211 protein-coding genes, 7 tRNA genes, 1 other RNA gene, 2 CRISPR repeat arrays and 1 riboswitch (1 of these 222 cut by a window edge) are annotated in these 230,686 nt (G+C 56.5%); of the genes, 141 read left to right on the top strand and 78 right to left on the bottom strand.

Going from position 1 to position 230,686, the window contains the following annotated elements; all coding sequences use genetic code 11:
• Positions 1–2,455: the 5' portion of an excinuclease ABC subunit UvrA gene (gene uvrA / locus HVA01_RS07950; protein ID WP_146874761.1), read on the bottom strand. It extends 395 nt beyond the left edge of the window; only the first 2,455 of its 2,850 coding nucleotides appear in the window; it begins with the start codon at positions 2,453–2,455; its stop codon lies beyond the left edge, outside the window.
• A 195-nt stretch (positions 2,456–2,650) separates the two neighbouring features.
• Between uvrA and HVA01_RS07945 the strand changes: the two genes are divergently transcribed.
• The 4 genes from HVA01_RS07945 to HVA01_RS07930 all read left to right on the top strand — a co-directional run bounded on the left by HVA01_RS07945 (position 2,651) and on the right by HVA01_RS07930 (position 6,352).
• Positions 2,651–4,042: an MFS transporter gene (locus tag HVA01_RS07945; protein WP_146874628.1), complete on the top strand. Its 1,392-nt coding sequence runs from the start codon at positions 2,651–2,653 to the stop codon at positions 4,040–4,042.
• 71 nt (positions 4,043–4,113) lie between these two features.
• Entirely contained in the window at positions 4,114–4,710 is a 597-nt protein-coding gene (gene ssb, locus HVA01_RS07940; protein ID WP_146874626.1) for a single-stranded DNA-binding protein, read from the top strand.
• Between the two features lie 20 nt (positions 4,711–4,730).
• Positions 4,731–5,621 (top strand): sugar nucleotide-binding protein, encoded by an 891-nt coding sequence (locus HVA01_RS07935; RefSeq protein WP_146874624.1) that lies wholly within the window; start codon positions 4,731–4,733, stop codon positions 5,619–5,621.
• Complete coding sequence (locus HVA01_RS07930; protein ID WP_146874622.1) at positions 5,618–6,352, top strand: lysophospholipid acyltransferase family protein; 735 nt, start codon at positions 5,618–5,620, stop codon at positions 6,350–6,352. Before HVA01_RS07935 ends, HVA01_RS07930 begins: the two co-directional genes overlap by 4 nt.
• A 92-nt stretch (positions 6,353–6,444) precedes the next feature.
• Here the strand turns inward: HVA01_RS07930 and fabB are convergent, their stop codons facing one another.
• Complete coding sequence (gene fabB, locus HVA01_RS07925) at positions 6,445–7,662, bottom strand: beta-ketoacyl-ACP synthase I (RefSeq protein WP_146874620.1); 1,218 nt, start codon at positions 7,660–7,662, stop codon at positions 6,445–6,447.
• A 13-nt stretch (positions 7,663–7,675) separates the two neighbouring features.
• Positions 7,676–8,191, bottom strand: coding sequence for a 3-hydroxyacyl-[acyl-carrier-protein] dehydratase FabA (fabA, locus tag HVA01_RS07920; protein ID WP_146874617.1), 516 nt, complete (start codon positions 8,189–8,191; stop codon positions 7,676–7,678).
• A 373-nt stretch (positions 8,192–8,564) separates the two neighbouring features.
• Here fabA and HVA01_RS07915 point away from each other — a divergent pair, with 373 nt between their 5' ends.
• On the top strand, positions 8,565–10,406 hold the full coding sequence (locus tag HVA01_RS07915; protein WP_146874615.1) for a putative bifunctional diguanylate cyclase/phosphodiesterase: 1,842 nt from the start codon (positions 8,565–8,567) through the stop codon (positions 10,404–10,406).
• Here HVA01_RS07915 and HVA01_RS07910 read toward each other — a convergent pair.
• From HVA01_RS07910 to HVA01_RS07870, 9 genes are all read right to left on the bottom strand, one after another.
• Positions 10,387–10,917 carry a DUF2878 domain-containing protein gene (locus HVA01_RS07910; RefSeq protein ID WP_146874613.1) on the bottom strand — a complete coding sequence of 177 codons (531 nt, stop codon included), beginning with the start codon at positions 10,915–10,917 and terminating at the stop codon, positions 10,387–10,389. The two genes, HVA01_RS07915 and HVA01_RS07910, sit on opposite strands and share 20 nt — an antisense overlap.
• Positions 10,918–12,186, bottom strand: a complete 1,269-nt coding sequence (locus tag HVA01_RS07905; protein WP_146874611.1) for an SAM-dependent methyltransferase — start codon at positions 12,184–12,186, stop codon at positions 10,918–10,920.
• A complete protein-coding gene (locus tag HVA01_RS07900) occupies positions 12,183–12,947 on the bottom strand; it encodes a DUF1365 domain-containing protein (RefSeq protein WP_146874609.1) in 765 nt (254 codons plus the stop codon). The genes HVA01_RS07905 and HVA01_RS07900 overlap by 4 nt, the downstream gene beginning before the upstream one ends.
• Complete coding sequence (locus HVA01_RS07895; protein ID WP_146874607.1) at positions 12,944–14,290, bottom strand: NAD(P)/FAD-dependent oxidoreductase; 1,347 nt, start codon at positions 14,288–14,290, stop codon at positions 12,944–12,946. The genes HVA01_RS07900 and HVA01_RS07895 overlap by 4 nt, the downstream gene beginning before the upstream one ends.
• Positions 14,290–15,075 (bottom strand): SDR family NAD(P)-dependent oxidoreductase, encoded by a 786-nt coding sequence (locus tag HVA01_RS07890; RefSeq protein WP_146874605.1) that lies wholly within the window; start codon positions 15,073–15,075, stop codon positions 14,290–14,292. The genes HVA01_RS07895 and HVA01_RS07890 overlap by 1 nt, the downstream gene beginning before the upstream one ends.
• A gap of 117 nt (positions 15,076–15,192) precedes the next feature.
• Positions 15,193–15,624, bottom strand: coding sequence for a nuclear transport factor 2 family protein (locus HVA01_RS07885; protein ID WP_146874603.1), 432 nt, complete (start codon positions 15,622–15,624; stop codon positions 15,193–15,195).
• Between the two features lie 36 nt (positions 15,625–15,660).
• Positions 15,661–17,073 (bottom strand): deoxyribodipyrimidine photo-lyase, encoded by a 1,413-nt coding sequence (gene phrB / locus HVA01_RS07880; protein WP_146874601.1) that lies wholly within the window; start codon positions 17,071–17,073, stop codon positions 15,661–15,663.
• A 92-nt stretch (positions 17,074–17,165) separates the two neighbouring features.
• Positions 17,166–18,086, bottom strand: a complete 921-nt coding sequence (locus HVA01_RS07875; RefSeq protein WP_174787768.1) for a MerR family transcriptional regulator — start codon at positions 18,084–18,086, stop codon at positions 17,166–17,168.
• A gap of 238 nt (positions 18,087–18,324) precedes the next feature.
• Entirely contained in the window at positions 18,325–19,398 is a 1,074-nt protein-coding gene (locus HVA01_RS07870) for an NAD(P)/FAD-dependent oxidoreductase (protein ID WP_146874597.1), read from the bottom strand.
• Between the two features lie 211 nt (positions 19,399–19,609).
• Between HVA01_RS07870 and HVA01_RS07865 the strand changes: the two genes are divergently transcribed.
• Positions 19,610–20,512 carry a TIGR01777 family oxidoreductase gene (locus tag HVA01_RS07865; RefSeq protein ID WP_146874595.1) on the top strand — a complete coding sequence of 301 codons (903 nt, stop codon included), beginning with the start codon at positions 19,610–19,612 and terminating at the stop codon, positions 20,510–20,512.
• Positions 20,513–20,523: 11 nt separating this feature from the next.
• On the opposite strand, the gene rapA is transcribed toward HVA01_RS07865, so the two are convergent.
• Entirely contained in the window at positions 20,524–23,469 is a 2,946-nt protein-coding gene (rapA, locus tag HVA01_RS07860; protein ID WP_146874593.1) for an RNA polymerase-associated protein RapA, read from the bottom strand.
• Positions 23,470–23,583: 114 nt separating this feature from the next.
• Positions 23,584–24,387 carry a TlpA disulfide reductase family protein gene (locus HVA01_RS07855; RefSeq protein ID WP_146874591.1) on the bottom strand — a complete coding sequence of 268 codons (804 nt, stop codon included), beginning with the start codon at positions 24,385–24,387 and terminating at the stop codon, positions 23,584–23,586.
• A 117-nt stretch (positions 24,388–24,504) separates the two neighbouring features.
• Between HVA01_RS07855 and HVA01_RS07850 the strand changes: the two genes are divergently transcribed.
• Both HVA01_RS07850 and HVA01_RS07845 read left to right on the top strand, forming a co-directional pair.
• The gene (locus HVA01_RS07850; protein WP_146874590.1) at positions 24,505–24,750 is read left to right on the top strand and encodes a hypothetical protein; all 246 of its coding nucleotides are present in this window, start codon (positions 24,505–24,507) and stop codon (positions 24,748–24,750) included.
• A gap of 119 nt (positions 24,751–24,869) precedes the next feature.
• A complete protein-coding gene (locus HVA01_RS07845) occupies positions 24,870–26,078 on the top strand; it encodes an ABC transporter substrate-binding protein (protein WP_146874588.1) in 1,209 nt (402 codons plus the stop codon).
• Between the two features lie 77 nt (positions 26,079–26,155).
• Here HVA01_RS07845 and HVA01_RS07840 read toward each other — a convergent pair whose 3' ends face one another.
• The 6 genes from HVA01_RS07840 to typA all read right to left on the bottom strand — a co-directional run bounded on the left by HVA01_RS07840 (position 26,156) and on the right by typA (position 33,669).
• Entirely contained in the window at positions 26,156–27,481 is a 1,326-nt protein-coding gene (locus tag HVA01_RS07840) for a branched-chain amino acid ABC transporter permease (protein WP_146874587.1), read from the bottom strand.
• Complete coding sequence (locus HVA01_RS07835) at positions 27,478–28,485, bottom strand: branched-chain amino acid ABC transporter permease (protein WP_146874585.1); 1,008 nt, start codon at positions 28,483–28,485, stop codon at positions 27,478–27,480. Before HVA01_RS07835 ends, HVA01_RS07840 begins: the two co-directional genes overlap by 4 nt.
• 10 nt (positions 28,486–28,495) lie before the next feature.
• Complete coding sequence (locus tag HVA01_RS07830; RefSeq protein ID WP_146874583.1) at positions 28,496–29,215, bottom strand: ABC transporter ATP-binding protein; 720 nt, start codon at positions 29,213–29,215, stop codon at positions 28,496–28,498.
• Between the two features lie 76 nt (positions 29,216–29,291).
• Complete coding sequence (locus HVA01_RS07825; RefSeq protein WP_146874581.1) at positions 29,292–30,062, bottom strand: ABC transporter ATP-binding protein; 771 nt, start codon at positions 30,060–30,062, stop codon at positions 29,292–29,294.
• Positions 30,063–30,076: 14 nt separating this feature from the next.
• The gene (locus HVA01_RS07820; RefSeq protein ID WP_146874579.1) at positions 30,077–31,522 is read right to left on the bottom strand and encodes a sodium-dependent transporter; all 1,446 of its coding nucleotides are present in this window, start codon (positions 31,520–31,522) and stop codon (positions 30,077–30,079) included.
• Positions 31,523–31,818: 296 nt separating this feature from the next.
• Entirely contained in the window at positions 31,819–33,669 is a 1,851-nt protein-coding gene (gene typA / locus HVA01_RS07815) for a translational GTPase TypA (protein WP_146874578.1), read from the bottom strand.
• Positions 33,670–33,904: 235 nt separating this feature from the next.
• On the opposite strand from typA, the gene HVA01_RS07810 reads away from it, so the two are divergent.
• The 49 genes from HVA01_RS07810 (at position 33,905) to trhP (ending at position 71,720) form a co-directional block, all read left to right on the top strand.
• Positions 33,905–34,900 (top strand): biotin--[acetyl-CoA-carboxylase] ligase, encoded by a 996-nt coding sequence (locus HVA01_RS07810; protein ID WP_146874576.1) that lies wholly within the window; start codon positions 33,905–33,907, stop codon positions 34,898–34,900.
• Positions 34,897–35,736 carry a type III pantothenate kinase gene (locus tag HVA01_RS07805; RefSeq protein ID WP_146874574.1) on the top strand — a complete coding sequence of 280 codons (840 nt, stop codon included), beginning with the start codon at positions 34,897–34,899 and terminating at the stop codon, positions 35,734–35,736. Before HVA01_RS07810 ends, HVA01_RS07805 begins: the two co-directional genes overlap by 4 nt.
• Positions 35,737–35,889: 153 nt before the next feature.
• Positions 35,890–35,973 (top strand) — tRNA-Tyr (locus HVA01_RS07800).
• Between the two features lie 130 nt (positions 35,974–36,103).
• Positions 36,104–36,177: transfer RNA gene (locus HVA01_RS07795), tRNA-Gly, on the top strand.
• Between the two features lie 17 nt (positions 36,178–36,194).
• Positions 36,195–36,269, top strand: a tRNA-Thr gene (locus HVA01_RS07790).
• A gap of 236 nt (positions 36,270–36,505) precedes the next feature.
• Positions 36,506–36,581: transfer RNA gene (locus tag HVA01_RS07785), tRNA-Trp, on the top strand.
• Between the two features lie 74 nt (positions 36,582–36,655).
• A complete protein-coding gene (secE, locus tag HVA01_RS07780) occupies positions 36,656–37,036 on the top strand; it encodes a preprotein translocase subunit SecE (protein WP_146874572.1) in 381 nt (126 codons plus the stop codon).
• A gap of 8 nt (positions 37,037–37,044) precedes the next feature.
• Positions 37,045–37,578, top strand: coding sequence for a transcription termination/antitermination protein NusG (nusG, locus tag HVA01_RS07775; protein ID WP_146874570.1), 534 nt, complete (start codon positions 37,045–37,047; stop codon positions 37,576–37,578).
• A 123-nt stretch (positions 37,579–37,701) separates the two neighbouring features.
• Positions 37,702–38,133, top strand: coding sequence for a 50S ribosomal protein L11 (gene rplK / locus HVA01_RS07770; protein ID WP_146874568.1), 432 nt, complete (start codon positions 37,702–37,704; stop codon positions 38,131–38,133).
• Positions 38,134–38,135: 2 nt separating this feature from the next.
• Positions 38,136–38,828 carry a 50S ribosomal protein L1 gene (gene rplA / locus HVA01_RS07765; RefSeq protein ID WP_146874566.1) on the top strand — a complete coding sequence of 231 codons (693 nt, stop codon included), beginning with the start codon at positions 38,136–38,138 and terminating at the stop codon, positions 38,826–38,828.
• Between the two features lie 368 nt (positions 38,829–39,196).
• On the top strand, positions 39,197–39,703 hold the full coding sequence (gene rplJ / locus HVA01_RS07760) for a 50S ribosomal protein L10 (protein ID WP_146874564.1): 507 nt from the start codon (positions 39,197–39,199) through the stop codon (positions 39,701–39,703).
• A 106-nt stretch (positions 39,704–39,809) separates the two neighbouring features.
• The gene (rplL, locus tag HVA01_RS07755) at positions 39,810–40,178 is read left to right on the top strand and encodes a 50S ribosomal protein L7/L12 (protein ID WP_146874562.1); all 369 of its coding nucleotides are present in this window, start codon (positions 39,810–39,812) and stop codon (positions 40,176–40,178) included.
• Between the two features lie 347 nt (positions 40,179–40,525).
• Positions 40,526–44,602, top strand: coding sequence for a DNA-directed RNA polymerase subunit beta (gene rpoB, locus HVA01_RS07750; RefSeq protein WP_146874560.1), 4,077 nt, complete (start codon positions 40,526–40,528; stop codon positions 44,600–44,602).
• A 10-nt stretch (positions 44,603–44,612) separates the two neighbouring features.
• A complete protein-coding gene (gene rpoC, locus HVA01_RS07745) occupies positions 44,613–48,827 on the top strand; it encodes a DNA-directed RNA polymerase subunit beta' (protein ID WP_146874558.1) in 4,215 nt (1,404 codons plus the stop codon).
• Positions 48,828–49,072: 245 nt separating this feature from the next.
• A complete protein-coding gene (gene rpsL / locus HVA01_RS07740; RefSeq protein WP_146874556.1) occupies positions 49,073–49,447 on the top strand; it encodes a 30S ribosomal protein S12 in 375 nt (124 codons plus the stop codon).
• Positions 49,448–49,610: 163 nt separating this feature from the next.
• Positions 49,611–50,081: a 30S ribosomal protein S7 gene (rpsG, locus tag HVA01_RS07735; protein WP_146874554.1), complete on the top strand. Its 471-nt coding sequence runs from the start codon at positions 49,611–49,613 to the stop codon at positions 50,079–50,081.
• 245 nt (positions 50,082–50,326) lie between these two features.
• Positions 50,327–52,450 carry an elongation factor G gene (gene fusA, locus HVA01_RS07730; protein WP_146874552.1) on the top strand — a complete coding sequence of 708 codons (2,124 nt, stop codon included), beginning with the start codon at positions 50,327–50,329 and terminating at the stop codon, positions 52,448–52,450.
• A gap of 29 nt (positions 52,451–52,479) precedes the next feature.
• Complete coding sequence (gene tuf / locus HVA01_RS07725) at positions 52,480–53,673, top strand: elongation factor Tu (RefSeq protein ID WP_146874550.1); 1,194 nt, start codon at positions 52,480–52,482, stop codon at positions 53,671–53,673.
• 159 nt (positions 53,674–53,832) lie between these two features.
• The gene (gene rpsJ, locus HVA01_RS07720; protein ID WP_007112007.1) at positions 53,833–54,144 is read left to right on the top strand and encodes a 30S ribosomal protein S10; all 312 of its coding nucleotides are present in this window, start codon (positions 53,833–53,835) and stop codon (positions 54,142–54,144) included.
• A 147-nt stretch (positions 54,145–54,291) separates the two neighbouring features.
• Positions 54,292–54,930 carry a 50S ribosomal protein L3 gene (gene rplC / locus HVA01_RS07715; RefSeq protein WP_146874548.1) on the top strand — a complete coding sequence of 213 codons (639 nt, stop codon included), beginning with the start codon at positions 54,292–54,294 and terminating at the stop codon, positions 54,928–54,930.
• Positions 54,931–54,945: 15 nt separating this feature from the next.
• Complete coding sequence (gene rplD / locus HVA01_RS07710) at positions 54,946–55,551, top strand: 50S ribosomal protein L4 (RefSeq protein WP_146874546.1); 606 nt, start codon at positions 54,946–54,948, stop codon at positions 55,549–55,551.
• A complete protein-coding gene (gene rplW, locus HVA01_RS07705; RefSeq protein WP_146874544.1) occupies positions 55,548–55,844 on the top strand; it encodes a 50S ribosomal protein L23 in 297 nt (98 codons plus the stop codon). The genes rplD and rplW overlap by 4 nt, the downstream gene beginning before the upstream one ends.
• 17 nt (positions 55,845–55,861) lie before the next feature.
• A complete protein-coding gene (rplB, locus tag HVA01_RS07700) occupies positions 55,862–56,692 on the top strand; it encodes a 50S ribosomal protein L2 (RefSeq protein WP_146874542.1) in 831 nt (276 codons plus the stop codon).
• Positions 56,693–56,725: 33 nt separating this feature from the next.
• Complete coding sequence (rpsS, locus tag HVA01_RS07695) at positions 56,726–57,001, top strand: 30S ribosomal protein S19 (RefSeq protein WP_146874541.1); 276 nt, start codon at positions 56,726–56,728, stop codon at positions 56,999–57,001.
• 18 nt (positions 57,002–57,019) lie between these two features.
• Positions 57,020–57,352, top strand: coding sequence for a 50S ribosomal protein L22 (gene rplV, locus HVA01_RS07690; protein WP_007112002.1), 333 nt, complete (start codon positions 57,020–57,022; stop codon positions 57,350–57,352).
• 10 nt (positions 57,353–57,362) lie between these two features.
• Positions 57,363–58,067 (top strand): 30S ribosomal protein S3, encoded by a 705-nt coding sequence (rpsC, locus tag HVA01_RS07685; RefSeq protein WP_133731698.1) that lies wholly within the window; start codon positions 57,363–57,365, stop codon positions 58,065–58,067.
• Positions 58,068–58,082: 15 nt separating this feature from the next.
• Positions 58,083–58,496: a 50S ribosomal protein L16 gene (gene rplP, locus HVA01_RS07680; protein WP_146874540.1), complete on the top strand. Its 414-nt coding sequence runs from the start codon at positions 58,083–58,085 to the stop codon at positions 58,494–58,496.
• Positions 58,496–58,687, top strand: coding sequence for a 50S ribosomal protein L29 (gene rpmC / locus HVA01_RS07675; protein ID WP_146874538.1), 192 nt, complete (start codon positions 58,496–58,498; stop codon positions 58,685–58,687). The genes rplP and rpmC overlap by 1 nt, the downstream gene beginning before the upstream one ends.
• 1 nt (position 58,688) lies before the next feature.
• Complete coding sequence (gene rpsQ / locus HVA01_RS07670) at positions 58,689–58,949, top strand: 30S ribosomal protein S17 (RefSeq protein ID WP_146874536.1); 261 nt, start codon at positions 58,689–58,691, stop codon at positions 58,947–58,949.
• A gap of 49 nt (positions 58,950–58,998) precedes the next feature.
• Positions 58,999–59,370, top strand: a complete 372-nt coding sequence (gene rplN / locus HVA01_RS07665) for a 50S ribosomal protein L14 (RefSeq protein WP_146874534.1) — start codon at positions 58,999–59,001, stop codon at positions 59,368–59,370.
• A gap of 14 nt (positions 59,371–59,384) precedes the next feature.
• Positions 59,385–59,699 (top strand): 50S ribosomal protein L24, encoded by a 315-nt coding sequence (gene rplX / locus HVA01_RS07660; protein WP_096276511.1) that lies wholly within the window; start codon positions 59,385–59,387, stop codon positions 59,697–59,699.
• Between the two features lie 18 nt (positions 59,700–59,717).
• Positions 59,718–60,257, top strand: a complete 540-nt coding sequence (gene rplE / locus HVA01_RS07655) for a 50S ribosomal protein L5 (RefSeq protein WP_146874533.1) — start codon at positions 59,718–59,720, stop codon at positions 60,255–60,257.
• 10 nt (positions 60,258–60,267) lie between these two features.
• Complete coding sequence (rpsN, locus tag HVA01_RS07650; RefSeq protein WP_146874531.1) at positions 60,268–60,573, top strand: 30S ribosomal protein S14; 306 nt, start codon at positions 60,268–60,270, stop codon at positions 60,571–60,573.
• Between the two features lie 32 nt (positions 60,574–60,605).
• Positions 60,606–60,998: a 30S ribosomal protein S8 gene (gene rpsH, locus HVA01_RS07645; protein WP_146874529.1), complete on the top strand. Its 393-nt coding sequence runs from the start codon at positions 60,606–60,608 to the stop codon at positions 60,996–60,998.
• Between the two features lie 9 nt (positions 60,999–61,007).
• A complete protein-coding gene (gene rplF, locus HVA01_RS07640) occupies positions 61,008–61,538 on the top strand; it encodes a 50S ribosomal protein L6 (protein ID WP_146874527.1) in 531 nt (176 codons plus the stop codon).
• A gap of 9 nt (positions 61,539–61,547) precedes the next feature.
• On the top strand, positions 61,548–61,898 hold the full coding sequence (gene rplR / locus HVA01_RS07635; RefSeq protein ID WP_146874525.1) for a 50S ribosomal protein L18: 351 nt from the start codon (positions 61,548–61,550) through the stop codon (positions 61,896–61,898).
• Between the two features lie 11 nt (positions 61,899–61,909).
• Complete coding sequence (gene rpsE / locus HVA01_RS07630) at positions 61,910–62,410, top strand: 30S ribosomal protein S5 (protein WP_007111990.1); 501 nt, start codon at positions 61,910–61,912, stop codon at positions 62,408–62,410.
• A 6-nt stretch (positions 62,411–62,416) separates the two neighbouring features.
• Positions 62,417–62,599, top strand: a complete 183-nt coding sequence (gene rpmD / locus HVA01_RS07625; RefSeq protein WP_146874523.1) for a 50S ribosomal protein L30 — start codon at positions 62,417–62,419, stop codon at positions 62,597–62,599.
• A gap of 3 nt (positions 62,600–62,602) precedes the next feature.
• Positions 62,603–63,037 (top strand): 50S ribosomal protein L15, encoded by a 435-nt coding sequence (gene rplO, locus HVA01_RS07620; protein ID WP_146874521.1) that lies wholly within the window; start codon positions 62,603–62,605, stop codon positions 63,035–63,037.
• The gene (gene secY, locus HVA01_RS07615) at positions 63,038–64,369 is read left to right on the top strand and encodes a preprotein translocase subunit SecY (RefSeq protein ID WP_146874519.1); all 1,332 of its coding nucleotides are present in this window, start codon (positions 63,038–63,040) and stop codon (positions 64,367–64,369) included.
• A 64-nt stretch (positions 64,370–64,433) separates the two neighbouring features.
• Positions 64,434–64,547, top strand: coding sequence for a 50S ribosomal protein L36 (rpmJ, locus tag HVA01_RS07610; RefSeq protein WP_008959154.1), 114 nt, complete (start codon positions 64,434–64,436; stop codon positions 64,545–64,547).
• 123 nt (positions 64,548–64,670) lie between these two features.
• Positions 64,671–65,027 (top strand): 30S ribosomal protein S13, encoded by a 357-nt coding sequence (gene rpsM / locus HVA01_RS07605; protein ID WP_146874517.1) that lies wholly within the window; start codon positions 64,671–64,673, stop codon positions 65,025–65,027.
• A gap of 52 nt (positions 65,028–65,079) precedes the next feature.
• Positions 65,080–65,466, top strand: a complete 387-nt coding sequence (rpsK, locus tag HVA01_RS07600) for a 30S ribosomal protein S11 (RefSeq protein ID WP_007111985.1) — start codon at positions 65,080–65,082, stop codon at positions 65,464–65,466.
• Positions 65,467–65,478: 12 nt separating this feature from the next.
• Positions 65,479–66,099 carry a 30S ribosomal protein S4 gene (gene rpsD / locus HVA01_RS07595; protein ID WP_146874515.1) on the top strand — a complete coding sequence of 207 codons (621 nt, stop codon included), beginning with the start codon at positions 65,479–65,481 and terminating at the stop codon, positions 66,097–66,099.
• A 99-nt stretch (positions 66,100–66,198) separates the two neighbouring features.
• Positions 66,199–67,194 (top strand): DNA-directed RNA polymerase subunit alpha, encoded by a 996-nt coding sequence (locus tag HVA01_RS07590; RefSeq protein WP_146874513.1) that lies wholly within the window; start codon positions 66,199–66,201, stop codon positions 67,192–67,194.
• A 39-nt stretch (positions 67,195–67,233) separates the two neighbouring features.
• Positions 67,234–67,620: a 50S ribosomal protein L17 gene (gene rplQ, locus HVA01_RS07585; protein ID WP_146874511.1), complete on the top strand. Its 387-nt coding sequence runs from the start codon at positions 67,234–67,236 to the stop codon at positions 67,618–67,620.
• A gap of 298 nt (positions 67,621–67,918) precedes the next feature.
• Positions 67,919–69,259 carry a D-alanyl-D-alanine carboxypeptidase family protein gene (locus HVA01_RS07580; RefSeq protein ID WP_371860138.1) on the top strand — a complete coding sequence of 447 codons (1,341 nt, stop codon included), beginning with the start codon at positions 67,919–67,921 and terminating at the stop codon, positions 69,257–69,259.
• A gap of 95 nt (positions 69,260–69,354) precedes the next feature.
• Positions 69,355–70,230 (top strand): DMT family transporter, encoded by an 876-nt coding sequence (locus HVA01_RS07575; protein WP_246129543.1) that lies wholly within the window; start codon positions 69,355–69,357, stop codon positions 70,228–70,230.
• A 110-nt stretch (positions 70,231–70,340) separates the two neighbouring features.
• Entirely contained in the window at positions 70,341–71,720 is a 1,380-nt protein-coding gene (gene trhP / locus HVA01_RS07570; protein WP_146874509.1) for a prephenate-dependent tRNA uridine(34) hydroxylase TrhP, read from the top strand.
• Here trhP and HVA01_RS17660 read toward each other — a convergent pair.
• Positions 71,705–72,172 (bottom strand): DODA-type extradiol aromatic ring-opening family dioxygenase, encoded by a 468-nt coding sequence (locus HVA01_RS17660; RefSeq protein WP_246129552.1) that lies wholly within the window; start codon positions 72,170–72,172, stop codon positions 71,705–71,707. The two genes, trhP and HVA01_RS17660, sit on opposite strands and share 16 nt — an antisense overlap.
• A complete protein-coding gene (locus tag HVA01_RS17655) occupies positions 72,154–72,429 on the bottom strand; it encodes a class III extradiol ring-cleavage dioxygenase family protein (RefSeq protein ID WP_246129541.1) in 276 nt (91 codons plus the stop codon). Before HVA01_RS17655 ends, HVA01_RS17660 begins: the two co-directional genes overlap by 19 nt.
• 352 nt (positions 72,430–72,781) lie before the next feature.
• Here HVA01_RS17655 and HVA01_RS07560 point away from each other — a divergent pair, with 352 nt between their 5' ends.
• Both HVA01_RS07560 and HVA01_RS17380 read left to right on the top strand, forming a co-directional pair.
• The gene (locus tag HVA01_RS07560) at positions 72,782–73,453 is read left to right on the top strand and encodes a hypothetical protein (protein WP_146874507.1); all 672 of its coding nucleotides are present in this window, start codon (positions 72,782–72,784) and stop codon (positions 73,451–73,453) included.
• 9 nt (positions 73,454–73,462) lie between these two features.
• Positions 73,463–73,609 (top strand): hypothetical protein, encoded by a 147-nt coding sequence (locus HVA01_RS17380; RefSeq protein WP_170243484.1) that lies wholly within the window; start codon positions 73,463–73,465, stop codon positions 73,607–73,609.
• Between the two features lie 591 nt (positions 73,610–74,200).
• Here HVA01_RS17380 and thiE read toward each other — a convergent pair.
• From thiE to HVA01_RS07540, 4 genes are all read right to left on the bottom strand, one after another.
• Positions 74,201–74,833, bottom strand: a complete 633-nt coding sequence (gene thiE / locus HVA01_RS07555; protein WP_146874505.1) for a thiamine phosphate synthase — start codon at positions 74,831–74,833, stop codon at positions 74,201–74,203.
• Positions 74,823–75,632, bottom strand: a complete 810-nt coding sequence (thiM, locus tag HVA01_RS07550; protein ID WP_146874503.1) for a hydroxyethylthiazole kinase — start codon at positions 75,630–75,632, stop codon at positions 74,823–74,825. The genes thiE and thiM overlap by 11 nt, the downstream gene beginning before the upstream one ends.
• Positions 75,633–75,655: 23 nt before the next feature.
• Positions 75,656–75,752: riboswitch (TPP riboswitch) on the bottom strand.
• 135 nt (positions 75,753–75,887) lie between these two features.
• Positions 75,888–76,232, bottom strand: a complete 345-nt coding sequence (locus HVA01_RS07545; RefSeq protein ID WP_146874501.1) for a hypothetical protein — start codon at positions 76,230–76,232, stop codon at positions 75,888–75,890.
• A gap of 126 nt (positions 76,233–76,358) precedes the next feature.
• The gene (locus HVA01_RS07540; protein ID WP_146874499.1) at positions 76,359–76,733 is read right to left on the bottom strand and encodes a DUF2237 family protein; all 375 of its coding nucleotides are present in this window, start codon (positions 76,731–76,733) and stop codon (positions 76,359–76,361) included.
• Positions 76,734–76,938: 205 nt separating this feature from the next.
• On the opposite strand from HVA01_RS07540, the gene gloA reads away from it, so the two are divergent.
• Entirely contained in the window at positions 76,939–77,472 is a 534-nt protein-coding gene (gloA, locus tag HVA01_RS07535; RefSeq protein WP_146874497.1) for a lactoylglutathione lyase, read from the top strand.
• Between the two features lie 12 nt (positions 77,473–77,484).
• Positions 77,485–77,853: a DUF6164 family protein gene (locus HVA01_RS07530; protein ID WP_146874495.1), complete on the top strand. Its 369-nt coding sequence runs from the start codon at positions 77,485–77,487 to the stop codon at positions 77,851–77,853.
• Here the strand turns inward: HVA01_RS07530 and HVA01_RS07525 are convergent.
• The 4 genes from HVA01_RS07525 to HVA01_RS07510 all read right to left on the bottom strand — a co-directional run bounded on the left by HVA01_RS07525 (position 77,850) and on the right by HVA01_RS07510 (position 81,393).
• Entirely contained in the window at positions 77,850–78,515 is a 666-nt protein-coding gene (locus HVA01_RS07525; protein ID WP_146874493.1) for a cupin domain-containing protein, read from the bottom strand. The two genes, HVA01_RS07530 and HVA01_RS07525, sit on opposite strands and share 4 nt — an antisense overlap.
• A gap of 153 nt (positions 78,516–78,668) precedes the next feature.
• Positions 78,669–79,748, bottom strand: a complete 1,080-nt coding sequence (locus tag HVA01_RS07520) for a metal ABC transporter solute-binding protein, Zn/Mn family (RefSeq protein WP_146874491.1) — start codon at positions 79,746–79,748, stop codon at positions 78,669–78,671.
• 36 nt (positions 79,749–79,784) lie between these two features.
• Entirely contained in the window at positions 79,785–80,675 is an 891-nt protein-coding gene (locus HVA01_RS07515; protein WP_146874490.1) for a metal ABC transporter permease, read from the bottom strand.
• Entirely contained in the window at positions 80,659–81,393 is a 735-nt protein-coding gene (locus HVA01_RS07510; RefSeq protein WP_146874489.1) for a metal ABC transporter ATP-binding protein, read from the bottom strand. Before HVA01_RS07510 ends, HVA01_RS07515 begins: the two co-directional genes overlap by 17 nt.
• Before the next feature lie 371 nt (positions 81,394–81,764).
• Here HVA01_RS07510 and cas1f point away from each other — a divergent pair, with 371 nt between their 5' ends.
• The 6 genes from cas1f to cas6f all read left to right on the top strand — a co-directional run bounded on the left by cas1f (position 81,765) and on the right by cas6f (position 90,527).
• Positions 81,765–82,739 carry a type I-F CRISPR-associated endonuclease Cas1f gene (gene cas1f, locus HVA01_RS07505; RefSeq protein WP_146874487.1) on the top strand — a complete coding sequence of 325 codons (975 nt, stop codon included), beginning with the start codon at positions 81,765–81,767 and terminating at the stop codon, positions 82,737–82,739.
• Positions 82,736–86,065 (top strand): type I-F CRISPR-associated helicase Cas3f, encoded by a 3,330-nt coding sequence (gene cas3f, locus HVA01_RS07500; RefSeq protein ID WP_146874485.1) that lies wholly within the window; start codon positions 82,736–82,738, stop codon positions 86,063–86,065. Before cas1f ends, cas3f begins: the two co-directional genes overlap by 4 nt.
• Before the next feature lie 446 nt (positions 86,066–86,511).
• The gene (gene csy1 / locus HVA01_RS07495; RefSeq protein ID WP_146874483.1) at positions 86,512–87,900 is read left to right on the top strand and encodes a type I-F CRISPR-associated protein Csy1; all 1,389 of its coding nucleotides are present in this window, start codon (positions 86,512–86,514) and stop codon (positions 87,898–87,900) included.
• Positions 87,897–88,880, top strand: coding sequence for a type I-F CRISPR-associated protein Csy2 (csy2, locus tag HVA01_RS07490; RefSeq protein ID WP_146874481.1), 984 nt, complete (start codon positions 87,897–87,899; stop codon positions 88,878–88,880). The genes csy1 and csy2 overlap by 4 nt, the downstream gene beginning before the upstream one ends.
• 18 nt (positions 88,881–88,898) lie before the next feature.
• Positions 88,899–89,954, top strand: a complete 1,056-nt coding sequence (csy3, locus tag HVA01_RS07485; RefSeq protein ID WP_146874479.1) for a type I-F CRISPR-associated protein Csy3 — start codon at positions 88,899–88,901, stop codon at positions 89,952–89,954.
• Positions 89,955–89,957: 3 nt separating this feature from the next.
• On the top strand, positions 89,958–90,527 hold the full coding sequence (gene cas6f / locus HVA01_RS07480; RefSeq protein WP_146874477.1) for a type I-F CRISPR-associated endoribonuclease Cas6/Csy4: 570 nt from the start codon (positions 89,958–89,960) through the stop codon (positions 90,525–90,527).
• A gap of 129 nt (positions 90,528–90,656) precedes the next feature.
• Positions 90,657–96,268: direct repeats of the CRISPR family, unit length 28 nt; unit sequence GTGCGCTGCCGCCCAGGCAGCTCAGAAA.
• A 70-nt stretch (positions 96,269–96,338) separates the two neighbouring features.
• Positions 96,339–100,815: a CRISPR direct-repeat array (repeat unit 28 nt; unit sequence GTGCGCTGCCGCCCAGGCAGCTCAGAAA).
• 179 nt (positions 100,816–100,994) lie between these two features.
• Here cas6f and HVA01_RS07475 read toward each other — a convergent pair.
• Both HVA01_RS07475 and HVA01_RS07470 read right to left on the bottom strand, forming a co-directional pair.
• Positions 100,995–101,300, bottom strand: coding sequence for a hypothetical protein (locus HVA01_RS07475; RefSeq protein WP_146874475.1), 306 nt, complete (start codon positions 101,298–101,300; stop codon positions 100,995–100,997).
• A gap of 319 nt (positions 101,301–101,619) precedes the next feature.
• The gene (locus tag HVA01_RS07470) at positions 101,620–102,261 is read right to left on the bottom strand and encodes a hypothetical protein (RefSeq protein ID WP_146874473.1); all 642 of its coding nucleotides are present in this window, start codon (positions 102,259–102,261) and stop codon (positions 101,620–101,622) included.
• 528 nt (positions 102,262–102,789) lie between these two features.
• Between HVA01_RS07470 and glnA the strand changes: the two genes are divergently transcribed.
• The 4 genes from glnA (at position 102,790) to ntrC (ending at position 107,514) form a co-directional block, all read left to right on the top strand.
• Positions 102,790–104,196: a glutamate--ammonia ligase gene (gene glnA, locus HVA01_RS07465; protein ID WP_146874471.1), complete on the top strand. Its 1,407-nt coding sequence runs from the start codon at positions 102,790–102,792 to the stop codon at positions 104,194–104,196.
• 83 nt (positions 104,197–104,279) lie between these two features.
• Positions 104,280–104,810, top strand: coding sequence for a DUF4124 domain-containing protein (locus tag HVA01_RS07460; RefSeq protein WP_246129538.1), 531 nt, complete (start codon positions 104,280–104,282; stop codon positions 104,808–104,810).
• Between the two features lie 222 nt (positions 104,811–105,032).
• On the top strand, positions 105,033–106,094 hold the full coding sequence (gene glnL, locus HVA01_RS07455) for a nitrogen regulation protein NR(II) (RefSeq protein WP_146874467.1): 1,062 nt from the start codon (positions 105,033–105,035) through the stop codon (positions 106,092–106,094).
• On the top strand, positions 106,087–107,514 hold the full coding sequence (ntrC, locus tag HVA01_RS07450; RefSeq protein WP_146874465.1) for a nitrogen regulation protein NR(I): 1,428 nt from the start codon (positions 106,087–106,089) through the stop codon (positions 107,512–107,514). Before glnL ends, ntrC begins: the two co-directional genes overlap by 8 nt.
• A gap of 22 nt (positions 107,515–107,536) precedes the next feature.
• Here the strand turns inward: ntrC and HVA01_RS07445 are convergent, their stop codons facing one another.
• The 6 genes from HVA01_RS07445 to HVA01_RS07420 form a co-directional block, all read right to left on the bottom strand.
• Positions 107,537–108,397 (bottom strand): ChaN family lipoprotein, encoded by an 861-nt coding sequence (locus HVA01_RS07445; protein WP_246129536.1) that lies wholly within the window; start codon positions 108,395–108,397, stop codon positions 107,537–107,539.
• A gap of 1 nt (position 108,398) precedes the next feature.
• A complete protein-coding gene (locus HVA01_RS07440; RefSeq protein ID WP_146874461.1) occupies positions 108,399–108,572 on the bottom strand; it encodes a DUF6435 family protein in 174 nt (57 codons plus the stop codon).
• A gap of 88 nt (positions 108,573–108,660) precedes the next feature.
• Positions 108,661–109,179, bottom strand: coding sequence for a YqiA/YcfP family alpha/beta fold hydrolase (locus HVA01_RS07435; protein ID WP_146874459.1), 519 nt, complete (start codon positions 109,177–109,179; stop codon positions 108,661–108,663).
• Between the two features lie 5 nt (positions 109,180–109,184).
• A complete protein-coding gene (locus HVA01_RS07430) occupies positions 109,185–109,316 on the bottom strand; it encodes an entericidin A/B family lipoprotein (protein WP_146874457.1) in 132 nt (43 codons plus the stop codon).
• A 969-nt stretch (positions 109,317–110,285) separates the two neighbouring features.
• A complete protein-coding gene (locus tag HVA01_RS07425; protein ID WP_146874455.1) occupies positions 110,286–110,825 on the bottom strand; it encodes a phosphatase PAP2 family protein in 540 nt (179 codons plus the stop codon).
• On the bottom strand, positions 110,788–111,951 hold the full coding sequence (locus HVA01_RS07420) for a glycosyltransferase family 4 protein (RefSeq protein ID WP_146874454.1): 1,164 nt from the start codon (positions 111,949–111,951) through the stop codon (positions 110,788–110,790). The genes HVA01_RS07425 and HVA01_RS07420 overlap by 38 nt, the downstream gene beginning before the upstream one ends.
• Before the next feature lie 228 nt (positions 111,952–112,179).
• Between HVA01_RS07420 and HVA01_RS07415 the strand changes: the two genes are divergently transcribed.
• Together HVA01_RS07415 and HVA01_RS07410 are read left to right on the top strand one after the other, a co-directional pair.
• Positions 112,180–112,845 (top strand): SDR family oxidoreductase, encoded by a 666-nt coding sequence (locus HVA01_RS07415; RefSeq protein WP_146874452.1) that lies wholly within the window; start codon positions 112,180–112,182, stop codon positions 112,843–112,845.
• A gap of 56 nt (positions 112,846–112,901) precedes the next feature.
• Positions 112,902–114,551, top strand: a complete 1,650-nt coding sequence (locus HVA01_RS07410; protein ID WP_146874449.1) for a bifunctional metallophosphatase/5'-nucleotidase — start codon at positions 112,902–112,904, stop codon at positions 114,549–114,551.
• A gap of 1 nt (position 114,552) precedes the next feature.
• Here HVA01_RS07410 and HVA01_RS07405 read toward each other — a convergent pair whose 3' ends face one another.
• The 4 genes from HVA01_RS07405 to ugpB form a co-directional block, all read right to left on the bottom strand.
• Positions 114,553–115,608: a sn-glycerol-3-phosphate import ATP-binding protein UgpC gene (locus HVA01_RS07405; RefSeq protein WP_146874447.1), complete on the bottom strand. Its 1,056-nt coding sequence runs from the start codon at positions 115,606–115,608 to the stop codon at positions 114,553–114,555.
• 1 nt (position 115,609) lies between these two features.
• Positions 115,610–116,452 (bottom strand): sn-glycerol-3-phosphate ABC transporter permease UgpE, encoded by an 843-nt coding sequence (gene ugpE / locus HVA01_RS07400; protein ID WP_146874445.1) that lies wholly within the window; start codon positions 116,450–116,452, stop codon positions 115,610–115,612.
• A 79-nt stretch (positions 116,453–116,531) separates the two neighbouring features.
• A complete protein-coding gene (gene ugpA, locus HVA01_RS07395) occupies positions 116,532–117,416 on the bottom strand; it encodes a sn-glycerol-3-phosphate ABC transporter permease UgpA (protein WP_146874443.1) in 885 nt (294 codons plus the stop codon).
• Between the two features lie 64 nt (positions 117,417–117,480).
• Positions 117,481–118,806 (bottom strand): sn-glycerol-3-phosphate ABC transporter substrate-binding protein UgpB, encoded by a 1,326-nt coding sequence (gene ugpB, locus HVA01_RS07390; RefSeq protein WP_146874441.1) that lies wholly within the window; start codon positions 118,804–118,806, stop codon positions 117,481–117,483.
• A 215-nt stretch (positions 118,807–119,021) separates the two neighbouring features.
• On the opposite strand from ugpB, the gene argE reads away from it, so the two are divergent.
• Positions 119,022–120,185, top strand: a complete 1,164-nt coding sequence (gene argE / locus HVA01_RS07385; RefSeq protein ID WP_146874439.1) for an acetylornithine deacetylase — start codon at positions 119,022–119,024, stop codon at positions 120,183–120,185.
• Between the two features lie 91 nt (positions 120,186–120,276).
• Here argE and HVA01_RS07380 read toward each other — a convergent pair whose 3' ends face one another.
• Positions 120,277–120,588 carry a hypothetical protein gene (locus tag HVA01_RS07380; RefSeq protein ID WP_022520780.1) on the bottom strand — a complete coding sequence of 104 codons (312 nt, stop codon included), beginning with the start codon at positions 120,586–120,588 and terminating at the stop codon, positions 120,277–120,279.
• Positions 120,589–120,773: 185 nt separating this feature from the next.
• Here HVA01_RS07380 and HVA01_RS07375 point away from each other — a divergent pair, with 185 nt between their 5' ends.
• From HVA01_RS07375 to HVA01_RS07345, 7 genes are all read left to right on the top strand, one after another.
• Positions 120,774–121,235 carry a YchJ family protein gene (locus tag HVA01_RS07375; RefSeq protein ID WP_146874437.1) on the top strand — a complete coding sequence of 154 codons (462 nt, stop codon included), beginning with the start codon at positions 120,774–120,776 and terminating at the stop codon, positions 121,233–121,235.
• 39 nt (positions 121,236–121,274) lie between these two features.
• Entirely contained in the window at positions 121,275–121,562 is a 288-nt protein-coding gene (locus tag HVA01_RS07370) for a GIY-YIG nuclease family protein (protein WP_146874435.1), read from the top strand.
• Positions 121,563–121,571: 9 nt separating this feature from the next.
• Positions 121,572–122,627 (top strand): histone deacetylase family protein, encoded by a 1,056-nt coding sequence (locus HVA01_RS07365; RefSeq protein ID WP_146874433.1) that lies wholly within the window; start codon positions 121,572–121,574, stop codon positions 122,625–122,627.
• Positions 122,628–122,721: 94 nt separating this feature from the next.
• On the top strand, positions 122,722–123,057 hold the full coding sequence (locus tag HVA01_RS07360; protein ID WP_146874431.1) for a hypothetical protein: 336 nt from the start codon (positions 122,722–122,724) through the stop codon (positions 123,055–123,057).
• Between the two features lie 67 nt (positions 123,058–123,124).
• Positions 123,125–124,840, top strand: a complete 1,716-nt coding sequence (locus tag HVA01_RS07355; RefSeq protein ID WP_146874429.1) for a VRR-NUC domain-containing protein — start codon at positions 123,125–123,127, stop codon at positions 124,838–124,840.
• On the top strand, positions 124,837–127,131 hold the full coding sequence (locus HVA01_RS07350; RefSeq protein ID WP_146874427.1) for an ATP-dependent DNA helicase: 2,295 nt from the start codon (positions 124,837–124,839) through the stop codon (positions 127,129–127,131). The genes HVA01_RS07355 and HVA01_RS07350 overlap by 4 nt, the downstream gene beginning before the upstream one ends.
• Before the next feature lie 21 nt (positions 127,132–127,152).
• On the top strand, positions 127,153–127,935 hold the full coding sequence (locus HVA01_RS07345; RefSeq protein ID WP_146874425.1) for a sulfite exporter TauE/SafE family protein: 783 nt from the start codon (positions 127,153–127,155) through the stop codon (positions 127,933–127,935).
• Between the two features lie 19 nt (positions 127,936–127,954).
• Here HVA01_RS07345 and HVA01_RS07340 read toward each other — a convergent pair whose 3' ends face one another.
• The 4 genes from HVA01_RS07340 to ispB form a co-directional block, all read right to left on the bottom strand.
• Positions 127,955–129,169, bottom strand: a complete 1,215-nt coding sequence (locus tag HVA01_RS07340) for an MFS transporter (RefSeq protein WP_246129534.1) — start codon at positions 129,167–129,169, stop codon at positions 127,955–127,957.
• Between the two features lie 285 nt (positions 129,170–129,454).
• Positions 129,455–129,934 (bottom strand): DUF2846 domain-containing protein, encoded by a 480-nt coding sequence (locus HVA01_RS07335; RefSeq protein WP_218031541.1) that lies wholly within the window; start codon positions 129,932–129,934, stop codon positions 129,455–129,457.
• A gap of 613 nt (positions 129,935–130,547) precedes the next feature.
• Positions 130,548–130,624, bottom strand: a tRNA-Pro gene (locus tag HVA01_RS07330).
• 100 nt (positions 130,625–130,724) lie between these two features.
• Complete coding sequence (gene ispB / locus HVA01_RS07325) at positions 130,725–131,729, bottom strand: octaprenyl diphosphate synthase (RefSeq protein ID WP_146874421.1); 1,005 nt, start codon at positions 131,727–131,729, stop codon at positions 130,725–130,727.
• Between the two features lie 332 nt (positions 131,730–132,061).
• Between ispB and rplU the strand changes: the two genes are divergently transcribed.
• The 4 genes from rplU (at position 132,062) to proB (ending at position 135,284) form a co-directional block, all read left to right on the top strand.
• Positions 132,062–132,373, top strand: coding sequence for a 50S ribosomal protein L21 (gene rplU / locus HVA01_RS07320; RefSeq protein ID WP_146874419.1), 312 nt, complete (start codon positions 132,062–132,064; stop codon positions 132,371–132,373).
• 30 nt (positions 132,374–132,403) lie between these two features.
• Positions 132,404–132,661: a 50S ribosomal protein L27 gene (rpmA, locus tag HVA01_RS07315; protein WP_146874417.1), complete on the top strand. Its 258-nt coding sequence runs from the start codon at positions 132,404–132,406 to the stop codon at positions 132,659–132,661.
• Positions 132,662–132,930: 269 nt separating this feature from the next.
• On the top strand, positions 132,931–134,118 hold the full coding sequence (cgtA, locus tag HVA01_RS07310) for an Obg family GTPase CgtA (RefSeq protein ID WP_146874415.1): 1,188 nt from the start codon (positions 132,931–132,933) through the stop codon (positions 134,116–134,118).
• Positions 134,119–134,144: 26 nt separating this feature from the next.
• Complete coding sequence (gene proB, locus HVA01_RS07305; protein ID WP_146874414.1) at positions 134,145–135,284, top strand: glutamate 5-kinase; 1,140 nt, start codon at positions 134,145–134,147, stop codon at positions 135,282–135,284.
• Between the two features lie 43 nt (positions 135,285–135,327).
• Here proB and HVA01_RS07300 read toward each other — a convergent pair whose 3' ends face one another.
• On the bottom strand, positions 135,328–136,383 hold the full coding sequence (locus HVA01_RS07300) for a DUF1853 family protein (RefSeq protein WP_371860137.1): 1,056 nt from the start codon (positions 136,381–136,383) through the stop codon (positions 135,328–135,330).
• 99 nt (positions 136,384–136,482) lie between these two features.
• Between HVA01_RS07300 and HVA01_RS07295 the strand changes: the two genes are divergently transcribed.
• From HVA01_RS07295 to HVA01_RS07255, 9 genes are all read left to right on the top strand, one after another.
• Positions 136,483–137,817, top strand: a complete 1,335-nt coding sequence (locus HVA01_RS07295) for a Glu/Leu/Phe/Val family dehydrogenase (RefSeq protein ID WP_146874411.1) — start codon at positions 136,483–136,485, stop codon at positions 137,815–137,817.
• Between the two features lie 278 nt (positions 137,818–138,095).
• Positions 138,096–140,021, top strand: coding sequence for an alkaline phosphatase D family protein (locus tag HVA01_RS07290; protein WP_146874409.1), 1,926 nt, complete (start codon positions 138,096–138,098; stop codon positions 140,019–140,021).
• Positions 140,022–140,238: 217 nt separating this feature from the next.
• Positions 140,239–142,272 carry a protein-L-isoaspartate(D-aspartate) O-methyltransferase gene (locus HVA01_RS07285; protein WP_146874407.1) on the top strand — a complete coding sequence of 678 codons (2,034 nt, stop codon included), beginning with the start codon at positions 140,239–140,241 and terminating at the stop codon, positions 142,270–142,272.
• 180 nt (positions 142,273–142,452) lie between these two features.
• A complete protein-coding gene (locus HVA01_RS07280; protein WP_146874405.1) occupies positions 142,453–144,204 on the top strand; it encodes a bifunctional diguanylate cyclase/phosphodiesterase in 1,752 nt (583 codons plus the stop codon).
• A 130-nt stretch (positions 144,205–144,334) separates the two neighbouring features.
• Entirely contained in the window at positions 144,335–145,309 is a 975-nt protein-coding gene (gene phnD / locus HVA01_RS07275) for a phosphate/phosphite/phosphonate ABC transporter substrate-binding protein (RefSeq protein ID WP_146874403.1), read from the top strand.
• Positions 145,310–145,385: 76 nt separating this feature from the next.
• On the top strand, positions 145,386–146,231 hold the full coding sequence (phnC, locus tag HVA01_RS07270) for a phosphonate ABC transporter ATP-binding protein (protein ID WP_146874401.1): 846 nt from the start codon (positions 145,386–145,388) through the stop codon (positions 146,229–146,231).
• The gene (gene phnE / locus HVA01_RS07265) at positions 146,228–147,067 is read left to right on the top strand and encodes a phosphonate ABC transporter, permease protein PhnE (RefSeq protein ID WP_146874399.1); all 840 of its coding nucleotides are present in this window, start codon (positions 146,228–146,230) and stop codon (positions 147,065–147,067) included. Before phnC ends, phnE (HVA01_RS07265) begins: the two co-directional genes overlap by 4 nt.
• 30 nt (positions 147,068–147,097) lie before the next feature.
• Positions 147,098–147,913 carry a phosphonate ABC transporter, permease protein PhnE gene (gene phnE, locus HVA01_RS07260; protein ID WP_146874397.1) on the top strand — a complete coding sequence of 272 codons (816 nt, stop codon included), beginning with the start codon at positions 147,098–147,100 and terminating at the stop codon, positions 147,911–147,913.
• A gap of 398 nt (positions 147,914–148,311) precedes the next feature.
• Positions 148,312–150,030, top strand: coding sequence for a putative bifunctional diguanylate cyclase/phosphodiesterase (locus tag HVA01_RS07255; RefSeq protein ID WP_246129550.1), 1,719 nt, complete (start codon positions 148,312–148,314; stop codon positions 150,028–150,030).
• On the opposite strand, the gene HVA01_RS07250 is transcribed toward HVA01_RS07255, so the two are convergent.
• On the bottom strand, positions 150,027–150,587 hold the full coding sequence (locus HVA01_RS07250) for a putative metalloprotease CJM1_0395 family protein (RefSeq protein WP_371860136.1): 561 nt from the start codon (positions 150,585–150,587) through the stop codon (positions 150,027–150,029). The genes HVA01_RS07255 and HVA01_RS07250 overlap by 4 nt on opposite strands.
• A 192-nt stretch (positions 150,588–150,779) precedes the next feature.
• On the opposite strand from HVA01_RS07250, the gene HVA01_RS07245 reads away from it, so the two are divergent.
• From HVA01_RS07245 to HVA01_RS07230, 4 genes are all read left to right on the top strand, one after another.
• Positions 150,780–151,007, top strand: a complete 228-nt coding sequence (locus HVA01_RS07245; RefSeq protein WP_146874391.1) for a DUF2835 family protein — start codon at positions 150,780–150,782, stop codon at positions 151,005–151,007.
• A gap of 34 nt (positions 151,008–151,041) precedes the next feature.
• Positions 151,042–151,398: a hypothetical protein gene (locus HVA01_RS07240; protein ID WP_246129532.1), complete on the top strand. Its 357-nt coding sequence runs from the start codon at positions 151,042–151,044 to the stop codon at positions 151,396–151,398.
• Positions 151,399–151,550: 152 nt separating this feature from the next.
• Positions 151,551–152,126, top strand: coding sequence for a putative antibiotic biosynthesis monooxygenase (locus tag HVA01_RS07235; protein ID WP_146874387.1), 576 nt, complete (start codon positions 151,551–151,553; stop codon positions 152,124–152,126).
• A 147-nt stretch (positions 152,127–152,273) separates the two neighbouring features.
• Entirely contained in the window at positions 152,274–152,945 is a 672-nt protein-coding gene (locus tag HVA01_RS07230) for a glutathione S-transferase (protein WP_146874385.1), read from the top strand.
• 130 nt (positions 152,946–153,075) lie between these two features.
• Here HVA01_RS07230 and nhaD read toward each other — a convergent pair whose 3' ends face one another.
• Positions 153,076–154,554, bottom strand: a complete 1,479-nt coding sequence (gene nhaD / locus HVA01_RS07225; protein ID WP_146874383.1) for a sodium:proton antiporter NhaD — start codon at positions 154,552–154,554, stop codon at positions 153,076–153,078.
• A gap of 346 nt (positions 154,555–154,900) precedes the next feature.
• The gene (locus tag HVA01_RS07220) at positions 154,901–155,857 is read right to left on the bottom strand and encodes a calcium/sodium antiporter (protein WP_146874381.1); all 957 of its coding nucleotides are present in this window, start codon (positions 155,855–155,857) and stop codon (positions 154,901–154,903) included.
• 365 nt (positions 155,858–156,222) lie between these two features.
• On the opposite strand from HVA01_RS07220, the gene HVA01_RS07215 reads away from it, so the two are divergent.
• The 6 genes from HVA01_RS07215 to HVA01_RS07190 all read left to right on the top strand — a co-directional run bounded on the left by HVA01_RS07215 (position 156,223) and on the right by HVA01_RS07190 (position 162,468).
• Positions 156,223–156,429, top strand: a complete 207-nt coding sequence (locus HVA01_RS07215) for a cold-shock protein (protein WP_146874379.1) — start codon at positions 156,223–156,225, stop codon at positions 156,427–156,429.
• A 240-nt stretch (positions 156,430–156,669) separates the two neighbouring features.
• A complete protein-coding gene (locus HVA01_RS07210; protein ID WP_146874378.1) occupies positions 156,670–157,365 on the top strand; it encodes a metal-binding protein ZinT in 696 nt (231 codons plus the stop codon).
• Between the two features lie 164 nt (positions 157,366–157,529).
• Positions 157,530–157,928: a lysozyme inhibitor LprI family protein gene (locus tag HVA01_RS07205; protein ID WP_146874376.1), complete on the top strand. Its 399-nt coding sequence runs from the start codon at positions 157,530–157,532 to the stop codon at positions 157,926–157,928.
• Between the two features lie 476 nt (positions 157,929–158,404).
• Positions 158,405–159,568, top strand: coding sequence for a TRAP transporter substrate-binding protein DctP (gene dctP / locus HVA01_RS07200; protein WP_246129530.1), 1,164 nt, complete (start codon positions 158,405–158,407; stop codon positions 159,566–159,568).
• Positions 159,569–159,714: 146 nt separating this feature from the next.
• Entirely contained in the window at positions 159,715–161,904 is a 2,190-nt protein-coding gene (locus tag HVA01_RS07195) for a TRAP transporter large permease subunit (RefSeq protein WP_146874374.1), read from the top strand.
• 237 nt (positions 161,905–162,141) lie between these two features.
• Positions 162,142–162,468: a lysozyme inhibitor LprI family protein gene (locus tag HVA01_RS07190; RefSeq protein ID WP_146874372.1), complete on the top strand. Its 327-nt coding sequence runs from the start codon at positions 162,142–162,144 to the stop codon at positions 162,466–162,468.
• 122 nt (positions 162,469–162,590) lie between these two features.
• Here HVA01_RS07190 and HVA01_RS07185 read toward each other — a convergent pair whose 3' ends face one another.
• Complete coding sequence (locus HVA01_RS07185) at positions 162,591–163,571, bottom strand: Abi family protein (RefSeq protein ID WP_218031540.1); 981 nt, start codon at positions 163,569–163,571, stop codon at positions 162,591–162,593.
• A gap of 532 nt (positions 163,572–164,103) precedes the next feature.
• On the opposite strand from HVA01_RS07185, the gene HVA01_RS07180 reads away from it, so the two are divergent.
• From HVA01_RS07180 to HVA01_RS07165, 4 genes are all read left to right on the top strand, one after another.
• Entirely contained in the window at positions 164,104–164,865 is a 762-nt protein-coding gene (locus HVA01_RS07180) for a HEPN domain-containing protein (protein ID WP_146874370.1), read from the top strand.
• Positions 164,866–164,966: 101 nt separating this feature from the next.
• Positions 164,967–166,532 (top strand): ATP-dependent nuclease, encoded by a 1,566-nt coding sequence (locus HVA01_RS07175; RefSeq protein ID WP_146874368.1) that lies wholly within the window; start codon positions 164,967–164,969, stop codon positions 166,530–166,532.
• Positions 166,517–167,554: a DEAD/DEAH box helicase family protein gene (locus tag HVA01_RS07170; protein WP_146874366.1), complete on the top strand. Its 1,038-nt coding sequence runs from the start codon at positions 166,517–166,519 to the stop codon at positions 167,552–167,554. The genes HVA01_RS07175 and HVA01_RS07170 overlap by 16 nt, the downstream gene beginning before the upstream one ends.
• 137 nt (positions 167,555–167,691) lie before the next feature.
• Positions 167,692–168,693, top strand: a complete 1,002-nt coding sequence (locus tag HVA01_RS07165) for a DUF4062 domain-containing protein (RefSeq protein WP_146874364.1) — start codon at positions 167,692–167,694, stop codon at positions 168,691–168,693.
• 364 nt (positions 168,694–169,057) lie between these two features.
• On the opposite strand, the gene ssrA is transcribed toward HVA01_RS07165, so the two are convergent.
• Both ssrA and smpB read right to left on the bottom strand, forming a co-directional pair.
• Positions 169,058–169,437, bottom strand: a transfer-messenger RNA (tmRNA) gene (gene ssrA / locus HVA01_RS07160).
• Between the two features lie 45 nt (positions 169,438–169,482).
• On the bottom strand, positions 169,483–169,974 hold the full coding sequence (gene smpB / locus HVA01_RS07155; protein WP_146874362.1) for an SsrA-binding protein SmpB: 492 nt from the start codon (positions 169,972–169,974) through the stop codon (positions 169,483–169,485).
• Positions 169,975–170,099: 125 nt separating this feature from the next.
• Between smpB and HVA01_RS07150 the strand changes: the two genes are divergently transcribed.
• Positions 170,100–170,534 carry a type II toxin-antitoxin system RatA family toxin gene (locus tag HVA01_RS07150; protein ID WP_146874360.1) on the top strand — a complete coding sequence of 145 codons (435 nt, stop codon included), beginning with the start codon at positions 170,100–170,102 and terminating at the stop codon, positions 170,532–170,534.
• On the top strand, positions 170,524–170,841 hold the full coding sequence (locus HVA01_RS07145; protein ID WP_146874358.1) for an RnfH family protein: 318 nt from the start codon (positions 170,524–170,526) through the stop codon (positions 170,839–170,841). Before HVA01_RS07150 ends, HVA01_RS07145 begins: the two co-directional genes overlap by 11 nt.
• Positions 170,842–170,859: 18 nt before the next feature.
• On the opposite strand, the gene HVA01_RS07140 is transcribed toward HVA01_RS07145, so the two are convergent.
• Positions 170,860–171,318, bottom strand: coding sequence for an outer membrane protein assembly factor BamE (locus tag HVA01_RS07140; RefSeq protein ID WP_146874356.1), 459 nt, complete (start codon positions 171,316–171,318; stop codon positions 170,860–170,862).
• 72 nt (positions 171,319–171,390) lie between these two features.
• Between HVA01_RS07140 and fur the strand changes: the two genes are divergently transcribed.
• Positions 171,391–171,843, top strand: coding sequence for a ferric iron uptake transcriptional regulator (gene fur / locus HVA01_RS07135; protein WP_146874353.1), 453 nt, complete (start codon positions 171,391–171,393; stop codon positions 171,841–171,843).
• A 155-nt stretch (positions 171,844–171,998) separates the two neighbouring features.
• Here fur and recN read toward each other — a convergent pair whose 3' ends face one another.
• Positions 171,999–173,672, bottom strand: a complete 1,674-nt coding sequence (gene recN, locus HVA01_RS07130; RefSeq protein WP_146874351.1) for a DNA repair protein RecN — start codon at positions 173,670–173,672, stop codon at positions 171,999–172,001.
• 198 nt (positions 173,673–173,870) lie between these two features.
• On the opposite strand from recN, the gene grpE reads away from it, so the two are divergent.
• The 4 genes from grpE to HVA01_RS07110 all read left to right on the top strand — a co-directional run bounded on the left by grpE (position 173,871) and on the right by HVA01_RS07110 (position 178,868).
• Positions 173,871–174,512 (top strand): nucleotide exchange factor GrpE, encoded by a 642-nt coding sequence (grpE, locus tag HVA01_RS07125; RefSeq protein ID WP_146874348.1) that lies wholly within the window; start codon positions 173,871–173,873, stop codon positions 174,510–174,512.
• Positions 174,513–174,657: 145 nt separating this feature from the next.
• Positions 174,658–176,592 (top strand): molecular chaperone DnaK, encoded by a 1,935-nt coding sequence (gene dnaK, locus HVA01_RS07120; protein ID WP_146874346.1) that lies wholly within the window; start codon positions 174,658–174,660, stop codon positions 176,590–176,592.
• Between the two features lie 114 nt (positions 176,593–176,706).
• On the top strand, positions 176,707–177,864 hold the full coding sequence (gene dnaJ, locus HVA01_RS07115) for a molecular chaperone DnaJ (protein WP_146874344.1): 1,158 nt from the start codon (positions 176,707–176,709) through the stop codon (positions 177,862–177,864).
• 104 nt (positions 177,865–177,968) lie between these two features.
• Positions 177,969–178,868 (top strand): DMT family transporter, encoded by a 900-nt coding sequence (locus HVA01_RS07110; protein ID WP_146874342.1) that lies wholly within the window; start codon positions 177,969–177,971, stop codon positions 178,866–178,868.
• Here HVA01_RS07110 and HVA01_RS07105 read toward each other — a convergent pair.
• The 3 genes from HVA01_RS07105 to HVA01_RS07095 are packed head-to-tail and all read right to left on the bottom strand — an operon-like array spanning position 178,846 to position 181,782.
• Positions 178,846–179,595 carry an ABC transporter ATP-binding protein gene (locus HVA01_RS07105; protein WP_146874340.1) on the bottom strand — a complete coding sequence of 250 codons (750 nt, stop codon included), beginning with the start codon at positions 179,593–179,595 and terminating at the stop codon, positions 178,846–178,848. The two genes, HVA01_RS07110 and HVA01_RS07105, sit on opposite strands and share 23 nt — an antisense overlap.
• The gene (locus tag HVA01_RS07100) at positions 179,589–180,659 is read right to left on the bottom strand and encodes a FecCD family ABC transporter permease (protein ID WP_146874338.1); all 1,071 of its coding nucleotides are present in this window, start codon (positions 180,657–180,659) and stop codon (positions 179,589–179,591) included. The genes HVA01_RS07105 and HVA01_RS07100 overlap by 7 nt, the downstream gene beginning before the upstream one ends.
• Positions 180,649–181,782, bottom strand: coding sequence for an ABC transporter substrate-binding protein (locus HVA01_RS07095; protein ID WP_218031539.1), 1,134 nt, complete (start codon positions 181,780–181,782; stop codon positions 180,649–180,651). Before HVA01_RS07095 ends, HVA01_RS07100 begins: the two co-directional genes overlap by 11 nt.
• A gap of 271 nt (positions 181,783–182,053) precedes the next feature.
• On the opposite strand from HVA01_RS07095, the gene HVA01_RS07090 reads away from it, so the two are divergent.
• The 5 genes from HVA01_RS07090 (at position 182,054) to greA (ending at position 188,660) form a co-directional block, all read left to right on the top strand.
• Entirely contained in the window at positions 182,054–182,335 is a 282-nt protein-coding gene (locus HVA01_RS07090) for a DUF2218 domain-containing protein (RefSeq protein WP_146874334.1), read from the top strand.
• Between the two features lie 180 nt (positions 182,336–182,515).
• Complete coding sequence (dapB, locus tag HVA01_RS07085) at positions 182,516–183,322, top strand: 4-hydroxy-tetrahydrodipicolinate reductase (protein WP_146874332.1); 807 nt, start codon at positions 182,516–182,518, stop codon at positions 183,320–183,322.
• A gap of 374 nt (positions 183,323–183,696) precedes the next feature.
• Entirely contained in the window at positions 183,697–184,854 is a 1,158-nt protein-coding gene (gene carA, locus HVA01_RS07080; RefSeq protein WP_174787770.1) for a glutamine-hydrolyzing carbamoyl-phosphate synthase small subunit, read from the top strand.
• Between the two features lie 102 nt (positions 184,855–184,956).
• Positions 184,957–188,187 carry a carbamoyl-phosphate synthase large subunit gene (gene carB, locus HVA01_RS07075; protein WP_146874329.1) on the top strand — a complete coding sequence of 1,077 codons (3,231 nt, stop codon included), beginning with the start codon at positions 184,957–184,959 and terminating at the stop codon, positions 188,185–188,187.
• A complete protein-coding gene (greA, locus tag HVA01_RS07070) occupies positions 188,184–188,660 on the top strand; it encodes a transcription elongation factor GreA (RefSeq protein WP_146874327.1) in 477 nt (158 codons plus the stop codon). Before carB ends, greA begins: the two co-directional genes overlap by 4 nt.
• A gap of 101 nt (positions 188,661–188,761) precedes the next feature.
• Here the strand turns inward: greA and yhbY are convergent, their stop codons facing one another.
• Positions 188,762–189,088, bottom strand: a complete 327-nt coding sequence (yhbY, locus tag HVA01_RS07065) for a ribosome assembly RNA-binding protein YhbY (RefSeq protein WP_146874325.1) — start codon at positions 189,086–189,088, stop codon at positions 188,762–188,764.
• Positions 189,089–189,202: 114 nt separating this feature from the next.
• Here yhbY and rlmE point away from each other — a divergent pair, with 114 nt between their 5' ends.
• The 16 genes from rlmE to HVA01_RS06985 all read left to right on the top strand — a co-directional run bounded on the left by rlmE (position 189,203) and on the right by HVA01_RS06985 (position 206,453).
• A complete protein-coding gene (gene rlmE, locus HVA01_RS07060; RefSeq protein ID WP_146874323.1) occupies positions 189,203–189,850 on the top strand; it encodes a 23S rRNA (uridine(2552)-2'-O)-methyltransferase RlmE in 648 nt (215 codons plus the stop codon).
• 257 nt (positions 189,851–190,107) lie between these two features.
• The gene (gene ftsH / locus HVA01_RS07055; RefSeq protein WP_146874321.1) at positions 190,108–192,081 is read left to right on the top strand and encodes an ATP-dependent zinc metalloprotease FtsH; all 1,974 of its coding nucleotides are present in this window, start codon (positions 190,108–190,110) and stop codon (positions 192,079–192,081) included.
• A gap of 117 nt (positions 192,082–192,198) precedes the next feature.
• Positions 192,199–193,098 carry a dihydropteroate synthase gene (folP, locus tag HVA01_RS07050; protein ID WP_146874319.1) on the top strand — a complete coding sequence of 300 codons (900 nt, stop codon included), beginning with the start codon at positions 192,199–192,201 and terminating at the stop codon, positions 193,096–193,098.
• Between the two features lie 12 nt (positions 193,099–193,110).
• Entirely contained in the window at positions 193,111–194,460 is a 1,350-nt protein-coding gene (gene glmM, locus HVA01_RS07045; RefSeq protein ID WP_146874317.1) for a phosphoglucosamine mutase, read from the top strand.
• A 95-nt stretch (positions 194,461–194,555) separates the two neighbouring features.
• On the top strand, positions 194,556–195,305 hold the full coding sequence (gene tpiA / locus HVA01_RS07040; protein ID WP_146874315.1) for a triose-phosphate isomerase: 750 nt from the start codon (positions 194,556–194,558) through the stop codon (positions 195,303–195,305).
• 4 nt (positions 195,306–195,309) lie between these two features.
• Positions 195,310–195,669, top strand: a complete 360-nt coding sequence (gene secG, locus HVA01_RS07035; protein ID WP_146874312.1) for a preprotein translocase subunit SecG — start codon at positions 195,310–195,312, stop codon at positions 195,667–195,669.
• Positions 195,670–195,711: 42 nt separating this feature from the next.
• Positions 195,712–195,798 (top strand) — tRNA-Leu (locus HVA01_RS07030).
• A 147-nt stretch (positions 195,799–195,945) separates the two neighbouring features.
• Positions 195,946–196,022: transfer RNA gene (locus HVA01_RS07025), tRNA-Met, on the top strand.
• A gap of 346 nt (positions 196,023–196,368) precedes the next feature.
• Positions 196,369–196,830 (top strand): ribosome maturation factor RimP, encoded by a 462-nt coding sequence (gene rimP, locus HVA01_RS07020; RefSeq protein ID WP_146874310.1) that lies wholly within the window; start codon positions 196,369–196,371, stop codon positions 196,828–196,830.
• Positions 196,831–196,902: 72 nt separating this feature from the next.
• A complete protein-coding gene (nusA, locus tag HVA01_RS07015) occupies positions 196,903–198,417 on the top strand; it encodes a transcription termination factor NusA (protein WP_146874307.1) in 1,515 nt (504 codons plus the stop codon).
• Between the two features lie 27 nt (positions 198,418–198,444).
• On the top strand, positions 198,445–201,033 hold the full coding sequence (gene infB, locus HVA01_RS07010) for a translation initiation factor IF-2 (protein WP_146874306.1): 2,589 nt from the start codon (positions 198,445–198,447) through the stop codon (positions 201,031–201,033).
• Positions 201,034–201,051: 18 nt separating this feature from the next.
• A complete protein-coding gene (rbfA, locus tag HVA01_RS07005; RefSeq protein WP_146874304.1) occupies positions 201,052–201,474 on the top strand; it encodes a 30S ribosome-binding factor RbfA in 423 nt (140 codons plus the stop codon).
• A complete protein-coding gene (gene truB / locus HVA01_RS07000) occupies positions 201,474–202,394 on the top strand; it encodes a tRNA pseudouridine(55) synthase TruB (protein ID WP_146874302.1) in 921 nt (306 codons plus the stop codon). Before rbfA ends, truB begins: the two co-directional genes overlap by 1 nt.
• A 150-nt stretch (positions 202,395–202,544) precedes the next feature.
• Positions 202,545–202,814 (top strand): 30S ribosomal protein S15, encoded by a 270-nt coding sequence (rpsO, locus tag HVA01_RS06995; protein WP_101145692.1) that lies wholly within the window; start codon positions 202,545–202,547, stop codon positions 202,812–202,814.
• Positions 202,815–202,978: 164 nt separating this feature from the next.
• The gene (gene pnp, locus HVA01_RS06990) at positions 202,979–205,147 is read left to right on the top strand and encodes a polyribonucleotide nucleotidyltransferase (protein WP_146874300.1); all 2,169 of its coding nucleotides are present in this window, start codon (positions 202,979–202,981) and stop codon (positions 205,145–205,147) included.
• A 136-nt stretch (positions 205,148–205,283) separates the two neighbouring features.
• Positions 205,284–206,453, top strand: coding sequence for an MFS transporter (locus tag HVA01_RS06985; RefSeq protein WP_146874298.1), 1,170 nt, complete (start codon positions 205,284–205,286; stop codon positions 206,451–206,453).
• Positions 206,454–206,528: 75 nt separating this feature from the next.
• Here the strand turns inward: HVA01_RS06985 and HVA01_RS06980 are convergent, their stop codons facing one another.
• The 11 genes from HVA01_RS06980 to dksA all read right to left on the bottom strand — a co-directional run bounded on the left by HVA01_RS06980 (position 206,529) and on the right by dksA (position 219,173).
• Entirely contained in the window at positions 206,529–207,707 is a 1,179-nt protein-coding gene (locus tag HVA01_RS06980) for an acetyl-CoA C-acetyltransferase (RefSeq protein ID WP_146874296.1), read from the bottom strand.
• Positions 207,708–207,931: 224 nt separating this feature from the next.
• Entirely contained in the window at positions 207,932–208,312 is a 381-nt protein-coding gene (gene panD, locus HVA01_RS06975; protein ID WP_146874294.1) for an aspartate 1-decarboxylase, read from the bottom strand.
• Between the two features lie 24 nt (positions 208,313–208,336).
• Positions 208,337–209,209: a pantoate--beta-alanine ligase gene (panC, locus tag HVA01_RS06970; RefSeq protein ID WP_146874292.1), complete on the bottom strand. Its 873-nt coding sequence runs from the start codon at positions 209,207–209,209 to the stop codon at positions 208,337–208,339.
• 334 nt (positions 209,210–209,543) lie between these two features.
• A complete protein-coding gene (gene panB / locus HVA01_RS06965; protein ID WP_146874290.1) occupies positions 209,544–210,335 on the bottom strand; it encodes a 3-methyl-2-oxobutanoate hydroxymethyltransferase in 792 nt (263 codons plus the stop codon).
• Between the two features lie 102 nt (positions 210,336–210,437).
• Entirely contained in the window at positions 210,438–210,929 is a 492-nt protein-coding gene (gene folK / locus HVA01_RS06960) for a 2-amino-4-hydroxy-6-hydroxymethyldihydropteridine diphosphokinase (protein WP_146874288.1), read from the bottom strand.
• Between the two features lie 6 nt (positions 210,930–210,935).
• A complete protein-coding gene (gene pcnB / locus HVA01_RS06955; protein ID WP_146874286.1) occupies positions 210,936–212,324 on the bottom strand; it encodes a polynucleotide adenylyltransferase PcnB in 1,389 nt (462 codons plus the stop codon).
• Between the two features lie 898 nt (positions 212,325–213,222).
• A complete protein-coding gene (locus tag HVA01_RS06950) occupies positions 213,223–214,614 on the bottom strand; it encodes a sigma-54-dependent transcriptional regulator (RefSeq protein WP_146874284.1) in 1,392 nt (463 codons plus the stop codon).
• The gene (locus HVA01_RS06945; protein WP_146874747.1) at positions 214,607–217,540 is read right to left on the bottom strand and encodes an ATP-binding protein; all 2,934 of its coding nucleotides are present in this window, start codon (positions 217,538–217,540) and stop codon (positions 214,607–214,609) included. Before HVA01_RS06945 ends, HVA01_RS06950 begins: the two co-directional genes overlap by 8 nt.
• Position 217,541: 1 nt before the next feature.
• Positions 217,542–217,718, bottom strand: a complete 177-nt coding sequence (locus HVA01_RS17375) for a hypothetical protein (protein ID WP_165603383.1) — start codon at positions 217,716–217,718, stop codon at positions 217,542–217,544.
• A 1-nt stretch (position 217,719) separates the two neighbouring features.
• Positions 217,720–218,643 (bottom strand): tRNA glutamyl-Q(34) synthetase GluQRS, encoded by a 924-nt coding sequence (gene gluQRS / locus HVA01_RS06940; protein WP_146874282.1) that lies wholly within the window; start codon positions 218,641–218,643, stop codon positions 217,720–217,722.
• Between the two features lie 92 nt (positions 218,644–218,735).
• Positions 218,736–219,173 carry an RNA polymerase-binding protein DksA gene (gene dksA / locus HVA01_RS06935; protein WP_088702211.1) on the bottom strand — a complete coding sequence of 146 codons (438 nt, stop codon included), beginning with the start codon at positions 219,171–219,173 and terminating at the stop codon, positions 218,736–218,738.
• A gap of 216 nt (positions 219,174–219,389) precedes the next feature.
• Between dksA and HVA01_RS06930 the strand changes: the two genes are divergently transcribed.
• Together HVA01_RS06930 and sfsA are read left to right on the top strand one after the other, a co-directional pair.
• Positions 219,390–220,550 (top strand): aminotransferase class I/II-fold pyridoxal phosphate-dependent enzyme, encoded by a 1,161-nt coding sequence (locus tag HVA01_RS06930; RefSeq protein ID WP_146874280.1) that lies wholly within the window; start codon positions 219,390–219,392, stop codon positions 220,548–220,550.
• Positions 220,550–221,275, top strand: a complete 726-nt coding sequence (gene sfsA, locus HVA01_RS06925; protein ID WP_146874278.1) for a DNA/RNA nuclease SfsA — start codon at positions 220,550–220,552, stop codon at positions 221,273–221,275. Before HVA01_RS06930 ends, sfsA begins: the two co-directional genes overlap by 1 nt.
• Before the next feature lie 5 nt (positions 221,276–221,280).
• Here the strand turns inward: sfsA and HVA01_RS06920 are convergent, their stop codons facing one another.
• The 6 genes from HVA01_RS06920 to HVA01_RS06895 all read right to left on the bottom strand — a co-directional run bounded on the left by HVA01_RS06920 (position 221,281) and on the right by HVA01_RS06895 (position 225,914).
• The gene (locus HVA01_RS06920) at positions 221,281–221,730 is read right to left on the bottom strand and encodes a DUF4426 domain-containing protein (protein WP_146874276.1); all 450 of its coding nucleotides are present in this window, start codon (positions 221,728–221,730) and stop codon (positions 221,281–221,283) included.
• A 39-nt stretch (positions 221,731–221,769) separates the two neighbouring features.
• Complete coding sequence (gene metW / locus HVA01_RS06915; RefSeq protein WP_146874745.1) at positions 221,770–222,363, bottom strand: methionine biosynthesis protein MetW; 594 nt, start codon at positions 222,361–222,363, stop codon at positions 221,770–221,772.
• Complete coding sequence (gene metX / locus HVA01_RS06910; RefSeq protein WP_146874274.1) at positions 222,363–223,574, bottom strand: homoserine O-succinyltransferase MetX; 1,212 nt, start codon at positions 223,572–223,574, stop codon at positions 222,363–222,365. Before metX ends, metW begins: the two co-directional genes overlap by 1 nt.
• Positions 223,575–223,660: 86 nt before the next feature.
• Positions 223,661–224,242, bottom strand: coding sequence for a YggT family protein (locus tag HVA01_RS06905; protein ID WP_146874272.1), 582 nt, complete (start codon positions 224,240–224,242; stop codon positions 223,661–223,663).
• 73 nt (positions 224,243–224,315) lie between these two features.
• Complete coding sequence (gene proC, locus HVA01_RS06900) at positions 224,316–225,140, bottom strand: pyrroline-5-carboxylate reductase (protein ID WP_146874270.1); 825 nt, start codon at positions 225,138–225,140, stop codon at positions 224,316–224,318.
• 57 nt (positions 225,141–225,197) lie between these two features.
• Positions 225,198–225,914 carry a YggS family pyridoxal phosphate-dependent enzyme gene (locus tag HVA01_RS06895; protein ID WP_146874268.1) on the bottom strand — a complete coding sequence of 239 codons (717 nt, stop codon included), beginning with the start codon at positions 225,912–225,914 and terminating at the stop codon, positions 225,198–225,200.
• Between the two features lie 32 nt (positions 225,915–225,946).
• On the opposite strand from HVA01_RS06895, the gene HVA01_RS06890 reads away from it, so the two are divergent.
• On the top strand, positions 225,947–226,990 hold the full coding sequence (locus HVA01_RS06890) for a type IV pilus twitching motility protein PilT (protein WP_146874266.1): 1,044 nt from the start codon (positions 225,947–225,949) through the stop codon (positions 226,988–226,990).
• A gap of 10 nt (positions 226,991–227,000) precedes the next feature.
• Entirely contained in the window at positions 227,001–228,164 is a 1,164-nt protein-coding gene (locus HVA01_RS06885) for a PilT/PilU family type 4a pilus ATPase (RefSeq protein ID WP_246129527.1), read from the top strand.
• Positions 228,165–228,185: 21 nt separating this feature from the next.
• On the opposite strand, the gene HVA01_RS06880 is transcribed toward HVA01_RS06885, so the two are convergent.
• Positions 228,186–229,325, bottom strand: coding sequence for an anhydro-N-acetylmuramic acid kinase (locus HVA01_RS06880; protein ID WP_146874262.1), 1,140 nt, complete (start codon positions 229,323–229,325; stop codon positions 228,186–228,188).
• Between the two features lie 139 nt (positions 229,326–229,464).
• Between HVA01_RS06880 and tyrS the strand changes: the two genes are divergently transcribed.
• The gene (tyrS, locus tag HVA01_RS06875) at positions 229,465–230,664 is read left to right on the top strand and encodes a tyrosine--tRNA ligase (protein ID WP_146874260.1); all 1,200 of its coding nucleotides are present in this window, start codon (positions 229,465–229,467) and stop codon (positions 230,662–230,664) included.
• The last annotated feature ends 22 nt before the right edge of the window (positions 230,665–230,686 follow it).

Here is a 230,686-nt window from a genome sequence, read left to right as displayed (position 1 = left end):
AGGAGAGACCCACATCCAGCAGGGTTTGCAAACGCCGGGCGATGGCGGGAACGGGGCTGAAGAATGCCAGCGCGTCTTCCACCGTCATGGCCAGCACTTCGTGGATGGTTTTGCCTTTATAGTGGATATCCAGGGTTTCACGGTTGTAGCGCTTGCCTTTACACACGTCGCAGGGCACGTAGATATCGGGTAGAAAGTGCATCTCAACCTTGATCATGCCTTCGCCCTGGCAGGCCTCGCAGCGCCCGCCTTTGACGTTAAAGCTAAAGCGGCCAGGCTTGTAGCCCCGCGAACGCGCCTCTTGAGTGCCGGCAAACAGCTCACGAATGGGGGTAAAAATACCCGTATAGGTCGCCGGATTAGAGCGCGGCGTGCGGCCAATGGGGCTCTGATCGATATCGATCACTTTATCCAGCTGGTCAAGCCCTTCGATCTTCTCGTAGGGCGCAGCGGTTAGCGTGGTGGCGCGGTTTAATTCGCGCGCGGCAATCGGCATCAAGGTGCCGTTGATCAGCGTCGATTTACCCGACCCCGACACCCCGGTAATGGCGATAAACAGCCCCAGTGGCAGGCTAAGCGTTACGTTCTGCAGGTTATTGCCAGTGGCGCCGCGGACGACTAACTGCTTTTCCGGGTTGCCGGGGATGCGGTAGGGCGGTACGGCGATTTCCCGAGTGCCGGAAAGGTACTGACCGGTCAGCGAGTTGGGGTTGTCCATGACGTCTTGGGGGGTGCCCTGGGCGACGATCTCGCCGCCGTGAACGCCGGCCCCGGGGCCGATGTCGAGCACGTGGTCAGCCGCACGGATGGCCTCTTCGTCGTGTTCGACGACGATCACGGTATTGCCCAGGTCGCGCAGTCGTTCAAGGGTTTTCAGTAGCCGGTCATTGTCGCGCTGGTGCAAGCCGATAGAGGGCTCATCAAGAATATACATGACGCCGACCAGGCCCGCGCCAATCTGGCTGGCCAAGCGAATGCGCTGAGCCTCACCGCCGGAAAGCGTGTCGGCGCTGCGTTCCAGGTTGAGGTAATCAAGCCCTACGTTAACCAGAAACTCCAGCCGGGCATGAATTTCGTGGACGATTTTATCGGCGATCTCGCCTTTGCGCCCCGGCAGTTTCAAATCGGCAAAGTAGCGCCAGGCCTCACCGATCGGGAAGCGCACGATGTCAGCGATGTTGTGGTCGTCGACATAAACGTGGCGCGACTCTTTACGCAGTCGTGTACCGCTACAGGTAGCGCAGGACTGTACCGCGATATATTTGGCCAGGTCATCGCGCACCATATTGGATTCGGTTTCCCGGTAGCGACGCTGCATATTGGGCAGCACACCTTCAAAGGCGTGCTCCCGGGTTACTTTGCGGCCCCGGTCGCCCACGTAGGCAAACGGGATGGTCTCGTCGCCGCTGCCGTTGAGAATAATCTCCTGCTCGTGGCGGGCAAGCTCATTCCAGGGCGTTTCCAGTTCAAAGCGGTAATGCTTGGCGAGCGATTGCAGCTGGGTAAAGTAGTAAATGTTGCGCCGGTCCCAGCCCTTGATCACGCCTTCGGCCAGCGAAAGCTCCGGGTGGCTGATCAACTTGGCGGGGTCGAAATACTGCTGCACGCCCAGCCCGTCGCAGGTGGGGCAGGCGCCCGCCGGGTTGTTGAACGAGAACATGCGTGGTTCAAGCTCGGCCAGCGAGTAGCCACACACCGGGCAGGCAAAGCGCGACGAGAAGGCGATATCCTCGTGGCCGCCGTCCATAAAGTGAATCATGGCGGTGCCATCGGCGAGGTTCAGCGCCGTTTCAAACGACTCCGCCAGCCGCTGGGCCAGGTCGTCGCGCACTTTGAAACGGTCAACCACCACGCTGATATCGTGCTTTTTGCGCTTATCCAACGGGGCGATGTCGTCCAGCTCGAGTACTTGGCCGTCGATCAGCGCGCGCACAAAGCCTTGGGCGCGCAGCTCTGCCAGTAGCTGCAGGTGCTCGCCTTTACGGCCTTTGACCACCGGCGCCAGCAGCATTAGCTTGGTGCCTTCTTCAAGGTTCATGACCTGATCGACCATCTGCGAAATGGTCTGGGCTTCCAGGTCTTCGCCATGCTCCGGGCAGCGGGGGGTGCCCGCGCGGGCAAACAGCAGGCGCAGGTAGTCGTAAATTTCGGTGATGGTGCCCACGGTTGAACGCGGGTTGTGGGAGGTGGACTTCTGCTCAATAGAGATCGCAGGCGAGAGCCCTTGGATGTGATCGACGTCGGGCTTTTCCATCATCGACAGGAACTGGCGCGCATAGGTGGAAAGCGATTCCACGTAGCGGCGCTGCCCTTCGGCATACAAGGTATCAAACGCCAGCGACGATTTACCCGAGCCAGAAAGGCCGGTGATCACAATCAGCTTATTACGGGGCAGCTCCACATCGATCTGCTTGAGGTTGTGGGTGCGGGCACCCCTGACCAGAATGCTGTCCATCAACACCTCGAATCGCGCGGCAAAAGCGTGATTATACGTTTGCCGAGCCCCTCCCGGCAAAACAGCTTTCATAACCTGGATTGCCTGCGGCAACCTGCGCCGTTTCCAGCGCCCGCCCAAACCGCTAGAATAGGCAGCTGTCTTAAGCCATGCTTATCCACCCGATACTTATTTTTCATCATACACAGGGGCATTATGCGCAAGGCTTTGGCACTTTTGCTGGCCTCTGAACGGCGTGCAATCAGCGGTTTGGCAGGGCTTTATGCCTCGCGCATGCTGGGGCTATTTATGGTGCTGCCGGTGTTGGCGCTGTATGCCGACACGCTAGAGGGCGCCACCCCGCTATTGGTGGGCGTGGCGCTGGGTATCTATGGGTTAACCCAGGCAACGCTGCAAATTCCGTTTGGCATGCTGTCTGACCGCATTGGCCGCAAGCGGGTCATTGCCATGGGGCTGGTGATTTTTGCCCTGGGCAGCGTGGTGGCGGCGCTCTCTGATACCATGGCCGGTGTGATTGCGGGGCGGGCGCTACAGGGCGGGGGCGCCGTCGCTGCGGCTATTATGGCGCTGCTAGCGGATCAAACTCGTGAGGAAGTGCGCACCGCCGCCATGGCCACGATTGGTCTCTCTATTGGGATGTCATTTGCCATCGCCATGGTGCTGGGGCCCTGGCTTGCCGCCTGGGCGGGGCTTGCCGGGGTGTTTGGCTTTACCGCGCTGTTGACGCTGGTGGGCTTATTGGTGCTATGGCGCTGGGTGCCTGCCGCGCCAAGGCGGCGACGCCATCGTGATGTGGGCATGGACCGCCAGCAGTTCAAAAGCGTTATAACCCGGCCCGATTTATGGCGGCTGGATGTATCGATTTTTGCCCTGCATCTGGTGCTGATGGCGATCTTCGTGGCGGTGCCTTTTCGGCTGCTCGACGCGGGGATCGCGATGGAGTATCACGGGTTGGCGTATCTTGGCATTATGGCGCTGTCGTTTGTCGCCATGGTGCCGTTGATTATCGTCGCGGAAAAAAAGCAGCGCATGCGCTCGATGTGCCTGCTGGCGATCAGCGCTATCGTGATCAGCCTGGCTGGGCTTGCCCTGCCGCTGGCCGCTGGGTACGGGTTATTCGTTTGGCTGTTGGTGTTTTTTACCGGTTTCAATTTGCTCGAAGCCACGCTGCCCTCCATGCTCAGTAAGCTGGCCCCGGCGGGCGCCAAAGGGACCGCCATGGGCGTGTACTCCACCAGCCAATTTTTAGGCGCTTTTTTAGGCGGCACGCTAGGTGGGGTGCTGGCCAACTACGGCGGCCTCAACGCCGTCTTTATCGGCTGTGCCGGGCTGGCGTTCTGCTGGTGGGTGGCCATGTGGTGGATGCCTGCACCGCCGCCCTTATCCAGCGAAGTGGTGGTGTTGCCCGACACTCAGTCCGACACCCAGCCCGACGCGCTTGAGCTGCTGATGGAGCGCTTAGCCGAGGTCGTCGGTGTCGAAGACGTGATGGTGGTGCCGGAAGAGCGCTTGGTGTATCTAAAAGTGAACCGTCAACAGCTTGATCAGGTGGCGCTGAACAAGCTGATGGCACCGCCAAAATCTTAACCCAGCCGAGGCCGTCAACGCGGTGCTGGCTGGTCACTAACCCTATCTAACATCGAGTAAAGGAGCACCTTATGGCTCGCGGTATTAACAAGGTCATTTTGATTGGCAACCTCGGGCAGGACCCTGAGGTGCGTTTCACGCCCAGCGGCACCGCCGTGGCGAACTTAAACCTGGCGACCACCGATACCTGGATGGATCGCCAGAGCGGCCAACGCCAAGAGCGCACTGAATGGCACCGCGTGGTGATGTTTAACAAAACCGCCGAAATCGCCCAGCAGTATCTGAAGAAAGGCTCTAAAGTCTATATTGAAGGGCGTTTGCAAACCCGTAAGTGGCAGGATCAGAACGGTCAGGATCGCTACTCGACGGAAATCGTCGCTAACGATATGCAGATGCTGGATGGCCGCAGCGGTGATTATCAGGGCGGCGGTGCGCCGCAGAACAATTATTCTCAGAATGCTTCTCAGAGTGCTCCCCAGAACGCTCCGGCCCAACATAACCAGGGTGGCGCGCAGCAAGGGGCGAATAACCACCCCGGTGGGCAGAGCCCGCAGCAGCCAGCGCCGCAGCAGGGTAATCAAGCTCCCCAGCCCAACCAGCAGAACAACAGCTACGGTGCGCCGGACCCGGGTAACTTTGATGACTTCGACGATGAGATCCCGTTCTAGCGCGACAAGGAGAGGCCGTCGTGAAACTGTTGATATTGGATGCCGGGCACTGCTTAAGCTTGGCACTGGCCCGGGAGGCAAGCCGCCGTACCGATACGGAGTTAGTTATCGAACAAGGCGCGCTCATTTCGTCGGCGCGCCTTGAGTCGATAGCGCCCGACGCGGTGATCATTCCGCCGCTGGCGCACCCACTGAGTATGGCGCCTGCGGATGTCACGGCACACGCCGATGCGGTAGACGGCTGCCTAAAAGCCTGTCAGGCGCAGAACGTGGCGTTGGTATGGTGCGTCTCTGACCAGCTCTACGAAGAGGGTTTGGAAGTCCCCATTGATGAGCCTGTGGTGCCTGCGCCGCGGGATGACAGCTTGCGCCGTCTGGTGCAGACCGGTGATCGCATCCGCGCGGGGTTTCAACGCCATTTGATTGTGCGCTTGGGGCCGTTGTTTGCTTTGGAAGGCAGTCACGCCTGGCTCAATGAAATTATCGATAGTTTAGTGGTCGGCAAAGCGGTGCGCGCGGCAGAGGATGTGATTTTCTGCCCGACATCAGCGGACGCTGTCGCTATGGCGCTGATTGGTATGCTGCAACAGCAGGCCTGTGGCGCCAATGCCTGGGGGGCCTATCACCTTGCCGGTACCGAACCCGTTAGCGACTTCACCTTCACCTCTATGATTCGTACTCAGCTGTTAACCCATCTTGAAGGCCGCGGCGAGCAGATTACCCTCGGCGAGGTGCAGCCGCTGACCCATCATCACGATGCCAAGCTGCGTCGCGTTTTAAACTGCCGTCGCGTACTCGATGTCTTCGGTGTTCATCAAAAGCCGTGGCGGCTAGAGGTGGGACGTATGCTCGATACCTGGTGTTTAACCCGCGAGAATAACCGTGTCAGCGATAAAGGAGCATCGGCTTGATAAATGTGCTGCGCAGCTTGGTATTTTACGCCGGCTACTTTCTCGCCATGCTGATGATCGGCATCCTTTTTTTACCCATCGCCCCGTTTCTGCCGTTGGCGGGTCGCTATCGCTTGCTCAACTTGTATAACTACTTTTTGATGGTGTGGTTTCGTATCGCCTGCGGGGTGCGTTACGACATACAAGGGCGAGAAAACCTGCCGAGCGGCCCCTGTGTGATTCAGGCTAATCATCAGTGTGAATGGGAAACCGTGTTTCTACAGGTCATGAAGCCGCCGGTATGTACCGTGCTGAAACGCGAGTTACTGCGCCTACCCATTTTCGGCTGGGGGCTGCGTTTATTACGCCCCATCAGCTTGGATCGCTCCAAGCCTGCCCGGGCGATGCGCCAAGTGCTTACCCAAGGCGTTGAGCGTTTGGGGACGGGGCTTTCCGTCCTGATTTTTCCCGAGGGCACGCGTGTCGATCCCGGTGTCCGCAAGCGCTATAACAAAAGTGGCAGCGTGGTGGCGTGCCGTGCGGGGGTGCCGGTCTTACCGGTGGCTCACAACGCCGGCGAGCGCTGGCCCGGGCGCCACTGGGTTAAGCGCCCAGGCGTGCTGCGGGTGCGCATTGGGAAGCCGATTGAGACAGCCGGGCGCATGCCCGATGAGGTCCTTGCGGAAGTGGAGGTGTGGATCGAGGCGCAGCTACAGGAAATTTCTGAAGTGCCGCGACCTGCTTCACGCTAACATCGTTAGGTTTTTCTTCTCTTGATACCCGCTGCTGGTGATACAAAAACGGCGCCCACTGGGCGCCGTTTTGACTCACTTCATGTTGAGCGTTAGTCGTTAAAGCGCTGGAAGACCAAGCACGCATTGGTACCGCCAAAGCCAAAGCTATTCGACAGGGCCCGCTCAATAGTCACGTCATCGCGGCGTTCGGTGACGATATCGAAGCCGTCGGCCTGCTCATCCAAATCGGTGATATTCGCCGATGCGGCGACAAAGCCGTGTTGCATCATGAGCAGCGAATAGATCGCTTCCTGCACACCGGTAGCCCCCAGGGAGTGGCCGGTGAGCGATTTGGTCGAGCTCATTGCCGGCGTTGTGTTGCCGAACACTTCACGAATGGCTTTGAGCTCGGCGACATCACCGACCGGCGTCGACGTGCCGTGGGTATTGATGTAATCAATAGCGCCATCAACGGTGGCCATTGCCTGGTGCATGCAGCGCATGGCACCTTCGCCTGATGGCGCGACCATGTCGTGACCGTCTGAGGTCGCGCCGTAACCGACTAGCTCGCCGTAAATCTTGGCGCCACGCGCTTTGGCGTGCTCAAGCTCTTCGAGTACCAACATGCCCCCGCCACCGGCAATGACGAAGCCATCGCGCGATTGGTCGTAAGGGCGCGAGGCCTGTTCCGGGCGATCGTTATAGTGGGTTGAGAGTGCGCCCATGGCATCAAACAGGCAAGACAGTGTCCAGTGCTCTTCTTCACCGCCACCGGCAAACACCACATCTTGCTTGTTGAGCTGAATTTGCTCCATTGCGCTACCGATGCAGTGCGCGGAAGTCGCACAGGCAGAGGAAATAGAGAAGTTCACGCCTTTGATCTTAAACGGCGTTGCCAGGCACGCAGAGACAGTACTGCCCATGGTGCGTGTGACCCGATAAGGGCCAACGCGGCGAAGCCCTTTCTCGCGCAGTACGTCGGCGGCTTCCACTTGGTTGGCGCTTGAAGCACCGCCTGAACCCGCGATTAGGCCAGTGCGCTCGTTGGACACTTGTTCGTCGCTGAGCCCCGCGTCTTCAATGGCTTGGGCCATCGAGACATAGGCATAGGCTGCCGCGTCGCCCATGAAGCGGCGCAGTTTACGGTCGATGAGTGCGTCGAGGTCAATATCGACGCTGCCGGCTATATGGCTGCGGAAGCCACGCTCGGCGTACTCTTCCTTAAAACGAATGCCGCTACGCCCAGTTTTGAGCGCGTCCAGGACCTGTCGTTGGTCATTGCCAAGGCACGATACGATGCCAAGGCCGGTGACTACCACTCGTCGCATGGGAGCCTCCTGTTCAGAAATTCGCAGTGGAGGTGAATAGGCCAACGCGCAAATCATTAGCCTGATAGATGTCGCGTCCGTCGACGGTAACGGTGCCGTCGGCGATACCCAAAATAAGGCGTCGGGTAATAATACGCTTGATATTAATGCTATAGGTCACTTTTTGCGCATCAGGCAGGATCTGTCCGCTGAATTTGACCTCGCCGCAGCCAAGCGCACGTCCGCGCCCAGGATGGCCTAGCCAACCCAAATAAAAACCGACCAGCTGCCACATGGCGTCTAACCCCAAGCAGCCGGGCATGACGGGATCACCGGGAAAGTGACAATCAAAGAACCACAAGTCCGGTGTGATATCCAGCTCGGCGATTAGCTCACCCTTGCCGTGCTCACCGCCTTCTTCGTGAATGTGCTTGATGCGATCAAGCATCAACATGTTAGGCGCCGGGAGCTGTGCGTTTCCGGGGCCAAATAACTCGCCCCGCGAGCAGGCCAGCAGTTCTTCGCGATTAAAGGAATGTTGCTTGATCACTGAATCTTTCCGAATTTCAAATGGTGGTTGGCCGCGTACGGCAATTAGAGCCAATACATAGCATTGCAGCATAGCACTTAAATCAGCACTCGCGTCTAGTGCCGAGGCACGGCTCGCAACGCCTAGTCTAGTCTACTTCCCGAAACCGTCGAATGCACGTAACTGGCTATTTATCGCCTGCGCCTACAGTTTTTAATGTCTTGGCCGATGACACGGTAATGTCATTTTTTGTTCAATAAAGGCCAATTATGCATAAAAAAATTGCCACTGCAGTAATATAGGTTACCCAAGTTTTTCATTAGGCGGCATGATCAGCATGGCGCCTAACGCTAATTGTTTATCGAGAATATCAAATAGGATATAGCAAATCGCCATGTGGTTGCCTGTTACTCTCAATCGTCCATTAATTTGGGTGGCGCTGACGGCGCTGCCTGCTTGCGTGTGGTTACCCGATAGCGGCCTACGCCTAGTGGCCGCCCTATTAGTTGCGCTTGGGCTGTGGGATGCCTGGAAGCAAGTGCGTCAGCAGCGCCTGCGCTTACGGCTAACGCAAGATACCTTAGGACTGGCGAGCGATGCGATGGTGATCAGCGATGAGCAAAATCGCATCATTGCCATTAACCCGGCGTTTACCGAAATCACCGGCTATACAGGCCCGGAAGTCCAGGGCGTTAAACTGGAAACGCTGGCCGCGCCGCGCCATGACAAAGCCTTCTATCAAAAATTGTGGGGCACGCTAAAAAGTACCGGCCGTTGGGAAGGTGAAATGTGGAGCCAGCGTAAAAGCGGCGACGAGTACCCCGAATGGCTCAAAGTCCGCGCCGTGACCGATAAACGTGGCAAAGTCACTCATTTTATCAACCTGTTTACCGATATTTCGGCACAGAAAGCGCGTGAAAACGACCTGCGCCGTATCGGTTTTGAAGACCCTCTGACCGGCCTGCCCAATCGCCGCCGCCTCCATGACTTGCTGGCTTCTCGCCTGCGCCATATACGGGCGGGGGAAAGCCTCGACATGGCGTTGATAGATATTGATGGGTTTAAGTCGGTCAATGATAGCCTGGGAGTTGAGCAAGGCGACCGCTTGTTAGCGCGTTTCGCCCAGCGGCTTACCAGCTATGTGGCGGGAAGTGTGGTAGGCCGTTTGGGTGGCGATGAATTTATGGTTATTCGCACCACCACCTTTGATGATCACGATCAATGGATCGCTACCCTGCGCGAGCATATGAGCCGGCCGTTTGAAATGAATGATCAATCATTGCGCCTGGGGCTGACGATCGGTAGCTGCCGCGTGCCCGAAGACGGTAATGACTCTGGGGTGCTCTTTCAGCGCTTGGAATCGGCGCTCTACAGTGCCAAGCGGCTCGGGCGGAACCTTAGCCAGCGTTTTCGCCCCGCGCTGGATAAGCAGGACAACCCCCAGCTGGCGCTGGTCAGCGACCTACGCGCGGCGCTTATTTCCGGTGATCAGTTAGAGCTGCACTTTCAAACCCAGCATCAGCCTAGCAACGGCGCGGTAGTGGGGATGGAGGCGCTGCTGCGTTGGCGCCACCCACGGGACGGGATGATTTCCCCCGGCGACTTTATCCCCCTGGCCGAGCGTCACGGGTTGATGTCGCAACTGGGCGCCTGGGTGATTGAAAAAGCCTGCGCTCAGCAGGCCCATTGGCGCCATCGCAACATGCCCAAACTGACTATTTGGGTCAATATTTCCGCACTTCAGCTGTTTCAAGGCGACCTGGAAAGCCAGCTGGCGACGTGTTTAAAGCGCTATCAATTATTGCCTTCCCAGATTGGCCTGGAGTTAACTGAATCGGTGCTGCTGGACGAGCGCGCGGGCGAAATGCGGCCACGCTTGCAAGGACTGCGCGACCAGGGCTTTGCGATTGCGATCGATGACTTTGGTACGGGGTACTCATCGCTTGGCTATCTGAAACGCCTGCCGGTGGATAAAATCAAACTCGACCGGGCGTTCATTAAAGACTTACCCAACGATCAAGCCGATGCTGCCATCGTTAAAGCGGTACTGGCAATGGCCGAAGGGATGGGACTGGAAGTGATCGCTGAAGGCGTCGAGACCAAGGAGCAGTGCCAGTTTTTGGTTACCGCGGGTTGCATGAGCGTTCAGGGGTTCTACTTCGCTAGACCCATGCCCGCGGAGGACCTGGAAAAACGCCTGGCGCCTGCGCCACTGGCTAGCCACTCTGCGTCATAGCGCTCTTAACGGGGTTAAGCCGGGCATAATAACGGCTGATCCCCACGCATAGCGCTGCCCAAATCAACGCCTGAACGGGAAGCAACCAGGGGGCAAGGCTAACCCCCGCCAGCAACGCGCCGCCATAGTAGGAGAGTGGGCCGCTAACCGCACCGCAAAGCGCCGCGATCAGCGGATAACGCCACAGCCAGGCAAGCGAGTGATGGACCAGGGTGGCAAACAGCGGCCACAGCATCCACAGCCATAGCGGCAATAACCCCAGCACAAGTGTTTGATCATTAAAATCAAAGCCTCCCAGCAGCTGTAAACTGCCGTCAATCGCTAAACCGATCAGCGCAAAGCCAGCGATAAAACGCCATTCGCCGGCAAAGCCGCAGCGCCACAGATGCCACGCCAACAGGCCACTGCCTGCCACCGCCGCCACCCACGAACCGCCTAACACACACAATAGCCAACCGGCTTCGAAACGTAGCGCGTTCAGCACCAGTGCTTGCCATTTGCGTGTTGCCATCTAGAGCGCGCCCGTGAGCGGTACCGGCTTGGCCGCTGGTTTAGCCAGCAAGAGGTGGCAGGTGCCGATGGAGCGCTCAATAAAGCCGCCCTCGCAATAGCACAGATAGTAGCGCCACATGCGGATAAAGCGCTCGTCGTAACCCAGTGTGCGCACCTGTTCCAAGCTGGCTTCAAAACGGTGACGCCATTCACGCAGCGTACGGGCGTAGTGCGGGCCTATTTCATCGAGCGCGACCACATTCAGGGAGGTTTTACGCATCACGCTGCTTAGCATGGCGTGGTGTGAGGGCAGGAAGCCGCCGGGAAAAATGTAGCGTTTGATAAAGTCCATATCGCGTTTAGCCTCTTCAAAGCGCTGGTCGCGAATGGTGATGGCTTGCAGCATGGCCTGGCCATCGTCGGTCAATAGGCTATCCAGCTTATGCAGGTAGGTATCGAGGTACTGGTGGCCTACGGCTTCGATCATTTCTACCGAAATTAGTCGATCGTAGCGGCCGGTCAGCTCACGGTAGTCCTGCTTAAGCAGGGTGATTTTATCGGCCAGCCCTTCTTCATGGATACGGCGTTGGGTATGGGCATACTGCTCTTCAGAAATAGTCGTCGTGGTGACACGGCAGCCACGGGTTTTCGCGGCATGAATCGCCAGACCGCCCCAGCCGGTACCGATTTCTAGCAGGTGGTGCGTTGGCTGCACGTCGAGCTTTTCAAGCATCAGGTCGAGCTTGTAGGTGGAGGCTTCTTCCAGGCTGGCTTCCGGGTAGGGAAACACCGCGCTTGAGTACATCCAGTGGCTGCGATCTAAAAAGGTCGAGAATAGATCGTTACCGATATCGTAATGGGCGGAAATATTGCGTTTAGAACCGCTTAGGCTGTTGCGTTGAAACCGGTAGGTGGCGCCCAGCAACCAGCGGGCAAAGCGTGCACTGCCGTTCTCGATATTGCCGTTGACCTGCTCAAGGTTTGAGGCAAACAGGCGGATTAGCGCGACCAGGTCATCGGCATCCCAATCGCCGTCCATATAGGATTCAGCCGCACCGACGGTGCCGCCAAAGGCAAGCCGTTTCCAGGCACGGGAGTGGCGAATCACGACGGTGACCTGCAGCGGCCCTTCTTGGCCCAGGTGGTGGCACTGGTTGCCTTCAATGAGCGTAATGCGACCGCCGCTAAAGGTGTCCAGCTTGGCCATTAAGCGCGGTTTTAGCCACCGGGTTAAGCGGTCTTGCTTAGCCGGTTGAATATGGGGCGGGGTAGAACGCAGGGTCGTCACTTTGAAGTCTCCTTGCGCTTGGGGTGGTTATAAACGGGGATGCGCTTAAGCCACAGGCGTAGCGCTTCAAAATGAATGCCCGCGATGGTTTTCAAGCTCATCCATGGTTGGCGTGCCAGGGTTTTTACCAGCACGGGGCGAGTCGCCGCTAAGCCTTCTAGGGTTAAGGTGGCATCGAAGTGGCACTGCTCAGCCTGCCAGTTTTCCATATGCAAAAAGAGCTTTTCGCCGGGGGCATTAAATTTCCAGCGATAGGCCATGTCCATGGGATTGAAGGGAGAAACGTGCATCTCTTTAGCGAAATGCGCTTGATGGCTATGCCGTGACGGGTCCACCGCGCTGGCGTAACAGGTACGCTCACGCCACGGCATGTTGGTCACTTCGCTCAATACCGCTGCCAGTCGTCCCAGGTGGTCGTAGGCGTAATAGACCGAAATAGGATTAAACATGCCACCCAGCGTGCGTAGCTGGGTTAGCACGTAGATACGGCCATTAGGGGCACTGCCAAGCTGACGAATTAACTCTTCGCGCACGGCCGTTTTGAGCGGCCGGTCGACCGGGCCTAGGTAGTCTTCACGGCGAAAGCGCGCAAGCGCGGGGCGCCGAGCGCTAAAGCCGGGCACCTTGTCCAATAGGTCGGGCAGCTCATCAAGGTCAAACCACGCCATCCACACCCGGTAGCTAAAGGTGTGGGCCTTGGGGGTAAAGCGGCGGTGGCGTAAGGTGCCGCGATAAATACGCGAGCGCGGATTAGCGATCATCCCAACCCCTCGACGCCGTGCGGCGTCAGTAACTCATGCGCCGGCAGCGCGGTCGGTGGCGCAGGCGGCGGGGCGGCCTCATCGCAGCCCAGCGCTTGAGCCACTCGCAGGGCACTCCATACGCCGTCTTCGTGGAAGCCGTTACGCCAGTAGGCGCCGCAAAAGTGCGTGCGCTTTGCGGTGGCCGATATCTCAGCGTGGCGCGCCTGGGCGGTCTGGCCTGCCAGCGTGAATTGGGGGTGTGCGTAGGTATAACGGCCCAGCACTTTGTCGGGGTCAATGCTGGCGCTGTCGTTCAACGTGACGCAAAACGTGGTGTCACTGTCGATTTGTTGGAGGATATTCATATCGTAAGTAACCGAAACCCGCGCGCCGCTATCGCGTTGGTCCAGACGGTAGTTCCAGCTTGCCCAGGCGCGGCGGCGACGCGGGAGCAGGCTGGTATCGGTATGCAGCACCACCTCGTTATCCTGATAAGGCATGGCGCCGAGTACCTCTTGCTCAACGCTGCTGGCGTCGCCGAGCATGGCCAATGCCTGGTCGGCGTGGCAGGCGAGTACCACCTGGTCAAAGCGCTGGGTGCCGGCGGGCGTGGAAATAGCAACGCCGGTGCTGTCACGGGTAATCCGGGTCACCGGGGTGTTGAGATGAATGCGCGACGCGTAGGGCGCCGTCAAACTGGGAATATAGCTTTTCGAGCCGCCGACCAGGGTGTACCACTGCGGGCGGTGGCTGACGGACAGCAGGCCGTGATTACGGAAAAAACGCACAAAAAACGCCAGCGGGAAGGCGCGTAAGTCGCTGATGCTGGCCGACCAAATGGCGGCGCCCATGGGCAGTAAGTAGCGCTGCTGGAAATCGCGGTTGTAATGGTTTTGGTCTAGATATTCGCCCAAGGTCATATCATTGGGCAGTTGCTCGCTGTCTAGCGCTTGCGTGGCCTGTTTGTTAAAACGCAGGATATCGCCAAGCAAACGATAGAAAGCGGGGTTAAACAGATTGCGCCGCTGGGCAAACAGCGAGCCTAAGGTATGCCCGTTGTACTCAAAGTCACGCCCTGTTTCATGCACTGAGAAGCTCATCTCGGTGGCTTGAGAAGCAACGCCGAGGGTGGCCAGCAGGCGTTGAAAGTGAGGGTAGGTCCAGTCGTTGAAGACAATAAAACCGGTATCAATCGCGTAGGGGCGTCCTTCGACCGCCACATCCATGGTCGCGGTGTGGCCACCCAAGCGGGCATCGGCCTCAAATAGCGTCACCTCGTGTTGGGCTGACAGGTACCAGCCAGCGGCCATACCGCTAATACCACTGCCAACAATGGCGATACGTTGCGATGCCATCGACATTATGACGTCTCCTTGGGCGCGCGGACCATGCGTAGGCCGATTTGACGCCGCAGGGCAGGCGGCAAAATACCCAGTAATTTGACGATATAGGTAAAGCGGCGTGGGAAATGAATATCTAAACGTCCCTTTGCCAGGCCCGCGATAATCGCGTCAGCCGCCTTTTCCGCGCTGACCTGCATCGGCATAGGGAAGTCGTTGCGCTCGGTAAGCGGGGTTTTGACAAAACCAGGGTGAATCAGGCTGACGTCGATGCCCTCCTGATCAAGGTCTAAGCGCAGCGACTCCAAAAAATAACTCACGGCGGCTTTAGACGCGCCGTAGGCTTCCGCGCGAGGCAGCGCAAGATAAGCCGAGGCGCTGGAGGTCGCCGCCAACCGCGCCGGTAAACCCGCTTGGCGGGCGGCGCGTAGCAGCGGCAGGGCCGCTTCGACCCCGTATAAAGTGCCAAATAGATTAGGCGTGAAAACACGCTCAACCAAATCCATATCAAACTGCTGCGCGTTAAGGTATTCGCAGGTGCCCGCGTTGAAGAGCGCCAGATTGAGCGACCCCAGGCGTTCATGAATATGTTCGCCCGCGGCAAGCACCGCTTGGCGGTCGCTAATATCCAGCGCCAGCGGGTGGGCATTGGGGTGGTCTTGGCACAGCGCTTCGAGCGCCTCGGCGTTGCGGGCACTGAGCACCACGTGATGGCCTTGGGCGATGAGCTTGCGCGCAAGCGCTTCACCAATGCCCGAGGTGGCACCGGTTAGCCAAATGCGTTGGGGCGTTGTCCATGTGCTCATAAGATTCTCCTCAAGCCCTTACTCCAGCTCTTTTTGTTACACCTAAACCGCATACAGAGTGTGTGGCTTAATTTTGCGATTAAATCAGGCTCGCGCAGCTAATCCAGGCTCGCTCAGTTAGGCCAGACGTTTTTTTAACCAGCGAATGGCGCTACCCATCAGCGGTAAGTGCTCGTAGAGCAGGGCGCCCGCATCAACGTAGTCGCGGTGACGCTGTACTCTGCCATCGGCAGCAAACGTCAATGCGCTACACCCTGCTACGTCTATGCTACGACCGCCGGCCAGCTTTGGATGCACGAAGGTCATGGTCCAGGTCACAAACGCTTGATTACCCTCAAGCTGGCGGGTGTGATAAACAAACTGACAGCGTTCAACGTTGGCGTACATTGCGGCCAAATAAGTTTCTAAAGCCTGCCGGCCCTCAACGTGATGCAGCGGATCGTCAAATACGACGTCTTCAGTATATACCTCGTATAGTTTTTCTGTACAGGTATTGTCTAGTTTGTTAAAAAAGGCACAAAACGCTTCCAGCGCCGCAGGCTCAGCCATAACGGTGTTTCCTCGTCTCAACGGTTAACGTAGCGGCTATTTGGACAGCGACTTAAACGCCGCTAACGCGCGCTGGCGTGCCGCCTTGTGATCGACGATCGGTGGTGGGTAGTCGATGTCGGTTAGCAGGTCCTGGGGCGGCGCGTGGCGTGCTTTAGCGGGCAGCTCAGCCAGTTCGGGCAGCCACTGGGCAATAAACTCGCCTTCAGCGTCAAAGCGCGTGGATTGGGTGGTCGGGTTAAAAATACGAAAATAGGGCGCAGCGTCGGTGCCCGTCGAGGCTGCCCACTGCCAGCCGCCGTTATTAGCGCAGAACTCACCGTCCACTAGATGGTTAAGAAAGAAGGCTTCGCCACGCCGCCAGTCGATCAGCAGGTGTTTGCTTAAAAACATCGCCGTAATCATGCGTAGCCGATTGTGCATCCAGCCGGTCGTTACTAGCTGGCGCATGGCAGCATCGACGATCGGGTAGCCTGTTCGCCCCTCGCACCAGGCTTGAAAGCCTTCGTCATCGTCACGCCAGGCTAACTGCTTGGTATGTGCTTGAAAGGGCTGGCAGCGGCACACCTGGGGAAAACCCACCGCGACATGCTGATAAAATTCCCGCCAGACCAGCTCGTTGACCCAGGTAGTAAGGCCGACATCGCCGTCGGCTAAGTGACCGCCGTTTTCGCTCATCACCGCTTGTAAACACTGGCGATGGGAGATCATCCCCAGCGCCAGGTAGGGCGATAGCTCGCTGGTGCCGCGTACGTTGGGCAGGTCGCGCTGGGCATTGTAGTGGCGGCCCCGAAAGCGCAAAAACCGCGCTAAATTATCACTCGCGGCGTGTTCGCCAGCGGGCCAAAGCCGCCCGTCGATTGGGGGGCTTTCAAGCGCCGGCAGTGCTGGCAGCGGGTCGCTGGCGATATCCAGCGGCGTTTGCACCGTTGGGGTATCGCGCAGGGCCAGCTGGTCGGCGCTGACCTGCTTATGCCAGGCTTTGGAAAACGGCGTAAAGACACCGTAGTAGTCGCCTTTGCCGGTTAATAGGCTGCCGGGGGCAAACGCTACCGCGTCGTGGTAGCCATGGGCGGCAATCCCAGCCTGCTTAAAGGCATCCGCTACCGCTCGGTCGCGGCGGCGTTCATTGAGCGCGTACTCGTGGTTGAAGTGCAGCTGCTCAATGGCATGTTCGCGGGCGATCGTGAGCAGCGCTTCAGGCGCTTGGTCATAGTCTTCAATATCGCGATGCAGCAGCGGAATATTCAGACCGTTGAGTGCTGTTTGAACGGCGGCGACACCGCGGGCCCAAAAATCGAGTTTATTGGCGCCGTGGCCGTGTGCTTGCCACTGGGGGATACTGCGCAAAAACACCGCAACCACCGGGCCTTTGGCTGCCGCTGCGGCGAGGGCGCTGTTATCGTCAATACGCAGATCACTGCGCAGCCACACCAGCTGTCGTTTCATGGGCTCTCCTGTCAAAAGGGGGTCTCCCGCGCGGCGTGATAAAAAAATGGCCGATCGCCTGAGGCGGATCGGCCAGGGTGACAGCCTGCTCGTTACAGGACGCCACACTCGCGCAGCAAGGGGCGCAGGCGGGCAATGGCCTGGGGCAGGTCATCGCCTAGCATATGCACGGGGCTGTCGCGCAGGTCGTTTTCACGCAGACGCGCCACCTCGCCACACACCCCAATGGGGACGTTGAGTGACGTGGCCGCTTTGGGCAGCGCTTGGTGAATATAGCTATCGTTCTCGCGTTGGCCGCTGGAAAGCAGCACCATTGATGAGTGCAGGCGGGCCACCGCCTGGGGCAGGTCCTCCAGCGGTAACGAGTGGTCAAGCATCTGCACGCGGTAACCCTGTTCGCTGGCCATCAGCGCGGACATCAACACCCACAGCGGGCCAGGGTCATCCGGCATGGCGTTGAGTAGAATCAACGGCCCCCGGGTCGTTTGGTTGGCATAGTGTAAGCGTATGCCCACCTGGCTGCGCAAAAACGCCTCAAGCGTGCGGCGAACTAACTGATCCGCCTGAATAGCCCACTTGGCTTCCAAGGTTAAAATGACCGGTTGCCAGAGTTCATTAATCGCAATGCTGAGCGGATAGAGCGCTAGGCTTTGGTAATAAAACGCCTCTAACTTGGGTAGATCGAGCGCCTCGATAATGGCCTGTAGCTGCTGGCGCTGGCTCGCCCAGTCGCCCGTATCGGACGTGGGCGTTTCAATCGTTTCGGGCTGGTCAAGCAAGTCGGCGACTTGACTGACCGGCACACCACGGTTGAGCCACTGCAAGATACGTTCGATGCGGGTGATATCGTCCTGGGCATAAAGTCGGTGGCCCTTCGGGGTGCGCTGGGGGCGAATTAAACCATAGCGTCGTTCCCAGGCGCGCAGCGTGACCGAATTGACACCCGTTATGCGCGAAACCTCGCGGATGGGATACAGCGGCGTATCGGCGGGGTGGGTCGCCTTGTGACTCATGGGCACCAGTGCCTCGTCGTTAACATCAACTTAATTAGCCGGGCATTCGTTGACCGCAGCCGAGTGCTGCAGGGGGGCGACATTGTTCGCGGCGGCGAAGGTAATACATGTTCCATGTTAAGTTGCCTGATTAAAGAGCCAAACATAAGCACAATACTCTATGCCCATTTGTACAACTTGTCGCTACCCGGTACAACCTTTATAAGAATCCTTCCTACGCCGTCATAAAATTTAGCTATCAGACCGACCGGCCTACTAGTGCCTTGGCGAGCAGCGCTTGCGCTAGATGATGCCCTGAAAGCCAGGCATCTTCGACGCGCCCATCGCGAAAACTATCGCCACATAGCGCCAGGCCATCTGCCGTATATAAGAAAGTGTATTCGCAAGGGGTGGCTGGCTGCGAATAACGCCAGCGGTGGGCGCCCGTTTCGATGACCCTGGGCAACGTTGCTGATGCCGGGAAAACGCTTTTTAGCGCCGCGAAGAGCTGCTCGGCAATCACCGCGGCGGGTTGTTCTAAGTTAATTTCGCTCCAGTCAAGCTGGGCCAGCAGGCTGACGCTTTCCGGCTGGTCGTCGCGGCCGGGTTTTGTCTGGTTGCGCGAGATCAGGCGCAGTGCGGGGTGGTCGACGCGTGCCATCTGCCAGGCGTGATCAACCTCGGTCAAGCGGGGTAAAGGTTGCTCAAAAATCGCCCAACCTGCCCAGCAGGCACGCTGCTGGCGAGCTTGGCAGGCGGCCGCGAGGTCGTCGTCCCATGGCGCGACCAGCGCCTGGGCCTGGGGCGGCGGGGCACTGATAACCACGTAATCGAAAGGCCCGTGAGCAGTGCCGTTATCATCAACCAGCTGCCAGGCGGTGGGCGTGCGCTCCAGCGCTGCAATGGCAGTGCCCATGTACGTCTGGGTAGTGGGTAAGGCGGCCAAAGAATCTGCCAAGTGGCGCGTTAAGGCGCTCATGCGTGGGGCGCCGGTATAGCGCGTTTGACCATCGTTATGCGCCTGCCAGCCACTTGAGCTAGCCTGATAGGTGCGCGTCGGCCAAGGGGCGACGCAGCCGATGGACAGCCATTGGTCCACCGCGCATTGAAAGTCGGGATCGCGTACGCTGAAGGCCTGGGCGCCCAGATCCAGCGTGGCGCTGGGCCGCTGCTTGCTCGACATGCGACCGCCGGGCCCGCGCGCTTTATCAAACAGCGAAATGGCAACGCCACTGCTGGCCAGCGCCTGGCCACAGGCGAGGCCCGAAAGGCCGGCCCCGATGATCGCAATGGAGTGGCTTTCGGTGTGCGGTGATAGTAGCGGTGTGGTCATAACCCCTCGCGGCATTGAAGCGGGTATAGTTTCTTATTGTAACAGTTGTGTATAAATACCGTACAATACAAATAGCATTTTATTTGCCACCTTTTATTTGCCGCATAGTCGCCGCGCCGTGAGCATAGTCGCCGCGCAGTGAGGCGTTTGCCAAGGCGACCTGCAAAAAACGCTAAAATAGCGACACCAGCAACACCAAAGGAGTAACGCCATGCGCGTATTAGTGACCGGGGGCAGTGGTTTTGTCGGCCAGCGGCTTTGTCCTGAGCTTGTGGCGCAGGGCCATGAAGTCCAGGTGGTGTCGCGCACGCCCCATAAAGTGCGCGAGCGCCTGCCCATCGACTGTGACATCCGCGATAGCGCTCAGGCATTTATCGAGTCACCACCGGATGCGTTGATCAACCTAGCCGGTGAGCCGATTGCAGCGAAGCGCTGGAGCGATGCGCAAAAAGCGGCGCTGATTAATTCGCGCGTGGGGGCCACTGAACAGTTAGTGACGCTTTGCGAGCAGCTCAACGCTAACGGCCAGCCGCTGCCCAAGGTGATGGTGTCGGCTTCCGCGATGGGCTATTACGGCGATCAAGGCAAGCGCGTGGTCACCGAAGAGACCCAGCCCCATGATGAGTTTGACCATCGGCTGTGTAAGCAGTGGGAGGAGGCCGCGCAGCCGGTTGAGGCAATGGGGGTGCGGCTGGCCATTGTGCGCATTGGCCTGGTGCTGGAAGCCAACGGCGGCAGCTTGGCCAAAATGTTGCCACCGTTTAAGCTGGGTTTGGGCGGCCGGTTTGGCAGCGGTGAGCAGTTTATGCCGTGGATCCACCGTGAAGATCTTGTCGCGGCGATCCTGTTTCTCCTCGAACACGACACCTTAAACGGCGCATTTAACGCGAGCGCGCCGCATCCGGTCACCAACGCCGAGTTTACCCAGACGTTGGCCAAGCATTTACATCGGCCAGCGATATTCCCGGTACCGGCGTTTGTACTTAAAGCGGCGTTTGGGGAAATGTCGAAGCTATTGCTGACCGGGGCGGATATGCGCCCCGCACGCCTTGAAAAGGCAGGGTTTACATTTCAGTACCCTACGCTCGACAAGGCGCTTGAGGACATCCTTTAGGCAGCCTTCGCCTAGCGATCAGCATCGACGGTGATAATCACCCGCACCGAATCAAGCCGCAGGCGGGTGTTTTCAATCGCTTCACTAAGCGCCTGACGCTCATTCTTCAGCGCGTCGATTTCCGTGCCGCGTACCGCTGGGTTGTGTTCGGCAAGGGCGGTTAGCCGAGCCAGTTCAGCGTCCAGATGAGCGCGCATCTGCGCTTCGGCATTTTCGACAATGCTGGGCAGCTGGCGCTCGGCCTCGCCTTCGCCCTGGGTGAGCAGCTGGCGCAGCTGGTCGTGGCGGCTTTTGATCAAATCACGCGCCAGCGATTTATTGACCTTCTGCAGGTTCTTACCCAGACCGGTAAAGGAGATCTTGCTGGTCAAGTTAGCGCCTGATTCATCCAGTAACACGCGCACGGCGGTGGGCGGCAGGAAGCGGTTAAGGTGCAGCTTTTTGGGCGCCGGGCAGTGGGTGCGGAACACCAGCTCGGCCATCAGTCGGCCGCCGGGAATGGCATCGTGACGCAGCAGCGCGAGCGCCGAATTGCCCATGGTCCCATCCAGCACGCGACCCATCATTTCGCGTATCAACGGGTGCTCCCAGGAAAGCCGCTGAACATCGTCCCGGGCCAGTGCCTGGGCGCGGCTTAGGGTGGCGGTATAGCCTTCTTCGCCCTTAACCAGTCCGGGTAAGCCGTCCAGCATATGTTGGCTGGGTTTTAGGTGGATGAGCCCCTTGCCAATTTCCTGGCTATCCACGCCGAAAACATCCAGTGCCCGCTCAATGTAGCGCGGCAGGGCAGGGTCCTCGTCGAGCTCGCGAACGGCGTCGATCACCTGCTGAGCCCGCGCAGGGCGGCAGGCGTTGAGTTCTAGCAGCCGGTTACGTCCGGCATCGTGTTCCGCCAGCTTGGCGCTAAACATCGTGCGGGTTTCGGCGATGATCTCGTCAAGGGTTTCATCATCCAACAGGGCGTCGGCCAGGGCATCGCCAAAGGCTTCAAACAGTTCGCTGCCCACCCCGTGAGGCGCGCTGAAGGCGTCCATGCCTTCGTGGTACCAACGCAGCAGGCGTTGGCCTGGGCTGCCTTCAAAGGTGGGAATGTGCAGCTCGATGGCGTTTAGCTGGCCGATGCGGTCCAGTCGGCCAATGCGCTGTTCGAGCTGATCCGGGTGCTGGGGCATGTCGAACATCACCAGATGCCGACAGAACTGGAAGTTACGCCCCTCAGAACCAATTTCCGAGCACACCAGTACTTGGGCCCCGTCTTCATCGTCGGCAAAAGCCGCCGCCGCACGGTCGCGCTCTATCAGGGAGAGGTCTTCGTGGAACACTGGCGCATGGTAGCCGCCTAATACTCGCAGCCCTTCGGCAAGCCCTTCGGCGGTCTCCCGGTGGTGCGCAATCACCAGTACTTTGTCGTTGGCAAAGCCACTGTCACCGTCATCGCTGAGTTTTTCCAGCAGCCAGTTAACCCGCGGGTCAATGTGCCACCAGGGTTCGCTGTTGAGCGGATCGTCGCTAAGTTCGCGGTAGGCTGCATCGGGATAAATCAGCACGTCGGGATGATCCATGCCGGTCTCGATCAACAGCTCATCAAGGTAATCGTCATCGCGCTCTAGGCGGCGCACGATGCGCCGATAGGCGGGCGGCAGCGCGAGCGGCGCTAAGTGCAAGCGCCGCTCGGGGAAGCCGCCGACGTGGCGGCGGCTGTTACGAAACATCACCCGCCCCGTGCCGTGGCGGTCAAGCAGCGCTTCGCTCAACTGGGCGCGGGCGGTGTCCTGCTGGGCTTTGCTGGCTTCGCTATTGCATAGCGTGGCAAGCAAGGCCTGACTGTCGCGGTCATCAGCCACGGCAGACACCCGGGCGCGGGCGTCAGGGTCGCCTGGCAGCGCGGCTAAGGCATCGATGGCGCTGGCCACCTCGGTGTAGTGACTCTCTTCCGCTTTGAAACGCTCAAGGTCGTGGTAGCGCTCGGGGTCCAGCAAACGCAGGCGGGCGAAGTGGCTGTTAATGCCCATTTGCTCGGGCGTGGCGGTGAGCAGCAGCAGACCGGGAATCACCGCCGCAAGCTGCTCGACGCATCGATAACCAGGGCCGCTGCCTGCTTCGTTCCAATCCAGGTGGTGGGCTTCGTCAACGATAAGCATATCGAACTGGCTGGCCAGCGCCTGCTCCTGACGCTGAGGGTTGGCAAATAGCCAGCCTTGGCTAGCCAACACGAGCTGGGCGCTCTCAAACGGGTTGTCGCTGCCGTGGGCCTGGCTTTGGGTTTCATCTAACAGCGAGACGTTGAGCGAGAAACGCCGCAGCAGCTCGACCAACCATTGATGGGTGAGGCTGTCAGGGACCAAAATCAGCGCGCGCTCGGCGCGACCGGTGAGCAGCAGCCGGTGCAGGATCAGCCCCGCTTCAATGGTTTTACCCAGGCCCACTTCGTCCGCCAACAGCACGCGCGGGGCGTGGCGATGGGCGACCTCGTCGGCAATGTAGAGCTGGTGGGGAATCAGGTCGATGCGCGGCCCGGAAAAGCCCAGTGCGCTGTGCTGCTCAATGCGCTGAAAGTGGTGCAGGGTGCGAAAGCGGAGGTCAAACCAGTCGTTGCGATCGACTTGGCCGGTCAATAAACGATCGCGCGCCTGATCGAACTGCATGGTGTCGGCAAGCTTGGTTTCGGGCAGCTCACGCGGGTTGCCTTGGCTATCCTCACCGATATAGGTAATCAGGCCGTCGGACGCTTTGCTGTCGTCGACCACCATGTGCCAGCCGTCGGCGGAGAGAACGCGGTCGCCGCTGCCGAACATCACCCGGGTCAGCGGGGCCTGGCGGGTATTGTAGGTACGGGTTTCCTGACTGGCACTGAACAAAATGGTAACGCTACGGGTGTCGCAGTTAAGCACGGTGCCAAGCCCAAGCTCAGCTTCGCCGTCGCTAATCCAGCGTTGGCCGGGAGAAAAATCGCTCATGATGCCTCGGGGATGTCTGCAAAACGGGTCGTATGCCGCCGGTGGGGAGCGCCGACGGCAAACAGGGCGGGGGATTCTAACGCAAAGCCGCGGAGGGATTAAGGTGTATCGGCATCAATCGGCTAACCAGCGATCCAGATGGGCGCGGGTTAGCTCGCCTACGTGCACATCCAGGGTGTTGCCCTGGCCGTCAAATAGCACGGTGGTGGGCAACCCCGGCGCTTGAAAAAGCGCCATGAGCTGCTGACCGGGATCGCGCAGCGCATAGCGAAATTCAAGCTGCTGTTCGTCCAGGTAGCGCACTATGGGCAGCAGGTCTTCGCCCTGGTTGGCAACCACCACGCTAACGCCATCGCGCTGGGCGGCCTCTTCAAGCAGCGGCATTTCGCGCAGGCAGGGCGGGCACCAAGTGGCCCATAAGTTGACGATAATCAAATCACCGCCTTCGGCCAGCGACGGCAGAGGCACCTGCTGACCGTCAATATCCTCCAGGGTGACGTCCGGCAGCGCCTCAACGGCAACGTCATTGCCCAAGGGCGCCAGGGTGACCAGCACCAGCCAAAGGCTGGAAGCGGCGATGAGCATGGCCATGGCGCCGCCCATGGCTAACAGCCGTGCCCGCAGCGCCCAGGCTGTCCAGACCAAGCCGGCGGCGAGTCCCCATAGGCCATGGTAGCCGGGCTGCCAGACTTTAAGCGCTTCAAGCGGGGTGGCGCCGTAGCTTTCCAGATTGAGCACGATGTGACCTGCCCGGGCGCCAACCAGCCAAACAATGATCAGCCCGCTAAACCAGCGCTGCTGAATCGGGCGTGGCAGCCCTAACAAAAAGCGCGCGCCGAGCAGCAGCAGCAGCGCGCAGCCAATGGCGTAGAGACGCGGCAATGAAATCAAAAGCGGGCCGAGGGCAATGGCGTTCATGGGGTTCCAGTTGCTGGGTTTCCAGTTAAGTTTCGAATTAGGTTTCCCGTTTAAGCGTTGCGTTAAGCGGTTACACTGACAGACCATACCATGCGAGCTGACAATTACGGAGACGTTATGCCCCCACCCGCTTTCGATAAGCTGCGCGCGCTAGCGATCGGTTCCCAAGCGATTGGTTTAACCCTGATCATTGCCCTGGAAACCGTCATGGGTACTGCCGCACGCCCCTGGATGGGCGTTGTATTGGCCGCCATGCTGGCGGCGGCGGTCGTGATTGCGTTGGTGCGTCTTTACCGCCACAAGCGCTACCAAAAACAGGCCGCTAAACGCAGGCAATCGTTAGCAGACGACGACGAGCGTTAGCAACATAGACTTGTGTTTTTGCCGTTCCAGTTCCAGATTAAGAGCAGCCTTAACGATCAACCGCTGGGGCAGACTAAAAAAATAGACACATTTTTATCTCACTGGGAGCGACACATAACATGATCAATAAGCGCGTATTAGCCACTGCGGTGGCGGCCTCAACCCTGGCAGTGACCGGCCTCGCCCAGGCGGAGGTCAAAGTGGGCTTCTTGGGCGGCTTCACGGGGGGGATTGAAAGCCTGACACCGGCCATTTTTGAAGGCGCCCAGCTAGCCGTTGAGCAGGTGAATGCACAGGGTGGCATTTTAGATGGCCAAACGCTGACGATGGCGTCCGGCGATACGACCTGTTCCGATGCATCGGCGGCCTCGAACGCCGCCGACCGTATGGTCAACTCTGAAAATGTCACCGCTATTGTGGGCGCGCTGTGTACCGGGGCGACCATTGCCGCGGCTAACAATGCGGCAATTCCCGGTGGCGTGTTGATGGTGTCGCCGGCCTCTACCGCGCCTGCGGTATCCGAGTTGGATGACAATGATCTGGTGTTCCGTACGGTGCCGTCCGACGCTTTCCAGGGGGAAATGCTGGCTAAGCTGCTGCTTGAAAAAGGTATCGATGCAGTGGCCGTTACCTACGTCAACAACGATTATGGGCAAGGGCTGGCGGATGCCTTTAGTGCTGCTTATGAAGCGGGCGGCGGTGAGATTGCCGGGAGCCTTGCCCACGAAGATAACCGCGCGGATTATCGCTCTGAGCTAGGCTCGCTGTCGGTGAGTGGCGTGGAGACCCTCGTCGTACTGGCCTACGCCGACACTTCGGGTCAGACGGTGCTGCGTCAAGCCTATGAAAGCGGCATGTTTACCCAGTATGTCGGCGCTGACGGCATGGTCGGTGATAGCCTGATCAATGCTATCGGCGCGGATGTGCTGGATGGCATGATCGCCACACGCCCTGGTAGCCCTGACCTGCCCGGCACCGATATCTTTATTGAAGCCGCCGAAGCGGCTGAGCTAGACCCGAGTGCGGTATTTGCCGCCCAAGCCTACGACGCCGCTTTCCTGGTCGCGCTGGCGATTGAGCAGAACGGCAGTGCAGAACGTGAGGGCCTTTCCGACGCCCTGCGCAGCGTTTCCAGCACCCCCGGCGAAGTGATTCTGCCCGGCGAGTGGGAGAAAGCGGTCGAGCTGATTGCCGCGGGCACTGAGATTAACTACGAAGGCGCGTCTGGCTCGCATGAGTTTGATGAAAACGGCGACGTGCCCGGCGTGGTGGTCGAAATGGTGGTCGAAGACGGCACCTTTACCAGCAAGGGACTGGTTGATCTTTAACTCCCTCTCCTAGCATTAAAACAAATGCCCGACTGTTACCAGCCGGGCATTTTTTTATGGGCTAGCAGTTGAGAGGTTTAACTATGGCTTTTGATCTTTTCAGGCAGCAGGCCTTTGGGCGCAAAGCGCAGCACCATGGTGATCAGCACGCCAATCACCAGCACCCGTGCCTGCAGGGCGCGGCTATCCATATTGCCAGGGGTATCCCAGCCGAAAGCGCCTTCCCCAAAGGCCACGGCGAGCTGCATTAAGAACAGCGCCAGGGGCTCCGACATAATCCAGATGATATACACCGCCACGGCGCCGAAAATGGTACCCAGGTTATTGCCCGGCCCGCCCAGAATCACCATCACCAGTACCAGGAAGGTATGGTTAAGCGGCAGGTAGCCTTGAGGGTCAAAGAGGCTGTTAAACGTGCCCAGTATGCCGCCACCGATGCCCATCAAAATGCAGCCAAGCACGAAAATCTCCAGGCGCCGTTTATTGATGTCTTTACCCATGGCCGCCGCAGACACTTCATTATCGCGAATGGCCCGAATCATACGGCCCCAAGGGGCGTTATAGGCGCGATTGAGCAGCAAAAAGATGACCGCGATGATCACCGCCGTCACCGAGAGGTAAAGGGCCCGAGAGAGCGTGAAGCCCACCTCCGCAGGCCCCGGTGTGGGCCACGGCAGTGGGGAAACCGTGGCGGTGCCGCGGGTAAGCCAGTCAGAGTTTTTCAAAAATGCTTTGATGATTTCGGCAATGCCCAGGGTGGCAATGGCCAGGTAGTCGCTGCGCAAGCCCAAGCAGATATGGCCAATAAAGTAGCCAACGCCGCCCGCCAAGGCGCCTCCGACAATCCAGCCGACCCAGGGCGGTAAGCCTAGCCCACCGACAAAGCCGGCCTGGCTTTCAATCGCATCAGTGACCTCGCGCAGCTGGCTAATCACCACCAGGTAAAGCACGACGCCCAACACCACTGTGATAAACGTACGCAGAGACTTTGGCACGCCCAGGCGATCCAATTTGCTGGCGCCAACGATCAGCAAGATGGCGGCAGCGCCATACAGCAACACACGGCCAAATTCGCCGGGTAGCGTAGTGCCCCAGAAGGCATCGTTCACCGGCACGCTGAAGAACATCGCGCAGAAGCCGCCGAGGGCGACGAAGCCCATCACCCCGGCATTGAACTGCCCTGCGTAGCCCCACTGAATGGTTAACCCCAAAGCCAGAATGGCGTAGCAAGCGGCCTCTACCAGCATGCGCGTGCTGTAGGCGGCGCCCATGGTGGCGTAAACCGCCAGGATAGCCACGAGCAGCACACCAAATAGAACCAGCTCGCGCAGTGGAAAGCGGCGTGTCTGGGTAGCGTCTTGAGGGGTGTCGCTAGTATCGCGTGTTTTGGCTGAATGGCTCATGAAATCACCTTGCCCTTAAAGAGTCCGGTGGGACGCCACACCAAAATAGCGACCAGAATGAAAAACGGCACCACGATTTTATACTCGGTACCCACAAAAGCGAGGTTTGACGGTAGTTCCAGCCAAGACGGGAAGCTGTCTTGGAAGGGGCGCAGCAGAATGTTCCAGTTGAACACCGCCAGCGTCTCGGCAAAGCCGACCACAAAGCCACCGGCGATGGCGCCGTAGGGGTGGCCAACGCCGCCCACGATGGCCGCCGCGAAAATGGGCAGCAGCAGGAAAAAGCTCAAGTCGGGTTTAAAGGTAACGTCTAGCGAGAGAAGCGTCCCCGCAATGGCGGCAAGCGCCCCGGCAATCATCCAGGTCACGGCCACAATGGTGTTGGTGTTGATACCCGATGCCTGGGCAAGCTCGGGGTTGTCGGACATGGCGCGCATCGCCTTGCCTAACCGCGAACGATTGAGGAATAGGTGCAGCGCAACGACGGCGACAATGGTGATCACAAACAGGTAAATTTGCGGTTCGGTGACCACGATAGGCGCCCGGACGCCCTCAAAGGGCAGCGCCAGGCGGAAAATTTCTTTGCGGTCATCCACATACAGGCTTTGCCCGCCGGTGCCCGAAAACAGGCGAATTAAGCCCTGGAGGATTAAGGTGACACCCAGCGAGGCAATCACCAGCACAATGGGCTTTACCCCATGGGCACGCAGCGGTTTGTAGAACAGCTTGTCGATACCCACGGCTAAGCCGGCAGTCAGCAACATCGCCAGCGGCAGCATCAACAAGGCAGTGGGCACGCCGATACTGGCGCCCGCCGCTGGAAACGCCGTTGTCAGCAGCAGCACCATAAAGGCGCCAAAGGTCATTACGTCGGCGTGGGCGAAGTGGGCAAAGCGCATGATGCTGAAGATCAGCGTCACGCCAACCGCCCCGATGGCATAAATAGAGCCGCTCACGCTGCCCGAAATCACCACATTATTGATGAAAAAAACCAGTTCGTTCACGTGTCTCTCCCTAACCGCCTAAAAAGCTTTTGGCGACATCGGGGTCGGCGAGCAGTGCCGCCCCGGTGTCGGTAAAGCGGTTTTGGCCAGCAGCCAGCACAAAGCCTTTGTCGGCTATCGCGAGTGCCTGTTTGGCGTTCTGTTCCACCATCAAAATGCCCACACCAGCGGCGTTGATCTGTTTGACGCGGTCGAATATCTCGTTCATATACAGCGGCGACAGCCCCGCGGTCGGCTCATCAAGCAACAACAAGCTGGGTTCGGCCATCAGCGCGCGCCCCATGGCGACCATCTGGCGTTGCCCGCCGGAGAGCTCACCCGCTGGCTGGCGGCGTTTTTCATACAGCGGTGGGAAGAACTCGTACACCTGGGCGAGCATGCGCTTGACGTTGTGCGGTTTTAAAAAAGCCCCCATCTCCAGGTTTTCCTGCACCGAAAGGCTGGGGAAAACGTTCTTCTCCTGGGGGATAAAGCCCATGCCCCGCTGCACTAACTGGTTCGGGGGCAGGTTGTGAATCGGCTGGCCGTTAAGCAGTATCTCGCCCTGGTTGACATGCAGCAGGCCGAAAATGGCTTTCAGCATGGTGGATTTGCCCGCCCCGTTGGGGCCGACAATCACACCGACTTCATCGGCTTCCAGCGTCATGTTCACCCCGTTTAGGATGTTCATGCCGCCGTAGCCGCCGTGCACATCGTTGGCTTCGATTAACGGCCTGGTGGTTGATGACATAAGCAAGCTATCTCGGCAAGGTCACTCACACTAAGCGACATCATTGATTGATTGGCGGGTCGGTAACAGGTCACTTTTAAGCGGCATCGGTGCCAAAATAGGCCTCAATGACCTCGCGATTATTCTGGATCTCGTCGATATGCCCCTGGACCATCACGCTACCTTGAGCCAGCACGATCACGGGGTCACACAGGCGGGCTATCATTTCCATATCGTGCTCAATGACCAGGAAGGTGTAACCCATTTCACGGTTGAGCCGCTCAATATTGCCGATCAAATCACCCAGTAGGGTGCGGTTCACCCCGGCGGCGATCTCATCTAACAGCACCACCTTGGCATCGGTCATCATGGTGCGGCCAAGTTCGAGGAGCTTCTTCTGGCCGCCTGACAAGTTGCCCGCGAGCTCATTACGCACGTGATGCAGGCCAACGAAGTCAATCACCTCCAGCGCGCGGCGGCGCACCTCGGCCTCTTCCTGGCGCACCAGGCCAGGTTTAAGCCAAGCGCTGAACAGGTCTTCGCCGGCTTGCTTGGGGGGCACCATCATTAAGTTTTCCAGCGCGCTCATCTGGCTAAACTCGTGGGCAATCTGGAAGGTTCGCAGCAGGCCTTTGTGAAACCGCTGGTCGGCGCTCAATGAGGTAATGTCTTCACCGTCGAGCAGGATACGGCCGCTGTCGGGGGCCAGCGAGCCGGCAATGAGATTAAACAGGGTCGATTTACCCGCGCCGTTGGGGCCAATCATGCCGGTAATGGCGCCTTTCTCCACCTGAATGGAGCAGTCGCTAATCACCTGCAGGCCGCCGAACGCTTTGTTAGCTCGCTGTACATCAATCAGAGGGGTCATGCGCTGCCTCAGTATTAAGGTGTTTGCTGCGGTTTTTTCAGCCACCGCTGGCCGGCAGCAAAAGCGCAGATAATCAGCGCTGCGCCGAGGGTGGGGATGAGGTAACCCTCCACCAGCGGAAGGGTGCGTAAAAACACAAAGGCCACGGCGGCGGGGGCCACAAAGCGGACCAGGAAACGCCAAACTTTAAACCAGGTGACGCTGCTGCCCAGTTCCTTCATTACTTCGCTTTGGGTCAGCGCCCAGCCCGCAAACAGGGCAATCAGCAGGCCGCCCACCGGCATAAAGATATTGGTCAGCAGCTCGATAAACTCAAACGCACTGCGTCCAAACAGGGTGTGGAAAATTGTCCCTTCGGCCCAGACGTTAAAGCTGACGACCGTTAATAGGCCCATCGCCCAAGCGGCAATTACCATGATCGTGACCGCCTGTGGCCGGGTCATATCAAAGCGTTCCACTAGAAATGCCGCGACGGGCTCAATCAGCGAAATGGCTGAACTGAGAGCCGCGCCGAGTACCAGAATAAAGAACACACCGCCTACCAGGGCGCCAAACGGCATCTCGGCAAATGCAAGCGGCAGCGTGACAAACATCAGCCCGGGGCCTTGGCCGGTTTCCAGGCCAGCGCCAAATACCAGGGCAAAAATGGCCAGGCCCGCCACCATCGCTACGGCGGTGTCGACGAGGGCAACGGCAAAGGCAGTGCGGGTCAGCGATACGTTGCTGGGCATATAGGCGCCGTACGCCATAATGGCGCCCATGCCCAAACTCAGCGTAAAGAATGACTGGCCCATGGCCTGCAGCCAGCCCTCCAGGCTGAGGTCGGCGATATTGAAGGTAAACAGGAAGCTGGCGGCGGCACCTACATCGCCGTTCACCACGCTATAGGCCAGCACCACCAGTAAAATCCCAAACAGCGCAGGCATCATAATGCGCAGGCCTGATTCGATGCCTTTATGAATCCCCATGCCAACAATCAGCGCGGACGCCGCAATGAACAGGGTGTGATAGAGCGTCATTAAGCCTGGCGAGGCCAGCAGAGCGTCAAAGCCAGTGCCAATGGTTTGCGCGTCGGCGCCGACCAGGGAGCCGGTCAGCATCAGCCAGGTGTAGTGAATCGCCCAGCCGGCAATCACCGAATAGAAGCTTAAAATCAAAAACGCCGAGGCGGCGCCTAGCCAGCCGATGGTTTCCCAAGCGCGGGAGGTGCCGTGGGTTTTGGTCAGGTGCCGCATGCCCATAATTGGGCTTTGACGGCTGGTGCGACCCAGCATGATTTCGGCAATCAGAATCGGGATGCCGACGGCGAAAATCGTCAGTGCGTAGACCAAGATAAAGGCACCGCCGCCGTTTTCACCGGTGAGGTAGGGGAAGCGCCACAGGTTACCCAGGCCTACGGCGGAACCAACCGCGGCGAGAAGAAAGGTACCTTTATGCGTCCAGACATTATGACCGCTCATGGGGAAGAGTGTCCGTGGTTGGGTATCAGGATGAAGGCGAATATCCAAACATGGATGCAAGTATCAAACGTATGTATGAATATAGCGACGCTTACGCGCAATGCTTAAGCGTTAACGCCACTTTGCGATATAACGCGCGGTCTTACCAGCACCATAGCGTTTAGGCTGCGTTAAGGGAGGCGCTTGGCAGCGCTGATGCTTTAATGACGCGCGGGGTGTGGTTAGGCGGATCGAAGGCGGCTTGATACAAAAAAACCCGCTTGCGCGGGTTTTTGGTACTCACTGCTCTAAGCGGGTTACTTCTTGCTATAACGCTTACGCTCGGTCTCTTTGAGCAGTTTTTTGCGCAGGCGGATATGCACAGGCGTCACTTCGACGAGTTCGTCGGAGTCGAGGAACTCGATCGCCTGTTCCAACGAGAACTTAATCGGCGGGGTTAGCACGATGTTCTCATCGTTACCGGTCGAACGCATGTTGTCGAGCTTCTTGCCCTTGGTGGGGTTAACCACCATGTCGTTAGCACGGTTGTTGATGCCGATCAGCATGCCTTCGTACACTTCGGTGGCGTGATCGATGATCAGCTTGCCACGCTCCTGAAGGGCGAAAAGCGCGTAGGCCAGCGCTTTACCGTCGACCATCGAAATCAGCACGCCATTACGACGTTCGATAGAGGCGTCAGGCTTCAGCGGGCCATAGTGGTCAAAGCGGCTGGTCAGAATGCCGGTGCCCGAGGTCAGGGTCAAAAACTGGCCGCGGAAACCAATCAGGCCGCGGGCAGGAATGATGAAGTCCAGGCGAACCCGGCCTTTACCGTCCGGCAGCATGTTGGTCATCTCACCTTTACGGTAGCCCAGCTCTTCCATGATCGAGCCCTGGTGCTGCTCTTCACAGTCGATGATGACTTCTTCGTAGGGCTCCTGCTTCTCGCCGTCGATCTCTTTGATGATCACTTCCGGGCGACCCACGGCCAGCTCAAAGCCTTCGCGGCGCATGGTTTCGATCAGCACCGAAAGGTGCAGTTCGCCACGGCCAGATACCTTGAACTTCTCGGGCGTTTCGCCTTCTTCAACGCGCAGCGCAACGTTGTGAATCAGCTCTTGCTCAAGGCGGTCCTTGATATTGCGGCTGGTCACGAACTTGCCATCTTTACCGGCGAACGGCGAATCGTTGACCTGGAAGGTCATTGAAACGGTGGGCTCGTCGACGGACAGTGGCGGCAGCGCCTCGACCTTGGCCGGGTCGCATAGCGTATCCGAGATCGCCAGATCGTCGATGCCGGTGACGCAGACGATATCGCCCGCGGTGGCTTCGTCGGTCTGCACACGCTCAAGGCCCATATGGGTCATGACCTGGCCGATTTTGCCCTTACGCACGTTGCCGTCGACGCCGATCACCGACACCTGCTGGTTGGGTTTTACCGCGCCGCGCTTGATGCGGCCCAGGCCGATAACGCCCACGTAGCTGTTGTAATCCAGCGCCGAGATCTGCATCTGGAAGGGACCGTTAAGCTCAACCTTCGGCGGCTCAACGATATCAACGATGGCTTGGAACATGGGGTCCATGTTGTCGGCCAGCTCTTCAGGGTCCATCCCTGCGATGCCGTTGAGGGCAGAGCAGTAGATGATTGGGAAGTCGAGCTGTTCGTCGGAGGCGCCCAGGTTGTCGAAAAGATCAAAGATCTGGTCGATTACCCAGTCAGGGCGTGCGCCGGGACGGTCAATTTTGTTGACCACCACAATCGGCTTCAAGCCCTGGGCGAAGGCCTTTTGGGTTACGAAGCGGGTTTGCGGCATCGGACCATCAACGGCGTCTACGAGCAGTAGCACCGAATCCACCATGGACATAACGCGCTCGACTTCACCACCGAAGTCGGCGTGTCCTGGCGTGTCCACGATATTGATGTGGTAGCCGTTACCCTGGCTGTCTTGCCATTGAATGGCCGTGTTCTTGGCCAGAATGGTAATGCCACGCTCTTTTTCCTGATCGCTTGAGTCCATGATGCGGTCTTGACCTTCTGCTTTACGGTCAAGGGTGCCGGACTGGCTCAGGAGTTTGTCGACCAGTGTGGTTTTACCATGGTCAACGTGGGCTATGATCGCGACGTTGCGCAGGTTATTAACCGCGCTGGAGTTTTGCTGGTTTTGCATGCTGAGAGAGAACTCTTGTGAACACCCGTTTGTCCACGGGTCGGAAAGTGCGGGTCGCAAGGGCTGGCAATTGCCGACCATCTTGGCTCAGGGCTTGCGTCCAACGGTTATTCTAACATGTCAAAGGCTTCGCTGATATTACTGGCGGCGTATATCGACCTTGGTCTGGCTCAGGAAAGTTTTCTCCGGGAACGGCGATCCGCTAGACTAGCGCTTTTCCCATTGGGGCAGGAGCATGACCATCGGCAACCTGATGCGTTTGTTAAGCGATGGCGAGGTTCACTCTGGCGAGCAGCTGGGTGAAGCGCTGGGTATTTCTCGTGCGGCGGTGTGGAAGCAGTTAAAAAAGCTCGAAGCGTTAGGCGTCGAGGTAGTTGCTGTTAAAGGCCGCGGCTACCAGCTGTCGCAGCGCCTGGAGCCTTTGGAGGGGGCGCGTATCGTCGCGCAGTTGCCTGCCCAGGCACGCCACCACCTTACCCGTCTGTTTGTTGAGGATCAGTTACCTTCAAGCAACGCGTACCTTCGTCAGCGCTTTGAACAGGGCGCGGGGCATGGCGAAGTCTGCCTGGTGGAACTGCAGACCGCGGGGCGCGGGCGGCGTGGGCGCGTCTGGTCGACGCCCTGGGGGCAGAGTTTGATGCTCTCGCTGGGCTGGCGCTTTGAGTCGGGCATCGCGGTATTGGAAGGCTTGAGTCTTGCGGTTGGCGTTGTGACGGCGCAAATTTTGGAGCAGCACGGCGTGGCGCCCAAGCTCAAGTGGCCTAACGATATCCTGCTTTCTGAGCAGGGGGATGAGTCCGGCGACGAGTTAGGCAAGCTGGCCGGTATTCTTATCGAAGTGACCGGGGACGCCGCCGGTCCCTGCGAAGTCGTCATCGGAATCGGCATGAACCTGTGGCTGCCCGCTGCCCAGCGAGCTGCTATCGACCAGCCTGTGGCGGCGCTTTTCGAGCGGCTGCCGGATATCTCGCGTAATCAGTTGGCATCCGAGATGGTCGCGGGGCTGCTGGCCTTGCTAGCGAATTTTGAGCAGGACGGCTTTGGCGCCTGGCGCGATGCTTGGAACCAGCGCCACGCCTATGCCGGGTTGCCGATTCGGGTGATTCAAGGCCAGCAGACCAGCGATGCCCTTGCCGGGGACGTGGATGAGAGTGGCAACCTTTGGGTTGCCGAAAATGGTCACTCGCGACGCCTAGCCGGCGGTGAGATCAGCGTACGTAGGCGTTTATGATTCTGGATCTGGATATCGGCAACACGCTGTCGAAATGGCGGCTCAAGGATGCCGAGAGCAGCGAGATACGTTCCCGCGGGGCGGTATGGACGCGCGAAGAGTGGCGCCCAGGGGCTGACATCCCCGACCTTGACGTGGTCGAGGCGGTGCGCATTTCCAGCGTCGCCCGGGCAGCGGTGCTGGAAGATACCGTCACCTTGCTGCGTCGCCGCGTGCGTCATGTGCACGTGGCGCATTCTACCCACGAGGCACTGGGCGTGGTTAACGGCTACCAAGAGCCGGGGCGGCTGGGCGTTGATCGTTGGATGGGAGCGCTGGCGGGTTACCAGCTAGCGGGCGGCTGCTGCGCGGTAGACTGTGGCAGCGCGATTACCATCGACTTCGTATTGCCGGGTGGTAGCCATCTAGGCGGCTTTATTATCCCCGGGCTGCGGCTGATGAAAGAGAGCTTGAAACTGGGTACCCGCAATGTAGCCATTGACCCTGAAAGCGAAGCCGACGAGCTGTTAGAGCCGGGGCGACGCACCGTTGACGCGGTTAACCACGGTATTTATATGGCGGCCGTGAGTGCCATTAATCGTATTTATAGTGAAGTGTGCGATCAAGAAAGCGTGGCGCTGCCGATGTTGTTGACCGGCGGCGATGCGCGGGTGGTCTCCCGCGGCGTTCAGGTGCCCCACGCGGTATGGCCCGATATGGTCTACGGTGGTTTAGAGGCGTGTTTTCCGATGACACTCGCCGAGCGGGCGGGCAAGATGTCCGGCGCACCGCGCGTACCGGAGCCTGTCTCGCTAGAAAAGATTCGCGCGGGACTTGCATTCTCAATGCTGCTTTGACAGAATGCAGCGCGTTCCAAGGCGTGACGCAGGTGCTTTGCACCGCCGCAAGCATTGATAGCTTAGTCATTTAAAAAGCTTATGTTTTGAAAAGCTAAGTCATTATCAAGCTTGACAGGGTCTTGGAGGCTGGCATAATGTGCCGCCACCGCTGGAGAGGTTCCCGAGTGGCCAAAGGGAGCAGACTGTAAATCTGCCGCGAAAGCTTCGAAGGTTCGAATCCTTCCCTCTCCACCAGAATTAATCAGCAGCGATGTTTGTCGGTGCTGTTGAGTGAAAAGCCGGCAGCGGGCTTCGTCTACGATAGGTAGCTGGTAAGTAGGGCTATAGGGCAGCGCGTAGCGGATTGTCATTCTCGACAGGGTTTGCGGGCGTAGTTCAACGGTAGAACCTCAGCCTTCCAAGCTGATGGTGCGGGTTCGATTCCCGCCGCCCGCTCCAGTTGATGTGTTTGTTTAGCTCATGTAGCTCAGGGGTAGAGCACACCCTTGGTAAGGGTGAGGTCGACGGTTCAATTCCGTCCATGAGCTCCATATTGTGTAAGAAGATAGTTGCAAGAAGAAGGTTGCGAATCAAGCGAGCGATGCTCGCTTTTTTTGTCTCTGCGGCTGGCGTTGTTAGTCGGTGTCGGGCGTGAGAAAGGGTTGTCAGCAGCGAATTTATTCGCTACTATGACGCCCGCTGTTGTATAGGCGGTTAAAAAGCGCTTATCAGCAGATGTAGAAAGTTGATGTAAATAAGTTGTTGCAAATAATCAGTACGACGATACAGGCCAGTAGCTCAATTGGCAGAGCAGCGGTCTCCAAAACCGCAGGTTGGGGGTTCGATTCCCTCCTGGCCTGCCAACCTTCCCCAGGTTGGTATGTCTTTTTTCTAAAATTCTTTTATCGTTCGCCGCACCCTTAGGAGTCTCGTTTTTATGAAGCCTGGTTCTGTAAAACATGGCGCCGAGGTGCAGAAGCGCCATGACGGGCTCAAGTGGGCGGCGGTCGTAGCGCTGCTTGTCGTTGCTGTCGTTGGTAATACCTATTTCGCCGATATTGGCCTGCTCTACCGCGTGCTTGGCGTGGTGGTATTGTGTGCGATTGCAGGTTTGATCGCACTAACCACTACCAAAGGCCGTGATTTAGTAGAGCTTGCTATGAGCGCCAAGAAAGAGATTCAGCGCGTTGTATGGCCGACCCGTGCCGAAACCATCCAAACCACCGCTATTGTAATGGCAGCTGTGGTAGTGGTGGGGCTGATGCTGTGGTTGATCGACACCCTTCTTGGCTGGGCGATGTCCGGCGTCATTGGTTAGGAGTTTTCATGTCCAAACGTTGGTACGTCGTCCACGCTTATTCCGGCTTTGAAAAGCAGGTTCTGCGCTCGTTGACCGAACGCGTTAAGATGTACGGTATGGAAGATCGTTTCGGCGAGATTCTAGTGCCGACAGAAGAAGTGGTTGAGATGCGTGACGGCAAGCGTCGCAAGAGTGAGCGTAAGTTCTACCCCGGCTATGTGTTGGTCGAGATGGAAATGGCCGACGAAACATGGCACCTGGTCAATGAGACGCCGCGCGTGATGGGCTTTATTGGCGGCACCAAAGAGAAGCCGGCTGCGATCACCTCACGCGAAGCCGACGCTATTCTGGCGCGCGTTAAAGACGGTACCGACAAGCCACGGCCCAAAACAATGTTTGAGCCGGGTCAGTCGGTGCGTGTTGTTGACGGTCCGTTTGCCGATTTTAACGGCGTTGTCGAAGAAGTGAACTACGAAAAGAGCCGCCTGCACGTCAGCGTGTTGATTTTTGGTCGCTCGACGCCTGTTGAGTTAGAGTTTTCTCAGGTTGAGAAGGAATAAGCTCGCATGCTGAGAAAGAGTAAGTAGTGAGCGATAAGTTTTAATTCGTGTGAAATGGCTAAGCAGCCGTTTCGCTGGTACCGGGGAGCCTTCGGGCGCTACTACCCAATGGGAGCATAAACGATGGCCAAGAAAGTACAGGCTTACATCAAACTGCAGGTTGCTGCAGGTAAAGCCAATCCAAGTCCGCCGGTGGGCCCAGCACTGGGTCAGCACGGCGTGAACATTATGGAATTCTGTAAGCAGTTTAACGCCTCGACTCAAGAAATTGAGCCGGGCTTGCCGACGCCGGTCGTGATCACTGTCTATTCTGACCGCAGCTTCACGTTCGTCACCAAAACCGCGCCTGCTGCCGTGCTGCTGAAAAAAGCCGCCGGTATCAAGTCGGGTTCTGGCGAGCCGAACCAGAAGAAGGTCGGTACCGTGACGCGCGAGCAGCTTGAAGAGATCGCTAAAACGAAAGAGCCTGATTTGACGGCCGCAAATCTTGACGCCGCTGTGCGCACCATTGCTGGCAGTGCTCGCAGCATGGGCCTAAACGTGGAGGGTCTTTGATCATGGCTAAACTGTCTAAGCGTGCGAAAATTATTCGCGAAAAAGTAGACACCAACAAAGCGTACTCTATTGAAGAAGCCGTAGCGCTGCTCTCCGAGCTGTCTACTGTTAAATTCAAAGAGTCCGTTGATGTCGCCATCAACCTGGGTGTCGACCCGCGTAAATCCGACCAAGTTGTGCGTGGCGCTACCGTCATGCCTAACGGTACCGGTAAAGACGTGCGCGTTGCTGTTTTCACCCAGGGTGCCAATGCCGATGCCGCTAAAGAAGCTGGCGCCGACATCGTGGGCATGGACGACTTGGCCGAGCAAGTGAAAAAAGGCGTGATGGATTTTGACGTCGTTATCGCTTCGCCAGACGCCATGCGCGTTGTTGGTCAGCTGGGTCAGATTCTAGGTCCGCGCGGCCTAATGCCGAACCCGAAAGTGGGTACCGTAACGCCCGATGTGGCAACAGCGGTTAAAAACGCCAAAGCGGGTCAGGTACGCTTCCGTACCGACAAAAACGGCATTATCCACACTACCTTGGGTAAAGTGGATTTCGACGTCACCGCGATTCAAGGCAACCTTGAAGCACTGGTTGTTGACCTTAAGCGTCTCAAGCCGAGCACGTCGAAAGGTATTTACATTAAGAAATTGACCCTGTCCACGACCATGGGCCCGGGTTTGACCGTCGATCACTCTGCTTTCGCGTAAGGCATAAGATCGTCAGGTTGAGGGTATGCAGTACCGATAAGCAGTATTGATAAGAACTACCGAGCAAAACTTTGCGGTCCCCCGTTTGAGCGTTACGTTGGGCGGGGCGCCGTCAAAGACCGCAGGTGCCGCACTTCGTCTTTTGTAGCGTCAAGAGCGGCTTAATTGCTTCAACGCGCCTGCGCAGATGGTGTGGCCGCCAGTTGGTTAGCTTAACGGCTTTCTGGTGAGCACCATCCCCAAGGCTTCCCGCCTTGCACGGCTGTCGCTGTAATGCGTTTTTTGCAGTACGGCGTTAGCCATAATCGGCGGGAGGAGATGGTAACCACCGGAACCTTCTTGGGTTCCGGCACGAAGGAGTGATCACTGTGCCACTAGCACTTGAAGGCAAGAAAGCGATTGTTGCCGAGGTCAGTGAAGCGGCCAAGGGCGCACTCTCCGTCGTAGTTGCTGATTCTCGCGGCGTCACGGTTAGTAAAATGACCGATCTGCGCAAGCAGGCGCGCGAGAATGGTGTAGAGCTGCGTGTGGTACGTAACACGCTGGCTCGCCGCGCTCTTGAGGGCACTCAGTGGGAGTGCTTGATGGATAGCTTCGTTGGTCCGACACTGTTGGCCTTCTCTACTGATCATCCGGGCGCTGCCGCTCGACTGTTCAAAGAGTTTGCTAAAACGGACAAGGACTTCGAAGTCAAAGCGTTGGCCTACGAAGGTGAGCTGATTCCGGCTGCTGACATCGACCGTCTGGCAACCCTGCCGACCTACGACGAAGCAATTGCTCAGTTGATGTCGGTAATGAAAGAAGCCTCCGCTGGCAAGCTGGTTCGTACTTTGGCCGCGCTACGCGACCAGAAGCAAGATGCCGAAGCTGCTTAAGCAGTGTTTCTTGCCGGTAGCGTAAGCTTATGCGCGCTACCCGAACCGAGCAATGAATCCTGAGTCCTCGGCTGACCGAGACTCCCGCAAAGTTAGGAATGAAACAATGGCACTGTCCAAAGACGATATCATCAATGCTGTAGCCGACATGTCCGTAATGGAAGTTGTCGAGCTGATCGAAGCAATGGAAGAGAAATTCGGCGTTTCTGCAGCGGCGGCCGTAGTGGCTGGCCCGGCTGCTGGCGGCGAAGTAGCCGAAGAGCAGACTGAGTTTGACGTCGTTCTAACCGCTGCTGGCGACAAGAAAGTTAACGTGATCAAAGCGGTTCGCGAGATCACCGGCCTTGGCCTGAAAGAAGCTAAAGGTGCTGTTGACGGCGCTCCGGCGACCATCAAAGAAGGTCTGTCTAAAGACGACGCTGAAGCAGCTAAAACTAAGCTGGAAGAAGCGGGCGCAAGCGTCGAGCTCAAGTAATTCTTGTGCGGACGGCTTTACGCGCTGCGTAAGCTTCCACGGCTGGCGGCGGGATATCCCGCTGCCGGCCTTTTTCTGTTGTAGCTGATGTTGAGCAATAGCTGATATTGACCAACAGCAGTGCTGCTCACCACGAGCAGCCGCGGCAGAAACGTAAAAGCATTATTGAAGATGGCGTTATTGAAGATAGTGTTATCGACTACAGTGTTATCGACGACTGAGTTATCGAACTAGATTTTCGACGGCGAGCTACCGATTTAGGAGCTTGCTGTCTGTGTCTGACGAAGCCCGCCGGGCAGCGATGACCACGCATCGGTCACCCATGGTGAACAAGCTGGGGAATACAGATGGCTTACTCATATACTGAGAAAAAACGCATCCGCAAGGATTTCGGCAAACTGCCCCAAGTGATGGATGTGCCTTACTTGTTGGCGATCCAGCTTGATTCCTATTACGACTTCCTCCAGCAAGATCGTTCGCCCGACGAGCGTCACGAGGTCGGCCTGCACGCGGCGTTTAAGTCCGTGTTTCCGATTGAGAGCTTTTCCGGCAATGCGGCGCTTGAGTACGTCAGCTACCGTTTCGGCACGCCGGCGTTCGATGTTAAGGAATGTCAGCTACGTGGCGTGACTTACTCCGCCCCGTTGCGCGTCAAGGTTCGCTTGATCATTTATGATCGCGACTCCTCGAACAAGGCAATCAAAGATATTAAAGAGCAGGAAGTCTACATGGGGGAAATCCCCCTGATGACCGAGAACGGTACCTTTGTTATCAACGGTACTGAGCGGGTTATCGTTTCCCAGCTCCACCGCTCGCCCGGTGTGTTCTTTGATCACGATAAAGGCAAGAGTCACTCGTCGGGCAAACTGCTCTACTCAGCTCGCGTGATTCCTTATCGTGGCTCTTGGTTAGATTTTGAGTTTGACCCTAAAGACAACGTCTTTGTCCGTATTGACCGTCGCCGTAAACTGCCGGCCTCGGTGCTAATGCGTGCGCTGGGCATGAACACCGAAGAGATTTTAGCCGAGTTCTTTGAAACCAGTATCTTCCACATTGAGAAATCCGGTTTTTCAGTGGAGCTGGTGCCGTCGCGTCTACGTGGTGAAACCGCCACTTTCGACATCAAAGACAGCGCTGGTGAGACGATTGTTGAAGAAGGCCGTCGGATTACCCAGAAGCACATTCGCCAGCTTGAAAAAGCCGGGATCGAGCGTCTGGATGTGCCGATGGAGTACCTGTTCGGCAAAACGCTGGCCAAAGATCAAATCGACTCTAAAACCGGTGAGCTGATCTGCCCGTGTAACACCGAGATCACCCCGGAAGTGCTCGAGCGTATGGCCCAGGGCGGTATCACCCGGGTAGAAACGCTCTACACCAACGATCTTGACTGCGGTTCGTTCATTTCCGACACCTTGAAGCTGGATGCTACTAATTCCGCGCTTGAAGCGTTAGTCGAAATTTACCGCATGATGCGTCCCGGCGAGCCGCCGACCAAAGAATCTGCCGAAACGCTGTTTAACAACCTGTTCTTCTCTGAGGACCGCTACGACCTGTCGGGCGTTGGTCGTATGAAGTTCAACCGTCGCCTGCGTCGTGATACCGACACCGGCTCCGGCGTATTGGACCGTAAAGACATCCTGGATGTACTGCGCGAGCTGATCAGTATCCGTAACGGCTTCGGTGACGTTGACGATATCGATCACCTGGGTAACCGTCGTATTCGCTGCGTTGGCGAGATGGCCGAAAACCAGTTCCGCGTTGGCTTGGTGCGTGTCGAGCGCGCCGTGAAAGAGCGTCTTTCCATGGCGGAAAGTGAAGGCCTGATGCCGCAAGACCTGATCAACGCCAAGCCGGTCGCGGCGGCGGTGAAAGAGTTCTTCGGTTCCAGCCAGCTTTCCCAGTTTATGGACCAGAACAACCCGCTTTCTGAGGTGACGCACAAGCGTCGTGTCTCGGCACTCGGCCCCGGTGGTTTGACCCGTGAGCGCGCTGGCTTCGAAGTACGTGACGTACACGCCACGCACTACGGCCGTCTATGCCCGATCGAAACGCCGGAAGGCCCGAACATCGGTCTGATTAACTCACTGGCGACTTACAGCCACACCAACAGCTACGGTTTCTTAGAAACGCCGTACCGAAAAGTGGTGGATCGCCAGTTGACCGATGAAATCGTTCACCTCTCGGCGATTGAAGAAGGCGATTACGTGATTGCCCAGGCATCAGCTGCCGTGGACGAGTCCAACAAGCTGAGCGATGATCTGGTGCAGGCGCGTCACCGCGGCGAAACGACCTTTATGCGTCCTGAGCAAGTGACGCTGATGGACGTCTCTCCGCGCCAAGTAGTCTCGGTGGCAGCGGCGTTGATTCCGTTCCTCGAGCACGATGACGCCAACCGCGCCTTGATGGGTTCTAACATGCAGCGTCAGGCGGTGCCGACCCTGCGTGCCGAGAAGCCGCTGGTAGGTACCGGCATGGAGCGCTTTGTCGCCCGTGACTCCGGTGTCTGTGCGGTAGCGCGTCGGGGTGGCCTGATTGACTCGGTTGATGCACGCCGTGTCGTGGTGCGGGTCAACGAAGATGAAATCATCGGCGGTGAAGCCGGGGTGGATATCTACAACCTGACCAAGTACACCCGCTCGAACCAGAACACCTGTATGAACCAGCGCCCCATCGTGCGGCCTGGCGATAACGTGGCGCGTGGCGATATTCTTGCCGACGGCCCGTCGGTGGATATGGGCGATCTGGCGCTGGGTCAGAACATGCGCATCGCCTTTATGCCCTGGAACGGCTATAACTTCGAGGATTCGATCCTGCTGTCTGAGCGGGCGGCCCAAGAAGATCGTTTCACCACGATCCACATTCAGGAACTGACCTGTGTGTCACGTGACACCAAGTTGGGCTCAGAAGAGATTACCTCTGACATTCCCAACGTCGGCGAGTCAGCGCTGTCCAAGCTGGACGAGGCGGGCGTGGTGTACATCGGTGCCGAAGTCGGCCCCGGCGATATTTTGGTCGGTAAGGTAACACCCAAGGGTGAAACCCAGCTGACGCCGGAAGAAAAGCTGTTGCGTGCCATCTTCGGCGAGAAAGCGTCTGACGTTAAAGACACCTCGCTACGCGCGCCGACCGGTATGAAGGGCACGGTGATTGACGTGCAGGTATTCACCCGCGACGGCGTCGAGAAGGATTCCCGCGCGCTTACCATCGAGCGGATGCAGCTTGATGAGGTGCGCAAGGACCTGCAAGAAACTTACCGTATCGCCGAAGACGCCACCTTTGAGCGCCTTAAGCGTACCCTGGATGGTCAGGCCGTTAACGGCGGCCCGAACCTCAAGAAAGGCGATGTGCTTGACGAAGCCTATCTGGATGAACTGCCGCGTCAGCAGTGGTTCAAACTGCGCCTGCAGGATGAGTCCTTTAACGAACTGCTAGCACAGGCCGATGAGCAGCTGGAAATCCGTCGTAAAGAGATGGATGAGCGCTTTGAAGATAAAAAGCGCAAGCTGACCCAGGGCGATGATCTCGCGCCCGGCGTGCTGAAAATCGTCAAGGTCTACATGGCCGTGAAGCGTCGTATCCAGCCGGGCGATAAGATGGCCGGTCGTCACGGTAACAAAGGTGTTATCTCAGCGATCATGCCTATCGAAGACATGCCGTTCGACGAGAAGGGCGAGCCGGTCGACGTGATACTGAACCCGCTGGGCGTGCCGTCACGCATGAACGTTGGTCAGATTTTGGAGACCCACTTGGGTATGGCCGCGCGAGGTTTGGGTGTCAAGATTGACGCCATGCTGCGCGATGCACGCGGCCAGCAAGTCGCCGAGATCCGTGACTTCCTGGGGCAGGTGTACAACACGCCAGGCACTCGCGTTGAGGATATTGATTCCTTGACCGACGACGAAGTCATTGCCCTGGCGAAAAACCTTAAAGCGGGTGTGCCGATGGCAACGCCGGTGTTTGACGGTGCCAAAGAGCACGAAATCAAGCATCTGCTGAAGCTTGCTGACATTCCCGAGTCGGGCCAGATGGCCCTGTTCGATGGCCGTACCGGTGACGCCTTTGATCGTCCGGTCACCGTTGGCTACATGTACATGCTGAAGCTTAACCACTTGGTAGACGACAAGATGCACGCGCGTTCTACCGGTTCTTACTCGCTGGTGACCCAGCAGCCCTTGGGTGGTAAGGCGCAATTCGGTGGTCAGCGCTTCGGTGAGATGGAAGTGTGGGCGCTGGAAGCTTACGGTGCCGCATACACGCTACAAGAGATGCTCACCGTCAAGTCGGACGACGTCGAAGGCCGCACCAAGATGTATAAAAACATCGTGGATGGCGACCACACCATGCAGGCAGGCATGCCGGAATCCTTTAACGTACTCGTGAAGGAAATCCGCTCGCTGGGCATCGATATCGAGTTAGAGAGCTAGGAGCCGTCCCATGAAAGATTTGGTGAAAGTACTCAAATCGCAGTCTCAGTCCGAAGAGTTCGACGCGATCAAGATTACCCTGGCGTCGCCGGACATGATTCGCTCCTGGTCGTTTGGCGAGGTGAAGAAGCCCGAGACCATCAACTACCGTACCTTTAAACCGGAACGGGATGGACTGTTCTGCGCCAAGATTTTTGGCCCGGTGAAGGACTACGAGTGCCTGTGCGGCAAGTACAAGCGCATGAAGCACCGTGGCATCATCTGCGAGAAATGTGGCGTTGAAGTGACCAAAGCCGCCGTGCGCCGTGAGCGCATGGGGCATATCGAGCTTGCCTCGCCGGTCGCCCACATCTGGTTTCTGAAGTCACTGCCGTCGCGTATCGGTATGTTCCTGGATATGACCCTGCGTGATATCGAGCGCGTGCTCTACTTCGAAAGCTTTGTGGTGATTGATCCCGGCATGACCACGCTGGAGCGTGGTCAGCTGTTGAACGACGAGCAGTATTTTGAAGCGCTGGAAGAGTTTGGCGACGACTTCGATGCCCGCATGGGCGCCGAAGCCGTTCAAGAGCTGCTCAAAGACATCGATCTGGAAGAAGAGATTAACCACCTGCGCGAAGAAATCCCGCAGACCAACTCTGAAACCAAGATCAAGAAGCTCTCCAAGCGCCTGAAACTGCTTGAAGCCTTCTACCATTCCGGCAATGCGCCGGCGTGGATGGTCATGGAAGTGCTGCCCGTGCTGCCGCCGGATTTGCGTCCGCTGGTACCGCTCGATGGCGGCCGCTTCGCGACCTCCGATCTTAACGACCTTTACCGTCGTGTGATCAACCGTAACAACCGCCTGAAGCGTCTGCTTGATCTTAATGCGCCGGATATCATCGTGCGCAACGAGAAACGCATGCTGCAGGAAGCCGTCGATGCACTGCTGGATAACGGCCGTCGCGGCCGTGCGATCACCGGCTCTAACAAGCGCCCGCTGAAATCGCTCGCCGACATGATCAAAGGTAAGCAGGGGCGTTTCCGTCAGAACCTGCTGGGTAAGCGCGTCGACTACTCGGGCCGTTCGGTGATTACCGTGGGTCCGACGCTGCGCCTGCACCAGTGTGGTTTGCCCAAGAAAATGGCCCTTGAGCTGTTCAAGCCGTTTATCTACTCCAAGCTGCAGTCGCTGGGCTACGCCTCAACGATCAAAGCCGCCAAGAAGATGGTCGAGCGCGAACTGCCGGAAGTCTGGGATATCCTTGCTGATGTTATCCGCGAGCACCCGGTACTGCTGAACCGCGCGCCCACGCTGCACCGCCTGGGTATCCAGGCGTTTGAGCCGCTGTTGATCGAAGGCAAGGCGATTCAGCTGCACCCGCTGGTATGTGCCGCTTACAACGCCGACTTTGACGGTGACCAGATGGCGGTACACGTACCGTTGACGCTGGAAGCCCAGCTCGAAGCCCGCGCGCTGATGATGGCCACCAACAACGTGCTGTCGCCCGCTAACGGCGAGCCGATCATCGTGCCGTCGCAAGACGTTGTTCTGGGTCTTTACTACATGACCCGGGAAAAGATCAACGCCAAAGGCGAAGGCATGGTGTTCTCAGGCCTCAACGAGGTTGAGCGCGCCTTTGGTACGCAGTCGGTATCGCTGCACGCCCGCGTTAAAGTGCGCTTGGACGAAACCGACATTGAAGAAGAGACCGGCGCGCGCAGTTTCCACCGGCGTATTTACGACACTACCGTAGGCCGTGCGTTGTTGTTCCGCATCCTGCCTGAAGGGGTGCCGTTCGAGCTGATTGATCAGCCGATGAAGAAGAAGGCGATCTCCAGCCTGATCAACGAAGTTTACCGTCGTGCCGGCCTCAAGCCGACCGTCATCTTCGCTGACCAGCTGATGTATACCGGCTTTCGCTTAGCGACCTGGTCCGGCGCCTCTATCGGTGTTAACGACTTCGTTATCCCCGACGCCAAAACCGAGATCGTTGACGCCGCGGAAGCGGAAGTCAAAGAGATCGAAGACCAGTTCTCTTCTGGCCTGGTAACTGCCGGCGAGAAGTACAACAAGGTTATCGATATCTGGTCGAAAGCCAACGATAAAGTCGCCAAGGCGATGATGGTGGGCATCTCGAAAGAGACCGTCATCGATCGCGATGGTAACGAAGTCGAGCAGGACTCGTTCAACAGCGTGTTTATCATGGCCGACTCCGGTGCCCGTGGTAGTGCTGCCCAGATCCGCCAGCTGGCGGGTATGCGTGGCCTGATGGCCAAGCCGGATGGTTCGATCATCGAAACGCCGATCGTCGCCAACTTCCGTGAAGGTCTGAACGTACTGCAGTACTTCATCTCGACCCACGGTGCGCGTAAAGGTCTTGCGGATACGGCGCTTAAAACCGCCAACTCCGGTTACCTGACCCGTCGCCTGGTTGACGTAGCGCAAGACTTGGTGATCACTGAAGTCGACTGTGGCACCGAGAACGGTCTGACGCTGCACCCGATCATCGAAGGCGGCGACATTATCGTACCGCTTTCCCAGCGTGTGCTGGGTCGTGTGGTCGCTCAGGATGTTATTCATCCTGGCAGTGGTGACGTGCAGCTCGCTAAAGGTACCTTGCTGGACGAGAAGTGGTGTGCCGAGCTCGACACCATGGGCGTCGACGAGATCGTCGTGCGTTCCACGATTACCTGTGAGACCGCTCACGGCGTGTGTGCGGCCTGCTACGGCCGTGACTTGGCCCGTGGCCACCAGGTTAATATCGGTGAAGCGGTCGGTGTTATTGCCGCTCAGTCGATTGGTGAGCCGGGCACCCAGCTGACCATGCGTACCTTCCACATTGGTGGTGCAGCGTCACGGTCTTCGGCTACCGATAGTGTCCAGGTGAAGCACGGCGGTAAGGTTCGTCTGCACAACATTAAAAACGTTGAGCGTGCTGACGGTAAGTTGGTCGTGGTATCGCGCTCAAGCGCCTTGGCCGTTGCCGATGACCATGGCCGCGAGCGTGAGTACTACAAGCTGCCTTACGGCGCTGAGCTCTCCGTGCGCGACGGCGACGTTGTGGATGCCGGTGCCATTGTGGCCAAGTGGGATCCGCACACTCACCCGATCGTTGCCGAAGTAGAAGGCAAGGCGCAGTTTATCGACCTCGACGAAGGTGTCACCATGCACCGCAGCGTCGACGAGATGACTGGCCTGTCGTCCATCGAGGTTATCGAGTCGGCGGCTCGGCCTATGGCCGGACGCGACAAGCGCCCCATGGTCATGTTGCAGGACAGCGCCGGCGAGTACGTCTCTGTCTCGGGCTCTAATACCCCGGTGCAGTACCTGCTGCCAGGCAACTCGATTATCTCGGTCGACGATGGCGTCACCATCGGTGTGGGTGAAGTGGTCGCCCGTATCCCGGTAGAGGCGTCGGCGAACAAAGATATCACCGGTGGTCTGCCACGGGTGGCTGACTTGTTCGAAGCGCGTAAGCCGAAAGAGTCGTCTATCCTGGCCGAAATCAGCGGCGTGGTTAGCTTCGGTAAAGAGACCAAAGGCAAGCGTCGCTTGATGATTACCCCGGAATCTGGCGATGCGTTCGAAGCCTTGATTCCCAAGTGGCGTCAAATTGCGGTCTTCGAAGGTGAAACCGTCGAGAAGGGCGAAGTGATTTCCGATGGCCCGAGCAATCCCCACGATATCCTGCGTTTGCTGGGTGTCGAGGAACTGGCCAAGTACATCACGGCCGAAGTGCAAGACGTTTATCGTCTGCAGGGCGTTGGCATCAACGATAAGCACATTGAAGTGATTGTGCGTCAGATGCTGCGCAAGGTAGAGATTACTGACTCGGGCGATTCGAATTTCATCACCGGCGATCAGGCAGAGCTGGTACGCGTGCTGGAACAGAATATTCGTCTCGAAAAAGAGCAGAAATTCCCAGCCAAGTACCAACGCATGTTGCTGGGTATCACCAAGGCCAGCTTGGCTACCGAGTCGTTCATTTCCGCGGCCTCCTTCCAGGAGACAACCCGCGTACTGACCGAAGCAGCGGTAACCGGCAAGCGCGATTATCTGCGCGGCCTGAAAGAAAACGTCGTTGTGGGTCGGTTGATTCCGGCAGGTACCGGCTTGACCCACCATGCCGAGCGTCGTCGCAAGCGCGAAGACGTTGAGCAACAGTTCAACCCCTCGGCTACCGAGGTGGAGCAGGAGCTGGGCGCTCAGTTAACCGCTCTCGATACTGACGACGAGCTGTAAATCTGGCGCAAATGGCACCCATCAAGTGCCTGCAAATAGTAGTTAAAATACGTAAGTGAGAAAGTAAGTAAAACGAGTAGCTGACCTGAAAAGCGCAGCCTTGCCGGTAAAACCGCCGGCAAGGCTTGACGCCACCTAGGGTCAGCCTTTAGAATGCGCAGCCTTTAACAGTGGGGTGGGTACGCCTGCAGCCACTGAACGTATTTGTTAAAAGGCCAGGCAACCATTGGAGTCAGCTAAACACCATGGCAACGATTAATCAGCTAGTGCGCAAGCCGCGCAAGCGCCCCGTCACTAAAAGTGATGTGCCCGCGCTGCAGGCCTGTCCGCAAAAGCGCGGCGTATGTACGCGCGTTTACACTACCACCCCGAAGAAGCCTAACTCGGCCCTGCGTAAGGTCTGCCGTGTGCGCCTGACGAATGGCTTTGAAGTGGCTTCTTACATCGGTGGTGAAGGTCACAACCTTCAGGAACACTCTGTCGTTTTGATTCGCGGCGGCCGTGTAAAGGATTTGCCAGGTGTGCGTTATCACACCGTCCGTGGCGCCCTTGACACCTCCGGCGTTCAAAACCGTCGTCAGGGTCGTTCTAAATACGGTACTAAGCGTCCTAAGTCTTAAGACGATAGGGTGGCTGTACAGCACAGTCGAGCTGTTGGGTGTGCTGAGTAACGATTATCACGAATTTGACGGTCTGATAAGAGTAAGGTCGGGCGGCGCAGTGCGTCTTGTACGCAGCACGAGTTCCGGGTTTACCTGAAAGATCCTTAATTGAGGGCTTATCATGCCTAGAAGAAGAGTAGTAGCTAAACGCGAAATCCTGCCGGATCCTAAGTTCGGAAGTGAGCGTCTGGCGAAGTTCATGAACCACCTGATGTTCAGCGGTAAAAAGTCCATAGCTGAGCGTATCGTCTACGGTGCGCTGGACAAGGTTGCCGAGCGTAGTAAAGAAGAGCCGCTGGAGATCTTCGACAAAGCGCTGGAAGCTATCCAGCCGATGGTCGAAGTGAAGTCGCGCCGCGTGGGTGGTGCGACCTATCAGGTGCCGGTTGAAGTACGTCCGTCTCGTCGCCAGGCGCTAGCCATGCGCTGGCTGGTAGACGCGGCGCGTCGTCGCGGTGAGAAAACCATGGTGCTGCGTCTGGCAGGCGAAATGCTGGATGCTGCAGAAGGCAAAGGTTCTGCCGTTAAGAAGCGCGAAGACGTGCACCGTATGGCAGAAGCCAACAAGGCCTTCTCGCACTACCGTTTTTAATAGCGTCGTTCCTAACATCGACGTTGTTAACATCGGCGTTTCTAGCATTGGCGTTTTTAAGCACGGCGTTTCTAAGTACGGCTTTATGGTGTACATATGCACGTTGTTCAGCATCGCGAAGTGTCTGCTGAGTCGCTATGTTGAAATACCTACCCGCTACCCTGCTGGGGTGGCGGCGGTCGCATAAGCCTCGCTTGCCTACGCCGCTATATTAACGAGCATCGCCAACAAACGGGAGTTTCACCGTGGCACGCAAGACACCACTTACGCGTTATCGCAATATCGGTATTGTCGCTCACGTCGACGCGGGTAAAACCACGACGACTGAGCGGGTACTGTTTTACACTGGCCTTTCCCATAAAGTGGGCGAAGTGCACGACGGTGCTGCGACCATGGACTGGATGGAGCAGGAGCAGGAGCGTGGTATTACCATCACCTCAGCTGCGACTACCTGTTTCTGGCAGGGCATGAACAAGCAGTTTGATGAGCACCGTATCAACATTATCGACACCCCGGGGCACGTTGACTTCACCATTGAAGTTGAGCGTTCTCTGCGCGTGCTTGATGGCGCGGTTGTTGTACTGTGCGGTTCTTCCGGCGTTCAGCCGCAGACCGAAACCGTATGGCGCCAAGCCAACAAGTACGAAGTCCCGCGCATGGTCTTTGTCAACAAGATGGACCGTACCGGCGCCGACTTCTTCATGGTCGTTGAGCAGTTGAAAGAGCGCCTGGGTGCCAAAGCTGTGCCGATCCAGATCAACTGGGGCACAGAAGAAAACTTTAAAGGCGTTATCGACCTGATTCAGATGAAGGCTATCCTGTGGGATGAGGAAAGTCTGGGTATGAATTATGACCTCGCGGACATCCCGGCTGAGCTGCAAGAAACCGCCGAGAAATACCGCGAAGAGATGGTCGAAGCGGCTGCCGAAGGCTCTGACGAGCTGATGGAGAAGTACCTCGACGGTAACGAGCTTACGGTTGAAGAGATCAAGGCCGGTCTGCGCGCGCGCACCCTGGCTAACGATATCGTTTTGGTTACCTGTGGTTCTGCCTTTAAGAACAAGGGCGTTCAGGCGGTACTGGATTGCGTTATCGAGTACATGCCCTCGCCGACGGAAGTTAAGGCGATCGAAGGTGAGCTCGACGATAAAGACGGCACGATCGATACCCGTGAAGCGGACGATAATCAGCCGTTCGCCGCGCTGGCGTTTAAGATCGCTACCGATCCGTTCGTGGGCACACTGACCTTTATCCGTGTCTACTCGGGCGTTCTGAAATCTGGTGACGGTGTGTATAATTCCGTTAAGCAGAAGAAAGAGCGCGTTGGCCGTATCGTTCAGATGCATGCCAACTCTCGTGAAGAGATCAAAGAAGTCTTGGCGGGCGATATTGCCGCCTGTATCGGTCTTAAAGACGTCACTACCGGTGACACCCTGTGCGATATCGATAACAAAATTGTTCTCGAGCGCATGGAGTTCCCGGACCCGGTTATTTCGGTGGCCGTAGAGCCGAAGTCGAAGGCAGACCAAGAGAAAATGGGCGTTGCGCTGGGCAAGCTTGCCCAGGAAGACCCTTCTTTCCAGGTTAAAACCGACGAAGAAACCGGCCAGACGATTATTTCCGGTATGGGTGAGCTTCACCTCGACATCCTCGTTGACCGTATGCGTCGCGAGTTTAAGGTTGAGGCCAATATCGGTAAGCCGCAGGTTGCCTACCGCGAAACCATCCGCGGCAATATTGAGCAAGAAGGCAAGTTCGTACGTCAGTCGGGCGGTCGTGGTCAGTACGGTCACGTTTGGTTGCGCATCGAACCGCTGACTGCTGAAGAAAAGGGTGAAGGCGACGAAGAAATCTTCTTCAAATTCAACTCTGAAATCGTAGGCGGTGCGGTTCCTAAGGAATACGTCCCTGCGGTTGAGAAAGGGGCTTACGAGCAGCTCAAAAACGGCGTCATCGCGGGTTATCCGATGATTGACGTTAAAGTAACGCTGTTCGACGGCTCTTTCCACGACGTAGACTCGAACGAGACTGCGTTCAAGATTGCTTCTTCTATGGCAGTAAAAGAAGGTGCCAGGAAGGCCAAGGCCGTGCTGCTGGAGCCGGTGATGAAGGTCGAAATCGTGACCCCCGAAGACTTTATGGGTGACGTCATGGGCGACCTGAGCCGTCGTCGCGGCCTGGTGCAGGGTATGGATGACTCTTCTTCTGGTAAAGTCATTCGTGCAACGGTGCCACTGGGCGAGATGTTCGGTTATGCTACCGATCTGCGCTCACAGACCCAGGGCCGTGCGAGCTACTCCATGGAGTTCTCGAAGTACGACGAGGCGCCCTCCAGCGTCGTTGAAGCCGTCATCAATCAAAACGGTTAACCGTTAGCTAACGTAAAGAGGTTATAGCAGTGGCTAAGGCAAAATTTGAACGTTCCAAACCGCATATCAACGTCGGCACCATTGGTCACGTCGACCACGGTAAAACGACCCTGACTGCGGCCTTGACCCGCGTTTCCGCTGAAGTTTTTGGCGGCGACTGGAGTGAATTCGCCGCTATCGATAATGCGCCGGAAGAGCGTGAGCGCGGTATCACGATCGCGACATCGCACGTGGAATACCAGTCTGAAGCGCGTCACTACGCGCACGTCGACTGCCCCGGGCACGCCGACTACGTCAAGAACATGATCACCGGTGCTGCGCAGATGGACGGCGCGATCCTGGTCTGTTCTGCCGCAGACGGCCCGATGCCGCAGACTCGCGAGCACATCCTGCTGTCGCGTCAGGTTGGCGTACCGTTCATCGTTGTGTTCCTGAACAAAGCGGACATGGTCGATGACGAAGAGCTGCTCGAGCTGGTAGAGATGGAAGTTCGCGAACTCCTCGACCAGTACGACTTCCCGGGCGACGACACGCCGATCATCACGGGTTCTGCGCTGATGGCGCTGAACGGTGAAGATGAGAACGGCATGGGCACCACCGCCGTTGCGAATCTGATCAAAGCGCTGGACGAGTACATTCCGGAGCCGGAGCGTGCGATCGATCAGCCGTTCCTGATGCCGATTGAAGACGTGTTCTCTATCTCTGGTCGCGGTACGGTTGTCACCGGTCGTGTTGAGCGCGGTATCGTCACTCCGGGTAGCGAAGTCGAAATCATCGGTATCCGTGATACCGTTAAGACCATCGTTACCGGCGTTGAAATGTTCCGTAAGCTGCTCGACGAAGGTCGTGCCGGTGAGAACGTTGGCGCCCTGCTGCGTGGTACTAAGCGTGATGACGTCGAGCGTGGTCAGGTACTGGCCAAGCCGGGCACCATCAAGCCGCATACTACCTTCGAAGCAGAAGTTTACGTACTGTCCAAAGAAGAAGGCGGCCGTCATACGCCTTTCTTCAAGGGCTACCGTCCGCAGTTCTACTTCCGTACCACCGACGTAACGGGTACCTGTGAACTGCCGGAAGGCGTTGAAATGGTCATGCCGGGTGACAACGTGCAAATGGTTGTTACCTTGATTGCTCCAATCGCCATGGATGAAGGTCTGCGCTTCGCTATTCGTGAAGGCGGCCGTACCGTCGGCGCGGGCGTTGTGGCCAAGATCGTTAAGTAAGCTAGTTGCTTGAATGATAGAGGGGGCTCTGGTGAGCCCCCTTTTCTGCGCACCATCAGCAAATGTTTGACATTGGCTTGTGGCGTGCCTATAATGCGCATCCTTTGAATGCGTGGGTAGACGGCTCGCGCCGTCGACATCCATTGGAGTTTAGGGCAAATGCAGAACCAAAAGATTCGCATTCGGTTGAAAGCGTTCGACCATCGCCTGATCGATCAGTCCACAGCGGAGATCGTTGAAACCGCTAAGCGTACTGGTGCTCAGGTTCGTGGGCCGATCCCGCTGCCGACCAATCGCGAGCGTTACACCATTCTGATCTCGCCGCACGTCAACAAAGATGCGCGTGACCAGTATGAGATTCGTACGCACAAGCGTGTGCTCGACATCGTTGAGCCGACCGAGAAAACTGTTGATGCTTTGATGAAACTTGATCTCGCCGCTGGCGTTGACGTGCAAATCAAACTCAACTAATTACACTAGTCACTTGCGGCCCAGCGCTCATAAGTCAGCATGAGCAGCAGCCGCCGCGCCGTGAGGCGCCATACAATGTGCTAGTGGAATGCTCTGGAAAGGGCAGCCATAGCGGGTGATAGCCCCGTACACTATAGGAGACTGAGTATGACTATCGGTTTAGTCGGTACCAAGGCCGGGATGACCCGTGTCTTTACCGAAGACGGCGCATCCGTGCCCGTAACCGTTATTGAAGTGGATCCTAACCGTGTTACACGCGTTAAATCCGTCGAGTCTGACGGTTACGCAGCGGTTCAGGTCACATCTGGCTCTCGTAAAGCTAAGCACCTCACCAAAGCGCAAGCTGGACAGTTTGCCAAGGCGGGTGTTGAAGCTGGTCGCGCACTGATGGAATTTCGTCTTGCAGAAGGCGAAACGATTCCTGAAGTGGGTGGCGAAATCACCGTATCCCTCTTCGAAGCTGGTCAAATGGTTGACGTGACCGGCACCTCTAAGGGTAAAGGCTTCCAGGGTGCTGTTAAGCGCTGGAATTTCCGTACCCAGGACATGACCCACGGTAACTCTCTGTCGCACCGCGCGCCGGGTTCCATCGGCATGTGTCAGACGCCGGGTCGCGTTTTCAAAGGCAAAAAAATGGCCGGTCAAATGGGTAGCGCCCGTTGCACCGTGCAAAGCCTTGAGATCGTCCGTGTCGACGTCGAGCGTAACCTGCTGCTGATTAAAGGCGCCGTACCGGGTGCTCCTGGTAGTGACGTTATCGTTCGCAGCGCCGTGAAAGCAGGCTGAAGGGGATAATTACCAATGAATCTGAATCTTGCTGCAGGCGCGGGTACCGTTGAAGTAGCCGACGCCACTTTTGGCAAAGAATTCAACGAAGCGCTCGTTCACCAAGTGGTCACTGCCTATCTGGCAGCTGGTCGTCAGGGAACTAGCGCACAAAAGAGTCGTTCCGATGTGCGTGGTGGTGGTAAAAAGCCGTGGCGTCAGAAAGGCACCGGTCGTGCACGTGCCGGTACTATCCGCTCTCCGCTATGGCGTGGCGGCGGCGTAACCTTCGCGGCGCGTCCGCAAGACTACACTCAGAAGGTTAACCGCAAGATGTACCGCGCAGCGATGCGCTCCATCTTGTCTGAGCTTGTACGTCAAGAGCGTTTAATCGCGATTGAAGAGTTCAGCGTCGATGCGCCTAGGACCAAGCAGGTAGCTGCCAAGCTGAAAGAGCTCGACCTTGAGAAAGTGTTGATCGTCACTGAAGACATTGACGAAAAGCTCTATTTGGCCGCACGCAACCTTCCCCACGTTGACGTGGTGGATGTCGCGGCAGCTGACCCGGTAAGCCTGGTAGCCTTTGATAAGGTCCTGATTACCGTCTCCGCCCTGCGTAAATTCGAGGAGAAGCTGGCATGAACCAGGAACGCGTATTCAAGGTTCTGCTTGGACCGCACGTGACCGAAAAAGCCGCGATGGCAGCCGAGCGCAACCAGTACGTTTTCAAGGTGGCATCTGATGCTACCAAACCCGAGATCAAGAAAGCCGTTGAAGCACTGTTCGGCAAGAAGGTCAGCGGTGTTCAAGTATTGAACATCAAGGGTAAAACAAAGCGTACTGCGAACGGCATCGGCCTGCGTAAGGGTTACCGTAAAGCGTATGTGACCCTGGCTGCGGGCGAAACGCTCGAAGACTTCACAGGCGCCGAATAAGGGCAGGAGTACGGATAATGGCAATCGTCAAGACCAAACCAACTTCCGCCGGTCGTCGCCACGTCGTCAAGATCGTTGGCGAGGAACTGTTTAAGGGCCGTGCTTATGCACCGCTGCTAGAAAAACAGTCCAAGTCCGGTGGCCGGAATAACTACGGTCGCATCACCACCCGTCACGTGGGCGGTGGTCATCGTCACCACTATCGGCTGATCGACTTTAAGCGCACCAAGGATGGCATTCCTGCCAGCGTTGAGCGCCTAGAGCACGACCCGAACCGCAGTGCGCACATTGCACTGCTGAAATACGCTGATGGCGAGCGTCGTTACATCATCGCACCGAAAGGTGTCAGCGCGGGTACCGTGCTGGAGTCTGGTGTTAACGCGCCCATCAAGAAAGGCAATGCTTTGCCGCTGCGCAACATCCCGTTGGGTTCCACGGTGCACTGCATCGAACTCAAGCCGGGTAAAGGCGCGCAGATTGCTCGCAGTGCCGGTACAAGCGCCCAGCTTGTAGCGCGTGAAGGTAACTACGCCACGCTACGTCTTCGCTCTGGCGAAATGCGTAAAGTGTTGGCCGAGTGCCGCGCAACCTTGGGTGAAGTGAGCAACTCCGAGCACAGCCTGCGTCAACTTGGCAAGGCCGGTGCGAAGCGCTGGAGAGGTGTGCGTCCGACGGTTCGCGGTGTCGCGATGAACCCGGTGGATCACCCGCACGGTGGTGGCGAAGGCCGCACCAGCGGTGGTCGTAACCCGGTCACCCCATGGGGTGTACCAACGAAGGGTTATAAGACGCGTAAGAATAAGCGCACCGACAAGCTGATCATTCGTCGTCGTAATAAGACACGTTGATCGAAATTGCCAAGACATTAAGGGGTAATGGCTGTGCCACGTTCACTTAAGAAAGGTCCCTTCATTGACCTTCATCTTTTGAAGAAGGTAGAGGCTGCAGTGGAGAAGAACGACCGTAAACCGATCAAGACCTGGTCGCGGCGTTCGATGATCCTGCCAACTATGGTAGGCCTCACTATCGCGGTCCATAACGGTCGCCAACACATCCCGGTGCACGTATCCGAGGAAATGGTTGGCCACAAATTGGGCGAATTCGCTGCCACCCGCACTTACCGTGGGCACGTGGCGGATAAGAAAGCCAAACGGTAAGCCAGAGAGGATTGAGAGATGGAAGTCACAGCTAAGCTGCTTGGCGCTCGTTTATCCGCCCAGAAGGCCCGTTTGGTGGCTGACCAGGTGCGCGGTAAACCGGTCGCCGAGGCACTCGACCTGCTGACCTTCTCACCGAAGAAGGCTGCCAAGCTGGTTAAGAAGGTGCTTCAATCCGCCATAGCAAACGCGGAAGAAAATAACGGCATGGATATTGACGAGCTGCGTGTCTCGACCATCTGCGTCGATGAGGGCATGACGCTCAAGCGTATCAAGCCGCGTGCCAAAGGGCGGGCGGATCGTATCTTGAAGCGCACGTGCCACATCACCGTCAAGGTAGCAGAGAAGTAGGAGTCGACCGATGGGTCAGAAAGTCAATCCAACAGGCATTCGACTGGGCATCGTCAAAGACCATGCTTCTGTCTGGTATGCTGAGCGCGGCGCTTACGCCGATAAGCTCAATAATGATCTCGAAGTGCGTAGCTTCCTGGAAGAGCGTCTTAAAAGCGCCTCTGTTAGCCGCATCCACATCGAGCGTCCGGCGAACAATGCCCGCATCACCATTCACACTGCCCGTCCGGGTATCGTGATTGGTAAGAAAGGTGAAGATGTCGACCGTTTGCGTCGCGATCTCACCCAGATGATGGGCGTTCCCGTGCATGTGAACATCGAAGAAGTTCGCAAGCCGGAGCTGGATGCCAAGCTAGTCGCTGCTAACGTAGCGGGTCAGCTTGAGCGTCGCGTGATGTTCCGTCGTGCTATGAAGCGCGCGGTACAGAACGCAATGCGTCTTGGCGCTGGTGGCATCAAGATTCAGCTGTCAGGTCGTCTTGGTGGCGCTGAAATCGCACGTACCGAATGGTACCGCGAGGGTCGCGTTCCGTTGCACACGTTGCGTGCGGATATCGACTACGCCACTTACGAAGCTCACACCACCTATGGCGTTATCGGCGTCAAAGTGTGGATCTTCAAGGGTGAAATCCTCGGCGGTATCGAGGAAGTACGTGCCAAGGCTAAGCAGCAGCAGCCTTCCGGCAACGCACCCAAGAAGAAAGGTTCCAGGTAAGGGGAGAGCGAGTCGATGTTACAGCCCAAGCGTATGAAATTCCGCAAGATGATGAAAGGCCGCAACCGTGGCCTGGCGCATCGCGGAAGCAAGATCAGCTTCGGGGAATACGGCCTTAAAGCGACCGGTCGTGGCCGCATTACTGCGCGCCAGATCGAAGCCGGCCGTCGTGCGATCACACGTCACGTTAAGCGTGGCGGTAAAATCTGGATCCGCGTCTTCCCTGATAAGCCGATCTCCAAGAAGCCGCTCGAAGTTCGTATGGGTAAAGGTAAAGGTTCTGTTGAGTACTGGGTTGCCCAGATCCAACCGGGTCGGATCCTGTATGAAATTGAAGGCGTGTCGGAAGAGCTCGCACGTGAAGCGTTTGATCTTGCCGCACAGAAAATGCCCTTATCCACCACCTTTGCGAAACGGACGGTGATGTGATGAAAGCCCAGGAAATTCGTGACAAGTCCGCAGGAGAGCTCCAGGAGCAACTCCTCGAACTCCTCCGCGAGCAGTTTAACCTGCGCATGCAGAAGGCCACTGGCCAACTGAGCCAGACTCATCTGCTCAAGCAGGTCCGCCGGGATATTGCCCGCGTCAAGACTTTGCTCAACGAGAAGGCAGGTGATTGAGATGGCCGAAGAAAACACAAAGCGTACGCTCACCGGTAAAGTGGTGAGCGATAAGATGGACAAGTCCATCGTCGTCATGATCGAGCGGCGCGAGCGTCACCCGATCTACGGAAAATACGTTAAGCGCTCCACCAAGCTGCACGCCCATGATGAGGCGAACCAGGCGAAGGCAGGCGATACGGTTTCCATTCAGGAATGCCGTCCGCTTTCCAAGTTGAAAGCCTGGACGCTGGTCGAGGTGGTTGCTCACGTCAAGGGTTAATCCCCTCGCGTGTCAATCAGTGCAGTCAGATTAGGTTTGGAGAAAACCGATGATTCAGACTCAGACAATGCTGGATATCGCCGATAACAGCGGAGCGCGCCGGGTGCAATGCATCAAGGTGTTAGGCGGTTCACACCGTCGCTATGCTCGTATAGGTGATATCATCAAGGTCACGGTTAAGGAAGCGATTCCGCGTGGCAAGGTCAAAAAAGGCCAGGTGCTAAAAGCGGTCGTGGTCCGGACCCGTAGTGGCGTCCGTCGTCCCGACGGTTCGCTCATCCGTTTCGATGGAAATGCGGCGGTTTTGTTGAATAACACCAACGAACAGCCCATCGGTACCCGTATTTTTGGGCCGGTGACTCGTGAACTTCGTAATGAAAAGTTCATGAAGATCATTTCCTTAGCGCCTGAAGTGCTGTAAGGAGCGAGGCGGATATGCAAAAGATCAAACGTGACGATGAAGTCATCGTCATCGCCGGGAAGGATAAAGGCAAGCGTGGCACTGTTAAGCGGGTATTAGAAAGCCGCTTCTTGGTGTCCGGTGTGAACATGATTAAACGTCACACCAAGCCAAATCCCATGGCGGGAAATCAGGGCGGTATCGTCGAGCGTGAGGCTCCGATTCACGCGTCCAACGTAGCCATCTTCAATTCGGAGACCGGTAAGGCGGATCGCGTCGGCTTCCAGGTGAAGGAAGACGGTACCAAGGTACGTATCTACAAGTCGACGCAGACGCAGATCGACGCCTAACGCGAGTCGGGTAGCAAAATGGCGAACTTGAAAGAACGTTATCAAAACGAGGTAGCAGCTCAACTCAAAGAAGAGTTCAGCTATGCCAACGTTATGCAGATACCCCGGATCACGAAAGTGACTCTGAACATGGGTATCGGCGAAGCAGTCAACGATAAAAAGTTGATTGACAATGCCATCGGCGATCTAGAGAAGCTCTCTGGGCAAAAGCCGCTGGTGACCAAGGCACGTAAGTCCATCGCGGGCTTCAAGGTGCGCGAAGGTTGGCCTATCGGCATCAAGGTGACCCTGCGCGCTGAGCGCATGTGGGACTTCTTGGACCGCTTGGTTTACATCGCGATTCCCCGCGTGCGTGACTTCCGTGGTCTCAACCCGAAGTCCTTCGACGGTCGCGGCAATTACTCAATGGGTGTGCGTGAGCAGATCATCTTCCCGGAGATCGAGTATGATAAAATCGATCGAATCCGGGGGTTGGATGTCACTATCACCACGACCGCCAAAACCGACGAGGAAGGTCGTGCGCTATTAACCGCGCTGAGCTTCCCGTTCAAGAAATAGGGGTGGGATCATGGCTAAGAAAAGTATGGTAGAGCGTGAGCTTAAGCGTACACAATTGGTGGCGAAGTATGCCACCAAGCGCACTGAGCTCAAGAAGATCATCTCAGACGTGAATACGACTGAGGAAGACCGCTTCGAGGCGACGCTGAAGCTGCAGCAACTGCCGCGCGACTCAAGCCCGGTACGTCAGCGTAACCGCTGCCGTATCACCGGTCGTCCGCACGGCTTTTACAACAAGTTCGGCCTCGGCCGTAACAAGCTGCGTGAAGCCGCCATGCGTGGCGACGTTCCTGGACTGAAGAAGTCCAGTTGGTAACGCCACGTAGAATCATCAGGAGCGCACATTAAATGAGCATGCAAGACACTCTGGCGGATATGTTTACCCGTATCCGCAATGCGCAGATGGCCACCAAGGAGGCGGCAACCATGCCGTCCTCCAAGCTGAAAGTGCAAGTGGCCCGAGTGCTAAAGGAAGAAGGCTACATTGCCGACTTTACGGTAGCGGAGGGCGTTAAGCCCGAGCTGACCGTGACTCTCAAGTACTTTGAGGGTAAGCCGGTTATTGAGCACATTCAGCGGGTTTCCAAGCCGTCCCTGCGCCGTTATAAAGGCAAGGACAATCTGCCTAAGGTCGCCGATGGTCTGGGTATCGCGATTGTCACCACATCCAATGGTGTCATGACCGATCGTGCCGCGCGCCAAGCCGGTGTCGGTGGCGAAGTCATCTGCACCGTATTCTAGGAGGCTGGAATGTCCCGCATAGCGAAATATCCGGTTAAAGTGCCTGCCGGCGTTGAGATTAAAATCGATGCCGACCAGCTGACCGCCAAGGGCGGCCAAGGCACACTATCTATGACTATCCACTCCGATGTAGTGGTGGGTCAGGAAGATAGCCAGCTGACCTTCGCCCCGAGCGAATCTGCCAAGAGCTGGGCCATGGCCGGTACTACCCGCGCCTTAGTTCAGAACCTGGTAACGGGCGTATCCGAGGGTTTTACAAAATCTCTCGAAATTGTTGGCGTCGGTTATCGTGCCCAAGCTAAGGGCCAGACGCTCAATCTTTCACTGGGCTTCTCGCACCCGGTCGACTACCAACTGCCTGAAGGTGTCTCAGCGGAAACGCCGAAAAACACCGTGATCGTGCTGAAAAGCGCGAACAAGCAGCAGCTCGGTCAGTGCGCCGCGGAAATCCGCGCTTTCCGTCCGCCCGAGCCGTATAAAGGCAAGGGTGTCCGGTACGCCGACGAGCAGGTGCGTCGCAAAGAAGCCAAGAAGAAGTAAGGCAGGGTTATGAACGCGAAGAAAGAATCTCGTCTCCGTCGTGCCCGCCGCGCTCGCGCCAAGATCCGCGAGCTGGGCGTGTATCGCCTGTGCGTCAACCGTACCCCGCGTCACATCTATGCGCAGATTATCTCGCCTGATGGTGGCAAAGTGTTAGCCAGTGCTTCTACGCTAGACAAAGCACTGCGCGAGGGTGCGACCGGCAACTCAGATGCGGCCTCTAAAGTAGGTGCTATGATTGCCGAACGCGCTAAAGAAGCAGGCATCACCCAGGTGGCCTTCGACCGTGCTGGCTTTAAGTATCACGGCCGCGTCAAGGCGCTGGCCGACGCCGCACGTGAAGGCGGCCTGGAATTCTAAAGGGTTTTACGATGGCGAAGAACGAACAGCAAAGCGGTGATCTGCAAGAGAAGTTAGTGCAGGTCAACCGCGTCGCCAAGGTGGTCAAGGGTGGTCGTATTTTCGGCTTCACCGCGCTGACCGTCGTTGGTGATGGTAAAGGTCGTGTCGGTTTTGGACGTGGCAAGGCGCGTGAAGTGCCTGTCGCGATCCAGAAGGCAATGGATCAAGCTCGTCGCAACATGGTCAAGGTGAACCTTGCTGGCCACACGCTGCAGTACCCGGTAAAAGCCCGTCACGGTGCTTCCAAGGTGTACATGCAGCCGGCCTCTGAAGGTACCGGTATTATCGCCGGTGGCGCCATGCGCTCTGTATTAGAGCTCGCCGGTGTCCACGACGTACTGGCCAAGTGCTACGGTTCCACCAACCCGGTTAACGTGGTACGGGCGACTGTCAAAGGTCTCTCCTCCATGCAAGCACCGGAAGACGTGGCCGCCAAGCGCGGTCTGTCTGTCGAAGCGATCACGGGGTAAGGCACCATGGCAGCAACGATCAAGGTTACCCAGATCCGCAGCACCATCGGCATCAGGCCCACGCACAAAGCCAACATGAAGGGCTTGGGTCTGCGTCGCATCGGTCATACGGTTGAACTGGAAGACACCCCTGCCGTACGCGGCATGATCTACAAGGTGAACTACCTTGTGCGCGTTGAGGGAGAGTAATCCATGAAACTCAATAGCCTAAGCCCGGCTCCGGGCTCCAAGCACGCTGCAAAGCGCGTTGGTCGTGGCATCGGCTCCGGTCTTGGTAAGACCGGCGGCCGGGGTCACAAAGGTCAGAAAGCACGTAGTGGCGGCAGCGTGAAGCCCGGTTTCGAAGGCGGTCAAATGCCGTTGCAGCGTCGTCTGCCGAAATTCGGTTTCACCTCTGCCAAGTCGCTGGTCTCTGAAGAAGTGCGTGTGGCTGAACTGGTGAAAGTGGCCGGTGGCGACGTCACACTGCAAACGCTGAAAGATGCCAACGTGCTGAAGGATTCAACGCTACACGCGAAGATTATCCTTTCTGGCGAATTGAAAACGGCGGTTACCGTTCGCGGAATCAAGGTCACCAAAGGTGCCCGTGAAGCGATCGAAGCCGCTGGCGGCAAGGTAGAGGACTAAATGGCCAAGTCAGGAAAAATGCCGGCGATGGGCAGCGGTCTGAGTGAACTGTGGGCGCGTTTGCGCTTCGTGCTCCTCGCCATCGTGGTGTACCGTATTGGTGCCCACATTCCCGTTCCCGGTATCAATCCTGACCAGCTTGCTGCCTTGTTTAGGGAGCAACAGGGCACCATCCTGGGCATGTTTAACATGTTCTCGGGCGGTGCTCTGGAGCGCATGAGTGTCCTCGCCCTGGGTATAATGCCCTATATTTCGGCGTCGATTATCATGCAGCTCATGACTGCGGTCTCCCCTCATCTTGAACAACTCAAGAAAGAGGGTGAGGCTGGCCGCCGCAAGATTAGCCAGTACACCCGCTACGGCACCGTGATACTGGCGTTTGTCCAGGCTACCGGCATGTCTGTCGGTCTGGCTAGCCAAGGCATCGCGTACACCGCTGACTTTAGCTTCTTCTTCACCGCTGTGGTTACCTTTGTATCGGGTGCGGTGTTTATGATGTGGCTAGGTGAGCAGATTACCGAGAAGGGCATCGGCAACGGTATTTCGCTGCTGATCTTCGCCGGTATTGTCGCTGGACTGCCCAGTGCCGTGGGCCAGGCTTTCGAGCTTGCCCGTAATGAAGGGGCCTGGAATGTTCTGCCGCTGTTAGCGCTGTCTGTGTTAGGTATTGCGACTGTTGCCTTTGTGGTGTTCATCGAGCGCGGCCAACGCCGCCTCAAGGTGAACTACCCGCGGCGACAAGTGGGCAATAAGATGTATGCAGGCCAAAGTAGCTACCTGCCTTTGAAGGTCAACATGGCCGGCGTTATTCCGGCGATTTTTGCCTCCAGTATTCTGCTCTTCCCGGCCTCTATCGGTCAGTGGGTGGGTGCTGGCGAAGGTATGGAGTGGTTGCAGCGTGCATCTCAGGCATTAGGCCCAGGTCAACCGCTTTACATCTTGCTTTTCGCGGCGGCAGTGGTATTCTTCTGCTTCTTTTACACAGCGCTGGTCTTCAACCCCAAGGATGTGGCTGACAATCTTAAAAAGTCAGGCGCTTTCCTGCCGGGCATTCGCCCCGGCGAGCAGACCGCTCGCTATATCGACAAGGTCATGACACGTTTGACCCTGTTCGGTGCCTTGTATATCACTGCGGTTTCCTTGATGCCCCAGTTCTTGATTGTAGCGTGGAACGTGCCGTTCTTTTTCGGCGGTACCTCGTTGTTAATCGTAGTCGTGGTCATCATGGACTTCATGGCCCAGGTGCAATCGCATCTCATGTCGAGCCAGTATGACTCAGTGATGAAGAAGTCCAACCTGAAAGGCTACGGTAGCGGCGGTATTACGCGCTGAGGCGCCGTCTTTTCTCTTACCTTAGAGAGAGGCGCGCCGCGAGCCGGTTTTTGGAGAAAGATCGATGAAAGTTCGAGCTTCCGTAAAGAAAATGTGCCGTAACTGCAAGATCATTCGTCGCAATGGCGCTGTCCGCGTCATCTGCAGCGAACCACGGCACAAACAGCGCCAGGGTTAATAGCCTGGGTTGTATTAAGCGGGTGCCAGCATACCCCTTGCCTTAGGGCGTTTAAAGGGGTATGCTGTTGCGCCTTTTATAGATGAACAAACGAGCAAGCCGCTCAAATTTCGGAGTAAGCTGATGGCCCGTATTGCAGGCGTCAATATCCCGGACAACAAGCATGCGGCGATCTCGCTGACCTACATCTTCGGTATTGGCCGTACCCGTGCTGAGCACATCTGTGCAGCATCAGGTATTGCCATGAATGCCAAGATCCAGGACCTGTCTTCTGAAGAAGTCGACACCCTGCGTTCTGAAGTTGGCAAGTACACCGTAGAAGGCGACCTTCGTCGTGATGTCACGCTTAACATTAAGCGTCTCATGGACTTAGGTTGCTACCGTGGTCTGCGTCATCGTCGTAGTCTTCCGCTGCGTGGTCAGCGGACTAAGACTAACGCGCGCACCCGTAAGGGCCCGCGTAAGCCGATCCGCAAATAATACGCAGGCTCTTTAATAGAGAGCCGGCGTAACGACAGGAATAGACATCAACATGGCTAACCCGCGTAGTAACCGTAAAAAGGTTAAAAAGCAGGTAGTGGACGCGATTGCGCATATCCATGCCTCTTTTAACAACACGATCGTGACGATCACAGACCGCCAGGGCAACGCTCTGTCATGGGCGACTGCCGGTGGTTCGGGTTTTCGTGGTTCTCGCAAGAGCACCCCGTTCGCTGCTCAAGTGGCAAGCGAACGTGCAGCAACTGCTGCAGCCGAGTATGGTGTGAAAAACGTAGACGTACTGGTTAAAGGCCCAGGTCCCGGTCGTGAATCCGCCGTGCGCGCACTGAATGCCGCCGGCTTCCGCGTGCAAAGCATCGTAGACGCGACGCCCATTCCCCATAATGGCTGCCGTCCGCCGAAGAAACGCCGCGTTTAAGGAGACAGATTCATGGCCCGTTATATTGGACCGAAGTGCAAATTGTCTCGTCGTGAAGGCACCGACCTCTTTTTAAAGAGTGGTGTGACTCCCTTCGAGAAAAAGTGTAAATCCGAGCAGATCCCGGGTGTACACGGCCAGCGTCGTCAGCGTCTTTCAGACTACGGCTTGCAGCTTCGCGAGAAGCAAAAAGTACGTCGCATGTATGGCGTACTCGAAAAACAGTTCCGTAACTACTACAAAGAAGCCGCCCGCCTTAAAGGCGCGACCGGTGAGGTATTGTTGCAGTTGCTCGAATCCCGACTGGATAATGTCGTCTACCGCATGGGCTTCGGCTCGACTCGCTCTGAAGCGCGTCAGCTGGTCAGTCACAAGGCGATTTCCGTCAATGGCCGCAGCGTTAACGTCGCTTCCTATCAAGTGAAGCCGGGTGACGTTGTTTCCATTCGCGAGAAGGCGAAGAACCAAGTACGTATTCAAAGCGCGTTGTCCATTGCGGCCAACCGTGGCGACATCGCTTGGATCGAAATCGACGCCAAGAAGATGGAAGGCACTTTCAAGGCTCTGCCTGAACGCGGTGACCTGTCTGCCGACATCAACGAAAATCTGATCGTCGAGCTGTACTCCAAGTAAGCAGTTTCCTGTTTCTTGTCGATCTGGCGCCGGTTTTTTGCCAGCGCCAGCTCGTAACCGAGTACCAAGTATCCGTTTGGCAGCCTGAAAGGTGTTCATATGCAGCGTTCAGTGACAGAGTTTCTTCGTCCCCGTGATATTAAGGTCGAAGAAATCAGCGCACATCATGCCAAAATCGTGCTCGAACCGTTCGAGCGTGGCTTTGGTCACACCCTGGGGAATGCACTGCGTCGCATTCTGCTTTCGTCAATGCCCGGCTGTGCCGTGGTAGAGGCTGAAATCGCCGGTGTAGAGCATGAGTACAGTGCCCTCGAAGGGGTGCAGGAAGATGTTATTGAAATCCTCCTGAACTTGAAAGATGTTGCGATCAAGATGCACAGCCGCGATGAGGCGATGCTCACGCTGAACAAGCAGGGCCCAGCCGTCGTCACCGCTGGCGACATTGCGCTTGATCATAGCGTCGAAATCGTCAACCCGGACCACATCATTGCTCATGTCAATGAAGGTGCCGAGCTGAAAATTCAGCTTAAGGTAGCGCTGGGTCGTGGCTACGAACCGGCTGACGCGCGCGGCTCTGATGAAGAGACGCGTGCTATTGGCCGCCTGCAGCTGGATGCCACCTTCAGCCCTGTCCGCCGTGTTTCCTACTCGGTTGAAGCCGCTCGTGTTGAGCAGCGCACCGATCTCGATAAGCTAATTATCGATTTGGAAACCGACGGTACCCTGGATCCGGAAGAGGCTATCCGTCGCAGTGCGACCATCCTGCAAGAGCAGCTGGCCGCCTTCGTCGACCTGGAAGCTGATAAAGAACAGGAAGTCGAAGAGGAAGAGGATCAAGTTGATCCAATTCTATTGCGCCCCGTAGACGATCTTGAGTTGACCGTTCGCAGCGCGAACTGCCTAAAAGCCGAGAATATTTACTACATCGGTGATCTTATCCAGCGCACAGAAGTTGAGCTGTTGAAGACACCGAATCTCGGTAAAAAATCTTTGAATGAAATCAAAGATGTATTGGCAGCGCGCGGCTTGTCCCTCGGCATGCGGTTGGAACATTGGCCACCGGCAAGCCTGAAGGACGACAAGGCCTCCGCGTGAGCGTCGACTTGAGTCCCAGTTTGGTAAGGAATTACAACCATGCGTCATCGTAAGAGTGGTCGTCATCTGAATCGCACCAGCTCGCATCGTCAGGCCATGTTCAAGAACATGTCTGTCTCGCTGGTCGAACATGAAGTCATTAAGACAACCCTGCCCAAAGCCAAGGAGCTGCGTCGCGTTATCGAGCCGCTGATCACCTTGTCTAAGCAGGATAGCGTTGCTAACCGTCGTTTGGCGTTTTCCCGTACGCGCTCTAAAGAAGCCGTCGGTAAATTGTTCAACGAACTAGGCCCGCGTTATGCCGAGCGTCCGGGCGGTTACGTCCGTATTCTCAAGTGCGGTTTCCGCACCGGCGACAACGCGCCTATGGCGTTCGTCGAGCTAGTTGACCGTCCGGTCGTTGAAGACGTCGCCGCAGAAGAGTAATGCTCTGCGCTAAGCGTGTTTAGCAGCGAATGAAAACCGACCCCTTGGGGTCGGTTTTTTTGTTTATGCCTATCGGCTACCCGCACGTTTCTCGCCTTTATTTTGTCCTATTCTACGCTTAACTGCGTCTATACTCTGTTTATGATAGATAGTCTGTTTGTGATGAACGCAAAAGCGGCGTCATATCGCGAAGGGAAAGCCTTGCGCTGCGCCTTGAGTGTGGCAAGGTAACTAAGCAGTTATAGGCGGGTTAATCAGTGGTTACAACTAGTGCGTTGATAACAACGAAGGGGCAGGTATGTATGCGAGGGTAAAAAGCGCCGCTGGAGCGCCTGGCGTATGGCCATGGAGTATGGCCGTGCTATTGATACTGGCAATGGTCACTAGCGCTCAAGCCGCTAACCCTCGCTACGCGGGGGTCGTGGTGGATTTAGATAATGGCGAAGTGCTGTATGCGGAGAATATTGATGACCAGCGCTATCCCGCCTCGCTCACCAAAATGATGACGCTGTATCTAACCTTTGAAGCGTTAGAAAATGGTACGCTGCGTCTAGATCAACCCTTGCCTGTCTCCCCTTATGCGGCTGCCAAGCCTGCGGTAAAACTGTGGCTGGCTGCCGGTAGCGCTATCCCGGTGGATACCGCTATCCGCGCGCTTGCCGTTCGCTCGGCGAATGACGTTGCCGCCGTGGTTGCCGAAGCGCTAGGCGGCAGTGAAGCACGGTTTGCGCAAATGATGACCAGCAAAGCGCGCGAGCTGGGCATGCACGCCACTACCTTTCGCAACGCCTCTGGCCTGCCGGACAATGGCCAGATCACCACCGCCCGGGATATGCTGACGCTCTCGGTCCGCGTCATGCAGGACTTCCCCCAGTACTACCATTATTTTGGCCTGCAGGAGTTCAGCTACCGCGGCAAGCGGCATACCAGCCACAATCGGCTAGTGCGCGACTACCCAGGGGCAGACGGCTTAAAAACCGGGTTCATTCGCGCTTCTGGTTTTAACGTGGCGACCACGGCTGTGCGCGGTAACCGACGTTTGGTAGGGGTGGTGATGGGCGGATTTTCGTCCCAGTCACGGGACACCCATATGGCCAATCTGCTCGACCGTAGTTTTCTGCGCGCGTCGTTGCGTGACCAGCAAAGCTGGATGGCCGATACGAGCTTCTCGCGCGAGTTTATGGCCTTTGCCCCTCCCGCTCAGCCAGTGGCGCCAGCCAATCCTAGGCCACGCCAGCCGTTGATGGCGGTCGTCGAAACGGGCCTAGAAGCGAACCTAGAAGCCCAGTTAGCCGATATAAAGACGATTCAGCGTCCGCCAGTAACGCCATCGCAACCCGATCCGCTGCAAGCGTTTATTGAACGAGAACAGACGCTCGCCGCCAATGAAGCGGTCGACGGCTGGGGCGTTCAAGTAGGCGCTTTCAGCCAGGAAGCGCAGGCCCGTCAATTGGCCCAGCAGGCGGCGCAACGCATCGCCCAGAATTTAAGAGGCCGCGTGGCTGTCGACACGGTAGAGGGCCAACGCCCGGTTTATCGTGCCCGCTTAATGGCGCTAGACGAGCAGCGCGCCCATCAGGCGTGTCGCGCACTGCACTCCCAGGGGATGGACTGCATGGTGGTAAACGCCAGCCTGTAATAAGGTGGTGTACTTAATCACCCCGCCAATGGCTCGTTGGCGGGGTTTTTTGCTTTTGGGCCAGCTAATAGTGAGCTGTTAATAGGGAGATCGCAGTGACAACCTCGCTGAAAGGCATTCTCTGCATGTGTTTGGGCGTTTTGTTTCTTGCCTTAGGCGACGCTGTTTCTAAATGGCTGGGGGAAACGCATTCGCCGCTGCAAATCATCTTTTTCCGTGCGCTCGTCTCCATGCCGCTAATTGCCTTCCTCGCCTACTTTGCCGGCGGTTTGCGCAAACTGCGGACTAAACGCCCGCGGGTGCATCTACTGCGTGGTTTGTTTTATACCGCCACAATGGTGTGTTTTGTAGGGGGCTTAACGCTGCTACCCCTGGCAGAAGCCACGGCAATTGCCTTCGTCGCGCCGCTGTTTGTGACCCTGCTGTCGGTACCCTTGCTGGGGGAGCGTATCGACCCGCCGGTGCTCACTGCATCGCTTGTGGGGTTTGTTGGCGTGCTGATCGTGGTGCGCCCGGGTAGCGATGCGTTTCAACTGGGCGCCTTGATGTTGGTCGGCGCGGCGCTGTTTTATGCCTTGATGATGATTACCGCACGCCGTTACGGCAGCCGTGAGCACCTCTGGGCGATGTTGTTCTACATGACCGCTGTGCCCTTGGTGGTGACCGCGCTAACGCTGCCGTGGGTATGGCAAACGCCCCAGCCGTGGCATTGGCTGGGGTTTTTGGCGTCTGGGGTGCTGGGCGTCGCCGCTACCGCGTTTATCACCTTGGCCTTTCGCTTTGCGCCAGCGGCCATCGCCGCGCCGTTTGATTACACCGCCATGCTCTGGGCGGTGCTATTGGGCTGGTGGTTCTGGGGCGAAATGCCGGATATCTGGGTCTGGGTAGGCAGCGCCTTGATAATAGGCAGCGGGTTAGCGGTGGCGTACCACGACCGTAGAACCACCCTTAAACGCCGCCCCACTGCTTAGCTAAAGGCGTTCTGCTGTTACTTTTTGATCCAGGTCATGGAAGCCGCGCGCTACGCAAGACAGTGAAGGTGGGCTGGTTATAATCCAGCCTTTTCCCACGGTGACTGTCTATGCAACCCCCCGAACTCCTTTCCCCTGCCGGCACCTTCAAAAACATGCGTTACGCGTTTGCCTATGGGGCTGACGCGGTCTACGCAGGTCAGCCGCGCTACTCTCTGCGGGTGCGCAACAACGATTTTAAAATTGATAACTTACACCGCGGTATTGAGTACGCTCATGCACGGGGCAAGCAGTTTTATGTGGCATCCAATATCGCCCCCCACAACAGCAAGCTGAAAACCTACCTTCAGGATATGGCGCCGGTGATTGAAGCAGGGCCCGATGCGCTGATTATGTCGGATCCTGGCTTGATTATGATGGTGCGCGAACGCTGGCCGGAGCAAACCATCCACCTCTCGGTGCAATCCAATGTCGTCAACTGGGCGGCCGCCCAGTTTTGGCAACAGCAGGGTATTAGCCGCATCATTTTGTCTCGGGAGCTGTCACTGGAAGAAATCGGCGAAATACGCGACAAGTGTCCAGGCTTAGAGATCGAAACCTTTGTTCACGGCGCGCTGTGTATCGCCTACTCAGGGCGCTGCCTGCTGTCGGGCTATTTCAATCATCGCGACCCTAACCAGGGGACCTGCACCAACGCGTGCCGTTGGAAATATAACACCATAGCGGCGACCCACGATGACACGGGCGACTTAATCGCCGCCCAGGAAACTGGCATCCCAGCGGCCGCCAACCAGGGCGAGCTCTCGGCGCTGATTGAAGACGTTTCCCGTCCTGGCGAGCTGATGCCTATGTATGAAGATGAGCACGGCACCTACATCATGAACTCCAAGGATCTGCGCGCGGTGCAGCACGTGGCTCGGCTGACGCAAATGGGCGTGGCATCGTTAAAGATCGAGGGGCGCACCAAATCCCATTATTACGTCGCGCGTACAACACGGGTCTATCGGCAAGCCATTGATGACGCCGTCGCTGGGCGGCCCTTTAATAAACGGCTAATGGATGAACTTGAGAACCTGGCGAATAGAGGCTACACCGAAGGCTTTTATCAGCGCCATGTCCACGGCGAGTTCCAAAGTTATGAGCAGGGGCACTCCATTGGTGTGCACCAGCAATTTGTCGGTGAAGTGCTAGGTTATGACCCGGTTCGCAGAACCATGGAGGTAGAGGTTAAAAACCGTTTCGAAGTGGGGGATGGCATGGAGCTTATGCTGCCTGGTGGCAATCACCGCTTCGTGCTCGACCATATCGAGAACTTACGAGGCGAAGCGCAAAGTGCAGCACCTGGATCGGGATATCGCGTGCGTATCCCCATCCCTAATGCCAGCATTATCCCCGAACAGCTTGAGTTTGCGCTATTAATGCGTGATCTCACGCCTTCCACAGCAGCACAACCTAAATCGCTAGAGGTAGCTGATCAGCTAAAGGCATAAGCGTCCATCGCAAGCACCCCGTGCTCCACGCTGTGGTGCAGCTGGATCGCTTCGCCTCCCGCCCCCATGGCTACCAGCAACGGCTGAAAATGCTCAGGGGTTGGATGGTTCTTCTGGGCGTTGGGCGCGCGCTCCCAGCTAAGCAGTGCGTCGCGATCATTGGCAATAAGGCGGCCGCTCACCCAGGTGGCGAACGCATCGACCCAGGCGGGCATTGGGCTCTCCAGGGGCATGATTTCATAAAGATTATGGGTCAGGCTGCCCGAGCCGATAACTAAAATTCCTTCTTCCCGTAGTGCCGACAGGCGTTCGCCCAGTGCCACCAGCTCCGCATTGCTCCAGCGCACCGGGAGCGACAGCGAAACAACCGGCACATTGGCATCAGGGAATAGCAATGAAAGGGGCACCCAGGCGCCGTGATCAAGGCCACGCTCTACCCGCTCGGCGCCCAGTAACAGGGCAAGCCGTTCAGCCAGTTCCGGTTCACCAGGGGCGGAATGCTGGCACTCGAAAAGCCGCCAAAGTCGTGGATGGTTTCCAGATTGGCGCTGGTGCTGACCTTGAGCGTCAGGCTCTCCGAGTGTGCCGACACCATGACCACTGCTCTGGGCGACAGCTGCTTGCCCCGCTCGCGGAGAAAATCGTGAGTCGGGGTTTTATTAAGTGCCAGCATGGGCGAACCATGGGAGATAAACAGACTAGGTAACATGAGGAATCTCCAGCGCAGTGCTAGCGCTGACGATAGGGTTAGGGGGTAAGATTAGGGTAGGAGGTAGATTTAGGCGAAGCGGGGGCTTAATACCCAGCGAGTATACACGCCAAGTAGCAGGGCGGTGCCGCCGCCTTACTCCTCATCAAGACCAGACTTCTCAAGCGCAAAAAGAGCTGGGACGTTCTCGGTAAGAAAACTACATTTGGCTAAGAGCATGGAAACCAAAACTCACTTAGAGCATACTCTCTGGCGGCTCAGCTGGAATTAGCTAGCGGTAAAAGATACTGCTTTTCTACCCGAAGCGGAATGAAAATTGCCGGTTATCTTGGGAGATTTTTGAGGGCAAGAAATGACACAGTCAAGTTTTATGAAACGACTTTCTTATGCTATGAACTCTCCGTGGGCTATGTGGGTGAGAATGGTCGTTTCAGTGTTGGTTGCTCTTCTCGCGCTAGTTGTAAGCAGTAGGCGAGTGGAGAGCGACTCGTTTTTGCTTCCACTATGGCAGAGGTCTTATGAAAATGGCTTTTGGGACGCTTTCTGGGGGTTCGGTGGTGATGGAAATATTGCGTGGGTAACGCCTTCAGCGGTAGTCGGTGTTATCGCTGCTATCAGCGTTGTTTTTATGGCTTTCCGTGGCTTGTTTTACTACCCACAAAACCTAAATACACTTTTTATCTTTTTTTTGCTATCTGACTTTATTTTAATAAGTGCTTTAGTTACGTCTTTAGTCTACGGAGGAGGAGCGATAGAGAGTTTCTATTACCTTGGTGCATTTATTGCAGGTGTTGTCTTCTTTGGGATGCGGACATTTAGCAGGATAGCGATGCTAGCTTTTATCGCATTGGTTGTCGTGCGCTTGCTATTTGTGGAGTCGACCTTTGTCTATTTGTACTTGGCCCCTGTGTGTGGGTTGTTGTACTTCTTTCTGCGGGCACCATTTGAGTCTGCTGATTTCAAGATAGCTTTTGATGAGCTAGGTCGACATTTTGCTTTTCAAGAAAGACATGAAACTAAATAGGATTTATTTATGGGTGTTTTTGTAGCTGCGTTTATTTTTTTGGTATTTTTGGCTGCGGCGATAGCTTTTATCCCTCCGGGATTCTTAATCGTTATCATAGTTTGTCTTCTGGGAGCCGCCGCTATAGCAGCTTTTTTATTTGGCAAAAGTGGGTAATCAGCCCACGCTTTGTGGGATGTGCCCTTTCTCTGCTAAGTTCCATCCTTAAGGATAGGCAAGGGAAATCGCACGTGGTGAAAGCGTCTCGTTCAAGGCCGTTTTCTGGTGTCGGTGATAGGTAACGCGCGGGTCTTTCGCCATGGCCGGTAAAATGTTCCCGGTAATGTCGGCATTTCCGCTATCCATCGCAGTCAGATGCGAAAGTAGCGCCCTCGCGACACCTTGAGGGAGGGAGCTTGAGCTCACGAATGTGTGGGCTACCCGGCTGATGACGCTAAGGGGTGCTTTCAGCACCCTTCGCCCGCTGAAGCGGCCTCCCACAATAGTTCTGAGTTTGATGAGATCAAGAGGCGCTTGCAGCCCTTGTGGGGGGAGCCCTTGTGGGAGGGAGCTTCAGCTCGCGAATGTGTGTGGCTACCCGCCGGATAACACTAAGGAGTGCTTGCAGAACCCTTCGTCGAAGTGTCTAACCACCGCTGAGGTGGCCTCGCTAAAATGGGAATTATTGATAATGTGCGATTGCCCTGGCGGATAGGGTAAAGAGTAATCTGGGCTGAATGTGTGTATATACTGAGGGGCGATACTGATTCATGATGCCGAAACGGCTTGGGAAACCTGAAACGCCCGCGCGGCCTGATAGGGATCGGGCTGGCCGCAAATCGCGGAAATAACCGCGATACCGTCTGCCCCGGCGGCTTTTACCCGTGCGGCGTGTTCGGCTTTCAGGCCGCCGATGGCCACGCAGGGCAGTGGGCACGCCTTAGCCAGCGACGCTAAGCCGTCAAAGCCGATCGGCTGAGCATGGTCCTGCTTGCTCACCGTGGCAAATACCGGACCCAGTCCGACATAATCAAGCAGCTCAATGGGCGCTGTTTGCAGCTGTTCCAGGGTATTAATCGACAGGCCAATAATCGCCCCTTGGCCCATGGCGTTACGGGCTGCTTGCACCAGGGTGTCGCTTTGGCCGACATGTAGCCCGTCGGCCTGGCTTTCCAACGCCACCGACAAGCGGTCGTTGATAATCAATGGCACACCACTTCCTGCCAGCAGCGTCTTCAAGCGTTTGGCCTGGGCGATCATCTGCGCATCGCTGGCGTGCTTATCGCGCAGTTGAACCAGGGTCACGCCGCCGCTTACCGCCGCCGCAACGGTTTTCTCCAGACCAGCATCGCCGCACAGCGCCGCATCGGTGACCAAATAAAGCGAGAGATCAAGCGGCATGGAGGGCCTCCAACTGCGCATGGTGGCTAAGGTCGTCAGGGGTGAGTTGATACAGCGCATCCAGCAATGCCACTTGGAAGCTGCCCGGCCCCTGGGCAAGGTTGCCCGCTCGCTGCCCCGCCACGGCAAAGCAGGCCAGGGCAGCGGCACTGGCGCCCAGCGGCGCGGCGGTATTGGCCGCCACAAAAGCGCCCACCAGCGCACTAAGGCCACAGCCCAGGGTGGTGACGCGGGGCATTAAGGGGTGCCCGCCGGCTAAGGTGAAGTGGGTGTTGCCATCGGTAATCACATCCTGCTCGCCTGTCATGGCCACCACGCAGCGCTGCCGCTTCGCCAGCGCGATCGCTGTCGCCAAGGCTTGACCGGTGGTGGCCGTTGCATCCACGCCGCGTGCCTGGCCTGCCAGGCCATAAAGCGCGAGGATTTCAGAGGCATTGCCGCGAATCACGGTTGGTTGTGCATCAAGCAGCTTCGCGCACAGCGTTTGACGGTAGCGCGTGGCCCCGACGGCGACGGGGTCTAACACCCAGGGGATGGCGTGCTGATTGGCGGCTGCCGTAGCGGTCAGCATGGCATCGGCCCAGTGAGGCGAAATCGTGCCTATATTAATGGAGAGCGCCGCGGAGAGGGCGGTGAACTCGGCAACCTCTTCTTGAGCATGCAGCATGGCGGGCGATGCGCCAGTGGCTAACAGCAGGTTGGCGGTGCTGTTCATCGCGACATAGTTGGTAATGCAGTGGACCAGTGGGGTCTCTGCACGCAGCGTTTTAAGGTAATCGCCAAGCGGGGATAAGGTCATAGCATCCTCCCGGCAGGGAGGTGGTGAGCAGCACCACGACTCCCTACGCCGGTGTTATCCGGTTCAGGTTCAAAGGGTGCTTCTCAGCCCAACGTGAGTAGGGCGCCCCTGTCGTGATCCTACTATCCTTTGCAAAGCGAGCGCTGTAAAGTCCTGGTCAAAAGACCCGCGCTGCAACATGCCTTGGCAGCCATTAGTAGATATCAGTCACCAACGGCTTTGCCAGCTATAAACGCCCCGCTGGGTGCCTGAGGTCTAACGAAAGGAGATACGCGTACCGTAAGTCAGCATTTCGTTAGGCGTCATGGCTTTACCCGCTACGCCAATCATCTCGTCGCCGCACTGGTCGGCAAACGTAAGCACCCCATGGGTAAGGCCCAGCCGCCCAAGCATATCGCGTATTTCCCCCGTACCCGTGAAAGTACACACGCAGCCCTTGGGATCGCTTAGGTCCGAAACACCGTTAGCGTGGTGAAAGCGGACTTTGTAGATACCGTCCATTGACTCCACTTCCACAATCGGTGAAAAACCGTTGTGAAGGACATGAGACAATTGTTTAAGCGTCAACTGGTCGCCGAGAGTCATATCAATCGCAGGCATGGAAAACTCCTGGTAGACGCCCTCAATATGGCATCCGTAAGCTTTGTATGAAAACCAATACAGTGTAAAGGGTTTGAGCAATCAGTGTAGGGGGTTTGTGAAAGATTTCCAGTCAGCTTTCACCTTTTAATGTAGTGCATCCAGGGCGTGTTGCTGTAGCTTTTCAAGCGGTATGATTTCTAAGGTTTTTTCATGGGTGCCCGATAAAATTACCGGCGGCGCTAAGCCCACTTGAGCCGCTTCTTGCCAGCGGCGGGCACACAAACACCAACGGTCACCAGGCTGTAAGCCTGCAAAACCAAATTCAGGGCGAGGTGTTAACAAATCATTGCCTTGTGCTTTAGAGAAGACCAGAAACTCCTCGGTGACCATCGCACAAACGGAGTGAACGCCAAGGTCATTGGCGCCAACACGGCAAAAACCATCGCGATAAAACCCCGTCTTAGGCGAATGGCAGCAAGGCGTTAGCGGCTCTCCCAACACATTACGATCACGCGGCATAAGGCCTCCTAAGCAGTTAGGGCTAGAATTATCGCGTCTAAGCCCTCATGGTAAACAGTTGTTCGTACGGGTGATTAGGGTTAGTACGGGTGATTAGCAGTTGCCGTTCACGCGTATGCTAGCCCGCATTGATACTTGTACAGCGTATCAGTTTTGTCAAAAAATAAATTAAGTTAATGTCGTAGGTTATTCAAAGGAGCAGCGCATGAGTTTTCAAGGTGAGCAGCATCCCGGCATCGTTGCCACGCCGCCCCAAACCCAAGGGTTTCGCTTAAACCACACCATGTTGCGGGTGAAAGACCCCGAGCGGGCGCTAGCCTTCTACTCTAAGGTATTGGGTATGCAGGTAATGCGGCGGTTAGATTTCGAGGAAATGCAGTTCTCGCTGTATTTCCTGGCCAACCTGGAGGCCAGCGATAGCGTGCCTGAGGATACCCACGCGCGCACCGCCTGGACCTTTAGCCAGAAAGGGCTGTTAGAGCTAACCCACAACTGGGGCACCGAAAACCAGCAGGATTTCGCTTACCATGATGGCAACGCCGAACCCCAGGGCTTTGGCCATATCTGCTTTAGCGTGCCGGACTTGGCGGCGGCCCAGGCGTGGTTTGACGAGCACGACGTCACCTTCGTTAAGCGTGCCGACCAAGGGAAAATGCAAGACGTTATCTTCATTAAAGACCCCGATGGCTACTGGATTGAAGTCATTCAGGCTGACTTGATGGTAGGAAAGAGCGACTGATGAGGCAAGCCAATGGCTGAACTACTGTTCCGGTTGCGTCATGTGACTGACGAAGAAGCCATGGAAGTGCGCGACTTGTTGGCTGCGCACGGCTTTGATACTTATGAAACCCAGGCGGGGTTTTTCCGCCTGGGGGTCGATGCCATCTGGCTGCGCAATCCGTATCAGCATGACGCCGCTGTCGCGGCATTAAACGCCTATCAAGCGGGGCGCCTCGAACGCGCTCAGCGCGAGCACCAGGCGGCGGCCGAGCGGGGTGAGCAAATGACCCTTTGGAAACGCTTGGCCGCTCACCCGTTGCAAGTCGTGCTGGTCCTGCTGGCGGTAGGCCTCATCGTGGCCCTCACGGTATTGCCGTTTCTCGGTTTATCGCGCAGCTAAGCCGCAGGCAGGTGGCCGCGTTTGAGGTACATCATGACGCCCTCATCACCGGCGGTTAACGCCGGTGCCGACCCGCTTGGGTAGCGGCACCAGGTGCCTGCGGTGTAGCTCTGCTCGCCATCGCTGAGCGCACCTTCCAGGATTAAAAACTCCAGCCCACCCAGCAGTGTGGGGTACGCAATAGACGTGCCCGACGACCAGCGCTCGAGGCTGATGCGCTCTTGTTTAAAGGTATGCAGCATTTTGTAGGCAATGCGAGGGCGCCGGTCCGGCTGCCAGGGAAGCCGGTGGGCAGGCACCGCCAACTGCAGCGAGTCGTTGGGGTCGAACTGGTGCAATTTGACAAAAATCAGCGCGCCTTCCTCGCCAATCTGCGGCGTATGGCCGGTGCCGATGGGGTTGCGTAGATAGCTGCCCGCCGGGTAGCGGCCATGCTCATCGGCGAAGACACCCTCTAGCACCAAAATTTCCTCGCCGCCGCCGTGGCTATGCCGCTCAAACTGCGTATGGGGAGCGTAGCGGACAAGGCTAGTGGCACGGGCAACTTCATCGCCAATGCGGTCAAACATCATGCGTTCTACGCCCGCACTGGGGGAGTTGGTCCACTGATACTGTTCTGGGGTAACACAGGCAAAGTGGCTAAAATCGGCGTTTAGACGCATTGGAAAGGGCTCTTCGCAGTGAAGGTGAGTAACGGGGAGGGGGTATAGTTTCCTTATTGGCAGCAAAAAATGCAACTTTCGGTTGTAGGGTCTTAGCCATATCGCGATTAAAAATGCCGCCCGAAAGCGGCATCAATATAGGCTTGGTAAGACTTAGTGGCTGTGGCTATGCTCACTGTGGTCATGGTCTTCGTGAACCTGCTCATGATCGTCATGTCCGTGCTCGTCATGACCAGGTTCTGCCAGCGCATCGTTCAGCACATGCGCATTGTGGCGCATCATACCCAGGTAGGTACTCGCTTCGCCTTCTGCTGCCAGCGCATCGGCGTAGAGCGTACCCGCGATCGGCAGGCCGGTCTCTTCGGCGAGCTGAGTAATGATCGACTGATTGGTCATGTTCTCGTGGAACAGCGCCTTCACGTTCTCCTGCTCAATCACATCCACTAGCGCCGCCATGCTGGCGCCACTGGGGTCAGCTTCCGTGGAAAGCCCTACGGGCGAGAGGAAATGCACACCGTAAGCGCTTGAGAAGTAGCCAAAGGAGTCGTGGCCGGTAATCACGCTGGTGGAGGCAGGAATCTCATTAATCAGCGTACGAATCTCGGCGTCTACCTCGGCCATCTCGTGTAAATACTGCTCAGCATTGGCGCGGTAAGCATCGGCGTTATCGGCATCGGCGGCGATTAACCCATCGCGAATATTGGCAACGTACACCTCGGCTTGGTGCATATCCTGCCAGGCATGCGGGTCTTGATTGCCATGCTCGTGACCAGCGTGTTCTTCATGTGCTTCGTGATCGTCGTGGCCGTGCTCTTCGTGGGCGTGTTCGTCATGATCCTCATGGCCGTGCTCGTTATGGTCTTCATGCTCAGCGAAAGAGAGAGCTTCAATGCCATCGGTCGCGGTGACCAGCGCGCCTGAATAGTCGCTGGCGCTAATTAAACGCTCCATCCAGCCCTCGAAAAGCAGACCGTTAAACACCACTAAATCAGCGTTCGCCAGGGAGCGGGCATCGCCGGGGCTCGGGGAGTAAACGTGGGCATCGCCATCGGCAGCGACCAGTGAGGTCACCTCGACATGCTCGCCGCCTACGTTTTCCACCATGTCCGCGAGAATGGAGAAACTGGTAACCACCTGAACGCGCTCATTAGCCATGGCAGCAGGCAGCGCCAGCATCGCGGAAACGCCCACTAACCAACGCGACGACCGATATGATAAACAGGCAAAAGACATACAACACTCCTTACGATTAAGCATGCGGAATAACAGTTAGGCGCCGTGCTCGACTTCCAGTGGCGTTGTTTTACGTCGCAGCTTGGCAGCCAAGCTGTGGTAGCGACCAAACAGGGCCGAGAACAGATAGCCGAACCCGGCTAGCAAAATAATGCTCGGGCCCGAGGGGATATCAAGATGAAACGACAGCAGTAAGCCGCCGGTACTCGCCACCATGGCCAGCACGATCGCGATGCCGATCAAGCCCTCCAAGCGTTTGCTCCAAAAGCGTGCCGAGGTGGCCGGTAGCATCATCAGACCCACCGCCATCAGTGTGCCCAGGGTTTGAAAGCCGGCGGTTAAATTCAGCACCAACAGCCCCAGGAATACGCTGTGCACCCAGCCGCTGCGGCGGCTTTGGCCTCGCAAAAACAGCGGGTCCAAGCACTCCACTACCAAGGCGCGGAACACCACTGCCAGGGTTAATACAATCAGCGTACTGATCCCCGCGATCAGCAGCAGTGCGGTGGAGTTAATCGCCAGAATTGAACCAAACAGCACGTGGGTTAAATCAACGCTGCTGCCGCCAATCGAAATCAGCATCACACCGGCGGCCAGCGAGATAATGAAAAAGCTCGCCATGGCGGCATCTTCGCGCTGGCCGCCCATCTTCGACACGGCGCCAGCCAGCAGCGCGACCATTAACCCAAACAGCACCCCGCCAATGCTCATGATTGGCAGCGAAAACCCCGCCAGCAGAAAGCCCAATGCCACGCCGGGCAGAATCGCGTGGGCCATGGCATCGCCAATCAGGCTCATGCCGCGCAGCACCAAAAATACCCCCAGCGGCGGGGCGGCCAGCGAAAGCGCTAAACCGCCTACCACCGCGCGGCGCATAAAACCGTAATCAAACGGGCTGATCAACCAGGTATTAAGCAGTTCCCACATGGCGACCTCCCAGGCTAAACGGCACTACTTGGGCCGGGGCATGTTGGTGAGTGAGCGCACTGGGCGCCACCCAGCGGCCGTGGCCACCGTTTAGCATCAGCACTTCATCGGCCAGACGGCGCAGGTGATCCATATCGTGGAGCACGACAATAATGGTTGCGCCGTCATCCGCCATCTGGCGCAGAATGCGAACCAAAACATCCACGGTTTCGCTATCCACATTGGCAAACGGCTCATCCAGCAGTAACAGCTCGGCTTCCTGCATTAGCGTGCGGCCGAACAGCGCGCGCTGGCGCTGGCCGCCGGAAAGCTCGCCCAGCGGGCGGTGGGCCAAGTGCGAAATCCCCAGCCGCGCCATGATCTCGCGACCTTTGCGGTAATGCGCTGCACAGTAGCCGCTCAGCGCCCCGTGGCTGGGCCAACTGCCGGTCATCACCAACTCTTCCACGCTCATGGGGAAGGTCAGGTCTAACGCTAACTGCTGGGGCAGCCACGCCCGGCGCTCTTTAGGCACGGTGCAGACCACTTCACCGCTAATCGGCCGAAGTTCCCCCATAATCGCCTGAATCAGCGTACTTTTACCGGCGCCGTTAGCACCGATCAGTGCAGTAATCGCCCCCGGCTTAAAGTCGCCTTCGATATGTTCGAGCACCGTGCGGCGGGCCTGGGCTAAATGCAGGTTATGCAGCTGTAAGCGTGATAAAGAACGCTGACTCATCCCAACCACCCGCCAGCCCAAACCACCAACCCCCAAAGCGCCACTAGCGGCACGGCCACGAACATCAGGCGTTTAATCGCTGACAGGGACATCAAGGAAAAGTGACAGGGTCCTTCCTTGTTATGGCGGTGCGTATGCTCACTCATTAATCGACCTCGCTTAATAGTAAGTAAGTTATAACATAACATTGAGAAAAGCCAAAAATTTGCCGCACATTTTACGCGCTCAGTAGCGCAGGGCAACGCTGATAGTGTAGCGATGACATCAAATGAGGCGAGAGGAGATTCAGGGTTAGCGAAGGATGACGAAGGTCAATGGCGTGGTGGGGTCAAGAATGGTTAGATGGGTAAAACGATAACCAGGAGCGCCGCATGGATGACTTTTCACCCAATGACCTAAAAACCATTCTTCACTCCAAGCGCGCTAACCTCTACTACTTGCAGCACTGCCGGGTGCTGGTCAACGGTGGCCGGGTGGAGTACGTCACCGATGAGGGCAGTAAATCCCGCTACTGGAATATCCCCATTGCCAACACCACCTCAATACTGCTGGGCACCGGTACCTCAATTACCCAGGCGGCCATGCGCGAACTGGCGAAAGCGGGTGTATTGGTTGGTTTTTGCGGTGGCGGTGGCACGCCGCTATTTGCCGCCAACGAGATCGATGTCGATGTTGCCTGGCTGACCCCGCAAAGCGAGTATCGGCCCACGGAGTATTTACAGTATTGGGTGCGCTTCTGGTTTGATGATGCAAAACGTCTGGACGCTGCCCGTGCATTTCAGCAAGCCCGTTTAAACCGTATTGAGGCGCTTTGGACAAACCGTGTAATGAAAGATGCCGGCTTCAGCATTGATAAAGAGCATCTGCACAGCGCACTTATTCACCACCGCCAAGCGATCACACAAGCGCCCAGCACCATGGATCTGCTGACGTTAGAAGCGCGTTTAACCAAAACGCTCTTCAAGTTGGCGGTCAATGCCACCGACTACGGCGACTTTACCCGTGCCAAGCGTGGCTTAGGCGCTGACCCCGCCAACCGCTTTCTCGACCATGGCAACTATCTGGCTTACGGCCTGGCCGCGACTGCCACCTGGGTGCTGGGCATTCCCCACGGGCTTGCCGTGCTGCATGGTAAAACCCGCCGGGGTGGGCTGGTGTTTGATGTGGCGGATTTGGTCAAAGACGCGGTGATCCTGCCTCAGGCGTTTATCTCCGCCATGCGCGGCGACGAAGAGCAGGAGTTTCGACAGGCCTGCATTGAGCGCCTCACCCGCACCGAATCGCTCGACTTCATGATTGATACGCTCAAGAACGTTGCTCAGGATCTGGGGAGCGGTGAGCAATGAACGTGCTGCTTATTTCCCAGTGCAACAAGAACGCACTCAAGGAGACCCGGCGCATCCTAGACCAGTTTGCCGAACGTCGCGGTGATCGCACCTGGCAAACACCGATCACCCAAGCCGGGTTGGATACGCTGCGTAAACTACTGCGAAAAAAAGCCCGCAAGAATACCGCCGTCGCCTGCCACTGGATTCGTGGTCATGACCATAGCGAGCTGATATGGGTGGTGGGGGATGCCTCACGGTTTAATAGGCGCGGCGCCACACCGACCAATACCACACGGCGTAATATCCTGCGTGCAGAAGACGAGAACGATTGGCACAGTGGGCGGCTAATTCACCTGCTGGCCTCCATGGCCGCGCTTTTTCATGACTTGGGTAAGGCCAGCCAAGCTTTTCAGCTTCGCTTGCAGGGAAAGCTTGAAGGCCGTAATCGCTATCGCCATGAATGGCTATCGCTGCGCTTGTTAGAAGCCTTCGTTGGCGAGGATAACGATGCCGCGTGGCTTGCACGTCTTGAAAACCCCACGCAAAGCGACGATGCCAGCTGGCTCAAACGGTTGCGTTGTGACGGACTAGATGGTTCAGGGCAAGTGCCCCCCTTCGACCATTTACCCCCTTTAGCGGCGGCGATTGGTTGGTTGATCGTCAGCCATCACCGCCTACCGGCGTTGCCCGCTTACGAAGATGACGACATCACCCAAAAGTGGTCAGGCGCTAAAGCGCCGGTCAATACGGGCAACTTGCCCACTCTACCAAGAGACATCACCGCCGCATGGAACGAGCGGGTGGAGCCCGCTTTAGAGAAAGAGATTGCTCCTTACTGGCGCTTTCCCCACGGCTTGCCAGTAACAGAAATAACGTGGCGAGAGCGAGCGCAGCGCTTGGCTCGTCAGTTAGGAGAGTTCCACAGCGACGTGCCGCCTCTTGAATCTCCTTACGTAATGCACCTGGCACGCATGGCATTAATGCTGGCCGACCATCACTATTCCAGCCTGACTGGGGCAGGGCGGATATCCGGCCCTTGGGAAAAGGTGCTTTATGCCAATACCGCCACGGTTAACGGCAAGCGCCAGATGAGTCAGCCGTTGACGGAGCATCTACTCGGCGTTACGCGTGCAGTGGGCGAAATTACCCACCGCCTGCCTGATATGGTCAAGGCGATGAGTGGCATTGCTGGGCATAAAGGTTTCAAGGCCCGTAGTAAAAACCCTCGTTTTCGCTGGCAGGATAAAGCCTATGATTTAGCCGTAGGCTTGCGCGAGAAAAGCCGCAGCCAAGGCTTTTTTGGTATCAACATGGCCTCGACTGGGTGCGGCAAGACGATTGCCAACGGGCGAATCATCTACGGCTTAAGCGAGCCTGACCTTGGGGCGCGTTTCTCAATTGCACTGGGGCTGCGTACCCTGACGCTACAGACCGGGCAGGCCTATCGTGAACGCCTGGGATTGGGTAGCGATGATCTCGCGGTACGCGTGGGCGGCTCGGCCAGCCGCGCATTGTTCGAACATCAGCAGTCGCAAGGTGGCTCAGATTCCCGGGCTGATTTGTTAGACGAACAAAGCCATGTGCATTTCGAAGGCAACGTTAATTCGCATCCTGTATTAAACAAGGCCGTTGCCGACCCTCGCGCCCGCTCCTTGATCTGTGCCCCCATCCTTGTCTCCACCATCGATCATCTGATACCCGCCACCGAAAGCCTACGCGGCGGCCATCAAATCGCCCCGATGCTGAGGTTGATGAGTAGCGACTTGGTACTGGATGAGCCAGATGATTTCGATATCGATGATCTGCCCGCGCTCACACGTCTAGTGTATTGGGCAGGCATGTTGGGCTCAAAGGTGCTGCTTTCCTCCGCCACGCTGCCGCCCGCGCTAGTACGCGGCCTGTTTGACGCCTACAGGGAAGGCCGCGCTGAATACCAGCGCCATCGTGGCGAGCCGGGGGCGCTGGTTGAGCCGGTATGCGCCTGGTTCGATGAGCATGGCTGCACGCAGGAAAACTGTGCTGACGGTGCTCACTTCGATGCCGCGCACGATGCCTTTGCCCGCAAACGCGCTGCCAAGCTTGCATCGCAGCCAGCACTGCGGCGTGGCTACCTCGTTCCCTTCTCAGCGCCTTCACCGCTCGACGACATTGCCGGCGTCTTAGCAAAAACAGTGATTGATCAGGCCACCGCGCTGCACGAGGCGCATCACACGAAAGACCCGCAAAGCGATAAGCGGGTCAGTTTCGGGCTGGTGCGCATGGCCAATATTGCGCCGCTTGTCGCCGTGGCACAGGCGCTTTATCGATCGGAAATCCCCGAAGGGATGCAGATTCATCTGTGCGTCTATCACTCACAGTTTCCATTACTGTTGCGCTCGCGGTTGGAGCACCAACTGGATCAAGTACTGGATCGTCGTGATCCGGACGCCGTTTTTGATCTGACCGATATTCGTCGTCGTCTTCGCGGCAACGCCGAGGATCATCTATTTATCGTTTTGGCTTCCCCGGTGATTGAAACTGGCAGGGATTTTGATGCGGATTGGGCAATAGCCGAGCCTTCCTCCATGCGCTCGATCATTCAGCTTGCCGGGCGCGTTCGACGCCATCGTCCAGATGCTATCAATGCACCCAATATCGCGCTGCTCGACACCAACGTGAAACATCTTGAAGGACGACGGCCCGCCTTTAGCCACCCAGGTTTCGAGACCGAGCAGTTTTGGCCACTGAGTGCACACAGGCTCACCGCCTTACTGCGTGAAAACGAAATCGACCCCATCGATTCACGCCCACGTCTGACGCTTGCAGAAACACTCGACCCCACGGGTAAGCTGGTCGACCTGGAGCACGCACGGCTGACCTCACTGATGGTCGAGGGTGCGCAGCAGCCAAGCGCGCAAAGCCGCCGTAAACGACGAGGCGAGACGTCAAAAGTCGAGCTCGGTGCTTACCTTTTCTATCGACCTGCCGCGATGACACTAAGCGCCATCGTCCTACAGCACGCGCCGTTTCGTGATGATAACGCTCAGGAAAGCGAGTTCGTTTTGATGCCGAACGAAGCGGAAGAGGACTATCTGTTTTGCCGCGTAGAGCAAAACGGCCTTGAGGAGACACTGACGCTCGTGGAAAGAGAGTTAGACCGGCTACCGGATGAGCTACTGGAAAACCCGCGCGTCACACCTTGGAATGAACCCGATTACATGGCCGCACTCGTTGAGCAGGCGGACGCTATGGACATAACTCTTGAGCGCTGTGCCAAGCGTTTTGGCCGCATCCGATTGAAAACCGACTACGCCCCTTACGGATGGCACTTCCATCCTGCACTGGGGTTTGTGAGGAAGAAATAAAACAGCCAGCTTTATAAAAGCTGGCTGTAGCTGCCTGTGCGGCAACGTAAGTACCTATACCGCGAATCAATACGCAGTAATTTTCTTAGCTGTCTTGCGACAGGAGTTCGATTGTACCTATAATCGATTTGAGTATCTTATTTATCTCTTTAATCGCAAATCAATACGCCGTAATGGTTGATTATTTAATATCAAGAGATGTAGGATGAAAGCGTGGGGCATGGCAGTGCCCCACTTTGAAGCGAATTAATGCTGACTTGATGGGTTGGCCCCAATCTCTCTGGGACAGTGAGGGCAGGAGGATATGCATCGTGGCTAGGCACCACCGCAAGATAATAATCCTGTGACGGGTTTAGGCCTGTCCATATCCAAGCCCCGAGGCAGCAATGCTTCGGGGTTCATTATGCCATGCCATTGGCATGTACCCCAACTAGGGCAGAGAGCTTATGTCAGAACCCCAACCCCCTGGTTCACTGCGGGAGCTGATTGATTCCTTCATTCAGAACCGCTTTGCGACCAAGACAGATAAGATGGCGGCGGACGATCCCGCCCATCTCAAGCTGCAAGAACAGTTCGCGCCGCCAACATGGCTTGCTGATGCCGCGCGGCGTGTCAGTCAGCTTCAGGTCGTCACACACTCGCTCAAGGCGGTCCACCCGGATGCCAAGGGCACCAATCTTTATGTCGAACCCTCCTCGATTGACCATGGCGATCTCGTAGGTAGCCACTGCCTGCCTGACGACTTCCAGGGCGACGTGGTCGGCAACGCAGCCGCGCTCGATGTTTACAAGTTTTTGAAGCTCCAATGGCAGGGGCGCTCACTGCTTGAGCGGGCGCTTGACCAGGATAGTGAGCTGATCAATGTGCTCAGCAAGGACCGTAAAGAAGCGCAGGAATGGGCGCACGCCTTTGCCAATATCGTAGAGCCAAAGGGGATGCCCAGCTCGCATGCGCGGGGTAAACAGGTGTACTGGCTGGTGGGCGACGAGCCTGCTGATGACGCCAGCTATCATCTATTAGCGCCGCTTTATGCCACCGCCTTGACGCATCCGTTTCATGCCCGGCTTAGCGAAGCACGTTTTGGCGAACACGCCAAAACTGGGCGCAAGGCCCGCCGCGATAGCGCTGCTTTCGAAGGTGGCTACAGCGATTACCTCAACCTGGCCGTACAGAAGCTGGGCGGCACCAAGCCGCAGAATATTTCTCAGCTTAACAGCGAGCGTGGCGGGCAGAACTATCTGCTTGCCTCGCTCCCGCCGAACTGGGTTTCCCGTGACGTAACCCCGCCGCTTCGCACGGAGTCGGTTCTGCCACGCTTTGGCCGACGAGCGCCGGTCCGCCAACTGATCAACGATTTGGTCAGTTGGATAAAACAGAATATGCAAGAGGATGAGCGGCGCGCCTTGGCTGGAAAAGCGCCAAGGAAAACGTATCAGGACAGGGATGTGCACGACGACCTGACGGCAATGCTATCCGATGAGCTTTTGATGTTTACCCATGAGCTTCACCGTTTAACGCCGGGTTGGTCAAAAGAGAGCGAGTGCCGTCTGGTAACGGCTGAATGCTATTGGCTCGACCCCGGGCGAAGCGAGCTGGACCCCGATTTTGCAAGCGCACGACGTCAGTCTGATTGGCATGAAGAGATCTCTCAGCGAGTCGCGGGTTGGCTGAAAAATACGCTGACTAAACGTATGAAGATCATCTTGGGTGACCCGGAGCATGAATTTTGGGCGAACAAGGTTGAGCTGGTTTTGGAAAAATTCCGACGCCAGTTGGAAGATATAGAAGATGCTTTGCGCGACGACGAGGAAAGCCTCCCAGGAGAGTCCCCATGATTGATTATCTCCTTTTACTCCCTCATCTGCGCATTCAGAACGCCAACGCCATTTCCAGCCCGATGACCTGGGGCTTTCCCGCCATGAGCGCTTTTGTAGGCGTTCAACAAGTGCTGGAGCGCAACCTGCCTGACGACATCAAGCTGGTCTTTAACGAGATTGGCGTGGTGTGCCACCACATCGAGCCACAAGTGACCGAAGGTGGTTTCATCAAGGCGTTTCACCTAACGCGTAATCCTGTCGACAAGAGTGGTTCTACAGCCGCCATTGTTGAAGAAGGGCGTGCGCATCTGGAAGTCAGCCTATTGATTGGTGTTGAGTCAAAAGGTGACGACCTCAGCAGCGCCGAGCGCCGCCGCGCCATTGCTCAAGCGTTATACGAGCAGGTTCAGGCTATGCGTATTGCGGGTGGCAGCGTCATGCCTTCGCTTGATGTTCGACAGCGCTATCGCCCCGAGTTGATTAGCTTTAGTGCCACTGAATCAGACAGGAAAAAACAGTGGCAACGTCTCAAACGTCGCCTTCTGCCCGGCTTTGCACTGGTGCTGCGCGATGACCTGCTGACCAAACATACCGCCACGCTAAAAGCGCAGGACGAAAGCGCCACCGCTTTGGATGCCTGGCTCGACCTTTCCCGGTTGAATCATGAGTGCCGCGTCGAGCAAGTAAAGGACGAAAAAGATGGCAAGGAAAAAGAGGTCGTGCGGTGGGACGTTCGCCGACCCTATCCCGGCTGGCTGGTGCCGATTCCAGTTGGCTACGGTGCTATCTCGGCGTTGTACACAGCTGGAGAGGTCGCCAATGCTCGCGATGGCGAAGTGCCGTTTCAGTTTGTGGAAAGCCTCTACTCCATCGGCGAGTGGGTCAGCCCGCATCGCTTTCAAAAGCCCGACGACCTGATGTGGTTCGTGGAGAACGACCTGGATCGCGAGATTTATCGTTTGCAAAACGACTACGCCAATACGCTGACACAAGACTAATCATTAAGGGGAAACGACATGGCCAAGAACGACACGCTCAAAACCGCCTCTGTACTCGCTTTCGAGCGCAAACTCGACCCATCCGATGCGCTATTCCGTGCTGGTAGCTGGGAAGACCGCTCGCAGGCAGCGCAGTGGAGCTTCATCCCGGTACGCGAAAAATCGGTGCGCGGTACGATTTCCAATCGTCTGAAGGCGAAAGACCAGGACCCGCTCAAGCTTGATGCAGCTATCGAGAACCCTAATCTGCAAACGGTAGACGTCGCAACCCTGCCTCACGATGCCGATACCCTGGCGGTTCGCTTCACGCTTCGTGTTCTGGCCGGTGCCGGTACTCCTTCCGCCTGCAACAACGCCGACTACCAGAAGAAGCTGGCGCAAACGGTTTCGGGCTATGTCAGCGAGCACGGCTTCGACGAGCTGGCCCATCGTTATGCCTGCAACCTAGCCAATGGCCGTTTCCTGTGGCGCAACCGCATGGGCGCCGAGGACGTCGAAGTGGTCGTTAGCCAAATGAAAGGAGGCCAGCCAGAAAAGACCTGGACCTTCGATGCGCTCGAGCAGTCCACCCGTGATTTTACCGGTAATAAACAGACCCAAGAGCTGGGCGCGGTCATCACCCAGGCGCTGGCAGGCAAGCAATACTTATTACTGGACGTCGTAGCGTTCGCCCGTATTGGCGCCGGTCAGGAAGTGTTTCCGTCGCAGGAACTAATTTTGGATCGCTCACGTGGTGACAAGAGCAAGACGCTTTACAGCATCGGTGAAGGTAACGACAAAAAAGCGGCTATCCACTCGCAGAAACTTGGTAATGCCCTGCGCACCATCGATACCTGGTATCCGGTACCGGAAGGCAGTAGTCATCTTGGCCCCATCGCCGTCGAACCTTACGGCTCCGTAACCACCCAGGGCACTGCTTACCGTCAGCCCAATCCGGGTAAAGGAAAAGAGAAGTTAGATTTCTACAACCTGCTGGATAGCTGGCTATTAAAAGACCAAGTGCCGCCCGTCGAGCAGCAGCATTTCGTAATGGCAACCCTGATTCGGGGCGGTGTATTCGGCGATGCGGGGTAAGCTATGGATCACTATATTGATATTCGACTAAGACCTGATCCTGACTTTAAGCCGGCGATGCTGATGGAGGCGCTCTACAACAAGCTGCATCGGGCACTGTTCGACCTACAGGCAACGGAGCTAGGCGTTAGCTTTCCAGCCCATAAACAAGGTGTTCGCGCTCGCAAGTTAGGTGACCACCTGCGTTTGCATGGTGCCCAGACACGGCTGGAGCAGTTGATGGCGTCTGACTGGCTAACTGGCATGCGTGACCACACTCAAGTCAGTGAGTTGCTTGTTGTGCCCGCTAATGCACAGCACTTCAACGTCGCGCGGAAGCAGTTCAATACGGGCAGCCCAAGCCGTGCCAAGCGCTACGCCAAACGGCACAATGTTTCAGAAGAAGAGGCGCGGAAAATTTACGCCAAGTTGGCTGAACGCCGTATTGCGCTGCCCTTTGTGCAGATCAATAGCCGTTCTACCCAGCAGCGCTTTTGTCTGTTTATAGAACACAGCAAACCTCAAGAAAGCTCGGTGGCGGGAGCGTTTAACCACTATGGATTAAGCAGTAACGCTACCGTGCCGTGGTTTTGACCCTTTTTTTCAACATGAAAATAGGTAACCAATAATCAGTGACTTAGCGGTATCGCTCGAAAAAGGGTGATACCGCTTTTTTAGGCTAATGCTCTTTAACAATCAGCATGTTAAATTTAGTAAGCTCTAGTGCGCTGCCGCCCAGGCAGCTCAGAAATTCCTGCGTGACCCTTGGGGTACTGTGGCACCGTGCGCTGCCGCCCAGGCAGCTCAGAAAATTGGCGACCACCTGGAAGCGATAGGCGTTCTGTGCGCTGCCGCCCAGGCAGCTCAGAAAAACCGAATGCACGCATCGAGCATTGATGTTGCGTGCGCTGCCGCCCAGGCAGCTCAGAAAAACAGATACGCCCTGCTGGCCCGGCGACCACTGTGCGCTGCCGCCCAGGCAGCTCAGAAACGACGCTTTACTTCTTTGGGGTCCGTCAGCGCGTGCGCTGCCGCCCAGGCAGCTCAGAAAGTGAACGCGTCTACCCGCTTACGATCCTTGCCGTGCGCTGCCGCCCAGGCAGCTCAGAAAATTAAAAACGCTTTTATCTGCCAGCTGTCTAGGTGCGCTGCCGCCCAGGCAGCTCAGAAATCGATATGGATACCGCCGTTAATTACCAGCCCGTGCGCTGCCGCCCAGGCAGCTCAGAAAGCGAGATAGCGAAACTAACCAGCAAGCGTCACGTGCGCTGCCGCCCAGGCAGCTCAGAAAGCATCAATCCACGCAGAGGAATTAAAAGCTGAGTGCGCTGCCGCCCAGGCAGCTCAGAAATGCTGACTGACGCTCAAACGGCCAGAGCGGCGGTGCGCTGCCGCCCAGGCAGCTCAGAAAATACCCCGGCGCTAGCACGTCCAAGACGGCGTGTGCGCTGCCGCCCAGGCAGCTCAGAAACCGAGAACGTCAACGTTGGCGAATACTGCGCCGTGCGCTGCCGCCCAGGCAGCTCAGAAAGCCAGCGATCAAGGCTTTTGCGATGCCCCTTGGTGCGCTGCCGCCCAGGCAGCTCAGAAAAGTTCGGTACGTTCGTGCAGTCGCTAGAGGGCGTGCGCTGCCGCCCAGGCAGCTCAGAAAAACGCAAGCAATTCCAACTTGCAGAGCGTCTGGTGCGCTGCCGCCCAGGCAGCTCAGAAAATTGTGACTGACCCGCGTCAAATTCAAGATCAGTGCGCTGCCGCCCAGGCAGCTCAGAAACAATCCAGCGGGCGAATGCTCGACATGGCCGAGTGCGCTGCCGCCCAGGCAGCTCAGAAAAGGCGGATAGCTTCGCGCTCAGTGTCGGCAATGTGCGCTGCCGCCCAGGCAGCTCAGAAAATACTTACTGATTAAGCAGGGTGTTTACCAGCGTGCGCTGCCGCCCAGGCAGCTCAGAAAATGTCGTCGGCTAATGCTGGCACAAAGGCGGCGTGCGCTGCCGCCCAGGCAGCTCAGAAATGAGGGCAGCAGCACATCAATAAACCAATCACGTGCGCTGCCGCCCAGGCAGCTCAGAAAAGCTCCCACTGCAACCGGCGTAGCTCGGCCAGGTGCGCTGCCGCCCAGGCAGCTCAGAAAAGGGTGCCCAGCATGTGGTGCAGCGGGCCATTGTGCGCTGCCGCCCAGGCAGCTCAGAAACTTACCCACGGCAGCAGCTTTTGCTTTTAAGCGTGCGCTGCCGCCCAGGCAGCTCAGAAAGTGTCAATCGCGGGGCTACCGTTGCAACCGGGGTGCGCTGCCGCCCAGGCAGCTCAGAAAAGTCGAAATCGTGCGTATACGTTTGCGAGCCTGTGCGCTGCCGCCCAGGCAGCTCAGAAATTTCCATACGCCATCGTCGCCCTTCGCCTTGAGTGCGCTGCCGCCCAGGCAGCTCAGAAATATATCGAATACCACGGCACACCTGTTATCACGTGCGCTGCCGCCCAGGCAGCTCAGAAACTGAAAAACCAGCAAGTCAGCATCTGGCTCTCGTGCGCTGCCGCCCAGGCAGCTCAGAAAAATAGCAACCTAGTGATGGGTATCAAGGAGGAGTGCGCTGCCGCCCAGGCAGCTCAGAAAATGTCAAAGCCCGCGCATTCATACGTGTGCACGTGCGCTGCCGCCCAGGCAGCTCAGAAAACTGGAAATCAGGGATAGGCTCAACGGCTGGCGTGCGCTGCCGCCCAGGCAGCTCAGAAAGATATGGCGTCGCGCTCTTCGCGGGTGGCATTGTGCGCTGCCGCCCAGGCAGCTCAGAAAAGCAGGAGGCGGACCGTACGCAGGTTGACAGAGTGCGCTGCCGCCCAGGCAGCTCAGAAACAGCGCCACGCCGTAATGCGCGGCCACCCACTGTGCGCTGCCGTCCAGGCAGCTCAGAAACCTCGCAGAACGCGCCCTATCAAGTGCTCTTGGTGCGCTGCCGCCCAGGCAGCTCAGAAAAATAGAAAAAAGAAAGCCCCGATAGGTGCTTAGTGCGCTGCCGCCCAGGCAGCTCAGAAATTGTTAATCATGCCCAGCGCTGAGGGGTCGGAGTGCGCTGCCGCCCAGGCAGCTCAGAAAGAATCAATCTGGATGGCGACGTTCGCCACGTCGTGCGCTGCCGCCCAGGCAGCTCAGAAATGGAAGATGGTCAAGAGCCGGTCAGCTTCATGGTGCGCTGCCGCCCAGGCAGCTCAGAAAGCATCGCCTGCCCGCCGGATACACGGCGCCCAGTGCGCTGCCGCCCAGGCAGCTCAGAAAAGCGCGCTATAGAGTTCATGTAAGCAAGTGACGTGCGCTGCCGCCCAGGCAGCTCAGAAAACCTGCAGGCAATGAGCTGCCCCCACTGCAACGTGCGCTGCCGCCCAGGCAGCTCAGAAATAAACAACGTCGCCCGCTTCGCGCTCACGATCGTGCGCTGCCGCCCAGGCAGCTCAGAAAAACAACCACAAGCCGATGATTCTGGAAGGTGGGTGCGCTGCCGCCCAGGCAGCTCAGAAACAACGAATTGACCCAGCATCGCCGCTACTGTTGTGCGCTGCCGCCCAGGCAGCTCAGAAATTTGCTGAGACAGGTCTTACAGGCCGGTAAGTGTGCGCTGCCGCCCAGGCAGCTCAGAAATATATCAAACTGGCTTTTACAACTGGTATCTGGTGCGCTGCCGCCCAGGCAGCTCAGAAATTGCAAGCTTCGCTCATTTCATCGCGGGTATAGTGCGCTGCCGCCCAGGCAGCTCAGAAATTTCCAAAACAACACTAAATCAATGGTTTTTCGTGCGCTGCCGCCCAGGCAGCTCAGAAACGAGAGAAACGGAGCGTGTTATCACTCGGGTAGTGCGCTGCCGCCCAGGCAGCTCAGAAAAATGGGAACCCCGCGTCCGCATCACCGGCACAGTGCGCTGCCGCCCAGGCAGCTCAGAAAAGAACGGGTACCCCTCATGGCCAACGCTCGACGTGCGCTGCCGCCCAGGCAGCTCAGAAAACGGCTTGATGCTTATCGGCCGGTACGTGTGCGTGCGCTGCCGCCCAGGCAGCTCAGAAATTTAAGAACGTGGCGATTGATGCGCTTGCCGAGTGCGCTGCCGCCCAGGCAGCTCAGAAAACTATAAAAGCCGTAACCGGGCGCGAGTTCTCGTGCGCTGCCGCCCAGGCAGCTCAGAAAAGCGTATTACAGGCAAAGGGCAATCGCCATATGTGCGCTGCCGCCCAGGCAGCTCAGAAAAATCCCCGCCGGAGTCAGCAGCAAGTTGACATGTGCGCTGCCGCCCAGGCAGCTCAGAAAACCAAACAATGTCCAGAGTGCGGCTGTTCTCGGTGCGCTGCCGCCCAGGCAGCTCAGAAACATCCGGGATAATAAAATTACCCGTTGCCTCGAGTGCGCTGCCGCCCAGGCAGCTCAGAAATTACAGCGAACGGAGTGAGACCCATGGCGAATGTGCGCTGCCGCCCAGGCAGCTCAGAAAGTGATCGAGCAGCTGGGACGCCATGCCGACAAGTGCGCTGCCGCCCAGGCAGCTCAGAAAACACAACAAGCGTATCGCCTGCGCGCAATGCCGTGCGCTGCCGCCCAGGCAGCTCAGAAAAAGCATCTATTGCGGCGACGCATTTGGAGTTTGTGCGCTGCCGCCCAGGCAGCTCAGAAAGCTTGGTCATCCCCCAGCGCTCACTAAGCATTGTGCGCTGCCGCCCAGGCAGCTCAGAAAGGCTAGCCCTTTGGTTAGGGCTTTCGCCTGGATGTGCGCTGCCGCCCAGGCAGCTCAGAAAAGCTCAAGCGCGCGTTAGAGCTAAACGACAAAGTGCGCTGCCGCCCAGGCAGCTCAGAAAGCCGTTATGTGCTGGCTGGGCGTACTGCAGCAGTGCGCTGCCGCCCAGGCAGCTCAGAAATGTGCAGGGCAATCGTTACGGTCATAGCCGCCGTGCGCTGCCGCCCAGGCAGCTCAGAAAAACCAGATTGCCGCCCGCGAATACCGTTATATGTGCGCTGCCGCCCAGGCAGCTCAGAAAACCCACACGACCAATAATATCATTGCTCAGCAGTGCGCTGCCGCCCAGGCAGCTCAGAAATCAATGCGGAATGAGCGAAAGCACATGCAGTGGTGCGCTGCCGCCCAGGCAGCTCAGAAAACATTGACTGACCAGTAAAGCGTTGTACCGGAGTGCGCTGCCGCCCAGGCAGCTCAGAAAAGTTCCGAGCCAGCTTCCGTTCTACCGGGTCTGTGCGCTGCCGCCCAGGCAGCTCAGAAATTTACCGCCCCCAGGCGCAGCCGCGAAAGACGGTGCGCTGCCGCCCAGGCAGCTCAGAAAAGCGTTGCCCCCTGCGACATTGCCCAGCAGTTGTGCGCTGCCGCCCAGGCAGCTCAGAAAAAAAGACTGAACTAAAGACACGCTTGGAAAAGGTGCGCTGCCGCCCAGGCAGCTCAGAAATGTCGCTGAAAATACGACGAATATCACTAGACGTGCGCTGCCGCCCAGGCAGCTCAGAAAGCTTCCAGTGTGTTACTGGCCCTTCACAGCAATGTGCGCTGCCGCCCAGGCAGCTCAGAAATTCAAGCAATGATGAAACGTTAAAATCATCCAGTGCGCTGCCGCCCAGGCAGCTCAGAAAACAAACAATGTTTAAATTATTATCTATGGCTAGTGCGCTGCCGCCCAGGCAGCTCAGAAATCGTTCTTACAGGCTTGCTCTTAGCGCTCTCAGTGCGCTGCCGCCCAGGCAGCTCAGAAAGGGCCACGCCACACCATGGCAGTGCCATGCAGGTGCGCTGCCGCCCAGGCAGCTCAGAAAATGCAACTCTTCATCGCCGCCAACGGGAAAGCGTGCGCTGCCGCCCAGGCAGCTCAGAAAACTTCGGCATCAAATACATCAAGATAACTTTCGTGCGCTGCCGCCCAGGCAGCTCAGAAACCACCCGCGCCCACTACCCGCGCCGCGCTATCGGTGCGCTGCCGCCCAGGCAGCTCAGAAAAAAGAAGAAGCCAAGAAGAAGGAACGCAAAGCGTGCGCTGCCGCCCAGGCAGCTCAGAAATGATTAAGCAGGCGGAGGTGCTTGAGACTATGGTGCGCTGCCGCCCAGGCAGCTCAGAAAATTTCCAGTATTGCGGGCATGCGCTACGTTGAGTGCGCTGCCGCCCAGGCAGCTCAGAAACCGATCATGCGGTATGGGCGCCTCGTCTGCTCGTGCGCTGCCGCCCAGGCAGCTCAGAAAAACCCCAGGCAGCACAGACGCCATCCTAGAGGGTGCGCTGCCGCCCAGGCAGCTCAGAAAGACCAGCTGAACTGATCCCAGTTAGCGACATCGTGCGCTGCCGCCCAGGCAGCTCAGAAACTGACGAAGCTAGAAGAAGACCTGAATTACAGCGTGCGCTGCCGCCCAGGCAGCTCTCCGAACTACTCTACGTGCGCTGCCGCCCAGGCAGCTCAGAAAAGCAGCAGATTGATGACGCCAACCAAACCGCAGTGCGCTGCCGCCCAGGCAGCTCAGAAAATGGTCAGGCCTTCTTTTAGCGCGATCTCGGCGTGCGCTGCCGCCCAGGCAGCTCAGAAAATTGGCGAAGATGAAGAAAAAGCGCGCCTAAAGTGCGCTGCCGCCCAGGCAGCTCAGAAAACTACGCAAGCGACAATGAGCAGCCGCGAGATGTGCGCTGCCGCCCAGGCAGCTCAGAAAAGTTGCTGCCTCACACCAAAGGCGAGTGGGCGGTGCGCTGCCGCCCAGGCAGCTCAGAAAACCTATGTACATTCGTACTAATGTGCTTTTGTGTGCGCTGCCGCCCAGGCAGCTCAGAAAATAGTCACGACGGATAGCAGCGCACCGCTTGGGTGCGCTGCCGCCCAGGCAGCTCAGAAATGCCACAGGTGCAGATCGAAGGGGAAAAAGCCGTGCGCTGCCGCCCAGGCAGCTCAGAAAGCCAATGCCACCGGCTATGTGGTGCCTGGCGCGTGCGCTGCCGCCCAGGCAGCTCAGAAAAGAAGGCGCAGCAGTTGGGCGGCAAAACGGCAGTGCGCTGCCGCCCAGGCAGCTCAGAAACTCAAGCTCTGTTACCAGCGCTGCCAGCATTTGTGCGCTGCCGCCCAGGCAGCTCAGAAAAACGGCGTCGACCGGGTAAAAGAGTTTACTGGGTGCGCTGCCGCCCAGGCAGCTCAGAAAATCTCTGCATATTAGTGTTGGCGAGATGAACGGTGCGCTGCCGCCCAGGCAGCTCAGAAAACCGTCGAGCGCTCGCCCAATAGCCACATGGCGTGCGCTGCCGCCCAGGCAGCTCAGAAAGGCAACATTACCGTTGAGCTTGACACTAAGCCGTGCGCTGCCGCCCAGGCAGCTCAGAAAATGACGGCATAAGTGATGGGATAGACGACTTCGTGCGCTGCCGCCCAGGCAGCTCAGAAAAAGCACAAGTCGCTAACGCTGGCGTGGAAGAATGTGCGCTGCCGCCCAGGCAGCTCAGAAAAACCTCGCCACCGCCAAAGCCTAGCGCGCCACGTGCGCTGCCGCCCAGGCAGCTCAGAAAGTGTTGCCGAACACTTTACCCATGAAGTAGCGGTGCGCTGCCGCCCAGGCAGCTCAGAAATACAACGCCAGGGGCGCTAATGACAATACTCGGTGCGCTGCCGCCCAGGCAGCTCAGAAATTGACCGGCTTGCCGTCATATTCCCAATTGCCGTGCGCTGCCGCCCAGGCAGCTCAGAAAAACCAAAATTCGCTAAGTAGCCACCCTCTGCAGTGCGCTGCCGCCCAGGCAGCTCAGAAAACCCCGCAGAAGATCGCGCAGGGCGAGCAGATGTGCGCTGCCGCCCAGGCAGCTCAGAAATATCCATAGCCAATTGATTAAATTGCTTTCCGGTGCGCTGCCGCCCAGGCAGCTCAGAAAAGGAGAACGCCGACCTGCTCCAAGGTGAGCGTGTGCGCTGCCGCCCAGGCAGCTCAGAAAGATGCGGCAAACATGGCGAAGCGTAGCTTTTAGTGCGCTGCCGCCCAGGCAGCTCAGAAAATAAGGTCGTTTTGTACGGCGCTAATGATCTGGTGCGCTGCCGCCCAGGCAGCTCAGAAAAGATTACCGGGCGTGGTGTATTTTTTGCGGCGGTGCGCTGCCGCCCAGGCAGCTCAGAAAAAACACTGCTTCTCCCAGCGATGCGCCTTGGCGTGCGCTGCCGCCCAGGCAGCTCAGAAATAGCCTAGCCGAGTGAGCTGTATGTGCGTCACGTGCGCTGCCGCCCAGGCAGCTCAGAAAATTAACGGCTATAGCCGCAATGGGCAAATGATGTGCGCTGCCGCCCAGGCAGCTCAGAAAAATACAGACTCCCATCCCAACCAGCACACCGCGTGCGCTGCCGCCCAGGCAGCTCAGAAACTCCGGTTCGTGATCGCGGTCGCTTTGCACCAGTGCGCTGCCGCCCAGGCAGCTCAGAAAATCACGGTATCGAGCGCCTCGCTAGTCATCAGGTGCGCTGCCGCCCAGGCAGCTCAGAAAGTTACTAGTGCGAAGTGACCGCCTTTCACCTGGTGCGCTGCCGCCCAGGCAGCTCAGAAAAGGGGAAAGCTGGGCCAATACCTGTGGTAAGCGTGCGCTGCCGCCCAGGCAGCTCAGAAAAACAACAGACAAAAAATCTAAGCTGTTTGCATGTGCGCTGCCGCCCAGGCAGCTCAGAAAAAATCTTCAGCGGTCAAGCGCTGGCCGGGAATGTGCGCTGCCGCCCAGGCAGCTCAGAAAAGTCGAAACAATTATCATCACCGTAGTAATTAGTGCGCTGCCGCCCAGGCAGCTCAGAAACATAGAATTTAACGCCCTGCATTACGATGTTTGTGCGCTGCCGCCCAGGCAGCTCAGAAAATGACGACCAGGCGCATTTTGTGACGCACCGCGTGCGCTGCCGCCCAGGCAGCTCAGAAATACGTGTTCAGAGAGTGTGCGTTTAATTACTCGTGCGCTGCCGCCCAGGCAGCTCAGAAAAATACCGGTGTACTGGCTAAACGTGTCTTGGGGTGCGCTGCCGCCCAGGCAGCTCAGAAAGAAACGTGCGGGCAACGCTTGCGGGCGGTATTGTGCGCTGCCGCCCAGGCAGCTCAGAAATAACGGGACGCCCTCTTGATCGGTAACACCACGTGCGCTGCCGCCCAGGCAGCTCAGAAATACGGCTTGATAAGCAGCTATCGCGCTGGTATGTGCGCTGCCGCCCAGGCAGCTCAGAAAATCATGGAAACGCTTATCTGGGAGCACAAGCTGTGCGCTGCCGCCCAGGCAGCTCAGAAATCATCAATGATGCCGGATAGTCCAAAGGCATAGTGCGCTGCCGCCCAGGCAGCTCAGAAATGTAGCAGTGGGTTCTTTCCAAGCGCTCGTAAGTGCGCTGCCGCCCAGGCAGCTCAGAAATAGCGGAACCCTTACCGACCTTGTTTGCGTGCGTGCGCTGCCGCCCAGGCAGCTCAGAAACTGCACCATGAGCGCCGATTGCCCCATGATCGGTGCGCTGCCGCCCAGGCAGCTCAGAAATTACACAAAATAAGGTGCAGCGGGATAGTAATGTGCGCTGCCGCCCAGGCAGCTCAGAAATGGAGCACGTTTATATCAACCGATGAATTTGGGTGCGCTGCCGCCCAGGCAGCTCAGAAAAGCGGCCGAATGCTGGACATAGCCGATTCTGAGTGCGCTGCCGCCCAGGCAGCTCAGAAAATTTTTAATCGCAATATCAAACCCTTTAACTCGTGCGCTGCCGCCCAGGCAGCTCAGAAAGCCACCAGCGGGCCGTTTGAGATTGACAACATGTGCGCTGCCGCCCAGGCAGCTCAGAAAACACCGCTACCGCTCCAAGGCACGGTTAGCTGGTGCGCTGCCGCCCAGGCAGCTCAGAAATACTTGCTGGCGGAAAAGGAACGGATGTCCATGTGCGCTGCCGCCCAGGCAGCTCAGAAAGCAATCAAGCCATGCTGGAAGCCGTGACCGCCGTGCGCTGCCGCCCAGGCAGCTCAGAAAATGCCGGCACCCGCCGCCATTAAGTAGGGGTTGTGCGCTGCCGCCCAGGCAGCTCAGAAATGTCAGCACACCGAGCAAAAACCACGTTACGCGTGCGCTGCCGCCCACGCAGATCAGAAATTACAGGGCGATGTCGTAGCGCTCGGCAACGTGTGCGCTGCCGCCCAGGCAGCTCAGAAAACCACCGCTAGGTTTCTCGGCGCTCTTCTTTTGTGCGCTGCCGCCCAGGCAGCTCAGAAATTAACCACAAAGGTGAGTCTGAGGTCGTTCCTGTGCGCTGCCGCCCAGGCAGCTCAGAAAAGGAGAACTCGATGATCTATGATCTCTTGGCCCATGTCCGTGCGCTGCCGCCCAGGCAGCTCAGAAAAATGGCGGTGTAGATGTTGGTGATCAATACCGGTGCGCTGCCGCCCAGGCAGCTCAGAAAATTCGATGACAGTTGCCGGTCGCACGCTGTCCGTGCGCTGCCGCCCAGGCAGCTCAGAAAGACAAGAGGCCATGGAGCGGTTATCTCAATATGTGCGCTGCCGCCCAGGCAGCTCAGAAATTCAAGGAAGGTGCGCCGTGGCTGGCGCCCCAGTGCGCTGCCGCCCAGGCAGCTCAGAAATCAGAATGGAGCGGCCCAACAGGGCGGCTATCGTGCGCTGCCGCCCAGGCAGCTCAGAAAAATCAATAGTCCGTTTATATTCAAAGCCAGAAGTGCGCTGCCGCCCAGGCAGCTCAGAAATGGGGATTTTGACCTTTGATGGCTCCGCCATCGTGCGCTGCCGCCCAGGCAGCTCAGAAAAAGACCACGCGCCCTCGTCCGGTTGCCCTTCGGTGCGCTGCCGCCCAGGCAGCTCAGAAAATTGCGTCACTGGATATGTTCGGGGCTGCATCGTGCGCTGCCGCCCAGGCAGTTTTGGAGAGCTGGCTTACCATGGCACCGCTGCGCGGTGCTTCCGCGGGCGCGCCTGAGGCTTACCACGCGCTACTTGGAAAGTGCATGGCTTGTAATGCGTGTATTGCTGAAGCGCTGTGTAAATTTCCACAAAAAAGCCACCGCGTTGGGTGGCTGTGTCTGTTGAGTTTAGAAAACGCTAAGCCCTAATCCTCTTGCGGGGGTGTTTCCAGGGCGCGCTTGTCGTCGGGTAGCCGGACGATATGGCCAACTTCAAGTTTGTTATGGTGCTGATGGCGCTCGCCGTTTGAATCAATGATGGCGACGACTTCACCAATGCTGACGGCGTCATCTTCGCGGTAGGCGTCTACTTTGATACGCACCATGGCGCGCGAATACCGGGCGGAGAGAATGTCGCCAGGGGCAGGCTGGCCGTCGTGGTTGGGGTCGTTCTTGAAGTACTGCATGACGCTGGCGCTGCCGGGGTCGTCCCATTCGATATGTTGATGCATCGTTGCCGTCCTGGATGAATGTCTGTTGAGTGTAGTGCGTTACGCCTCGCTTAGCTTTAGCGCGGGCTGCTTCAACGCTTAGCGAGCCGGGTTTTCGGCTAATTCCGCTACGGGCGGGTTCATTGTGACCATCCAATAGGAAGAGATCCATTGGTGGCGCGCTTACGGCGGTATGGCCGTTTTTTATTTCATGTTTGCTGGATCATGTAAATCGACACGCCAATAACGTGTCGATGGCTTTATCTATTCAACAGCTGAATGGATCAGGCTGCAGGGAACGGATGCGCCGGTGGGGAGTGACTGAATAGCGGCAGGTTAATCACGGGGCGTGTGTGCCCTCATCTGGCGATGCAGCCATAAGACAAGGTAGGTTGAGCAGGGTGTCGTTTTCTGGCTCATTTATTTGGCTAAGCTGTTGGCCATCATAGTTTTTGAGCCGAGTGGGGCAGGCGCGTAAACGCTGTATAAAATCATCGATAGCGGTTTTGCCATCAAACTCAGGGTCAAACCCACCTAAGCGTTCAAGCCACACCCGCCTAACGGCCATGTAGGGCGGTAATAGCAGCGTAGTGGCCAATAGGCGTCGCAGAATACGTTCCGCAAGCGAAGGCTGTTTAAGGCCAATGATTAAGGCATCGAGTGTTGAGGTGGTCAGCTGGGGATACAGCGAGTGCCATAGCGCGGCTGAGGGCGGCTGTTTTTGTAGCGCAATGATTAGCCATTCAGCTTGGCTGGCAAACGCGGCTTTATTAAGCCGTGCCCCGAGCGGCAGCTGCGGGGTGATGAGGAAGTGAGTGTGGTAACGCTGCTCTATATCGGCCAAACGTGGCTGTGTATAGGCGCCGGTCACAAAAATAGGCAATAAATGATCGGCCACGCCAGAGTCACGAATGGACTGTAAATGCCGTGGCAACATCGACCCCGTGACGACGGCGTCAACGATAAAGCAAACCGATCCCATTTGCTGACTCCAGCTGTGATCAAATATGTCAATTTGTAATTTATTGTAGTAGTTGGTTTATTTAAGTAGCAAGAGAAAAGTTTGCAAACAAGAAAGTGTGTTGGCTTTTTTGTGCACTATTTTGAGTCAACGGCGCTTATTTTTGTTTTATTTTGGTGCATTGACAGGCTTTGAGTCGCTGCGCAACACCCTATAACGGCCTTATGCGTCATGAAGAAGCATTGCGGCGTATTTTTAAAAGCTTAAAAAACAATTGGTTGGCATTTTTTTATGCCATATTGGTGCAGTGTTGGCATAATCTCTGCATTGCAATTTGCAGCGGCTAGCGGGCCGTAGGCACAAGCCCTGCGGCGTGCTAAAACGATAGCCGGTTTGAAATATTCGCTGAGCGGTTTGTGCACCAATGCCAGCAAACGTTGAGCGAACAAGAATGACAAACGTGCGGTTTAGCACGTAGTTTGTCGAACAACACATTTATCGGTAGCTTACTGTCGTTAGCTTTAAGCCACGCTCATACCGGAGGACACTATGTCAGCCAAGACCATCGCGCTAATTGAAGAACATGATGTTAAGTGGGTAGACCTGCGTTTCACTGACACCCGCGGTAAAGAACAGCACGTCACTGTGCCAGCCCGCGACGTTGACGAAGAGTTTTTCGAAAACGGCCAAATGTTCGATGGCTCTTCCATCAATGGCTGGAAGGGCATTAACGAATCCGACATGATTCTGCGTCCTGAGGATGGCTCAGCCTACCTCGACCCCTTCACCGAAGACGCGACTCTGGTGCTACGCTGCGACATTATCGAGCCTGCCACCATGCAGGGCTACGACCGTGACCCGCGTTCCATCGCTAAGCGTGCAGAGGCTTACCTGCAGTCAACCGGTCTAGGCGACACTGCTTTCTTCGGCCCTGAGCCCGAATTCTTTATCTTTGACGAAGTGCATTGGAAGTCTGACATTCAGGGCTCCATGTACAAAATCACGTCGGACGAAGGCGCTTGGGCAACCGACAGTCAAGTCGAAGGCGGCAACCTGGGCCACCGCCCGCGCGTTAAAGGCGGCTACTTCCCGGTGCCCCCGGTAGACAGCTTCCACGACATCCGTGGCGCTATGTGTAACACCCTAGAAGCGATTGGTCAGACCGTGGAAGTGCACCACCACGAGGTTTCCAACGCGGGTCAGAACGAAATCGGCGTTAGATTCAACACGCTGGTGAAGAAAGCTGACGAAGTGCAGGAAATGAAGTACGTGATCCACAACGTGGCGCACGCCTATGGCAAAACCGCTACCTTTATGCCGAAGCCGCTGGTGGGCGATAACGGTTCAGGTATGCACGTTCACCAGTCGTTCTGGAAAGATGGCACCAACCAGTTTGCCGGTGACGAATACGCTGGCCTGTCGGAAATGGCGCTCTACTACATTGGCGGCATCATCAAGCACGCCCGTGCGCTGAACGCCTTCACCAACGCTTCCACCAACTCGTACAAGCGTCTGGTGCCGGGTTTTGAAGCGCCGGTGATGCTGGCTTACAGCGCGCGTAACCGCTCGGCTTCTATCCGTATTCCTTATACCGCAAGCCCGAAAGGTAAGCGTGTTGAAACGCGTTTCCCTGATCCGACCGCCAACCCCTACCTGGCCTTCGCTGCCATGTTGATGGCCGGTATCGACGGTATCAAAAACAAGATCCATCCTGGCGATGCCATGGATAAAAACCTCTACGACCTACCGCCGGAAGAAGGTAAGTTGGTGCCGACCGTGGCGCACAGCCTGGATCAGGCGCTGGAAGCCCTCGACGCTGACCGTGCGTTCTTGACCGAAGGTGGCGTGTTCACCGACGAAATGATCGACGCTTACGTCGAGCTCAAAATGGAAGACGTTGAGCGTATCCGCATGACGACTCACCCGATTGAGTTTGATATGTACTACAGCTGCTAATCAGCGCTGTGGGTAGCCAATAGTGCTCAAACCCCGCCTCGGCGGGGTTTTTTCTTATCAGAGGCGGTATGGGGAAAAGCAGAATGGCCAAGGTGGCCGCGCTGGGTTTGGCGGTTAGCCTATTGAACCTCGACGAAGCGGCGTTTGGGCAAACGGTTTACCGCGTCACCGATGAGCATGGCAACGTAACCTTTACCGATAAGCCCGGCCAAGGGGGCGAGGCGCTAGAGCTAGCCCCATTGCCGGGCTTGCCGCCAGCGCTAAGGGCAACGACGGCCAGGCGACAAGCGGCCACGCCAGGCGGTGTGCGTCCGCGTGGCAAACCGGGGCAGCCGTTTATGCCCTACGACCACTTTTCGATTGCTTTGCCCCAGCAAGGCGCACGATTGGATGAGGCAATGACCGCCGTGGAAATCGCCATTGCGCCACCGCTGCGCGACGACCATCAGGTGCGGCTGCTGGTGAACGGTGAGGTCAGCCAGTCAGCGTTACACAGCGATTTTTTCTGGCTAACGGGGCTGGCGGCGGGGCGTTATAAGCTTCAGGCTGAGCTATTGGACAGCAGCCAACGGCTGCAGCACCGCACCGCGGCAGTGATGATCACGGTGCCTTAAAGCCGTCTTCTTAAAAAATAGCATGCACTAAAATAGTGCAACAATCAGCCGGTTCGTTTCCGTCAGTGCGCTAAAACGAGTCAGCTCGCGCGAAGGCTATGCCCATAAGCCGTGCAAATAGGCGCTAATGGTTAATTGGCGCGCTTTTTGCAACTGCCACATTGATCATCCACCTGTAGGTCTGTAACGGCGATGGAAGACGCGATTTATCAGGACACCACCATGCACCAGCGCTTACTTGAACACCTGACGACGGCTGTGTTGCTGCTTGATGGCAAGCTACGCGTGCGTTGGATGAACCCCGCGGCCGAAGCTTTATTGGCGGTCAGCCTCAGCCGTGTGAAGGGCATTAGCCTGGACACGCTCCTCGGTGACGACAGTATTGATGAGGTGTTAGCGAAAGCGCGGGATGCGTTTCACCCTTACACCCAGCGGGAAGCGCGGATTACGCCGTTAATTAATAGCGAACCGCTTACCGTTGACTACACGGTAACGCCGTTATCAGACGACGAGCTGCTTTTAGAAGTAGAGCCCCGCGACAGGTTGATGCAAATCTCCCGCGAGGAGGCACTGACCACGCGCCAAGAGACCATCAAGGTGTTGGCCCGCGGCCTTGCTCATGAAGTGAAAAACCCGCTGGGTGGCATTCGCGGCGCCGCGCAGTTGCTGGAGCGGGATTTAGCCGATCCGGCGTTGCGCGAATACACCCACATTATCGTCGAAGAGGTGGACCGACTGCGCGACCTGGTCGACTCCATGTTGGGGCCCAACTACATCGTCAAGCATGAGCCGGTGAATATTCACAAGGTGCTTGAGCGCGTGAGAGCGTTGCTGATAGCCGAGCATCCCAACGTGTCGATTAGCCGCGATTACGACCCTAGCCTGCCCGACCTTTCCGGCGATGAAGCGCAAATGATTCAGGCGGTGCTCAATGTGGCGCGCAACGCCGTGCAGGCGATGAACGATGCGCAAACGCCGGAGCCGACCCTGATATTGCGCACCCGCTCCCGTCGCCAGTTTACCCTGGGCGCCGAGCGCCACCGTTTGGTCAGCGAAGTCGCCGTCATCGATAACGGCCCTGGCGTGCCCGATACGCTTCAGGAAACGCTGTTTTACCCCATGGTGTCGGGGCGCTCGGAAGGCAGCGGCCTGGGGCTCTCTATCGCTCAGTCGATTTTGCACCAACATCAAGGATTGATCGAATGCGACTCACGTCCTGGACATACCGAATTTCGTTTATTGATTCCCATGGTCTTACTTTCACCGGAGAAGCGTCATGACTGAGGCTGCACGTAATGATGTTGCGCGGGTGGTCGTTGTCGATGACGACCGCGCTATCCGCTGGGTGCTAGAGCGCGCGTTAGCACAGCCCGACCTAGACGTGGAATGTATTGAGCGTGCCGATACGGCGCTGGAGCGCTTGCTGGAAAGCCCCCCGGACGTGTTGGTCACCGACATTCGTATGCCGGGTATCGACGGCTTGGATTTAATGGCCCGATTGCGCGAAGCGCATCCCGATCTGCCGGTCATTGTAATGACCGCGCACTCTGATCTCGACAGCGCCGTGGCCTCTTATCAGGGCGGGGCGTTTGAATACCTGCCCAAACCGTTTGACGTTGACGAAGCCCTGGCGCTGGTGCGCCGCGCCGTGGCTCACGCCCGCGAACGCCAGCGCCCGGTAACCGTGCCGGAAGGTTTAAACGCGGAAATTATCGGCGAAGCGCCAGCGATGCAGGAGGTGTTTCGGGCGATTGGCCGTCTCTCCCATTCGCATATCACGGTATTAATTAACGGTGAATCGGGAACCGGTAAAGAGCGCGTTGCCTTGGCGCTTCACCAGCACAGCCCACGGGAAGGAAAGCCGTTTATCGCCTTAAACATGGCGGCGATTCCCCGCGATTTGATTGAGTCGGAGCTGTTTGGCCATGAGAAAGGGGCCTTTACCGGCGCCGCTCAGCAGCGCCAAGGGCGGTTTGAGCAAGCCAACGGCGGTACGCTGTTTTTAGATGAAATAGGCGATATGCCGTCTGAAACACAAACGCGCTTATTGCGTGTATTGGCGGACGGTGAGTTCTACCGCGTGGGCGGCCATACGCCGATAAAAGTGGACGTGCGTATCATTGCTGCCACCCACCAAAATTTAGAAGTGTTGGTCGAAGACGGGCGTTTTAGGGAGGATTTGTTCCACCGCTTAAACGTAATCCGCATTCATCTACCGAGGTTGGCCGAGCGGCGTGAAGACATCCCGCGGTTGACCCGGCACTTTTTAGCCGAGGCAGCGAAAGAGCTGTCGACCGATATCAAAGTGCTCACCAGCGACGCGGAAGCTCACTTAACCCGGCTAACCTGGCCGGGTAACGTACGCCAGTTAGAGAATATCTGCCGTTGGCTAACCGTGATGGCGTCTGGGCGGGAAATTCTGGTCGAAGACCTGCCGCCTGAGCTGCGTTCGACCAGCGCTTCCGAGAGCAGTGCCCACGGCGATTGGCGCACCGCGTTTCGGGATTGGGCCGATCATGCGCTGGCAGAGGGCCATACGCATCTATTAGAAGAAGCGGTGCCTGATTTCGAGCGTATTCTCATTGAAACAGCGCTTAAACATACCGGCGGACGCAAGGGCGAGGCCGCTGAGTTACTTGGCTGGGGGCGTAATACGCTTACTCGCAAACTGAAAACACTGCTACCGGCCTTGGCAGACGAATAACCGCTGCTCGAAAGCGAGTGCGCTATTCGTCTCTGAGTATATAGACCGCATCGGCGAGCGTGGTGTCAGGTAGCTCGCAGTGATGGCGCTGCCAGGGCAGCAGGCTCAGGGTGTCGTCAACGCCGAGGGCGTTGAGTTGATGCGCGACGCCATCGCTGTAGGTCACGTGGCCCAGGCCCATGATGCCCACGGCGAGAGCACCGTCTTGTGTGGCCTCGGTTAAGCGCTGAGCCATGGCGATGTCCCACGTCAGCTGGGCCTGCACAAAGCGCTCAAGTGCGTCAGGGGCATTGCCCATGGCGTGTTGGTTGAACACCTCGGCGAGCCGCGCTTGGTACCCTTCACTTGCCGGGTGGGGCGGCGGTATTCCATGGCGCTCTTCAGCGGGCACATTATCCCAACCTTCACTGACCAGCCGCTGACGTAGGGCGGGGTCGATATTGAGGGCGATAAGCGGAATTTGTGCCATGCGGGCAAATTCTAAAATGGGCATATACAGCTCTGCATCAAATCCCCAAGCCTCGTCCCACTGAGTCTGCGCCAGCATAGTATCGTTATCTATTTCACCGGCTAGCCAGGCATCCAAGGCTGACTGAGCGCTGCGCGGCAGCATCTCCAAGCCAATCACCATTTCGTCGCGAAGGGCATGTAGCCCCGCCAGGGTGTGCAACTGCCAGCGGTGGTGGGCCATTTTGTCGTGTTGTTCACCGAGTAACACCACCTGCTGCTGAGCCGCGGTAGTCAGCAGTTCAGCATTGGTAAGCGGCTGGTCTGCCTGCCACCACTGGCCTGGGATTGGGCAAGCCGCCAGCGCCACGCTGGGCAACAGGCTAGCCAACGCAAAAGCCGTCAGCGCGCTAAAGCGGCGGCCTTTATGGTGCACGCTATTGTTGCGCTTCAACGCGTCTAATCTCGGCAAGCAACGCTTCGGCTTCTTCGGTAAGCGTGGCATTGGCGCGCATATCGCCATTGCGTGAGGCTTCCATCGCGGCTTGCAGTTTGCGTTCATATTCTTGCTGCAGTTTCTTTTTGGGGTCGCGCTTAAACATGCCTAACATTGACCATCTCCTTTTCTGATGTAGACCATTTGTATAGGTTTTGATGGCCAGTGTCGAATGTTTGTTTTATGACGACGGCTGTATTTGGCTAGCTCGCCAGATGGCACTGGCCCAAAAAGCGCTCAAAATCATGCAATAGGGTATCGAGGCTGGCATGCAGGCGGTGGTCGTCATCGACCATTCGCAGCGATAACCGCTGTAGGCGGGCGCGTTCAATCACCGGCTCCGGCGCCACCACCTCGTCTCGCCAACCGTGAATGATATGGGTATAGCGCGCCTGAATGGTCGGAGAGGTTTCTGGGTAGTCGGCCAAGCCAAGCGCCGGCGCCAGCAAAAAACAGCCCAGCACAGGCTGCTGAGCACTCACCGCCGCACTTAACCAGCCGCCCAGGCTTGAGCCTGCCAGTACGCAATGGGCGGGGGGATCACCCCGTTTGGCTAATACCGCTAACAGGTGTTCCAAGCGCTGCTGAGGTTCTGGCATGCCTCGGTAGTCCATCACGACGGGCTCGCAGTCGTCGATTTTTTCAGCAATGCCCTTCAATGCCTGTATTTTCAATGCGCCAGGCCCACTCTCTAAGCCGTGGGATAGATAAACCGTCATCATAATGATTAGCTCGCTGATCGTTGGATAGCTCGGCCACCTTGTTCAAGGTCTTCGCCGGCGCCGCGAATGGTATTGCAGCCGCTTACCAGCAGCAGTGTCATCAGCACTAATAAACCCAGGGCAACAGCGCGTGTCATCTAGTTCTCCTTGAAAGCATGCTCTTTGCGAGCTTCACACCTTGAGTATCGCTCTATTGAGGGCAGCGGTTAAACAGGTGCGGGTAAAATAATCCTTACCGAGGCGTTCCGCTATGCCTGACCAAGCGAAAATCGCCCTAATAACGTGTGTTTATGTCCCATGTGCCAGTTCTACACACGCAATAGGCGACTGGAAAGATGATGTCTGGCACGGATTGTTTTTATAAGTTATTGTTTTATAGTTTTTTTATTTATAAATACATATCTTGGCCCATAAGCTGCAAGCATATGGGTAATAGCAGTTAGTAAGGCAGTAAGCAGCAAAGCAAGACAGTAAGCAGCAAGACAGTAAGCAGAAAAGTAGTCAGTCGATTAGCCAATAGTCAGCGGCAGCAACTCAGTGAGGGGGCTGACAGGCAGAAGGAAGGCAGGACGCCGAGATACAAACAGGACGTTAAAGGACATTTAGCCCGCTCACTGGTGGTAACGCAGGATACGTTACCCATCAAAACCAGGGACTGGATGCGATGCAAAATGACCATCTCGTGAAAGCGAGGTGGTTTTTTTGCGTCGCTTTTTGCGTCGCTATTTTGTCATAAAATGCTGATATATATTAATTTTTAGTGATGTGAGATTTTTTTGCATAGGGTTTATGCCGATTACCATCGCGATTTAGTCTATCCTGTGAGGAAATCAAAAAGTAGCGGTTAGAAAACGTTAACGTGGCAGCCGCAAACTATCAGGGACAAGATTATGGCGATGGCATTGATGTTATGCATGTTTATTTTGTTCTTAGGTTTTTCGGGGCTGGGCGTGTATATGATGGTCAAGACATCTTTCATGGCGAGCCTGGATGAACGCAATGACAGGCCACCCGATAGTTGACTATTTTACAAATTAAATAAAAATTAACGCCCGCTTAGGCGGGCGTTTTTGCGTCAGTTGTCCATCTCACCGCAAAGCGGCGCTTCACCCCATCCAATACAGGCTGGCTAAGGCAAAGGCGTAACCCATTGCGGCACCCGCCAGCACATCGCTGACATAGTGCAACCCAAGCCCCACCCGGGAAACGGCAATCAACAGTGTTAACGGCAGAATCACCGGCAGCAGCCAGGGGGTGTGGGCGGCCACTAATACGCTAAACATCACCGCGTGCATGGTGTGGCCGCTGGGAAAACTGTAACGATCGCGTGCCGGTTCGCAGCACTCAATGCCTTCACCGTAAGTAATGAAGGGCCGTTCGCGGCAGAGGCGCGTTTTTACCAGCCGGTAAATCGCCACGGCAAGCAACGCGACCCCGCTGTACTGCATTACCCGCCAGGTGCCATTGGGCTGAAGCCACGGCTGGGCAATAATGAGTAGCACCCATACGGGCCAATCGCCTAAGCGGCTGGCGGCCTGCAAGATGAGGCGCCAGGGCCGATAGAACGATAGCCGTGCTATGCGTTGGCAGAATTGCCACTCCAGCAGGTCAAGACGATCGAATACGACAAGCGGACGCGGGCGCATGGTGGGCCTCCTGGGCTTGGTGTAAATAACGCACAAATTGCTCGGCAATACCCGACCAGCTTTGCTCAAGCGCGCGTAAACGTGCCACACGGCCTAACCGCGCGTAGTCAGCCGGGTGTTGGCAGAGTTCCACCGCTGCCTGTTGAAAGGCAGCGCTATCGCCAGCGGGAACGGTCATGCCGTTATGGCCACTGTTAATCAGTTCAGCGCTGGCAGCGTGGTGATAAGCGACGACGGCCAACCCGCTGGCCATGGCTTCCGCCACCACATTCCCCCAGGTTTCGGAAAGTGAAGGGAAAATAAACAGGTCGGCGCTGGCGTAGTGGCAAGCAAGCGAGTCTTGTCCCACAAAACCGGTGAAGTGCACATCTGGCAGGGCTTTTTGCAGCTGTGCCCGCCCTGGGCCATCGCCGACGATCACCTGGGCGATATCGGGGCGCACTTCGCGCATGGCGAGAAAGGTTTCTTGTAGTAAGGCAAGGTTTTTTTCCGCCGCTAACCGGCCCACGTACAACGCCACCGGTTGATGCTCGTTAACCCCCCAGGATTGGCGTAATGACGGGTCTCGGTGGGCAGGTGAATAGCGCTCACCATCCAACCCACGAGACATCACCTGGACGCCGCGAATGCCTTGACGCTCTAGCGATGCGGCCTGAAGGTGAGTCGGCACCAGCGTCAATGTGCAGCCGTTATGAAAATAGCGCAGGTAGCGCTGGGTGGCAGAGGTCAGCCAGGTGACACCATAGTCTTTGCAGTAGTGGTCAAAATTAGTGTGCCAACCCGCCACCAGGGGGATATTGAGACGCCGCGCCGCTCGCCGGGCCGCCCACCCAAGGGGGCCTTGGGTGGCTACATAGATCACATCAGGACGATGCTTACGCCAAAAGCGGCGTAGGGCCGCCGGTGTTACCAGGCCGACTTGCACATCGGTATAGCCCGGTAACGCAAAGCGCTGCACCTGGCGTTCGCGGTTAATGCCCGCGGCGTTACCCGCTACCCTTGGGCGCGGACGAATAACATCAACCAGCACTCCTTGCTGGTTGAGCTCGCAGTTTAGCCGGCTCAGCGTATGAGCAACGCCATTGATGTCCGGGTACCAGGTTTCACTAACAATACAGAGCCGCATGAGCGATTCATCCGTTTATCACGTTTGTAATTATTCTGGATGAGAATAGTGACACTGCGGAGTCAGGCCGGTGAATAAGCGATGACATGCGTGGCGCGAACCTGTGTGCATTGACGCCCGCTGTGAAGCGCTGTTTTATCACAGGGCGTGTTGAAAGATGGTGATACTGATGGGCGCACAGATGGGCTACCCTTGTACTGATTTCAAATAACAAGCCGGGAGTTAACAATGCAATCGATCGTTATGATTACAGGGGCCAACCGCGGTATCGGTTTAGCGCTGGCAGGGCATTACGTTGATGCGGGTTGGCGAGTGTTAGGCGTGTGCCGTCAGTCGTCGGAAGAGCTAGACCGATTGGCTGAGCAGGTGATCGACGGCATTGACGTCACGCAGCCCGACGATGTCGCGCGACTCGTTGAGGTGCTCAATGGTCAAACGATTGACCTATTAATCAACAATGCCGGATGGCTGCACGATGAGTCTCTCGGCGGTCTTGATTTCGACACTATCCGCGAGCAGATGGAAATCAACGCCTATGCGCCGCTGCGCGTAGCGGAAGCGCTGCTGCCCAACCTCAAAAAAGGTAGCAAAATCGCCAATATCACTAGCCGTATGGGCTCAATCGCGGATAACGACTCCGGTGGCCGCTATGGTTACCGTGCCTCTAAAGCGGCCCTCAATGCGTTTGGTAAATCGTTGGCGATGGACTTAAAGCCCCGCGGCATTGCCGTGGCTCAGCTGCATCCGGGTTATGTGCAAACGCGCATGGTTAATTTTGGTGGCTTAATCAGCCCCCAAGAGGCTGCGTTGGGCATCGCCGCCCGTATTGAAGCGCTAACGCTCGATAATACGGGCGGCTTTTGGCATAGCAATGGGGAACCTCTGCCCTGGTAACCGCCTGCGCGGTTGGTTTGCCAAGGTTGTTTCCGTCGATTTGAAAGGCGTCATTTATGGGGTTTCACCGCTATGGCATAGCGCTAGGGACAGCGCTGTTCGCCACCGTTACGCCTGTGCTTGGCGAGAATTTTACACTCACGCTATTTCACACCAATGATCTACACGGGCGCACCGACCAATATCCTCAATTGATCACCACGCTGAACGAGGCGCGGGAGACCTTTGGCGAAGGGCTATTGCTGGACGCTGGCGATATTTTTTCAGGCACGCTCTACTTCACAGAATTTCAGGGCCAAGACGCGTTGGAGTTTATGAAGGTGATGGGCTACGACGCCTTTGTGCCGGGCAACCACGAGTTTGACCTTGGCGACGCTGAGCAGGGGCATCAGGCGCTAGCGGCGTTTTTCGCAGGCGCCGATTTTCCCATTTTAGGTGCTAACCTGGATTTCTCGAGCGCGCCTGAATTTGCCGATGTGCTGGGTGAGTCGATGAGCGCTGATCCGCAGGCGGGGACGCTTTATGACGGTATTATCGTTGAGCATAGCGGCGAGCCTATCGGCATTTTTGGGTTAACCACCCAGGACAGTAAAACGATTTCCAGCCCTGGTCAGGTCACCATTAGCGATTATCGCCAAGCGGCTGAAGCCATGGTGGCAGCGTTTGAAGCGCAGGGCGTTAACAAGATTATTGCCCTGACGCATCTAGGTTACGACGGCGACACCCAGGCGGGCAGCGACTTGCTGTTGGCGGAGCAGGTGGACGGCATCGATATTATTATTGGCGGCCACAGCCATAGCCAAGTATCGCCGCCTGCGCTACTAAGTGAGCGCCGCACTGGCGAGCCTCTATCGCCGACGGTGATTGGTCAAGCGGGCGAGTATGGCCAACACCTGGGGGTAATGCAGGTCACCTTCGACGAGGACGGCGTGGTGGTGGATGCCAGCGGTGAACTGCTGGCCGCCGACGAGCGCGAAGCGGACGCTGGCGCCGCTAAACGGCTTGAGGCCTACACCGCTGAGATTGAAGCATTACGCGATACCCAGGTAGACGCCAAGGTGATCACGGCGCTACCCAACCCGCGCTACGGCAATGGTGACGCGCGAAGCGTGCGCGCCAACGAAACCGCGCTGGGCAATTTAATCACCGATGCCCAGCTGCATGCCGCACAGCAGGTAGCGCCGGAGACGGTAATGGCCGTGCAAAATGGTGGCGGTATTCGCGAGCCCATCAATAGCGGCGCTGTCTCCGTCGGTGATCTGATTACCGTACAGCCGTTTGGCAATCGTCTAACGCTGCTTGACGTCACCGGCGCCGAGCTATTGGAAACCTTTGAAATCGCTCTGGCCGAAGCTCCCGATGAAAACGGCGGTTTTCTGCAGGTATCCGCAGGCGTTGAGCTGGTATACGACAGCAGCAAGCCGCCGGGTGAGCGCGTAGTAAGCCTGGAAATAGCTCAGGAAGGCGCCATGCGGGCGATTGATCCAGAGCGTGCTTACACCATCGCCACCAATAACTTTACCGCCGCTGGCGGCGACGGCCACGCTGTTTTAGGTGCCGCTTACGACGATGGACGCAACACCATCGTCGCCAGTTCTATTATTAACAGTACGGATTGGGAAATGCTGCGCGACTATATGGTGGAACTAAAAGAAGTGTTCTACCAAGTCGAAGGGCGGATCAACGACCTGGCGCACAGCGAGTAGCTTAATCTCCCGTGCGTTTCCCCGTGGTGCTGTTGAAAGGGTGCAGCGCGTCGCGGGTCACGTAAAAGCGAAGTGTTTCGCCTTCGGCAACCGGCGGCTGACCGGACACGCGGATCACCGTGGGCTGGTCGCTGTGGGCGAGGGTCACGTACAGATGGCTTTCAGCACCGGCGGCCTCAAACAGCGCCAGCGTCGAATCGACGGTTAAGTGAGGCGCTGACGGTGGGGCTAAGTGCATGTCATCCGGGCGGATGCCGACGATATCGGTGCCATCGGGCAGGTTATCCAGTAGCCCGTTGGCCCCTTGTTCGTTCAAGTAATCCACCGGCAGCATGTTCATGGCGGGGGAGCCGATAAACCCGGCCACAAACATGCTGGCGGGGCGGGCGTAGATCTCCATCGGCGTGCCCACCTGCTCAATCTGCCCGGCGTTCAGCACCACTAAACGGTCGCCCAGGGTCATGGCTTCCAATTGGTCATGGGTCACATAGAGACTGGTGGTTTTAAGCCGCCGCTGGAGCTGCTTGATCTCAACGCGCATTTGCACGCGCAGCTTGGCGTCCAGGTTGGAAAGCGGCTCGTCGAACAGGAACGCTGCCGGTTCGCGCACCAGCGCCCGGCCCATGGCGACGCGCTGGCGCTGGCCACCGGAAAGCTTGCGCGGTTTGCGCTCTAAAAATTCTTCTATCTCAAGCATTTTGGCGGCGACCTGTACGCGCTTTTCAATCTCGTCCTTGTTGAAACCCCGGTTTTTCAACCCATAGGCGAGGTTGTTGTACACCGTCATATGCGGGTAAAGCGCGTAGTTCTGAAACACCATGGCGATATCGCGTTCGGCGGGTTCGAGCTTATTGACCACTCGGTCGCCGATTTTTAACGTGCCCTCGGTAATGGTTTCCAGCCCCGCCACCATGCGCAGCAGGGTGGATTTGCCGCAGCCGGAAGGCCCCACCAGCACCACAAACTCACCGTCACGAACCTCAAGGTCAACGCCTTTGACCGCCTGCACATCACCGGTATAGGTTTTCTTTAGCCCTTCCAGGGTAATACTGGCCATGTTATTTCTCCGTCTCGGTCAGGCCTTTCACAAACAGGCGTTGCATAAATAAAATCACTAAAACAGGCGGTAACGCCGCCATGACGACCGCTGCCATTACCAGGTGCCACTGGGGGTTCTCTTCCGAGGTCATGCGCTGAATGCCCATCACAATGGTGGTGTAGTCGGGGTCGGTGGTGATCAGTAGCGGCCAGAGATACTGGTTCCAGCCATAAATGAACATGATCACGAACAGCGCGGCGATATTGGTCACCGAAAGCGGCAGCAGGATGTCTTTAAAAAATTTCATCGGCCCGGCGCCGTCCACCCGGGCGGCCTCCAGCATTTCCTCCGGTACGGTCATAAAGAATTGGCGGAACAAAAAAGTCGCCGTGGCGGAGGCAATCAAGGGAATCGACAGCCCGGCAAAGCTATTGAGCATATTCAGGTCGGCGACCACCTGAAAAGTAGGGATAATGCGCACCTCCACCGGCAGCATTAGGGTGATAAAGATCAGCCAGAAAAAGAACATCCGAAAACGAAAGCGGAAATAGACAATCGCAAAGGCGGACAGCAGCGAGATAAAGAGCTTACCCACGGTGATCGCCATGGCCATCACAAAGCTGTTCCAGAGCATCAGCGCGGCGGGTGGGGAGTTCGCCGACGACACACCGGATTGCCACATTTGGGTGTAGTTTTCGATCCCATGGCCGCCGGGCAGCAACGGTATCGTGCCGCGCATTAGCTCGTCAGGCGCCAGCGTTGACGCCACAATGGCGATATAAACCGGGAAAACCACCAGCGCTACACCCACCATCAACACGGCATGGGCAAATAAGTTGGCCCAGGGTCGGTTCTCAACCATATTGTATGTTCTCTCCAAAAAGACGGGTCCACTAGGACTGGCAACAAGGGCTTATTAACGGGCTTGTTAACAGGGCTTGCTAATAGTTAACGCGCCGCTCGATAAAGCGGAACTGGATCACCGTCAGCGCCACCACAATGACCATTAAAATCACCGATTGGGCCGCTGAAGAGCCCAGGTTCAACCCTATGAAACCATCGGCATATACCTTGTAAACCAGTATGTTAGTCGCCTGAGCCGGGCCGCCTGCGGTAGTGGCGTGGATAATGCCAAAGGTGTCAAACATGGCGTACACCACGTTGACCACCATCAAGAAGAAGGTGGTGGGCGTGAGCAACGGGAAAATGATCGTCCAGAAGCGCTTGATAGGGCTGGCGCCGTCAATCGAGGCCGCTTCAATCAGCGATTGCGGGATGGACTGCATGCCAGCCAGGAAAAACAGAAAGTTATAGGAAACCTGCTTCCAGGCAGCGGCTAAAATTACCAGCAGCATGGCGTCGCTGCCTGAATTACGATGGTTCCAACTGTAGCCCACCATTTCCAGCATGTAAGGCACAATGCCGATGGAGGGATTGAAGATAAACCACCACAAGACGCCGGCAAGCGCCGGCGCAACGGCGTAGGGCCACACCAGCAGCGTGGTGTACGCGCTGCGCGAGCGAATCATCCGGTTGACAGTACTCGCCAAGAGCAGGGCAACCGACATGGACACCAGCGTGGTGCCCACGGCGAATACCACCGTCACCGACAGCGAGTTCACATAGCTGCCGTCGCGAAATAGCCGGGCAAAGTTCTCCAGGCCCACAAAGGTGGTTTTCAGCCCAAAGGCATCTTCGCGCAGTAGCGATTGATACAGCGCCTGACCCGCTGGCCAGATAAAAAAGATCAGGGTGATGATCACCTGAGGCGCCAGTAGCGCGAAAGGCAGCCAACGCCCTGGAAAGGTCATGCGTTTGGTTTGCATGGGTAGCTCGCATTAAACGACTTCGCCGCCTACCCAAAGGGTAAGCGGCGAAGTATGTGCTTATTTACTGGTTGGCAGCTTCAAAGTCACGCAGCAGGTTATTGCCGCGTTCCACTGCATCGTCAGCCGCTTCCTGGCCGGATTTATCGCCGGTCATCACCGCTTCCATTTCTTCTGAGATGATGTCGCGGATCTGCACGAAGTTGCCAAAGCGCAGGCCTTTGGAGTTTTCGGTCGGCTCGTTCAGCGTTATCTGTTCCAGCGCAACCTCCGCACCGGGATTTTCCGCGTAGTAGCCCTGCTCTTGGCTTAAATCCCAAGCGGCTTGCGTGATGGGCAGATAACCCGTTTGCTGGTGCCAGTCAGCCTGTACTTCGGGCTGTGAAAGGTACTCGAAGAACGCGGCAACGGCTTCGTACTCGTCATCGCTGTGCCCTTGCATTGTCCATAAGGTAGCGCCGCCGATAATTGAGTTTTGCGGCGCATCCTCTACGTCGTCGTAATAGGGCTGCATGCCGAAGCCGACTTCAAATTCTGAATTAGCGGTGACATCGGCACGGGAAGCAGAAGAGCCGAAGAAAATCGCGCAATCCTGGGAGTAGAACATCGGCTCGGAATCGGGGCCGGTGCCGGGGCCCGCCCAGCGGAAGACGTCCTCTTCCTGCCAGTCGTGCAGGTTGTCCCAATGGCGGGCGACCAGCTCGTTGTTGAAGATCAGCTCGGTTTCCAAACCGCCAAAGCCGTTTTCCAGCGTTCCTAGCGGCACGTTATGCCAAGCTGAGAAGTTTTCCAGCATGACCCAGCTCGGCCATGAGGTGGTAAAGCCGCAGCTGGCCGCACCGGAATCAACCAGCTGGCGGGAGAAGTCGACGACTTCTGCCCACGTTTCAGGCGGCTGCTCGGGGTCTAAGCCGGCCTCCTCAAACATATCCCGGTTGTAGTACATGATGGGCGTAGAGGAATTGAACGGGAAGGAGAGCATATTGCCGTTGGTGTCGGTGTAATAACCGACGACGGCGGGCAGGAACGCATCGCGGTCAAACGAGCGGCCGTGGGCTTCCATCAGTTCGTACGCCGGGTAGATGGCGCCTTCGGCGTTCATCATGGTACCGGTGCCGACTTCAAAGACCTGCAGAATATGCGGCTGCTCGTCGGCGCGAAAGGCGGCAATCGCGCCCGTCATGGTTTCGGTATAGGTGCCGCGATAGCTGGGAACGACCCGGTATTCGTCTTGGGAAGCGTTGAAATCGGTGGTGATGCCTTCGAGGATTTCGCCTAACTGGCCGCCCATGGCGTGCCACCAGCTGATTTCTGTTGTGGCGTGGGCAGACAGGCTGAGGCTGGCAGTGGCTACCCCGACGGCAAGCGCGTGCAACGTATAACGAGACATAACGACTCCTTGTGGGCCTGAACTCAATCAGGTGAGGGCAATGCGGTTGTTGACGTTTTTAGCTGCATTGAACAATAAGCAGTGTAGATGTCGTTTTGATGAACGCGAGGTGAACGCGCGATGACATTCAACGCTAGAGGAGGGAGTAGGCGAAGGGTCTGGAGGGTGTTAGGGTTAACGCAACGCTATTTTGACACGTTAGGAAAGAAGATCTCATGTCCCACGCCATCGCGCTGCTCGAAAAACTGGTCGCTTTTGATACCACCTCCAGCGAATCCAATTTGGCGCTGATTGAGTACGTTGAAGGCTATTTGGCCGAGTACGGCATTAGCGCCGAGCGCGTGATGAGCCCCTGTGGTAGCAAAGCCAATTTGGTCGCAAGAATCGGCCCCGAGGCGCCGGGCGGCGTGATGCTTTCCGGGCATACCGACGTGGTGCCGGTGGCGGGCCAGCCGTGGTCGAGTGATCCGTTCACCCTGCGCGATGGCGGCGATGGGCGTTTGTATGGGCGGGGCAGCTGCGATATGAAAGGCTTTATCGCCTGTGTGCTAGCCATGGTGCCTGCATGGTCGAAAGCCCCCTTGCAGCAGCCGATTTACCTGGGTTTCTCCTATGACGAAGAGATCGGCTGCGTGGGCGCGCCGGATTTAATTCGCTACTTTTATGCCAACTATTCAACCACTGCCAATGTGATCGTCGGCGAGCCCACCAGTATGCAGCCGGTGGTGGCGCAGAAAGGGGCGACCAACCTGCGCACCATGGTGACAGGCCGCGAAGCCCATAGCAGTCAGGTTAACCAGGGCACCTCGGCCATCCACGTAGCGGCTAGGCTGGTGACCTTTATTGAGGACACCATGGCGGCGCTGGTGGAAGAGGGGCGCGTCGATGAGGCCTTTAACGTGCCGCACACCAGCCTGCACGTTGGCAAAATCAAAGGCGGTACGGCGATCAATATCATGGCGCGAGAGTGTCAGTTTGAGTGGGAAATTCGCCATCTACCCACGGAAACCTTTGATGAAATATATGCGCGCTTTGAGACGTTTTGCGAACAGCTAAGCGCAGCGCTAAAAGCCAAAGGCAAGCACGTTGAGATCGCCACTGAGCCGCTTAACGTCACCGTGCCGGGGTTAGCGGATCGTGATAACGACCAGGTGCTCCGTTTAGCCAAAGATCATTTGCCCCCCGCCTGCTGCAACCACGCAGTGGCTTACGCCACGGAAGCGGGGCAGTTCCAGGGGCAGGGTTTGCAAACCCTTATTCTCGGCCCCGGCAGCATCGCCCAGGCGCACCAGCCCGATGAATATATTGATATTGAGCAGCTTGAAGCGTGTGAGCATTTTCTAACTAAAATGGGCAGTGCGCTCGAAAGGCCCGCATAAGGACGTTAATGACCAGCCAAGAAAAATCCCACCCTGTTAAGGAGTGGGATTTTTTAACTGCCTTTCATACCATGCGGCTTTTAATGCACTTTCAATGCTGAGGGTGTTGTTCAAACAGCTCAGCTTTGGCATGGCGCATCACATCTTCGCACGCCTGCTGTTGGGCTAACTGCGTCAGCAGACGCTGAGTTACTTCGAAGCCCTTGCCTAAGCAAGTATCGACTTCTTGCTGGCTAACTGCTGGCGTCACGCGGTAATCGATTTTTACCGTGCGCCCGCCACCTTCCAGCCGATCCGCAACTCCCCTGAGCCGCCACGCGATTTTCTCTTTCCAAGTTGCTGATTCTTCCGCGCCTTCGTTTACGCTAAACGTGCACTGCCATTCCGGTTTAAAGACCTTCATAGGAGAACCTCCAAAAATTTTGGAAAGAATGATTGATCGTGATTTGTACCCCATCGTTTGAATATGTTGCCCCACCACTATATACCTAACACAGCAACAATACCGAAACAAAACGGCAACACATCGCAAGACGCGCGTCGCTTGGATCGGTTAGGCTAGCGTCGATGATGTTAGAGACCTTTTTTATGACCCCGATTGCACGTTTAAGTTGCCCCTGTGGTCGCGATGAAACGCTGGAAAATTGTTGTGGCCGTTATCATCAAGGCGAGCCAGCCCCTACCCCCGAGGCCTTGATGCGCTCCCGGTATAGCGCCTTTTCACTGGGCCTAAGCGATTACTTGCTGGCTACCTGGCACCCTACCACACGGCCTGCAAAGCTTGCGCTTGATCCCAATACCCGCTGGAAAGCGCTCACCATTGTGGCCGCCGAACCACCTAGCACGACTACCGGCTATGTGCACTTTAGGGCCTGTTTTTATGAGCTTGGGCATTGGCATGCGCTTGAAGAAGCGTCCCGCTTTATTGATGACCAGAAGCGCTGGTGGTACGTGGATGGCACACCCTCTCTGACTCGCCTAAAGCCGCGCCGAAACGACCCGTGCTTGTGTGGTAGCGGGCGCAAATTCAAGGGGTGTTGCGGTGTTTAAACACTTTCGCCGTCAAGGGCACGCTGGCTGGGAAAGCCCATGACACAGCCGCTGGATGCCGATACGCGCTGGTATCTCTATTTGCTGGAGTGCCAGCGCGGTACCTATGCGGGCATTACCAATAATCTGGCCAAGCGTTATCAAGCGCACTGTGCGGGCAAAGGCGCGCGCTACACCCGCGCCAACCCGCCTATTGCGCTGTTGGGCGCCCAGCCGTTTACAGACCGCGCTGCCGCCAGCCGTGCTGAGTACCAGTTAAAGCAGCAAACGCCGAGCCATAAACGCCGCTGGGCCAAGCAGTGGCCTGTTCAGTTAGACGCCGATTAAGGAACCCACATGCTGACATTTTACTCAGCGGACAGCCGTTTACGCCAAGCGCGCACCGAGCTACACGATGGCACGCTGGTAGCACCCTTCGAGTGCCCTGAGCGCGTCGATTTAGTGCTTAAGCAGCTTCGCCTGTCAGGCCTTGGTGAGATCCGTGCCCCCAGCGCGTATGGGCTAGCGCCGGTACTGGCAGTGCACGATAAAGACTACGTCACGTTTTTAGCCAACTGCTGGGAAGCGTGGCTAGCGGCTGGGCATGAGGGCGAGGCAATTCCCAATATTTGGCCTGCCCGACGCATGCGCGGTGACCACATTCCGCACGCTATCAGCGGCCAGCTAGGCTACTACGCCCTGGCTGCGGAAACCTCGATCTCAGCAGGGACCTTTGAAGCCGCCATGGCGAGTAAGGATGTGGCGTTAGGCGCGGTAGAATATACGCTGCAGACCGGCGAACCCAGTTTTGGTCTGTGCCGCCCGCCCGGACACCACGCCGCTTATGACCAGTTTGGCGGCTACTGTTTTTTCAATAATGCGGCGATTGCGGCGCAAAGAGCGCTGGAGTCAGGCAAACGCCGGGTCGCTATTCTCGACGTCGATTTCCACCACGGCAACGGCACCCAGCAGATTTTCTATCGTCGTGACGATGTACTGTTTATCTCGCTGCACGGTGACCCCGAGGTCACCTTTCCCTACTATTTGGGCTACGCTGATGAAGGCGGCGAGGGCAAAGGCGAAGGGTTTAACATCAATTACCCGTTGCCACATGGCACCAGCGTGGCGACCTGGATGGCAACACTTGAGCAGGCGTTGGCAAAAATTCAAGCGGCTGGGTGCGAGCTGCTGATTGTATCGCTGGGCGTCGATATCTTTGAGAATGACCCCATCAGTGCCTTTACGTTTACCAGCGAAGATTTTACCAATTTAGGTCAACGCCTAGCCCAAGCAGGCCTGCCCAGCGTGTTTCTGATGGAAGGGGGCTATGCGGTGGATGAAATTGGTGTCAATGTATCCAATGTGTTACACGGTTTTGAGCAGGGGGTCGAAAATGGCTCTGAACAAAGCTAAAAGTAGTATCTTTACCCGGACAAAGGTTAACCAGTGACAGCGGCCCTTAATTCGGGCAGGCTAATGCCCTTTCAATGGGGCAGGGAGCTCAAGCGTGGCAGTGTATGGTGGAATTCAGGCACACGAATTGGAACGTTGGCTCAATGCCTTGACCAACGCAGCCTATGACCGAGGCTGTCCGTTAGCCAACGTACACGGTGGCAATGCCCGTGCACGCACCGCCCGCCAAAATTTACTCCTTCTGGCGCATGACTTCCGTAGCGGTCAGCTTACCCGCGAAGACTGTGCCGACGATCTAGGCCACTGGTGCCAAACCTACCTGTCTGAGGCCGAGTGGTATGTGCTGGTCGGTGCCCGCCAAGCCCCTTCCCAGCCGCAAAGTGAAGAAGAAAGAAGCCTGACGCTGCTTAAGCAGCACCGGGTGGGATGAGCTAAAACCGCCAAACACCCCACGATGGACCATGACGGCATAGCCAACGCGCTGATACAATGTATGCATGAACAGTGCTCCTGACGCGCCGGTTACCGCCTCCCTTGACGACCCCTTCTATTATCTAGCGAACTTTCGCTTCGTATTGTCGTGGGTGGGTCAGCGCCACGCTGATCTGCTCGCCGCAGACGAGCGCGCTTTTCTGCGGCAGTTCGACGCTTTACCGCGTTCTTCCCAGGCGCTGCTGGTGCGCATGGTGATGCGCAAAGGCGAGCTGTTTCGGCTCAGTAAACTCAGCTATGCCGAGGTCGGTGACAGTGGCGCGGCGATGGCACCGCTCATCGCTCTTGGGTGGGTCGATAGCGACCCGGCGCTAAGTATTGATGAGCTGTTTAACCAGCTGCGCCTCGCCGAACTGCGTCAGGTATTGGCAGCGGAGATGCGCGCCGCCGGGCTTAGCGCCTCGAGCGCTAAAAGCGTGCTCTACGACACGCTTGCGAGCCAGCTCACCGAACCCCAGCGGTTAAGCCAATGGTGGCCCAGCGCCTCTGTTGCCTCTGCCAGCACCTCTGACAGCGTGGTGCGCCTCAACGTAATGAACATCTGCGACCGCCTGCGCCTGATGTTTTTTGGCAACCTGCGCCAGGACTGGGCTGAGTTCGTACTCACCGAACTTGGCTTGCAGCGTTTTGAAACTGTGCCCTTCACGCCGCAATCGCGCGCTTTTCAGTCGCGTCAGGAGGTCGATACCTACTTAGTGCTCCATCGTCTGCGCCAACGTCTTGACGCCGGGGAGCTGCCTGCCGATCTGCATTGTGAGGTGCCGCCGCCCGGCGATAACCGCTGGCTGGCCACGCGGCGCGCGCGGTTGCTGCTCCACCTGGGCCGCGCGGCGGAGCGCAGCGGTGACTCGGCGACCGCGCTGACGCTGTACGGCGATTCAGGTAGCGGCGAAGCGCGCATTCGCCAATTGCGGGTGTTGGAGCGGTTGGGCGAACACCCAGCGGCTTTTGAACTGGCGACCCAGGCGCTTAATAGCCACCCCAACGAAACCGAACACCAAGCCCTAGCGCGGATTCTGCCGCGTTTGCGACGGCGGCTTAAACTGCCTGCGATGTCGAGCGACCCGGAACCCGCTCACGAACGCTGGGATCTCACACTGCCCGGGCCGCAAAGCGTCGAGCGCGGCGTGGTTCAAGCACTCAGCGAGCCCCGAGCGCCGGTCTGCTATGTGGAAAACAGCCTGCTGACCGGGCTGTTCGGCCTGCTCTGCTGGCCCGCGATTTTTGCGCCGCTGCCGGGCGCTTTCTTCCACCCCTTCCATAATGGCCCGGCGGATTTGTACCGCGACGATTTCGTGGCGCGGCGGCGTGACGCCTTTGATACGTGCCTGGCTCGCTTGGCAGACGGCAGCTACCGCGACGTGATGTTGGCAACCTGGCGGGAGAAGTTTGGCCTCGTGTCCCCCTTCGTCCACTGGGCGATTGTCGATGAACCGCTTGTCGAGCTGGCACTGGCGTGTATTCCGGCTGAGCATTTGCGGGTCTGTTTCGAGCGCTTGCTGGGGGATCTCAAGGCCAACCGGGCCGGGCTGCCGGATTTGATCCAGTTTTTGCCCAACGCGCCCGAGGGTTCGCCGCGCTACCGAATGATCGAAGTTAAAGGCCCCGGCGACCGGCTGCAGGATAATCAGCGCCGCTGGCTTAAGTTTTTTCACCGCCACGACATGCCTGTCGCAGTGTGCTACGTGCGCTGGGCGGATAGAGCCGAGCCAGTGCCATGAGCGCGACCTATCGGGTGGCGGTGCGGGCGCTTTGCGATTTCACCGCTCGCGAAGGTGATCTTGACCACCGTTTTACGCCTGCTCCCAGCGCCCGCGAAGGCATTGAAGGCCATACGCTGGTGGCCAGCCGTCGCGGGGCAGACTATATCGCCGAACTGCCGCTGTCCGGCACCTTTGAGGGGCTTGCCGTGAAGGGCCGCGCCGATGGTTTTGATCCCACGGCCAACCGCCTGGAAGAGGTCAAAACCCACCGCGGCAGCCTCGAGCGCATGGCAGATAACCAGCGCGCCCTCCACTGGGCGCAGGTGAAAGTATACGGCGCGCTGCTGTGTGCAGAACGCAGCCTGGAAGGTATCACCTTGACGCTGGTGTATCTGGATATTGCCACTGGCAAAGAAACCTTGCTCAGCCAGGAAGCGTCTGCCGATGAATTGCAGGCGTTCTTTACTGACCAGTGCCAACGCTTTTTGGCTTGGGCGAAACAGGAGGCCGACCACCGCCAGCGCCGCGACAACGCCCTGCAAGCAATACGCTTTCCCCATGCGGCGTTTCGCCCCGGCCAACGTGAACTCGCCGAGGACGTCTACAAAGCCACCAGCACCGGCCGCTGCCTGCTTGCGCAAGCGCCCACCGGGATTGGTAAAACCGTGGCGACGCTGTTCCCCATGCTTTCGGCCATGCCGCGCCAGCAGCTCGACCGGATCGCCTTTCTGACCATGAAAACGCCCGGACGCCGTTTGGCGCTGGATGCCCTGGCTACCCTGCGCGGCAGCGATGAAGGCGACATACAGCCGCTGCGCGTGCTGGAACTGGTGGCGCGGGACAAGGCCTGCGAATACCCCGACCGCGCCTGCCACGGCGAGTCGTGCCCGTTGGCAGCGGGTTTCTACGACCGCCTGCCTGCCGCCCGCCAAGCGGCGGTAGCGCAGGGGTGGCTAGATCGCGAAGCGCTGCGGGAAGTGGCGCTAGCCCATCGCGTATGCCCGTATTATCTCGGCCAGGAGCTGGCGCGCTGGGCGGATGTGATCGTCGGCGACGTTAACCATTGGTTCGATAGCCACGCGCTGTTGCACGGCTTGGCCCAGGCCAACGACTGGCGGGTCGGTCTGTTGATCGATGAAGCGCACAATCTGGTGGAGCGCGCGCGGGGCATGTATAGCGCCGAGCTCGATCAGCAGCGCTTGAGCCGATTGCGCCGTGCTGCGCCCAAAGCGCTCTCCCGGCCCTTGAATCGTTTAGCCCGCCAGTGGCAGGTCGTGATCAAAGAGGCGGCATTTGAAGACACGAGCCAACAGGCTCAACCCAGCTATCGGCTGCTAACGACGTTGCCGGATAAACTGGTGGCTGCCGCCCAGCAAGCGGGTGCTTCAATTACCGATCACCTGGGCGAGCATCCTGAGGATGCGTCGCTTGAACTCCAGGAGCTGCTGTTTGAAGCGCTGGCGTTCTGTCGCCTGGCGGAGCGCTTTGGCGAGCACTCGCTGTGCGATATCACCCGCCAGGGTCGTGGGCGGGCGGTGCTGGGTCTTCGCAACCTGATCCCCGCTGATTTTCTAGCCCCGCGTTTTCAAGCGGCCCACTCAAGCGTGCTGTTTTCGGCAACGCTAACGCCTGCCCACTACTACCGGGATCTCCTAGGCTTGCCGGAAAACACGGTATGGCGGGAGGTCGCATCCCCCTTTGCCGCGCGTCAGCTTGAGGTCCGTATTCGCCACGATATCTCAACGCGCTACCATCACCGCGACGCCTCCATTGCGCCTATTGTGGACACCTTGGCAGACCAGTATCAGGACAGGCCGGGCCACTATTTGGCGTTCTTCAGCAGCTTTGCCTACCTGGAGGCCGCGCTGGCGCGATTCCGTGAGGCGCACCCTGACGTTCCTGTTTTCAGCCAAACTCGCGGGATGCGGGAGGCCGAGCGCGATGCGTTTTTAAAGCGCTTTGAACCCGGTGGAAAAGGCATCGGCTTTGCGGTGCTGGGCGGCGCCTTTGCGGAAGGTATCGACCTACCCGGCGACCGCCTGATCGGCGCCTTTATCGCGACACTGGGCCTGCCGCCGTTTAACGACTTTAATGAAACGCTTAAAACGCGCCTTACCGCGCGCTTTGGTCAAGGCGACGACTACACCTACCGTATTCCGGGCATGATCAAAGTGGTGCAGGCGGCTGGCCGGGTGATTCGCAGTCCAGACGATCAAGGGGTTGTGGTATTAATGGATGATCGTTTTGCCCAGGCCAAGGTGCGCGCGCTATTGCCAAGCTGGTGGTCGCTGGGCAATCCCAACCCCTAATTGAGGACTCTAACGCGAGCCATGATGGATCTACTCTGGTACCAGTATGCGCTGATCGGGTTGATTTTTGCCTGGAGCGGTTTCGTACGAACCAGCCTGGGGTTTGGGGGAGCCGTGCTGGCGCTGCCTTTCCTTCTCCTGGTGACCAACCAGCCCTTGGTTTTCCTGCCGATTATTGCCATTCACCTGCTGATCTTTTCCAGCTGGATCGCCTGGCGCGGGCATCGCCAAGTGCAGCAAGAGGTGAGTGGGGGCGCATCGTCGGAGAGTAATATCGATTGGGCTTATTTGTTTAAAGCCCTGAAAATCATGATCATCCCCAAATTGATCGGGGTGGTCGGGCTGTTAACGCTGCCGGCACAAGTCATGACCAGCATTATTTTTGGCATTGTGTTCATCTATGCCGTTGGCTACGTACTCAACAAGCCGTTTCGGAGTAACAATCAGTACGTGGACTATGTGCTGCTGGCGCTGGGGGGCTACGTCAGCGGTACGTCACTGATTGGCGCGCCGCTGATTGTGGCGGTGTTCGCCACGCACGTTGCCAAAGAGCAGCTGCGCGATACCCTGTTTGTGCTGTGGTTTATCCTGGTGTTGATCAAGATGGTGTCGTTCCTGATCGCGGGGGTGGATCTGCAGTTGATTCACCAGCTGTGGCTGCTGCCCTGTGCGTTTATCGGCCATTTGGTCGGCGAGAAAGCCCACCGCTATATGCTCAAAGCGGACACCGGGCTGTTCTTCCGTGTGCTGGGTGCGGTGCTGATGCTGGTTAGCGTAGTGGGGTTGATTCACCCGCCCGGGTAGCGGGAATCTTCATCTAACCCTAAAGTTTGCTGTCGGCCTTTAACGTCGTTTTGCCCAGAATGATCAGCACGACCGCCAGCAGGCAGCAAACGACCGCCATGGCGGTAAAGACATGGCGCAGCGAGTCCAGCCAGATCAGTGCATAGGTGACCACCACCGGGGAGATAAACTGGCCAAAAAAGAAGGTCGAGGTAAAGCCGCCAAAGACCCGGCCACGCACCCGCTGAGGGGTGATGCGCATTAACCAGGTGGTGGTGTTGGGCATAAAGGCACCCAGGCCCAAGCCCGAAATCGCCGCGCCGGCAATGGCCATGGCGTAACTCTGAGTGAACCCAATGATCACAAAGCCGGACGCCGCCAGCAAAAAACCTAAGACATAGATGCTCATCACCGAAAGAAACGGTTTGTAGTAGCCGTAGCAAAACGCCACGATGCTCGCCGTCAAGGCCGCCGTTGAAAGCGCAATCCCAATCGCCATGCCACTGATCTGGCCCTGCTGAGAGAGCAAAAAGGGCAGTTGGGCGGGGAACATATAGAACATGATCATGCTGAGCATGGCGATAAAGTAGCCAAGACCCGTACGCCCGACATCGACCTTCACCGGCGCATCGCTGGTAGTACTGCTAACACCATCGCTGGTCTTGGGTTCTTGAAGGATCGCCCAGGCATAGGGCAGTAACAGCAAGCCGGTTAGGTAGAGTAAAAACGGGCCGCGCCAGCTCCAGTCGGAAAGTATCCCGCCCAGGTTGATAAAAATAACCCCGCCCAACGCCATGCAACTGCTCTGCAGTCCCAAAAAGCGCGCGCGTTCGGCGCTATCGAAATAATCCCCCACCAGCGTGGTGCTGATGCTAAGAATGCCCGCCACCGCAATGCCCATCAGCGCGCGGGAGCTTAACAGCAGATCCACTCGGTCGATGAAAAAGCCCGAGACGCCGGCAACACCGTAGATAAACAGCATCGTCAGCAGCAGCTTCTTGCGCCCAAACCGGTCAGCCAAATAGCCCATCAGCGGGCTGAACAGCGTAATCATCAGCGCGGGAATGGTCAGGATTAGCTGGATCAACACCTGCGGCTGATCAGGAAAGTGACGGCTGATACCCGGCAGCGCAGGCGCGATAATTGCCCCCGACATCACGGTCATGGTGCTGGCAAAAAGAAGAACGGCCTTAATATGCGTTAACGGGCGAATGGTTTTTTCCATATCAAGAGAAGGGGGAGGAGTGAAAAGCATAAACGCCAATCGTAGCATGTTTGTTAGCAGGCTATTTTATGTTTACAGGTGTTAAGGCTTACCAGAAAAGGGAAAAGCAAGGGCACACGGCTTTAAAAGTTCTAATCGTTAATCATCGAACCCAAACTGTCCTGCACCGGCCTCGCTGAGTAGAGAGTCTAGCAGGGCAGTCCCACGCGCAGTGAGCTTGCTCCCGCGCAGGTAAATCAACTGAACTGGAACTGGTCTTGGGGCATGCAGTGCCATAGAACCTCGTATAGCAGCGAGGCTCTATGGCGTATTACCTTAGCGGTTGTTCATCGTGCCAGGGGAGGTCTCTTTAACAAAGTATTCCCCTTCCATCGCTTCTAATAAAGAGAGGGTATTACGTGCCATGACAAGCCCCATTTTGGCATGCTGACGAATGAACACTATCTCACCGGGAGCAACATCTACGTCAATAGCAGCCCAGTTTTCAGCTTTGGAGTAAACCGTGTGTTGGCCCGGTTCTACTGGAAAGTAGATGTGCTGGCTACCGCGGGTATGTCCGACTTCAGATTCGCTTTCTTGATCGTTTAGAAAGATATTAAACCGAACCAGCGTACCCGTCATCTCAGGTCGTACCACATATACCATGCTTTCATTTTCAGAAGGCTGTTGTGGTAGCTCAAAGCCCTGCAACTCTGTCTGTATGTTCGCAGCTGACGGGGCCTTTGCGGCACAGCCAGTGATTAGCGCCATAGCTACAAACGCCAGTAGTAATTTACCCATTCCCTTAAATGTCATTTACCCATCCTGTGTTTTCTTAAGCGAGTAGTCACTCGCTTGCTAATTGCAAGGCCTCGAAGCCCTTGTGGTACTCAACATTATGCAGCGTCTAGAGCTGCTCATATCAAGCGCATACAGATTAACTTGATTTAGTTATTTGTCACTCATACATAAGGTGTAGATAATCTGGCAACAGTTCAGGCCAGCGCCCAAGTCATTCAAGACTAGGCTGATTTGCTAGAGCAAAGCGGTAGTAACGAAGGCGGCGAAGGTGAGGCGCAAGTGATGAGCCGTTTCCACCGTGTGTTGGCTTTCCTCAGGCCGATAACCCTTATATGGTCGTAAAGCACACCACGTGTACCCGCTGATCTTGCCTAACCCGATGAAGTGCTCCTCCTCATTGCGAGCACTCTTGTTCGGGGCAAAGTCGATTACCATACGTTGAATTGTATGGACAAAAAGCAAGAAGGAAATTTCTATCTGTTTGGCGCTGAGGCTAGACACCGCACCGGTGTTGCAGGGTTAAAGATATATCGTTATTGGTTTTGGTGACTTGGTGCTGACACACGAAAAACCAACAAAAAACGGCCACTTGCTGTATTAGCTAAGTGGCCGTTTTTACTAAATTCTTTGGTCGGAATAGCAGGATTCGAACCTACGACCTCTGCCTCCCGAAGGCAGCGCTCTACCAAGCTGAGCTATATTCCGAAGGTTGTTGAGTTGTGCTTAAGCGTGCTCAACAACGGGAACGGATCATACGTAGCTGCGCGCTTTTTTTCAAGCCCTCGGCGCTGCGATGCGCCAATTTTTATGCTTGGCGATCAACCGCTAAGCGGGCCAGCTGGGCCATGCTGTCGCGGTAGGCGCTGGGCGGCAGGGCGTCTAACTGCTCAAGGGCTTTATCGGCCATCTCTTCGGCGCGCTGGCGGGTGTAGTCGAGCGCGCCGGTGGCGTGAACAATGTCCAGCACGGCGTCGAGTTGTTCAAGCCCACCATCACGAATTACCTGGCGAATCAGCTTGGCCTGTTCCGGTGTGCCTTGTTCCATGGCGTGAATCAGCGGCAGGGTCGGTTTGCCCTCGGCCAGGTCGTCGCCCACGTTTTTGCCCATGGCATCGGCGTCGCCTTGGTAGTCGAGTAGGTCATCAATTAACTGAAACGCTAAGCCGAGGTAACGCCCGTAATACTGTAACGCGCGCTCCTGTTCTGGCGTTGCATCCGCCAGCACTGCGCCGCTATGGGAGGCTGCTTCAAACAGCATGGCGGTTTTGCCCAGAATGGTCTCGAAGTAGTCGGCTTCCGAGATGCTGGGGTTGCCGATGTTGGTCAGTTGCTGGACTTCACCCTCGGCGATGGTGCAGGTGGCGCTGGAAAGGATTGCCATGATGCGCATGGAGCCGACATCAACCATCATCTGAAACGAACGGGCATAAAGAAAGTCGCCTACTAACACCGAGGGCGCATTGCCCCAGGCGTCGTTGGCGGTTTTTTTGCCCCGGCGCATGTGCGACTCATCCACCACGTCATCGTGCAGCAGCGTGGAGGTGTGCATAAACTCAATCAGCGTGGCCAGGGGTATATGTTTGTCGCCGGTGTAGTGAAGGGAGCGGGCGGCTAACAGGGCTAATAAAGGCCGCAGCCGCTTGCCGCCACTGTCGGTAATGTACTGGCCAATGGTTTCGACCAGCGGCACTTTAGAGTTAAGCTGCTCGACAATTGTCCGGTTGACGGCGGCGAAGTCATCGGCCACCACGGCGTGCAGCGGTGAGGGCGTTGGGCTGTCAGGCTGGGTTGAGAAGACGTTGGCGGTCATGGAATCCGTTCATCGCGGCAGATGGAGGCGGTAAGAGCCGCCCTAAAGTTGATGTCATGCTATGGGGCTGTCTGTTAGGCGTCAAGATACGTGCGGCGGTTACCACGCTCTCGGTGTCGGATAGCTATCATGGGTAAATGCTTGTAGTCTTGTGGTACAAGGCGATTGTCGTTATAATCCGCGACCCACTCATCATGCTCCCTGTCAGATGGCTGCCAAAAGGGGCGCCACTCGCCGCAGGTCGATAAGAGCACGACTCGCAAGAGCGTAGGTGATGAGCGCCGTTTAACGGTTAAATAAGCGGCATTTAAATCGACAGTCCGGAGAGCGACATGTACGCAGTTATCAAAAGCGGTGGTAAGCAGTACCGCGTTCAAGAAGGTCAAACCCTTAAACTCGAAAAGCTGGAAATTCCTACCGGCGAAACAATCGAGTTTGACGAAGTGCTGATGGTCGCAGACGGCGATGATGTCACTATCGGCGCGCCGATGATCGGTAGCGCTAAAGTGTCTGCCGAAGTGGTTTCTCACGGCCGTGGTGATAAAATCACTATCATCAAGTTCCGTCGTCGTAAGCATAGCATGAAGCGTCAGGGCCACCGCCAGTGGTTCACTGAAGTCAAAATTACCGGAATTTCTGCGTAAGCGGTCAATTCCCTTAAGGAGGATTTTGCAATGGCACATAAAAAGGCAGCCGGCTCCACGCGTAACGGTCGCGATTCCGAGTCCAAACGCTTAGGTGTGAAACTCTTCGGTGGCCAAGCGGCAACGGCGGGTAACATCATCGTACGTCAGCGTGGCACGCACTTCCATGCGGGCACTGGCGTAGGCCTAGGTCGTGACCACACACTGTTCGCGCTGAGCGACGGTTTTGTGAAGTTTGAGACCAAAGGTCCGAAAAACCGCAAGTTCGTTAGCATCGTATCTGCCTAAACGGCTAGCGTTACGCTCGTAGTTTCGAAGTACGTTGCAGAAATAAGCTGCAAAAAACTGCGAGAAGAAAAGCCCCGCTATGGCGGGGCTTTTTTGTCGGTTAAATCTCTTTTTCTGCCATGGTTTTTGGCTGCTTAGCGTCTTTGATTGCTTAGGTTTTTAACTACTTAGGTTTTTAACTACTTAGGTTTTTCACTACGATAGTGGGCAACGGCGATAGTAGAAAAGTGTTGTATATTTAGGGCGGCGGAAGCGGCCGGGAGAATCCAATGCAGTTCCTCGATGAAGCCTCGATTATTGTTGAGGCAGGCAATGGCGGCAATGGCTGTCTGAGCTTTCGCCGCGAGAAGTACGTGCCCAAAGGCGGTCCCGATGGGGGCGATGGCGGTCATGGGGGTAGCGTTTACTTGATCGGTGACGATGCGCTTAACACGCTGATCGATTTCAAATTCCAGCGCTTCTATAAAGCTCAAAATGGCCAGGGCGGCATGGGCCGTCAAATGAGCGGTCGGGCGGGGGAAGACCTGCACGTCAAAGTGCCGGTGGGCACCACGGTGATTGATGAAGACACCTTGGAAGTCATCGCCGATGTTACCGAGATCGGGCAGGTGGTACTGGTCGGCCAAGGTGGTCGACGTGGCTTGGGCAATATCCATTTCAAGTCGTCCACCAACCGGGCGCCGCGTCGTACCACGACCGGCACCGAAGGCGACCGCCGCAACCTGCGTTTGGAAATGAAGGTGATGGCTGATGTTGGCCTGCTGGGGATGCCCAACGCGGGTAAATCAACGCTGATTCGCTCAGTGTCCGCCGCTAAGCCCAAGGTCGCCAACTACCCGTTCACCACCTTAGTGCCCAACTTGGGCGTGGTAAAACTGGGTATGCACGAGCACTTCGTAATGGCTGATGTGCCGGGCTTGATCGAAGGCGCGTCTGACGGCGCTGGTTTAGGACTGCGCTTTTTGAAGCACCTGACCCGCACGCGATTGTTGTTCCACGTGGTCGATGTGGCACCGTTTGACGAGTCCGACCCGGTCGAAGCCGCCAAGGCGATTGTCCACGAGTTGGGGCAGTTCTCCCCGGCGCTTTCCGAGCGCCCGCGCTGGCTGGTGCTGAACAAGTTTGACCTGTTACCGGAAGACGAGCGTGAAGCCCGCGCCCAGAAGATTATCCAGGCGCTCAATTGGGAAGGCCCGGTGTTCCGTATTTCGGCGATCAGCAGCGACGGCACCGATAAATTGGTGCAGGCGGCCTACCGTTGGCTGACCGAGCAGCGCCGCCTTGAGCATGAAGATGAGGAAGCGCTGACCCGCGAGCAAGAAATGCGCCGCCGCATGGAAGAAGAGTCGGTCGCGCGTACCGAAGCGCGCCTGGGCCGTCGACGTAAACGCGACGATGAAGATGACGAAGATTTCGACGACGACGATTATGACGTTGAAGTCGAGTACGCGCCTTAAGCTTTGTTTTATAAAGGTGGGGTCGCATGGCAAGTAACGAGCAAATCCTGGGGCGCAACGCCTTAATCCGTGCACGGCGGGTGGTGGTTAAAATTGGCAGTGCGCTACTCACCAACGATGGCCGCGGCCTGGATGAAGCTGCCATTGGCGGCTGGGTAGATCAAATCGCCGCTTTGCACCAACAGGGCATCGAGGTGGTGCTGGTCTCCTCCGGCGCCGTGGCGGCGGGCATGGTACGGCTGGGCTGGCAGGTGCGCCCCAGCGCCGTGCATAAGCTACAAGCCGCCGCGGCGGTGGGCCAAAACGGCCTGACTCAGTGCTATGAGCAGCACTTTGCTCGCCACCGCATGCTCACCGCGCAGATTCTGCTGACCCATGACGACCTTTCCAACCGCAAGCGCTACCTGAATGCGCTTTCGGCGCTGCGCACGCTGGTCGAAATGCGCGTGGTGCCAGTGATCAACGAAAACGACACCGTGGTCACCGATGAAATTCGCTTTGGCGATAACGACACCCTGGGCGCGCTGGTCGCCAATCTGTTGGAAGCGGACGCGCTGCTGCTACTGACCGACCAGGAAGGCCTGTTTGACGCCGACCCGCGCCATGATTCCAATGCCCAGATGATTGCCGAAGGGCGCGCCGACGACCCGCGCTTAGCTGCCGTCGCAGGCAGTGGCGGGGCACTGGGGCGCGGCGGTATGAGTACTAAAATCCGCGCGGCGCAGCTAGCCGCGCGCTCTGGTGCTGTCACGGTGATTGCCAGCGGCCGCCAGCCTGACGTCATCAACCGGATAATGGCGGGTGAGGCGCTCGGCACCTTGCTGCGGCCCGATCAAGTGCCCATAGCGGCGCGCAAGCGCTGGCTGGCGGGGCAGTTGCAGGTGCGTGGCACGCTAGTGCTGGATGCCGGGGCGGTCAAAGTGCTGCGCGATAAAGGCTCTAGCCTGCTGGCGGTCGGCGTGCGCGACGTGCAGGGCGACTTTAAACGCGGCGATATGGTGGTGTGCGTGGACGAGCAGGGCGCATCAGTGGCCAAAGGCCTGGTGAACTACGGCGCCGATGAAGCGCGCCAGTTGGCAGGTCAGCCCAGCCACCAGATTGAGGCGATCCTCGGCTACGTGGAAGCCCATGAGCTGATTCACCGCGATAACTTGGTTATTGTGTAATTTGGTCGTGGTGTAACGTCAGCCGCCGCTAACAGGGCGCTGTTTAGCCTTCAGAGGGCGGCAGAGGCACCTGGCGCGGCCAATTATCGGGCACCAGGAACAGCCGTTCATAACCCTTTGTGTGGCCGGTTGTATAGCCCTTTGTATAGCCCTTTTCAGCGCCCTGTTTATTGGGGTAACACAGCATGATTTGTTGCGCTGACTGCCACGTTTGCACCCTATCAATCACGGCAGGCAGTTGCTCCGCCAGGGGACGAAAAGCGTTACGCGGCGGGGGCGCTAACCAGTGGGGTTTTGCAAGCCATGCCACCCAGGGTCGTTCGGTAAAGCACGATGCCAGCGCAGGCCAATCGCTTACGTAGCACCACCTTCCCCGGCGATGGTCTGGCGTCGCCCCTTCCGGCGCTGGCAGCACCGCGTGCCAGGGGTAGTAGAGCACGCCAGGCATCGCCAGCCGCTGGGTTAACTGCTCCACTAAATGAACATCAGCGGCGCCAATATCCCGAGGGGTGAGCCAGTGGGTAAGCGTTTTTAGCGCCAGCGCGGTAGTCGAAAGCGGTAGCTGATGACGGTGCAGGTGAGCGCTTTTAATCGCCAAGCTATCTAGCCCGCCGGGGCCAATCCAGCGGCTTTGGCTGGTCGGCGCGCCTGGCCCATCGGGGAGCCCCAAGTAGAACTTAATCGCCACTTCCAAATGTACCGGCGCCGGGTTGTTCCGGGTTCGATAGAGCATATCCAGCTCGCCCAGGGTGTTACGTTGGCGAGCAATACGCACATTACTGGCTAATAACCGTGTATTTGGCGCATGGTCTAACAGCGTGTGCCACAGGCGCTCATGGTAATGACCCATGCGCGTGGCGCGGTGGCCGTTCAGGGCGGCTAACGGCGGTTGGCCAAGTTGATGCAGCCAGGGTAATAGCGCGCCCTGTAAGCCCAATTCTTGAAGCGATGGGCGCCCCCCGCAAGGCACCGGCGGCGGCAGTGTAATCAGGTCAGGTGTTGTCGCCAGCCAAGCCAAATCACGCAGTACTGAATTGCCTAGCCCCGCGGTGGCCAGTGTTTCTGCCTCTTGTTCGCCATACACGCCTTCATCCGGCACGGCCTTCTCCTCTGCATATCGATAACTGCTACGCTTTACACACGTTATAAGGTTAATGCCTTAAAGTCCTGCTCGGGCCAAGGAAAAGGAGGGTGTTAAATGGGCAAGGCCAAAACGAAGATACCCCAGGTAGCGCAAAAGCCAATAGAGAAAACGGCAACCCAGGCGTTGACGCCCGAAACCGGCGCGGCGTTGTTTGAGGATGCCCGTTCACGGCTTGAAGATGTGTTCAAAGTGCTCGATATTCACCCTGACGCCCAAGCGCGGCTGATGCAGCCCAGCCTTTCGCTGCAGGTGAGCATTCCCGTACGTATGGACGATGGGCGCCTAAAAGCCTTTCCTGCCTGGCGAGTACATTACGATACCAGCCTGGGGCCTGCCAAAGGCGGCGTTCGCTTTCATCCCAATGTCAATCAGCATGAAGTCACCACGCTAAGCTTTTGGATGGCCGTGAAGTGCGCGGTCGTCGGCTTGCCCTATGGCGGCGGTAAAGGCGGTGTCCAAGTGGATGCCAAGGCACTGTCGTCGTTGGAGCTTGAGCGCTTGGCGCGGGGATATATTCGCGCCATTGCCGATATTATGGGGCCTGATCGCGATATTCCCGCGCCAGACGTTAATATCGATGCCACGGTATTGGGCTGGATGATTGATGAATACGAACAAATCACCCGCGCTAAAGCCCCCGCGGCGATTACCGGTAAACCTATCGCTCTTGGTGGCTCGCCAGGGCGGGTTGCCGCGACCGGGCGGGGCGCGCTACAGGTGCTCGACTTGTGGTCAGAGCGCACAGGGCGAAAACCCGAAGAGACCACCGTGGCGGTGCAAGGGTTTGGCAACGCGGCTTATCACTTTGCCCGTTTAGCCAGTGAACGTGGCTACCGCATTGTGGCGGTATCGGATTCCAGCGGCGCGCTTTATAACGCTGATGGGCTGGATATTGCAGCGGTTAAGCAGGCCAAAGCAAACAGCGGCAAAGTGACTGATAGCGATGCGGGCAGCGCGATGGCGGGTGCCGAGCTGCTGGCACTGGAGGTCGATGTATTGGTACTGGCGGCGCTAGAAAATCAAATTCATGGCGACAATGTGAATGAGGTAAACGCCAGCGCTATCTTGGAAATCGCCAATGGCCCACTCACCAGCGAGGCCGATCAGGCCCTTGCCCAGCGCGACGTGCCGGTGCTGCCGGATGTATTGGTCAACACGGGCGGGGTGATTGTCAGCTACTTTGAGTGGCTGCAAAACCGGGCCGGTGAGAAGTGGAGCGAAAAGCAGGTTAACGAGCGTTTGGACACACTGCTCAGCGAAGAAGCCAGCCAAGTGCTAACGCGCGCACAGGCCGAAGGCATTACCTACCGCCAAGCCGCCTATCGCCAGGGCATTGAGCGCATTGCCGAAGCGATTACGGTGCGGGGGAATTGTCAGGACTGTCGATAGGACAGTCGATAGGACAGTCGATAGAACGTTCATAACGCAAACCTGCTTAAACGCTGATAACCTTGACCATGCGCTGAACCCCCGCTAAGCGTGATGCGTCTGCAATTAAGCCAACGACCGGAAGCGAACCGTGCGCACTGGGACGTTGAGCTAGAGCGTTTGGATGACGCGGTACGCTACCTTGATTGGCATGCCACTTTTAACCCACCACCTCTGGCGGATTAAAAATGGTGGTGGAACTGTCTATGGTAGCGTGTCGATAACGGAGATCTCACTGGATGAATCGCACGGATACGCTGCCTGATATAGTCGTCGGCCCCCTGTTAAGACGCATCAGCACGACGCGATTAGTGCTTTGGCTCGTTGCCACCCGGCCTCTGGACATGACGTTAGTGCTGCACCCTGGGCGCGCCGATAGCCAGTCAATCGATTTAGCGCCCCACCAGCAGTGTCTCGCCATTGGCAAACACGCCTTTATTTACCTTATTGATTGTGAGCTTGCATCAGCGCTGCCCTGCGACGAGCGTATTGAGTACGACTTGCAGGTGGCAACAGCGCAGGGCGAATGGCGCTCACTGCCCGAATGGGCGCCGTGGCTGTGTTATGACGGCGCCGCTTATCCCGCCTTTGTGATTGCCTCACGCCATCACCGTCTCATGCACGGCTCCTGCCGCAAGCCCCATCACGATAGCGCCGATGGTCTGGTGCGCGCGGATAGCTGGCTGGCTGAGCAGCAGGCAGCGCCCGCCGAATGGCCCGCTTGGCTGCTGATGACCGGCGACCAGGTGTACGCCGACGACGTGGCCGGGCCGATGCTGCGCGCCGTGCACGCGCTGATTGAGCGGCTAGGGCTGGTGGATGAGTGGCTGGAAGGGGCGACTGTCGACGATAGCCAAGCGCTCTACCGCTCGCCGGATAGCTACTACCGGCGTGGGTCGCTGTTGCCCGATGTAACCAGCAACGCCGCACTGCGCGAACGCTTTTTTGGCGGTGTCAAAAAGCCCGTGTTTACCTCGGCGAATGCCCATAACCACTTGATGACGCTGGCTGAAATGCTCGCCATGTACTGCCTGGTATGGTCGCCGGTGCCTTGGCGCGTGATTGCCCCCGAGATCCCTGCGTTAGCTGACAAAGACGCCGAACTGTATCGCCAGGAGCAGGCGGTGATCGATACCTTTGTTGAAGGCTTGCCCCAGTGCGCGCGCTTAATGGCGCACCTGCCCAGCCTGATGATCTTTGACGACCACGACGTCTCCGACGATTGGAATTTGACCGCCGACTGGGAGCGTGCCGCCTACGGCAACCCGTTCTCTAAGCGTATTATCGGTAATGCCCTGGCGGCCTATCTGCTCTGCCAAGGCTGGGGTAACGACCCGGATAAATTGAATCCGTTAGTCCATCACGCCGCGACGCTGCTGGGCGATGGCGCCCAACCGCTGGCGTGTGCTGAGCAGGATGGGCTGATTGCACGGCTGCTTCGTTTTCAGGGCTGGGAGTTTCAGATTCCTGGCACGCCGACACTGATTGTGCTGGATACCCGCACCCGTCGCTGGCGCAGCGAGCGTAGCCCCAAACGGCCCTCAGGCCTCATGGATTGGGAGGCGCTGATGGAAATGCAGCAGGCGCTGCTGGGCGCTAAAAGTGCGGTGATTATTTCCCCCGCGCCAATGTTCGGGGTCAAGTTGATCGAGGGGATTCAAAAGCTGTTTACCCTGGCGGGTAAGCCGCTGATGGTGGATGCCGAAAACTGGATGGCCCACCGCGGCGCGGCCAATACGCTGCTGCAAATTTGGCGGCACTCCAAAACGCCGGGTAACTATGTGATTTTGTCAGGGGATGTGCATTACTCGTTTGTCTACGACATTGTGGTTCGCCATCAGCGGCGTTCTCCCCACCTATGGCAAATCACCTCGAGCGGGATCAAAAATACCTTTCCCGACAACCTACTCAATACCTTTGACCGCCTCAACCGCTGGCTCTACGCGCCGTGGTCGCCGCTGAACTGGTTCACCAAGCGCCGCAAACTCAGTGTTCACCCCCGTGATCCCGATCGCGCCAGCGCCGGTGAGCGGCTTTGGAATGGCAGCGGTATCGGTCTGATAACGCTGGACGATCAGGGCCGGCCTACCGATATCCGCCAGTTGGATGCCACCCGTGGTGACGATGTGGTCTTTCCTCCACCGGACAACCTACCGCCGCGTTAGGCTGACTGCCCCTTTCACGGGGTTACCTTTCTTGGCGCTTGACGGCGTTGCGTACGTTTCACTGTTAACGTCCTTTTCGATTGCACTCTCCGCTTTGCCAATGTCCCGTCTGGGTGTACTACGCTAGTAACAAGGATCACAGGCTTGACCAAAAGCAGGACAAGCCATTCCGGTTTAACACACCCTTGTTTTCCAGCAATATCAAGAGGACGGAGCTATGGCAAAGGAACGCGATCAGCACAGTTATACGCGGCGCCGTCAGGCGATGGTGACGCGCCACATCGCCCAGCGAGGTATTACCTCATCGGTGGTGCTTAATGCCATGGGCAAGGTACCCCGAGAAGCCTTTCTTCCTCCCTCTCTGCGTGAGTTCGCTTATGAGGATTCGGCCCTGCCGATTAACGAGCAGCAGACCATTTCCCAGCCGTACATCGTGGCGTATATGGTGGACGCGCTGCAGCTCACTGGGGGCGGGAAGCTGCTGGAGGTAGGCACCGGGTCAGGCTACGCCGCCGCGATATTGGGCGAGATCGGCGATGATGTGGTGACTATTGAGCGTTATGAAACCCTGGCTGACAGTGCTCGCGAGGTGCTCGGCTCGCTTGGCTATGACAATATCGAGGTGGTGCATGGTGATGGCACGCTGGGCTGGCCTGCCCAGGCGCCTTACGATGGCATCGTCGTGGCCGCCGGTGGGCCTGAGGTGCCTGAGTCGCTCAAGCAGCAGTTGGCGATTGGCGGACGCTTGGTTATTCCCATCAGCGCCAGCCAAACTGAGCAAGCGCTGATTCGTGTGACCCGCGTGTCGGAGCACGAATTTCGCGAAGAGCACCTGACCGAGGTGCGCTTTGTGCCTTTGGTGGGCGATGCTGGCTGGGAAGATCGCCACGCCGACAAGCGTGCCCCTGTCGCCAGGGAAGTCACTCAACGTCCTTCTCGCGAGGCGAGTTCGATGCGTACCAGTGAATTGATAGCCGAGGCCGCCGATCCCATCGACGATATTGATGAGGGCAATATTGATCGTCTGCTGGAACGCATCGGCGATTCACGCGTGGTGCTGATTGGCGAGGCGTCCCACGGCACGTCTGAGTTTTACCGTTTTCGTGCCCGTATTACCCGAGCGCTTATTGAGAAGAAGGGCTTCGACTTTGTCGCCGTGGAGGCCGACTGGCCCGATGCCAGCCGAATCGATCACTACGTGCGCCACCTGCAAACGCCGCCAGCGGAGTGGACCGCTTTTGCTCGTTTTCCCACCTGGATGTGGCGGAATGAAGAAGTGCGCGGCTTCGTTGACTGGCTGCGTGAACATAACGCCAGCATCCATGACCCCGAAAAGCGCGTTGCTTTTTACGGGCTGGATCTTTATAGCCTGTTTACCTCGATTAGCGCCGTGCTTGATTACCTTGATGAGGTGGATCCTCAGGCGGCGGCGACAGCCCGGGAACGCTATGGCTGTCTTACGCCCTGGCAATCCGACCCCGCTACCTACGGTCGTGCGGCGGCCGCCGGGCGCTATCGCGAGTGTGAGGACGACGTGGTGGCCACCTTGGTGGCGTTGATCAATAAGCGTATGGAGTACGCTCAGCAGGATGGCGAGCGTTTTATGGACGCCGTTCACAACGCGCGACTTATCGCCAATGCCGAGCGTTACTACCGCAGTATGTACAGCGGATACAGCGATTCCTGGAACCTGCGTGATCAGCATATGTTCGATACCCTAGATAGCCTGCTTAGCCATGGGGGTCATGGCACCAAAGCAGTGATCTGGGAACACAACTCCCATATCGGCGATGCCAGCGCCACCGACATGAGCGCGCGTGGCCAGCATAACGTGGGGCAGCTGTGTCGTGAGGCCTATGGCGATGATGCCTACTTGATTGGTTTTGGCACCCACAGTGGCACGGTGGCCGCCGCTTCGAACTGGGACGAGCCGATGGAGGTCAAGCAGGTAAGGCCTTCTCTGCGCGATAGCTGGGAGCGGCTTTTCCACGACGCCGGGATGCCTGCGTGTACATTGCCCCTGCGGCATCCGGCGTCGCGGGAGCTGGATAAACGTATGCACGAATCCTATCTAGAGCGGGCCATCGGCGTGATTTACCGCCCCGAAACCGAGCGGGCTAGTCACTACTTTAAGGCGTGCTTGGCGGAGCAGTTTGACGAGTACGTGTGGATTGACCAAACCCGTGCCGTGACCCCACTGGCGAGTAAAACCCTTGACGGGGTGCCGGACGCCTACCCTTTCGGGCTGTAAACGTAGCGTAAAATAATCGCCCCTTGCGTCTAAGGGAAATATAAGTGCCCGCTTATGCGGGCATTGTCATGATAGCGTCATAACAATGACGCACGCTTTAAGCTTGGCAACAACCGTCAGGGACGGTGACACATCATCGGCACCACCGCTATGCGGGTGGCAGAAAAGGGCAGCAGGCAAATGACCGCACAAGAAGCGCAGTGGCTGAATAAAATCATTGCAAACGAAGAGTTGCACGTGCTGTTTCAGCCCATTGTGGATGCTAACCAGCAGGCGATTTACGGCTACGAAGCGCTGATTCGCGGGCCTAAAGCCTCGCCGCTGCATTCGCCGCTACGGCTGTTTGAAGTCGCCACCCAGGCCGGAAAGCTCGTCGAGTTAGACCTGCTCTGTCGCCGACTGGCCATTAACCGCTTTGCCGCGCTGGATCTGCCCGGCCTGCTGTTTCTTAACGTCATGCCGCTGACCATCGTCGAGCGCGATTTTCGCGAGGGGTTAACGCTCGGTTTTATCCGCGACAGTGGGCTACCCCCGGAGCGGGTAGTGATTGAGCTTACCGAGCACGTGCCGATCCATGACTACGAGCTGATGCGCCAGGCGGTAGATCACTACCGCACGATGGGCTTTCAGGTGGCCCTTGATGACCTCGGCGCGGGGCACTCAAGCCTGCGCCACTGGTCGGAGCTGCGCCCGGATTTCGTCAAGCTTGACCGCCACTTTATCTCCGGCATTGACCAGAATTCTGCCAAGCGAGAATTTCTACGCTCGATTCTCGATGTGGCCCGAAGCCTGGACTGCCAAGTGATCGCCGAAGGTGTGGAAACCGCCGCTGAGCACCTGTGCCTGTGGGAGCTCGACCGTGGCCTTGCGCTGCTGCAAGGCTTCTATTTTGCCCGCCCCAGCCACCAGCCGCCTTTGCAGCTCAATATGTTGCTGCCCGCCACCACCCAGTTAAAAAGCCCCGCCGGTCGCACCGCGCGCTCTATTTTGCGCACTATCGACACCATAACGACCGATTACGCCGTGCCACTGGTGTCTGAGCGGTTTCGCCAACACGCTGGCTTGCGCTGCGTGGCCGTGGTGGATGACGGCAAGCCCGTGGCGGTGGTGCGTCGCAATGCGTTTTTAACCCTGTTCACCAACCCCTATAGCCACGCCCTGTATGCCAAACGCTGTGTGTTGGACGTGGCCGATGCACGCATGCTGGTGGCCGAGGCGGATACCCCGCTTGAGACCTTGAGTCAGCAGCTGACCGACAGCCGGGATATCGAACAGGAAGACTTTGTGATTGTGAATGCCGATGGCGACTACCTGGGCATGGGGAATATTGTCGATCTGTTGCGCGAGATTACCGCGATTCAGGTGCGTCAGGCGCGCCATGCCAACCCGCTTACCGGCTTGCCGGGCAATATTCTGATTAACGAAACCCTGGCCGCCTATTTAGCCGCGGAGCAGGGCTTTGCCGCGGCCTACGTCGACTTAGACAACTTCAAGCCTTTTAACGATGCCTACGGCTATGCCCGCGGCGACCACGTGATTATCTCGCTGTCGCGGCTATTGCAGGCGCAGGTAGAGAGTGCTGGCGGTTTTATCGGCCATATTGGCGGGGATGATTTTATGATGCTGCTACCGCTTGACCACTGGGAAAGCGTTTGTCAGCAAATCCTGCGCTCATTTGAAGTGATGGCGCCGGGCTTTTATGAAGAGGCTGATCGCCTTCAGGGCGGGCTTGAAATCGAAAATCGTCAGAACGCGGTGACGTTTTTCCCCTTTGTCAGCGTCTCGATTGCGGTGAAACCCATCGCCGACACGACCAACTGTCAGTCGCTGGATGTCGCTGGTGACCTGTCTGAACTAAAACATCAGGCCAAAAAAATAGTCGGTAATAGCCTGTTTGTTGAACGTCGCAGCGCCTGTTCAGCCCCGGCCTAGGCTAAGGTAAGGTGGCGCCCTGTCACCGAACCTTCATAAAGACGTCACCCAGTGGTCATGAGAGTGTCTCGGCGTTGTCATCTGAAGTCGTCAGGATGTGTCTATCTTCTAACAACGCCTTAGGTGACCCATGCAGTCTCTATCTTCTCTTTCGCTTCCGCGTACCCTGATCAGTGCCGCCGTTGCGGGTGCTTTTGCCTTGGTTGCGGTGAACGCCTCTGCGGATCTTTCCTCGCGCTATGTGGATAACGACGGCGATATGGTCGCCGACGTACCCAGCGATGAATCTCAGCAGGTAGACCCGGACACGCTAGTGTTTGCCTACACGCCGGTGGAAGACCCCGCAGTTTACGCCGATGTATGGTCAGGCTTTCTTGACCACCTGAGTGAAGCCACCGGCAAGGACATTCAGTTTTTCCCGGTGCAGTCCAACGCTGCTCAGCAGGAAGCGCTGCGTGCCGGTCGTTTGCACGTCGCCGGTTTTAATACCGGTGGCGTACCGGTGGCGGTTAACTGCGGTGGTTTCCGTCCCTTTGCCATGATGGCCGCCGAAGATGGCAGCTTTGGCTACGAAATGGAGATCATCACCTACCCTGGCAGCGGCATTGAATCCGTTGAAGACCTGGAAGGTCGCCAGTTAGCGTTTACCTCCGAGACCTCCAACTCGGGCTTCCGTGCGCCGTCCGCGCTGCTGCGTTCAGAGTACGGCATGGAAGCAGGCGAAGACTTTGAAACCGCTTTCTCTGGCTCCCACGACAACTCGATTTTAGGTGTGGTCAACGAAGATTACGAAGCCGCCGCAATCGCTAATTCTGTAGCCCACCGGATGATTTCCCGTGGTGTGATTGACGAAGATGATTACGAGATTATTTACACTTCACAAACCTTCCCCACCACCGCGTACGGGCTGGCCCATAACCTAGACCCCGAGCTTGCCGAGCAGATTCAAGACGCTTTCTTCAGCTACGACTGGGACGGCACGGCACTGGAAGCCGAATTCGCCAACTCCGGTGAAGCGCAGTTTATTCCGATTACCTATGAGGAAAACTGGGAAGTGATTCGCACCATTGCCGACGCCAACGGTGTGACCTACGACTGCGATTAATCAGTCGGTTATCAGCATTTATTCGGCCAGGAGGGCTCACCTTCTGGCCGTTTCGCTATACATACGAGGTAGAACGATGTTGACACTAAGTGGCGTAGGCAAGCGCTACCCCACCGGGGACCGGGCGCTGACTGATATTGAGCTCGCGTTACCCAAGGGCCAAGTGATGGCGCTGATTGGGCCTTCCGGTGCGGGTAAAAGCACGCTGATTCGCTGCGTGAACCGGCTGGTTGAACCCACTCAGGGCAGCATTCGCCTTGAAGACACCGAAATCACCAAGCTCTCAGGGCATAAGCTGCGCCATGCCCGCCGCTCAATGGGCATGATCTTTCAAGAGTACGCGCTAGTCGACCGCTTAACCGTGATGGAAAACGTGCTCTCGGGCCAGCTTGGCTACGTGGGTTTTTGGCGCAGTTTTCTACGCCGCTATCCTCAGGAAGCGGTGGTTGAAGCGTTTAGGCTGCTGGAGCGGGTAGGGCTGACGCATGCCATCGACAAGCGCGCCGATGCATTGTCCGGCGGCCAGCGCCAGCGGGTGGGTATCGCCAGGGCGCTACTGCAAAGCCCTAAGCTGTTGCTGGTTGACGAACCTACCGCCAGTCTCGACCCCAAAACCTCGCGCCAGATCATGCGTTTGATTCGCGAGCTGTGTGCCGAGCGTGAGCTGGCCGCGATCATCAATATTCACGACGTGGCGCTGGCGCAGCAGTTTGCCGATCGCATTGTCGGCCTGCGGGCAGGGGAGATCGTCTTTGATGGCCTGCCCAGCGAGCTCGACAGCGATATGCTGACCACGATCTACGGCGAAGAGGAGTGGGATACCACGCCGGAGCCGATGGACGACGAAACCACGGACGACGCACCGGTGAATCCGCCTTACGCGCGTGTGCTGTCGTCAATTGAAGCGGGGGGCGCACGATGAGTAAGCAGGCTGAAGCGCCGCTTACACAGGCACGCCAGCAAGCGGCGAGTCGCGGCCAGTGGCGGCGGCTACCGTTGATTGAAAGCCCGCGCTTGCGCTGGGGGCTGGCTATCGGTGCGGTGGTGTATCTGTTTTTAGCGCTTGCCTCGGTAGAGGTGAACTGGGCGCGGGTGGCCGAGGGGGCCGCACGGGCGGTTAATTTTTTGGGCGCCTTTATGCAGCCCGATTTTATGAGCCGTTACGACGATATCGTCGCGGGGCTGTTGGAAAGTTTGACCATGACGCTGACCTCCACGGTATTGGGCGTGCTGCTGGCGATACCCGTGGGACTTGGGGCGGCGCGTAATATTTCCCCGCTGCCGATTTACTTTGTGTGCCGCGCGATTATTGCCGTTTCCCGCACGTTTCAGGAGATCATCATCGCGATTCTGTTTGTGGTGATGTTCGGCTTTGGTCCTTTCGCGGGCATGATTACCTTGGCCTTCGCCACTATTGGCTTTATGGCCAAACTGCTGGCGGAAGACATTGAAGACCTGGATTGGCGGCAGGTGGAGGCGGTGCGCGCCACGGGCGCCAGCTGGTGGCAGACCATGAATCACGCCGTACAGCCCCAGGTGATGCCGCGTTTGATCGGGCTCTCCATGTACCGTCTGGATATCAACTTCCGCGAATCGTCAGTGATTGGTATTGTCGGGGCGGGCGGTATTGGCGCCACGCTGAATACCTCGCTAAGCCGCTATGAGTACGACACCTCCGCAGCGATCTTACTGATTATTATCGCCATCGTGCTGCTATGCGAGTACAGCTCAAGCCATGTCCGCCGCTGGACCCAGTAACGCCTGGCCCCGTCATTATGGAGAACCGTTATGCCTGTATCTACGACACCCCAGGGTCAGCCGGTTTGGCGGCGGCGCACTACCCGCGCGCAATGGCTGCAATACCTAGCTTGGCTGGCGGGGGTCAGTCTGTTTCTGCTTTGCTGGAAGATGATTTCCGACAACACCATGTGGGTGTTTGTGGAAGATGCCGGTCGCCAGGGGGCGGATCTGATCAGCCGCATGACCCCGCCGGAGTGGGGCTATGCCAATGTGCTCTGGAAGCCCATGTGGGACACCATCAATATCGCCACTTTGGGCACCGCGTTAGGGATTATGATGGCGTTTCCGGTAGCGTTTCTGGCGGCCCGTAATACCACACCGCATCCGCTGATACGCAGCGCCGCCCTGGTCATCATCGTTTCATCGCGCTCCATTAACTCGCTGATTTGGGCGATGCTGCTGGTGACCATTCTGGGCCCCGGCGTGCTGGCGGGGATTATCGCCATCGCCTTACGCTCCATCGGCTTTGTGGGCAAGCTGCTTTACGAAGCGATTGAAGAGATTCACCCCACGCCAGTGGAGGCGATTAGCGCGACCGGCGCGAGCCGCCTGCAGGTGATGAATTACGGCGTATTGCCCCAGGTAATGCCTGCCTTTGCGGGGATTAGCGTTTACCGCTGGGATATCAATATACGTGAATCGACGGTGTTAGGCCTGGTCGGCGCGGGCGGTATCGGCCTGCAGTTGAATGCCTCGATTAACAGCCTCGCCTGGGATCAGGTCAGCGTTATTTTTATTATGATTTTCGCCACCGTGCTGGTGTCGGAGTGGATTTCTGCCCGTGTGCGTCACGCGATTATTTGAATCAGCGCGCCGGGAAGGCGCGCGTTACCCCACGATCAAAGCGTGTTTCTTAAAGTTCTTGCGCCTGCGGCCGATAGGTTACTTTGCAGTGCAACGTACCTAAATAGTAGTCCGGTGTTAATATAAGTAGCTGCCGATATGCATAAAAAGAATATTTATATATAGAGAGTGTATATATAGAAAGTATGTGTATAAAAAGAGTATGTGCATAAAAAGACAGTAGCGTGGTGGGTCTGATTTAGCCTCTCTCGACACTATCTATATAACAATCAGTCTATATAACAATCAATGGACGAGGAGAGCAGAGACGTATGTATCGATCCTTGAAGATCCGAAAGGAACAGTCTTTGTCTCAACAGCCGTCCCAGCCAATCCTTCCACTGCCTCGCTCTAATGCGATGCCGACCGCTTCGATTAGCCCGTCGGCGTCGCCCGCTGAATCGGTTTTTTGCTATGCCAATGAAGCGATCATTATTACCGACGCGGAAAATCGGGTAGTGGAAGTGAACCCTGCTTTTTGCGAGCTAACAGGGATAACGCTAGGCGATGTGCAAGGTAAAACCCCCGAAGCCTTCAGTATTTTGCCGTTAGACGATAACCATTCCACGCGCTTGAGGCGCGAACAGCTGCAATTGCGTGATCGCAGTAAAAGCCAAGTGAGCTATCGCAGCCATGATGGCCAGTTTTATCCCGGTATGATGTCGATTAATCGCGTGCGCGATGAACAAGGCCAGATTAATCACCATGTGATCGTGCTGGCTGACCTGTCGGCCATTCCCGCCCATGCGCGTCATCTCAATCGTGAAGTCTATTTTGATGCCCTGACGGGGCTGCCTAACCTTCACCTGCTGACGCAATTGATTCAAGAGTCGATGCAGCATGCCGACACACAGCAGCTGCCGCTGGCAGTGTGTTCGCTGGATATCGACTTTTTCAAAAGTATTAACGACCGCTTAGGCGCTACAGTAGGCGATGCCTTGCTGTCTAGCTTTGCCCAGCGGATAAGCCATCTGCTATTTGGCGACGATGTGTTGGCGCGGGTGGGGGGCGATGAGTTTGTGCTGTTACTGCACCACGGCGTTGACGATGCGTTTTTTGAGCAGTTGATGGCTTCTATCCGTCAGCCGCTGATGGTTGATGGCCAGAGTGTTTATTTAACGGCTAGCCTGGGGATAACACTCTATCCAAACGATCTCGTTCAAGGCGATATCCTGCTACGCCATGCGAATCAGGCGATGTACCGCGCCAAGCAGCGCGGCCGCGATACGTTTCACTTATTTGATCCTAACCACGACCGCTTGCTGCAGGTGCACCATGAGCAGTGCCAGCGTTTTATGGATGCCCTCAATAACAACGAACTGCGTCTTTACTATCAGCCCCAGGTCGATATGCGCAGTGGCCGTGTGATCGGCCTGGAGGCGTTGATTCGTTGGCAGCATCCGGACGACGGTCTGCTTTCGCCAGCGCAATTTTTACCCATCATCGATAGCACCCCGTTGGAAGTGGATTTGGGCGAATGGGTGATTGAGCGGGCCTTGTGTCAGCTGGCTGAATGGCATGCGCTGGGCATCGAGTTACCGATCAATGTGAATATAAGCCCTACGCATCTACTGGCGAGTGAATTTAGCCAGCGGCTTGGCGAGCTATTGGCACGCCACCCAGAGGTGCCGCCGGCCATGTTAAAACTGGAAGTGCTGGAAAGTGCGGCGATGCACGATGTGCAGGCCGCCTTGCAAAACATGGCGCGCTGTCAGGCGCTGGGCGTGAGCTTTGCCATCGATGACTTTGGTACCGGGTTTTCATCGTTAACCCACTTGCGTCAGCTACCGGTTAACCTGATCAAAATTGACCAGAGTTTTGTTCGCGATATGCTTAGCGACCAAGACGATATGGCAATTGTGGAGAGCGTGATTTATATGGCCAATCGCTTTAAGCGGCCCATGTTGGCCGAAGGCGTGGAAACGTTAGCGCATGCCAAAGCCTTGATGGCCCTAGGCTGTGATCTGGCCCAGGGCTATGGCATTGCACGGCCGATGCCCGCCGGGGAACTACCGGCTTGGCTGGTGAATTGGCCAACGCGTGAAGAGTGGTGTTCTCTGGGGCGCGCGGTTCATTAAGCGGCCTGCTCGTCGGTCGGAGGTTCATCCACCGGTGGCGCCGTCGTTGATGACGACGCTTCACCGGCGTTGCGCGCCTGCTCCATTTCACTGCGCTGCATGGACGCGTCCAGTTTGGCTTCCAGCAGATACTGGCGCGCTTGGGCCGCGACTTGATAGTCTTTTGGCGACGGATCCGCCGGTGCCATCGCCGCGGCAATGACGGTTTGCATCTTCTCGATAGTGGCTTGGGGATCATTGGGCACCGGGCCATAATCGATGGACACCTCGCCCGCCACCGCATAGCGCTTGCCATCGGGGCCAACTTCATACTCATAGCTGGCGCCACCCGTATAGGCGCCGCCTGCCACTTGGTGAGCCATTTCGTGCTGGCGAACGTCGCGGTCGGTCTGTTTAAGTTGGTCTAAGTACTGAATCTCTTCGGGCACCATGGGCGTGCCATCAGCGCGCTTGGGCCCGGCGGCGTTACTGGGGTTGTCGGTATCGGTCGATGGCGTTTCTTCTTGCTGCTCTTGCTGGGCAGGGGCTTTGGCTGCTTGCTCAACACGTGGTGACATCGTATTCACTGCAGGCGGCGGCCAGACAGTGACAGCAACGCTGCTGCTAATGGAAGAAACGGCCATAGATAATTACCGACGAAGAGTATGAGTTGAGATAGTATTTAATATTAGCGGGCGAGGCCAGTAGCGCAAGTCAACGCTTTGCGTTTCGTTGCCTTTAGCGTTAACCAGTCACTACAGTGCGTCACTATGCCCACCATTGATGTAGTTATCGAACTTACTTACGACGAATGCTTGGCGCACTATGAGGGGCGTATTGCCAATGTGCGAACGCGCAGTGTGGATGGCCGCTGGGTGATATTTCCCGCCGAGGCGATTCGCCGTGTGGTGAATCGTCAAGGCGTGCATGGCATTTACCGATTAAGTTTTTCTGATCAAGGCCGATTTATCAGTATTGACCCATTAACCGGAAGTTGACCTGCATATGCACCACGATGAAGCATCTATCACCTTGAATGAACTAATTTATTCCGTTATTCCCAATTTAAATAGCGCTGAAAAGTTAGTCATTACGACGTTAGAGGGCATGGCCGAGGCGGCGACCACCCCGTTGGATATACTTAAACTCACCGATAAGCGTAAAACCTTTGAGCTGGAGATCCATCGCATTAGGCTCAACCTCGAGCACTTGCTGAACCGCTACCGGAGCGATGTAGACGCCATTCTCCACGCCGAGGGCGAGCATCAAGGGCCACAGGTGGTGCCGGATGCTCAAGAAGCCGATGCGATCCGTAACGCCGTGGACATTTATCAGCAGGTGCGCGCTTTTCAACGCGGCGAGCGCCGTCATCCGATTTCAGGGCGTTAAACCGCGGTGCGCCAACCAACGTAGCGTAAACATTTATTCTGTGGCATCAACATTGCTTGTATAATGTGGCAATTGGACTTTCAGGCTTACCCGCTTGAAAGCAAACAGCCTGCCTACCCGGCCGAGTCTGTCGACACATTAGGAGATATACCATGTCTACCTCCCCCGTTACATTAATGGTGGCCCGGCGCGTTGAGCGCGGCCGCTACTTGGATTTTAATCGCTGGCTTAACGAAGGGCGCGAGCTGGCGGCTGATTTCGCGGGCTACTTGGGCTCCGGCGTACTTGCCCCGCCTGCCGGCGATGATGAATACCAGATTATCTTCCGCTTTAGCAGTAGCGACACCTTAGCCGCTTGGGAACACTCTGCCTCGCGCCATGCGTGGCTTGCGCGCGGCAAAGGGCTCTATGAAGCGCCTCATGAACACCGGGCGACCGGGCTTGATGCCTGGTTTCAAACCGGCAGCGGCGCCCCCCCACGTTGGAAGCAAGCCGTCGCCGTATGGCTGGCCTTTTTCCCCGTTTCGTTGCTCTTTCAATGGATATTTGGCGGCGCCCTGGAAGATTGGGCGTTAGTGCCTCGGGTCGTAGTGAGCACCATGATGCTGACCCCGGTGATGGTGTGTGTCTTTATCCCGCTTTCGATGCGCTTATTGGCGCCCTGGCTACAAGGTCGGTGGTCGCCGCTGGATGTACTGGCACGCTGGCGCCAAGCGCATCGGTCGTGATAATGCTTGGTTTGAGATAGATACTTCCATGGGCTCATTGCTGCGATGCTGCTAATCTTAGTCGACTGATGCTGCTCAACGTGTCGCAGGAAAGGATAGCCGCCGCCAGTGCAACGCTGGCGGCAATTCAGCCCCCATGGAGTGTTTATGATCCACGTTCACCACTTGGAAAAGTCTCGTTCTCATCGCATCTTGTGGCTACTCGAAGCCCTTGAGTTGGACTACGAGCTGGTTGTGTACCGGCGCGATGAAAAGACCCAGCAAGCGCCGGCCTCGCTGAAAAAAATCCACCCGTTGGGTAAATCCCCGGTTATCACCGATGGTGACTTTACCGTGGCGGAGTCGGGAGCCATCATTGATTATCTCCTCCAGCGTTATGGTCAAGGCCGGTTGCAGCCGACACCAGACGACATGCCGACGTGGGTGGATTATCGCTACTGGCTCCATTATGCCGAAGGCTCACTGATGCCGCTGTTGGTGATGCAGCTGGTTTTTAGCCAAATCCCCAAGCAGTCACCGTTGCTTATCAAACCGCTGGCTAAAGGCATCAGTGATACAGTAAGTAAGCGCTTCCTGACCCCGCAGATTTCTCAGCACCTTAACTTTATTAACGAGCACTTATCGGCGCACGGCAATTTTGCCGGGCCGTGGCCCAGCGGTGCCGATATTCAAATGAGCTTTCCATTGCACGCGGTCGCGGCCGTTCACTCGCTGGAGAAATACCCGGCGATTGCCGAATTTGTATCGCGTATCGAACAAGATGCGGCGTGGCAGCGAGTGGTCAAACGTGCAGGGCCGCTGACCCTTCCGGGGCAGTAAGCGTCGGCATTGACACCAATAAACAGGCAAGCCCCCTTTCCAGTACGCTGAAAAGGGGGAGAGACGGACGGCGGCTACGGTGGCTGTTTTAACTGAGCGGCTTTAACTGAACAGTCTTAACCGAGCGGTCTTAACTAAACAGTGCAAAGCTATCGGCGTTAAGCCACATATGCACCAAAATGCTGGCAATGTAGCCGAGCAAAATAACCGGTGACCAGCGCAAGTGGCCCATAAAGGTATAGGAACCCCTCGCTTGTCCCATCACTGCCACGCCGGCCGCTGAGCCAATCGATAGCAAACTGCCTCCGACCCCGGCGGTTAAGGTAATCAGCAGCCATTGGCCATGAGACATATCCGGCTCCATGGTGAGTACGGCAAACATCACTGGGATGTTATCCACCACAGCGGAAACGACGCCCAATACAATGTTGGCCGCGGTGGCGTTCCATCCGGTATACAGCGCTTCTGACAGCAGGCCGAGATAGCCCATAAAGCCAAGCCCGCCAACGCACATCACCACCCCGTAGAAAAACAGCAGCGTGTCCCACTCGGCGCGCGCCACGCGGTTAAACACATCAAACGGCACCACGCTACCCAGCTGTTGAAGTTTGCGTTCATCCCCACGGCGACTGTAGCGCTCACGCTTACGCTCCAAGGAACGGGGCAGGCTGCGACGCAGGTAATAACCGAAGAACTGCAAATAACCGAGACCGGTCATCATGCCCAGCACCGGTGGCAGATGAAGCACCACGTGGCATAGCACAGCAGTGACGATGGTTAATAAAAACAGCCCCACAATGCGCCTAGCGCCGCGCTTCATCCACACGTCTTCATACACGCTGGCAGGTTTTTCATCCTTGATGAACAGGCTCATGATCGCCGCGGGGATTAAGAAGTTGACCAGGGCAGGGAAGAACAGAATAAAGAAATCCTGGAAGGCAACCATGCCCGCTTGCCATACCATCAAGGTGGTAATGTCGCCGAACGGACTAAACGCGCCTCCCGCGTTAGCGGCAACGACGATATTGATACAGGCTAAGTTAATATACCGCTGGTTGCCTTCGGCTACTTTGGTCACCACGGCACACATCAGTAGCGCGGTGGTGAGGTTGTCAGCAATCGGCGAGAGCACAAAGGCGAGACCGCCGGTGAGCCAGAACAGCGTTCGATAGTTGAAGCCTTTGCGCAGCATCCAGGAGCGCAGCGCATCGAATACCCGGCGCTCTTCCATCGCGTTGATGTAGGTCATGGCCACCAGCAAGAACAGCATCAACTCGGTGAACTCCAACAGCGTGACCCGGAACGCGTACTCGGACGCTTCCGACATCCCGTTTTGGACATACACCCAGCCGATGAGGCCCCAGATGATGCCGGCGGCGACTAACACCGGCTTCGACTTACGCATGTGAATCTTTTCTTCCGCCATGACTAACGCGTACGCCATGACAAAAATCGCCACGGCGAAAAAGCCAACCGCAGAGGTGGTTAAGTCCAATTCACCGGTGACCGCAAACGCGTGGGGACTGACGCCTAATAGTAAGGCCGCTAACAAAAAAAGCCAGCGACGATACAATCGAGGCTGGCGAGAGGGTTGGCACAACGTAGGCATGTGACGTTCTTCCTCAGGGTTAAGTTGTCAGAAGTAGTGTAAAAACCAGTGCATTTTATCAGTCTATAATGTATCGCAATACCTTATAAAACCGAACGAAAGTAGTGCTTCTTAGCGTAATGGCGTCTTTTTTTAATAAATTAATCTTTTAGGTAATGGTAACTTTAGCCATATTAGTTATACCGGGAAGCTAATATAAAGCAGTCGGTATGCGACCAATGACGAATAGCTTTATTGAGCAAAACTGAGATTTTATATCATCATATGCTAATCTATTTTTTAGAAAACCACCTTGAGCTTAGGCAGCCCTATTCAAAAGTCTAACCGTAATCAATGAGGACTTAACTTAATAAATCGTAAAGCTTAACGCGATGTAAGCCACATAACCTGCGAGCAATGCGGCACCTTCCCAGCGCGCTAAACGCATGCCGGTGTACAAAAACAGTACCAGAAGGCCAGCGGCCCCTAGCATTACCCACTGGTCAAACATCGCCACGCGTGGCGCTAGGGGCAGCGGTTGTAAAAACGCGGAGATGCCCAGAATGGCTAACAGATTAAAAATATTGCTGCCTAGAATATTGCCCACAGCGACATCTGCATGGCGGCGCAGCGCCGCAATCACCGACACGGCCATCTCCGGCAGTGATGTGCCGACAGCGACGATGGTCAGGCCGATCACCGCCTCGGAAATACCCATGGCCTGGGCCAAGCCAATGGCGCCGTATAAAAGTAACTGGGACCCACCAATCAGCATCGCTAAGCCAACCACCAACGCTATGGCGATCGTCCCGCCTGTGCTGGGCAGTTTGGTCATTTCTTCCGCTTCTGAGACATGCATTTCCGTTGCGGGGAGGTGCTGGCGGTTTTCGCTTACGTACGCCCAAACAAGATAGCCAACGAGACCCGCTAAGAATATGCCTGCATCAACGCGCCCTAGCGCACCACCGAATGAGAGCCCAATAAACAACAGGCTGGCCAGCACCACTACAAGGCCATCACGGCGTAGCGCTAAGGGTTGAACCGCCATCGGGCAAATAATAGCGCACATACCCAGGATCAATAAGATATTGCCAATATTGCTGCCCACAATGTTACCTATGGCAATATCCGGCTGCTGATTAATGGCCGCATCAATGGAAACGACCAGCTCAGGTGCTGAAGTGCCAAAGCCAACCACCACAAGCCCTGTTAGCAGCGGTGAAACGCCTACTCTTCGCGCGCCAGCCACGGCGCCGCGGATAAGTGACTCTCCGCCAAGGGTTAGCAGCGCGATACCCGCCAACAAACTAAGTCCATATAGCATGTTAAAATTTCTCCAGAGTGCTCGCCAGGCCGCGAATAACGCGGGATTCGCCGGGCAAGGAAAAGCGTGCCAAGCGATCGGATTAAGGGTGCCTGGCGCATTGGCAAGATTACGGCTATTGGGGGAAATTTGCGCGATTTTAAACCGCCTATAAGAGGCCTACTGATAAAAAAACAAACAAAGGCTTTGACCTGCTGCTATTTACGTGACAGGATGCACGCAGTTAGTAAGTTAGCAAGCAAGCATGGTTCCAGAAACATTCGAATTCTTTCGGTAGTCTGTAATTGTATTCCTTGTTCTACTCACTATTTTTCTGGGTAATTCCAGGGTTTTACAATTCGCGACTAGCGAAAAGGATTTATATTATGACAACTGGCACAGTTAAGTGGTTTAACGATTCTAAAGGTTTTGGCTTCATCGCACCGTCTGACGGCAGCGACGACGTTTTTGCTCATTTTTCTGAAATTCAGTCTGATGGCTTCAAAACTTTGCCGGAAGGCGCTAACGTCTCTTTTGACGTTACCCAAGGTCAGAAAGGCCTTCAAGCTTCAAACATCAAGCTGCTTTCTTAATCTTAACGATTATTTAAGCTCTCGAGTCTTCTAGACTCGATGATCGGGCCCCGCTTACGCGAGGCCCGATGTGTTTGTGCCTGTTAAATTAATTTTTCCATTTATACGTACCTTCTTATACGTACCTCCACTGTGTTGGAACCGAGCTGGGGTAAGAAAGGGTTTGATTGGTGTTATGTTATAATGTACCTTTTAGGCCGACATGCATTATTTTGCAATCGCCAAAAGGAGAGATCGGATATGACAACATTACCGCTTAAGCGCGCTAGCGTATTTGTATTGAGTGCTTTGATACTGACAGGCATTCAAGGCGTTAGCGCCAGCGATCATGAGCATGATCACGACCATGCTCATAACGACCACGACCACGACCACGACCACGACCACGACCACGACCACGATAGCGATATCTATGCGGGTTACTTTGACGACGGGCAAGTAAAGGATCGTTCCCTCTCAGACTGGGAAGGGGATTGGCAATCCGTCTACCCTTACCTGGAAGATGGCACGTTGGATAAGGTATTTGCGCACAAGGCTGAGCAGGGCGATAAAACCACCGAAGAGTACAAGGCGTATTACGAGACGGGGTATCAAACCGATGTGGGCCGCGTCGTTATTGAGGGACAAAACGTTACTTTCTACGAAAACGGTGAACAGCGGACAGGGGAGTATCAGCACGATGGTTATGAGATATTAACCTACGAAGCGGGCAACCGTGGGGTCCGCTACATCTTTGAGCTTGAAGAAGCGTCTGATGAGCTGCCGCAGTATATTCAATTTAGTGACCACAGTATTTACCCCACCGATGCGCATCACTTCCACCTCTACTGGGGCGATGATCGTGAGGCACTGTTAGAAGAAGTTACCAACTGGCCGACGTATTACCCATCCGAGTTGGGCGGTGAAGAGATTGTCGAAGAAATGATCGCACACTAGCGGTTACCGCCTAAGCGAAAAACATCTTTTGGTGTTTACGAACGACTAAAAAGCGCTGGCCGAGATGCCGGCGCTTTGCTTTATTGGTACAGGGTAAATACTGGTTCGTGGCTATATGGTGACTTTTTCCGGGTCGGATTTAACCAGCACCAAGAGGTGTCACTATGCGCTTATCGTCTCTCTTTCTGAGTGTCGGGTTTTTGCTATCAAGTAGCTTTGCTTCCGCAGATTATTCGTGTGCTAGCGCCAATACGCAAACCGAGCTAAACCAGTGTACGGCGCAGGCCCATCAAGCGGCGGATGACGAGCTCAACGCGGTTTACCAAACGCTTGTTAGCCGTCTGGAGGGCAATTCAGTCTCACTTGAGAAGCTCAGAGCGGCACAGCGGGCGTGGATCGGCTTTCGTGATGCTGAGTGCGCGTTTGAAAGTAGCGCTGTGGAAGGCGGTAGCGCCCTGCCTATGGTGCGCAATGGATGCCTTGAAGCACTAACGGAAGCGCGGACTGAACGTCTTCAGGAGCACGCCCATTGTGAAGAAGGCGATATTAGCTGCCCATGGTAAAAGCCTCTCGTTAAGGGAGGGGGCGATAGGCTGTTTTCTATTTAACACCGCCCTGATTTTCGCTTAGGCCCCAGGCTTTTTCATCAGTCCTTGCTTAAAAATTCATTTCTTTTAAAAAGTCTCACTTGCGCTTTAGTCGTAGGTTTTGCCTGAGGGGGTATTGGTAATACCACGGTTTTCTCAGCCTCCATGCGGAGTTACCTGCCAAAAGAAATTGGTCTTACCATTGGTTGGCAAGAGGTTGCGTTGAATGTTTCGATTGTTCAGTTTGGGGGTTTTCGCTAACGTTAATTGTGGAAGCGTTTTCCAGTGTGCATGAAATTTCTCTCAGCCCAGCACGAAAATACGTTTCACTGTGCGACGTGCCCAAGGGGCCAGCGCACATCACGATAGTCTACGGATGATAACAACAAGATTTAGCCGCCACTTGCTACCCATTGTATCGAGGGTGTGCTTTTCCATTAGGAGTCTCTGTCATGACAAACGATAAAAAACCGTCAGAAATTTCCGTTAATAACACCACAAGTCCTCTTGATGCGCTCAAGACCCCGAGCCGACGTAATTTCCTCAAGACCGCGGCTATCGGCTCCGCTGCTGCGGTGGCCGCACCCTGGATTGGCAATGTGCAGGCGCAGGAGGGAATTCGGATTCGAATGCAGTCTTCCTGGCAGCCAGGCACCACCGGTTACCGGATATTCGAGGAATGGGCGGCAGGAGTTGCCGAAGCCACGGGTGGTGAAGTGCGTATCGAGCCATTTCCCGCCGGTGCTGTAGCCGGGGCCTTTGAGGTTGCCGATGCGGTGCGTAACGGGGTGCTGGATGGGCAGAACTGGTTCACGGTCTACTGGCCTGGGAAAATGCCGGCAGGGGTGTTCCTAACCGCTTATCCCATGGGGCTTTCTGTGCCCCACCAGTGGGACATGATGTTTGGCGCCTACGGTGGTTTCGGTATCGCCAAGGATCTTTACCGTAAGCAGGGCCAGGAATTGCTGGGTTATGTCCACCATGACCTCAACCTGATTCACTCCAAGGTGCCGCTGCGCAGTTTCGATGATTTCAAAGGCATCAAGATCCGTATGCCGGGGGGCATCGTGGCCGAGACCTTTGCCGCTATCGGGGCGCGGACCACGCTGCTGCCGGGTTCGGAAGTCTATCCGGCGCTGGAAAAGGGCACTATCGATGCCGCCGACTATACCGGGGCGGCGGTGAACTACGAGCTAGGCTTCTGGCAAGTGGCCGACTACATCATCATGGGGCCACCCTCGACACCTTGTCTGCACCAAGCCGTCGACCTCATGGATATTTCCGTCAACCGTCGGACCTTCGAGCGGATGTCGCCTCAAACCCAGGATCTGATGCATGACCTGGTGGCTGCTTATTCGCGTGAACATTACGCCGCCATTCAGAAAGCCAACGCCGAGGCATGGCCCAAATACCGTGAGAAGGGTGTGGAGATCATTCACCTCTCGGAAGAGGATGCCACTCGTTTCCGTGAAGCGGCTATTCCCCTGTGGTTCAAGTGGGCCAACAAGGATGCCGATGCCGCCCGACTTTTCAAAGCCCACCTGGACACCATGATGGACCCGGCGGTAGGGCTGATAACAGAAGAGGACATCCAGGGTTACCAGCTGAACATCTGACCTGCCGAGAGATTACGCGAGAGCTCATGAATGTTGCCATCCGCGGGTGGCAACGTTTGTGTCTAACCCGACCCAATCGAGCATCCCCCTCGATTCGTTGATCCGTGGTTATTGCCAGACGGCGATGGCCTCTCGGAGGAGTGTCCATGAATCTTGAGATCAATTTCATCTTGCCGCATTGGCTCTACTGGTCAGTGCTGATATTGCTTCCTTTGGTAGTAATGTTTTTCGTCGAGCGAAGCTTTCGCCGCGGGGAAACCGTCAGCGGAAGCGATACTTCCGAAGTTCTGGTAACCGATACCGGCTACAAGGCGCCGGGTAACTTCTTCACTATCGGCATCGACGGTATTTCCGGCTTTTTTGGCCGTTACGTCGCTTACTGGTCATTGATTGCGCCTTTTGTCTTCGCTTATGAAGTCTTGATGCGCTATGCATTCAACTCGCCGACCAATTGGGCGCATGAGTCGATGACATTGATGTTCGGCATGCAATACCTGCTGGCGGGGGCCTTTGCCCTGCGCGAAGGTGGGCACGTACGGGTGGATATCCTCTACAGTCGGGCCAAGCCGTTAAACAAAACGGCACTGGACTTACTGACCTCGGTGTTCTTTTTCATCTTCACGATTGCCTTGTTGACGACGGGTTGGAAGTTTTTCTCCCAGGCGGTCAGTGATGCCTACTTCTTTGGGTCGAGCTATTCCAACGAAGTGTCTTTCACGGAATGGGCCGTGCAGTACTACCCAGTGAAATTCATGCTGTTCTTCGGGGGCTTGTTGCTGTTGCTGCAAGGCATTGCGCAATTGATGCGTGATATTCAGGCCTTTTTTCATCATCGCAAATTGCATGAGGGCAGTCAGACGTTTGCCAACGTGCTGGTGATCGGTGGGGTGATCATTGCCGCCTGGACGTTGTTCGAGATGGTCAATATTGCGGTGACCGACTATGAAAGCTTGTCGTTGAGCCTGGAGAACAGGCTCTCGAATGTAGGTATCGGCGGCTTGACGTTGGTGATGTTCGGTACGCTGATGGTAGTACTGGTAGCCGGGCTGCCTTTGGCGTTCGTCACCGGCGGGCTAGGGGTGTGTTTCCTGTATCTGGTGGGCGACCAGAACATGCTTAATCTGATGCCGTCGCGTATCTTCCCGATGATGACCAACTATCAGCTATCGGCGATTCCGCTGTTCATCTTCATGGCCTCGGTGCTGGAAAAGGCCGGCATCATCGAAGAGTTGTTTGATGTGGTCTACAAATGGATGGGGGGACTCAAAGCGGGTCTGGCGATTGCTACTATTGTTGCTTCCACGCTACTGGCGGCAATGGTCGGAGTAATCGGTGCCGCTGTTGTAACCATGGGCTTGATCGCCTTGCCGGCGATGCTCAAACGCCATTACGATCCGGAAATCGCGATTGGTTCGATCATGGCGGGGGGAACCTTGGGGATTTTGATTCCGCCTTCCATCCTGGCCATCATCTATGGAGTTATCGCCCAACAATCGGTGGGTGAACTTTATCTGGGCTCGCTGATTCCCGGCCTGATGCTGGCGGGAATGTATGGTTTCTATGTGTGGATGCGCGGCACCTTGAACCCGAAACTAGCGCCGCCCATGCCGGTCGAGGATCGGGTGAACATGACCGAAAAGCTGCGTCTGCTGCGCAACATGCTGGCGCCGATTATTCTGGTAATGTTGGTGTTAGGGATCATCTTTACCGGGATTGCGACCCCGGTGGAAGCGGCGGGTATCGGCACCTTCGGTGCGCTGGTGGTAGCGGCGATGCATAAGCGTCTCACCTGGCCTAATCTGCATGCCGCTTGCATGACTACCCTGGTGGCCACAGCCATGGTGATGTGGATTATTTTCGGGGCGAGCATCTTCGTGGGCTTCTATATCTTGCAGGGTGGCCAGACATTCGTTCAGGAGTTGATCTCCGGCGCGGGGCTGGGGCCCTACATGGTTCTGGCGGTGATGATGGTGCTGTTGGTAGCGCTGGGCATGTTCCTTGATTGGGTGGGTATTTTGCTATTGGCAGTGCCTATCTTCGTTCCACTGATCCAAGGGTTGAACTTCGATGGCCTGTTCGGGATGCCGGGCGTGGAACCCATGAATGTGTCGCTGTGGTTCGGGGTCATTTACCTGGTCAACATGCAGATGTCGTTCCTCAGCCCGCCGTTCGGCTATGCGTTGTTCTATATCAAGGGGGTATGCCCGCCACACATCACCATGGCGCAGATTTTCCGTTCCTCTTTCCCCTTCCTGGGCATTCAGGCACTGGGGCTGTTTCTGGTCATTGTCTTCCCCAGTTTGGTCACGTGGTTGCCTAATCTCGTGTACCGCTGATTCCTCCATCCACCGTGAAAAACGCCCGTATCGCGGGCGTTTTGGTGGAATATCTAGCCTGAAAAGTGCCCTAGGTGTTACCGCCTAAGCGAACAACATCGTTTGGTGTGTACGAACGAATAGAAAGCGCTGGCCGAGATGCCGGCGCTTTGCTTTATTGGTACAGGGTAAATACAGCTTCGTGGCTATATTCTGACTTTTCCGGTTCGGATTTAACCAGCACCCAAAGGTGTCATTATGCGCCTCTTTCTTAGTGTCGGGTTTTTGCTATCAAGTAGCTCTGCTTCCGCGACTGATTCGCGTGCTAGCGCCAATACGCAAACCGAGCTAAGCCAGTGCACGGCGCAGGCCTATCAAGCGGCGGATAACGAGCTCAACGCGGTTTACCAAACGCTGGTGAGTCGTCTTGAGGACAATTTAGTCTCGCTAGAGAAACTCAGAGTGGCACAGCGGGCGTGGATCGGCTTTCGTGATGCTGAGTGCGCGTTTGAAAGTAGTGCTGTAGAAGGCGGTAGCGCCCAGGCGTGTTCGCGAGCTTCCAAATGCCTTGTTCGATGGCCATAGTTATTCGCTACCCTACAGGTGTTGAAAAGTGTTGTATTTCGAAACGTGAGGGCCTAGTATTTATCTCAACACGACCCCGGCCTCTTGGTTGCTTGCAACCTACGCTGGGGTTTTTATTTTGCCTACCACCACTCTCTCCAATCCTGCGTTATCCCCATACCGTTCAGATCCAACTTCTTTGATGAATTTTGCTCTGGAAATTGGTTGAGGTGCTCAGCCAGTCGGTTGTGCCATTGGGTATTGGGACATATGGCTTTCACCAGCATCCGCGTAATTGCTAGAAGCAGAAAGGGTTTGAAACGGGTGTCCTCGTTACCAATGAATGAGTCACACCACGGGATCTCTCCACGCTTCGGTAGCTTGGGTTTGGATGTGATATTCCGGTTCCACAACCGGCTGTGATGCGCCACCAGATTTCGAAGGTAACTCAAGCTAAATATCCAGCTTTTGAATACTTGCCAGTCATTTACTCCATAACGATTGGCAATAGCCAATTGGTCTTTCACATTCAGCATGCTGAACAGCTGGGAGATGGCGCCAAAATCCAGTACCTCTACCGCGACCCATATCGGCAACTCATCACCGTGGTTGTCGTGGTAATGTCGTACAAAATCTTCTTTTGAGCGAGCCACCAATCCTCTGTACTTGACCAGCCAAGCATCAAAGCAGGATTGCTGGCTGCCTTTGCGAAAGGGCCGGTTGGCAAAGCCTGGGTGAAAATGAGCTTTGGTATTCTCCACGTGTGCGAAGGAGCTGCGCTTGCCCAGCAAGTAGGATAAGTCCACCCGCAGAGAAATTTCTATTCGCTCCAAGGCATCTGCCAGGTACAAGCGTAATTGCTTGTCGAAAAGATAAAGGCGCACCGCATCCACGAACTGAGTGTCTGGATGGAGAGCATCCATCGCCTTCGTTGAGATCTTGCCGGTTTTACTATTCTGTACCAGCTCAAACTGACGGAAGGGGTACCAGTAAGCACTCAGCCGGTAGTAGCCCATCCGTGCTAGGCAATCCAGCGCAGCGGCTTCGTCAGTGACCACCATGCCCCGGGACTTGAGCAGTTCCAGTTGCTCGCGAAAAGACTGCCACGGCCTATTGTAAGCCATTAGTTCTGAACTCCTTTCACGACAGCTGCTGCTAGTTGGCAGCGGGTGTCGCTAGCTTGTTTCAGGCGTTGCTATAAGTAGTCGCTGACCCGCCCGGCGGTAAGATTTCCTTTTGCCGAAACTGGGTTTGGATATCTCACTCAATTTGCACCAGCGCAGGGTAATGAACTTGGTGAAAATGTCGCGCTCACTGAAGGCCTTCTTATCCATAGCAGAGCCTGCTCATCAGGGGTTGGGCGTTGAAAGCTCAAGCTTACGATACTCAGCCGACTTAAGCATCCTGTGCTAGGCTAAAATTGGTATGCTAATGTGAGATCGATGGCATTGACGGGTAACGACCCAAAGCGGACATTCCGGGAAATGCAGCAGGAGCGCGAATTTTGGCTATACTGCCAAATTTAAATTAATAGCTAGAAGAATCATGGGCTTGGGACAATCTGGCAGGCTGCATTTGCCGGAAAAAAGTGCCAGCTCGTTTATCCAATCGTAGGATGGGCAGTCTAATACCTGTTATTCAGTCAAGGAGTAGTTCATGCCAGCAACGGCTTTGAGCCATTTTCAACAAGATATCCAAAGGGCGAAAGAGCTAAAGCTTCATGCCGACAGTCTTGGAAATTCTGTATTAAGAGACGACGTTTATCGTTCCTCTTGGATGATGGCTGTAGGAGCACTTGATGCGTATTTTTGTGATGCCTTTGCGGATGTTTTGTCCAAGATCCTTAACGCGAAAAATAAGGATGATAGCGTAAAGCTAACAGATAAAATAAAGTCGCTAAAATTGCCTATTAGCTCACTTCTTCAGTTTGGAAGTTCAAATACAAGCTGGAAGTGGAGGAACGCGGCTCGCGAACTCATTGAAAAAGATAATGTCCTTTCTCTGAAAAAAGTAAAAGATCTTTTTAATCACATCATGGATGATCATAATAAAATTCTAAGCAAAGATATGATGGAGAATTGGCTTCTAAATAAATCAGCAAAACATCGGCTTATGGGAATATCCGCAACTGAATATCGGCGACTGTCCCAAGGAGATAAAAATAAAAAAAAGAAAGCGATGCAAGATAAGCTGGGAAGTCGCTATGAAAAGATTATCCAGAGAAGGCATGATTGTATTCATAACTGTGATAGGCCAAAGGTTTCCCCACAGCCAATCTCAGATATTGAGCTTGAAAAGGTATTAGAGGATGTTGAATTTTTAGTGCTATCTTTGAATCAGCATATAGATCGTAATTTAAGACGGCACCTCATAAGTATGGGATGCTCTAGGACTTTGGTTCGCCGTGTAAATGCATAAACAATGCAGGCAAGGAACGCTCCTGACGTCGCATCCTTGCTGCTGGCGTTATACGCTCAACTTAATCTACTAGCATTTCCACAGAACTGGAAAAGGAAATCATGCAACACATAAAAAAACTAAAGCTCATTAACTATAAAAGATTTAAAGAATTTGAAGTCGAATTTGATTCAAAGATTAATACTATCATTGGAGATAATGAAGCCGGCAAAAGCTCAATATTACAAGCAATCGAACTGCTTTCCAGTGGAAGCAGGCATAAAGTTGAGACTACAGGTATTGAGTCCATTCTTAATAAGGGCTCGATAATTGAATTCTTAGCGGGTGATAAGACGTTTGAAAACTTGCCTGAAGTTCATGTCGAAGCTTATTTGAGTGATGATACAAATCCCGATCTTTTTGGAAAGCACAATTCGAAAAATATCAATGCTAGCGGCCTGCATATGATTTGCCTTCCTAATGAAGAGTTAGTCAATGAAATCAATCAGGTTTTAGCGTTGGATAACGGAAATTTCCCGTTTGAATTTTATATTGTTAAATTCATTACTTTTAATGGTGAGGCATATTCCGGTTACCGTCGATTTCTTAAGTGTTTAACAATAGATAGCTCAAAAATTAATAGCGAGTATGCAAACAACGAATACATAAGAACAGTTTATGATTCCACTGTAGGGCATGCAAATAGAGTAAGTCTGAGCAACGAATATCGGTTACAAAAGATACAATTCAAAGAAAATAAACTAAAAGATATCAATGCTGGATTAGAAAGTTACGAGCTGGCCATACGCTCAGGGTCAAAATACAATCTGGAAGCTGATATCACTCTGACTCAAGATGATATTCCGATAGATGCTAGAGGACAAGGGCAGCAGTGCTTCATAAAAACTGATTTTGCTCTAAATCGTAACGCTGAAAATAATACGTTAGATACCCTGCTTTTAGAGGAACCTGAAAATCATCTGAGCCACAGCAATATGAAAAGGCTTATTTCAAAAATATCAGAGTCCCATCAAAATCAAATAATTATCGCGACTCACAGTAGTTTAATAAGTACTCGATTAGATTTAAGAAAGTCAATGCTTCTAAATAGCAACAGTGATAAGCCGCTTAAGCTAAATGAACTATCAACTTCAACTTCAAAATTTTTCATGAAAGCACCAGACAATAATATTCTAGAGTTTGTGCTATCAAGAAAAGTTATTCTTGTTGAAGGTGATGCGGAGTATATGTTGATTGACGCACTATACAAAAGGTCAACCGGAAGGACTCTAGAAGAAGATGAAGTGCATGTCATTTCTGTGGGTGGGACCAGCTTTAAACGCTACATGGAACTGGCAAAAACTCTTAACATTAGAGCGGCGGTAATTCGTGATAATGATGGAAATTACCAAGGAACATGTGTAGATAACTATGCTGACCATACGGCAGACAATCTTAAAGTTTTCTCCGACACTGATGATAATAATTATACCTTTGAGGTCTGTCTTTATCGCAAGAATAAAGCAATGTGCGACGCATTATTTTCTGGGGGAAATATACAAAAAGAGCCTCTCGATTTCATGCTAAGTAATAAGGCAGAAAGTTCACTAAGGCTTGTGGAAAATCATTCAGAAGATTTAGATACTCCGGAATATATTCAGCAGGCGATACAATGGATAAACGAGTAGTATTTGCCGTTGCAGGTTCAGGGAAAACGTCGAGCATCATTGGTTCGCTTAATGATGATAGCCGGTGTTTAATAATTACTTATACTGAAAACAATACCCGACACCTAAAGAATAGAGTAATTGATAAATTTGGCGAGATACCAGTCGGGATTCGAATATATAGCTACTTTACATTTTTATACTCATTTTGCTTCAGACCCATATGCGGATATGAGCTGAAAACTAAGGGGATTAACTTCAATTTCCCTTTACCTCAGTACGCTCAACGCTCAAAAAAGGATACGAGAGAGCATTATATTGATAAGAGTGGACGGCTGTACTCAAATCGTATAGCTAAACTACTAATTGAATTTGATGTTATTCCTGACTTAATACAAAGAATTGAAAAGTTCTATGACTCAGTGTTTATTGACGAAGTGCAAGATTTCGCCGCAAACGATTTCAACCTAATCTGCGCCTTAGCAAAAGCAAATGTAGACATTCGATTGGTAGGCGATTTTTATCAGCATACTTTCGACACCAGTCGTGATGGAAATACTCAGAAATCATTGCATGAATGTTTTGATAAATACTGCAATAAACTAGAAAAAGCAGGCTTTGATATAGATTTAACATCGCTATCAAACAGTTATCGCTGCAGTCCTAGTGTTTGTGCTTTTGTATCTGAAAATATCGGGATTAAGATTTTATCTCATCGAGAAGATGAGGTCGTGGTAGGATATGTTAATAATGTTGGTGAGATTGATTCAATTTTCAATAACGACTCAGTTGTTAAGCTTTTTTATCAAAAAAGTGATAGTTATGCAGGAAACACTGCTAACTGGGGAAATATAAAAGGATTAGATCACTTCCAAGATGTATGTGTAGTGCTAAACCCGACAACCCTAAAAGCTTTTGATAACGCTGATCTAGACCAGCTTAATCCAACTACAAAGAACAAGCTTTATGTGGCGTGCACCAGAGCAAAAGGAAATTTGTATTTTGTTTCTGAAAAATCATTAAAGAAGTATCAAGTGTTGTGATTGAGCCATGCTTACGAAAGCGTATAACAAGTCACTGCACGCGGAAATTTTACTCGCTTCGCTCCCAAAATTCCGGTGAGTGAAGCGTTATGCCCTCAACCGGCCACGTCATTTTATCAAATTAATATGGAAAATATATGGATAAACGCTATCAAGTTTTTATAAGTTCTACTTATGTTGATCTTCAGGAAGAAAGGCAAAGTGTTTTACAAACGTTAATGGAAATGGACTGTATTCCTGCTGGTATGGAGCTGTTTCCGGCTGCAGATGAGGAGCAATGGGAATTTATCAAAAGAATAATCGACGATTGTGACTATTATTTGCTCATCATTGGTGGTCGATATGGTTCAACAGCTGATGATGGGCTTAGCTATACTGAAAAAGAGTTTGATTACGCTGTTAGCAAAGGTATCAAAATAATTGCCTTATTGCATAAATCTCCAGACGAACTGCCCCGATCAAAAACTGAAATTGAAGATGAAATTTATCAAAAACTCCAGAGCTTTAGGGAAAAGGTTAGTGATGGTCGATTGGTCAGATTTTGGGACAATGCTGCTCAGTTGCCAGGAGAAGTATCGCTTAGTCTAAATAAAACGATGAGATTATTCCCTGCTGTTGGTTGGATTAGAGCAGACTCAGCAGCATCTCCAGAGTTACTCCTTGAAATTAATGATCTACGAAAACGTAACGATGAACTGAAATTGCAACTCCAAGAGAGTCAGGTTTCTCAGCCAGTGATTCCAAGAGAGGAGTTAGCTGACTGGGATAGTGTAATCGATATACATGGAACATATAGCTTATATGCGAGGTCTATGGGACAACAAACTCAATATTGTAAATGGCATAATTCAGTGTCCTGGAGCGAAATTTTTGGTGCAATATCACCTTTTATAGCTGACAAAGCTTTTGACAGTGATGTAAATAATTTTACTGCACGGCAATTTAGTAAGACAGATAGTAATAATTTCCAAATGACATCATTAGCCGTAGATGATCAAGATTTATATACAATTAGAATTCAATTCTTAGCTTTACGGTTAATTAACATTGATAATGAACATCCGCAAGCTCAGTGGCTTCTCACAGATTTAGGTATGCAAACAATGCTGAAACATAGAGTCGTCAGCAAGGAAGCATAACATATTGCTTAAGATGGATTCCTAAAAGTGTGCCATATCCGTTTCGCTCAAGTATGGCACACGTTCGCTCACCTCTTAGCAAGGTGTCTCATAAGCATCGTCTTAAAGACCGCTTCTGGCCGATTTCAGCCGTTGAAAAAGTACAGCAGCTGAGCTTCGCACACGTCATCGAAAACGACATTGGTCATAAGCACTGAGGCCAATAGGCCGGTAGAAGGGGGGCAACGAACTGGCTAGTCCTGCGTAAATGAAGAGACCAATAAAAACGTTGACTCAAATGTTGACATAGCTATGCCTAAACAGGCCTTTTTGAGCCCACAGGCACAAAAAAAGCACCCGTAGGTGCTTGATTTTTATAGTAAGGTGGTGGAGGCGGCGGGAATTGAACCCGCGTCCGCCAGCACGCGCCTATTGGCTCTACATGCTTAGATTCCGTCATTTGATTTAGCGGAACTGACTCCGACGGTCAGGATTCAGTCCCGCGAGTCTTCTAAAGTTTAACGACTGGTGAGAAGACACCACCAATCGCGATCCTATCAGCTTTAGCTCGTATCCCCTCAGTGATGAATAGGCACATCACCTTGGGGCCAGACAAGAAGCTAACAGTGTTTAAGCTGCTAGCGCGCCTTGAGCATAGTTTTCGTCATTTGCGACTATTTTTCGTGATGTGGGATTTACGAGATACATCACGCTCTCGGCATGCACCGCAAGGGTTGTTACCGGCGTCGAAACCATGTCGCCCCCTTATTACAAGTACGTATTCTAACGTGCTCACAACTGATTGACCAGTTATGCCTTGTTATGTTCCCGCATAATTCGACCTTTTTGGCGGCTCCAGTCGCGATCTTTTTCTGTTGCGCGCTTGTCATGCTGCTGTTTGCCGGTCACTAGCGCCAGTTCGCACTTCACTTTATTGCGTTTCCAGTAAAGCTTGAGGGGCACGCAGGTGTGACCTTTGTCCTGGGTAATCGAAAAGATTCTGGCGATCTCTTTACGATGCAGCAGCAATTTGCGAGTGCGCGTCGGGTCAGCAATCTCATGGGTGCTCGCCGTGTTCAGCGGCATGATATGGCTGCCCAGCAGAAACGCTTCGCCGTTGCGTACTAGAATATAGGTATCGGTGAGCTGCGCTTTGCCGGCGCGCAAGCTTTTCACTTCCCAGCCAGCGAGTGATAACCCAGCCTCGAAGGTTTCGTCAATGTGGTACTCGAACCGCGCCTTTTTATTCTGGGCGATAACGCTGCTGCCGGGACCCTTACTTTTACCTTTCTTTGTGGCCATGGAACCTCATCATTAATCTGTCAGTGGCATCCCCTTCGTTATTTGGGGAGGCGTGATACCATTTAAGGTCTAAAAATTGTTTCCCATGATACGCTTTGGGCACTGTGAAGTCAGCGGAGAGGTCAATGCCAACCGTCAATCGTTCCGCCTTAGTGCGGCACACCCCCCAGAAAATGTTCGATTTGGTCAACGACTTCGAACGCTACCCGGAATTCCTGCCCGGCTGCCGTCATGCGCGTTTGCTCGAACATGACGAAGCCCATCTCATTGGTGAAATGACCTTGGGGCGCGCCGGGGTCGAGCAAACCATTACCACTCGCAATGACCTTTTCGCACCCGAGCGCATTGAAATGTCGCTAGTCAAAGGACCCTTCAAGCGACTCAAAGGACGCTGGCTGTTTATCCCCATGGGAGAGGGGTCTTGCAAAGTCAGTTTGGAAATGGAATTTGAATTTGCCAATCGCCTGCTTGGCATGGCCTTCGGAAAGCTCTTTCAGCAAATAGCCGGGCAGTTAGTCGATGCCTTCACGAAGCGCGCCAACGAGCTGTATGGCCGCTGAAAGGCTCGCTGTCGAGGTTGCCTACGCACTCCCGCACAAACAGCGCATAGTGGCGCTGAGGGTGCCTGAGGGCACTACTGCGCGCCAAGCCGTGGCGTCGGCCGATTTACCTGCGCTGTTTCCCGAACTGCCCAGTGACACGTTTACACAGGCGCCGCTGGGTGTCTTCGGGAAAGCGCTACGCAACCCCGAGGCACATGCATTACGTGATGGCGATCGAGTCGAGGTATACCGACCGCTGGCCGTCGACCCTAAGGTCGCTCGCTTAGCACGTGCAAAGCGTCAAGCAAGCGACCAGGAGCGCTAAAAGCGATTCTAAAACCGCTTACGGTTGCGAAACGGGCTGCTCACTTGGCGGTATAGGCGTCTGTGTGCTTTCTTCAGGCAGCGCATCGAGGGGATCAATTCCTTCAGCTGCTGGCCCTATGCTGCTCTCGCCATCGAGCAAAAGCGGTGCGGAAAAATCGCCTTCTTGTTCGATGTTCGCCAAGCGCCCTTGGGGGTCGAAAGTAAGCGTGACGCGCCGCTGCTCCACATCGCCATACGCCTGGTCGAGACGGAACACATAGTCCCACTGGCTGGCGTCAAAGGGCGCTTCCAACAATGGCTTACCCATCACATAGGTGACCTGTTCCTGGCTCATGCCAGGTTCAAGCTGGCTGACCATTTCTTGAGTGACAAGGTTGCCTTGAGGAATGTCGCGCTTGTACACGCCAACGTAACTACAGCCGCTAACAACGGTAAGGGCAACGGAGAGCGTGATGATTTGAGTCAATTTTTGCATTTGGGCCTATTCTTCACTATCGTGGTTTCGGTTGATCATACCCGACCTAACCAGTTACTGCGAAGAGCGACCATGGCCGATCAGAACCATGAATTACGCAAAGCCGGTCTAAAAGTGACCCTGCCGCGCGTCAAGATACTTCAGATTCTCGAAAATGTTTCGGGCCAGCACCACTTAAGCGCGGAAGAAGTGTATAAAACACTGATTGACGCGGGCGAAGATGTTGGCCTGGCGACTGTTTACCGCGTGCTGACTCAATTCGAGTCGGCTGGCTTGGTCATACGTCATAATTTTGACGGTGGCCATGCGGTATTTGAGATGACCCAAGAGGATCACCATGACCACATGGTGTGCCTTGAAAGCGGTGAAATCATTGAGTTTGTCGATGAAATCATTGAACGACGTCAGCAAGAAATCGCTGAAGAGCATGGCTACGAATTAGTCGATCATGCTTTGGTGCTTTACGTCCGTCCACGTGGGTCTGAGATAACCCGCCAAGACAGCGGGCCTACGAATAAGAAGTAAATTCGTGGGTCGCAACAGAGAGCGCTCCTGCCCTGCCTAGTCAATTTCATTACCGGTGAAATTGGCTAAGTAGGCAGGAGCGTTTTTGTTGTTTCTAGGCATGACTTTTGGTTTTTACGTATAGCGATGGGGAGGCGCTGAGAGGCGCTCTCCCATTAGTGCGGTGGGCGCTGGCTAGCGTGCAGCATCTCACGGGCGTGGGCGAGCGTTTGGTCAGAAAGCGTTACACCGCCCAGCATGCGAGCAAGCTCGCTGATGCGGCCTTGCTCGTTGAGCAGTGCCATTTGCGTCAGCGTGGTATCGCGTTTCGCCTGTTTCTCGATATGTAAGTGCTGGTGCGCCTGTGCGGCCACCTGGGGCAGGTGGGTCACGGTCATGACCTGGCCGTTTTCGCCCAGCTTGCGCAGCAGCTGCCCGACTATTTCGGCGGTGGCGCCTGAGATACCTACGTCCACTTCGTCAAACACCAGGCTGGGCACCGTCGAGTGCGTCGCCGCGACAACTTGAATCGCTAGGCTGATCCGCGACAGTTCGCCGCCGGAAGCGACTTTGGTCAGCGGGCGCGCGGGTTGCCCGGGGTTGGCGCTAATCAAAAACTGCACGCGATCAAGCCCTTCCGCAGAAGGCGCGTCTTTCGCGCTAACCTCCACTTCAAAGCGTGCTTTGCCCATGGCTAAATAGCCCAGCTGCTGCTGTACCTCTTTGCCCAGGCGTAGCGCGGCTTTTTGGCGCTTATCGCTGAGTTTCTTAGCGTCTTGGCGGTAGCGCTCGCGGTACTCGACCACTTGGGCACTGAGTGCTTCAAGGTCATTGCCCCCCTCTTCGAGCTGTGCGACTTCCCGCTGTAAATTGGCATGCAGAGCGCAGAGTTCTTCGGGGGCAACATGATGCTTGCGGGCAATCCGATGCACATCGGTCATGCGCTCTTCCACCCAGGCCAGCCGCTCAGGGTCTAATTCGGTAGTGCTGGCGAGGCGGTTAAGCTCGCTGGAAGCCTCTTCGACTTGGATGCGCGCATCACCCAACATGGCCAGTGTGTTCGCCAGGGTGCCTTTGTCACTACCTGGCAGGGCGCTTAGGTGGGTGAAAGCCTGGTTGAGTAACGAAAGCGCACCGCCCTCATCGCCAGCGCAGCAGTCGGCGGCAAACTGAGTTTCGCGTAGCGTCTCTTCGGCATGGGCAAGCGTGTGCTGCTCTTCTTCCAGGGTGGCCAGTTCGCCTTCTGCCAAGCCGAGCTGGTCGAGTTCTTCAACCTGGTAGCGCAATAGCTGGCGCTTGGCGTCTACTTCGCTGCCTTCTTCGCTCAGCTTCTTCAATTGACGGCGCGCCTTGCGCCACTGGCGAAATGTCTCGGCTAATTGCATCGCGCTATCGCCAAGCCCGGCGTAATCGTCAAGCAGCGCCAGATGGGTCTCTTCGCGCATCAAGGCGTGATGGGCATGTTGCCCATGAACCTGAATCAGCTGCTCGCCGAGGGACTTGAGATCCGAAATAGTCGCCGGGTGGCCGTTAATCCACGCCTTGGAGCGGCCGTTAGCAGTGACGACACGGCGCAGCAAGCACTCCTCAGCAGGGAGCTCGCGAGCCGCTAACCATTCGACGGCGGCCGGCAGGTGCTGGATATCGAAACGTGCGGAGAGATCCGTGCGTTCGCGGCCGTGGCGCACGCTGCCAGCCTCGGCGCGTTCGCCCAGGCAGAGCCCAAGGGCGCCCAGCAGGATGGATTTTCCCGCCCCGGTTTCCCCGGTAATCGCGGTCATGCCACCGGTTAAGTCGAGTTCTAAGTGATCGACGATGGCGAAATCTTGAATAGCGAGCTGAGTGAGCATGGCGCCTCCTGAGGCGGTATGGCACAGAAGCTGGATACTTATCCAATAGTTGTTGTTTTATACAGTAGTTAATAACTCACTTCAATGCACCCTCTTGAGATGACATTTATGGCCCCCATATAGCGTGGATAGTTAGCTAAAGCCTTACTTTTTGCGCCTAGCCCGGTGTGGCAGCGCCTTACTTTTTAGGAGCACAACATGGCCAAAGAACCGCAAACCCCGTTGGATGACGAGCTGGCCCGCCAAGAGCAAGAAGCCGATGGCGCCGAGCAGGCGGCAGAGCAAGCCGCTGAAGAGCGCTTGGCAGAAGGTGAGCTGGAAGGCTTGATCAATGACGAAGAGCCGCTAGAAGGCAGCGTTGATAACCCCGAAGCGGAAGTGCTGGCCGAAAAGGTCGAAGAGTTGGAGCAAAGCTTGGCTGAAGCCAAAGATCAGGCGTTGCGCGCCGCCGCTGAAGCGCAAAACGTGCGCCGTCGTGCCGAACAAGACGCCGAAAAAGCGCGCAAGTTTGCGTTAGAAAAGTTTGTTAAAGAGCTGTTGCCCGTGGTGGATAGTTTGGAAAAAGCGCTTGAGACCATGCAGGAGGGCGCCTCCGAGGTCCATCGTGAAGGTGTCTCCATGACCTTGAAGATGCAGCTGGATGTCCTCAATAAGTTTGGGGTTGAAAGCATTGAGCCCCATGGCGAGCCGTTCGACCCTCAGGTGCATGAAGCCATGACCATGGTGCCCAACCCTGACCTCGAACCGAACACTGTCATGGAAGTGATGCAGAAAGGTTACTTGCTCAATGGACGCTTGGTGCGCCCGGCCATGGTGGTGGTGAGCCAGAAAGCCAGTTAAGCCAATGGCAACACAAGGTGTGAAAAAAAGCCTTGAAAAGCCAGCAGCGGCCCCCAAATAAGGGGTAACCCTGCGGGATATCCCGCAAAAAAGCTTTAAAAGCTAAATTTTCAGTTTTGTAACAACCGAATTCGAGGTATTTGCAATGGGACGTATTATTGGTATCGATTTGGGCACCACTAACTCTTGTGTGGCCGTGCTCGATGGAGACAGCGCTAAGGTGATTGAAAACGCCGAAGGCGGCCGTACCACGCCGTCCATCATCGCTTACACCGATGATGGTGAAACGCTGGTGGGTCAGGCGGCCAAGCGCCAAGCGGTGACCAATCCCGAAAACACGCTTTACGCCATCAAGCGTCTAATCGGCCGTCGTTTTAAAGACGACGTTGTCCAGAAAGACATTAAAATGGTGCCGTACAAGATCAGCGAAGCCGACAACGGCGATGCCTGGGTCGAAGTAAAAGGCAAGAAAATGGCGCCGCCGCAGGTGAGTGCGGAAGTGCTGAAGAAAATGAAGAAGACCGCCGAAGACTACCTCGGTGAAGAAGTGACCGACGCCGTGATTACCGTGCCGGCCTACTTCAACGACAGCCAGCGTCAGGCGACAAAAGATGCGGGTCGCATCGCGGGGCTTGAAGTTAAGCGCATTATCAATGAGCCGACCGCTGCCGCACTGGCCTACGGTATGGATAAAACCCGCGGCGACAAAACCATTGCGGTTTACGACCTGGGTGGCGGTACCTTCGATATCTCGATTATCGAAATTGCCGATGTTGACGGCGAAACCCAGTTTGAAGTGTTGGCCACTAACGGCGACACCTTCCTGGGCGGTGAAGATTTCGATCTGGCGCTGATCAACTACCTGGTTGACCAGTTCAAGTCTGACAGCGGTATTGACCTGTCGGGCGACAATCTGGCGATGCAGCGTCTTAAAGAAGCCGCTGAGAAAGCCAAGATTGAGCTGTCTAGCGCCCAGCAGACCGATGTGAATCTGCCGTATATCACTGCCGATAACACTGGCCCGAAACACCTGAACGTGAAGGTGACCCGTGCCAAGTTGGAATCGCTGGTTGAAGACCTGATTCAACGCTCGCTTGAGCCGTGCAAAATGGCGCTGAAAGACGCTGGCCTGTCCGCGTCTGAAATCGACGATGTGATCTTGGTCGGTGGTCAGACACGCATGCCGATGGTGCAGAAGAATGCCGCGGACTTCTTCGGCAAAGAAGCGCGCAAAGACGTTAACCCGGACGAAGCAGTCGCCGTGGGTGCTGCGATTCAGGGCGGCGTGCTCGGCGGCGACGTTAAAGACGTACTGCTGCTCGACGTTACCCCGCTCACCCTGGGCATTGAAACCCTGGGTGGCGTGATGACGCCGCTGATCGAAAAGAACACCACCATCCCGACCAAGAAGACACAAACCTTCTCAACCGCGGATGACAACCAAACGGCAGTGACTATTCACGCCGTACAGGGTGAGCGTAAGCAGGTATCGCAGAACAAGTCGTTGGGTCGTTTTGATCTCGCCGACATTCCGCCTGCACCGCGCGGCGTGCCGCAGATCGAAGTCGCCTTTGACCTGGATGCCAACGGTATCCTGAACGTCTCGGCGAAAGACAAGGCCACTGGCAAAGAGCAGTCGATTGTCATTAAGGCGTCTAGCGGTCTTTCCGAGGAAGAGGTTGAGCAGATGGTGCGCGACGCCGAAACTCACGCCGAAGAGGACAAAAAGTTCGAAGCGCTGGTTCAGCTGCGCAACCAAGCCGATGGCATGATTCACGCCACGCGCAAAACGGTTGAAGAAGCGGGCGACAAAGCCACTGACGATGAAAAGCAGGCGATCGAAACGGCCATCACCGAGCTGGAAGAAGCAGTGAAGAGTGACGATGCCGACGATATCCAGAAGAAACTGGATGCGCTAACCGAAGCCTCAGGTCAGCTAGCTCAGAAAATGTACGCCGAGCAGGCGGAAGCAGCGCAGCAAGAGGGCGGTGAAGGTGCTGAAGGCACAAGCTCCAAGCCGGAAGATGACGTGGTTGACGCCGAGTACGAAGAAGTCAACGACGATCAGAAAAAGCAGTAATTAACCTCTTTCTGCCAAGGAAAGTGGTGACGCGGGAGCTAACTCCCGCGTTGCTGTTTCCGCGTCCGAGACGCCTAAAGTTGAATGCATAGCTAACCAGGAGGCGTAGGACCTATGTCCAAACGCGATTATTACGAAGTCCTGGGTGTCGAAAAAGGGGCCGATCAGAAAGAGATCAAAAAGGCCTATCGCCGTCTGGCGCAAAAATTCCACCCTGACCGAAACCCGGACGATAAAACCTCAGCGGAAAAATTCCGCGAAGTGTCTGAAGCCTACGAAGTGCTGAGCGACGGCGAAAAGCGTGCTGCCTATGACCAGTTTGGCCATGCAGGCGTTGATGGCCAAGGTGGCGGCGGCGCTGGCGGTGGTGGTTTCGGTGGCGCTGGTGCCGGTGATTTCAGCGATATTTTCGGCGATGTGTTTGGCGATATTTTTGGCGGAGGCGGTGGCCGCCGTCGTGGGCCTAATGCCCCGGCGCGTGGCTCCGATCTGCGCTACAACCTAGAGCTGGATTTAGAGAACGCCGTTTCAGGCACCACGGTGGATATTCGCGTGCCGCGGCATATCGAGTGTGACCGTTGCGATGGCGATGGCGCCGAGCCTGGCACCACAAAAGAAGTCTGCCCCACGTGCCACGGCCACGGCCAAGTACGCATGCAGCAAGGCTTTTTTGCGGTGCAGCAGGCCTGTCCCACTTGCCACGGTACCGGTGTGCAAATCAAGGTGCCGTGCCACAAGTGCAACGGCGATGGGCGTGTACGTGAAACGCGGACGCTTTCCGTTAAGATTCCGCCCGGTGTGGACACCGGTGACCGTATCCGCCTGAACGCCGAAGGTGAAAGCGGCGTTAACGGTGGCCCGCCCGGTGATCTTTACGTACAGGTGGCGATTAAGCCGCACCACATCTTTGAGCGCGACGGTCGGCACCTGCAGTGTGAAGTGCCGATCAACTTTGTCGATGCCGCGCTAGGTGGCGAGCTTGAAGTGCCGACACTTGATGGCCGTGTGAAGCTGAAAATTCCGCCGGAAACGCAAACCGGCAGGCTGTTCCGTCTGCGCGGCAAAGGCGTGAAGCCAGTGCGCGGCGGTATGCCGGGTGACCTGCTATGTAAAGTGGTCGTGGAAACACCGGTGAAGCTTAACGACGAGCAGCGCGACTTGCTGCGCCAGCTGCAAAAGAGCTTCGACGACAGTAATAGCCATAGTCACTCGCCGAAGAAAACCGGCTTCTTCGATAGCGTGAAGAGCTTCTTTGAAGATATAAAGCCGTAACATAGCGCTTTAAAGGATGCTGCCAGTGGTATTCTATTACCTGTAGGTTGATAATAACCCCTTGCTCTGTAAGGGGTTATTTTTTTATAAGGGAATAAGACGCAATGGTGGGTGGCGACGAACGGCCTGGCTTAGGTATTTGGTTACGCGTGCTGTCAGGCGCTCTGTTTACGGGCATGCTGGTGTGCATTAAAGCCGTGAGTGACGAAGTGCCAGTGGGGCAGTCGGTGTTTTTCCGCTCGCTGTTTGCACTGCTGCCTATCGTGATTTTTCTGGTGCTGCGGCGGGAGTTTCCTCAGGGGTTGGCCACGCGCCGTCCGCTGGGCCATGCGCTGCGTTCTGGGTTGGGGGCGGCGGCGATGTTTGCCTCCTTTGCCGCGGTGGCGCTATTGCCCGTGGCCGAGGCGACCCTGCTTGCCCAGCTGACGCCGGTTTTTATGGCGCTGGGGGGCGTGCTGCTACTGGGGGAGCGCTTCTCGCTTTATCGCGCGGGCGGCGTCGTGCTGGCGCTTGCCGGGGTGGCGGTGCTGATTTTGCCGGGGCTTAATGCCAGTTCAAACAGTGGCCAATTGACCGGATACGCGTTAGGGGCGCTGAGTGCGCTGTTAACCGCCGGGGCGCTACTCACCGTCAGGCGTATTTCGCGAACGGAAACGGCGGCTTCAATCGCCTTTTACTTTATTTTGGTGGCAGCGCTGGCCGGGCTGGCAACGCTTCCGCTGGGTTGGGCGGCGCTTACCCAAGGGGAGTTTGCGCTGTTGGTGCTATCGGGCCTGTTTGGCGGCGCTGCGCATATTGCGATGACGCTTGCCCTGCGCTACGCGGAGGCGTCGCGTTTGGCGCCTTTCGAATATATTGCCCTGGTATGGCCCGTGCTAGCTGATTGGGTGCTGTTTGGCATTCCGGTGTCCAGCGGCTTTTTGCTAGCGCTACCGCTGATGTTAAGCGGGGTAGCACTAGCGGCCATGGAAGGGCGACGGCTTAAAGGGCTGCTTCGACGATAAGCTGCGGCTGACCTTTCGAGCAGGGCTCAATGCGCGCGGCAACTTGATAGACCTGACGTAATAGCGCCGGAGTAATCACCTCGGCGGTGGGGCCGCAGGCGATCAAGTGGCCGTTTTCAAGCAGCATGGCCGCGTCGGCGAAACGCAGCGCATGGCCCAAATCGTGGAGAGCCACCAAAATCAGCATCTGGCGCTCGTCGGCCAACCGGCGCAGCACCGTCAACAGGCTAATTTGGCGGTTAAGATCGAGTGCCGAGGTGGGCTCGTCCAGCATTAAAATCTCGGGCTCTTGCACCAGGGCTTGGGCAGCGCTGACCAACTGGCGCTGCCCACCGCTAAGGTCGCCGAGATCACGCTCGCCAAGGCTACTGATATTGAGCTCCGCCAGGGCTTTGTCGACCTGGGTGAGATCCTCTGACTGTACTTTTAGCCCACGCCCCTGCATACGCGCCAAAAGCACCGACTCATAAACCGAGAGTACCGCTCTAGCGCCGGTATCCTGGGGCATATAGGCGATCGGTCGCTCGGCAGTCGTGCCGTTGATAATGACGTCGCCCTCGCCTTTTAACAGCCCTAAAATGCGCCGAAAAAGGGTTGATTTGCCTGCTGCGTTAGGGCCAAGCAACGCCACTATCTCGCCGCCCGAGAAGCCGGGCGTGGTGATTTCGTCTAGAATTTGCCGCCGCCCATAGCGGGCAGACACGGCGTTTAACTGTAGGGTTACCATGCGGCCTTCTTGTGGTTAAGCACCAGAAATAAGAAGAAAGGAATACCCACCAGCGAGGTGATAATGCCGATGGGTATAATCGTGCCGGGGATAATGATTTTTGAGATGACCGAGCCGACGGAGAGAATCAGCGCGCCGCACAGGGCCGAGCCGGGCAGGAAGAAGCGCTGATCCTCGCCAAGTAGAATACGCGCAATATGCGGGCCCACCAGGCCAATAAACCCAATGGTGCCCACGAACGCCACCGCGATGGCGGCCAGCAGCGAGACCAGTACCAACACTTCTAAACGCAGCGCGCGGGGGTTGACGCCCATACTCTCGGCTTTGGCATCGCCTAAACGCATGGCGGTCAGCGCCCAGCCATGCCGGGCCAGTAGCGGCATTGATAGCGCGAGAATGCTAAGCGCGATCCAGAATTTGGGCCAAGTGGCTTTGGTTAAGCTACCCATGGTCCAGAAGACCACGGCGGATACCGCCTCCTGGCTGGCAAAGAACTGAATCAGCGCCAGCAGTGAGTTGAAGATGAACACCATGGCGATGCCGAGCAGCACAATGGTCTCCACCGTCACGCCGCGCTTAAGGCTCAAGGCATGAATCAAGAACGCAGTGAACATGGCCATCACAAAGGCATTAATGGGCACCACAAACTCAATGGCCGCTGGGACGAGTGCCACGCCAAAGGCAAGCCCTAATGCCGCACCAAAACTGGCCCCGGCGGAAATTCCCAGCGTAAACGGGCTGGCCAGCGGGTTGCTCAGTATGGTTTGCATTTGTGCCCCGGCCACCGAGAGGCTGGCCCCCACCACCAGTGCCATCAGTGCCACCGGCATGCGGATCTCCCACAGCACAACACGCATCTGTAAGCTGACATCCTGAGGGTGGAGTAGCGCCGCTATTACTTCGCCCAGGCTATAGCGCGCCGGGCCGAGTGCCAGGTCGACACACAGGCTAAAGAGCAGGGCGATCGCCAGGGCCAGCAAAATCATCTGGCGGCGAAACACCTGAGTGCGATAGAAGGCACGACCCTGAGAATCGCCTTTCGTCGCAACGCTCTTAGTCGTCATGGAGGGAGATCCAGTAGCCGGGCGCATAATCCACAGGCAAGAAACGCTCGTGCAGTTCTTCCATGGTGGCTTCCGGGTCCAGGTCTTCAAAGAGCTCGGGGTGCAGCCACTTAGCTAGCTGCTGGATAGCGACGAAAAAGTAGGGGCTGTTGTAGAACTGGTGCCAGATAGCGTGCACGTTGCCGGTCTCCACCGCTTCGATGCCGGTCATTGCGGTGCGTTCGGTGAGCGCTTCAAGCTTAGCGCGAGCGCGCTGCATATCTGCACCAGGGCCCACGCCGACCCAGTTGCCGCCGGGCACATAGGCATCCCAGTTGCCGCCGGTAACAACCACATGGTCAGGGTTGGCAGCAATAATCTGTTCAGGGTTCAGGTTGCCGAAGCTGTTGGGAATAATGCCTTCAGCGATATTGATGCCGCCCGCTAAGGTTACGTATTCGCCAAAGTTGGCAGGGCCAAAGCTCATGCAGCACTCGTCGGTGTAACCGCCTGCGCGGTCGATAAACACGCTCGGGCGCTCGGGGTCTTGGTCGGCAATGACATCGGTTACCCGTGCCAACTGCGCCTCGGCGAACTCGATAAACGCTTCGGCTCTCTCTTCATCGTCCATGATCTGGCCGATAATGCGCATAGAGGGAATGGTGTTCTCAAGCGGATCTTCACGGAAATCCACATAGACGATGGGAATGCCAAGCTGTGCCAGTTTATCGTCGTAGGCAGCGTCTTCGGTGGCGGCTTTCGCTTCAAGGTTCATCAGCACAACGTCGGGGTTAAGCGAGGCGGCCTGCTCAACATCGAAAGTGCCGTCTTTAAAGCCGCCGAAGGTGGGGATTGTTTCCATTTCTGGGAAGCGTTCGGCGTAGCGGGCATAGTTATCGGGATCTGCCTGCGAAAAGTCTTCACGCCAGCCGACCACATGGGCAAATGGGTCTTGCGGCTCGAGCAGCCCCAACAGGTAGATTTGACGGCCCTCACCCAAAATAACCCGCTCGGCGGGGGCATCCAGGGTGACTTCACGGCCGGCGATATCGGTGATGGTGATAGCGTCCGCCATGGCTGCGGCGCAGCTGCTAAACATAACGATAGTGCCAAGCAGGCATTTTACACGCAGAGAGTTGAGCATTTTGAGACCCATAGTCGATATTGGTTAAACGTCTGGAGGGCGCCGATAGTGCACCGCAACCGTTTGATAGCATCTTAATGCGATTGCTATTGTAACTGATTACCGTTTGGCGGAATAGCCGTATGACGCTGCAGTTCCGTTCGCCGATAGAGGTGCTCCCGGGCGTTTTGGTCACGATCAGCGGCCGAGCGCTCAGCCGTTATTTGCTTAAATAGGGGTACGTTAATTAAGCTATTGTGGTTAGTAGGTACTTACATAATGGAGAAGCCTGATGCCTTTATCCCGCGCTGAAATTGCCACCCCCGCGGCTGAGAGTTTGATCAACCGTCTAAGCAAGCATTGGGCGCATAAGCTGGAAGTTGAGCAAGCAAACCAGCAAACCAAAATTAACTTTGCGACGGGCGCTTGTTTAATGAGCGCTGCGCCCAATATGTTGGTGGTTGCCATCGAGGCCCTTGAAGAGGCGCATTTAGATGAGCTCGAAGGCGTGATTGAGCGCCACTTGATTCGCATGGCGGGTGATGAGGAGCTGGTGATTGTATGGGAGAACTGAGCAACTCTTGGCTAGGTTAGCCTTTGTCGAGCCTAACAGACTATAAAATGGGTATTATCGATAATCTGCGATTGCCCTGAGGCGATAAAAGGCGGGCGCCGGTGCGTCTGCTATAATCGCGGCAGATTTTGATCTCGCTATTTTTGGCGCGGAAATGAAACGCAGAGCACAGGAGTTCGCATGACCCGAATTGCGATTGTTGGGGTGGCTGGTCGTATGGGCCGCACGTTAGTCAATGCCGTCGAGCAAGCGGCTGAGGCGACGCTGGCCGGTGGGATCGTGGAGCCAGGCAGTTCACTGGCCGGTGCGGATATCGGTGAGCTTGCCGGGGTGGGTAAGCGTGGCGTCGTTGCGGTCGATTCACTCGAAGCGATTGTTGACGACTTTGATGTGTTGATTGATTTTACCGCCCCGAAGGTCACCCTGGCGAATCTGGCCTTCTGTGCGCAGCACGGTAAGCGCATGGTGATTGGCACTACCGGGATGAGCGACGACGAGCTTAATCAGCTTGATAGCTACCGCGATAAGGTGGCCATGGTGTTTGCGCCTAACATGAGCGTTGGGGTTAATTTGACCCTGAAGCTGCTCCAAACCGCCGCTCAGGCGCTGGGTGATGAAGGCTACGATATTGAAGTCATTGAGTCTCATCATCGTCACAAGGTTGATGCACCTTCCGGCACCGCAATTAAAATGGGCGAAGTGATTGCCGATAGCCTGGGACGCAACCTGAAAGAGCACGGCGTGTTTGAGCGTGTTGGTCAGTGCGGCCCACGCACTGACAAAGAGATCGGCTTTGCCACCGTGCGGGCGGGGGATATCGTCGGTGAGCACACGGTGATGTTTGCCACCGAAGGCGAGCGCATCGAAATCACCCATAAAGCCTCCAGCCGGATGACCTTTGCCAAAGGCGCCGTGCGCGCTGCCCGCTGGGTCGCGGGTCAAGAGAGCGGCCGTTACGATATGCAGGATGTGCTGGGTCTGGAGTAAGCGCATTGCCAATGCTAGAACAGCCCCATCATAAAGGGGTAGTCTTAGGTCCAGAATTCCTGTAACATTTCAAAAATTTTGGCCGGGTGGCATTTAAAAAGGCGCGCTTGTTGCGTTGGTCAGCCCAAAGCCTGCCCCCTGAGTTTGCTGTTATTAAGTTAATACGCTAAACGGCTCTGACGGGCATCAAACAACAAGCGGGATGAAACCGATTCTTTTTATCGGCTTCGTCCCGCTTTTTTACGGCCCTGGTTTTTATCACAACTGCTTTATGAGTGATGGTTCTACGCGCCGTGAACGATAAAGAAATTGCTGAGCCTGCGCCCCACAGGCTCCCACCAGCATGGGAGGATCTTGTTTTGAATAACCCCGCATTGAGCAAACCCGCGATATTGGCCCTGGAAGATGGCAGCGTGTTCCACGGCACCGCGATTGGCGCGGACGGACTTACAAGCGGCGAAGTGGTGTTCAATACGGCCATGACCGGCTATCAAGAAATCCTCACTGACCCCTCCTATACCCGCCAAATCGTTACCCTCACCTACCCCCATATTGGCAATACCGGCGTTAACAGCGAAGACGTTGAATCCGCCTCAATTGCCGCGGCGGGCTTGGTGATTCGTGATTTGCCACTCATGGCCAGCAGCTTCCGTTCTGAACAGTCGTTGTCGGACTACCTGAAAAGCCAAAACGTACTGGGCATTGCCGATATCGACACCCGCCGCCTGACGCGTATTTTACGCGACAAAGGTGCCCAGAAGGGCGCGATTCTGGCCGGTGCTGACGCTGAGGGCGACGATGCGGTGACGCGCGCGCTGGAAGCCGCCAAGGCATTCCCCGGCCTGAAGGGCATGGATTTGGCCAAGGAAGTATCGTGCAAAGAAGCCTACGAGTGGTCGCAAGGTGAGTGGACGCTGGGTGAAGGCTATGCGGATGCCGCTGGCCCTGATGGAAAGGCTGAGCGCCCTTATCATGTGGTGGCGTACGACTACGGGGTTAAATTCAACATCCTGCGCCTGCTGGCCGCTCGCGGCTGTCGCTTGACCGTGGTGCCCGCGCAAACGAGCGCTGCTGACGTGTTGGCGATGAACCCGGATGGCGTTTTTTTAGCCAACGGCCCGGGCGACCCGGCGCCTTGCGATTACGCCATCAAAGCGATCCAGGACGTGCTGGAAACCGATACCCCTGTCTTTGGTATCTGCCTGGGCCACCAGCTGCTGGCGCTGGCGGCAGGGGCGAAGACGGTCAAAATGAGCCACGGCCACCATGGCGCTAATCATCCAGTGCAGGATGTTGATAGCGGCACGGTAATGATCACCAGCCAAAACCACGGCTTTGCCGCCGATGAAGCGACGCTGCCTGCCAACGTGCGCGCCACGCACCGTTCGCTGTTCGACGGCACCTTGCAAGGCATTGAGCTCACCGACCGACCGGCATTCAGCTTTCAAGGCCACCCGGAAGCAAGCCCAGGGCCGCGTGATGTGGCGCCGCTGTTTGATCGCTTTATCGCGATGATGCAGGCGCGCCGCTAAGTACGACACTTAAGCCCGGTGCTTAAGCCCGGCACTTAAGCCCAGCCCTGTGGTATCGCCGCCTTTTGTTGCTCATCGTCACCATTTTTTGCGGGAACCGTTATGCCTAAGCGTACCGACATCAAGACTATTTTAATCATTGGCGCTGGCCCGATTGTGATCGGCCAGGCCTGCGAATTCGACTACTCCGGCGCCCAGGCGTGTAAAGCGCTGCGCGAGGAGGGTTACCGGGTTGTTTTGGTTAACTCCAACCCCGCCACCATCATGACCGACCCGGCCATGGCCGATGCCACCTACATTGAGCCGATTACCTGGCAGACGGTGGAAAAAATCATCGAGGCCGAGCGCCCGGATGCGATTCTGCCCACCATGGGTGGTCAGACCGCGCTGAACTGCGCCCTTGAGCTTGAAAAGCACGGCGTGCTGGAGAAGTTCGGCGTGGAGATGATCGGTGCCAACGCCGATGCGATTAACATGGCCGAAGACCGCGATCTGTTTGATCAGGCCATGAAACGCATTGGTTTAGAGTGCCCGAAAGCCAAAGTTGCCCACGCCATGGACGAGGCCTGGGAGATTCAGGCCGAACTGGGTTTCCCGACCATTATTCGCCCTTCCTACACCATGGGCGGCTCCGGCGGCGGCGTGGCGTATAACAAGGAAGAGTTTGAAGAGATCTGTACGCGCGGTTTCGAGCTTTCCAACAACCACGAGCTGCTCATTGATGAGTCGCTGCTGGGGTGGAAAGAATACGAGATGGAGGTTGTACGCGATAAGAACGATAACTGCATTATCGTCTGCGCGATTGAGAACTTCGACCCCATGGGTGTGCACACCGGCGACTCCATTACCGTGGCCCCGGCGCAAACGCTGACCGACAAAGAGTATCAGATCATGCGTGACGCCAGCCTCGCGGTACTGCGCGAGATTGGCGTAGAAACCGGTGGCTCCAACGTCCAGTTCGGTATGGACCCCAAGACCGGGCGCTTGGTGGTGATCGAAATGAACCCGCGGGTGTCGCGCTCCTCGGCGCTGGCCTCCAAGGCGACCGGTTTCCCGATTGCCAAGATCGCCGCCAAGCTGGCGGTTGGCTACACCCTGGATGAGCTACAGAACGATATTACCGGTGGCCGCACCCCAGCGTCGTTTGAGCCGTCTATTGACTACGTGGTTACCAAGATTCCGCGGTTCACTTTCGAGAAATTCCCTCAGGCCAACGACCGTCTGACCACACAGATGAAGTCGGTGGGCGAGGTGATGGCCATTGGCCGCACCTTCCAGGAGTCGCTGCAGAAAGCGTTGCGCGGCCTGGAAACCGGCAACGACGGACTTGATCCAATCATTACCGACTTTACGCCTGACAACATGGCGATCATCCAGGGCGAGCTGCAGGCCGCCGGTGCCGAGCGGATTTTCTACGTGGCGGATGCCATGCGTTCAGGCATGAGCGTCGATGACGTGTTTGCGCTGACCAATATCGACCCTTGGTTCCTGGTCCAGCTGGAAGACCTGGTGCTGACTGAAAACGCCGTCGCCAAGCGCTCCTTGGCTGACTTCTCGGCCCGTGAGATCTATCAGCTCAAGCGTAAGGGCTTCGGCGATGCGCGCTTGGCCAAGCTGCTGGGCGTGACTGAAAAAGCGTTCCGCAAAAACCGTCAAGCGGCGGGTATTCGCCCGGTCTATAAGCGCGTCGATACCTGTGCGGCGGAGTTTGCCTCAGACACCGCCTATATGTACTCCACCTATGAAGAGGAGTGCGAGGCGGATGTCTCTGACCGTCAGAAAATTATGGTGTTGGGCGGTGGGCCCAACCGTATCGGCCAGGGCATCGAATTTGACTACTGCTGCGTTCACGCGGCGTTTGCCATGCACGACGACGGCTATGAAACCATCATGGTCAACTGCAACCCGGAAACCGTCTCCACCGACTACGACACCTCTGATCGCCTTTACTTTGAACCGGTGACGCTGGAAGACGTGCTCGAAATCGCCGATAAAGAGAAGCCTGTGGGCGTGATCGTTCAGTTCGGCGGCCAAACCCCGCTAAAGCTGGCCCGCGAGCTAGAGGCGGCCGGTGTGCCGATTATTGGCACCACGCCGGACGCTATCGACCGCGCCGAAGACCGCGAACGCTTCCAGGTGATGATCGAAAAGCTGGGCCTGAAGCAGCCGCCCAATGCCACGGCGCGCAGCTTTGCCGAGGCCTTCGATAAGGCCGAAGCGATTGGCTACCCGCTGGTGGTACGCCCCAGTTACGTGCTGGGTGGCCGGGCCATGGAGATCGTTTACGACGCCGCTGAGCTTGAGAATTACATGACCCACGCGGTGAAGGTCTCCAACGACTCGCCGGTGCTGCTTGACCATTTCCTGAGTGCGGCGATTGAGATCGATATCGATGCGGTCTCAGACGGTCAGCAGGTAGTGATCGGCGGCATTATGCAGCACGTCGAGCAAGCGGGCGTTCACTCCGGTGATTCTGCCTGCGCGTTGCCGCCTTACTCGCTACCGGCCGATGTGCAGGACGAGATGCGTAAGCAGGTCAAGCAGATGGCGGTTGAGCTGGGCGTCAAAGGCTTGATGAACGTGCAGCTCGCCTGGCAGGACGGCGAGATCTACGTGATTGAGGTCAATCCCCGCGCTTCGCGTACCGTGCCCTTTGTGTCCAAGTGCATTGGTATCTCGCTGGCGCAAATCGCTGCTCGCTGCATGGCCGGTAAAACCCTGGCTGAACAGGGTTTTGAGAAGGAGATAGTGCCGCACTTCTACAGTGTCAAAGAGGCGGTCTTCCCGTTCAATAAATTCCCCGGTGTCGACCCGATCCTGTCGCCGGAAATGAAGTCCACCGGTGAAGTGATGGGGTCGGGCGATACCTTTGCCGAAGCCTTCTTCAAGGCGCAGCTAGGCGCGGGCGAGGCGATTCCTGCGCTGGCCGGCGAGCGTAAAGCCTTCCTGTCTGTGCGTGAACCGGACAAGGCAGGGATTATCGAAGTGGGCCGTTCTCTGCTAACATTAGGCTTTACGCTATGTGCCACACGGGGAACGGCGGCTGCTTTGGAGGCCGCCGGGCTTGCCGTGGAGCACGTCAATAAAGTCTACGAAGGTCGTCCCCATATCGTCGATCTGCTTAAGAACGACGAAATCGCCTACATTGTGAACACTACCGAGGGTCGCCAGGCTATTAACGACTCGTCGGTCATTCGCCGTACTGCTCTTTCGCGCAAGGTGCCCTATGCGACCACCTTGGCGGGCGCTAATGCTGTTTGCATGGCGCTTGAGTACGGTAGGGAGATTACGGTGCGGCGCCTTCAGGATCTGCATGCAGGAGCAAGTCAATGAACAAGGTCCCGATGACAGTCGCGGGAGAAAGAAGCCTTCGTGAAGAGCTCGACCACCTTAAAAGCGAAGCGCGTCCGCAGGTGATCGCGGCCATCGCTGAGGCGCGTGAGCACGGCGATTTGAAAGAGAATGCCGAGTATCACGCCGCCCGCGAGCAGCAGGGGTTTATCGAAGGGCGTATTCAGGAGATCGAAGGCAAGCTCTCCGTCGCCCAGGTGATTGATGTCACTAAGCTACCTAATACCGGTAAAGTGATTTTCGGGGTCACCGTATCGTTGCTGAATCTGGATACCGATGAGGAAGTCACCTATCGCATCGTCGGTGAAGATGAGGCGGAGATTAAGTCCGGGCGTATCTCGGTTACCTCACCAATCGCCCGTGCCATGATCGGCAAGGAAGAAGGCGATGTCGTGGTGGTCAAAACCCCCGGCGGTGACGTCGAGTACGAAATAGGTAGCGTCGAGTACGTGTAAGCAAAAACGCCCCTTCAATTGACCTGCATTAGGTCGGTTGAAGGGGCGTTTTAGTACGGCAGCGAACGGTTGAGAACGTGCCTTAGCCTTACATCGAGCGGTTAATGCCGGCCGTGGTGGTTCTCAAAGCGGGTAACATTAGAAAGCTTCGGGTTCACCTGCGGGTTTCTGCGATACAGCAACGCCATTTTGCCAATGGTTTGCACCAGGTCGGCACGGCTGTTGGCAGTCAGTTCGGCGATGATGGCAGCGCGATCATCACGCTCAGGAATGGCGAGCTTCACTTTGATCAGTTCGTGATCAGTGAGCGCGCGGTTAAGTTCTGCGAGCAAATTTTCGGAGACGCCGTTCTCAGAAACGGTGACCACTGGGTTAAGATGGTGGCCAATGCTACGAAATGCTTTCTTTTGTGCCTGTGACAAGCTCATGGTATCTTGCGGTATCCCGGTTAGCGCTTAACGCTCCATCTTACGGTGAAACGTCACCGAGTGAAAGCACTCGCGTGAAAGCGCCCATCTCTTATTCCAGCGTTAGATTCCCACATGCAGCAAAAGCCTCCAAACCGTAAACATTCAGTCAGTAAGACCAGCAGTAATTGGAAGAAGGAGCATTTTGACGACCAGTACGTGAAGCAGAGCTGGCAAGATGGCTACCGCTCCCGTGCCAGCTACAAGCTGATCGAGTTGGATGAAAAGGATAAACTGCTGCGTCCCGGTATGACGGTGATTGATCTAGGCGCCGCCCCCGGTGGCTGGAGTCAAATTGCCGCAGAAAAGGTAGGGCCTGAGGGCGTGGTCATTGCCTCCGATATTCTGGAGATGGATGCGCTGGCCGGGGTGGACTTTATCCAAGGTGATTTCACCGAGGAGGCGGTGCTTGAGGCGATACTAAAACGCCTGGATAATCGTCGTGTTGACCTTGTGATGTCGGATATGGCCCCCAATATGAGTGGTATGGCGGCGATTGATCAACCACAGGCGATGTACTTAGTGGAGTTAGCGTTAGAATTAGCGCGCGATACATTGTCGCCGGGTGGTCGATTTTTAGCTAAGGTATTCCAAGGCGAAGGGTTCGATGCCTACTTGAAAGAGCTGCGTGGCAGCTTTAGTAAAGTAGTCACTCGGAAGCCGGATGCATCGCGGGCTCGCTCGCGTGAAGTCTACTTCCTGGCCGAAGGATTCCGCGGGTAACTGTCCTTAAACATGAGACACTGCTCGTGTGGTTCATAGTCAAGATTTATCAGCGCGATTGCCAGACAGGCAAGCGCAACGTGTGTCACATTAGACGCAATAAGTGCGCGTGACACAGATGGCCCGAGGCATTAAGACGCTTTGGCAATGGTTGAACGCTTGATGCTGGTGTAATGTCTGAATGCTAAGTGTATTAGTAGCAGGCTTTATGAAGCATCAGGATTTAACTGACGGATTCTTGTAATGAGGGTAGCCCCTTGAACGATATGGCGAAGAACCTGATTCTGTGGTTGGTCATCGCGGCCGTCCTACTGACAGTGTTCAACAACTTCAGTACTGAAAGCGCACCGCAAACCACTAACTATTCCCAGTTTGTGGAGCAGGTGCAAAATCAGCAGGTACGTAGCGTCACGATTGATGGTTACACCATCACTGGTGAACGCACGGACGGTTCTCAGTTTCAGACCATTCGCCCCTCGGCGGAAGATCCGAAGCTGATGGATGACCTGTTGAGCAACGACGTGACGGTGGTGGGTAAAGAGCCGGAGCAGCAAAGTATCTGGACGCGGCTGTTGATCGCCAGCTTCCCGATTTTGCTGATCCTGGGCATCTTTATGTTCTTCATGCGTCAGATGCAGGGCGGTTCCGGCGGCGGTAAAGGCGGCCCAATGAGCTTCGGCAAGTCGAAAGCCAAGCTGCTCTCTCAAGATCAAATCAAAACGACCTTTGCCGACGTGGCCGGGTGTGATGAGGCGAAGGAAGAAGTAGAAGAGCTGGTCGACTTCCTGCGCGACCCGACTAAATTCCAGCGCTTGGGTGGCACCATCCCGCGCGGTGTATTGATGGTGGGCCCGCCGGGTACGGGTAAAACGCTGTTAGCCAAGTCGATTGCAGGCGAAGCGAAGGTGCCGTTCTTCTCGATTTCCGGTTCTGACTTTGTGGAAATGTTTGTGGGTGTCGGTGCGTCTCGTGTGCGCGACATGTTTGAACAGGCCAAGAAGCAGGCCCCCTGCATTATCTTCATTGACGAGATCGACGCGGTTGGTCGTTCGCGCGGTGCTGGCATGGGCGGCGGCAACGATGAGCGCGAGCAGACGCTGAACCAGCTGCTGGTCGAGATGGACGGTTTTGAAGAGAACGAAGGCGTTATCGTGATTGCCGCAACCAACCGTCCTGACGTACTTGATCCGGCGCTGATGCGTCCGGGCCGCTTTGACCGTCAGGTAACCGTTGGATTGCCCGATATCCGTGGTCGTGAGCACATTATGGGCGTTCACCTGCGCAAAGTGCCGCTGGCGGATGACGTGAAGCCGCAGTTGATTGCGCGTGGTACGCCAGGGTTCTCCGGCGCCGATTTGGCCAACTTGGTCAACGAAGCCGCCCTCTTTGCTGCGCGCCGTAACAAGCGCTTGGTCAGCATGGAAGAGCTTGATCTTGCCAAGGACAAAATCATGATGGGCGCTGAGCGTAAATCCATGGTGATGACCGATAAAGAGAAGCTCAACACGGCTTACCATGAATCGGGCCACGCTATTATTGGTCTCGTGGTGCCTTCCCATGACCCGGTTTACAAAGTCACTATCATTCCGCGCGGTCGGGCGCTGGGTGTGACCATGTTCCTGCCGGAAGAGGATCGCTACAGCCTCTCGCGTCAGCAAATCATCGGCCAAATCTGCTCGCTGTTTGGCGGCCGTATTGCTGAAGAGATGACGTTAGGCCCTAACGGTGTGACCACCGGTGCCTCCAACGACATTAAGCGCGCCACTGAGCTTGCTCATAACATGGTCGCTAAATGGGGCCTGTCAGACGAAATGGGCCCGATCATGTACGACGAGGACGAGTCGCATCAGTTCCTTGGCGGCCCGGGTCAAAGTGGCGGCAAGATGAAGTCGGGCGAAACGACGACGCGTCTGGATAAAGAAGTGCGCAAGATCATCGACGGTTGTTACGAGCAAGCGCGTCAGATTCTGACCGACAATCGCGATAAGCTTGATGCGATGGCTGAGGCGTTGATGAAGTACGAAACCATTGATGCCAGCCAGTTGAAGGACATCATGGCCGGACGCGAGCCACGTCCGCCGGAAGGCTGGAACGATGGCGACTCATCCGGCGGCGGTACGCCCGTTGGCGACGAAGCGCCGCAGGCTAAAGGCGATGAAAAAGGCGATGAAGAGGATGATGAGCCGCGTCGGCGCCCTTCGGACCCACTGGGTGGTCCGGCAGGCCCCTAGGGCGTTAACCCACGCATGAGCCTAAGGCGCCCCATCACGGGGCGCCTTTTTGTTATGCTGTGTACCAACTGCTGTGTACCTACCACGGCGATGTTTCTTTTTTGACCAGGCAGCAGCATGAAATCACTTCTGGACACTTCTTCTACGCAGGCCGCTGAGAACGCTTTCCAGCTGCGTTGTGGACGGCACCTGCTAGACTTATCCTTCCCCCGCGTTATGGGGGTCTTAAACGTTACCCCCGACTCCTTTTCTGATGGTGGCCAGCACGTGGCGTTAGATGACGCGTTGCGTCATGCCGAGCGCATGCTGGCCGAGGGCGCGGCCATCATTGATGTGGGCGGCGAGTCGACACGCCCTGGCGCGTTGCCGGTCAGCCCGCAAGAGGAGCTGGATCGAGTGGCGCCCGTCGTGGAAGCCTTGGTACGCGAGCTGGATGCGCTGGTCTCGGTGGATACCAGCTGCCCGGCGGTCATGCGCGAGGCGGGTGAGCTAGGGGCAGGCATGATTAACGATGTGCGCGCTTTAGAGCGCGAAGGGGCATTGCTGGCAGCGGCCGGTAGTGGCCTGCCCGTCTGCTTGATGCATCGCCAGGGTGAACCTCAAAATATGCAGCAGGCGCCTAGCTATCAGCAACCTGTTGAAGAGGTGGTGGCTGACTATTTAGCCCGTCGAGTTGCCGCGTGTGAAGCCGCGGGGCTACGCCGGAACCGGTTATTGATTGATCCTGGCTTTGGTTTCGGCAAAAGCGTCGAACACAACCTACGCTTACTAAAGTATATGCAGTCGCTACAAACGCTGGCGCTACCGCTGCTGGTGGGTATGTCACGCAAGAGTATGATTGGTAAAGTGTTGGGTCGCCCGGTGGAAGAGCGTCTCCCAGGGGGGTTAGCGCTCACCGCGATGGCGGTGGAGCGAGGGGCGAATATTTTGCGCGTGCACGATGTCGCGGCAACGGTTGATGCCGTCAATATGACCTGGGCAGTACTACAAGAAGGTGGCGAGCCGCCGCTACATTAAGGAGTGAGGTGCATGACAAGGCGCTATTTTGGGACGGATGGTATTCGTGGAACGGTCGGCCAGTCACCGATTACCGCCGATTTTATGCTCAAATTGGGCTGGGCGGCAGGGCAAGTGTTGCGCCGCGATCGAGGCCGAACGCGGGTGCTGATCGGCAAAGATACGCGCATCTCCGGCTATATGTTTGAATCCGCTTTAGAGGCAGGGCTGTCGGCAGCGGGCGTCGATGTGTCGCTGCTCGGGCCGATGCCGACCCCAGGGATTGCCTATCTGACGCGCACGTTTCGTGCCGATGCGGGTATCGTTATTTCGGCGTCGCATAACCCGTATGACGATAATGGCATTAAGTTCTTCTCCGCCGAAGGCAAAAAGCTGCCCGACGAGATCGAAGACCGTATCGAGGCGATGCTAGACGCGCCGCTAACCACGGCGGAAGCCGCGCAGTTGGGTAAAGCGACTCGCATCGATGACGCCGCCGGCCGTTATATCGAGTTTTGTAAATCGACCCTGCCTGATCGGCTTAGCCTGCACGGCCTCAACATCGTGTTGGATTGTGCGCATGGCGCCACCTACCATATTGCGCCTAACGTATTTCGCGAACTGGGCGCTTACGTCACGACGCTTGGCTCTTCTCCCGATGGGCTAAACATTAACCAGGAGGTAGGTTCAACGCATCCTGCTGCGCTGCGCGCTGCCGTGATTCAGCAAAAAGCCGATTTAGGCATTGCCTTCGACGGCGATGGTGATCGCGTGTTGATGGTGGATGGCGATGGCCGTGAGGTGGATGGCGATGACATCCTCTATTTGATTGCCCGTGATCGCCGCGAACGCGGTTTGCTTGAAGGCGGCGTAGTGGGCACCGTTATGTCCAATTTGGGTCTTGCCATGGGACTTGATAAGCTGGGTATCCCCTTTGAGCGAGTCAAAGTGGGGGACCGCTTTGTGATTGAACGTATGGCCGCCAATGGTTGGGAGCTGGGCGGTGAGTCGTCTGGGCATATTGTGTGCGGTCACGTTCAGAGCACCGGTGACGGGATCGTTTCGGCGTTACAGGTACTCGCCTTGATGATGCGTGAGCAGAAAAGCCTGCCGACCCTGCTTAAAGAGCTTGAAAAAGTGCCGCAGGTGCTTATCAACGTGCGATTGCCCGCTGGCGCCAATGCCAAAGAGTTGATGGAATCCGCGCCGCTCAAAAAAGCCGTGGCGGCTTTGGAGCATGAACTAGGCGGTGAGGGGCGAGTACTGTTAAGGCCGTCGGGCACCGAGCCGTTAATTAGAGTGATGGTGGAAGGGCGCGCCCATTTGGACGTGGATCAATTGGCGCGTACCTTGGCGGCGCAGGTGACTACCCTGCTCAGCTAGGCTTGCTCAACAAACCAGAACTGTGTTTACAACAGCGGTTGTCTTGACAAGGCCGCTCCTATACCATTTCGCTCCACCTTGAGTGAGGACAGTCGATGCGCACGCCTTTAATTGCTGGCAACTGGAAAATGAACGGTTCCGTAGCGTTGATTAATGATTTCGGTCAGGCGTTCGCGGCTGCCGTATCGCCAACCAGTGTGGAAGTGGTTATTATCCCCCCGTTTCCCTATCTGGATGCGGCGTGCCAAGCGTTTGAAGGAACCGTGCTGTCACTCGGTGCGCAAACGCTGAACCCCATTCACTCCGGCGCGCATACCGGTGAAGTCAGTGGCCGCATGCTTAAAGAGTTTGCGGTTTCCCACGTCTTAGTGGGTCACTCGGAGCGGCGTCAGCTGTATAACGAGAGCGATGAACAGATCTTCGCGCGTCTTTTGGCAGCCCTGAGTGTCGAGATCAAGCCGATTCTGTGCGTGGGCGAGTCGCTAGAGGAGCGAGATGCAGGCCGCACCATGGAAGTGGTGCTTCGCCAAGTGGGCTATGTGATGTCTCGTTTGGAGCCAGACCAGCGCCAGCAGGTGGTGATTGCCTACGAGCCGGTATGGGCGATTGGCACAGGACGCACGGCTAGCCCTGAGCAGGCCCAAGAGGTGATGGCCGGTATTCGTGCCTATCAGGCGGGCTTTGATAAACAGCTCGCCGAAAAGCTGCGTTTGCTTTACGGCGGCAGTATGAATGCAAGCAATGCGGCTGAGCTGCTCGCTCAGCCGGATATCGACGGCGGTCTAGTGGGCGGAGCCTCACTCAAGATCGATGATTTTTATACCATTTGTCAGTCAGCAGGATAACGCCATGCAAGTTGCAATTCTTATGATTCACGTGGTGATTGCGATCGCCCTGGTGGTACTCATTCTGCTTCAGCAGGGTAAGGGTGCCGAGGCCGGTGCGGCTTTCGGCGGCGGTGCCTCGCAAACGGTGTTTGGGTCGCGAGGCAGCGGTAACTTTCTGTCGCGTACTACGGCTATTTTGGCAGCGTGCTTCTTCGCCACCTCAATGGCATTGGCTTACTTTGCCACCCAGGCTGGCCAAGCCCCCGAAGCGGGTATTCCCGACTCGCGCCTGATCGAACAGCAGCAAAGTGTCCCAACGCTTGACGACGGCCCAGCAGACGTGGATAATGCCGCGCCAGTGCTAGAAGAAAACAGCGACTAAGTGGTTGGATTCAAACGCTGTGATTTTTTAGCCTCCCCTGATGCCGAAGTGGTGGAATTGGTAGACACGCTATCTTGAGGGGGTAGTGACCGTATGGTCGTGCGGGTTCAAGTCCCGCCTTCGGCACCATCTGTTTTGCTGGCTCGCCAGCTTTCCAGGATGTCTTTAGAGTTTCTAAGCTGCTTAAACGTAGCGGTTGAGATAAAAAAGACAGTATGATGTAAGTAGTTGTTGACGTAAGCGGCTTAAGAGTCTATTATCGTCGACCTAGATTGATGCGGGGTGGAGCAGTCTGGTAGCTCGTCGGGCTCATAACCCGAAGGTCATCGGTTCAAATCCGGTCCCCGCTACCATTTTTTGTAAGCATGTAATAGCGTTGTTTTCTAGTTAATTAAATTGAAAATAACGGCTTGTCTCAGTTAAGCCCATTACGTGTTGTTAGGATAGAGTAAGTACTTGAAGATAGTCGGTACTCAAGGTTTATCTCAAAAAGCCCCTTCCAGTGAAGGGGCTTTTTGTTAGCAGCTTTTGGTTAGCATGAGCCTGTGTAATGCCTGCTTTTAGCTAATGCAAATATCTACATAGCGGATGCCGACCGGAAAACCGGAGGCACATTCCCGAGTAACGCCAATCAGCCACCTAGCTTTACTAATGACTCCTGGCCAGGTGCCTGATGCAACGGCTATAGGAGCTTTGTCTGTGGCCACAAAACACGCTGCGCTTCACGCGCTGATCGAACCTATCGTTGCCTCCATGGGTTTTGAGCTATGGGGCATCGATCATCTTTCCCAGGGCAAAAATTCGCGGCTGGTGATCTATATTGAGCGCGAAAGTGGTGTCAACGTGGAAGACTGCGCAGATATTAGCCGCCAAGTTAGTGCTGTTATGGATGTAGAAGATCCCATTGCCGGTGAATATCGCTTGGAAGTCTCCTCACCAGGCATGGCGCGCCCTTTGTATTCCCTGGATCAGTTTACCCGCTTTCAAGGTCATCACGTTGCGCTCAAGCTGCGCACTGCCTTTGACGGGCGGCGCAAGTACCAAGGGCTCCTGGCCGGTGTTGAGGGGGATGAGGTGCTGCTACAAATGGATGGCGAAGAGTACTGCTTTCCCATAGAGAGCATTGATTCTGCCCATATCGTACCGCATTTCGACGAGTAACCGGGTAGCGGCGCTGCCGGCAGGCTGCCGGGGTGATGCACATAAGGATAGGTTTTCTGGCGAGGCATACGCATGAGTAAAGAAATATTAATGGTCGTTGACGCGATCTCCAATGAGAAGGGTGTCCCCCGGGATGTCATCTTCGAGGCGGTTGAAGCCGCTCTGGCGAGCGCGTCACGCAAGCGTTTTGAACAAGAAGAAGCCAATGTGCGCGTGCATATTGACCGCCGCACTGGCGAATACGAAACCTTCCGCTTCTGGACAGTCGTAGAAGATGACGAATTCGAAACGCCAGATTATGAAATTAAACAGAGCATCGCCGAGCAGCGTGACCCGCCTTTGAAGCTGGGCGATGTGGTGGAAACACGCATTGAAAATGCCTCGTTTGGTCGTATTGCCGCACAAACCGCCAAGCAAGTTATCGTGCAAAAAGTACGCGAGGCTGAGCGGGCTGAAGTCGTGCGTCAATATGCCGATCGCGAAGGCGAGCTGGTGGCGGGTATCGTTAAAAAGACCACCCGCGACGGCCTGATCATTGACCTTGGCGACAACGCGGAAGCGTTTTTGCCGCGCAATGAAATGATTCACGGCGAGCGTTACCGCATGAACGAACGGGTACGTGCTCTGTTGGTTAAAGTGGATCCAGACGCACGTGGTGCCCAGCTTCAGCTATCGCGGACCTGTCCCGAGCTGATCATTGAGCTGTTCAAAATCGAAGTGCCGGAAATCGCTGAGCAGTTGATTGAGATTAAAGGTGCTGCCCGGGACCCCGGTTCGCGGGCTAAAATTGCGGTAAAAACCAACGATCGCCGTATCGATCCTGTGGGCGCCTGTGTGGGCATGCGCGGTTCGCGCGTTCAAGCGGTCTCTTCGGAGCTGCAAAACGAACGTGTTGATATCGTGTTGTGGGACGACAATCCTGCCCAGCTGGTGATTAACGCCATGGCACCTGCCGATGTAGGGTCTATCCTAGTGGACGAAGACGCCCACGCGATGGATGTGGCGGTGGCGCAAGATAACTTGGCGCAGGCCATTGGCCGAAGCGGCCAGAACGTGCGTTTGGCCTCGGAACTCACCGGCTGGCGGATTAACGTCATGACCGAAGAGGAAGCCGAGTCCAAGCGCGACCAAGAAATTGATAGCCTGGTGGACTCTTTCATCCAGCACCTTGAAGTGGATGAAGATGTTGCCCGCCTGTTGGTGGATGAAGGGTTCACAACCCTGGAAGAAGTCGCCTACGTGCCGATGGAGGAAATGCTCGAAATCGAAGAGTTTGATGAAGATTTGGTAGAGCAGCTACGCGCACGTGCGAAAGACGAGCTGCTGACGATGGCCATTGCCTCGGAAGAAGCGCTAGACGGTGCCCAGCCAGCCGCTGATCTGCTGGAGATGGATGGCATGGAGCGGCACCTGGCCTTCATTCTGGCCAGTCGCGGCATTGTCACTATGGAAGATCTCGCCGAGCAGTCTGTCGACGATCTGGTCGATATCGAGGAGTTGGACGAAGCGCGCGCAGCGGCACTGATCATGACTGCCCGTGCGCCCTGGTTTGAAGACGAAGACGTACCGGATTCAAACACACAGTAAACAGGTCACGGGCTGAGGAGGGTCAATATGTCAGATATGACAGTTAAAGATTTCGCAGTAAAGGTGGGCCGTGATACGCCTCGCCTATTGGAGCAAATGAAAGAAGCGGGCTTAAAGCACGCGTCTGAAAGCGATGTGGTGTCTGAAGAAGACAAGCAGACGCTGCTGAGTTTCCTCAAGAAGAGTCACGGCGGTAGCGAAACAGCTGAGGCGGGCAAAAACCGCATCACGCTGACGCGCAAAACCCGCAGCCGTATCAACACCGGCGAGCGCGGCAAAACGATCGAAGTGCAGGTGCGTAAGAAAAAAACGTACGTCAAAAGCGCCGAAGATCAGAAGCCCAAAGCGCCCGAGCCTAGCTACACAGGCCCGCGTCAGCTAGTCGGCGATATGGCGGAAGCGGAAGCTGAGCGTAAAGTGTCGGATGCGCGTGAAGCCGAAGAGAAAGCCGCCGCGCAGAAAGCGCAAGCGGCTAAAGCAGCTGAGGAAGCAGCCAGCAAGAAAGAGGCGGCTAACAAGCAAGAAGCTGAAGCCAAGCCGAAAGCGCCTTCAACCCCGAAAGCGCCGGCTAAGCCGAACCTTGAAGTGCCCAATCTTGACGTTGCAGAAGCACCTTCAGGTGATGAACTGCCGCCAGCGCCGCCGAAAGAAGGCCGCACTGACCGTCGTACCGCACCGCCTAAAAAGGTGGCGGCGAAGGCCAAAGGGCGGCGTGACGACGAAGATCGTGGCGATCGCGAAGAGCGCAAACGTGGCAATGGCGGCAAGAAGGTCAAACGTGCCGAGCAGCGTCGCGGTGGTCGCCGCGGTGGCAGCCAGACCGGCAACGGCAAGCACGCTTTCCAGAAGCCGACCCAGCCGATCGTGCGTGAAGTGTCGATCCCTGAGTCGATCAGCGTGGCGGAATTGGCCGACAAAATGTCGATCAAAGCCAACGAAGTGATCAAGGCCATGTTTAACATGGGCGCGGCGGTTACCATCAACCAAACCATCGATCAGGATACGGCTGCGGTCGTGGTGGAAGAGATGGGCCATACGGCCAAGCTGGTGAAAGACGACGCGCTGGAAACGGAAATGCTCGAAGGTATTTCCTACGAAGGTGACGAGATTACCCGTTCGCCCGTGGTAACCGTCATGGGTCACGTTGACCACGGTAAAACCTCGCTGCTGGATTACATCCGTAAAGCCAAAGTAGCGACCGGTGAAGCCGGCGGTATCACCCAGCATATCGGTGCGTACCACGTGGAAGATAACCACGGTGGTGTCACCTTCCTGGATACCCCAGGCCACGCAGCGTTTACCGCTATGCGTGCCCGTGGTGCCAAGGCGACAGACGTGGTGATTCTGGTCGTCGCAGCGGACGACGGCGTGATGCCGCAGACCGTTGAGGCAATCGAACACTCCAAAGCCGCTGAAGTGCCGATGGTCGTGGCGGTCAATAAGATCGATAAAGATGGTATCGACCTTGACCGACTCAAAAACGAGCTTTCCCAGCACGGCGTCATCTCCGAAGAGTGGGGCGGTGACACCCAGTTCGTTCATGTGTCTGCCAAGACCGGTGAAGGTATCGAAGAGCTGCTGGAAGCAATCCAGCTGGTCTCTGAAGTGCTTGAGCTGAAAGCCGTGCCTTCCGCGCCGGGTAAAGGCGTTGTGGTTGAATCGCGTCTTGATAAAGGTCGTGGTCCGGTCGCAACCGTACTGGTTCAGAACGGTACGCTGAAAAAGGGCGATATCGTCCTGGCCGGTCTGCACTACGGTCGCGTGCGTGCGCTGACCAACGAACTTGCCCAGCAAGTCGATGCGGTTGGCCCGGCCATGCCGGTCGAGATCCAAGGCCTGGGCGGAACGCCGGATGCCGGTGACGACTTCATGGTCGTAGCCGACGAGAAGAAAGCCCGCGAAGTGGCTAACTTCCGTCAAGGCAAATACCGCGAAGTGCGCCTGGCACGTCAGCAGAAGGCCAAGCTGGAGAACATGTTCAGCCAGATGGGCCAAGACGAAGTGGCCAAGGTCAACATCGTCCTCAAAGCCGACGTGCAAGGCTCGCTGGAAGCGATCAAAGGCGCCCTGGAAGAGCTCTCCACCGATGAAGTGGAAGTCGCCGTGGTTTCCTCGGGTGTCGGTGGTATCACCGGTACCGATGCCAACCTGGCGCTTGCTTCTGAAGCCATCGTGGTCGGCTTTAACGTGCGTGCCGACGCCGCTGCCCGTGAGATTATTGAGCGTGAAGGCTTGGATCTGCGCTACTACAGCGTCATCTACCACTTGATCGACGAGGTCAAGCAGGCGATGAGCGGTATGCTCGCCCCCGAGTGGAAAGAAGAGATCGTGGGTGTTGCCGAGGTTCGTGACGTCTTCCGGGCACCGAAGATTGGCGCCATCGCCGGTTGTATGGTGATTGAAGGCAGCGTGCATCGTAATAAGAAGATTCGTGTGTTGCGCGATAATGTAGTGGTCTACGAAGGTGATCTCGAATCGCTGCGCCGCTTCAAAGACGATGTGCAAGAAGTGCGCAACGGCATGGAGTGTGGCATCGGCGTGAAGAACTACACCGATGTTCAAGTCGGCGACAAGATTGAAGTCTTCGACCAAGTGAAGGTCGAGCGTAGCCTTTAAGGCCGCGAGGAGACAGACATGCGCGAATTTAAGCGTACCGACCGGGTAGCCGACCAGCTCCAAAAGGAGCTGGCGGTGTTGATCCAACGAGAAGTGAAAGACCCGCGGTTGGGCATGGTCACGGTCAGCGGCGTCACCGTTAGCCGTGACCTTGGCTACTCCGACGTGTACGTCACCTTGTTGGGTGAGCAAGAGCCCGAGCGTATTAAAGAAAACCTGCAGGTGCTCAAGCGCTCTTCCGGTTTTCTAAGAAGCCAGATTGCTAAGCGCATCAAGCTTCGCCACGTACCAGAACTACGCTTTCATTTCGATGAAAGCGTAGTGCGCGGTCAGCAGCTTTCGTCGCTGATCGATGAAGCGGTGACGACCGATCGCGCGCGCTATCAAGACGAAGGCGATGACCAAGACACCGACACTGAGCAAAGTGAGGAAACTCGCTAGTGGCGCGTCAACGTCGTGGTTTGCCGGTTAATGGTGTGCTGCTGCTGGATAAGCCCAAGGGCGTTTCCAGCAACCATGCGCTACAGCGTGTCCGCCGCTTGTTCCAGGCCCAAAAAGCGGGGCACACCGGCACGCTCGACCCCATGGCGACCGGCTTATTGCCGATCTGCCTGGGGGAAGCGACTAAGTTCTCGTCGCACTTGCTGGAAGCCGACAAGGTGTATCGCACCCGCGTAGAGCTGGGTGTGATGACTGATACCGGCGATGCAGAAGGCTCGATAATTGAGCAGCATGAGGTTCCCAGCCTAAGCGTCGATGATGTGGAAGCTGTGATCACCCGCTTTCGCGGTGAGATTGACCAAGTGCCGCCCATGTATTCGGCTTTGAAGCATCAGGGCAAAAAACTTTACGAATTGGCCCGCGAAGGCAAACACGTAGAGCGTGCAGCGCGGCGGGTAAGCGTGTATGATGCGCGCCTGCTGGCATTTGATGGCACCGCTTTTGAGCTGGAAGTAAGCTGCAGTAAAGGCACTTACATTCGCACGTTAGCCGAAGATATGGGGCAAGCGTTGGGCTGTGGTGCGCACATCAGTCAGCTAAGAAGGCTCAAAACAGGGCCTTTTTTAGCCGACGCGATGTGGACGCTAGAGGCCTTGGAAGCATTGGCCGACCAAGCGGCACTGGAAGCTGAGCTAATGCCCGTGGATGTGCTGGTGGATCATTTGCCGTTACTGACGGTAGACGACACCGCCCATGCCCGTTTGGCCCATGGCCAGCCTGCCCAGCTAGCCACCGGCACGTTAGCGCCGGATGAGCTAGCCAGACTTTACTACGCCGAGTCGTTTATCGGTCTTGGCGTAGTAACAGGTGCCCAGGAAGTGGCGCCTAAGCGGCTGTTAAGTACCGTCGCTATCTCGTGAGACCCGTTGCAAGGAAGCAGCCGTCTGCGCGAAAATCGTCAGTAGAAGATAGCTAGTAGAAAGTAGCTAGTAGAAAGTAGCAGCTTGAGACTGCAAATATGCGTGGTCTCACCCATTCATTTTTAGGCATATTGCTTACTGGAGATACAGATGGCTTTAACCGCTGAGAAGAAGGCCGAGATCGTCACCGAATACGGCCGCGGCGATAACGATACCGGTTCCCCTGAAGTGCAGGTTGCCCTGCTGAGCGCCAACATCAATGGCCTGCAGGACCACTTCAAGACCAACAAGCAGGATCACCACTCGCGTCGTGGTCTGATCCGCATGGTTAACCAGCGTCGTAAACTGCTGGATTACCTAAAGCGTAAAGATTTCGAACGCTATCAGTCCTTGATCCAGCGTTTAAGTCTGCGTCGCTAAGCGTTAGCGGCAACGATGTAAAACGGGCAGCCCCTTGGGGGTTGCCCGTTTTTTTTATGCTGCATGTTCACGGCAAGAGGGAACTGGTAGCCCTATCGCGCTCCAGCGCCTAGAATGGTAAGGAGTCAAAACGACCTAAACGAATAGACAAGTAGATATTGAAAATGCTGAAGGAAGTCGCTGTGAATCCGGTAAAGAAAACGTTCCAGTACGGTCGTAGCACCGTCACGCTCGAAACCGGGCGTATTGCTCGCCAGGCCACTGGCGCTGTCATGGTTACAATGGATGACACCGTTGTGCTGTGTACCGTGGTGGCTCGTAAAGAGGCGAACCCGAGCCAACCCTTTTTCCCCCTCTCGGTGCACTACCAAGAGAAAACCTACGCAGTCGGCAAGATTCCCGGCGGCTTCTTCAAGCGCGAAGGGCGCCCCACTGAGAAAGAAACGCTGACCTCGCGGCTGATTGACCGCCCGATTCGTCCGCTCTTTCCCAAGGGCTTTATGAACGAAGTACAGGTTGTGTGTACCGTTCTTTCTACCGACCGTAACCACGATCCGGATATCGCCGCACTGCTCGGCACTTCCGCGGCGTTAAGCATCTCTGGCGTGCCGTTTAGTGGCCCGATTGGCGCGGCCCGCGTTGGTTTTAACGAAGAGAAGGGCTACTTCCTCAACCCCACCGTGGAAGAGCTCGCAAGCTCTGAGCTGAACATGGTAGTGGCCGGTACTGAAAAAGCCGTGCTGATGGTCGAGTCCGAAGCCAAAGAACTGCTCGAAGACGAAATGCTCGGCGCCGTGCTGTTCGCGCACGAAGAGATGCAGGTCGCGATCAGCGCGATTAATGAACTGGTCGCTGAAGCGGGCAAGCCGCGTTGGGAATGGCAGGCCGCTGAAGAGAATCAGGCGCTAAAAGCTGCCATGGCCGACGCTTTTGAAGCCAAGGTTGGCGATGCCTATCGCATCACCGATAAGATGCAACGTCAGGATGCACTGGCTGAGTTAAAAGACCAGGCGATTGCACAGCTGGCCGCCGTTGAAGGTGAAACGTCAGACGATAAATTCAGCCGCGATGACGTGAAAAGCGCCTTTGCCGGTTTGGAAAAACGTGTCGTTCGCTCACGCGTTGTAAAAGGCGAGCCGCGTATTGATGGCCGTGATAATCAAACCGTGCGTCCGCTGGCTATCGAAGTGGGTGTGCTGCCCAAAGCGCACGGTTCTGCTATCTTCACGCGTGGTGAGACCCAGGCGATAGCGGTAGCAACCTTGGGTACCCTGCGCGATTCTCAGCTCATCGAATCGCTGGAAGGCGAGCGTAAAGACCGCTTTATGCTGCACTACAACTTCCCCCCCTATTCAGTCGGCGAAGCTGGCTTTATGGGTGGCCCTAAGCGTCGCGAAATCGGCCACGGCCGCTTAGCGCGTCGTGGCATCCAGGCCATGCTGCCGTCCGAGGATGCTTTCCCGTACACCATTCGCGTGGTCTCGGAAATCACCGAATCCAACGGCTCAAGCTCAATGGCCTCTGTGTGTGGCTCTTCACTTGCTTTGATGGACGCGGGCGTACCGCTAAAAGCGCCGGTGGCGGGTATTGCCATGGGGTTGGTAAAAGATGAAGACGGCTTTGCGGTACTGACCGATATCCTGGGTGACGAAGACCACCTTGGCGATATGGACTTTAAAGTCGCCGGTTCAAATGAGGGTATCACTGCCCTACAGATGGACATCAAGATCGAAGGCATCAACGAAGAGATTATGGAGCTCGCGCTGCAGCAAGCCTTGACCGCGCGTCTGAGTATTCTTGAGCAGATGAATGTCGTGATCAGCCAGAGCCGCAGCGATGTCTCCGACAATGCGCCGTCGATGGCAACCATCAAAATCGACTCTGACAAAATTCGTGACGTGATTGGTAAAGGCGGTGCGACGATTCGTAAAATTTGCGAAGACACCGGCGCTTCTATCGATCTTGATGACGACGGCACCGTGCGCATCTACGCGGAAGATAAAGCCGCCGCCAAACGCGCCATCGATACGGTGCTTGCGATTACTGCAGAAGCGGAAATTGGCAAGCTCTACAAAGGCAAGGTCGTGCGGATTGCCGACTTCGGCGCTTTCGTTAACATCATGCCGGGTACCGATGGCTTGGTGCACATCTCGCAGATCGTTGCCGAGCGCGTTAACAACGTGCGCGACTTCTTGAACGAAGGCGATGACGTGATCGTTAAAGTACTCGATATCGATAACCGCAACCGCGTGAAGCTGTCGATGAAAGAGATCACTGAAGAAGAGAAAGCCGCTTTCGTCGCAGAAGAAGCTGAAACCGAAGCGACGCTTTAAAGCGCGATTTAAAGAGAGTGATGTAAATCGCTCGTTAGGTTGCTGACACCGCCCTCGTAGCCCCCGGCTGCGGGGGCGGTGTTGTTTACTGGGTTTGATTGTCAGCGGCTTAGAGATAATCAGGGAGCAAACCGTTATGGAGCAGCAACAAGCGCCGCGCTGGTGGGCGGTAGTCGCCGTGATGATCGGCATTTTTTTGTTGGTGACCGCGGAGCAGCTGCCCATTGGGCTGCTGTCTCAGGTGGCCTCAAGCATGGGTGTGACGCCCGGCATGGCAGGCTTAATGGTCACCGTGCCAGGGGTGGTAGCGGCGTTTTCGGCACCGTTGTTACCGGTTGCCGTGGGGCGATTGGATCGACGCATCATGCTCACGGTATTGATGGCCGTCATGGTGGCCGGGAGCGTATTCACGGCAATGGCCGGCAGCTTTGCGCTGTTGCTGGCCTCTCGTGTGCTGGTGGGGCTCTCCATTGGCGGTTTCTGGGCGGTGGCGGGGAGTATTGCGCCGCGGCTAGTGCCCGAGGCCCAGGTGCCGAAAGCGATGACGATGATTTTTGGCGGCGTCGCGGCGGCCTCGGTGCTGGGTGTGCCGCTGGGAACGCTATTGGGGGATTTCAGCAACTGGCGGGTCGCCTTTGGGGCGCTGGGCGGCTTTAGCCTATTAACGGCGGTGGCGCTGTGGCGTTGGCTACCGCCTTTACCGCCACGGGAACCGGTGCGTCTGCGCGTCTTGGCGCAGCAATTTAGCAATCGTGGGGTGCGAGTGGCGGTGTTAACCACCGCTTTTGTCGTGGTGGGGCACTTTGCCGCCTATACCTTTATTAGCCCCATCCTGCAGGAGATTAGCGGTATTTCCCAGCGCCATGTGGGCAGCTTACTGCTGCTTTACGGCGCGGCGGGCATTGTGGGCAATATCGCGGCGGGTATGTTCGCCGGGCGGCACCCCTACCGCGCGGTGCTGGTGATTCCCAGCCTGCTGCTTATCGTTGTGGCGGTGTTCCCGCTGTTGGGCGTTCAACCGAGCAGCGGCGTCATGTTGCTAATGGCGTGGGGTGCCGTGTTCGGCAGCGTCTCGGTGAGTATTCAAACCTGGATTTTGCGCACCGCGCCCAATACCGAAGCCGCCACGGCCTTGATGGCGTTTACCTTCAATATGTCGATTGGCCTGGGCGCAATGGTCGGTGGGCGTATCGTCGATGGCACCAGCCTACCCATCGCCATGTGGGCCGCCTCGGGGCTATTTCTGATGGGAATGCTGTTGGTATTGAACACGCCATCGCGCATTGTGGGGGAGACGTCTCGCTGATGAGGCACGATAAAAAATGCCCCCGTTAATAGGGGGGCATTGGGGCATTGGCTGCTAGCTTACCTGAGCAGGGTCTTAAGGGCGTTCAATCGCTAGCGCTACCCCCTGGCCGCCACCGATACACAGTGTGGCCAAGCCTTTCTTCGAGTCGCGGGCGATCATTTCATGCAGCAGCGTTACGAACACGCGACAGCCAGAGGCGCCGATGGGGTGACCAAGGGCGATCGCGCCGCCGTTGACATTGACCTTGCTGACATCCCAGCCAAGCTCTTTATTGACCGATAGGGCCTGGGCAGCGAAGGCTTCGTTGGCTTCCACCAAGTCCAGGTCATCCAGGCTCCAGCCGGCTTTTTCCAGGCAGCGGCGGGTGGCCGGAGCAGGGCCAATGCCCATGATCGCCGGGTCAACGCCGGCATTGGCGTAGCCAGCAATGCGAGCCAGCGGCGCTAGGCCGAGCTGCTTGGCCTTTTCTGCCGAGCAGATCATCACCACGGCGGCGCCATCGTTGAGACCCGAGGCGTTACCGGCAGTAACGGCACCATCTTTCTTGAACGCGGGGCGCATGCCGCCGAGTTTTTCTGCCGTCACTTCGCGGGGGTTTTCGTCGGTGTCGAACACTACCGGGTCGCCTTTACGCTGGGGTACTTCCACCGGCACGATCTGGCTTTTGAACTTGCCCTCTTTAATCGCCGCGGCGGCTTTTTGCTGCGACGCGGCGGCAAATTCATCCATTTCTTCGCGGGTAATGGTGTACTTCTCGGCTAAGTTCTCGGCGGTAATGCCCATGTGGTAGTTATTGAAGGCATCCCACAGGCCGTCGTGCACCATCGAGTCAATCGCTTTCCAGTCGCCCATGCGCTGGCCGTTACGCGAGTTGGGCAGCACGTGGGGAGAGGCGGACATATTTTCCTGACCACCGGCCAGAATCAGCTCGGCATCGCCGCAGCGAATCGCCTGGGTGGCAAGGTGCAGCGCCTTAAGGCCGGAACCACACACTTTGTTGATGGTCATGGCCGGTACCGCTTCCGGCAGGCCTGCCTTGATCGATGCCTGACGCGCCGGGTTCTGGCCAACGCCTGCGGTGAGCACCTGGCCCAGCAGTACTTCGTCAACTTGGTCGGCGGCAACGCCGGTGGAGGCGAGAATGTCCTTGATCACCAAGGCGCCGAGGTCGCTCGCTGGAATGCCTGCCAGGGAACCGCCAAAAGCGCCCACAGCGGTGCGGCGTGCTGCAACAATGACTACTTCTTGCATAAAATGACTCCTGAAGTGATTAACAGACAGCCTGATGGCAGATGCCCGATAGGCGTACTCTGTTCAGCCGTACTCTGTTCAGCCGTACTCTTTTATTCGTGCTCTGTCAGCTGTCTCTTCAGCATAGGGGATGGTAGTGCTTTACGGCAATAAACCTTTATAGGCAAATAGACACGGGCCATCTAATGGCCCGTTAGCGAAAAAAGTGGCAAGGCGGACTCAGTCTAAGCCAGCTGAACCGGGATAATGTTGCTGGTGTGGCTAACGTGGTTGCCTTCTTGCAGGTACACCAGCGCGGGCTGGTGGTTGTCCAGTTCGGCTTCTGAGTAGTGGGCGTAGCTGCAGATAATGATGCGGTGGCCCGGCGCGGCCAGGTGCGCCGCCGCGCCGTTGATTGAGATTAACTGGGAGCCTTCCTCGCCGCGAATGGCGTAGGTAGTGAAGCGTTCGCCGTTCTCGACGTTATAGATCTGAATCTGCTCATTTTCGCGAATGCCCGCCATATCCAGCAGGTCGCCGTCGATGGCGCAGGAGCCTTCGTAGTTGAGTACCGCGTGAGTGACGCGAGCCATGTGCAGCTTGGCTTTGAGCATAATGGTATGCATGTTAGTTCCTTTATAACCCTCTGTTTATAGGGGAGTGCCGGGTGAGGCACCTTCCGGTAGTTGCACACTGAGGTTGTCAATTAACCGCGCCGGACCTAGCTTGACGGCGGCCAGCAGTACCGCCTGGCGCGTCTCTGGAGTCACTGAGGCGAGCGTGGCATCGCGTAACTCCAGGTAATCCAGCGTAAAGCCTGCATCATACAGCGCGGTTTTGCCCTGTTGTAGTACCTTTTCGATAGCTTCGCCGCGCTCTAGGGCATCGCGCAACGCACACAGCGTGCGGTAGAGCGCAGGGGCAGTGGCGCGCTCTTCGCGACTTAAATAGCCATTGCGCGATGACAGTGCCAAGCCATCTTCTGCGCGCACGATCGGCACGCCGATAATCTCAATCGGCAGGTGCAGGTCGCCCACCAGCTTGCGAATGAGGGCGAGCTGCTGGTAATCCTTTTCGCCAAAGCAGGCGGTGTCTGGCTGCACCAGGTTAAACAGCATACTAACCACGGTGGAAACCCCGTCAAAATGCCCAGGGCGGGAGCCGCCACACAGCCCCTCGCCGACCACGGGGACATGCACGCGGGTCTGGGCGTCTAAGCCGCTGGGATAGAGCGTGCTTACCGTGGGCGCAAACAGCACATCGCAACCAGCCTCAACCAGCTGTGCTTGGTCGGCGCTAAATGTGCGTGGGTAGCCATCTAAATCTTCGCCAGGGCCAAACTGCATTGGATTGACAAACAGGCTGGCCACCACGATATCGGCGTGCTGGCGGGCGCTGTCGACCAGCGCTAAATGCCCCTCATGCAGGTTACCCATCGTAGGCACCAGGACAATACGCTGGCCGCGTTGGCGGTGCTCCCGCAGGGTGCTGCGTAGCTGATCAATGTCTCGCAAAGTGCGCATAGTCGTTTCGCGTTAGTCACAAAGTGGGCGATAGTTAAGGCGTCTTTCAAAAACGGTTTTTAAAAACAGTGATTAAAAGGCTATTCGTCATCTAATGTAGATTTAAGATTGGTTGGCTATTTTGTATCTCACGATTCAGATCGCAATCACTAAGCCAGCTATCTGTTGTGGGAGGCCGCTTCAGCGTGGTCCGACACTTCGGCGAAGGGTGCCGTAGGCACCCCCTTGGTTTCATCATGCTAATAGCCCAAACATTCGCGAGCTGAAGCTCCCTCCCACGGGAGCTACCCTCATGCTGGCAGAGTTAATTCCACACTGAGCGACGAAAAGCCACTTAAAAACAGTGCTCTTGAGCCGGGAAGGCGCGGGTTTTAACGGCTTCATGGTAGCGCTGGAAGGCGCTTTGAATGCTGTCAGCGTCGACCATAAAGTTTTTCACAAAGCGCGGTGTACGGCCATGGGTAACGCCGAGCACATCGTGCATCACCAGAATCTGCCCATCGGTGTCGGGGCCAGCACCAATACCAATCACCGGCACATCCAGCGCCTCAGTCACTGCTTTGCCAAGGCTGGCGGGCACGCACTCAAGCAGGATTACCGAGGCGCCCGCCTCGACAAGAATTTTCGCATCGTTAATGATGCGCTCTGCCTGGGCGGCGTCGCGTCCTTGCACTTTGTAGCCGCCCAACTGATGCACGGTTTGTGGGGTTAGTCCCAGGTGCGCACAGACTGGCACGCCGCGACGGGTCAGTTCACGGATGCCATCGGCCATCCAGGCTTCACCTTCCAACTTGACCAGTTCCGCCCCTGCGCGCATCACGGCAGCGGCGTCTTCCAGCAGGCGCTCGGTGGTGGCGTTGCTCATAAACGGCAGATCCACCATTAGCAGGCTATGGCCTTTACCCCGCGCGGCGCAGCGGGTGTGGTAGAGGATGTCGTCAATGGTGACCGGTAAGGTGCTGTTATGGCCTTGCAGCACCATGCCTAGCGAGTCACCGACCAGCAGAACATCAATACCTGCCTGGCTGGCCGCATGGGCAAAGGAGGCATCGTAAGCGGTTAGGCAACTGAACGTCTCGCCAGCCTGCTTATAGGCCTGCAGCGTGCTTAGGGTGACGGTTTTCATGGCGTACTCTCGTATTTTACGTGAGAAATGCTGATTGTTACCTAATGGAGGGTCGGTGTCGAGATGTGTGTCAGCAGGTAACGTTCGTCGCCCAGTAGGTGCTTAAAGCTTTTTTAAGCCCTGGTCAGGGTGTTGCGAATCGCTATGTTCAAGCCACGCTGATAGCGGCCGCTGATGGAGTTCAAGTGAGGGAGCTAGCTCGGCAAGCGGTACCAGCACAAACGCCCGGGCGGTTATTTGTGGGTGCGGTACGCGTAAGCGCTTTGAATCGATGCGGTCGTTGGCGTAGAGCAGCAGGTCCAGATCGAGCGTGCGTGGCCCCCAGTGGCGCTGGCGGCGGCGGCGGTGCTGCTGCTCTAACGCCTGAAGCTGGTCAAGCAGCGCCAGCGGCGAAAGGCGTGTTTCCAGCGCCGCCACGGCGTTGACGAAGTCCGGCTGATCCTGCGGGCCCACCGGGTGGCTGGTGTAGAGCGATGAAGCAGCTACCAATCGACTCAGGGGCAGCGTTGCCAGTTCATCAAGGGCCTCTCGAACCTGCTCAATAGGCGAGGCAAGGTTACTGCCCAGGCCAATATAGGCAAGTTGAACCGGCATGACAGACTACTCTGAATCAGGGCTGCGTGGTTTACGCTGCCGTTTGCGACGACGATCGCCCTGGCTGGCGGGATCGCCGCCTACTTTTTGCAGCAGACGCCGCTGTTCATGTTCATCGCCGCGCTGAAACGCGGTCCACCAGTCGCCTAATCCTCGCGGTATTTCGCCCGCCTGTTCACGCAGCAGCAGCAGGTCATAGCCCGCCCTGAAACGCGAATGTTCGCGGGTTTGAAAGGCTTTTTTACCGCGTCGCTGGGGCAGGCGCTGCTGGAGTTCCCAAATTTCGCGCATGGGGATACCAAAGCGTTTGGGAATTGAGGTGTGCTCTAGCTGGCGCGAAACCACCTCTTGGGCGGCTGCTTGCAGAGCGGGAATGGGCGGCATGCCTTCCTGTTCGAGCACTTCCTGGCGCTGTTTGACCGGCGCCCATAAAAACGCTGCCAGCAGAAAGGCCGGGGTGACTGGGCGCTCTTCGGCGATACGCTTGTCGGTATTGGTCAGCGCTTGCTCGATTAGCTCTTCGGCCCAGGCCGCGTCGGCCATGGCTTCTTCGGCCTCGGGGAACAGCATGCCGAACAGGCCGTAGTGGCTGAGCAGCCGGAAGGTGACCAAACCATAACCCGACATAAACAGCTTTAACACCTCATCGAACAGCCGCGCCGGCGGAATCTGCAGCAGCAGCGGGGCTTGATCGTACATCGGTGCTTCGGTGGCCGGGTCTAAGGTGAAGTCGAGTTTGGCTGCAAAGCGCACCGCCCGCAGCATCCTCACCGGGTCTTCACGGTAACGCGTGGCCGGGTCACCGATCAGGCGCAGCGTACGGGTCTGGATATCGCGGGCGCCATTGGCAAAGTCGGTGATGCTGAAGTCGGCGATATTGTAGTAAAGCGCATTAACGGTGAAGTCGCGCCGCAGCGCGTCCTCTTCAATTTTGCCCCATACATTATCGCGAAGCAGTAACCCGGCGTCGGACTGATGGGCAATATGATCGCCATGCTCGTCTTGGGGTTTGCCACGGAAGGTGGTGACCTCAATGACCTCGCGGCCAAAGCGCACGTGGACAATCCGAAAACGGCGGCCGATTAGACGCGAATTACGAAATAGATCGCGTACCTGCTCGGGAGTAGCGTCGGTGGCCACATCGAAGTCTTTGGGCATTTTGCCCAGCAGCGCATCACGGATACAGCCACCCACCAAATAGGCGTCATAGCCTGCGCCGCTAAGGCGATAAAGCACTTTAAGCGCGGCATCGCTAATATGCTGGCGAGAAACAGGGTGCTCTGACCGAGGGATGTTACGCGGAGAGAGGGCGCTGGTGGTACTCTCTTGGGGATCGAGCAAAGTTTTCAATTGCTCTCCCGGGCTATGTAGGAAACGGGTAAATCCTTTAAACATGCGACGATTTCAACTCGCAGGGTACATAAAAAAGTCTATAAATAGGTAACGTGTCTATGTAAAAACAGGTCAACTGTTTACCTAACATGGACAGTTAATACCTGAGTGTATCCGACACCCTAAGGCTTGCAAAGCGTTTGCCGCTGGTTTGCGCGAACTCAAGTGACCAAACACGGAAAGGGGAGGCTAAGAGAGCCTCCCCTATAAAGCAATAAATCAGCGTCCGTGCTGCTATTTTTCTTCATGATGGCACATCGCCCTGAATACGCACCGCAGTCGGTAGGCGTAAGGATCAAGATAGTTCCGACCGCCTCGTATTCAAAACAATAATCCAACCGCGAACTTTTTCTCCCCCGGGGAATTATTATTGGCGCCGGGGTGTACACGCTGACTGCTATTGTTGTTATTAGGATGCAAAGCTACTGGCGTACGTCGCGTCCTTTTGGGCTACTTGCTTGTTTTATTATTGTTGACTGCGCCTGTACTGCTTGCGCAAGCAAGTCATGAGACTCAAGCCTGTTGTTGTTATTAGTCTCGTTGTCTCTACCTGGCCCTGTTGTTTTTGTTGTGGCTCAGGTGGGGGGTGAGGTCGTGTTGTTTTTGTTGGTGACCTACCGCTATGCCCATTTTGTTTTTCTTACCCAGTAATACTGCAGACGCTGTGCCATCTATTCGATAATTTATAAATTTCAGATGGTTGGCGTTTTTAACGCCGTGAAGGAACTTGGCATTGCAAAAAGTGTTACCTCTTTTTCGCCTGATTGTGCGCTTGCTTGTGTGGGAAGGTAACAGTGCATGGGTGGCGGAAGGTGGAGTATTTCTTATTTAAATCAGTGTATTGGACAATGGTCGTAGAGAGTGCGGGCGATAGGCCTAACGGCGAGACGTGCCCAGACGCCTAACCTGGGCGCCGGGCCGTTTTCTTACGCGGGATGCCCAGGCGCTGGCGCCGCTCCCAAAGATTTTTACGGCTAATGCCGAGTTTTTGGGCCAGCTCGGTCTCGCTCATTTGGTCTTGGTGCTCAAGCACAAAGTGCTGAAAGTAATCTTCTAATGAGAGGTCGTCGTCACTCTCTTCAGCGCCTTTATCCAGGCTGGTACTGGCCGCTGGCGTATTCGCGGTGGGTGCCGCATGGGTACGCGCGGGCGTGGGCGCTAAGCCTAAATCATCCGGGTGGATCAAATGCCCTTCGGCAAGAATGACGCCGCGCTCCAGTGCATTTTCCAGCTCACGCACGTTGCCCGGCCAAGGGTAGTCGCGCAGCTCTTGGCGGGCCGCCCGGGAGAGGCGAAGACCCGGTCGCTCGTGGCGTTTACACGCCTTGTCGAGCAGAATGTCGGCGATTTCAAGCACGTCATCTTCGCGCTCGCGCAGTGGCGGCAGTTCGATCTGCATGACGTTTAAGCGGTAGTAAAGGTCGAGGCGGAACTCGCCGGTTTTGGATAGCGCGCGCAGGTCTCGGTGGGTGGCGGCGATTAAACGCACGTTAACGTGGCGGGTTTCTACTGAGCCAATTTTACGGATTTCACCCTCTTGGAGAACGCGCAATAAACGTGCCTGGGCATCCAGCGGCAGTTCGCCAATCTCATCCAAAAACAGCGTGCCGCCGTCGGCAGCTTCGACTAAGCCGGTGCGTGCAGCGCTGGCGCCGGTAAAGGCGCCTTTCTCATGGCCAAACAGCTCGGATTCGATCAGCGTTTCGGGAATCGCCGCACAGTTAACGCAGATCAGCGGTGCGTTGGCGCGCTTGCTCTGCTGGTGAATAGCACGCGCTACCAGCTCTTTGCCGGTGCCCGACTCGCCCAGCACCAGTACGGTGACATCCGCTGGCGCGGTTTTGCGAAGGCGGGTGTAAACCTGCTGCATGGCAGTGCAGTTACCGATCATGGTTTGTCGGCTGCCACCGGCATCGGTGATATCCGGCGGCGGGCTTGGCGTCGTCATCTGTTTGTGCAGGATGTGCTCAACGGTTTCGAGTAGCTCGGCGTGGTCGAAGGGCTTGGCGACATAGTCCACCGCGCCCTGCTTGAGCGATTCCACCGCGGAGCGCATGCTCGCGTAGCTGGTCATGATCAATACCGGCACAGGCGCTGCAGCAGCGATCAGCGCCGTACCCGGCTCACCCGGCAGGCGCAGGTCGCTAATGATCAGGTCGAACCCTTTGAGTTCCAACTGGGAGGCCTCTTCCGCGCTGGCGGCTTCGCTGACCGCGTAGTCGTGGCGCTCGAGTAGGCGCTTTAAGGCGCTACGAATAATCGTTTCGTCTTCAACAATCAGAATGCTAGGCATAAGGTGGCTGATCATCCTGTTGGTAAAGCGGCAGCCAGAGGGTAATGGCGGTGCCGCGGGGCTGTCCGGGCGGTGGTGAGGCCACGTCTATTTTGCCCTGATGCTCATTGATAATCTGATAGGCTAGCGAAAGGCCTAAACCCGTACCTTCGCCTGCGGGCTTGGTGGTGGTAAAGGGCTCGAATAAGTGGTCGCGCACCCGAGGATCAATGCCGGGGCCATCATCGCTTATTCGCCACCAGGCAAGCTGCCCGTGACACCCTGCGCTAATTTCAACTTGCCCGCCCTGGTCGCAGGCGTCGCGGGCATTGCTCAGCAGGTTGACCATCACTTGGGTTAGCCGCTGGGCGTCGCCGCGAACGGTCAGGTCGGCGGGCACTGCGTTGGTTAAGTTAACATCCTCACCCGAGCGGGCTAGATGGATCAAGTCCAGCGCGTCTTCGCTAATCGCCGAAAGCGACACGGGGGAGGTCGGCAGCGGCACCGTCTGGCGTCCGCCGTGGGCAAAGCCGACCAATGAATTGACGATTTTAGTTACCCGCTGGGTCAACTGCTGGATCTGATCGGCGGTCTCCAGCAGCGTGGGGTCGTTGGTGTCGTAGCGCAGGTTTTGCGCCAGCGACGAGATGCCGGTTATCGGATTGCCGATTTCGTGGGCGACCCCTGCCGCTAGCTGGCCGATGGAGGCCAGGCGTGCCGCATGCACCAGTTCGTCTTCCAGCCATTTCATTTCGGTGTGGTCTTCAATCAAAATCACGCTGCCGCCCCGGCTGTCATTACCGCTGAGAATGGCTTTGTGCAGGGTCAGAAAGTAGTCCTTGCCGTGCAGCGACACCGCCTGCTTGTAGAGCGGGCCAGACGTGGCGTCTAGCACACTGCCCAGTAGGCTTGGCCAGGGGGCGGGCAGGCTGTCGCGGCGCGAGCCGATCACGCTGTCACCGCTAATCCCCGAGAGCTGCGAGAGCGCCTGATTCCACATCAAGAGCTCATCGTCATCGCCGAGTACGCATAGCCCCACCGGCAAATAGGCCAGCGTTTGGCGGTGGTGGCGGCGCAGGCCATCGAGTTCCCGGGCCAGCCCCGTTAGCCGTGAGCGGTAGGCTTCCAGGCGACTTTCAACAAAGTGAATATCGTCGGTTTCGGGGGTGTCGTCGTGGCGGTAGGGCAGGTAGCGGTCAACGATATCCCGCGCTACCGATGGCCCCATTAAGCCGGATAAATTTGCCTGGATACGGTCGCGCAGCCTGCGTAGCGCGTAGGGGCGTCGCTCCTGGGGCGTTAAGTTGAGTGCTTGCAGGGCCCGGTTCACCTCTCGGCTGGCCGCTTCATCGCCGAGAGCGTGGGCTAAGTGGTTAGAAAAATCATTCGCCGTGGCGGCTTCTAGCGGGAAACGCTTGGAGCGGATAACCGCATCCACTGAGCAGGCTTCTGCGGCGGATTGTTCGCCCTCGGAGATACGCGTAAACAGCGATATCACAATCAGCAGCAGGATATTGACCGCTAACGACAGCAGCGTAACGTTGTACCACACGGGCGCACCGCTGTCGGTTAGCGGAGTAAAGGGCAGTTGCGGCACGGGTAGCGAGAACATCAGCGGCAGCCATAAGCCCCACAGCCACACGCTGACACCCGCTACCAGGCCCACAATCATGCCTTTACGGTTAGCACCGGGCCAGTAGAGCAGCGCCAGCATGCCGGGCAGGCACTGGGCCATACCCACAAACGCGGCCAACCCCAAGCCGATAAGCCCGTGGTGGCGGCCTATCCACTGGTAAAATAGCCAGCCGCCGATAATCACCGCGACCACCAAGCCACGGCGCAGCCAGAGTAACCAGCCATAAAGGTCGCTGCGTGCCTCGGGGGGCCTTGCGACCAGCACAATGTGGTTGAGCACCATGCCCGAGAGCGCCAGTGCAATCATAATCATGGTGCCGCTGGCGGCGGCTAGCCCACCGATAAACGCCAGCGCCCCTACCCACCAGTGTTCGGTCATTAGGTAGGCGGCATAAGCCGTAAGGGGAACATCCGGCGCGGTGGATTGAGCCGCCCACCAAATCAACGGCACGGGAAGCGCCATCAACAACAGAAACAGCGGCAGCGTCCAGCTGGCTTGCAGCAACGTATGCCGCGACAGGCTTTCCGCGAAACTAATATGAAACAGATGCGGCATCATAAAGGCGGCGGCGAAAAACAGCAGCAGCAGGGTTCGCCACTGGGCGGGTTCAAGCTTTGGTGTCTGCTGCTGGAGGGCCGCGCCGGGACCCTCCAGCCAAAGCTGTAAGTCACCGGGGCCGTCAAACACCATCCACATGGCAACCGCCCCCAGCCCCAGCATGGCCAGCAGCTTGACGATAGATTCAAACGCAATGGCGCTGAGCAGAGTGTCGTGGCGACCAAGAGACTGGCTATGGCGGGCACCGAAAATGACGGCAAAGGCGGCAATCACCACGCAAAAAACGAGTGCAACGCTGGCCCCCGCTTGGCTGTCGGTGATGATATTGATCGCTTCGCTCAGGGTTTTTACCTGGATGCCAAGCAGCGGCAATACCGCCAACAGGCTGACCAGAGTCACCAGCGTGCCTGCCCAACGGGAACGGAAGCGAAAGGCAAACAGGTCCGCCAGTGAGGTTAGCTGATAGGTGCGGGTAATACGCTGGATCGGCACCAGCAGCACGGGAGCGAGCAAAAAGGCTCCTGCTGCGCCCAGGTAGTAGGCGAGGTAGCCAAACCCTGCGTGGGCAGCCATTTCCACGCTGCCGTAAATCGCCCAAGCGCTGGCATAAACACCCAGGGCAAGGGTATACACAATCGGGTGACGGGTAATGCGCACCGGCACCCAACCGCGCTCTACCGCAAAACCGCAGCCAAACAGCAGTGCTAAGTAGCCCAGCCCCAGCAGTAGGACGCCGACTATCTCAACGTGCATCTCAACGCTCATCAAGCTTCCTCTTCTGCTCCAGCCAGAGAGTTAACGCAATCAATCCGCCCCAAATAGCAAACGGCCGGTACCAGGCAGCATCGGGGTCGCTCCAACCGTTCATCAGTAGCGGAGAGAGCAGGTAGCCGCCGAACACCAGAAACAGCATGATGCGATAAACGTACATATCAATCTCCTGGTGGTGTAGAAGGTCGCATGGAAAGCGGCACTGAACGGTGCTCCGTGGGGTGCAGGTGAGCAACTGACCAGTTGGCTACCGCCCAGTGTAGCTGAGTCGCCGGGGGCTCAGTAGCAAGCGCCTGAGGCGGTGCTTGGTCAAGCGCTGTCAGCGCCTGAAAGAGCTGCTGGCGTACTCCTTGCTTATCCTCCGCCAGGGCCGGCGCCAGGTTCTGCTTAGATAGCTTCTGGCCTTCGGCGGTGACGATGAGCGGCAAGTGCAGGTAGCGCGGTTGGGGTAGCCCAAGCGCGATCTGTAACTGGCGCTGCCAGGGGGTATTGTCGAGTAAATCGACGCCCCTAACGACGTCGCTAATCTGCTGCTCGGCATCGTCGACGACCACCGCAAGTTGATACGCCCACAGGCCATCTTTGCGCTTTAACACCACATCGCCTAGCTTGGCGGGGTCGAATTGCTGTTCGCCGAACAGCCGGTCTTGCCAGTGAATAGGGCGCTCGCCAAGGTCGCTGCGTAGCCGCCAGGCCACTGGTTTGGTGGGATCGCAAACGCCTTCGCGGCACCAGCCGGGGTAGATATCAAGCCCCTGCCACTGCTTACGGGAGCAGCTGCAGGGGTAGGCAAGGTCGCGTTGGATGAGTCGGTCCAAGGCGTGTTGGTAAGCGTCATTACGAGTGTGCTGCCACATCACCGCTTCGTCCCACTCCATGCCGAAGGTTTCCAGCTGGCGCAGGATAGTGCTCGCCGCGCCTTCGGGGCAGCGGGGTGGGTCAATATCTTCGATGCGCACCAACCACTGTCCATGAGCGGCACGGGCGTCTAAATAGCTGCCCAAGGCGGCGACCAAAGAGCCAAAGTGCAGTGGGCCAGAGGGCGTAGGTGCAAAGCGGCCTCGGTAGCCAACAAAATCATTCATTGTAGCGTCGTCCTCGGTGATTCAGGCAAGCGCTGCCAACAAAAACGGGCACCCTAAGGTGCCCGCGTTCAATTAGAACGTTGTTTTAGCGCTTAGCCGCCGAGCTGTTTCTCTTTAAGTTCTGCTAAGGTTTTGCAATCCACGCAGAGCGTGGCAGTGGGGCGAGCTTCTAAGCGACGGATGCCGATCTCAACGCCGCAGGCTTCGCAGAAACCATAGTCATCATCATCGATTTTATCGATGGTTTCGTTAATTTTTTTGAGCAACTTACGCTCCCGATCACGGGTACGCAGTTCCAGGCTGAAGCCCTCTTCCTGAGTAGCTCGGTCGGCGGGGTCGGCGTAGTTGTTTGCATCTTCCTGCAGGTGGCGCACGGTACGGTCCACCTCTTCCATGAGATCCTGTTTCCAGTCCAGCAGCAGCTGTCGGAAGTGCGCTAGCTGCTGCTCGTTCATATACTCTTCACCCGGTGCTGGCTCATACGGGGTGAAGGACTTGGACGCTTCCGGTTTCTTTTCTGCTACTGGCATGGGACTGCCCCTTACATATGTGACTACTGATCGACCATGAACGATTGTCACGATCTCACGCCAAAGGGATGCTTGTTTATCTGAAAAATGATTGGGTTGCAAGTATAATGGCGACCTTTCTACGCTTGTTTGGCCTTAAATATGACTAGCGCCATGTTTTAGTTAGTTTTTAATAATGACCCCTGTTTCAAAAAATGATTAGGTATAGGAGCCGTTATGGCCTGGAATTCGCGTGTTGATCACGTTGCCCCTTTTCGGGTCATGCATCTACTGGAGATGGCCCAGGCGCGGGAAGCCGCCGGCTTTGATGTGATTCATCTGGAAGTAGGCGAGCCGGATTTTGCGACCCCTGAGCCCATTATCGCAGCCGGGCAGCAGGCGCTGGCCAGCGGCCATACGCGTTATACGCCCGCCGCGGGCTTACCCGCGCTGCGCGAGGCAATCGCAGGGCACTACGCTGAGCACTTTAATGCCACGGTGGATCCGGCGCGCATTTTGGTAACGCCGGGGGCGTCGGGGGCGCTGCTGCTGGCCAGCCAGCTATTGGTCGAAACCGGTTCACGGGTGCTGATGGCCGACCCGAACTACCCCTGTAACCGCCACTTTATGGCCTTGGCGGGCGCTGAGATCGATGCGGTCTCGGTAGGGCGTGATAGCGGCTGGCAGCTGGACGCTGCCCTGGTAGCGCAGCATTGGCACGAGGATACGAGCCTTGCGATGCTGGCGTCGCCCGCTAACCCGACCGGCCATACGTTGAGCGCACAGCAACTCTCGGCGGTGCTGGCAGCGGTCGCCGAGCGCGAGGGTGAGGTCATCGTCGATGAGATTTATCAGGGCCTTAACTATGACGATGCGCCGCTCTCGGCCACCTCGCTTTCGGCCAACGCCTTTGTGGTCAACAGCTTCTCAAAATATTTTGGCATGACCGGCTGGCGCTTGGGTTGGCTGGTTGCCCCTGAGCATGCCGTGGAGCCGTTAACGCGGCTGGCGCAGAATATGTTTCTTGCCGCGCCAACTCCTTCGCAGCATGCGGCGTTGGCGGCGTTTACGCCTGAGTGTCGGCGTATTCTGGAACACCGCCGCGAAACGCTGAAAAAGCGCCGTCAGGTGCTGTTGGAGGGCCTGGCGGGCCTGGGCCTGGCGCCGGATTTGCCGCCCCAGGGGGCGTTCTACCTGTGGCTGGATATCTCCCGCTACAGCTGCGATAGCCAGGCCTTCTGCGAGCGCTTGTTGCAGGAAGAGAACGTGGCGATTACCCCCGGTATTGATTTTGCCGTGCGCGGCGGTGAGCACCATGTGCGCATCGCCTTCACCAATGATGTTGCCCGCCTGGAAGAGGCGGTGGCGCGGATTGCCCGCTTTGTGGGCAGGCTGTGATGGCGTATCCGGCGCTTGTGCCAGGCACGCTGCTCAAGCGCTACAAGCGCTTTTTAGCCGATGTGCGCTTGGACGATGGCCGCGAGGTGGTGGCTCACTGCCCTAATACCGGCTCAATGAAGGCGGTGAACGTGCCGGGGTGTCGGGTGTGGCTGTCACCCAGCGATAACCCTAAGCGCAAGCTTGCCTGGACCTGGGAGTTTATCGAGTTGCCGCAAGCCAATGGGCAGGTAGCGATCGCCTCGGTGCATACCGGCCGCGCTAACCGCATCGTGGAAGCGGCGCTGGAGGCGGGGGCGTTGGCGCCGTTGGCGGGCTATGTCAGCTTGCACCGGGAGGTAACAGTTGCCGATGCGCGGCTCGATTTTATGCTGGATGACCCAGAACGAGGGCGGGCGTATATCGAGGTGAAACAGGTCACCCTCAAAGAGCAGGACGGCCACGGCTACTTTCCAGACTCGGTAAGCGTGCGTGGCACTAAGCATTTGCATTCGCTGCGGGTATTAGCAGAGCAGGGCGAACGGGCAGTGCTGCTGTTTTGTGTCGCCCACGAAGGCATTGCTGACGTAGCCGCCGCTGCCCATATTGACGCGACTTATGCAGCCGCCCTGGCACAGGCCGCTGCCAGCGGGGTGGAAGTGCTGGCCTATGGCATTGACGTGGCACGAGAGCAGGGGCGCCCCATCGAAGTGGGGTTAACCCGCCGCCTGCCTGTACGGCTTTAAAGCCGCTAGCGATCAATATAAAAACGCTGAATAAAATTCACCGGCTCGGGGGCGGCGTTGCGGTCGTAGCGCACGCTTAACTCAAAGCGCATGGCTTCATCGTCGCGCAGGGTAAAGGGCGCTAAGTGGTAGGTGGCATCGCCGTCGTGCACGGTGCGAAAGCTGAGCGATTCCTGAGCGCCGGTTAAGCCGCTGACGTGGCCCTGCACGCTGGCGTTAACAGGGCGCGTGCTGCCATCCTCCTGGCGTTCGCGCACGCTCACATTGACCAGCCCGCGGTTGGCGCTGCGCTGAAGGTTGTTCGCTTGAGCCACCTCTGGGGTCAAAAAGCTGCTGTTCACCGCGCTGTAGTGAATCTCGTAATCGCCAACCCGGTCGAACTGCTCTGCGTTGGCAGCAGCAGAGGCGAGTAGCGTGCCAACAAGGGCGGCGCTGATCATTAATCGGCGTAGCATGGCTTGGCTCCTTGGATAATGGTTAAACACGATGCAAAGCTAACGGCGGCGAACGCGGAAAATGGCAATTTCACCAAACAGATTGGGCCACAGCCGCGATTTCCAGTGGCCCTGATGATCGCCCACACCCACTGCGCGATCAACAATTACCAAGCCTTTTTCACGGCATAGATGTTCAAAATCGTTGAACGTCGAGAGGTGGATGTTGGGCGTATCGTACCAAGCGTGGGGCAGCGATTTAGACACCGGCATATAGCCGCGCAGACCCAAATGCACGCGGTGGCGCCAGTAGGCGAAGTTGGGGAAAGTGATAATCCCTTCTTCGGCGACGCGCAGCATTTCATCAAGCATTTTGTCGGGGCGGCGCAGCGCCTGCAGCGCCTGGGTCATAATCACCTGATCGTAGCTGTTGTCGCAGAAGCTGCCCAGGCCGTCGTCCAGATTGTGTTCAATGACGTTGACGCCACGGGCGACGCAGGCATTGATGCCATCATGGTCAATTTCCAGGCCGTAACCGGTCACACCTTTATGGCGACCCAGCGTCTCAAGCAGTTCTCCATTGCCACAGGCGAGGTCGAGTATATGCGACCTTTCGGGCACCCAGTCATAAATCAGGTCAAGATCGGCGCGCATCATGGCGTCCCCTCCCCGTTCGTTTCATATTCGGCCGGTTCGGCGAGATTCAGCTCGCGGGCAGCGCGATTCATAAAGGCGCTGACGATGGCATCGTAGCGTGGGTTCGAGAGTAGGAAAGCATCATGCCCATGGGGGGAGTCGATATTGGCGTAGCTGACCGACTTGCCTGCACGGGTGAGCGCATCAACGAGCTCCCGCGAACGGGAAGGCGGGAAGCGCCAATCAGTAGTGAAGCTAACGATCAAGAAAGGGCACTCGGCTGGCGCCAAGGCTTTGGCAAAGTCGCCGCCTTGAGTAGCTGCTGGGTCAAAGTAGTCCAGCGCCTTGGTCATCAGCAGGTAGGTATTGGCATCAAACGCGGTGGAGAACGTGTCGCCCTGGTAGCGCAGGTAGGACTCCACCTGGAACTCAACGTCGAAGCCGAAGTTGAGGTCGTTGCTACGCAGGTCGCGGCCAAATTTGCTGCCCATGGCGTCTTCTGAAAGGTAGGTAATATGCCCCACCATGCGGGCCAGCTTTAGCCCGCGCTTGGGCAAGGTGTCGTGCTCGGCGTACCAGCCGTCGAAGAACTCAGGGTCGGAGCGAATCGCCTGACGGGCCACTTCGTTAAAGGCGATATTTTGCGCCGAGAGCCGCGGGGTGGCGGCAATCACCACCGCGTTGGCGACCCGCTCCGGGTAGGTCATCGTCCACTGCATTACCTGCATCCCGCCGAGGCTGCCGCCTACGGCCGCGGCCCAGCGTTCAATCCCCAGGTGGTCGGCAAGCCGCGCTTGGCTGGCTACCCAGTCGCTGACGGTCACCATGGGAAAATCGGGGCCCCACTGGCGCCCGGTGTCAGGGTTGTGGCTAATCGGGCCGGTACTGCCGTGGCAGCCGCCCAGATTGTTCAGCGACACCACAAAAAAACGGTTGGTGTCGATCGCTTTGCCGGGGCCGATATGGGCATCCCACCAGCCGGGTTTGCGGTCTTCCTCGCTGTGATAGCCCGCGGCATGGTGGTGGCCCGAGAGCGCATGGCAAATCAGCACCGCGTTACTGCGGTCAACGTTCAAGGTACCGTAAGTTTCGTAAATCAGTTCGTAGGCAGGCAGCACTTTACCGCAGGCAAGGGAAAGCGGTGTGTCGAAGCGTGCCACGCGCGGAGTGATCAGGCCGACGGAGTCCGTCGGCCGGTCTGCAAACGCAAGCGTATCTGTATCAGGCATTGAAGGCGCTAATCCTGCTGAAAAGTGCAACTAAATGAATCGATTCGAATAGATTCATTAAATAAAGAGCTGGCAGTCAGCCGCCGTCACAATCCGATTAATGCCTCGGGAAATCCTGACGCACGAATCAATGCGCCGACCACCAAGCCATCAAGCAGATTAATGGCAATAAATACCACGATGGGCGACAGGTCAATCATACCCAGCGGGGGAATGACTTTTCTGACCGGGGCCATGATCGGTTCTACCAGTTGCATCACCAGCAGCGCGCCTGGGTGGCTGGCATTGGGCGCGACCCAGCTCAAAATGATCATCACAATCAGGGCGAAGAAGTAGATCTTTAAAATCGCACTCGCCAAAGCGGCCACGCCAGCGATGAGTAACCCCGGAATGGGCGGCATGCCGTAACCAGAGATCATGAAGATAGCAATAATGCTGGCGACCTTGAGTACAAAGCCTGCCGCTAACGTGGCGAGGTCAAAGCGGCCAGCAACGGGGCCTAAAAAGCTTTGGAACAGCCCCACCACCGGCTGTGTGATTTTGACCACCGACTGGCTTAACGGGTTGTAGTAATCCGCCCTTGACGCTTGCAGCAGAAAACGCAGCATCAGTAAAAATAGATAAATATTGATCAGCGTATTGATCAGCATTAACCCTGCATTGCCCATTAGTGTGTCTCCTTGATGATCCGTTGCTGAACGGCTGTTTTAGCCGAACGATTGCGCTAGTCGAAAGGCTGTATTAGCTGCCGCTCAGTTCCGTGGCCATGGCCTGGGCGCGATCGGCGCAGGCCTGCATGGCGTCGGCAATGGTGGTGCGCAATTGTGCCTCTTCCATGTGCTGAATGGCACGCTCGGTGGTGCCGCCCGGCGACATGACGTTCTGTTTTAGCGTGGCAGGGTCTTTATCACTTTGCTGCGCCATGGTGGCGGCGCCCAGCGCTGTTTGAATGGCTAAGCGGCGCGCAGTGGCGGCAGGTAAGCCGAGCTTGACTGCAGCGTCTTCCATGGCTTCAAACATCAAAAAGAAGTAGGCCGGGGCACTGCCCGAAACGGCGGTCACTGCGTCTAACAGCGCTTCCTCTTCGACCCACTCGACAATGCCCACCGCTTCCATTAGCTGGGTGGCCACGTCGCGCTGGGCATCGCTGACCTTGGCATTGGCGTAGAGGCCGCTGGCGCCAATGCCGACTAGCGAGGGCGTGTTGGGCATGCAGCGTACCAGGGCGTTATTACCGCCTAGCCATTGGTCAATAGTGTCAGCATCCAGGCCTGCCGCAATCGAGATCACCAGCGGCTGCTGGCGCTGAACGCTGTCGCGCAGCGCTTCGCATACGTTGCGCATGATTTGCGGTTTCACCGCGAGTACCACCACGTCGGCATTAGCCACCGCCGCGTTGTTGTCGGTGTGGGTGTTGATGCCTAAGCGTTGTTTAACCGGTGCCAGTTCGCTATCGCTCGGCGCGGTGGCGGTAATAGTAGCAGGCGCGACGCCGCTGTCGATGAGGCCGCCGATAATGGCGCTGGCCATATTGCCGGCCCCAATGAAGGTAATGTTACTCGCCATGGTAGATGTCCTTTTGTGAAAGTATGCTCAGTGAGAAAGTGGTCGGTTGCTATTCGCCTAAGTTGACTGGCGGGCGCCAAAAATCGCGGTGCCTAAGCGAACCAGCGTGGCGCCCTCCAGCACGGCGGCTTCTAAATCATCGCTCATGCCCATTGAGAGCGTATCCAGGGGCGCCTCTGGCAGGGCGTTTTGCAGCGCTGTTAAGGCCTCGCGCAGTGCCGCCAGCGGCTGGCGCTGTGCATCGAGCCCTTCTGCCGGGGCGGGAATCGCCATCAAACCGCGCAAGCGCAGGTGAGGCAGCGCGGCAACGTCTTTGGCCAATTCCTCTAACGCCTCGGGCAGCACACCGGCTTTGCTCTCTTCGCGGCTGATATTAACCTGCAGGCAAATATTCAGTGGCGCAAGGTGGGCTGGGCGCTGTTCGCTAAGGCGTTGGGCAATTTTTAACCGGTCGACACTATGCACCCAGTCAAAATACTCGGCCACCGCGCGGGTTTTATTGGACTGCAGCGGCCCAATGAAATGCCATACAATGTCGTCAAGATCCGCCAGTTCAGTCTGCTTTTCGAGCGCTTCTTGCAGATAGTTTTCACCGAATTGACGCTGGCCAAGCTGCCAAGCCTGACGAATCATCGCCGCGGGCTTGGTTTTACTGACTGCGAGTAGCTCGGTCGCGTCCTGAGTGCGCCCCGCGTCTGCTAAGGCGTTACGCAGGCGTGTACGTGCCTGATCGTATGCATGGCCGAGTGACTCGTTAAGCGCGATGTCTGTCATACTCAAGCACCTTACCGCAGCTGGGAAGAGAGATGGATATTACCGAACTGCTAGCATTCTCGGCAAAGCAGAATGCCTCTGACTTGCACCTTTCAGCCGGTTTGCCGCCTATGATACGTGTTGATGGCGACATTCGTCGGCTCAATGTGCCCGCTATCGATAATAGCGATGTGCGTAAATTGATCTATGACATCATGAATGATCGCCAGCGGCGCGACTACGAAGAGCGTCTGGAAATCGACTTTTCTTTTGAAGTGCCGGGCGTGGCGCGCTTTCGCGTTAATGCCTTTACCCACGGCCGCGGCGCGGGGGCGGTATTCCGCACTATTCCCAATCAAGTGCTCTCCATGCAAACCCTGGGGCTGGGTGAGGTGTTTGAGCGCTTAGCGATGCTGCCGCGTGGCCTGGTATTAGTAACCGGGCCAACAGGGTCGGGCAAAAGTACGACGCTTGCGGCGATGATTGATTACATCAACGACCATCGATACGAGCATATTCTCACCATTGAAGACCCTGTCGAGTTTGTTCACGCCAGCAAGCGCTGCTTGATTAACCAGCGTGAAGTGCACCGCGATACCCATAGCTTTGCCGATGCGCTGCGCAGCGCGCTACGTGAAGACCCGGATGTGATTCTGGTCGGTGAACTGCGTGATCTGGAAACCATCCGCTTAGCACTGACCGCGGCTGAAACCGGCCACTTGGTACTGGGGACGCTGCACACGACCTCGGCGGCGAAAACGATTGATCGGATTATCGATGTTTTCCCCGGCGAAGAGAAAGCCATGGTGCGCTCGATGCTGTCGGAATCACTCCAGGCGGTGGTGTCGCAATCGCTGCTTAAACGCCAGGGCGGCGGTAGGGTGGCGGCCCATGAAGTGCTGATTGCCACCTCGGCGGTACGTAATTTGATTCGCGAAGACAAAGTGGCACAGATGTACTCGGCCATCCAAACCGGCGGTAGCCTGGGCATGCAAACCCTGGATGCTGCGCTGTCTCAGCTCGTTAAAGAGGGCGCGGTCAGTTTGCAGGAGGCGCAAATGAGCGCCAAGGGAACGCTGGCGATAAAGGATGAATAAGGAGCCCGCCATGCAAGCGCCGCCTGTAGAACTTTCGCCCACGCAATGGCTACACCAACTGCTCGATATTATGGTCGAGCAGCACGCATCCGATCTGCTCATTTCCGTGGGCGCGCCGCCAAGCTTGAAAATGCCCGATGGGCTGGTGCCGCTGGGGCAGCAGCGCTTAACCACCCATCAGGTCAATGAACTGGTTACCCATACGCTGCCGGAAGGGCTGCGTGAGCGGTTTGCCAGCGAGCGTGAAGCAAATTTCGCTTTAAGCCGCGAGGGCAAAGGGCGTTTTCGGGTCAGCGCCTTTCAGCAGCGCAATCAGATGGCCATGGTGGTGCGCAGCATCGCCATTGAGATTCCTCGCCTGGAAGCGCTGGGCGTGCCGGAGCAGTTGGCGAAATTAGCCCAGGCCAAGCGTGGGCTCGTTTTAGTAGTGGGCGGTACGGGAACCGGTAAATCGACGACCCTCGCGGCGATGATTCAGCAGCGCAACGAGACCGTTGGCGGCCATATCATCAGCATCGAAGACCCCATCGAGTACCTGCATCCCCATAAGCGCGCGATTGTGAATCAGCGTGAAGTAGGGATTGATACCGAGTCGTTTGAGGTGGCGCTAAAAAACACCCTGCGCCAGGCGCCCGATGTAATCCTGATTGGTGAAATCCGCACTAGGGAAACCATGGAGCACGCGCTCACCTTTGCTGAAACCGGTCACCTGTGTTTGGCGACGCTGCATGCCAATAACGCCAACCAGGCGTTGGAGCGCATCATTCACTTCTTTCCCCATGAGCGTCATGAGCAGATCTGGATGGACCTTTCGCTGAATCTGCGCGCGGTCGTCGCTCAGCAACTGCTGCCCACGTTAGCGGGCGGGCGCCGTGCGGCGATCGAGATCATGCTGCAGTCGCCACGTGTTGCCGATTTGATCCGCAAAGGCGACGTTAGTGAGATTAAAGCGGCGATGGCCAAGTCCCAGGATGCCGGGATGCAGACCTTTGACCAGGCGCTGCATGACCTGCATCAGGCCGGGCATATAAGTAGAGAGGTGGCCATGGCCCACGCCGACTCGGCCAACGATCTGCGCATGCTGCTCAACGCCAGCGATGCCAAGGCGCGCAATCTCTCTTTGGATGAGCAAGTGCCTAGTCATTTAGGCCTGCGCGATGGCGATGATTACTGAGCGTTAACTACGCTGCAGAAACTACGCAGCATAAACCCCGCCCAGCACCCGCGGCCCCTGCGCGCCGGTGACCGAGGGTAAGTTGCCTGGCAGGTGGTGCAGGCGTTGGTGGGCCAGCCAGGCAAAGGCGCCGGCTTCGATCCAGTCTTCAGGCCAGCCGTAGGCCGCTGGCGAAGTGAGCGTAGCGCGAGGGAGATAATAGGCAAGGCGCTGCATCAGGTAGCCGTTATGAGCGCCGCCGCCAGCGGTGATCAGCGTAAGTGGGCCATCTTTGATCTGTAGTTGTTCAATGCCCTGGGCGACACTAGCCGCGGTGAGTTCGGCCAGCGTGGCCTGCACATCGGCGGCAGCTTCCTGCCCGCTAAGATGTTGGCGTAGCCAATCCAGATGAAACAGCTCACGCCCAGTGCTTCTCGGCGGCGGCTGTTGGAAAAACGGTTCCGATAGCAGCCGAGCTAACAGCGCTTCATCTACCTTGCCGCTCGCGGCCCAAGCGCCATCTTGATCAAAGCGGCCGCCTTGGTGCCAGGCAAACCAGCCATCCAATAAAACATTCGCGGGCCCGGTATCAAAACCAATCACGGGATCGGTTGGCTGGCTGGAAAGCCAGGTCAGATTGGCAAAGCCGCCCAGGTTAAGCACCAACTGATGCGCGCCTGATCTACCAAATAGCGCCTGATGAAACGCCGGTGCCAGCGGTGCGGCCTGGCCACCGGCGGCTAAGTCGCGGCGGCGGAAATCAGCAACGACCGTGCAGCCGGTGAGTTCTGCCAACAGGCTGGGATTATCCAGCTGTAGCGTATAGGCCGGGCCACCGCTATGCCCTACGGGCGCATGTTCAATCGTTTGGCCGTGGCTGCCGATGGCGCTGATCTGTTCAGGCTTTATAGAGATTGGCGCTAAGAGTTGCTGGACGGCCTGGGCCTGGCACTGGCAGAAAGCATGCTCTGCCGCCGCCAGTTGAGCAAAGCCCACCTGCTCCGCATGGCATAGCATGAGCAGCAGGCGATGCAGCTCATCTGGCATCGGTTCGGCGTGGGTCGCCAGCAGGCGCGGCGGCGAGTCAGTCTCGATGGCGATCAATGCAGCATCAATACCGTCCAGGCTAGTGCCGGACATCAGGCCAATATAGTAAAGCGGCGAAGCGGTAGGCATTTTCATCAGCGAACTCGTACCAAGCGGGGCTAAAACTAAGCTAAGGCTAAACCAGGGCTCAACCAAGGCGAACGAGCATGGTAACATCGTCGGCTATTTATCACCTGAGCCCGGTGTGGACGGTTCTTTATAGTGGAGAGAGGCAATGAGTGAGGTGGATCAGGCTTTAGCGCTGTTGTCGCGGGGTACGCATGAAATCCTGGTAGAGGATGAGTTAAGAAAGAAGCTGGCTTCAGGCCGCAAACTGCGTATCAAAGCGGGTTTTGATCCTACAGCCCCTGACCTTCACTTGGGACACAGCGTATTGCTAACCAAAATGCGCCAGTTCCAGGACTTGGGGCACACGGTTATCTTTTTAATCGGGGATTTTACCGGGCGTATTGGTGACCCAACCGGCAAAAACGTGACCCGTAAACCGCTTACCGAAGAAGATGTTAAAGCCAACGCCGATACTTATAGGGAGCAGGTGTTTAAAATCCTCGACCCTGAGAAAACCGAGGTGCGTTTTAACGCCGAATGGTTTAGCGAGCTCTCCGCTGCCAAAATGATTGAGCTGGCCGCCCAAAGCACCGTCGCCCGCATGCTGGAGCGGGACGACTTTGAAAAGCGTTACAACGCCAATCAGTCGATTGCCATCCACGAATTTCTCTACCCGCTGGTACAAGGCTACGACTCGGTAGCGCTTGAGGCCGATGTTGAGCTGGGCGGCACCGACCAGAAGTTCAACCTGTTGATGGGGCGCGAGATACAAAAGCACTTCGGCCAGGAGCCCCAGGTGGTCATCACCATGCCGCTGCTGGAAGGGTTAGACGGCGTGCAGAAGATGTCAAAGTCGCTGGGCAACTACATTGGTGTCGATGAAGCGCCGGGCTCGATGTTCAACAAGCTGGTCTCCATGCCGGACAGCTTAATGTGGCGCTACTTTGAGTTGCTCTCTTTGAAATCCAATGAAGAGATCGAAGCGCTCAAGCAGGATGTCGCCAATGGTGCCAACCCACGTGATGTTAAAATGGAGCTGGCGCGAGAGCTGATTGCCCGTTACCACGGAGACGAAGCCGCTGCCAATGCGCATAAGTCGGCGGGTAATCAGCTGGCCGATGGCGAACTGCCGGAAGACCTGCCGGAAGTCACGGTGGACTTTGAAGGCAGCGAGCAAGCGCCTATTGCCGCAGTGCTTAATAGGGCAGAGCTTACCAACAACAGCGCCCAAGCCAAAGATATGTTGGGGAATGGCCGCGTTAAAGTCGACGGCGAAGTCGTCGCCAAAGACACCATGCTGGCGACGGGTAAGAGCTATGTCATTCAGGCGGGCAAGAAACGTTACGCCCGTGTGACGCTTAGTTGAAGTTTTTTTGACCCTTTTCCAC

The sequence above is a fragment of the Halovibrio variabilis genome, assembly GCF_007991175.1.
GTDB lineage: Bacteria > Pseudomonadota > Gammaproteobacteria > Pseudomonadales > Halomonadaceae > Vreelandella > Vreelandella variabilis.
The sequence above is the reverse complement of the archived record's forward strand: the minus strand, read 5'-3'. Positions and strand labels throughout refer to the sequence as shown.

Coding starts and splice junctions, on each gene's coding strand:
- HVA01_RS07380 (WP_022520780.1), bottom strand. CDS start 120,588: ATGAAGGTCTTTAAACCGGAATGGCAGTGCACGTTTAGCGTAAACGAA.
- rpoB (WP_146874560.1), top strand. CDS start 40,526: ATGGCTTACTCATATACTGAGAAAAAACGCATCCGCAAGGATTTCGGC.
- tpiA (WP_146874315.1), top strand. CDS start 194,556: ATGCGCACGCCTTTAATTGCTGGCAACTGGAAAATGAACGGTTCCGTA.
- HVA01_RS07425 (WP_146874455.1), bottom strand. CDS start 110,825: ATGCGCCCGCGTCCGCTTGTCGTATTCGATCGTCTTGACCTGCTGGAG.
- proB (WP_146874414.1), top strand. CDS start 134,145: ATGGCAAGTAACGAGCAAATCCTGGGGCGCAACGCCTTAATCCGTGCA.
- HVA01_RS07100 (WP_146874338.1), bottom strand. CDS start 180,659: ATGACGACTAAGAGCGTTGCGACGAAAGGCGATTCTCAGGGTCGTGCC.
- rpsJ (WP_007112007.1), top strand. CDS start 53,833: ATGCAGAACCAAAAGATTCGCATTCGGTTGAAAGCGTTCGACCATCGC.
- rpsG (WP_146874554.1), top strand. CDS start 49,611: ATGCCTAGAAGAAGAGTAGTAGCTAAACGCGAAATCCTGCCGGATCCT.
- secE (WP_146874572.1), top strand. CDS start 36,656: ATGAAGCCTGGTTCTGTAAAACATGGCGCCGAGGTGCAGAAGCGCCAT.
- rpsC (WP_133731698.1), top strand. CDS start 57,363: ATGGGTCAGAAAGTCAATCCAACAGGCATTCGACTGGGCATCGTCAAA.
- HVA01_RS07165 (WP_146874364.1), top strand. CDS start 167,692: ATGGATAAACGCTATCAAGTTTTTATAAGTTCTACTTATGTTGATCTT.
- rpmA (WP_146874417.1), top strand. CDS start 132,404: ATGGCACATAAAAAGGCAGCCGGCTCCACGCGTAACGGTCGCGATTCC.
- recN (WP_146874351.1), bottom strand. CDS start 173,672: ATGCTCACTCAGCTCGCTATTCAAGATTTCGCCATCGTCGATCACTTA.
- HVA01_RS07810 (WP_146874576.1), top strand. CDS start 33,905: ATGACCATCGGCAACCTGATGCGTTTGTTAAGCGATGGCGAGGTTCAC.
- HVA01_RS07335 (WP_218031541.1), bottom strand. CDS start 129,934: ATGACATTTAAGGGAATGGGTAAATTACTACTGGCGTTTGTAGCTATG.
- trhP (WP_146874509.1), top strand. CDS start 70,341: ATGCAACCCCCCGAACTCCTTTCCCCTGCCGGCACCTTCAAAAACATG.
- rplF (WP_146874527.1), top strand. CDS start 61,008: ATGTCCCGCATAGCGAAATATCCGGTTAAAGTGCCTGCCGGCGTTGAG.
- HVA01_RS07945 (WP_146874628.1), top strand. CDS start 2,651: ATGCGCAAGGCTTTGGCACTTTTGCTGGCCTCTGAACGGCGTGCAATC.
- HVA01_RS07245 (WP_146874391.1), top strand. CDS start 150,780: ATGCCCACCATTGATGTAGTTATCGAACTTACTTACGACGAATGCTTG.
- cgtA (WP_146874415.1), top strand. CDS start 132,931: ATGCAGTTCCTCGATGAAGCCTCGATTATTGTTGAGGCAGGCAATGGC.
- HVA01_RS07475 (WP_146874475.1), bottom strand. CDS start 101,300: ATGCATCAACATATCGAATGGGACGACCCCGGCAGCGCCAGCGTCATG.
- HVA01_RS07525 (WP_146874493.1), bottom strand. CDS start 78,515: ATGCGTCTAAACGCCGATTTTAGCCACTTTGCCTGTGTTACCCCAGAA.
- HVA01_RS07825 (WP_146874581.1), bottom strand. CDS start 30,062: ATGACCCCTCTGATTGATGTACAGCGAGCTAACAAAGCGTTCGGCGGC.
- rplC (WP_146874548.1), top strand. CDS start 54,292: ATGACTATCGGTTTAGTCGGTACCAAGGCCGGGATGACCCGTGTCTTT.
- dapB (WP_146874332.1), top strand. CDS start 182,516: ATGACCCGAATTGCGATTGTTGGGGTGGCTGGTCGTATGGGCCGCACG.
- HVA01_RS07235 (WP_146874387.1), top strand. CDS start 151,551: ATGTCTACCTCCCCCGTTACATTAATGGTGGCCCGGCGCGTTGAGCGC.
- HVA01_RS07345 (WP_146874425.1), top strand. CDS start 127,153: ATGATGGATCTACTCTGGTACCAGTATGCGCTGATCGGGTTGATTTTT.
- phnD (WP_146874403.1), top strand. CDS start 144,335: ATGCAGTCTCTATCTTCTCTTTCGCTTCCGCGTACCCTGATCAGTGCC.
- ugpA (WP_146874443.1), bottom strand. CDS start 117,416: ATGCAAACCAAACGCATGACCTTTCCAGGGCGTTGGCTGCCTTTCGCG.
- proC (WP_146874270.1), bottom strand. CDS start 225,140: ATGGCGAGTAACATTACCTTCATTGGGGCCGGCAATATGGCCAGCGCC.
- HVA01_RS07415 (WP_146874452.1), top strand. CDS start 112,180: ATGCAATCGATCGTTATGATTACAGGGGCCAACCGCGGTATCGGTTTA.
- rpmC (WP_146874538.1), top strand. CDS start 58,496: ATGAAAGCCCAGGAAATTCGTGACAAGTCCGCAGGAGAGCTCCAGGAG.
- csy2 (WP_146874481.1), top strand. CDS start 87,897: ATGATTGATTATCTCCTTTTACTCCCTCATCTGCGCATTCAGAACGCC.
- ugpE (WP_146874445.1), bottom strand. CDS start 116,452: ATGGTTGAGAACCGACCCTGGGCCAACTTATTTGCCCATGCCGTGTTG.
- HVA01_RS07150 (WP_146874360.1), top strand. CDS start 170,100: ATGCCAACCGTCAATCGTTCCGCCTTAGTGCGGCACACCCCCCAGAAA.
- rpoC (WP_146874558.1), top strand. CDS start 44,613: ATGAAAGATTTGGTGAAAGTACTCAAATCGCAGTCTCAGTCCGAAGAG.
- HVA01_RS06985 (WP_146874298.1), top strand. CDS start 205,284: ATGGAGCAGCAACAAGCGCCGCGCTGGTGGGCGGTAGTCGCCGTGATG.
- HVA01_RS07215 (WP_146874379.1), top strand. CDS start 156,223: ATGACAACTGGCACAGTTAAGTGGTTTAACGATTCTAAAGGTTTTGGC.
- HVA01_RS07855 (WP_146874591.1), bottom strand. CDS start 24,387: ATGAACGCCATTGCCCTCGGCCCGCTTTTGATTTCATTGCCGCGTCTC.
- csy1 (WP_146874483.1), top strand. CDS start 86,512: ATGTCAGAACCCCAACCCCCTGGTTCACTGCGGGAGCTGATTGATTCC.
- HVA01_RS06950 (WP_146874284.1), bottom strand. CDS start 214,614: ATGCCTAGCATTCTGATTGTTGAAGACGAAACGATTATTCGTAGCGCC.
- HVA01_RS07175 (WP_146874368.1), top strand. CDS start 164,967: ATGCAACACATAAAAAAACTAAAGCTCATTAACTATAAAAGATTTAAA.
- rbfA (WP_146874304.1), top strand. CDS start 201,052: ATGCGCGAATTTAAGCGTACCGACCGGGTAGCCGACCAGCTCCAAAAG.
- HVA01_RS17375 (WP_165603383.1), bottom strand. CDS start 217,718: ATGTACGTTTATCGCATCATGCTGTTTCTGGTGTTCGGCGGCTACCTG.
- HVA01_RS06890 (WP_146874266.1), top strand. CDS start 225,947: ATGGATATTACCGAACTGCTAGCATTCTCGGCAAAGCAGAATGCCTCT.
- grpE (WP_146874348.1), top strand. CDS start 173,871: ATGGCCAAAGAACCGCAAACCCCGTTGGATGACGAGCTGGCCCGCCAA.
- rplR (WP_146874525.1), top strand. CDS start 61,548: ATGAACGCGAAGAAAGAATCTCGTCTCCGTCGTGCCCGCCGCGCTCGC.
- HVA01_RS06930 (WP_146874280.1), top strand. CDS start 219,390: ATGGCCTGGAATTCGCGTGTTGATCACGTTGCCCCTTTTCGGGTCATG.
- rpsM (WP_146874517.1), top strand. CDS start 64,671: ATGGCCCGTATTGCAGGCGTCAATATCCCGGACAACAAGCATGCGGCG.
- HVA01_RS06895 (WP_146874268.1), bottom strand. CDS start 225,914: ATGACAGACATCGCGCTTAACGAGTCACTCGGCCATGCATACGATCAG.
- rplA (WP_146874566.1), top strand. CDS start 38,136: ATGGCTAAACTGTCTAAGCGTGCGAAAATTATTCGCGAAAAAGTAGAC.
- rplP (WP_146874540.1), top strand. CDS start 58,083: ATGTTACAGCCCAAGCGTATGAAATTCCGCAAGATGATGAAAGGCCGC.
- rpsL (WP_146874556.1), top strand. CDS start 49,073: ATGGCAACGATTAATCAGCTAGTGCGCAAGCCGCGCAAGCGCCCCGTC.
- rplV (WP_007112002.1), top strand. CDS start 57,020: ATGGAAGTCACAGCTAAGCTGCTTGGCGCTCGTTTATCCGCCCAGAAG.
- HVA01_RS07375 (WP_146874437.1), top strand. CDS start 120,774: ATGACCCCGATTGCACGTTTAAGTTGCCCCTGTGGTCGCGATGAAACG.
- cas3f (WP_146874485.1), top strand. CDS start 82,736: ATGAACGTGCTGCTTATTTCCCAGTGCAACAAGAACGCACTCAAGGAG.
- HVA01_RS07840 (WP_146874587.1), bottom strand. CDS start 27,481: ATGAGCCATTCAGCCAAAACACGCGATACTAGCGACACCCCTCAAGAC.
- HVA01_RS07530 (WP_146874495.1), top strand. CDS start 77,485: ATGGCTGAACTACTGTTCCGGTTGCGTCATGTGACTGACGAAGAAGCC.
- HVA01_RS07915 (WP_146874615.1), top strand. CDS start 8,565: ATGTGGTTGCCTGTTACTCTCAATCGTCCATTAATTTGGGTGGCGCTG.
- HVA01_RS07460 (WP_246129538.1), top strand. CDS start 104,280: ATGGCCAAGGTGGCCGCGCTGGGTTTGGCGGTTAGCCTATTGAACCTC.
- metX (WP_146874274.1), bottom strand. CDS start 223,574: ATGCCTGATACAGATACGCTTGCGTTTGCAGACCGGCCGACGGACTCC.
- HVA01_RS07185 (WP_218031540.1), bottom strand. CDS start 163,571: ATGGCTTACAATAGGCCGTGGCAGTCTTTTCGCGAGCAACTGGAACTG.
- HVA01_RS07870 (WP_146874597.1), bottom strand. CDS start 19,398: ATGACCACACCGCTACTATCACCGCACACCGAAAGCCACTCCATTGCG.
- glnL (WP_146874467.1), top strand. CDS start 105,033: ATGCACCAGCGCTTACTTGAACACCTGACGACGGCTGTGTTGCTGCTT.
- HVA01_RS07545 (WP_146874501.1), bottom strand. CDS start 76,232: ATGCCTGCGATTGATATGACTCTCGGCGACCAGTTGACGCTTAAACAA.
- gluQRS (WP_146874282.1), bottom strand. CDS start 218,643: ATGAATGATTTTGTTGGCTACCGAGGCCGCTTTGCACCTACGCCCTCT.
- phnE (WP_146874397.1), top strand. CDS start 147,098: ATGCCTGTATCTACGACACCCCAGGGTCAGCCGGTTTGGCGGCGGCGC.
- phrB (WP_146874601.1), bottom strand. CDS start 17,073: ATGAAACGACAGCTGGTGTGGCTGCGCAGTGATCTGCGTATTGACGAT.
- dnaK (WP_146874346.1), top strand. CDS start 174,658: ATGGGACGTATTATTGGTATCGATTTGGGCACCACTAACTCTTGTGTG.
- HVA01_RS07105 (WP_146874340.1), bottom strand. CDS start 179,595: ATGGTAACCCTACAGTTAAACGCCGTGTCTGCCCGCTATGGGCGGCGG.
- HVA01_RS06945 (WP_146874747.1), bottom strand. CDS start 217,540: ATGCACGTTGAGATAGTCGGCGTCCTACTGCTGGGGCTGGGCTACTTA.
- HVA01_RS07290 (WP_146874409.1), top strand. CDS start 138,096: ATGAATCGCACGGATACGCTGCCTGATATAGTCGTCGGCCCCCTGTTA.
- ugpB (WP_146874441.1), bottom strand. CDS start 118,806: ATGTCTCGTTATACGTTGCACGCGCTTGCCGTCGGGGTAGCCACTGCC.
- HVA01_RS07180 (WP_146874370.1), top strand. CDS start 164,104: ATGCCAGCAACGGCTTTGAGCCATTTTCAACAAGATATCCAAAGGGCG.
- rpsE (WP_007111990.1), top strand. CDS start 61,910: ATGGCGAAGAACGAACAGCAAAGCGGTGATCTGCAAGAGAAGTTAGTG.
- thiE (WP_146874505.1), bottom strand. CDS start 74,833: ATGCCGCTTGATCTCTCGCTTTATTTGGTCACCGATGCGGCGCTGTGC.
- nusA (WP_146874307.1), top strand. CDS start 196,903: ATGAGTAAAGAAATATTAATGGTCGTTGACGCGATCTCCAATGAGAAG.
- secY (WP_146874519.1), top strand. CDS start 63,038: ATGGCCAAGTCAGGAAAAATGCCGGCGATGGGCAGCGGTCTGAGTGAA.
- HVA01_RS07515 (WP_146874490.1), bottom strand. CDS start 80,675: ATGTGGGAACTGCTTAATACCTGGTTGATCAGCCCGTTTGATTACGGT.
- HVA01_RS07910 (WP_146874613.1), bottom strand. CDS start 10,917: ATGGCAACACGCAAATGGCAAGCACTGGTGCTGAACGCGCTACGTTTC.
- rplB (WP_146874542.1), top strand. CDS start 55,862: ATGGCAATCGTCAAGACCAAACCAACTTCCGCCGGTCGTCGCCACGTC.
- rpsO (WP_101145692.1), top strand. CDS start 202,545: ATGGCTTTAACCGCTGAGAAGAAGGCCGAGATCGTCACCGAATACGGC.
- HVA01_RS07110 (WP_146874342.1), top strand. CDS start 177,969: ATGGTGGGTGGCGACGAACGGCCTGGCTTAGGTATTTGGTTACGCGTG.
- rplQ (WP_146874511.1), top strand. CDS start 67,234: ATGCGTCATCGTAAGAGTGGTCGTCATCTGAATCGCACCAGCTCGCAT.
- HVA01_RS17655 (WP_246129541.1), bottom strand. CDS start 72,429: ATGTTACCTAGTCTGTTTATCTCCCATGGTTCGCCCATGCTGGCACTT.
- rpsH (WP_146874529.1), top strand. CDS start 60,606: ATGAGCATGCAAGACACTCTGGCGGATATGTTTACCCGTATCCGCAAT.
- typA (WP_146874578.1), bottom strand. CDS start 33,669: ATGCAAAACCAGCAAAACTCCAGCGCGGTTAATAACCTGCGCAACGTC.
- HVA01_RS07255 (WP_246129550.1), top strand. CDS start 148,312: ATGCCGACCGCTTCGATTAGCCCGTCGGCGTCGCCCGCTGAATCGGTT.
- HVA01_RS07295 (WP_146874411.1), top strand. CDS start 136,483: ATGGGCAAGGCCAAAACGAAGATACCCCAGGTAGCGCAAAAGCCAATA.
- HVA01_RS07140 (WP_146874356.1), bottom strand. CDS start 171,318: ATGCAAAAATTGACTCAAATCATCACGCTCTCCGTTGCCCTTACCGTT.
- nhaD (WP_146874383.1), bottom strand. CDS start 154,554: ATGCCTACGTTGTGCCAACCCTCTCGCCAGCCTCGATTGTATCGTCGC.
- folK (WP_146874288.1), bottom strand. CDS start 210,929: ATGCCGGTTCAACTTGCCTATATTGGCCTGGGCAGTAACCTTGCCTCG.
- ispB (WP_146874421.1), bottom strand. CDS start 131,729: ATGACCGCCAACGTCTTCTCAACCCAGCCTGACAGCCCAACGCCCTCA.
- phnE (WP_146874399.1), top strand. CDS start 146,228: ATGAGTAAGCAGGCTGAAGCGCCGCTTACACAGGCACGCCAGCAAGCG.
- rplE (WP_146874533.1), top strand. CDS start 59,718: ATGGCGAACTTGAAAGAACGTTATCAAAACGAGGTAGCAGCTCAACTC.
- HVA01_RS07560 (WP_146874507.1), top strand. CDS start 72,782: ATGACACAGTCAAGTTTTATGAAACGACTTTCTTATGCTATGAACTCT.
- rplK (WP_146874568.1), top strand. CDS start 37,702: ATGGCCAAGAAAGTACAGGCTTACATCAAACTGCAGGTTGCTGCAGGT.
- fabB (WP_146874620.1), bottom strand. CDS start 7,662: ATGCGACGAGTGGTAGTCACCGGCCTTGGCATCGTATCGTGCCTTGGC.
- HVA01_RS07805 (WP_146874574.1), top strand. CDS start 34,897: ATGATTCTGGATCTGGATATCGGCAACACGCTGTCGAAATGGCGGCTC.
- smpB (WP_146874362.1), bottom strand. CDS start 169,974: ATGGCCACAAAGAAAGGTAAAAGTAAGGGTCCCGGCAGCAGCGTTATC.
- pnp (WP_146874300.1), top strand. CDS start 202,979: ATGCTGAAGGAAGTCGCTGTGAATCCGGTAAAGAAAACGTTCCAGTAC.
- dctP (WP_246129530.1), top strand. CDS start 158,405: ATGACAAACGATAAAAAACCGTCAGAAATTTCCGTTAATAACACCACA.
- HVA01_RS07190 (WP_146874372.1), top strand. CDS start 162,142: ATGCGCCTCTTTCTTAGTGTCGGGTTTTTGCTATCAAGTAGCTCTGCT.
- glmM (WP_146874317.1), top strand. CDS start 193,111: ATGACAAGGCGCTATTTTGGGACGGATGGTATTCGTGGAACGGTCGGC.
- rpmD (WP_146874523.1), top strand. CDS start 62,417: ATGGCAGCAACGATCAAGGTTACCCAGATCCGCAGCACCATCGGCATC.
- HVA01_RS07340 (WP_246129534.1), bottom strand. CDS start 129,169: ATGCTTTTCACTCCTCCCCCTTCTCTTGATATGGAAAAAACCATTCGC.
- HVA01_RS06885 (WP_246129527.1), top strand. CDS start 227,001: ATGCAAGCGCCGCCTGTAGAACTTTCGCCCACGCAATGGCTACACCAA.
- HVA01_RS07220 (WP_146874381.1), bottom strand. CDS start 155,857: ATGCTATATGGACTTAGTTTGTTGGCGGGTATCGCGCTGCTAACCCTT.
- yhbY (WP_146874325.1), bottom strand. CDS start 189,088: ATGAGCTTGTCACAGGCACAAAAGAAAGCATTTCGTAGCATTGGCCAC.
- HVA01_RS07885 (WP_146874603.1), bottom strand. CDS start 15,624: ATGGCTGAGCCTGCGGCGCTGGAAGCGTTTTGTGCCTTTTTTAACAAA.
- HVA01_RS07470 (WP_146874473.1), bottom strand. CDS start 102,261: ATGGGATCGGTTTGCTTTATCGTTGACGCCGTCGTCACGGGGTCGATG.
- rpsN (WP_146874531.1), top strand. CDS start 60,268: ATGGCTAAGAAAAGTATGGTAGAGCGTGAGCTTAAGCGTACACAATTG.
- metW (WP_146874745.1), bottom strand. CDS start 222,363: ATGCGCGCCGATCTTGACCTGATTTATGACTGGGTGCCCGAAAGGTCG.
- nusG (WP_146874570.1), top strand. CDS start 37,045: ATGTCCAAACGTTGGTACGTCGTCCACGCTTATTCCGGCTTTGAAAAG.
- HVA01_RS07145 (WP_146874358.1), top strand. CDS start 170,524: ATGGCCGCTGAAAGGCTCGCTGTCGAGGTTGCCTACGCACTCCCGCAC.
- rlmE (WP_146874323.1), top strand. CDS start 189,203: ATGCAGCAAAAGCCTCCAAACCGTAAACATTCAGTCAGTAAGACCAGC.
- HVA01_RS07865 (WP_146874595.1), top strand. CDS start 19,610: ATGCGCGTATTAGTGACCGGGGGCAGTGGTTTTGTCGGCCAGCGGCTT.
- infB (WP_146874306.1), top strand. CDS start 198,445: ATGTCAGATATGACAGTTAAAGATTTCGCAGTAAAGGTGGGCCGTGAT.
- HVA01_RS06880 (WP_146874262.1), bottom strand. CDS start 229,325: ATGAAAATGCCTACCGCTTCGCCGCTTTACTATATTGGCCTGATGTCC.
- folP (WP_146874319.1), top strand. CDS start 192,199: ATGAAATCACTTCTGGACACTTCTTCTACGCAGGCCGCTGAGAACGCT.
- cas1f (WP_146874487.1), top strand. CDS start 81,765: ATGGATGACTTTTCACCCAATGACCTAAAAACCATTCTTCACTCCAAG.
- HVA01_RS07440 (WP_146874461.1), bottom strand. CDS start 108,572: ATGTTAGGCATGTTTAAGCGCGACCCCAAAAAGAAACTGCAGCAAGAA.
- HVA01_RS07405 (WP_146874447.1), bottom strand. CDS start 115,608: ATGGCCAGTATTACCCTGGAAGGGCTAAAGAAAACCTATACCGGTGAT.
- HVA01_RS07540 (WP_146874499.1), bottom strand. CDS start 76,733: ATGCCGCGTGATCGTAATGTGTTGGGAGAGCCGCTAACGCCTTGCTGC.
- HVA01_RS07875 (WP_174787768.1), bottom strand. CDS start 18,086: ATGAGTCACAAGGCGACCCACCCCGCCGATACGCCGCTGTATCCCATC.
- phnC (WP_146874401.1), top strand. CDS start 145,386: ATGTTGACACTAAGTGGCGTAGGCAAGCGCTACCCCACCGGGGACCGG.
- rplL (WP_146874562.1), top strand. CDS start 39,810: ATGGCACTGTCCAAAGACGATATCATCAATGCTGTAGCCGACATGTCC.
- HVA01_RS07095 (WP_218031539.1), bottom strand. CDS start 181,782: ATGCTCAACTCTCTGCGTGTAAAATGCCTGCTTGGCACTATCGTTATG.
- HVA01_RS07820 (WP_146874579.1), bottom strand. CDS start 31,522: ATGAGCGGTCATAATGTCTGGACGCATAAAGGTACCTTTCTTCTCGCC.
- thiM (WP_146874503.1), bottom strand. CDS start 75,632: ATGACCTTATCCCCGCTTGGCGATTACCTTAAAACGCTGCGTGCAGAG.
- ssb (WP_146874626.1), top strand. CDS start 4,114: ATGGCTCGCGGTATTAACAAGGTCATTTTGATTGGCAACCTCGGGCAG.
- rplW (WP_146874544.1), top strand. CDS start 55,548: ATGAACCAGGAACGCGTATTCAAGGTTCTGCTTGGACCGCACGTGACC.
- rapA (WP_146874593.1), bottom strand. CDS start 23,469: ATGAGCGATTTTTCTCCCGGCCAACGCTGGATTAGCGACGGCGAAGCT.
- rplN (WP_146874534.1), top strand. CDS start 58,999: ATGATTCAGACTCAGACAATGCTGGATATCGCCGATAACAGCGGAGCG.
- HVA01_RS07580 (WP_371860138.1), top strand. CDS start 67,919: ATGTATGCGAGGGTAAAAAGCGCCGCTGGAGCGCCTGGCGTATGGCCA.
- HVA01_RS07170 (WP_146874366.1), top strand. CDS start 166,517: ATGGATAAACGAGTAGTATTTGCCGTTGCAGGTTCAGGGAAAACGTCG.
- rpmJ (WP_008959154.1), top strand. CDS start 64,434: ATGAAAGTTCGAGCTTCCGTAAAGAAAATGTGCCGTAACTGCAAGATC.
- panD (WP_146874294.1), bottom strand. CDS start 208,312: ATGCATACCATTATGCTCAAAGCCAAGCTGCACATGGCTCGCGTCACT.
- HVA01_RS07435 (WP_146874459.1), bottom strand. CDS start 109,179: ATGATGACGGTTTATCTATCCCACGGCTTAGAGAGTGGGCCTGGCGCA.
- HVA01_RS07090 (WP_146874334.1), top strand. CDS start 182,054: ATGCCTTTATCCCGCGCTGAAATTGCCACCCCCGCGGCTGAGAGTTTG.
- HVA01_RS07210 (WP_146874378.1), top strand. CDS start 156,670: ATGACAACATTACCGCTTAAGCGCGCTAGCGTATTTGTATTGAGTGCT.
- dksA (WP_088702211.1), bottom strand. CDS start 219,173: ATGCCAGTAGCAGAAAAGAAACCGGAAGCGTCCAAGTCCTTCACCCCG.
- HVA01_RS07850 (WP_146874590.1), top strand. CDS start 24,505: ATGCCCCCACCCGCTTTCGATAAGCTGCGCGCGCTAGCGATCGGTTCC.
- HVA01_RS17380 (WP_170243484.1), top strand. CDS start 73,463: ATGGGTGTTTTTGTAGCTGCGTTTATTTTTTTGGTATTTTTGGCTGCG.
- csy3 (WP_146874479.1), top strand. CDS start 88,899: ATGGCCAAGAACGACACGCTCAAAACCGCCTCTGTACTCGCTTTCGAG.
- argE (WP_146874439.1), top strand. CDS start 119,022: ATGTCCCACGCCATCGCGCTGCTCGAAAAACTGGTCGCTTTTGATACC.
- rplD (WP_146874546.1), top strand. CDS start 54,946: ATGAATCTGAATCTTGCTGCAGGCGCGGGTACCGTTGAAGTAGCCGAC.
- HVA01_RS07890 (WP_146874605.1), bottom strand. CDS start 15,075: ATGAGCACATGGACAACGCCCCAACGCATTTGGCTAACCGGTGCCACC.
- rplX (WP_096276511.1), top strand. CDS start 59,385: ATGCAAAAGATCAAACGTGACGATGAAGTCATCGTCATCGCCGGGAAG.
- rpsD (WP_146874515.1), top strand. CDS start 65,479: ATGGCCCGTTATATTGGACCGAAGTGCAAATTGTCTCGTCGTGAAGGC.
- tyrS (WP_146874260.1), top strand. CDS start 229,465: ATGAGTGAGGTGGATCAGGCTTTAGCGCTGTTGTCGCGGGGTACGCAT.
- HVA01_RS07205 (WP_146874376.1), top strand. CDS start 157,530: ATGCGCTTATCGTCTCTCTTTCTGAGTGTCGGGTTTTTGCTATCAAGT.
- HVA01_RS07280 (WP_146874405.1), top strand. CDS start 142,453: ATGACCGCACAAGAAGCGCAGTGGCTGAATAAAATCATTGCAAACGAA.
- panC (WP_146874292.1), bottom strand. CDS start 209,209: ATGCGCACTTTGCGAGACATTGATCAGCTACGCAGCACCCTGCGGGAG.
- HVA01_RS06905 (WP_146874272.1), bottom strand. CDS start 224,242: ATGGGCAATGCAGGGTTAATGCTGATCAATACGCTGATCAATATTTAT.
- rplO (WP_146874521.1), top strand. CDS start 62,603: ATGAAACTCAATAGCCTAAGCCCGGCTCCGGGCTCCAAGCACGCTGCA.
- cas6f (WP_146874477.1), top strand. CDS start 89,958: ATGGATCACTATATTGATATTCGACTAAGACCTGATCCTGACTTTAAG.
- HVA01_RS07365 (WP_146874433.1), top strand. CDS start 121,572: ATGCTGACATTTTACTCAGCGGACAGCCGTTTACGCCAAGCGCGCACC.
- HVA01_RS07370 (WP_146874435.1), top strand. CDS start 121,275: ATGACACAGCCGCTGGATGCCGATACGCGCTGGTATCTCTATTTGCTG.
- HVA01_RS07830 (WP_146874583.1), bottom strand. CDS start 29,215: ATGTCATCAACCACCAGGCCGTTAATCGAAGCCAACGATGTGCACGGC.
- panB (WP_146874290.1), bottom strand. CDS start 210,335: ATGAAAACCGTCACCCTAAGCACGCTGCAGGCCTATAAGCAGGCTGGC.
- greA (WP_146874327.1), top strand. CDS start 188,184: ATGAACAAGGTCCCGATGACAGTCGCGGGAGAAAGAAGCCTTCGTGAA.
- HVA01_RS07285 (WP_146874407.1), top strand. CDS start 140,239: ATGGCAAAGGAACGCGATCAGCACAGTTATACGCGGCGCCGTCAGGCG.
- glnA (WP_146874471.1), top strand. CDS start 102,790: ATGTCAGCCAAGACCATCGCGCTAATTGAAGAACATGATGTTAAGTGG.
- HVA01_RS07895 (WP_146874607.1), bottom strand. CDS start 14,290: ATGTCGATGGCATCGCAACGTATCGCCATTGTTGGCAGTGGTATTAGC.
- gloA (WP_146874497.1), top strand. CDS start 76,939: ATGAGTTTTCAAGGTGAGCAGCATCCCGGCATCGTTGCCACGCCGCCC.
- HVA01_RS07350 (WP_146874427.1), top strand. CDS start 124,837: ATGAGCGCGACCTATCGGGTGGCGGTGCGGGCGCTTTGCGATTTCACC.
- HVA01_RS07420 (WP_146874454.1), bottom strand. CDS start 111,951: ATGCGGCTCTGTATTGTTAGTGAAACCTGGTACCCGGACATCAATGGC.
- HVA01_RS07845 (WP_146874588.1), top strand. CDS start 24,870: ATGATCAATAAGCGCGTATTAGCCACTGCGGTGGCGGCCTCAACCCTG.
- HVA01_RS06980 (WP_146874296.1), bottom strand. CDS start 207,707: ATGCAAGAAGTAGTCATTGTTGCAGCACGCCGCACCGCTGTGGGCGCT.
- fur (WP_146874353.1), top strand. CDS start 171,391: ATGGCCGATCAGAACCATGAATTACGCAAAGCCGGTCTAAAAGTGACC.
- HVA01_RS07410 (WP_146874449.1), top strand. CDS start 112,902: ATGGGGTTTCACCGCTATGGCATAGCGCTAGGGACAGCGCTGTTCGCC.
- HVA01_RS07355 (WP_146874429.1), top strand. CDS start 123,125: ATGAACAGTGCTCCTGACGCGCCGGTTACCGCCTCCCTTGACGACCCC.
- HVA01_RS07590 (WP_146874513.1), top strand. CDS start 66,199: ATGCAGCGTTCAGTGACAGAGTTTCTTCGTCCCCGTGATATTAAGGTC.
- HVA01_RS07510 (WP_146874489.1), bottom strand. CDS start 81,393: ATGAGTCAGCGTTCTTTATCACGCTTACAGCTGCATAACCTGCATTTA.
- ntrC (WP_146874465.1), top strand. CDS start 106,087: ATGACTGAGGCTGCACGTAATGATGTTGCGCGGGTGGTCGTTGTCGAT.
- pcnB (WP_146874286.1), bottom strand. CDS start 212,324: ATGTTTAAAGGATTTACCCGTTTCCTACATAGCCCGGGAGAGCAATTG.
- secG (WP_146874312.1), top strand. CDS start 195,310: ATGCAAGTTGCAATTCTTATGATTCACGTGGTGATTGCGATCGCCCTG.
- rplU (WP_146874419.1), top strand. CDS start 132,062: ATGTACGCAGTTATCAAAAGCGGTGGTAAGCAGTACCGCGTTCAAGAA.
- HVA01_RS06920 (WP_146874276.1), bottom strand. CDS start 221,730: ATGCTACGCCGATTAATGATCAGCGCCGCCCTTGTTGGCACGCTACTC.
- HVA01_RS07230 (WP_146874385.1), top strand. CDS start 152,274: ATGATCCACGTTCACCACTTGGAAAAGTCTCGTTCTCATCGCATCTTG.
- dnaJ (WP_146874344.1), top strand. CDS start 176,707: ATGTCCAAACGCGATTATTACGAAGTCCTGGGTGTCGAAAAAGGGGCC.
- HVA01_RS07900 (WP_146874609.1), bottom strand. CDS start 12,947: ATGATCGCTAATCCGCGCTCGCGTATTTATCGCGGCACCTTACGCCAC.
- HVA01_RS07195 (WP_146874374.1), top strand. CDS start 159,715: ATGAATCTTGAGATCAATTTCATCTTGCCGCATTGGCTCTACTGGTCA.
- rpsQ (WP_146874536.1), top strand. CDS start 58,689: ATGGCCGAAGAAAACACAAAGCGTACGCTCACCGGTAAAGTGGTGAGC.
- rpsK (WP_007111985.1), top strand. CDS start 65,080: ATGGCTAACCCGCGTAGTAACCGTAAAAAGGTTAAAAAGCAGGTAGTG.
- HVA01_RS07520 (WP_146874491.1), bottom strand. CDS start 79,748: ATGTCTTTTGCCTGTTTATCATATCGGTCGTCGCGTTGGTTAGTGGGC.
- HVA01_RS07430 (WP_146874457.1), bottom strand. CDS start 109,316: ATGACACGCGCTGTTGCCCTGGGTTTATTAGTGCTGATGACACTGCTG.
- carB (WP_146874329.1), top strand. CDS start 184,957: ATGCCTAAGCGTACCGACATCAAGACTATTTTAATCATTGGCGCTGGC.
- HVA01_RS07250 (WP_371860136.1), bottom strand. CDS start 150,587: ATGTCACCACGTGTTGAGCAAGCAGCCAAAGCCCCTGCCCAGCAAGAG.
- sfsA (WP_146874278.1), top strand. CDS start 220,550: ATGGCGTATCCGGCGCTTGTGCCAGGCACGCTGCTCAAGCGCTACAAG.